Here is a 225389-nt window from a genome sequence, read left to right on the forward strand (position 1 = left end):
CGCAACGTTCCGCGCGGGCGTATCATCAAGGACGATGCGATCTATGAAGTCGCGCAGCAGCAGCCGAAGGACACCGAGGCGCTGGCGCGGCTGCGAACCATTCCGAAGGGCTGGGAACGATCGAGCGCCGGGGCTGCGCTGATCGAGGCGGTCAACGAAGCGCTCGCCATCCCCAAGACCGACCTGCCACGGCTGCCGCGGCAGAGCCATACACCTGAAGGCGCAGCCGCCGCCACCGAAATGCTGAAGGTGCTGTTGAAGCTGATCGCCGAGAAGCAGGGCGTGGCTGCCAAGATCATCGCCAACAGCGAGGATCTCGACAAGATCGCCGCCGAGGGCGAGAACGCCGATGTCGGCGCGCTCAAGGGGTGGCGGCGCGAGCTGTTCGGCGATACGGCACTGAAATTGATCAATGGTGAAGTGGCTCTGCGCTTCGTCGACAAGAAGATCGAAGCGATGGAAATCGGTGACTGAAAAACGGACGGGCGGACAACAACTTTCCGCCCGAATCCGGCTCTAGCCAAGGCCCTGCAGCGGGACTGATTCGCAATCGCGTCGAGCAGACATCAGAGCGCTGACGCGTGACGCGACAACCAGGGTGTCCGACGCGTTTTTTCTTCGTTGTCCGGGTTCGAGGCTCTTCCGCATGCGCTGGCGTTTCTCCATGTTCGAGGGAATTTTGCTGCTGTTGATCGTCAGTAGCGCCGGCGCCATCTATGCGACGATCGCCTTCGACGGTGGCGGCGGATTGATCGGCGCCACGTACGCATTGTGCGTCTGCGTCCCGATCCTCGCCTTTGAACGGCGCATCATTCTCCGGCGTCTCAACCGCAAGATCCATTCCTATTCGACGCCCGCTTTCTTCCTCGCTTCGATCGCCGTCTATCTGGTGTTTATCGAGCTGGGCTACGGCGTCGCCGGCTTCCTGATGCAGATGAGCGGGCAAATAGACGCGGATTGGAAGGACGCGGTCGTCCCCTCAAGCACGGCGCTTCTGTTCGCCCTGGCGGTCTCGGGCTCGATCGTTTTCGCGCTTCGCGTGCGCGAACTGTTGGGCCGTGACGTGTTTCTGAGCCTTTTGACCGGGCGCTATCGCAAGCCGATGCAGGAGGAGCGCGTCTTCCTCTTCATCGATCTTGCCGGCTCCACCGCCTATGCCGAGCGATACGGCGATCTCAGGATGCAGGAATATCTCAGCAAGCTGTTTGCAACACTTGCCGACCCCGTACTGCGCTATCGCGGCGCGATCGACGACTATGTCGGCGACGCGGCCGTGATTACCTGGCCCTTCGACCGTGCTGTCAAAAACGCCGCCTGCGTGCACTGCGTTTTCGACATTCTCGAAGAGATCGAAGCCGGCGCCCACCGTTGGCGCAAGGAGTTCGGCGAGGTTCCGCGCCTACGGGCAGCGCTTCATGGCGGCACCATCGTCGCCGCGGAAATTGGCGTCGACAAACACAAGATCACCTATTTCGGCGACACGGTGAACACCACCGCTCGCCTCGAAGGCCTGTGCAAGTCACTGAACCATCAGGTGCTGATTTCCACCGACCTCGCCCGCAAGATGCGGCTGCCGCACTATGTCCGCGTGGAAGATCTTGGCGAGCACGCCGTGAAGGGACGCGGGCAGAAGCTCGGCGTCCTGGCGCTTCGGGCCGGGGGCACGCCTGCACCGCCAGTGGCTGTCAATTAGCCGTCAACCGTGCAGTTTTGCACCCTTGGTGATCTTGTCGACCAGCTTCTTGTCGGCATGAATGGCGATGCCGGCGACCTTCGCGCCGTCGGGTCGCGTTTCGGCGAAGACCGCGCGGTTGGCACTGTCGTGGCCGGTCGAAAACATCGCATCGACATAAACAGAGGTTTGTATTTCCCTTTCGATCGCACGGCGTTGAATATTGCCAAGCGTCGCACCATCTGCCGATAACACGATGATCGGCTGAACGCTCAGAGCGTTGTAGATGTGGCCGGCGCCGTCGCGATAGGGTTCGCCGATAATCGCCGGTTTCTGCCCGGCGATGCCGGTTGCCAGAAACGCGGTGACGTTCAGCTTCTGCCAGGTGGCCAGATCGTCGCGCAAAACGATCGCAAACTTGGTGTCGAACATGACGGGTATCTCCATTTCAGGACATCAGGGCGTGCCCAAGGAGGCCTTAACCGAGGACGCAGCGATCAATCTTGAACGATTGTGCGGATCGCCGGGCGATGGCATCCGCGTCGCGGCACCGGTGGACGGCATAGAGCGCATCGAGGCCCGGCTGCACGGCAAGGTCTTCGAGCCGCATCGCCACGACACCTATGCGCTTGGCGTGACGCTTGGCGGCATCCAGACCTTCCAGTATCGTGGCGAGAGCCGCTACAGCACGCCTGGAAGCATCATCATCATTCACCCCGACGAACTGCACGATGGCGGCGCGGGCACGGAAGCGACGCTTCGCTACAGGATGATGTATCTGCAGCCGGAGCGATTGATCGCGGCGCTTGGCGACAGTGGCGGCGCCTTGCCCATCATAGCCGCCCCGGTTGTTGGTGACGTGGCCCTGCGCCAGGCGATCGGCGAGGCCGTCATGGATCTCGACGGCGGTAATGACGAACTCGCGCTCGACGACATTCTTACACGCATTGCAGAAGGCTTGTGCCGCCATGCCGGCACGACAAGCAAGGCTGCCGGCAGGTCGGCCAAGCGGGCGGTTTCGAGGCGACGGACTATCTCAAAGCCAACCTCGATCGCCCGGTCGGCTCGCAGGAACTCGAGGCCGTCAGCGGCCTTGATCGCTTCACCCTCGCCCGCCAGTTCCGCAAGGTTCTCGGCACCAGCCCGCACCGCTACCTTCTGATGCGGCGGCTGGAGCAGGCGCGCCGGATGATTGCCGCCGGTCACAGCCTGGCAGGTGCCGCGCTCGAAACCGGCTTTGCCGACCAGGCCCATTTCACCCGCCATTTCAAACGTGCCTACGGTGTAACGCCCGGGCGCTGGGCGAGCCTGGCGCTCGCCGGCTGAAGCACCGGCGCCGCTGGGTCGTTGCGGCCCGGAACCAGTGTCCGGTCACGCGCAACAATTCGAACTCGGTGAGTTTCTCCCCTCGGGCGCAGCGCCTTTCGTCTGTCATCAAAGCTTCACCAGCCTGTAAGCCAAGCATCACCCAACCGTCATCAAAGCCGCCTATCGGGTTCCCGTACTTTGGCATCCAACCCACGGTGACTTTCATGACCAAAACGCTTCTCGCCGCTGCGGCGCTCACACTTTTGATGACGACGACCGTCCTGGCCGAGGAAAAGGCCTTTCCCGCAACCCTGAAGGCACATGCGATCCTACCGGCAAACACGATCCTGGCAGCACCGTCCGACGCACCGGAATACCTGAAGACATCGGGCAAATTCACCACGGCGGACCGCAAGCGCGCTGACGCGCTCGGCACCGTGCCCGGCAAGGATGGCGTGCGCCCGACCGGCCTTTCACTGCCGTTCAACGGCCAGCCGATGCAGGGCTTCTCCGGCATTAGGGCCATGGAAGACGGCACCTTCTGGAGCCTTTCCGACAACGGCTTCGGCAACAAGCTGAACTCAACCGATGCCATGCTGATGCTGCACCACGTGAAGATGGACTGGGACGCCGGCAAGGTCGAGGCGCTGAAAACACTGTTCCTCACCGACCCGGACCGCAAGGCCCCCTTCCCGATCGTCATGGAAGGTTCCGACAAGCGCTACCTGACCGGCGCTGACTTCGACGTTGAGTCGATCCAGCCGGTCGCCGACGGCTTCTGGGTCGGGGAAGAATTCGGTCCCTATATCCTGAAATTCGATGTCGACGGCAAGCTGACCGACGTCATCGCGACAACAGTTGACGGCAAGCCGGTTATGTCGCCCGACAATCCGACCCTGACACTGCAGGGCGATCCGTCGAAGAAGACACCCGCCTTCAACCTGAAGCGCTCCGGCGGCTATGAAGGCATGGCACTGTCGAAGGACGGCTCCAAGCTCTACGGTCTGCTCGAAGGGCCGATCTGGACCGACAGCGAAACCGTGGAACAGGCCGATGGCCGTCCGACACTACGCGTCATCGAACTCGATGTCGCAGCCAAGGCCTGGACGGGCCGCAGCTGGCTCTATCCGCTGGCCGAAGGCGGCGAGGCAATCGGCGACTTCAACATGCTCGACGACAAGACGGCACTGGTGATCGAACGCGACAACGGCGCGGGCACGCTCGACAAGGCCTGCGCCGATCCGAAGGATCCGAAGCCGGATTGCTTTGCCGTCGGCTCGAAGGTGAAACGTGTCTACAAGATTGCCTTCGATGACAGCAATGTCGGCAAGGCCGTCCGCAAGATCGGTTACATCGACCTCCTGAAGATCGCCGACCCCGACAACAAGAAGCGCCAGGGCGGTGGTGACGGCTATTACGACATGCCGTTCGTGACGATCGAAAACGTCGATCGCGTCGATGACACGCACATCATCGTCGGCAATGACAACAACCTGCCGTTCTCGGCCGGCCGGGCGCTTGATAAGGCCGACGACAACGAGTTCGTTCTGCTCGAAGTCGGCGAATTCTTGAAAGCCGAATAATCAAAAAAGGGCGCGCGGATTTGCGTGCGCGCCCCTTCGTCAAAGATCTGAGTGCGTTCAGCTCTCGAACTGGAACGCCAATCTTCTGCCGGTCAGCTTGCCGAGCTGCTGCAGCCGTCCGTCGAGGCGCTCGCCGGCAAATTCCGAATAGGCCGCAGGCACGACGATCTCCAGATCGACATCCGGCAGGGACGATTTGCGGAAGGTCAGATTCCTCGCCACGCCCGGCATCGACGCCGAGAACAGATAGGCGACGCGCAGCAGGCCGCCGAGCAGTTTCGCCAGTTCCAGCAGTCGCGGCGTGGTAATGCCGGTCAGTGCGCCGGTCGCGCCATCGTCGTTCAGGCCTTCGAAGCGATAGTAGTTGGCGAGCGCGATATAGGCCCGCCCCGCATGGGTGATGCCGGAGAAGGTCGAGTGGGCGATGATGTTCAGCGCCTGCAGACCGCGATAGTCCGGATGGGCGCGCCAGCTGATATCGGCGAGCAGGCAGGCAGCCTGGCGATAGCGGCTTTCCTCTTCGGTTTCCTCGACGCCGAAGAACGGCACCATGCGGCCGGTCCAGTCGGCAAGTTCGCGGGCATGCTCGGGGGAACGCGCCCGCAGGATGGCGATTTCGCCGGCGGCGGTCAGCAGCGGATCCTGCGCACGCTCGCTCTCGTTCAGCAGAGAGAAGAGATAGCCTTCGCGCACGCCGAGCGCCGAGAACGAAATCCGCTCCGGCTTCATGATCGACAGTGCTTCCTGCATCGCGATCGCGCCAAAGGGAAGCAGGCTGCGGCGGCTTTTGGAGATCGTCGCATAGGCCGATGGCTTGATGTTCCTCGGCTCGATCACCTCCGGCAGCAGCGCCATCGCCTCGTCGTAGGAGATCTCGTAGCCTTGCATCATATGCAGCGGATAGTTTCGGATTTCCATGTGCAGCTTGGCGATCGAGCGCCAGGTGCCGCCGACGGCATAAAAGGTGCGGCCGGTGCCGGTCTTCAGCACCGGCGAGCTTTTCATGAATTTGCGCACCCAGGTGCGAGCCTTCGGCAGCGAGCCGCCGCTATGCTCGAAGAGGCGGATACCCCCGAGCGGCAGGGTGATGCCCTTGCCGATCTTTGTGCCGCTGACCTCGACAAGTTCCAGCGAGCCACCGCCAAGGTCACCGACCACTCCATCAGGGTCGTGATAGCCGCTGACGATGCCCATGGCGGAGAAATAGGCTTCCTCTTCGCCGGTGAGGATGCGCACCTTGTGGCCGAGGATCGCCTCGGCCTTCTCGATGAAGGCAGGTCCGTTGCTCGCCTCGCGAGCGGCTGCGGTGGCCAGAACATACATGGAGGTCGCACGCGCCTGCTGCGACAGCGCATGAAAGCGATGCAGCGCCCGGAGAGCGCGCTCGACGCTCTCCTCGTCCATGCGTCCGGTGGCATCGATGCCCTTGCCCAGACCGCACATGACCTTCTCGTTGAACAGCATGGCCGGAGCGCGGCTCAGGCCTTCGTAGACGACAAGGCGAATGGAGTTGGAGCCGATATCCACAACGGAAACCGGGCGGATGCCGGGCAGACGCCCCTGCGCTTCAGATTCGACCATGCAATTCCGTTTTACTTGTGCCAGCTGCTCTTCCAGCCGGCAATCAGCTTCGGTGCACTGGACTTCAGGGCTTCACCCCGGCCGGAGAGGCTGGGATTGGTCATGAAATAGTGCTGCGCGTTGAAAGGTTCGGCGTCCTTGCCGACTTCCATCCGGCGAGACGTACCGTCGGGAAGAATTTCGTAGCTCTGCTGGTTATCGATGAGATTGCCCAGCATGATCTGCGAAAGTACCTGTTCGTGCACAGTCCGGTTGATAAGAGGCACAAGCGTCTCAACCCGCCGGTCCAGATTTCGCGGCATCATATCCGCCGAGCCGATATAGACAAGCGCATTCTCCGATGGAAGGCCGTGACCGTTGCCGAAGCAGAATATGCGGGAATGTTCAAGGAATCTGCCGACGATGGACTTGACACGAATATTGTCGGACAGCCCCGGCACCTGCGGCCTCAGGCAGCAGATGCCGCGTACCACCAGGTCGACTTCAGCCCCGGCACGGCTTGCCTTGTAGAGCGCGTCTATGATTTCCGGATCGACGAGCGAGTTCATCTTCATCCAGATCGCCGCAGGCCGGCCGGCCTTGGCGTGCTCGATCTCCTCCTCGATATGCTTGAGGATGCGGGGGCGAAGCGTGTGCGGCGAAACCGCCAGCTTCATGCCGGCTTCCGGCTCGCCGTAACCGGTGATGAAGTTGAAGATGTTCGCCATGTCATGGGCGATGACCGGGTTGCAGGTGAAGAATGACAGGTCAGTGTAGATCTTCGCCGTGACCGGATGGTAGTTGCCGGTGCCGAGGTGGCAATAGGTGCGCAACCGGCCCTCTTCGCGACGCACCACCATCGACATCTTGGCATGGGTCTTGAGTTCGATGAACCCGAAGACCACCTGCACGCCGGCGCGCTCCAGGTCGCGCGCCCAGCGGATGTTGGCTTCCTCATCGAAGCGGGCCTTCAGTTCGACCAGCGCCGTCACGGACTTTCCGGCTTCGGCAGCGTCGACAAGCGCGCGCACAATCGGACTGTCGTTCGAGGTACGGTAGAGCGTCTGCTTGATGGCGACCACTTCCGGATCGCGCGCCGCTTGCAGCAGGAACTGCACCACGACGTCGAAGGACTCATAGGGGTGGTGGACCACCATGTCCTTTTCGCGGATCGCGGCAAAACAATCGCCGGCGTGTTCGCGCACGCGCTCGGGGAAGCGCGGATTGTAAGGTTCAAAGCGCAGATCGTCGCGCGGCGCCTTGGTGATTTCCGACAGCGTGTTCAGCGCCAGAAGCCCCGGCAAAACGGCGACGCGGTTTTCCGGAACGCTGAGTTCTTGAACGACGAACTGGCGCAGCGAAGCGGGCATTTCCGAATCGAGCTCGATGCGGATCACCGATCCGCGACGACGACGCTTCAGCGCCGTTTCGAAGAAGCGCACCAGATCTTCGGCCTCTTCTTCGACTTCGATATCGCTGTCTCTGATGATGCGGAACGTGCCCGAGCCCTTGACCTCGTAGCCTGGGAACAGCCGTTCGATGAACTGACTGACCATGTCTTCGAGCGTGATGTAGCGGATGACGTTCTTGAAATCGGGCAGGCGGATGAAGCGGTCGAGCGCCACCGGCAGGCGCAAGAGCGCCGTCATTGGCTCACGGCCGGTCTTGCTGACGAGCTGCAGGCCCATCGAGAACCCGAGGTTCGGGATGAACGGGAACGGATGCGCCGGGTCGATCGACAGCGGCGTCAGCACCGGAAAGATCGCCTGGTCGAATTCGTTGGCAAGCCAGCTTTTGTCCTGCGCCGACAAGGACGCCGGGCGGACGATGAGGATATCTTCCTTGGCCAGATACTGCTGCAGGACGGCGAGCGACGCCTGCTGCTCCATCTGCAGGTTGTCGATTTCCTTGAGGATGTCTTCGAGCTGTTCGGCCGGCGTCTTGCCATCAGGCGACCGCATGGCGAGCCCCTGCCGCACCTGGCCCTCGAGGCCGGCGACGCGCACCATGAAGAACTCATCAAGGTTGGCGGCCGAAATCGACAGAAAGCGGACACGCTCCAGGAGCGGATGCGCCGTGTTCAGGGTCTCCTCAAGCACGCGGCGATTGAATTGCAGCCACGAAAATTCGCGATTGATGAACCGTTCCGGGCTGGAGAGCAGGTCTAGCTCCTCCACGGCCTGTTTGTTCTCATTCACCGCAGACGTCGCATTATCCATTACCGGTCAGACCCCATTTCTTCGCATGCAGGAACTATAACAGTTTGACGACGGAACTGTGACAATCAATCGGAATGGCGTTGATTTCCAAGCTCTTCCAGGACTTCGGCGGCAAGCGATCGGGTCAGCTTGACGCCGCGGGCGAGTGCCAGCCTGTCGATGCGTTCGACGATCGTCTGGGCAGCCTCGAGCGAGCGTTCCATGCGCTGGACGATATAGCCGACGAGCCTTTCGTCGATGAAAAGCTGGCGATCGGCAAAGAGCTTGATCAATACCTGCGTCAACAACTCATCGTCGGGCTCGCCGATCTCGACGACGGTTGCTGCTTTCAGGCGCGAGCGCAGGTCCGGAAGAACGACCGGCCAGGACATCGGCCACAGGCGCGAGGTCATCAAGAGGCCCGTGCCATGCTGGCGAACGCTGTTGATGACATGAAACAGGGTGGTGTCGTCGAACCCCTGACGGTCGGCATCCTCGAACAGCACAGGACCGTTGGCGGCGATCAACGCCACATCCGAGTCCGCAACCGGGTGGATCGCCCGCGCGCCCGCCCTCTCCTTCCAGATGCTGGCGAGATGCGATTTTCCGGAACCGATCGGGCCGGCGATGATGACAACCGGCGACGGCCAGTCTGGCCAGTGATCGACGATCGCGATCGCCGCGCTCAACCGATCGGAAACGAGCAGATCCTCACGACCCGTTGCCGGGTCGTGGTCGAATGCCAGAGGCAGTTGTTCGAAGGGACGTTTTGTCATGCTGTACTCGGGACAAGGATGGGACTATCAGCCGGGCTGACTGCCCTTTGCCTTCTTCGCCGCGACCTTTCCATGCCCATGGTAGAGATCGCTATCAAGGTATCGCTGGATGCCGAAGCGAACAAGCACGCCGATGGCGGCGGCCGCGGGAACCGCAACCAGAAGCCCGACGAAACCGAAGAGGGCACCGAAGGCAAGAAGCGCGAACATCAGCCAGACCGGATGCAGGCCGACGCTCTTGCCCACCAGCTTGGGCTGCAGGATGTTGCCTTCGAGGAACTGGCCGCTGAAGAAGATGGCAGCGACAAGCCCGATCCAGAGATAATCGGGCCAGAACTGTACAAGCGCGACGCCGACGGCCAGCACCAGACCGACCATCGATCCGACATAGGGGATAAAGCTGATCATGCCGGCAAAGAGGCCGATCAGCAGGCCGAAATTGAGACCGACGAGCGACAGGCCGATGCCATAGTAAAGGCCGAGGATGATGCAGAGCGAGCCCTGGCCGCGAACGAATCCGGCGATCGTCGTGTTCATGTCCCGGGCGATCTGGCGGACGACGCTGACATAGTCGCGCGGAACCCAGCTATCGACCCGGTTGACCATCCGGTCCCAGTCGAGCAGCAGATAGAAGGCGACGACCGGCGTGATCACGAACAGCGACAGAATGTCGAGCAGCGCCATGCCAGAGTTCCAGAGCTGCTGGAACAACGTGCCGAGGAAGCTCGCGCCCTGCTCCAAAAGCTTGGCTGAATTCTGCTTGATCGCCGTCATCTGGTCCGCCAGCCATTGTGGCAGCAGCGTCGACTGGCTGTCGGTCAACAGCGCCTGCAGCTTGGAGATGTAACCGGGCATCTTCTGAATGAAGTCGGCGGCCTGGGTGAAGATCACCGGGATGATGATCATCAGCGACAGGGCGAAGATCACCACGAAGCCGATGAGGATCACCACCGTCGCCATCAGCCGACTGAGGCCGAGGCGCTCAAGGCGGTCGGCGACCGGGTCGAGGAAATAGGCCAGTGCCATGCCCGCGAGGAACGGCAGCAGGATCGAGCTGAAAACCATCAGGAAGGCGATGAAGGCGGCGAGCACCAGCAGCCAGAAGATAACCTGGCGCTGTAGTCCCGAACCGCTGACTTTTATGTCCATGGTGTTCCCCGTAACACGCCAAGCATGCCTTTACCGCATCATATTCTGTATGAGGAGATAGGTGGCGTGGCGCGCACCGGTCAAGTCCGCGTGCTTCTCAGCCCGGTAAATTGAACCCTCCATACCGTTCTTGCCGGTGGGATATGGGCAAAATGTTGAAAAAAGGCCGAGAAGGCAGGCTGTCGGCTTGCACTCCCTTGCCCATCGTGCCAATCGCATCCGCAAAATACCTGTCGCGCGACCAGCCTTGGAGAACCAGCATGAGCCAGTCGGGAAAGAACGGCCTCACCTACAGTGACGCAGGCGTGGATATCGATGCCGGCAATCTGATGGTGGAGAAAATCAAGCCGCATGTGCGCTCGACCCGGCGCCCGGGTGCCGACGGCGAGATCGGCGGCTTCGGCGGCCTGTTCGACCTGAAGGCCGCCGGTTTCACCGACCCGGTGCTCGTTGCCGCCAATGACGGTGTCGGCACCAAGCTCAAGATTGCCATCGACGCCAACAAGCACGACACCGTTGGCATCGACCTCGTTGCCATGTGCGTCAACGACCTGGTGGTCCAGGGTGCCGAGCCGCTGTTCTTCCTCGACTATTTCGCCACGGGCAAGCTCGATCCCGATCAGGGTGCCGCAATCGTTGCCGGCATTGCCGCCGGGTGCCGCCAATCCGGTTGCGCATTGATCGGTGGCGAGACAGCGGAAATGCCGGGCATGTATTCCGGAGGCGACTATGACCTTGCCGGCTTCGCTGTCGGTGCGGCCGAACGCGGCCAGCTGCTTCCAGCGGGTGACATTGGTGAAGGCGACGTCATCCTCGGCCTTGCATCGTCAGGCGTTCACTCCAACGGTTACTCTCTCGTTCGCAAGATCGTCGCGCTGTCGGGTCTTGCCTGGGATGCACCTGCCCCGTTTGGTGAAGGCACGCTTGCCGATCTCCTGATGACGCCGACGCGCATCTATGTGAAGCCGCTCCTGAAGGCGATCCGCGAAACCGGCTCGATCAAGGCGCTGGCGCATATCACCGGCGGCGGGTTCCCCGAGAACATTCCGCGCGTGCTGCCGAAGCATCTTGCAGCCGAGATCGATCTCGACGCCATCAAGGCGCCGAAGGTCTTCTCCTGGCTTGCCCAGACCGGCGGCGTCGCGGCCAACGAAATGCTGCGCACGTTCAACTGCGGCGTCGGCATGATCGCCGTCGTTCCGGCGGAAAAGGCGCAGGACGTTGCAGCCGTGCTGGAAGCCGAGGGCGAAACCGTCTTCACGCTCGGCCGCATGGTTGCCCGCGCCGAAGGCGCGCATGGCACGATCTACAAGGGCAGCCTCGCCCTATGATGAACGACGTGACGGCAGGCAGGAAAAAAGTCGTCGTCTTGATCTCGGGCGGCGGCTCCAACTTGCTTTCGCTGGCCAAAGCTGCCGCCGAGCCTGGTTTTCCGGCCGAGATCGTCGCAGTGATTGCCGACAAGGCCGATGCCGGAGGCCTTGCCAAGGCTGCAGCGCTCGGCATCCCAACCTATGCGTTCCTTCGCAAGGATTTCGACAGCAAGGATGCGCACGAGGCGGCGGTCCTTGCCGAACTCGAGCGGCTGTCTCCCGATATTATCTGCCTTGCCGGCTATATGCGGCTGTTGTCGGCGAACTTCATCCAGCGCCACGAAGGCCGGATCATCAACATTCATCCGTCGCTTCTGCCGCTCTTTCCGGGTCTCCACACCCATCAGCGCGCCATTGACGCCGGCGTGAAAGTGGCGGGATGTACGGTGCATTTCGTCACCGAGGGCATGGATGAGGGTCCGATCGTCGCGCAGGCGGTCGTACCGGTTGTCGACGGCGACACGGCCGACACCCTTGCCGCTCGCGTGCTGACGGTCGAGCACCGCACCTATCCGATGGCGCTCAGGCTGCTGGCGGAAGGCAAAGCCTGGATGGAAGACGGACGGGTCGTCACGCAGGGCATCAGTCCCGTGCCCGCGTCTTCAACTCTGATTTCGCCGGCCGTATAAACCACCACTACTTTGCCGAAGCCAACCGCCGGTCGAGCGCGTCGAGCACACGCCGGGTCAAGGCGGGATAGTCCTCGTCGAAATGGTGACCGCCTTCGATCGCGACGACATCGACGCCCGCGCCCTTCAGGTCAGGGCAGGCGTCGTCTTCTTCCTCGGTGCCGTGAATGCACTGCACCAAAGAGGGGTCGATGTGCTTGATATCGTCGAGCGGATCGCCGCCATCGCCCTGCCCGGCCGCGCCGAGCCAGCCAAGCACCGAAATCTTGTAGTCGACCTGATGCGATAGCGCCATCAGCGTGACCTGCCGCACATGGGCGCGCTCTGCGGGCGGGAGCAGATTGAAAGTGCGTGGCAGGATATCGGCACCGAAGGAGTAACCGATCAAGAGAACATTGCGGACGTTCCAGCGCTTGCGATAGTAGCTCATCACCTTGGCGAGATCGTCGGCCGTCGCCTGCGGTTCGCGCTCGGACCAGAAATAACGCAGAGAATCGATGCCGACGACAGGGACACCTTGCTGCTGCAGGACGTCTCCGACCTGCTTGTCGATATCGCGCCAGCCGCCATCGCCGGAATAGATCACCGCCATGGTGTCGCGTGTCGGCTTGGTATCGAGCACCGTCAGGGGCAAGCCGAATGGATTGTCTGCCGCGCTCTCGCTGTCGATCAGATCCGTCAGATGACCTGATAGCGCCGCATAGGCTTCGTCGTTGCTGTCTTCCTGCGTGATATCAGGGTGTTTTTCGATGAGTTTAGCCACATGGCTTCGGCCGTCGTCGGATGCCGTCGGCGTAAAGACGACGGAGATCAGGTCCGGCAGGGCACCGTCCGTCAGGCCGTACACCATGCGATCGGCCTTCAAGGTCTTCTCCGCCGGCGTGCAGAGCTGCTTCGTCAGCGCAACGCCTTCCTCCGGATCGACCGCAAGCGTCTGGCCGATGGTCGCAGCCGGCGTCTGTGCGGCGATGGCCAGCGCCATGGCCCCGCCCGCTCCGACCCCGGCCACAATCGGCGGGAGGTAGGCATCGCTCTTGAGGACGCGCTGGACCTGCTGGCTCAACGCTTCGATATCCGACACCGTGTAGATGCAGTCGCCGTCGTCCTTGGCGAGCGAGGCAAGATAGGCCTTGAGGTCGATACCGATGACGACCGCCTTGTCGTCGACAAGGGCGCGAGCGACCGCATCTTCCTTGTCGCTCCAGCCATCCGCATTGGACAGCAGAACAACAAGGGCGGATGCCTTGTCCTTCGGGACGAGGATATGGGGTGCCGGGATCATGCCGGTGTCGTAGGTCGCCGCCGTCTCCTGCCCTAAAGCCGGTGCAACCGTCGCGATGGCGAGAAGGGCGGCACCTGCCAGAGGCTTCCAGATCATCGGGATCCGCATCATTTCTTCATCACTCCCTTGAGGCCGCCGCCGATCAGGAATGTTACATCCATCAAGGCAAGGATCGGATTGATGCCGCCGCTCGCCACGAGATAGCGCGGCTGCCAATGGGGGTGGAACTTCGACTTGAAGGCGCGAAGTCCCTTGAAATTGTAGAAGCGTTCGCCGTGCTCGAAGAAGGTTCGCCCTGCCCGATCCCAGACCGGCGCGATCTGGCGCGAGGACATACCAGACAGCGGCGCCATGCCAAGATTGAAGGTCCGGTACCCCTCGGCCTTCAGATATTCCATCACCTTCGCGAACAGGAAATCCATCGATCCCTTGGGGGCATCCGGCGAGAAGCGCATGAGATCGACGGTGCCTTCCTGCTTGGTTGCCGTCACCAGGATATTGGCGAAGGCGACGATCCGTCCCTCGTAGGTGAGGATCGCGACCGGCTGTTCGGCCAGATACTCAGGATCGAAAGCCCCAAGCGAAAAACCCTTTTCCTTGGCATTGTGATGGGCAAGCCATGCATCGGAAATCGCCGTCAATTCGCCCATGATCGCCGGAACGTCTGCTGGAGCCACCATTTTGAACTCCAGCCCGTCGCGCTGGGCGCGGCTGACCTGCTGGCGCAGATTGGCCCACTTGCCGCCCTTCATCTCGAAACGGGCGAGATCGACATGGGCGAGCTCGCCGAGCCTGAAGGCGCGAAGTCCCGCATCGGCATAGTAGGCGAGCCCAAGTGGCGAAACCTGATAGAACACCGCGCGGCAGCCGCTGGCGCGGGCCCTCTCGAAGAACTGCCAGATCAGTTCCGGCCAGGCATCGACCGGCCCCACCGGGTCGAACAGCGCGATCCACGAGCGGGCGCGCTGGCCATACATGATGAAGGCGCGACCATCGGCGGAAAACATCAGGCTCTTGTCTCCCATGCGCACCAGATTGGCATCGGACATGTCCTGCGCCTCGACGATCGCCAATGCCCGCTCCATGGCATCGTCGGTTGCCGGCTCCGCGCCTGAGGCCGCCGGGCGCATCAGGCTCCAGATGGCAACAGCGCTGGCGCCGATCGTCACACCCAGAAGCGCACGCAGGCCGCGCGGCGCCTCGGCAGAGAATTCGAACTGCCACCAGAGTTCATGGCTGTATTCGACGTCGCGATAGACGAACAGCAGGACGACCAGCCCACCCAGGCAGATCACCCCGAGTGCCGTCAACCACGGCAGCGTCAGCGCCTGGCCGAAGAGCGAAGCCGGCCGAACAAACAGACGGCGGCTGGCGAGGAGACCGACGAGAAAGAAGGCAAGCATGCCGGCCTCGACCAGCGCGATCGCCTTGATCAGCGAAAGCAGCAGTGCGGCAACGGCGATTGCGACCGACGCCCACCAGGCGCCATCGAGCCGCTGTGCGAGCCCGCGCGAGACGATGACGAGCGCAAGGCCGAGCAAGCTTGCCAGAAAGTGCGCGCCCTCGACGATCGGCAGCGGCAGCAGACCCTCGAGGAAGGCGAGATTCTCATCCGGCGTCGGCGTGACGCTCGACAGCACCAGCATGATCGCCAGCACGATGCCGAGTGTTGCCAGGAGAAGCGGCGTGATACGGCCGCCGATACGGCGCACGCTGGAGGCGACGGGATGGCCGGAAAGCTGACGAAGCTCGGTGCCGATGACAACCGCGATCGCGATCAGCAGCGGCAGCACGTGATAAATGACACGGTAGAGAACCAGCGCACCGAGGATCGTGTCGACATCGGCGCTGTGACCGAGCGTGGCGATGATGATCGTCTCGAAGACGCCGAGCCCGGCCGGAACATGGCTGAGAACGCCGATACCGACGGCAAGCGAATAGATCGCCAGGAAGGCGGGCCAACCGATTGTGCCCGCCGGAAGCAGCACGTAGAGCACCGTCGCCGATGCCGCCAGATCCAGCGCCGTGACGAGGAACTGGCGCGAGGAGGTGCGCGAATCCGGCAGGCGCAGTGTGAAGCGCCCGAGGCTGACCTCATGACCGTCACGCGCCTTGACGAAGACAGCGAGCACGACGCCGAGAATGGCAACCGCGATCATCCGCAGCCAGAAGGGGTTAAGACCCGTCAAGGGCGCCACATATTCGCCGACGGCGAGCAGGCTCAGGCACGTGACCGTCAAAAGCCCAAGGCCGAAGGCGAGCGTCACGAAGGCGATGATCCGGGCGATGTTTTCCGGCTCGATGCCCAGCCGCGAATAGGACCGGTAGCGGATGGCGCCGCCACTCAAGGCGCCAAAGCCGGCCGTGTTGCCGACCGCATAGGCGCAGGCCGCCGTCAACGCGACATCGGCATAGGGCAGCTTGCGCCTGACGTAATCAAGCGCGCCGACATCGTAGAAGGTGAGCGCGAAAAAGCTCAAGGCGGTGAAGAACACCGCCGCGGCGACAGAGGTCCAGCTGGTATCTGCAAGCGCCTGGACCACGTCGCCGTACTGCACTTCGGAGGTCAGATGAAAGATCGCCAACCCGAAGAGGGCGATCACCAGCAATGTCGCAAGTGCCTGCAGATAGCGCCGGTTACGGCGCAGAAAGGGTCTCCATCCTACCTCGATCTGCTGATCGTCGTTGGCTGCACGTTCCGTAAGGGAGGACGTCATGGGTTGCCCATGTCATTGATGAAGACATCAGCGCTGTAGCCTACCCGAGAACGATCAAAAAGTGAAATATCCGTAATGTATTGTTCTCTTATAAAACAAGGTCTTATGCCGTGAGCTTGCCGCGGTTCAGCTGGGCCCACTGCAGCAGCATGATGGTTTTGGCATCGCAGATCTCGCCGGTCGCGATCATGGCGACCGCTTCATCAAAGGGAATTTCGAGAACCTCGATATCCTCGCCCTCATGCGCCAGGCCGCCGCCATCACCGGCCTTTTCTGTGACATCAACAAGCCCAACGAAGAAGCTGGTGCGCTCGGTGAGCGCGCCGGGGCTCATATAGGCATCGAAGAGGTGAGTGGCCTTGTCGACATGGTAGCCGGTCTCCTCCAGCACCTCACGGCAGATCGCGACTTCAGGCGTATCGTCGTCGAGCAGGCCGGCCGGCGCTTCGATCATATAGGCGGGATCGCCCTGCAGCAGCACCGGCACGCGCAGCTGGCGGACGAGCACGACGCTCTCACGCCTCGGATCGAACAGCAGGATGGTCGCGGCGCTGCCGTGATCATGCACTTCACGCGTGAGCGTCGCCGTGCCGCCGCCTGACATGTCCTGCTCAAGGGTGATTTCTTCCAGATGAATGAAACCGTCCGAGAGCGTGCGCCGCTCGATGATCCTGACACGGGGATCGTGGTGGTTCGTCATGGCGGGGTCCTTGGTCGGGAGAGGAAAGGATGTGGTCGCAGTCGACCGTCAGTGAATGTGTTCCGAAGGGGCGCAGCTTTCGCGTTCCATCTGCAAGGTCGTGTGGTGCAGGTCGAACTCGTCGCGCAACCGTTGTTCGATCGCACGCCGCACCGTCTCGCCGTCGGCCTCTTCCGCCAGAACGACATGCGCCGTCAGCGACGGCTGGCTCTGGGTGATCGCCCAGAGATGCAGATCATGCACCGAGGCAACGTCGGGCACGGTCGTGATTGCCGCATGGATATCGGCCAGGCGCATGCCAGGCGGCACGCCTTCCAGCAGAATGTTGACGCAGTCCTTCAGCAGCACCCAGGTGCGCGGAAAAACCATGAAGCCGATACCAACGGCGAGCAACGAATCGACCCATTGCCAGCCGGTAAACCAGATGATCGCCGCGCCTGTTATCACCGCCAGCGACCCGAGCATGTCCGACCAGACCTCGAGATAGGCGCCCTTGACGTTGAGGCTCTCGTCCTTGTGGCTGGTCAGAAGCCGCATGGAGATCAGGTTGACGACAAGACCGATGACGGCAATCAGCAGCATGCCGCCCGACTGGATTTCCTGCGGCAGCGACAGGCGCTGCCAGGCCTCGTAGAGAATGTAAAAGGCGACGGCGAGCAGCAGCAGGGCGTTGAAGGCCGCCGCGAGAATCTCGAAGCGGGCATAGCCGTAGGTGCGCAGCAGATCCGACGGCCGGCGGCCGACATGGATGGCGACCAGCGCGATGGCCAATGCCGCCGCGTCGGTCAGCATATGCATCGCATCCGAGATCAGCGCCAGGCTGCCGGTCAGAATGCCGCCGACGACCTCGGCCAGCATGAAGCCGCCCGTCAGCCCGAGCGCACCCCAGAGACGCGAGACTGGCGTGTTGCTGACATCCGCATGTTGATGGTCGCCGCTCATGAAGGCATCCGGTGGCTAGAGTCAGGGTGCCGGTTTCACCCAGACCCTGTTGTCATGGAAAGCCGCGCCGCCATAGGGCGCAACTGCATCGGCGCCAGTAAGCACATTGATGCCCTCCCCGTCGAGATGGGCGCCGTTCGGCCACAGGCCTTCAGCGATCACCACGCCGCGCCGCGCGCCGCCGCCGACCACCACATGCAGGCGCACTTCGCCGCGTTGGTTGCCGAGCTTGACGATATCACCGTCGCCGACGCCAAGTGAGGCGGCGTCATCCGCATGCATCATTACCATCGGGCGGACTTCCTTCTGGATCGACGACGGGGTCTCGGCGAAGGTCGAATTGAGGAAAGAGCGCGCCGGCGAGGTAGCGAGACGGAAGGGGTGTTTCGCATCCGTGACCTCGATCAGGTCGACATGATCAGGGAACTCAGGCAGTGCCGCATGCGGCCCCTGCAGACCCATCGACTTCGGGGGACGGTTCGGCGCCGGCGTGCCGGTCCAGTCCGCCTTGAAGCGGAATTTGCCGTCGGGATGACCGAAGCCCTTGAGATAATGCGCGTCCTCGAACGCCGGCTGACAGTCGAGCCACTTCTCGCGCTTCATCTCGTCATAGCCGATGCCGTAGTTGGCAAGCAGCCGGTCGAGATGCTGGCGCTCGCTCAACCCAAAGCCGGCATGATCGGCGACGCCGAGGCGCCTCGCCAGTTCCTCAATGACGAAGAGATTGGTGCGCACGGTCGATGGCGGCTCCACCACCTTCGGCCCAATCAGGATGTGTTGATGGCCGCCGCCGCGATAAAGGTCGTCATGTTCCAGGAACATCGTCGCCGGCAGCACGACATCCGCAAGCTGCGCCGTGTCGGTCATGAACTGTTCGTGCACCGCGACAAACAGGTCGTCCCGCAGGAACCCGCGTTTCACCAGCCTTTGTTCCGGGGCGACGTTCACCGGATTGGTGTTCTGGATCAACATCGCCGTCACCGGGCCGCCATGGCGCAGCGCCTCGGCATCGCCGGTCAGCACCCGCCCGATCTGCGACTGGTCGAGCATGCGCACATCAGGATCGTGGAATGCGGTGCCGACAAGCTCACGCTTGTCGAGCTTGAAGATGTCGTTGTTGGAATGAAACGCCCCGCCGCCTTCGTGCTTCCACGATCCAAGAACCGTGGCAACGGAGGCGGCTGCATGGATCGCCACCGATCCGTTGCGCTGGCGGGTAAAGCCGTAACCGAGGCGGAAAAAGCTCTTCGGCGTCGTGCCGACGAGTTTCGCGAACGCCTCGATCTCCTGGACGGACAGACCGGTGATCGCCGACGCCCATTCGGGGCTGCGCGACTTCAGATGCGTTTCGAGCCCGGTCGGGTCATCGGCGAATTCGGCCATGTAGGCGCGGTCGGCATAACCGTCGCGGAAGGCGACATGCATCACCGCGCAGGCGAGCGCCGCATCCGTGCCCGGTCTCAGCACCAGGCCCATATCGGCCTGCTTGACCGTGGGATTGTCGTAGATGTCGATGACGACGATCTTGGCGCCGCGATCCTTGCGGGCCTTCACCGCGTGGGTCATGACGTTGACCTGGGTGGCGACCGCGTTTGTCCCCCAGATCACCACGCAGTCGGACTTCGCCATCTCGCGCGGGTCGGGGCCGCGCAGCGAGCCGGTTGCCATCGAGAAACCGGTCCAGGCCATATTGGTGCAGATCGAGCCGAAGAAGCCGGAATAGCGCTTGGCGTGGCGCAACCTGTCGATGGAATCGCGTTGCACTTGCCCCATGGTACCGGCGTAGAAATAGGGCCAGATGGCTTCGGCCCCATGCTTCTGCTCGGCCCTGACGAACTGGTCGGCGATCTCGTCGAGTGCCGCCTCCCAGGAAATCTCCTGCCAGTTGCCGCTGCCCTTCGCTCCGGCGCGCCGCTGTGGCACCATCAGCCGGTCAGGATGATAGATGCGCTCGGAATAGCGCGCGACCTTGGCGCAGATGACGCCAGCGGTGTATGTGTTGGCGGCGGCACCGCGCACGCGGCCGATGCGGCCTTCGGCCGTCAGGTCCACTTCCAGCGCGCAAGCCGAGGGACAGTCGTGCGGACAGACGGAGTGGCCGATCGACTTTTCTGCTTTGATGGGGGTCGCAACGTTCATGGCTTTTCTATATGGCATCGACAATCGGGCTCAAAGAGCCAAACGCGCATCCATCGAAACAATTGATCACAGCCATCGGCGGCCCTCATGAACTATCGGCATATCTATCACGCGGGCAATTTCGCCGATGTTCTCAAGCATGCGGTGCTGGCACGGCTCGTCACCTATCTCCAGCAAAAGGAGAAGGCGTTCCGGGTTCTCGACACCCATGCCGGCATCGGTCTCTACGATCTGTCGAGCGAAGAAGCGCAGAAGACCGGCGAGTGGCGCGACGGCATCGGCCGGCTGCTCGAGGGTGATCTGCCAGCGCCGGTCGCAGCTATTCTCGAACCCTATCTGGCGACCGTTCGCGAGCTCAACACCGGTTCGGAGCTGACGCGTTATCCCGGCTCTCCGAAGCTGGTTCGCATGCTTTTTCGCCCGCAGGACCGTCTGTCGGCGATGGAATTGCACCCTGATGACTACGAGACGCTGCACCGGCTCTTCGACGGCGACTTCCAGAGCCGGATCACCGAGCTTGACGGCTGGCTGGCGCTTGGCGCTCACCTGCCGCCCAAGGAAAAGCGCGGCCTCATCCTGGTCGACCCGCCCTTCGAGATCGAGGGAGAATACGAACGGCTCGCCGACGGCCTCGCCAGGGGTTATCGACGCTTTGCCGGCGGCACCTTCTGCCTGTGGTACCCCCTGAAGAAGAATGCGCCGATCAAGGCCTTCCATGAGGCACTCAAGGCGCTCAACATCCCGAAAATGCTCTGCGCCGAGCTTGCCGTGCGCAGCGACCGCGACACCACGGGATTGTCGGGTTCGGGCCTGATCATCGTCAACCCACCCTTCACGCTCAAGAGTGAACTCGACGTGCTGTTGCCCTTCTTGAAAACCCGGCTCGGACAAGACCGTTTCGCTTCGGCACGCTGCTTCTGGCTGCGTGGGGAAGAAGCAGCAACTCGGGGCCTTGACTGAAAGGCTCTTAAAGCCGCAATCTTGCGAGACGATCCAGGGAGACGCCCATGACTCGCAAGCTCGCCGCAACGCTTCTGGCCTCGCTTTCCTTCGCCGCCACGACAGCGCCCGCCGCTTCGGCGGCCGACTATCTCGGGACCTACCGCGACCAGCCGACGTCCTATAGCGCGGGCGTCTGTGGCGACGCCTCGGTTCTCGGCTTCATCACCTCGCGGTTCGAATACAAGGCGGCGAACTATCTGCACGCCAATCTCTCGATCGCCGAGATCCGCAACATGGGCCAGAACCGGCTGGAACTACGCGACTACACGCACCGCGTCGAGCGCGAGTATTGCCGCGCGACTGCCGTCATGACGGATGGCGACCAGCGGCCGCTCTATTATCTCATCGAGCGCAACTGGGGCTTTGCCGGCATCGGCCGGAGCATCGAGTTCTGCGTCGGCGGCCTCGATCCCTGGTATGTCTACGGCGCACATTGCGCTTCGCTTCGCTGACCATGCCGAGGTATTGCCGACAGCGCCGGCTCCTGCCGGCGCTTTTCGTTGTGTTGGCACTTGTCGGCTGCAGCGAAGACAGCGCCGAGAAGAAGCCGCCATTGCAAACTGCAGGCCACACAAAAACGGATGTCGCCCTCCCCGTCGGCCAGGGCTTTGATTTCTACGTCCTCTCACTCTCTTGGTCGCCGACTTGGTGCGATGACAACGACCCATCAGGCAAAATCGGACAGTGCAAGATCGGCAGCAACCGCGGGCTGATCGTACATGGGCTGTGGCCGCAGGATGAGCGAGGGTACCCCGATTTCTGCCCGACGCGCCAATCCGATCGTGTGCCGGAAGCGCTCGGCCGCCAGTATCTCGATCTCATTCCTTCGATGGGGCTGATCGGCCATCAATGGCGCAAACATGGCACCTGCTCGGGCCTCAGCCAGCAGGACTATTTCGCCGTGACACGTGCAGCGCGCGAGCGCGTTGCATTGCCGGCGGAACTCGGTGCTGCGCGTCGCGAAAATTCGATGTCCGTCAGCGCCATCGAGGCCGCGTTCGTGGCCAGAAATCCGGGCATGACGACAAACGCCGTCGCTGTTACCTGCGAGGGCAAGCGGCTGGAGGAAATCAGGATCTGCTTCGACAAGGCGCTGAGCTTCCGGCCCTGCCCCGAAGTGGATCGCCAGGCCTGCCGAAGAGACACCGTGACACTGCCTCCAGCATCCTAGGCCGATACCTTGCCAATGGGTGCGGGAGCCGCTCCTATGTTTTGAAACTGCGTGTGGCCTTCCGTACTCGATTTCGGGCGGTGCGCGCGAAAGTGAAAGATGCTCGATGAGAATACTCTACTCGCCCACATCCCCCTACTCCAACAAGGTCCGCATGGCCGCGCATTATGCCGGGTTTGCGGTTGAAAGCGTGCTGACCGATACCAATGCCAACTCGCCAGAGCTTATCGGCAGCAATCCGCTCGGCAAGATTCCGACGCTGATTACCGGCGATGGCAAGTCTATCTACGACAGCCGCACGATCATGCACTTCATCGACCGGGGAACGAAAGGCAAGCTCTACCCGAAGAATGCCGGCAAGCGCTTGGATATCGAAATCCTCGAGGCGCTGTGTGACGGCATTTGTGACTGCCTGCTGGCGATCGTCTACGAGAAGCGCATCCACCCGCCGGAAAAGGTCCATCAGCCCTGGATCGACATGCAATGGACGAAGATCGAACGCGGCCTCGACCATCTGAACGAAAACCTACCCAAGACCGGAGCCAAGCTGCATGCGGGGCATTTCGCGCTCGCGGCACTGCTGCGCTACATTGAGCTGCGCTTCAGCGGCGAATGGCAGCGGGGTCGCGCCAAGCTCAAGAACTGGCCGGCGAAGTTCGAAAAGCACTTTCCGGATTATTCCAAATTCAAAGCATAAAAAAAGGCCGGGTCACCCCGGCCTTCTTTCTTTGATCCGGCAGAAGCCGATCAGAACTTCACACCCATACCGACGCGAACGCTCTGCTCATCGTAACCGGTCGAGACGCTCGTACCGCCCATATGGAAGTCCTTCGAGCCGTAGTCCGTGTAGCGATACTCAACGCGGGCGGTGATGTTGTCCGTCACGAAGGTTTCGGCACCAGCACCAGCCGTCCATCCGACCATGGTCTTGTCGTCGGCGCCAGCCTGAGTTCTAACTTTGGCGTTACCGACGGCGAGACCGGCCGTGCCGTAAACCAGGACCGGGTTCAGATCGACACCGACGCGGCCGCGGATCGAGCCGTTCACACCTTGCGTAACGCTGCGGTTGCTGGAATGAGAATCGTTGCCGGCGTAGCCGATATCGGCTTCACCACCGTAAACCATTTGGCCGCTCTGAACGTTGTAGCCGCCATAGAGGCCGCCGCCAAATCCAACCGCGGGGTTGTTGCCGGTCGCGTCGGCTTCGCCATGGCGCCAATCAACGGTACCACCGACATAAGCGCCCGACCAGTTCTTCGCAGCCGGCTCGGTGTATTCAGCCGCCGGAGCCGCCGGAACTTCGTCGATCGCGTCTGCAGCGTGGGCGGCCTGGAAGGCGATGAGGGATACGGCCGAAGCCATGAGGGTGGTGGTGAACGTACGCATAAATATTCTCCTTTACGAACCGATGCCTCGAGGGTTGGGATCCCGCAATGAAACATCGGACAACTTTCAATTAACCCGCCCGGTTGAGCTGAAATTGGCCAGCAAATGAGGATTCACAAGAGCCAAAATGTGAAATTTTGGTGGCACAATCACGCCCAAAGTTTGATGTTGCTTTCACGCCACAGGAGTTTTATTAACCATCTTTCAAGATTAACGAAAGATATACTATATGGCTTCAAAATAATACAATTTACGCGAATTCCATTAATTTTTGCGAAATGAATCGTCAGGGAGAGTTTCAGGGCGGCGTTTCTTGCCTATATCTTCGTCCGCTGGCGCGAAGATTCGAAAAGCGGGATGAAACGTGAAGAAATCACTGAAGGCGGCACTCGTAACCGGTGGCGCCAAACGGATCGGCAAGGCTATAGTTGAAGACCTCGCGGCGCACGGCTTCGCGGTCGCAATCCACGCCAATGGCTCGCTCGATGAGGCGGAGGCGCTTGCGGCTTCGCTTGTCAAAACCGGGGTCGCAGCCGTTGCCGTGAAGGCGGACCTTACCGACACACAGGAAACCTTGGCGCTGATGGCGCAAGCCAACGAAGCGCTCGGACCGATCGACCTGATCGTCAACAATGCCTCGCTGTTCAAGAAGGATAGCCTCGACGCTTTCGACGAAGCCGTCTGGGACCGGCATTTCGCCCTGCATGTAAAAGCACCCTCCCTGCTCGCCCGCGATTTTGCCCGCCAGCTGCCACGCGGCGTCTCCGGCCTCGTCGTCAATGTGATCGACCAGCGCGTCTGGTCTCCAAACCCGCGTTTTTATTCCTATATGTTGTCCAAGTCCGCACTGTGGACGGCAACACAAACGATGGCTCAGGCACTTGCGCCGGATATTCGCGTCAACGGCATCGGCCCCGGGCCGACACTGCCGAACGAGCGGCAGGATCCTCGCGATTTCCAGGCTCAGGTCGATGCGGTGATCCTCAAGCGCGGTCCGGCGCTCGGCGAATTCGGGCGGACGATCCGATTCCTTTTCGACACGCCGTCGATTACCGGACAGATGATCGCGCTGGATGGCGGCCAGCACCTCGCCTGGGAAACGCCTGATATCAGGGAGATAGTGGAATGAACGGACGCGTGCCGACTGACGGCGGCATCCTTTATGACGGCAATGACATCGAAGACGACGACGACCTGATCGAGGCGCCTGAAGGCGTGCCCGCAGGCCCGGCGATCGAGTGGGCGGAGAATCGCAACGAGGTCGTGGGCCTCAAGGGCGCCGAACTGATCCAGGCCTTCGTCAAGCGGCTGCCGAACGGCCCTGGCGTCTATCGCATGTTCAATGAGGCCGGCGACGTCCTTTATGTCGGCAAGGCACGCAGCCTGAAGAAGCGCGTCGGCAACTACGCCCAGGGGCGCGGCCACTCCAACCGTATTTCGCGGATGATTCGCGAAACGGCGAACATGGAGTTCGTCACCACCCGCACGGAGATCGAGGCGCTTCTGCTTGAAGCCAACCTGATCAAGCGGCTCCGGCCGCGTTTCAACGTGCTTCTGCGCGACGACAAGTCCTTTCCCTATATTCTGGTCACCGGCGACAGCCGTGCGCCCGCCCTTTACAAACATCGCGGCGCACGCAGCCGAAAGGGCGATTATTTCGGCCCCTTCGCATCGGCGGGCGCCGTCGGACGCACGATCAACTCGCTGCAGCGCGCCTTTCTGTTGAGAACTTGCACCGACAGTGTGTTCGAGACACGCACGCGTCCTTGTCTTCTGCACCAGATCAAGCGCTGTTCGGCGCCCTGCACGGGCGAAATCAGCAATGAGGGTTATGCCGAACTTGTGCGCGAGGCCAAGGACTTCCTCTCCGGCAAGAGCCAGGCGGTGAAAGCGACGATTGCGGCGGCGATGGGCGAGGCTGCGGAAAACCTCGACTTCGAACGTGCCGCACTTTATCGCGACCGGCTCGCAGCACTCAGCCACGTTCAAAGCCACCAGGGCATCAACCCGGCCGGCGTCGAAGAGGCGGACGTCTTTGCGATCCACCACGAGGGCGGAACCTCCTGCATCCAGGTGTTCTTCTTCCGCACCGGGCAGAACTGGGGCAACCGCGCCTATTTCCCGAAGGCGGACCCATCGCTGCCGACGGCAGAGGTGCTTTCGGCCTTCCTCGCGCAGTTCTACGACGACAAGCCCTGTCCGCGGCAGATCCTGCTGTGCGAGGCAGTCGAGGAGCAGGAACTGCTCGGCCAGGCGCTCAGCGAAAAGTCGGGCTACAAGGTGTCGATCCAGGTGCCTCAACGCGGCGAAAAGAAGGATCTTGTTGATCACGCGCTTGCCAACGCCCGCGAGGCGCATGGCCGCAAGTTGGCTGAAACCGCGTCGCAGTCGCGACTGCTCGAAGGTTTTGCCGAAACGTTCAAGCTCGAACGCGCCCCACGGCGGATCGAGATCTACGACAACTCCCACATCATGGGCACCAATGCCGTCGGCGGCATGGTGGTCGCCGGCCCTGAAGGTTTCGTCAAAGGCCAGTATCGCAAGTTCAACATCAAATCGACCGACATCACGCCCGGCGACGACTTCGGCATGATGCGCGAGGTGATGACCCGCCGCTTCTCGCGCCTGCTCAAGGAAGAAGGCAAACCGGACCGGACTGCCGAGGTCGCCGAAGATGCAGCCTTCCCGGCCTGGCCGGACGTCATCCTGATCGACGGCGGCCAGGGACAGATGACGGCTGTCCGCACGATCCTGAGGGAATTGGATGTCGAAGACTGCGTGACGGCGATCGGCGTCGCCAAGGGTGTCGACCGCGACGCCGGGCGCGAGCGTTTCTTCGCGCTCGGGCGCGACAGCTTCACCCTGCCGCCGCGAGATCCGGTGCTCTATTTCATCCAGCGCCTACGGGACGAGGCGCACCGTTTTGCCATCGGCTCCCACCGCGCGCGGCGCAAGAAGGAGATGGTCAAGAACCCGCTCGACGAGATTGCCGGTATCGGGCCGACGCGCAAGCGAGCATTGCTCACCCATTTCGGTACCGCCAAGGCCGTTTCCCGCGCCGGCATGAACGACCTGATGGCGGTCAACGGCATTTCCGAAGCGGTCGCCCGGCTGGTCTACGAGCATTTCCATGAGGACGCGGCAAAATGACCGTTGCAGCGCAGCATGTCGAAGAGGACACGCGGAAGACGCTGTAATGGTTCAACCTTGCCGCATCGTTTCGCCCCCCGATCGATACCGATTTAAGGAATTATGCAGTGGCAATTCACCGGGCGTTCAGGTGAGATGCGCCAATTATGACAACCTTCGCACAATGATTTGTTGACCTGAGGGTCGCAAAGTCATTCTGTACCTCCGAGGAAGACAGAGAACCCGAATCCATGCCCACGCCCGTCGCCTACAGCATCCCCAACCTGCTCACCTATTTCCGAATCCTGATCGTGCCGCTGATCGTGCTCTGCTTCTTCGTCGAAGGCCGGCTGCACAGTTCGGATTTTGCGCGCTGGACGGCGGTCACTCTCTTTGCCATCGCCTCGATCACCGACTTCTTCGACGGTTATCTCGCCCGCATCTGGAAGCAGACCTCGAACATCGGCAAGATGCTCGATCCGATCGCCGACAAGCTGCTGGTCGCCTCGATCCTGCTGCTCGTTGCCGCCGACGGCACGATTGCCGGCTGGTCGATCTGGGCCGCCATCATCATTCTGTGCCGCGAGATCCTCGTTTCGGGTCTGCGCGAGTATCTGGCAGCGCTGAAGGTCAGCGTCCCGGTTACCCGCATCGCCAAGTGGAAGACGACGATCCAGATGGTGGCGATCGTCTTCCTGCTGGCCGGCCCCGCTGGCGACAAGATCCTGCCCTATACGACCGAGGCCGGTATCGTTCTGCTGTGGATTGCCGCGGCGATCACGCTCTACAGCGGTTACGACTATTTCCGCGCCGGCCTGAAACATGTGGTCAACGAATGAGCACCGTCAATCTCGTCTACTTCTCTTGGGTGCGCGAACGCATTGGCAAGGGTGAGGAAACGCTGGAAGTCCCGGCCGACGTCGTCACCATTGCCGATTTGCTTGCGCATCTGAAAACCCTTGGGGAAGAATACGAGACGGCGCTCGAGCACCAGAACGTCATCCGCGCAGCGATCAACCAGGAGCATGTCGAGCATGGCGAACCGATCGCCGGCGCGCGCGAGATCGCTCTCTTCCCGCCGATGACCGGTGGCTGACGCCATGGGCGCGGCCGTCACCGTGCGCGTGCAGCGCGAGGACTTCGATCTTTCGGCCGAGGTTTCCAAGCTCTCTTCCGGCCGCCCTGACATCGGGGCGGTTGTGACGTTTTCGGGCCTCTGCCGCGACGAAGCGGGCACGCTGACCGCTCTCGAGTTAGAGCATTATCCTGGAATGGCCGAAGCCGAAATCGAACGCATCTGCAGGCTGGCGGTCGAACGCTTCGGGCTGCAAGCGGCAACGGCGATCCATCGCTACGGCAAGATCAATCCCGGCGAAAACATCGTGCTGGTGATCACCGCCTCGCCGCACCGGCAGGCGGCTTTCGATGGCGCCAACTTCATCATGGATTTCCTCAAGACCTCCGCTCCCTTCTGGAAGAAGGAGCACTCGAGCGACGGAACGGCCGGCGGTTGGGTCAGCGCCAAGGATGCCGACGACACGGCGCGTGATCGCTGGAAACGCTGACATCAGGGGATGATTTTCTCCTGCCGCGTCACCGCGAGCACGATGACGAGGAAGCCGAAGATCGCGAAATCCCGCCAGAGGATCGGGCCATACGCGCCCCAGAGCGTTTCGAGCAGGCCGATCGCTGCTGCACCGAGCGCGGCACAAAGCGGCGAGGTCTGGCCGCCGATCGCCGCGATGAACAGCACCTTGACCCCGAAGGTTAGCCCGGTGCCGAAATCCATGTTGCCATAGTAGGACGCGGCCAGGATGCCACAGCAGGCGGCGATCAGCGACGCGGCGCCATAGGCGGCGATATAGACACGCGCCGCATCGATGCCGCACAGGGCAGCAGCGCCACGATCCTCTGACACCGCTCGCCACGACCGCCCGGCGCGACTATGCGCCAGAAACCAGTGACCGCTCGCGACCAGCGCCACCATCAACAGCGTGTTGAGCAACTGGATCACCGTCAGCGTCACCGGGAACTTGGCATCGGACCAGAAGACGATGTTGCCGTTCAGAAACGGTGGCAGCCACAGGCTCTTCGTTTCCGACGCCAGCCGCGCGGTCTCCATCAGCACCAGAAGACAGCCAAGCGACGCGACGACGACAGTGTTGGCCGACGAGAATGCAAGCGGGCGCATCACATAGCGCCCGGCGACAAGCCCTGCCCCGACGCCGAGTGTGAGGCCCGCTGCGGCGCCGAGGCCGAGCGCTACCGGCAGCACCAGCCACAGTTGGTTCCAGCCGAAATTGGCAAACAGCACGAACATCTGGCCGGCGAAGGCAAAGAGAGCACCGTAGGTGAGATCGGCCCGGCGGGTCACGGCAAAGGCGATGGCATAGCCGAATGCCAGCGCAGCATAGAGCGCGGCGATAGGGACGGCATTGGCGATCTGCTGCAGGAAATAGAGCATGGCGCATCCGGGAGCGTGACAACATCAATATAACTGGTAAAATCACATTTACCAGTTAGGATTTGTTCATGACCTTCACCTGGACCGCACACCGATTTGCCGGCGGCGCGCTGGCGCTGGATGTCGCCAACTCCGTCATCCTGCGCTTTGATCCCGCGAGGCGGATCGATCGCTTTGCCGACGTCCCGGCGCTCGACGGCTTCGCCGGAGCCGCCAACCGGTTCTGCGCCGAGAGCCAACGCTTTGGCACGCTGTTGCCCGTTGCCGAGCCGAACCGCACCAGGCTCTTGACGTTGCGCGAGGCAACGGATCGGCATTTTCGGGCGCAGGCGGAGGCCGAGCAGCGGGTAGACTTGATGGCCGACCTGCTCGAGGCGATCGCCGCGGTGTTGCGTGGTGCCGGCAACGGTGGAGACGCCGTCGCGCTCGACACCGCTACGGCCCATTCCGCACTCAGCCTCGTCGCCAATCCCGAACCCGATCGGCTGAAGATCTGCCCCAATTGCGGCTGGCTATTTCTGGACAGGAGCCGCAACCGCAGCCGGACCTGGTGCGACATGGCCGTCTGCGGCAACCGCAGCAAGGCCAAGCGTCACTATCGCCGCAGCAAGGAGGAGGCACAATGATAACACGGACGATTGCAACGCTTGCGGCCATGATGACGGTGATGCTGATCGCCGGCTGCCAACGGGAGACCGGCCCCGATCCGCTAAAGCTGACTGGCAAGATGTTCATCTTCAACTACCGCCTCGCCTATGCCGTCTACACGATCACGCTCCAGAAGACGGAGCCCGTGCCCGAGGGTAGCATTGTCATCGCGACATTCGAGAACCCGGTGGGCGGCGAGTCGCTCAAGGTGACGCGCAAGCTCTTTCCAAAGCTCGACAGAGTGGTGCTGGAAAGTCCCGATCTGACTTGTGTGAAAAAGGAAAGGCCCTATGCGGTGACGATCGAGGTGAAAGGACCTGCGGGCGAAACGCTGCAGAAACTGGAGACCACCGTCACCTCCGATGTCGACCAAGATATCTTGCCGGCGAAGCCACTGGTCGAGGGTCCGGCATACGACAAGAATCCGGCGGTCTTCCGGGACGGCAAGGCGCCGGAGCATTTTGAAACGGCAAAGTGCCCGATATGAAAAAACCGGAGCGTTTCCGCTCCGGTTCAATCGAGTGATTTCAAGCCGTTATGGCCGGAAATGCAGATATTGAATTCAGCCGACGATTTCGGTGCCGGAGAACCAGTATGCGATTTCTTCAGCAGCCGTTGCCGGAGCGTCCGAACCGTGAACCGAGTTTTCGCCGATCGAAAGGGCGTGAACCTTGCGGATCGTGCCTTCATCAGCGTTTGCCGGGTTGGTGGCGCCCATGATTTCGCGGTTCTTGGCGATGGCGTTTTCGCCTTCGAGAACCTGAACGATGGTCGGGCCCGAAGACATGGACTCGACGAGTTCGCCGAAGAACGGACGTTCCTTGTGAACGGCGTAGAAGCCTTCAGCTTCGCGGCGGCTCATCCAGACGCGCTTGGAAGCAACGACGCGCAGGCCGGCGTCTTCGAGCATCTTGGTGATGGCGCCGGTCAGGTTACGCTTCGTTGCGTCCGGCTTGATCATCGAAAAGGTACGTTCAATCGCCATTGGCTCAATTCCCTTGTTTTCTTGAGAAGTGGCGGTTCATTAGCCGCCAATTCCGCGCAAAACAAGGGGGTTCACTCACGATTCGCCGCGAGCCTTGCGGGTTTCACGCCGCTGTCACAGAGCGGCCGATGCCATCGTGCAGGTCGAGGCAACGCTCGAACCAGTCTGTGACCGGATCGCCTTGGGAAAGCAGGCGTTGCGGCGAAACGATACGCGCCCATTGCAGCGCACCGAAGACGATGTAGTCGGCAAAGAGTGGCCGCTCGCCGCCGAGATAGGGCTGAAACTTCAGCATATGGCGCAGCGGCTCAAGCTTGTCGGAGAAGGTCGCAAGGGCCGCGCCTCCGGTTTCAGCCACCGCTTCGAGCGAAGTGCCGAAGCGCGCCTCGCGACTTTCGCGGAAATAGACCCGATCGACCGGATCGAGCCTGTCGTGAATATCCTTGATGATGATGCGAGCGATTGCCGGATGCAGCGTCGTCTGCGACCAGCCCTCGATGAAGCGGGCCATGGCCATGCCGCCCGGTCCGCCAAACAGCGACGGCCGATCCGGGTAGTTCTCGTCGAGATAGACGGCAATCTCAAAACTGTCCTGTACCAGCCGGTCGCCGTCGCGCAGAAGCGGCACGAGCTTGGTGGCGCCTTCCTCTACCTTGGGGATCTCGGTAAAGCCGATCGGAACGACGTCGAAGTCGAGCCCCTTATGCGCAAGCGACAGCTTGGTCTTCCAGACATGCGGTGAAAAAGGTCGGGCCCTGTCGGCACCGCAAAGCGAATAGAGTTTCCTGCTCACGTGATCTCCCGGCGAAAATTGGATCGTCTCACCTCATTCGACGCCAGACGGATCGAACGATCAAATGATTAAATTTCATGGGTGGCATTCGCCACAGGAATACGGATCTGCGCTAACTTCGCGACCACGAAGGAGAAACAGATGCTCGATCATTTTCGCATGTTCGCCGACTACAACATCTGGGCCAACCGCCGGCTCTACGCAGCGGCCGCAGAACTTCCGGACAGCGAACTGAGGCAGAGCAAGGGTGCATTCTTCGGGTCAGCGCTTGCGACGCTCAATCATATCCTTGCCGCGGATCGGATCTGGATGAAACGTTTCACCGGCGAAGGCGACGCGCCGACAGCGCTGGATACGATGCTCCATGAAGATCTCGCCAGCCTTACCAGCGCACGCGAACGGGAAGATGCGCGAATGATTGCCTGGATCTACGGGCTCGATGAGGCGCGGTTTGCCGCCACCTTCAATTACACGACGCTGAGCTCACCAGTGATCGTCACGCAGAAGCTCGGGCCAACGCTCGCCCACGTCTTCAATCACCAGACCCATCACCGCGGCCAGGTGCACGCGACGCTGACAGCGCTTGGGCGTCCATCAATTGTGCTGGATCTCGCGTTCTTTTTGTGGACCGAAGGCGAAAAGTGGGCGAACTAAAACAGCCCATCTGGCACTCGGCCGCAGATGATTAAGCGACAGTCCGGGCTTGGGCCTTCCGTTCACAGCCGCCTTGAGCAATTGGCGTTGCAAGAGCCAGGCGGCGAGGCCAAGCGCGATGCCAGCAGGAGGCCGAGGTCCGGATGCAACGGCTTGTCACTGCCCCCCAGATGTTCGGTTCGCCAACGGCCGTCGATCCGGCAATAGGCACAGTCCGGTTCGAACATGTCCGTCCAGGCCGCAGTGCCGGCGGCGCGCGGCGCCTGCATGGCAACCACATGTCCGGCCTTAAGCGCTGCGAGATAGGCAATGATGGCATGTTCGGAGAGTTCGGGCTCAAGCTTTATCAGCGCGCGGGTGCGCGGAAAAAGTGCGACCTGACGGTCGACCCTTTCGTGCAGGTCGCGGTAGCTGACGAAACGCCGACCGGGAAGAACCAGAGCGGGACGCTCGCCCCACGCCGCAAGATCCGCGATGAATGAAGGGGGCATTGTCAAACCATCACTCTGCATTCGAGCCTCCCGCCCGATTTAGCAAGGCGGGATATAATTGTTGACAAGCTCCGTCAACTATAAACATGAACTAAAACAGCAACTTTCGACTTTCCGCTCCAATCGGTTGCGCCAGTCCCTCCTGCGGTGGGATTTCGACAACCATACCGGGCAGATCTGGTATCGCGCCTGGTATCTTCAGACTCCCTTAAACGCAGCGCCGCCATAGTGTTTTCGGATCCCATACAGGCATCGAGGACGACCACGGAATGACCAGGCAAGTTGCCGCGAACACCGGCCGATCGCAGACGAAAAGCACCACCATCATTTTGAAGGTGGCGCAATCCATGTCTCAGCTTGGCATCGCGGCACTGCCACGCAACTATGAACTTGTCTATGAAGCCTTGTCCGGCCGGCTACCGCAGCTTTCGCGCGATCTGGCGGCGCTCGGCGCCACGCCGCAGCAGGACGCCCTCGACGAACTCGGCCTCAAGCATCATCTGGTGGCTCACGGGGCACTTGCCGCCGACAGGGCAAGGGCAGCAGCACAGGAGGCCCTGAGCGAACTTGCTCTGCAGCTGAGGCACAGCCTGGCGCAGAAACACGCCTTCAGAAGCCAGCTCGACCGCTTCAAAGACCGCCTGGTCGCCGACCCGGTTGCCGGCCTGTCGGAGTTTGCCGACGACGCAGCGAGGTTGCGGGATGCGGCCGGCCTGCTGATGAATGAAGAACAGGCTTTTCAAACAGCCTTGCAGGTAAGCGCCGAGCGCTTTGCAGCGCTGGAAGGCGAGTTCGCCGAAAGCCGCAAACCGTTGACCCGCGACCCCGCCACCGGCCTGCCCAATCGCCTGGCCCTGGCGGCGCGTTTGAGAACAATGCTGGAAGCCGAAGGCATAACCGAGCCGGTTGCCCTGCTTGTCGTGTCAGTCGAGGGGTTGCGCGGTATCGCCGAGCAGCACGGCGGCAGCGCGGCAGAAAAGGCGCTCGGCAAACTTTCGACGCTGTTTCGCAAGTCGATCAAGAAGAGTGACTTCGTCGCACGCGTCGGCGGCCAGGAATTTGCGTTCCTCTGCAGCGACGTCACAGAGGAGAACGCCGAAGCAATTGCGCAGCGCATCCAGCAATCGGTGGAGGCGCTGCGCGTCGCCCTGCCCGGCCGTGCTTTCACGACCGAAACCCTTTCGCTCTCGGCCGGCATCGCGACGGCCCAGCCGATGGCGACGCCAGCCGACGTCATGCAGCAGGCCGAACTGGCGCTTGCGGCCGCCCGAACGGGATCGCGCTCGGGAATTCTTGCCTATACGCCGGAGCTTGGCGGCAAACGGGCGAAGATCTATTCGCCGCACGCTGCCTAAAGCGCGTCGCGATCTCCAGGGTTCATGCCGCTTCTGACTGCCGCTCATGCACGGCCATCCGGCTCGTGCCGATTTCGCAAGCCTTGTCACCCAGCCGACCGAGCAGGCGATGAAGATCCGTGCGCTCATTGTCATCGAGCGCCGAGAAAAGCTCTTCGATCATCTGACGACGTGGCCGGAGCGCCGCTTCGAGGCCGGCCCGGCCGAGGTCGGTAATCGAGATGATCTTTGCTCGCCGGTCCTCGGGATCCGGCTCGCGGACGACCATCCCGTCGCGCTCAAGTCCGTCGATCGCCTCAGTGACGGTTCGCGGGGCAAAGCTGAGTGCCGAAGCGATGTCGGCGCAGCGACATGGCCCGAGTTCGCTGAGATAGAACAGGAACTTGCTGCGCGCGAGCGAGACGCCTTCTTCACTCATGGACGCGTTCACCAGGCGGTGGACGCAGTGGTAGAGTTCGAAGAGCCGCTCAGCGACGTGAATTTTTTCTGTCATGGCAAATCACCTCATTGGCAACGCCAAAACGAGATAACCCGGCCCCGCTTGGCGGGACCGGGTTATCTGGTCGTCCGTTTGGCGTGGGTTATTGACTGTCCTGACCGGTCTTGCCGAAGGCCTTCGCATTGCCGTTGGCAATCGCGCCTGTCGCCGCGGCGTCAACCGCCTTGTTCTCGATACCGGCATAGTAATCACCACCGTCGACGGTGTTTGCGGACACGCCGGCACCTGCCGAAGCGTCTGCACGACCGGTAAAGAGCGGCTTCGGGCTGACGCCTTCATAGTAGCTGCCGCCGGCAAAGGCGGTGGATGCGCCGGCCAACGTTGCCGCTGCAACGAGAAGCGTTGCGATGGACTTTTTCATGGGAGTTTTCCTTGATGGGGATGGAGCGTCATGGGGCTGGAAGCCCCATGACCGGAGACGGAATGCGCCTTAGCGGGAGATGCCCTGGTAGTATTCGCCTTCGCCGCCCTGAACAACCTGCGGCCTGGCATCGTAATTGTGGACCGAGCCGGTGGACGTACGGTCGACATATCCGGCTTCCGAACCGCGGATGTTCAAGGCGGAGCTACCGGCGGCCTTGGGAGCGCGTTCGGTAAACAGCGGGGTCGGGCTGATGCCTTCGTAATAGCTGCCGCCGGCAAAGGCGGCGGAGGCGCCGCCGAGAACGGCTGTTGCAACGAGAGCTGCGGCGAGTGCGGTGTGGATCGTGGTTTTCATCGTCTTTGCTCCTGGGAGGCTCGTTCGCTTGAACGAGGGTTTCATCAAAACTACGTTTGGCCGGATCGGTCTTTCCTGGAACGCGGTGGCCTTGCCGATGGCGTTCAGTCGATCGAGGCGGTCGGAAGAGCTTTCGCTGCCCTTCGCTTAAACAGATGGTCCCTCACGATGAGGATGTGTAGTATCGATTGTCGGAACGCGTTGTTCATGAATTGATAACAATGGCCCCTTGAAATCCGCGAACCAGACATCCACGCGCCGGGCCGAAACTGCAGTCGCGACGCACCTCTTGCCTTCCGGCTCAAGTCCGGGCAAAAGGCCGCAATGATCCAGATTTCCGGCCTTTCCGCCCGCATCGCGGGCCGTCTCCTCATCGAAAACGCATCCGTGACGCTTCCGGCGGGCACGAAGGCCGGGCTAGTCGGACGAAACGGTGCCGGCAAGTCGACGCTGTTCCGTATCATTACCGGTGAGTTCGCTTCGGAAGCCGGCACAATTTCGCTGCCCAAGAATGCGCGGATCGGCCAGGTCGCACAGGAAGCGCCCGGCACCGAGGAACCGCTGATCGAGATCGTGCTCAAGGCGGACAAGGAACGCACGGCGCTGGTCGCCGAGGCGGAGACCGCGACCGACCCGCACCGTATTGCAGAAATCCAGACCCGGCTCGCCGATATCGGCGCCCACTCGGCGGAGGCGCGTGCGGCGAGCATTCTCGCCGGCCTCGGCTTCGATCACGAAGCGCAGCTGCGCCCTGCCTCCTCCTTCTCCGGCGGTTGGCGGATGCGCGTGGCGCTCGCAGGCGTTCTCTTCTCCGAGCCGGACCTGCTGCTGCTCGACGAGCCGACCAACTATCTCGACCTCGAAGGTACGCTCTGGCTCGAAGATTACATTCGCCGCTATCCGCACACCGTCATCATCATCAGCCACGACCGCGATCTGTTGAACACGGCGGTCAACGCCATCGTGCATCTCGACCAGAAGAAGCTCGCCTACTATCGCGGGCCTTACGACCAGTTCGAGCGACAGAAGGCGGAAGCCGACGAGTTGCAGATGAAGGCGAAGGCCAAGAACGACGCGGCGCGAAAGCACCTCCAGAGCTTCATCGACCGCTTCAAGGCCAAGGCCACCAAGGCCCGCCAGGCGCAGAGCCGCGTCAAGGCACTGGAGCGCATGGGTACGATTGCGGCCGTGATCGAGGATCACGTTCAGGGCTTCTCCTTCCCAGAGCCGGAGAAAGAGGCCGCATCGCCGATTATCGCCGTCACCGGCGGAACCGTCGGATACGAGCCCGGCAACCCGATCCTCAAGCGCCTCAACCTGCGGATTGACACCGATGATCGCATCGCGCTGCTCGGCTCGAACGGCAACGGCAAGTCGACCTTCGCCAAGTTCATCTCCGGGCGGCTGGCGCCAGAATCCGGCGAGTTGAAGATCGCGCCGAACCTCAAGGTCGGCTTCTTCGCGCAGCACCAGCTGGATGATCTGATCCCGACCCAAAGCGCCGTCGAACATGTGCGTCGTCGCATGCCGGAAACACCGGAAGCCAAGGTGCGCGCCCGCGTGGCGCAGATGGGCCTGGCGACCGAGAAGATGGAAACGCCTGCCAAGGACCTCTCGGGCGGCGAGAAAGCACGCCTGCTGATGGGGCTGGCTGCCTTCGACGCGCCCAACCTGCTGATCCTCGACGAGCCGACCAACCATCTGGATATCGACAGCCGCAATGCGTTGATCACCGCGCTCAACGACTATTCCGGCGCCGTGATCCTGATCTCGCACGACCGCCACCTGATCGAGGCGACCGCCGACCGGCTGTGGCTCGTGCGGGACGGAACGGTGACGAGCTACGACGGCGACCTGGAAGACTATCGGAGCCTGATCGTCGGCGGCCCTAAGGCCAAGGAGGACAAACCCAAGGCAGCCGGAGCGGACGATTCCCTGTCAAAGGCGGACCAGCGCAAGGCCAACGCGGACAAGCGCGCATCGCTGGCACCTCTCAGAAAAAAGATCAACGAAATCGAATCGCTGACGGGAAAGCTGGAGAAAGTGATTCAAGCGCTCGACGCTGAACTCGCCGACCCAACGCTTTACGAAAAGTCGCCGGCGAAGGCCGCGCAGAAGGCCAAGGAACGCTCCGACGCAGTCGACAAACTTGCGCATGCCGAGGAACAATGGCTCGAGCTCTCGTCCGAGTACGAAGAGGCGATGGCCATCTGATCCGACACTTTCGAAATGGCTGTCCCGGCACGTCGCCGGTCAGCCGAGTTCGAAGGTGGTGATGCCGTAGATGCGGGCGAGCGGCAGATCGGGCACGACGCCTCGATACATCCGCGCCGTTTCGAAAACCGGTTTCATGTTGTAGCGCTCGCAGAGCGCACGCGCCGAGGCATTCGGCTCGGGAATGTCCAGGTGGATCTCCTCGCCCTTCACCGTCGCAGCCAGCTTTCGAAACACCAGGTCGGCTGCCGTCTCGCTTTCGGAAAAGAGCGGACCGATCCTGTAGCCCTGCCGGCAGGCGCGCAAGGTGCCGTAGCCGGCAATCGCACCGTCCCGGAGCAGCACGACGCTTCGTCGCGTACGGCCCGGTCTCAGCCATTCGGTGAGAAAAGTGTCGCGCCGGGCTGGCATGAAGCGACGGTCGTAGTCGATCAGCATCGGCATGTGGATCGGCGCAACCTCCACCAGGTCCGTACCCGGAGGCTCGACCGCGTCGACGATGCCGCCATAGCGGATATTGGCGTGGGCGAGAACGAAGCCAGACCGCCGGTAGTTCTCCTGCTCGGCAACGACACCGTCGAGACCGACAATGCGTTGTCCCGCCGCCGCCAAGGCGTGCTGCCACATCTGGCCGCCGATACCCTGCCGGCGGAAATCCGGTGCCGTTATGTAGAAGCCAAGGAAGGCATAGTTCTCGTCGTAGCGCACCAGCGATATGGCGGCTGCGAGCTTGTCCTCGCGCTCCGTCACCCAGTATCCTTCCGGATCCGCCGCCCAGAATGCCGCCGCATCGTCGAGCCCCGGGTTCCAGCCTTCGCGGGCCGCCCAATCGATGATGGCATCGAGTTCGTGGCGGCTGGCATGGCGGATTTCGTGGTGCATAATCTCTCCTCGTTCTGCCGGTCACCGCGCGTGTCGCGTTTGCTGCACATGTGGATTGGCATCATGGATTGTAGAAGCTACTGCATGCTCCTTAAATCCTATTCGATTTAAGGATAAAAACATGCAGCAATTCAAAGTGCTACAGCGACCTTTGCGCGTCTGATAAGACGCGCGGCGCTGTAGGGCACAGGAGGCCAGAAAGAATGGGTCCGTTGCCGTTTGTTTGGCGTTCAGCAAACCGGGCTCGCGTCTCTTCGGCAGTGCTTGCCCGCGCCGCGCAATCTGCTACAAGAACCGACAATAAATCATACTAATATGAGCGAAACACCATGCCTCCAATTCAAATCGCGCTTGTCGGCGTCGGCAAGATCGTTCGTGACCAGCACCTGCCGGCCATTGCCAAGAACGACGACTACCACCTGATTGCTGCGGCGAGCCGCCACGGCACCGTCGATGGCATCGATAATTTCAAGTCGATCGAAGCGATGCTGGAGGCCGTTCCCGCAATCGACGCGGTATCGCTCTGCATGCCACCGCAATACCGGTATGAGGCCGCGCGCACGGCCCTTGAGGCCGGCAAACATGTCTTCCTCGAAAAACCGCCAGGCGCCACATTGAGCGAAGTCGCGGATCTGGAGGCTCTGGCTGCATCTAAGGGGCTGTCACTGTTTGCAAGCTGGCATTCGCGCTATGCACCGGCAGTAGAGGCAGCGAAGTCGTTTCTCACCGCGACCGCAATCCACGATGTGAAGATCATCTGGAAGGAGGACGTGCGGCACTGGCATCCGAATCAGGAATGGATCTGGGCGGCCGGTGGCCTCGGTATCTTCGATCCGGGTATCAATGCGCTGTCGATCGTAACGCATATCCTGCCACGGCCGCTGTTCATAACCGCAGCCACGCTGGAATTCCCGGAGAACCGCGACGCCCCGATCGCCGCCACGATCGCCTTCACCGACGCGAACAAGCTGGCGGTTTCGGCAGAGTTCGACTGGCGCCAGACCGGTAAACAGAGTTGGGACATCGTCGCGCAGACCGCATCAGGCGAAATGGTGCTTTCGGAAGGTGGCGCAAAGCTCTCGGTCGACGGCAAGATTGTGCATGAGGAGCCGGAGCAGGAATATCCGATGCTCTACAAGCGCTTCGCCGAAATCATCAGGGCCAAGACGTCGGACGTCGATCTGGCGCCGCTGCGCCATGTCGCCGATGCCTTCATGCTCGGCCGACGCAAATTCGTCGAAGCCTTCCACGACTAGGCGTCCGGACAGGATCGAAAAACAAAACCCGCGGTTTGCCGCGGGCTTTGTCTTCTTGAAGCCGTTCTTGCGTCGCTCAGGCCTTCTTTTCCCAGCGTCCGTCACGGTTCTGTTGCCAATAGGTGAGGTTGTGGCCCTCACCCTTCAGCCGCTTCCAGTGACCGCGAGCGGCTTCGAGCTGTTCCTGGTCGTAGCCGTCGAACATGAAGACGATCCGCTCGTAAGTATCGACCGGTGGCGGGTTGGCACCGTCGACGACGAAGCGAACGGTTGCGGCATTGTGATTGCCATCGTCCGCCACCAGGAGAACCGGCTGCTCGGCAGCGAGTTCCCCGGCATCTGTCCCGTGCGGCAGGAAACTTTCGTCCCTGTAAACCCAGAGATGCGTATCGAGCGCATCGCGCCTCTCGGCATCGACCGTCTGCACCACCACCCTCCAGCCGCGCTCGACGCTTTTATCGAGCAGCGGTGGAAGTGCGTCCTCGAGCTTCGATTCCGTCAGGTGATAGAAAAGGACCTCGATCACACCGATCTCTCCACGACCTTCACCGCGGCTCACGATGCCGCTCAGGACTCATAGCTCGCGCGGACCAGCTCATCGAGCAGGCGAACGCCGAAGCCGGAGCCCCAGGATTGATTGACTTCGTCGGTCGGCGAGCCCATGGCGGTTCCGGCGACATCGAGATGCGCCCAGGGCGTATCCTTGACGAAACGCTGCAGAAACTGCGCCGCCGTAATCGCGCCGCCATGACGTCCGCCGGTGTTTTTCATGTCGGCAAACTTGCTGTCGATCATCTTGTCGTATTCCTTGCCGAGCGGCATGCGCCAGAGGCGCTCCTGCGTGGCAATGCCGGCGGCCAACAGCTGGCCGGCCAGGCGGTCATCATTCGAAAACAGGCCGGCGTGATGGGTCGCGAGCGCAACCATGATGGCGCCTGTCAGCGTCGCAAGGTCGATCATGGCCTGCGGCTTGAAGCGGTCGTTGCAATACCAAAGTGCATCGCACAGAACGAGACGTCCCTCGGCATCGGTGTTGATGACCTCGATCGTCTGCCCTGACATCGAGGTGACGATGTCGCCTGGGCGTTGTGCGCTGCCATCCGGCATGTTTTCCACAAGCCCGATGATGCCGACGACGTTGACCTTGGCGTGACGGGCAGCGAGCACGTGCATCAAGCCGGTGACGGCGGCAGCACCACCCATGTCGCCCTTCATCTCTTCCATGCCGGCCGCGGGCTTGATCGAAATGCCGCCGCTGTCGAACACGACGCCCTTGCCGACGAAGGCGACCGGGCGATCCTTGGACTTGCCGCCCTTCCACTGCATCACGACCAGCCGCGGCGGACGCGTCGAGCCCTGGGCAACGCCGAGCAACGCACCCATTCCAAGCTTCTTCATTTCCTTTTCGGTGAGGATTTCCACCTCGACGCCGAGCTTTTCCAGCTCCTTCGCCTTGGCGGCGAACTCCAGCGGACCGAGGACGTTTGCCGGCTCGTTGACCAGGTCGCGGGCGAGAAATACGCCCTCGCCGACCGCCTGCGCCGTCGCAAAAGCCTTCTTCGCTGCAATCACCGCGCCGGTAACGATCGTCACCTTGACCGGCTTGCCTGCCGGCTTGGCATCGTCGTCCGCTTTCTTCGTCTTGTAACCGTCGAAGCTGTAGGCGTTCATTTCCATGCCGAGCGCAAAGTCGGCCGCCGCCTTGCCGGTGACATCGAGGTCGGGGACGTCGATGAAGATCGTGGCCTTGTCGGCTCCACGCAATTTTGCGGCTGCCGCGCCGCCTGCCTTCAGCCAATCGTGATCGGTCAATGCATCGGTGTCACCAAGACCAAGAACCACGATCCGGTCCGCGGGCGAGCCATGCGGGGCAATGATATCGAGGGTGGAGAATGCCTTGCCGCTGAACTTCTTGACCTTCGCCGCCTTGGCCAGCACGCCTTCCGGATCGGCGACATCGGCGCCCGCCGCCTGTCCTGCGGCGGCTTTCAGGAGGACCGCAACACCACCCGCCGGGCGATGGGACTTGGCGAAGGTGAACTCAAATTTCATAGACATTACAAAACTCCGGGCATTTTTCGGTCTTACACGACCCGCCCTGTTACCGGGGGGTGACAGTGACAAACATTCGCTGCGTCTACCACCGTCAAAGCTGTGGTCGGCACCCTTCTCGCTTTTCAACGGCTTGGCAAGATGCCCGCAGATGTTTACATGCGGTTAACCGAGGTTCTTCGTCTTAAATTATCCCAGTTGCTTTACGATTTGAGCAGCGCCGGACGTGAGACGGAAGCTCGGTTCCCGCTGATGGCGGCGGCAGCAACAGGCGTTTCGATGCGGCGGTGCGGCACAGAAACATGAGCATGGATTTGGACCGGAAACGGACATGAAGCTGATCGAACGCTACATTTTCCGGCGTGCCCTGACCATGTTCCTCGCTACGCTTTTGCCGTTGCTCGGCATCGTGTGGACGACGCAGGCCCTGACCAACGTCAACCTGGTTACCGATAGCGGGCAGTCCGTCTTCGCCTTCCTGAAGCTGGCAACGCTCATTCTGCCGTCGGTCGTGCCGATCATTCTGCCTTTCGCCCTGGTGATCGGCGTAACCCAGACGCTCACGACGATGAATACCGATTCGGAGCTGACGGTGCTGAACGCGGCCGGAAGCTCGCGCATGACCATCATCCGGCCGATCATCTATCTCGCCGCTGGCCTTAGCGTCCTGTCGTTCGTGGTCGACAATTTTGTCGAGCCCTATTCGCGCGTCGCTGTGCGCAAGATGCTAGCAACGGCCAACGCCGACCTGCTTTCCTCGGTCGTCCAGGAGAACGCCTTCCGCAAGATTACTGACGGCCTCTATGTCCAGGTTGGCGGCCGGCGCGGCGGTGGTGTGCTTGAGGGGATTTTCGTTGCCGATTCGCGCAACCCGGCTTTCGAGCTCGTCTATTATGCGCGCGAAGGTGCCGTGGACGAGAAAAGCTCGGCGCTGGTCATGAAGGACGGCGAAGTCCAACGCAAACTGCCGGACGGCGGCGTGTCGATCATCAAATTCGATTCCTACGCCTTCGATCTGGCCGACATGACGAAGGCGACCCGCGAAGCGACGATACGCGCCAAGGATCGCGACCTTCCCAATCTTTTCAATCCGGATCCCAATGATTCTGTCTACCAGGGCAACCCGCTTGCCTTCACCGCCGAACTGCACCGCCGCCTGACGGAATGGACGTTCCCGCTGGTGTTCGGCCTGATCGCGCTTGTCTTCTGCAGTGATGCACGCTCGCACCGCGAGGCGCGCGTCCATCCGATGGTCAGCGCACTCGGCTCTGCCCTCGTCATCCGATGGATGACGTTCTATGCGGGCAACAGCGCCGAGGATTCCGTCTGGTTCGTTCCGTTGATGTATATCGTGCCCCTTGCGACCGGAGCGCTCGCCATTCACCAACTCGCCAGCAACCGGCGTCTCGACATTCCGATGACCTGGCAGGAAAAGCTGTCCGAGCTGATGGTTCGCCTTCGCCTCGTGCGCCCCTCATCTGACGGGAGCAACGCATCATGATTTTCACCACACTCGGCCGCTACTTTCTGACCCGTTATGCTGTCACGACCTTCTGGTTTCTGGTCGGCATTTTTTCGCTGGTCTTCATCATCGACTTCAGCGAACAGGCGAGCCGCCTGTCCAACCTTCCGCATTATTCGGTCACCGGCGCGTTGCTGATCAGCGCGTTCCGGATCCCGACCATCCTGCAACAAACCGTGCCCTTCGTGGCACTCTTCTCGGCGATGGCGGCTCTGATCTCGCTCAACCGCCGCTACGAGCTCGTGGTTACCCGCGCCGCGGGCATTTCGGTGTGGCAGTTCCTGCGCCCGTTCGTGCTTGGCGCCTTCCTGTTCGGCGTACTCGCCGTGCTTGCGCTAAACCCGCTCGCAGCCTGGGGCACGAAGAAGGAAGAGACCCTGCTTGCTGCCCTCGGGTCATCGCGCACCTCGGATGCCGGCTCGATTCCCTGGCTGCGACAGATCTATGAAGGCACCGATACGATCATCGGCGCACGCTCGGTTCAGGATGGCGGCACCACACTTCTGAACGTCACCGTCATCCACTTTGATCCACAGGGTTCGATCATTCTGAGACAGGATGCCGCCTCCGCTAAACTCGAAGATGGTTACTGGCTTCTTAATGGCGTAACGGAAACAAGCAGCGGACAGCTGCCTCGCCGTCTGCAAACGGCACAACTCCGCACGAATCTGAAGCCAGAGTTTGTTCAGGAAAGGCTTGCAAAGGCTGATTCCATTCAGTTTTTCGACCTTCCGCGGAAGATCGAGGTGGCGCGCTCCTTCGGCTTTTCCACAAACGGCATGGAAACCCAATTCCACTCCCTGTTGTCACTGCCGCTGCTGCTTGTCGCCATGACGCTGATCGCTGCGTGCGTGTCGCTGAAATTTAGCCGGTTCAACCAATCGCGCTCGGTGATTCTCGGTGGAATCCTGTCGGGCTTCGTGCTTTATGTCGTCACCGTGCTTGTCAAAGCATTCGGGAGCAGCGGTATTGTACCTCCCTTCGTTGCAGCCTGGTTGCCAGTTGTTGTAGCGATGGCGCTGGGCTCGACGATTCTTTTAAATCAGGAGGATGGCTAGTGGCGGTAGGCAACCGCAAACGTACAAAGCTGATCAACGCTGCCCTGCTCGCAGGAGTGGCGCTGCAGACACTTGCCATGGGAATGAGTGCACCCGCGCTCGCGCAGCAGACGTCGGAGCGCCTTGATTCGCTGCGCCCGAACATGCCGGAAGATGCCAAGCTGCTTCTGTCCGCCAATGAGCTTGTCTATAACAAGGACGCCGAAAAGGTCATCTTGCGCGGCAACGTGCAGATCGATTACGGCGGCTACAAGATGGTGGCCCGACAGGTCGAATACGACCAGAAATCGGGCCGCATTCATGCCACCGGTGAAATCCAGTTGATCGAGCCGGGCGGCAATGTCGTCTATGCCGAAAAGATGGACGTCACCGATGACTTCGGCAACGGCTTCATTGATGCCTTGCGGATAGAGACGACCGATCTGACACGGCTTGCTGCGACCAGCGGCGAACGGCGGAACGGCGAAGAATTCATCCTCAACGAGGCCGTTTACACCGCGTGCACGCCCTGCACGACGAAGCCCGATCACCGTTCGCTGTGGCACATCAAGGCCCAGCGCGTCGTCCAGAATGGACGTACGCGGACGATACGGCTGGAAAACGCCCGTTTCGAGCTTTTTGGCAAGCCCATCGCCTATATTCCGGTGATGGAACTGCCTGATCATACGGTCAAGCGCAAGAGCGGCTTCCTGTTCCCGCAGTTTCAGTACACACAGAAGCTCGGCGCAGGCGTGGGCGTCCCCTACTATTGGGCGATCTCGCCCTATATGGACGCGACCGCCACCGTGACGGGCCTGAGCCGCCAAGGCTTCCTGCTCGAAGGCGAGTTTCGCCAGAGCTTCCACAACGGCCTTCACACCTTGCGCTTCGCCGGCATCAGCCAGCTCGACAAGAGCCGCTTCACGCCTGGTACGGTCGACGCGCTTGAAACGAACCGCGGCATGGTCGCTTCCAGGGGCGTATTCGAGATCAATCCGCGCTGGAGCTTCGGCTGGAACGTCCTCGTCCAATCCGACAACAACTTCGCCAAGACCTACGAACTGTCGACTTTCGACGGAACGACCTACGTCAACCAGGCGTATCTGACCGGGCTTGGCAAGCGGAACTTCTTCGACCTGCGCGCCTTCTATTTCGATATCCAGGACGCAGATCCGAACAGCATCGCTGAAAACCAGCAGCCTACCGCGCAGGTTCTGGATTATTCCTACAAGGCGCCAGAGCCGGTATTGGGAGGCGAACTTTCGGCGACGGTGAACCTCACCAACATCAAGCGAAACCGGCTTGACCTTGACGCCGTTCCAGACGTCAACAGGTACCTAGGTCTCGAGGGCACGTCGCACCGCCTCACGGCCGAACTCGAATGGAAGCGTACCTACATTGCTCCGGGCGGGTTCGTGCTGACGCCGTTGCTTGCCGCGCGCGGTGATGCGCTCGGCCTGAACATGACGGATCCGGGGCCTGGTTATGCCGGGGATTATGACAACAGCGACGCCGCGACGCGGCGGATGCTGACGGCGGGCCTCGAAGCGCGCTATCCGATCCTCTTCGTCGGCGACAACAGCAGCCACGTACTCGAGCCGATCGCCCAGATCTATGCCCGTCCCGACGAGCAGCATCCCGGTGGCCTGCCAAACGAAGATGCGCAGAGCTTTGTCTTCGACGCGACGAACCTGTTTGATCGCGACAAGTACTCCGGCTTCGACCGCATCGAAGGCGGCACGCGCGCCAACGTCGGTCTTCGCTATACCGGGACATTCGACAGCGGCTACGGCTTGCGCGGCATCGTCGGCCAATCCTACCAGCTTGGCGGTTTGAACTCGTTCGCAACGGAAGACTTGGTCCAGGCGGGAGCGAATTCGGGCCTCGAGAGCACACGGTCCGACTACGTCGCCATGTTCGGTGTCGATGCGCCGTCTGGCCTTATGGCCAGCCTTTCCGGCCGTCTCGATGAAGAGGACCTGGCGCTGCGTCGCGCCGATGCCACCGTGGGGTATCTTGGCCTTACCTGGCAGGCGGCAATGACCTATACGCGCATCGAGGCGCAGCCGCTTTACGGCTCGCTCGACAACCAGGACGAAATCCAGACCGCGGCGGCCTACAGGTTCCACGATTACTGGTCCGTCTTCGGCGCGATAACCTACGACATCAACAACGATGTCATCTCGCGCAATGGCTTCGGCATCACCTATGACGATCAAGACACGCTGTTCTCGCTCGTCTACAAGCAGGAACGCGATACCGACAACACGATTGCGAACGACTGGTCGATCGGCGCCCGCATCAGCTTCCGTACGCTTGGCGACGTCAATGTCGGCGACACGAAGTTCGAAGAGCTGGACTACTATTGATACGCTTCGATCCGAGGGGCATTCGCCACATGTTTGCCCCTCTGCCCGCTGTCGGGCCGGCCAAACGGTCTTGTCATCGTTTGGCCGCATGTATTATGCATTCCCTCCGACAAGATAGAACAACGGCGTGAGCCGGGCTGCGGATCGAAGCACCAGGCTTCGCCCGCGCGAAGGACAGGAAAAGATGATGGGCGGGAAAATGTCGATCTTGAGGACGCTTTCGGCACTGGCTTTGGCCGGCAGCCTGAGCATTGCCGTTTGCGCCAGCGCGCAAGCTGCAAGCCAGGTGACGGTAACGGTCAACAACACCGTGATCACCTCCGGCGACGTTGCCAAGCGCGTCGCCTTCCTTCGCCTGCAACGCCAGGCTGGTGGCGCAGAAGAAGCCAAGAAGCAGCTCGTCGACGAGGTGCTTAAGCGTGGCGAGATCGCGCGGATCGGCCAGTCGGTCAGTACGCAGGACGTGGACGCGGCCTATGCGCGCTTTGCAGCCGGCAACAAGCTCTCGCCGGAGCAGCTCGGCAAGATTCTCGATCAAGCCGGCGTTGGTTCCGACCATTTCAAGCAGTTCATCGCGGTGCAGATGAGCTGGCCTCGCGCCGTCAACTTCCGTTTCGGCAACTCAAGTCGCCTGCAAGGCGCTGATCTCGTCAAGCGCATGATGGAAGGCGGAGGCACCAAGCCGGTCACAACGGAATACTATCTCAAGCAGGTCATCTTCGTCATTCCGGAGAAGAAGCGCGGCGCCATCACCGGCAAGCGTCAGGCGGAAGCCAACGCAGCGCGTGGTCAGTTCCCGGGATGCGATACCGCCAAGGTTTTCGCGGCAAACTACCGTGACGTTTCTATCCGCGATCTCGGCCGCATGCTTGTCCAGCAGTTGCCGGACGAGTGGAAGCCGCTCGTCGAGAAGGCCGGCGACGGGAACACGACGGGAACACGCGTGACCGAAAAGGGCGTCGAATTCCTGGCGATCTGCAAGAAGCGCCAGGTCAATGACGACACCGCAGCCGAAATCGTCTTCCGCGCCGAGGACATCGGCAAGAAGAAGGCCGGCGGTGAAGACCCGAACAGCGAAAAGTACCTCGAAGAACTGCGCAAGAAGGCGCAGATCGTCAACAAGTAAGATCAGCGGGCAAAAATGCGTGACACGACCGGCGGGCCCCTTGCCCTGACCATGGGCGATCCTGCCGGGATCGGACTCGACCTTAGCCTGACCACCTGGCTTGGCCGCCGTGAACGCGCGACCCCGCCATTCCTTTTCATCGGTGACCCCACAGTTCTCGCGGCGCGGGCAGCATTGCTCGGGCATACGGTTGCGATCCGCGAGACCGATTGCCGGGATGCCGTCTCCATTTTTGCCGACGCCTTGCCCGTTCTGCCGGTGCGCTGCCCTTCTCCCGTCATTGCTGGCGAGGCCGATTCTGCCAACGCTCCGGCCGTAACGGGGTCGATTGACACAGCGGTACAGCTGGTCATGGATGGCGAGGCTTCAGCCGTCGTCACGAACCCGATCGCCAAGGCCGTGCTCTACGAAGCCGGCTTCCGCTTCCCCGGCCATACCGAATACCTTGCTGATCTCGCGGAGAAGGCCACCGGCGAGCCCCTGTTGCCGGTGATGATGTTGGCCGGCCCCAAGCTTCGTGCCGTGCCGGTGACCATCCACATCCCGCTGAAAGACGTGCCCGCCCAGCTCACGGCAGATCTGATCTATCGAACCTGCACCATTACCGCGGCGGATCTTCGCACGCGCTTCGGCCTCGACAGGCCGAAGCTGGCACTCGCCGGGCTCAATCCCCACGCCGGCGAAGGTGGAGCGCTGGGCGCCGAAGACGATGCCATTATCCGTCCGGTCGTCGAACGGCTGCGCGCCGAAGGCATCGATGCAACCGGGCCTCTGCCCGCCGATACGATGTTTCACGACCGCGCGCGTGCGACCTATGACGTGGCGATCTGCATGTATCACGACCAGGCGCTCATCCCCGCCAAGGCACTTGGTTTCGACGATAGCGTCAATGTCACGCTCGGCCTCCCCTTCATCCGCACGTCGCCCGATCATGGCACCGCCTTCAGCCTCGCCGGAAAGGGCATTGCCAGGGACGACAGCCTGCTCGCAGCCTTGAAGCTCGCGGCAGAACTTTCCAACAATACCGCAGGAGTTATCGTCTGATGGCCGCTCTCGACGGGCTCCCGCCGCTTCGGGATGTCATCCAACGCCATGGCCTCGACGCCAAGAAGGCGCTCGGGCAGAACTTCCTGCTCGATCTCAATCTCACACAGAAGATTGCCCGGACGGCCGGCCCGCTCGAGGACGTGACAGTCATCGAAGTCGGCCCAGGCCCGGGCGGCCTGACGCGAGCAATCCTAGCACTTGGCGCAAAGAAGGTAGTGGCGATCGAAAGGGACGCGCGCTGCCTGCCGGCGCTTGCCGAAATCTCCGGCCACTATCCGAACCGTCTCGATGTCATCGAGGGTGACGCGCTCAAGATTGACTTTGAGGAGATCACCGGTGGTGGCCCGGTCAAGATCATCGCCAACCTGCCCTATAATGTCGGCACGCAGCTTCTGGTCAATTGGCTGCTGCCAAAGACATGGCCGCCCTTCTGGCAGTCGCTGACACTGATGTTTCAGCGCGAGGTAGGCTTGAGGATCGTGGCCGACGCTGACGACGATCATTACGGGCGTCTGGGGGTTCTGTGTGGCTGGCGAACGAACGCCCGCATGGCCTTCGACGTGCCGCCGCAGGCCTTCACGCCCCCGCCCAAGGTGACATCCTCGGTCGTGCATCTGGAGCCGGTCGCCAATCCGATCCCCTGCGCGGTGTCGTCTTTGGAGAAAGTGACGCACGCCGCCTTCGGCCAGCGCCGCAAGATGCTCCGCCAGAGCCTGAAGCCGCTTGGTGGCGAAACGCTGCTGGCAAAAGCCGACATCAATCCACAGCGGCGCGCCGAAACGCTCTCCGTGGAAGAATTCTGTCGGCTGGCAAACTGCCTCTAGAGCATTTCCAGGAAAAGTGCGAAGCGGTTTTCCGTCAGGAAATGCATAAAAACAAGGAGATAGAGCGTTTCTGCGACTCCGCTTAAACCGGAAACGCTCTAGCGCATGTCGCCCGAAAGGGCGCTGCGGCTTTGCGGGAGCGGCAAACGTACCCGCGATAGCAATATCTACGGATGGCCGGCATTGCCGGCCATGCCTCCGGTCAGAACGGGTTTTCCGTCAGAAGTCCATTGACGAATTCGAACAGGCCCGGGCGGCGATCTCGGCGCAGGCGCTCGGCCTCGACGATGGCGCGTACCGCCGAGAAGGCGCGGTCGAGATCGTCGTTGAGAACGATATAGTCGTACTCGCGCCAGTGCTCGATTTCTGCACGTGAATTGGCCAGACGCGTGGCGATCACTTCCTCGCTGTCCTCGGCGCGACGATGCAGCCGCGATTGCAGCTCGGCCATCGACGGCGGCAGGATGAAGATCGAGACGACGTCGCCGGCCATCTTCTCCTGAAGCTGCTGTGCGCCCTGCCAGTCGATATCGAAAAGCATGTCGCGGCCTGCAGCCATCGCCGCTTCGACGGCGTCGCGCGGTGTGCCGTAGAAATTGCCGTGAACCTCAGCCCATTCCAGCAGCGAGTCGGTCGCCCGCAATGCTTCGAACTCGCGGATAGACTTGAAGTGATAGTGCCGTCCATCAATTTCGCTCGGACGGCGCTGACGCGTGGTCACGCTTACCGAAATGCTCATATCGGGATCGGCTTCCAGCAGATTGCGCGCGATCGTCGACTTTCCCGCACCCGAGGGTGAGGAAATGACCAGCATCAGCCCGCGGCGGGCGATCTTGATGGGCGAAGGGGTCGCCGGTTTCATGCGTTACTCCAGATTTTGAACCTGTTCGCGGAACTGATCGATCACCACTTTCAACTCGATGCCGGCGGCGGAGACCACTGCCGCATTCGATTTGGAACAGATCGTATTCGATTCGCGGTTAAATTCCTGTGCCAGGAAATCAAGCTTGCGGCCGACCGGCCCGCCTTTCGACAAGAGGTCGCGGGCAGCGACAATATGAGAGCCAAGCCTGTCCAGCTCCTCTCTCAAATCGGCCTTGGTCGCAAGCAGTGCCACTTCGGCATGCAGCCGGTCGCGATCGAGCGAAGAGCCGCTGCCCATCACCAGCGCCACCTGCTGCGCCAGCCTTTCGGCAATTGCCCCCGGGCTGCGCGAGGGATCATTCTCGACTGTTGCCGTCAGTGCTTCGATGCTGCCGACCTGCGCCAGCAGGATCTGACAGAGCGCCCCGCCCTCTTCGGCGCGCATGCTGCGCAGATCGCTGAGAGCAAGCTTGAGGCCCGTCATGATATCGTCGTCGAGGGACGCGCGTTGCGCTTCACTCTCCTCGGGCTCACGGAAGTCGACAATGCCTCGGATCGCCAGCAGCGTGTCGAACTTGAGCGGTGCGGGATCGACGAGGTCTCCGAGCTGTTCGCGCAAGGTCAGGACAGCCGTCAGCGCCGCCTGGTTCACCACCGCTTCGACAGCGCTCTCCGCTCCACTGACGGACAGGCTGATCTGCAGATTGCCTCTTGAGAAAAATTCTGCAGTGAGCCGGCGCACATCCGGCTCGAACCGCTCAAGTCCCTGCGGCAGGCGAAGCCTGACATCGAGGCCCTTGCCGTTGACGGAGCGCAATTCCCAGGCCCAGCGATGCCGGCCGCTGCTGCCTTCTCTCCGGGCAAAGCCGGTCATCGATTGGAGCGGCATCCTCACCTCCGTGGCATTTTCTGGAAAAGCAATAAGGCGACGGCGCGGTATCCCGCAAGGGATATCCGCGCCGTGACAAGTCCGTCCACAATGCAGGCCGTTGTTACTGAGGCTGTGCCGTCGTTGCCGCGTCCTGGGCGGCCTTTGCCGCTTCGGCTGCCTTTTCGGCTTCGACCTTGCGCCAGCGGCGAACATTGGCGTTGTGTTCATCCAATGTCACGGCAAAGACGTGGCCGCCCGTGCCGTCGGCCACGAAGTAGAGTTCCGGTGTGCGCGACGGATTGGCAACGGCTTCAAGTGCGGCGCGGCCCGGGTTGGCGATCGCCGTCGGCGGCAGGCCCTTGATGATATAGGTATTGTAGGGCGTATCCTTATCGAGGTCCGACTTCAGGATCGGCCGGTCCGCCGGTTTCCCGTCACCGCCGAAAATGCCGTAGATGATCGTCGGATCGGACTGAAGGCGCATGCCCTTGTCGAGCCGGTTGATGAAGACCGAGGCAACACGCGGGCGCTCGTCGGCGCGTCCGGTTTCCTTCTCCACGATCGACGCAAGCGTCACGAACTCCTCGACAGTCGAGACCGGGAGGTTCGGATCGCGCTTTTCCCAGATCTGGTCGACAAGCGCCTTCTGGGCAGCCGCCATCTGCTGGACGATTTCGACGCGCTTGGTGCCGCGCGTAAACTTGTAGGTGTCAGGCTTCAGCGAACCTTCGGCAGGCAGCTCCTGCGGCAGGTCGCCGACGAGGACTTCGTCATCGGACAAGCGATGGAACATCTGCTTGACGGTCAGACCTTCCGGCAGCGACACGGAATAGAGAATGGACTTGCCGGATTTCAGGAGCTGCATGATCTCCTGCATCGATGATCCAGCCTTGATCTCGTACTCGCCGGCCTTCAGTGTGTCGTTGTCCAGGTAAGCCTCCGAGACGAACCGGAAGACGCGGCCATCGGTGATGATGTTGCCACGCTCGAGGCCGCTGGCGATCTCGCTGATACCGGCGCCGCTTCTGACGATGAAGTTCTTGTTGGCTTCGAGCGGGCCTGCTTTTTCGTACTGATGCATCGCATAATAGACGGTACCGGCCGCTGCGAGCGCGACGAAGACGATAACGGTCATGACGAAATTCAGGAAGATCACGACCTGGCTGCGCGCCTTGCGCGAACGCTTCGTAGGCGGCTGCGGCGCCTTCTCGGGGCGCAAGGCTTCGCTGGCCGATTTCGGAATGATCGGCCCGTTGTTCCCGGTGTCGCTGCGGCCGAATTGCGCCGCGCCGTTCTCGTTTGAGTCGCTCACGATTGTCCCGAACCCGAAATTCGCATCCTCATTCTAGCTGCCGCGGTGCGAATTTCGGCCTGGACCGTGGCAGGTATAAAACAAAACGTTTGAGCCGCAGCCATCCCCTTGGATTGGCAGTGGAATAAATGGTCTCGGCGCACCCGCCGGTCAACGGCGTTTTCGCTCGAAGACAGCCAGCATGCGCCCGGCAATAGCGATACAACAAACTGTCAGATGTGCCTTGCGCGAACATAGCCGTCAGGCAGCGCCAATCCCTGAAAAGGGCCGACACGTCCTCCTGCTACATGCTTGTAGCGAGCAATGCGGCAAAAGCAGGATCAACGGGCCAGTGACATGCATCGCCCCGTTGATAATTCGGCAATATCAAACGCCGGTGTAGCGGCGCAGAACCAGCGAAGCGTTCGTGCCGCCGAAGCCGAAGGAATTCGACAGCGCGACGTTGATTTCGCGCTGGCGCGCAACATGCGGTACGAGATCGATCTTGGTCTCGACGGAGGGATTGTCGAGGTTCAGCGTCGGCGGTGCGACGCCGTCGCGAATCGCCAGCGCCGAGAAGATCGCTTCCACAGCGCCGGCGGCGCCCAGCAGGTGGCCGATCGCCGATTTGGTCGACGACATGGAGATCTTCGAGGCATGCTCGCCGACCAGCCGCTCGACGGCGCCAAGCTCGATCGTGTCGGCCATCGTCGATGTGCCATGGGCGTTGATGTAGTCGACGTCTGCCGCCGTCAGGCCGGCGCGCTTCAGCGCCATCTGCATGCAGCGGTAGGCACCGTCGCCATCCTCGGACGGCGCGGTAATGTGGTAAGCATCGCCAGAGAGACCGTAGCCGGCGACTTCAGCATAGATCTTGGCGCCGCGCGCCTTGGCGTGTTCCAGCTCTTCAAGGATCACAATGCCGGCACCCTCGCCCATGACGAAGCCGTCGCGGTCGACATCATAGGGACGCGATGCCTTCTGCGGATCATCATTGTGCTGCGTGGATAGCGCCTTGCAGGCGGCAAAGCCGGCCAAAGAGATACGGCAGATCGGCGATTCGGCGCCACCGGCAACCATGACGTCGGCATCGCCGAGCGCGATCAGGCGGCCTGCGTCGCCGATGGCGTGGGCGCCGGTCGAACAGGCGGTGACCACAGAGTGATTGGGACCACGCAGCTTGTGGCGGATCGAGACCTGACCCGAGGCAAGGTTGATCAGACGGCCGGGAATGAAGAAGGGCGAAATGCGCCGAGGCCCCTTGTCGCGCAGCGTATAGCCGCCTTCGACAATGCCTTCGAGACCGCCGATGCCCGAACCGATCAGGACGCCGGTTGCAATCTGGTCTTCGTCGTTTTCGGGCTTCCAGCCGGCATCGGCCAGCGCCATGTCGGCAGCGGCCATCGCATAGACGATGAAGGGGTCAACCTTGCGTTGCTCCTTCGGCTCCATCCAGTCGTCGGCATTGAAGGTGTTGTTCGAGCCATCGCCGAACGGAATGCGGCACGCGATCTTCGCGGGCAGATCTTCGACTTCGAATTCCGTGACCTTGCGCGCAGCATTGTCGCCCGCGATCAGGCGCGCCCAAGTTGCCTCGGTTCCGCAACCCAAGGGAGATACCATGCCGGTACCGGTGATAACGACACGTCTCATAGTCCGCGACCCACCCTGACTGTTCAATTTCAGAGCCGGATCGGACCACGCGTGACGAACCCGATCCGTGCATCCATTTTAAGTTCTTGTAGCAACGATCAGAGGGAAATGCGGGACCGCTTTGCTGATCGAAAACCCGCGCCCAGCGCGAGACAGCCCACTTCCCCTGGGCTGATTACGGGCCGCTGAACGCGGCCCGCCAATGGCTTGATCGCAAAAGATCAGGCCTGAGCTTTTTCGATGAACTTGACGGCGTCGCCGACAGTCAGGATCGAATCCGCGGCATCATCCGGGATTTCGACGCCGAATTCTTCTTCGAATGCCATGACCAGTTCGACGGTGTCGAGCGAGTCCGCGCCGAGGTCATCGATAAAGCTTGCGCCTTCGCTGACCTTTTCGGCGTCGACGCCAAGATGATCAATAACAATTTTCTTTACGCGTTCTGCGATATCGCTCATGTCGGAGTTCCTCGACCTTCGTTTCTCTGGGCGCCTTTCTGGCACCGGTACTCTCAATAAGCCTGATAGACCAAGACGGTCCAACGGGCAATCCATCCAACCAGAACCGCGGCAAACCCAAGGCAGCCAAGGCTGCCGGACACCTGGCGGGGCCGGTCGACTGCTAACAGTCATGGCCCGATTAACACGGTTTAAGTCTGCCGCAAAGTGCGAAAATGCCTGACAATCGCTTGCTCAACATTGAATTTCAGGCATTTGGCCGGTGGTGTGCCGGAGCATTGCAGGCCAAGATCACGCCCGTTTCGCGTGCGTGGCATGCAGGCCCCGGACACCTCGTCAGATCATTGCCATGCCGCCGTTGACGTGTATGGTCTGGCCGGTGACATAGCCTGCCTCGTTCGAAGCGAGATAAACGACGGCAGATGCAATCTCGGCACCGGTGCCCATGCGCCTCATCGGGATCGCTCCCATGATGCCTTCCTTCTGCTTGTCGTTCAGCTTGCCGGTCATGGCGCTCTCGATGAAGCCGGGCGCAACGCAGTTGACCGTGACATTGCGGGTGGCGATTTCCTGGGCGAGCGACTTCGAAAAGCCGATCATGCCGGCCTTCGAGGCGCAGTAGTTGGCCTGGCCGGGATTGCCGGTGACGCCGACGATCGACGTGATGTTGACGATACGGCCGAAGCGGCGGCGCATCATCGGATGGGTCAGCTCGCGGGTCAGGCGGAACACGGCGGTCAGGTTGACCTCCAGAACATTGTCCCAGTCGTCGTCGCTCATACGAACAAAAAGGCCGTCCTTGGTGATGCCGGCATTGTTGACGAGAATGTCGACGCCGCCCAGTTCAGCCTCGGCCTTTTCGCCGAGCGCCTTGACTTCGGCGCGATCGGAAAGATTGGCCGGGAACAGCTGGACACGCTCGCCGAGTTCGTTGGCAAGCGCCTCGAGCTTTTCGACGCGCGTGCCGTGAAGGCCGACGATTGCGCCCTGAGCGTGCAGCATGCGGGCGATTTCTTCGCCGATACCACCGGATGCACCGGTTACAAGAGCCTTACGGCCGGAAAGATCGAACATCGGATTGATTCCTTATAACTGGAGCACTCAGGCCAGAAGCGCCGAGAGCGCGGTGTCGATATCGGCAGGCGTGTTGACAGTAATACCGGTGACTGACTTGTCGATCCGGCGGGCAAGCCCGGTAAGAACCTTGCCGGAGCCCACTTCATAAAGCGTCGTGACGTTGTTGGCGGCGAACCATTCCACCGTCTCGCGCCAGCGAACCTGGCCGGTGACCTGCTCGACGAGAAGGCGCGCAATCTCTTCGGCGTTGCTGACGGGAGCGGCCAGGACGTTGGCGATAACGGGCACGGACGGATTGTGCTTTTCGACCTTGGCAAGCGCTTCACGCATTGCCTCGGCGGCAGGCGCCATCAGGCTCGAATGGAAGGGCGCAGAGACCGGCAGCATCAGCGCGCGCTTGGCGCCTTTTTCGGATGCAAGTGCCGCAGCCTTTTCGACGGCCGCCTTCTCGCCGGAGATCACCAGCTGACCGCCGCCATTGTCGTTGGCGATCTGGCAGGAGCCGAGAGCAGAAGCTTCGCGGCAGATCGCGTCGACGTCCGCATGCTCAAGACCGATGATGGCCGCCATCGCGCCCTTGCCAACGGGCACGGCCGCCTGCATGGCGTTGCCACGGATGCGCAGCAGGCGCGCGGTGTCGGCGATCGAGAAGGTTCCGGCGGCACAGAGCGCCGAATATTCGCCGAGCGAATGTCCGGCCACGAACGAGACTTTGCTCTTCAGATCGAGGCCTTTGGCTTCGAGCACACGGATCACCGCCATCGATACCGCCATCAGCGCCGGCTGGGCGTTCGCCGTCAGCGTCAGCGTTTCCTCGGGGCCGTTCCACATGATCTCGGAGAGTTTTTCGCCGAGCGCGTCGTCGACCTCGGCAAACACTGCCGCTGCTTCCGGAAACGCGTCCGCCAGATCCTTGCCCATGCCGACAGCCTGGCTGCCCTGGCCCGGAAACGTGAATGCAATACTCATGGGATTGTCCCTTCCCTGGTTTTCCTCTCCATTCACATTCCTGACCGGCGAGTCAAGCGCGCGGGCCCGGCTTTGCGGGCTTCAGCCGGCCTTTTGCCCTTGATCTTCGCCAATCAAGGCGTAAGTTTGCCGCGCATCGCCGCCCTGCCCGATCGACCGTCCCCTGGGCTTGCGGCCTTCACCCAATTCTGCCGCGGGCACCCCTTTCCTCCCGGGTCGAGGCTCGCCTTTCACAAGGACCATCACTGCATGCGTTACAACACGCTTGGCCGGACCGGCATCAAGGTTTCCGAAATCTGCCTGGGCACAATGACCTGGGGCTCTCAGAATTCCGAGGCTGAGGCGCACGAACAACTCGACTATGCGTTCGACAAAGGCGTGAACTTCATCGACACCGCCGAACTCTACCCGACGACCCCGCTTTCCGCCAAAACCTACGGCAATACCGAGCGCATCATCGGCGAGTGGCTGGGCAAGCGCGGCCGCCGTGACGACGTCGTTGTCGCCACCAAGGTCGCTGGCTCCGGCCGCCCCTACATCCGCAACGGCGGCCCGATCACCCCTGAGGGCATCGGCGAGGCGGTCGACGCCAGCCTCAAGCGGCTGAAGACCGAATACATCGATCTCTACCAGATCCACTGGCCGAACCGCGGCCACTACCATTTCCGCAACGCCTGGTCTTATGAGCCCGCCAAGCAGAACAAGGCCCATGTGGCCGCCGACCTGAAGGCTATCCTCGAAAAGCTCGGCGACGTGGTGAAGGCAGGCAAGGTACGCGCGATCGGCCTGTCCAACGACACCGCCTGGGGCACGATGAAGCTGATCGACATGGCGGAGCGGCACGGGCTGCCGCGCGTTGCCTCGATCCAGAACGAATACAATCTTCTCTATAGGGCCTACGACCTCGACCTTGCCGAACTCTCACACCACGAGGACGTCGGGCTGCTCGCCTATTCGCCGCTCGCCGCCGGCCTGTTGACCGGCAAGTATCTTGACGGCGCCAGGCCGACTGGGTCGCGCCTTGCGATCAACGGCGATCTCGGCGGTCGCTTCACGCCACACCAGGAACCGGCCGTCGCCGGCTACGTGGCGCTTGCCCGCGAACACGGGATCGACCCGTCGCAACTGGCGATCGCCTTCTGCCTCGCCCGCCCGTTCATGGCGTCCGTCATCATCGGCGCAACCTCGATGGATCAGTTGAAGACGGATCTCGGCGCTGCCGGAATGACGCTGTCGCAGGATGTCATGAACGGCATTCGTCGCCTGCACCGGCTCTATCCGATGCCGATCTGAGCGCGAAACAGCAGATGGCCGTGCCCCAGACGAAAGCGGAATTGCTGAACGCCATCGAGACCGAATTCGCCAAGCTCGAGCGCGAACTCGATGGCATTCCGCCGGCGGGATTCGCCGAACCATCGCTCGATGGACACGCCAAGGGCACGATGATGAGCGTCGGCGACCTCGTCGCCTACCTCACCGGTTGGGGCGAACTGGTGGTCAAATGGATCGAATGGGACGAGCAAGGTCTGCCGGTCGACTTTCCGGAAACGGGGTACAAGTGGAACGAGCTCGGTCGTCTCGCGCAGAAATTCTACGGCGACTACCGAGCGCTCCCGCCTTCGGAACTCCTGTCTCGCCTCGCGGCCAGCAAGGACGCATTGGTCGCACTGATCGAGGCGCGTGACGATCAGACCCTCTACGGACAGGCGTGGTACGGCAAATGGCCGCTCGGCCGGATGATCCAGTTCAACACGTCCTCGCCCTATGCCAATGCGCGAGGTCGTTTGCGCCAGTGGAAGAAGCTCAAGGGAGCCGCTTAAAGGGCAAAGCGTGGCGAAAAGACCGCGCAAGCCTTGCCTTTCGATGAAATATGCGTATAAGCGCGCTGTTCGAAATGCCCGGTCTTCTGGCTGGTGGCTGAACGGAGGGCCGGCTTCCTCGAGGGGAGCCGTTAGGATTGCAAGTCTTTCCGGCCTCCCGTGTCTCCGCTCTCGACCGTCTCGATACAACACTTTCTTGCCGGCTGCCTGTCAGCCAATAAGAACAGTCGTTGAGGCTTAGCCGCCGATGTCCGGGCTGATTAACGCAAGAAAGGTAAGCCACAATGGCTCTTTATGAACACGTATTCCTGGCCCGCCAGGACATCACGCCGCAGCAGGTCGACGGTCTCGTCGAGCAGTACAAGGGCGTGCTCGAAGCAAACGGCGGCAAGGTCGGTCGCGTCGAGAACTGGGGCCTCAAGTCCCTCACCTACCGCATCAAGAAGAACCGCAAGGCTCACTACGTTCTCATGGACATCGATGCTCCGGCAGCGGCCGTTCATGAAATCGAGCGCCAGATGCGCATCAACGAAGACGTCCTGCGCTACATGACGATTGCCGTCGAGAAGCACGAAGAAGGCCCGTCTGCCATGATGCAGAAGCGCGACCGCGACGACCGTCCGCGCCGCGATGGCGACCGTCCGGAGCGTGGCTTCGGTGACCGTGGTCCGCGTCCGGACCGTGGCGACCGCGAAGACCGCCCGCGTCGTCCGCGCGAAGACCGCGCTTAATCAAGAAGCTTTAGGAGATTAAAGACAATGGCTGAAGTTTCTTCCGCTCCGGTTCGCCGCCCGTTCCACCGTCGCCGCAAGACCTGCCCCTTCTCGGGCGCAAACGCTCCGCGGATCGACTACAAGGACATCCGTCTTCTGCAGCGCTACATTTCCGAGCGCGGCAAGATCGTTCCTTCCCGCATCACGGCCGTTTCCCAGAAGAAGCAGCGCGAACTCGCCCAGGCGATCAAGCGCGCCCGCTTCCTCGGCCTGCTGCCCTACGTCGTTTCGTAAGAACGGCTGACGTTCCGTTGGTCGCCTGACTCAACGGAAACCGACTCTAGGGCAAGGCGCTCCCCTTGGGTGATCGCCTTGCCCTCTCCCTTCCGCGTTGGGCGCGGATCGGAACCCGTGTGGAAACACTCGGAAATCCCATGTTGGGGTTGAGCCTTTGGCCATCCCCTAACTGCACGAAGCAGGACAGCGAACGTGAACAAGTTGAACAAGACATCGCTGCTGACCGGCGTTCTCGCCGGCTTTACCGCTGCCCTTCTGTCGATGGGCGCGAATACGCAGTCGTCGCTTGCGATCGTTCTTTATGCCGCTTCGGCGCTTCCCATTCTCATTGCCGGTCTTGGCTGGGGCAATGCGGCCGCCATCACGGCCATCGTCAGCGCCGGCGCTACTGCCGCCGCTCTGGTCTCGCCCTATTTCGCGCTGCTGATTCTCGTCGTGACGCTCATTCCGGCCGGCTGGCTCAGCCATCTCGCCAATCTGGCGCGCCCGGCCACTGAGCTCGGCGGACCTGATGGCGCGCTTGCCTGGTACCCGCTTTCCGACATTCTCAGCCACCTCGCCGGCCTGGTGACCGCGGGCATGATCATCGTCGGCTTCATCGTCGGATATGATTCTGATGTGTCCGACCGTATGGTCGACATCGTCATTCAGGCGGTGAAGGCGCAGGAACCGCTCTACAACCCCGATGCTGCGGCGATCTCCCAGATCAAGTCGATCTTCACGCTGGCGCTGCCGCTCATCCAGGGCGCCGTCTGGGTGGTGATGCTGTTTTCCGCCTATTATGTCGCCACCCGCATCGTGCAGATGTCGGGCCGGTCGCTGCGCCCCCGCGAAGACATTCCGTCGACGCTGCGCATGCACCGCAATGCGATCTTCATCTTTCTCGGCGGCCTTGTCCTGACCTTCTTGGGTGGCGCGCCTGCCACGATCGGCGCGCTGGTCTGCGGAACCTTCGGTGCAGGCTTCCTGCTCGCCGGCTTCGCATCCTTCCATTTCCGCACGCGCGGCAAGTCCTGGCGGCTTCCCGTGCTGTGGATCGCATACCTGTCGGTGCTCGTGTTCACGATCCCGGCAATCTTCTTCCTCCTCACGGGCCTGACCGATACGCGACGCACCATCGCAGTCACCCCGGTGGAAAAAAACTGACCAACGAAAACTGAACTCTGAAAGGAAACGAACATGCAAGTCATTCTTCTCGAACGTATCGCAAAGCTCGGCCAGATGGGCGAAACCGTAAAGGTTCGCGACGGCTTCGCACGCAACTACCTGCTGCCACTCGGCAAGGCACTGCGCGCCAACGCTGCTAACAAGGCCCGTTTCGAATCCGAGCGTTCGACGCTCGAAGCCCGTAACCTCGAGCGCAAGTCGGAAGCCCAGAAGGTTGCCGAGAACCTCGACGGCAAGTCCTTCATCATCGTCCGTTCCGCTGGCGAAACCGGCCAGCTCTACGGTTCGGTTGCCGCTCGCGACGTCATCGAAGTGCTGGCTGCAGAAGGCTTCAACATCGGCCGCAACCAGGTCGACCTGAACCACCCGATCAAGTCGATCGGCCTGCACAACGTCACGCTGCACCTGCATTCGGAAGTCGAAATCGCGGTTAAAGTCAACGTTGCCCGTTCGGCTGAAGAAGCTGAGCGCCAGTCAAAGGGCGAAAGCCTGACCTCGGCCGACGCCATCTACGGCGTTGACGAAGATGCCCTGAAGCCGGAAGACTTCTTCAACCCGGAAGCCGAATTCGAAGGCGAAGAAGAATAAGCCTTACAGGCCATTCTGAATGCGAAAGCCCGGATCCTTGGACCCGGGCTTTTTCTTTGCTGTCGGCTTGACTTCAGCTGTGGGCAAGCTCGGCCACAGGTGCTGCATCCTTGTCCACACGTACGACGACCGACAGGCCGGGCGACAAGAGATCGGCAAGCGGCTGGCCGGGATCGACGGCGATCCGGACGCCCACGCGCTGGGCGACCTTGGTAAAATTGCCGGTGGCGTTGTCCGGGCGGATGATGCTGAACTCGGAGCCGGCGGCAGGCGCAAAGCGCTCGATGTGCCCGGTCAGCGTGTTCCTTTGCAGCGCATCGACCGAAATGGTCACCGGCTGGCCGGCCTTCATGCCGTCGAGCTGCGTTTCCTTGAAATTCGCAAGCACCCAAACATCATGCGGCACGACGGCGAGCAATTGCGAGCCGGCGGTGACATATTGGCCGAGGCGCGCACCGATCTCGCCGAGCTTTCCGTCACGGGGAGCGACGATCCGGGTGTTTTCCAGATCGATCCGGGCCAGTTCGACGGCGGCCTCGGCGCCGGCAACGGCAGCCTGCAGACCGGCACGGGCGCCAAGCGTGGTGGCCAGTGCTTGGCGCGAAACCTCCAGCCCCGCTTCGGCCTGGTTGACGGCGGCCTGTGCCTGTTCGAACGCTGCGCGCGATTGATCGGCTTCGCTGCGTGTCGAGATGCCCTTCTCCGCCAACGGCCGGATTCGGTCCCAAGATGCGCTCGCTCTGTTGAACGCAGCCTTCGCGCTGTCCAGCTGTGCTGCGCTGGCAGCAATACCGGCCTTGGCCGACAGTTCCTGCTGACGCGAATTGGCATGCGATGCCTTCTGGGCGGCAAGTGTCGCCTCTGACTGGGCCAGTTTCTGGGCGTAGATCCGGTCGTCGATCCTGACGAGCAATTGCCCGGCCTTGACCTCCTCGTAGTCGTGCACCGGCACCTCGGCGACATAACCTGACAGTTGCGGGCTCATGACCGTCAGGTAACCCCTGACATAGGCGTTCTCCGTCATCTCGACGGAACTGGGGAACGGCGGCAGTCGCCAGGCATAGAGAACCAGGGCGAGGCCCGAGAGGCCGGCGAGCAAGACGATGATCGTGGTGGGTGAGCGCAAGGATTTCAGCATGGTCGTCAACTCTGTTCGTCAAGAAGAGAAGGCGGGTGCGGGAGGCGCAAGGCGCGCCGCGATCCGCTTGTAAAGGATATGCACCAGCAGACCGGCCAACGCGCAAAGGGCAATGCCGGACGCCAGCAGAAAGGCATCGTTGTAGGCGAGAATGTTGGCCTCGCGGGTAACCTGCTGCCCCAACAACGCCACGCCCTCGCCGTTCAGCAAGGTCCTGTCGCCGATCACCCGGCCATAGCTTGCGGCCAGCTGGCTGAGGCGCTGGGCGATGAGCGGGTTCGACATCACGATCTGCTCGGCCAGCACATTGGAATGGAACTTCTCCCGCAGGGTGACGAAGCTTCCGAAGGTCGCGGTGCCGATCAGGCCACCGATGCTTTGGGTGAACAGGAAGATGACGATGAAGCTGAGAATGTAGCTCGGCCCCTTCATCAGCGCCGCCTTGAAGCCGCTGGCCATGGCCGGCGGCAGGAACAGAGCGGTTCCGGCGGCGATCATGGCCTGGCTGATATACATCTGCTCGGGTCGTGTCAGATTGGTCGCCTGGCTGTCGATATAGGCACCGCCAGCCAGCAGGCTCAGCGCCAGAACATGCACGAACTCGGCGTGGTCAGGATTCATTAGTGCGGCGCACAAAAGGCCGCCGGCGATCGATGCGCCGAGAATGACCCAATAAAGCGTCGCGACCTGCTCGAACTGCAATCCGAGCAGCTGATAGAAGTTTGCCGCGATCGCCGACTGCTCCGAGGCGACAAGGCGAAAGACCAGCAGCACCGCGGTAAAATGCAGGATCTCCCTGGAGGCGAGCCAGCGAACGTCGATCAACGGCAGTTCACGATTGAGTTCGATCAGCACCACGCTGGTCAGCGCCACGATCGCCACAGCCAGGAGCACAGCCAGCCACGGCGCTTCGAACCACCAGTAGAGCCGCCCCATGGTCAGCACGATGGCGATACAGCCGAAGCCGACAGCCACCAGCAGGTAGCTCAGAATATCGGTGCGCTGGATCACTTTGGCGTGCGGCACCGGCGTCAGCGGCAGCAGGTAGATGATCGGCAGCGCCATCAGCGCCAGGGCCATCTCGAGCGTATAGAGCCCATGCCATTGGCCGTATTCGATCAGCTTCGGCGAGATCAGCCGGGTGATCGGTGCCGAAATGGTCGTGCAGGTCAGCGCCAGGGCAAGACCGACCGTCAGCTTGCGCGCCGGCAGGAAGGCCTCCAGCATATAGAGGAAACCGAGCGTCGACATGGGGGCCGCCGCGATGCCACTGATGAAGCGAACGACGATCGCCGACTGCAGATCGGAAACAAAGACGTTCATCAGCGAAACGATAACAAAGCCGACAATGCCGATTTCTGCGAACCGGCGCAGTCCGTATTGCGCCCGGATTTTGACGAGCGCGATCGAGAGAGAGACATTCGGCGCCATGTAGGCTGCCGAAAGCCAGGCGGCCTCGATCGAGGTGGCGGAAAGTGATCCCTGCAGCTGGGTAAGATTGGCGAGCGCCAGATTCATGCCGAGGCCCTGGGTGAGGAACAGTAGCGCCGAGCAGACGACGTAGGTCGCGGACCTGGCAACGCTCATCGGCCGTGGCACGGGCATCGTTGCGGTGGCCGTGACTTGCTGTTGTGCTGGCTCGCCAGAGGGCGCCTCCGCCTCGTCGTCGCCAAGGGCTGTCCTGTTGTCGTTTGCTGCGGGCCTTGCGGCGGCACTCATCGATGTCATTCCTTCGCCAGCGATTGAACGTTATCGGCGATGGTGCGCACGACCTTCAGCACCGCCGCGACCTCGTCTTCACCGACGCCCTGCAGCACTTCTGCCCGGATCTCGTCGGCAAGCTTCAGGATCTCGTCGGCGATGGTGCGCCCAAGTTCGGTCATGTGGATCTGCTTGGCCCTGCGATCCGACACCTCGACCCTGCGCTCGATGAAACCCTGCTTTTCCATTCCGTCCAGCAGGCGCACGATCGTCGGCGTCTCGATATCCAGTTCGTCGGCCAGTTCGCGCTGGTTCAAGCCATCCTTCTTGGTTAGCGCAAACAGCGCCCTCGCCCGAGCCAGGGTCAGGCCACGCTCCTTCACCCTGGCATCGAAGACAGCCCGCAGCTTACGATTGACCATCGACAAGGCGTCGAACAGTTCGCGATTGACGATGGGCTGATACATAGTACCTTTTCCATATTAGTAGCATGCTAATTATTCTGCTCCTATCTAATCCATCCCAAGGCAATTTTCAAGACGGCGTTTTGAGAGGGGGCAAACGGCGCTAGAATTGGCGCAGTCGCCGATTGCAGCGATTCGCGGCGTCAACGTCGTTCTTCATGCGGACTTTATTTTTTGCACTTTCGTGATGTCGGCCTGTGGATCAGTCGAACAACGGGCAAATGCGATGGGCCGCGCCACATGGTCTGCGACTGTGGCACTGCTGCACTTGACCCGCAGAGACGCAGACAGCAAACCGGGTGCACACCAGAAGAGGCAGAGACGAACGACCATGAACGACGCAGCGCGAAAGCTCGCCCCTATCGGCAAGGACCAATCGGACCAGCATTACCGCGAGGCGCCGAACAACCTTGAAGCCGAACAGGCGCTGCTCGGCGCGATCCTCGTCAACAATGATGCGTTCTATCGCGTCTCGGACTTCCTGAAGCCGGTCCACCTGTTCGAACCCCTGCATCGCCGCATCTACGAGGTTGCCGGCGACATCATCCGCATGGGCAAGACCGCCAACCCGGTGACGATCAAGACCTTCCTCAAGGCCGACGAAAAGGTCGGCGACCTGACGGTCGCGCAGTATCTTGCCCGCCTTGCCGCCGGCGCCGTCTCGATCATCAACGCCGAAGACTACGGCCGCGCAATCTACGATTTGGCGCTGCGCCGTTCGCTGATCACCATCGGCGAGGACATGGTCAATATCGCCTTTGACGCACCGCTCGACATGCCGCCGCAGGGCCAGATCGAGGACGCGGAACGGCGCCTGTTCGAGCTCGCCGAAACCGGCCGCTACGACGGCGGTTTCCAGTCCTTCAACGATGCGGTCGCGCTTGCCATCGACATGGCCGGCGCGGCGTTCGAGCGCGACGGCAGCCTGTCGGGTATTTCGACGGGCATCCTGTCGCTCGACGCCCGCATGGGCGGCCTGCAGCGCTCGGACTTGATCGTACTTGCGGGACGTCCCGGCATGGGCAAGACCTCGCTTGCCACCAACATCGCCTACAACATTGCCGCCGCCTACGACCCGGAGGTTCAGGCGGACGGTTCGTTCAAGGCCAAGAACGGCGGCGTCGTCGGCTTCTACTCGCTCGAAATGTCGTCCGAACAGCTGGCAACGCGTATCATCTCCGAGCAGACCGAAGTCTCCTCCTCGAAGATCCGCCGCGGCGACATCTCCGAAGCCGACTTCGAAAAGCTCGTCGCCTGCTCGCAGATGATGCAGAAAGTTCCGCTGTTCATCGACCAGACCGGTGGTATCTCGATCGCCCAGCTCTCCGCCCGTGCGCGCCGCCTCAAGCGCCAGCGCGGCCTCGATTGCCTGGTCGTCGACTATATTCAGCTGATGACCGGCTCGGGCAAATCGAGCGACAACCGCGTGCAGGAAATCACCCAGATCACCACCGGCCTGAAGGCACTCGGCAAGGAGCTGAACGTGCCGATCATCGCGCTGTCGCAGCTCTCCCGTCAGGTGGAAAGCCGCGAAGACAAGCGCCCCCAGCTCTCCGACCTTCGCGAATCGGGCTCGATCGAGCAGGACGCCGACGTCGTGCTCTTCGTGTTCCGTGAGGAATACTACGTGAAGAACCTCGAGCCTCGCGACGAATTCGATCCGAAGTACGACGAGTGGAAGATGAAGATGGAACAGGTGAAGGGCACGGCCGACGTGATCATCGCCAAGCAGCGTCACGGACCGACCGGCACCGTCAAGCTCGCCTTCCAGTCGGAATTCACCCGCTTTACCGATCTGGCCGATCCGTCCTTCACCCAATACGAAGAACACTGAGAAAGTCGGGGGGCGTCTTCACGCCCCCAGCAACATTCTGAAGATCGCCACGGTCACGACGCCGGCCGCGACAGCGGCGAGCAACGGCAACCGCATGGCGACGAGTGCCGTTACCACCGTAGCGATCGTTTCCGCCGGCCCGGTGACCAGCGCCGTCGGCGCGATCACCGCCATCAACACGGCCGGCGGGATCGCCTCCAGGGCCCGCTTCTGCGTTTCTCCGATCGTCACAAACCGAATGAGCACCAGGCCGCCGATGCGGGTGGCAATGGTTGCGATTGCCATGGCGACGATGGCCAGAAGCGTGTTCGGATCGACGGTCATGCGTGCACCTCCTGGCTACGGCCGGCAAGAAGCGCGACCGCAACCCCGGCAGCAGCACCAGCGGCGATGTACCAGACACCCGGCAGAAACTGATGCGTCAGCACCGCGGCAGCGGCGCTCGCGGCAAGCACAACCCCGGTCTCACGGCCTTTCCAGAAACCCATCACCAGCACGATGAAAACCGCGGGAAAGGCGAAGTCGAGCCCCGTCACCTTCGGATCGCCAAGGAAGGCCCCCAGCAACGCGCCGGCAAGGCTTGTCGTCACCCAGACGAAGTAGAACGGCACGGCGATTCCCGCGAACCAGGCGGGCGTCAGCCTGCCCTCTTTCGCGCGCATCTCCGCCATTGCCCATATCTCGTCGGCAAGCAGCAGCATCGAGGCGTATTTCGTCGGGCCTGAGAACCCCTGGAGCTTGGCGCCGAGCGACGCGCTCATCAGCACGTGCCTGACATTGACCAGCAAGGCGGAGAAAGCGAGTGCCGCCCAAGAGGCCGGATGCGTCCAGATGTCCATGGCCACGAATTGCGAGCCGCCGGCAAAAACCAGCGCGCTCATCAATGTCACCTCCACGCCCGAAAGCCCCTTGCCGGCGGCAACTGCGCCGAAGACGAGCCCAATCGGCATGACCGCCACGATGAGCGGCGCCATCGCCATGGCTCCGGCTCGAAAGTCTGGACCGAATCCCGTGTCGCTCAATGTTCATGCCTCCCGATCGATAACGAACGGAGCACACCTAAACCGGCCCGAGCGGGGCGTATTGAACGAAAGTGATCAACCGGCGCGGAAGGCGCCGGGCGTGACGCCGGTTCGAGCCTTGAAGTGTCGGCTGAAATGCGCCTGATCGGCAAACCCGCACTGATAGGCGGTATCGACCGCCGACCAGCCGTGCCGCAGCAGTGTCTTTGCCGCCCGCACGCGCTTGTCAGTCAGGAAGGCATGCGGTGTGATGTGAAACTGGCGCCGGAAGGCGCGGATCAGATGCGCCCGGCTGAGGCCCGCGACCTTGGCCAGCTCCTCCAGGCCGATATCCTGCGCGTAGTTCTCGGTCAGATAGTCGCGCGCCCGCTGGACCGCGGACTGCTCCTTCGTTTCGACCGGCACGATGATCGTGCTGCCGTGCCGCTCGAACATGGTGGCGAGCACGCCGAACATGCGTTCCTCGGCTTCGAGCGCGCCAGTCGCGTGCTCCAGCGCCTTGTGGGCGTGATAGAAGGAGTGGGCCAGATCCGGATCGCACAGCATGCGCTTGGAAAAGGACGGCGTTCCCTTGAACGGCCGCCCGGTGACATCTTCCAGAATGTTCACCAGCAATTCGGTACTCGGATAGACCATGCGATAGCGGTAACCGCTACCACCTGGGTGACCGTCATGGATCTCGTCTGGATTGATGAGATAGAAGTCGCCGGGCCCCGCTTGCGATCGTTCGCCCCTGATCTTGCTGATCTGCGAGCCGGCCTCGATCGCGCCGATGCTGAAGGTGTCGTGCGCGTGCGGCGCAAATTCGTGCGTAATGAAAGTCGCGGTCAGGCATTCCATGCCATCGAACCGGAGGTCCCGCCAGAATCGGGTCCGCTCCGCGCCTTCCAGCGGCATGACATCGATGGCCTGTTCCTGCGAAATCGTGTGCATGTGGCGATCCTAACGTCCGCCACGACCAGCGTCTTGCATAAAAGTGCTCTTCGCCCTCGCCGCCCAACCGAATGCCGCCATCCGACAGGACGGCATTTGCGGGCAAGCGTGGTTGGCTGTATTGGTCCTTCATCGTCCACGCAGAGTGCCAGGCATGCTCAGTCCAGAATTCCTCTCCGCCTCCAACCGGCTCACGATCGACCTCAACGCATTGGCAGACAACTGGCGCTCGATGAATGCCCGCTCGGGCAAGGCCCGTGCCGCTGCGGTGCTGAAGGCGGATGCCTACGGCCTCGGCATCGACGAGGCGGCGCCAGCGCTTTACGCCGCCGGTGCCCGCGATTTCTTCGTCGCCAATGCGGAAGAAGGTGCTGACCTGCGGCCGCTGGTGCCGGAAGGCCGGATCTACATTCTGGCCGGCATGTGGCCCGGCAATGAGGTGCTGTTCTTCGACAATGATCTCGTGCCGGTGATCAACTCGGAGGAGCAGCTTGCCGTTTTCATGGCGGCGCTGTCCGAGCGCGGCGACCACCCTTGCGTGTTGCATGTCGATACCGGCATGAACCGCCTGGGGCTGTCGGTCGAAGAAGCCGTCGCTCTTGCCAACGATCCGGCCCGCCCGGCGAGCTTCTCGCCGGTCCTGATCATGAGCCACCTCGCCTGCGCCGACGATCCGGGCAACCCGCTCAATAGTTATCAGTTGCAACGCTTCCGCGAAGCCTCTGCTGCATTCGAAGGCGTTGATGCCAGCCTGGCAAACTCCGGCGGCGTGTTCCTGGGCGACGACTACCATTTCAACCTGACGCGCCCGGGCATCGCCGTCTATGGCGGCGAAGCGGTCAATGACGTCGCCAATCCGATGAAGCCGGTCGTGACGGCAGAAGCCCGCATCATTCAGGTACGCAACGTCGCCGCCGGCGGGCACGCAAGCTACGGAGCGTCTGCCCGCTTCAACCGCGACAGCCGCATCGCCACCGTCGCCGTCGGTTATGCTGATGGCTATCACCGCTCCGTCTCGGGCGGTGGCGTGACCTTGCGCCAGGCGACGCCTTCGGGCGCCTTCGGCTTTCTGCACGGCGAGAAGGTGCCGCATGTCGGCCGGGTGACGATGGACCTCAGCCTCTTCGACGTCACCGACCTGCCGGAAAACGCGGTGCGCGCCGGCGACTATATCGAGCTGTTCGGCCGGCATGTCGCACTGGACGACGTGGCGCGCGCCGGCGGCACGATCGGCTATGAGATGCTGACCAGCCTCGGCCATCGCTACGACCGCCACTATATCGGCGCGGTCTGAGCCGGCTTTCGCACCGATACTTTACAGTCCGTCGTCGAAAATCACCTTTTGTTCCGCGTTTCGCGGCATTATGTGAAGGCAAAAGTGATTCTCCGATCACCGGCAGTGCCGCCACAGACGGCACGTCGAAAGTCTCCGCACTGTGAAAGTCGTTGCCGATGGCGAAAGCCCGCACACAATTCGTCTGCCAGAACTGCGGCACCATCCATACCCGCTGGGCCGGTAAGTGCGAGGGCTGCGGCGAATGGAACACGATCATCGAGGACGACCCGACAGCCGGCATCGGCGGCGGCCCGTCCCGCGCGCCGAAGAAGGGGCGCCCGGTTGCGCTCACCACGCTATCGGGTGAAATCGAGGACGCCCCGCGCATCCAGACCGGGATATCCGAGCTCGACCGCGCCACCGGCGGCGGCTTCGTTCGCGGCTCTGCCCTCCTCATCGGCGGCGATCCCGGCATCGGTAAATCGACAGTGCTGATGCAGGCGGCAGCGGCCCTTGCGCGCCAGAAACACCGTGTCATCTATGTCTCGGGTGAAGAGGCCGTGGCCCAGGTGCGCCTTCGCGCCCAACGGCTGGGTGCTGCCGACAGCGACGTGCTGCTGGCAGCTGAAACCAACGTCGAGGACATTCTCGCGACGCTTGCCGAGGGCAAGCGCCCCGATCTCGTCATCATCGACTCGATCCAGACACTCTGGAGCGACATCGTCGATTCGGCGCCCGGCACGGTGACCCAGGTGCGGACCGGCGTGCAGGCGATGATCCGCTTTGCCAAGCAGACGGGAACCGCCGTCGTGCTCGTCGGCCACGTCACCAAGGAAGGCCAGATCGCCGGTCCCCGCGTGGTCGAGCACATGGTCGATGCCGTGCTCTATTTCGAAGGCGACCGCGGCCATCACTACCGCATCTTGAGAACAGTGAAGAACCGCTTCGGGCCGACGGACGAGATCGGCGTCTTCGAGATGTCGGACAAGGGTCTGCGCGAGGTCGCCAATCCATCGGAACTGTTCCTCGGCGAGCGCAACGAAAAATCGCCGGGGGCCGCCGTCTTTGCCGGCATGGAGGGAACACGGCCGATCCTGGTTGAGGTGCAGGCGCTGGTGGCGCCGACCTCGCTCGGCACGCCGCGCCGTGCCATCGTCGGCTGGGACTCCGCCCGCCTCTCGATGATCCTTGCGGTGCTTGAAGCCCATTGCGGCGTGCGGCTCGGGCAGCACGACGTCTACCTCAACATCGCCGGCGGCTACCGAATTTCCGAGCCTGCCGCCGACTTGGCTGTGGCTTCCGCACTGGTTTCGTCGCTTGCCGGGCTTGCCCTTCCGGCTGATTGCGTCTATTTCGGCGAAGTCAGCTTGTCGGGCGCCATCCGGCCGGTTGCGCATACCGCTCAACGCCTCAAGGAAGCCGAGAAGCTCGGTTTCTCGCAGGCTGTTCTGCCAGCTGCCTCGACCGAATTGCCGAAGAACGGCAATGGCCGGTGGAGCGAGTTGGAAAGCCTGCCGGATCTGGTGGCGCGCATCGCGGGATCGCGAAACGCCTTGAGACCGGCAGAGGATGCAGATTGAAGGTGCGGGTGCTGCAAGCGGCTCCACGGGACGCCTTCTGAGCAGGCTCATAACAATGCCCTGAACATCAGGCAGGGCCGACGGCGGATAGGCTTGAGGAGACCCGGACGAACCGGGTTCGGAGTAAGGACAAAATGCCCATTACAATTCTCGACGGTATCGTTCTCGGCGTCGCGCTGTTTTCAGCAATCCTGGCAATGGTCCGAGGCTTCTCACGCGAAGTCCTGTCGGTTGCCAGCTGGGTTGGCGCGGCGGCGGCGGCCTACTTCCTCTACCCGCACCTCCTGCCCTATGCCAAGCAGTATACCAGCAGCGACACGGTCGCGCTGATCGGCTCGGCGGCAGTGATCTTCCTGGTTGCGCTGATCATCATTTCCTTCATCACCATGCGCGTCGCCGATTTCATCATCGACAGCCGCATCGGCGCGCTCGACCGGACGCTGGGCTTTCTCTTCGGCGCCGCGCGCGGCATCCTGCTCGTGGTCGTCGCCATGCTGTTCTTCAACTGGCTGGTCGCTCCGCAGCAGCAGCCGGGTTGGGTCACGCAGGCGAAGTCCAAGCCGCTTCTCGACAATCTCGGCAACAAGCTGATCGCGCTTCTGCCCGAGGAAGCCGACGCCACCATCCTCGACCGCCTGCGCGGCAAGGACACGACCGGCGAAGGCGAAGGCGAGACCCCGGCCGGCACGCCCGGACAGGCACCGTCGGGTTCGCCCGACCAGGCGCCCGTTGACGACGCCCCGGCCACCAACGGCTGAGACATGGAAGAACTGCCGACAAAGCCCGCTGCGCGGGCTTTGTCCTTTTGGGAATAACGCTTGTGTCCGTTTTCAGCTAAGATCGCTTGAAGACGGCGGGCCTGATCACGATATGCGCACCGGCACGGAGCAAAGGCGACTGTGATGACCGATCTGAGATCCACGGAAATCCATGACGAACTCGATGGCGATACCCTGCACGAAGAGTGCGGCGTCTTCGGCATCCTGGGGCACCCGGATGCGGCGGCGCTGACGGCGCTCGGCCTGCATGCGCTCCAGCATCGCGGCCAGGAGGCCGCCGGTATCGTCACCTTCGACGGCAAGCAGTTCTGCACCGAAAAGCGCATGGGTCTCGTCGGCGATCACTACACCGATCCCGCAACGCTCGCGAAGCTCCCGGGCTTCATGTCCATCGGCCACACGCGCTACTCGACGACAGGCGAAGTGGCGCTGCGCAACGTCCAGCCGCTCTTTGCCGAGCTGCATGAAGGCGGCATCGCGATTGCCCATAACGGCAACTTCACCAACGGCCTGACGCTGCGCCGCCAGATCATCTCGGACGGCGCCATCTGTCAGTCGACCTCCGACACCGAAGTTGTCCTCCACCTCATCGCCCGCTCCAAGCACGCTTCGACCACCGACCGCTTCGCCGATGCGATCGCGCAGGTCGAGGGCGGCTACTCGATGCTGGCGCTGACACGCACCAAGCTGATCGCCGCCCGCGACCCGCACGGCATCCGCCCGCTCGTCATGGGCGACCTCGACGGCAAGCCGATCTTCTGCTCGGAAACCTGCGCACTCGACATCATCGGCGCCAAGTTCGTGCGCGACGTGGAGAATGGCGAAATCATCATCTGCGAGATCCAGCCCGACGGCTCGATCTCGATCGATTCGCGCAAGCCGCTGGCTCCGCAACCGGAGCGGCTCTGCCTGTTCGAATACGTCTATTTCGCCCGTCCGGATTCGGTCGTCGGCGGCCGCAACGTCTATGTGGCGCGCAAGAACATGGGCCAGAACCTGGCCAAGGAAGCCCCTGTCGAGGCCGATGTCGTCGTCCCGGTTCCCGATGGCGGTACGCCCGCCGCAATCGGCTACGCACAGCAGAGCGGCATTCCCTTCGAGCTCGGCATCATCCGCAACCATTATGTCGGCCGGACCTTCATCGAGCCGACGCAGCAGATCCGCGCCTTCGGCGTCAAGCTGAAGCACTCGGCGAACCGCGCGATGATCGAGGGCAAGCGCGTCGTGCTCGTCGACGATTCGATCGTTCGCGGCACCACCTCGGTCAAGATCGTGCAGATGATCCGCGATGCCGGTGCACGCGAAGTGCATGTGCGTGTTGCCAGCCCGATGATCTTCCATCCGGACTTCTACGGCATCGACACGCCGGACCGCGACAAGCTGCTCGCCAACCAGCATGCCGACCTTGCGTCCATGTGCCGCTTCATTGGCGCGGACTCGCTCGAGTTCCTGTCGATCGACGGCCTCTACGAGGCTGTGGGCGGCATCAAGCGCGATCTCAAGTCGCCGCAGTTCACCGATCACTATTTCACCGGGGACTATCCGACCCGCCTTCTCGACCAGGAAGGCGCCAGCAATGTCCGCAAACTCTCGGTTCTCGCCAGCAACGGATAATCAGACAATAAAATGACGATCAATTTGAAAGACCGGGTCGCCGTCGTCACCGGCGCATCGCGCGGTATCGGCTATTTCACGGCCCTCGAACTCGCCAAGGCTGGCGCCCACGTCGTCGCCTGCGCCCGCACCGTCGGTGGCCTCGAAGAGCTGGATGACGCGATCAAGGCGGTCGGCGGCTCGGCAACGCTCGTTCCGTTCGATCTCGCCGACATGGCTGCGATCGACAAGCTCGGCGGCGCGATCAACGAGCGCTGGGGCAAACTCGACATCATGGTCGCCAATGCCGGCGTGCTCGGCACCATCTCGCCGATCGGCCATGTCGAGGCCAAGGTGTTCGAGAAGGTGATGAACATCAACGTCAATGCCACCTGGCGCCTGATCCGCACGCTCGAGCCGTTGCTCATCAAGTCCGATGCCGGACGTGCGCTCATTCTCTCCTCTAGCGCTGCCCACAAGTGCAAGCCGTTCTGGGGCCCCTACTCTGCCTCCAAGGCCGCCGTCGAAGCGCTCGCCCGCACATGGGCCGGAGAGACACAGCGACTACCGCTGCGCATCCTCAGCGTCGATCCGGGCGCAACCCGCACCGCGATGCGCGCCCAGGCGATGCCCGGTGAAGATCCGGAGACCGTGCCGCACCCCTCCGAGGTCGCGGCGGAGCTTCTGCCACTGGTCGGCCCGGACCAGACCGAGACCGGCAAGCTTTACATCGTTCGCGAAAAGAAGATCGTCGACTACCGCCTGCCGGAGTGACGTCACCACAAAGCCGAGATCAAAAAGGCCACCGTGTTTCCACGGTGGCCTTTTTATTTTGCGCTGACATTCAGCGTTAATGCGCGCCGCGATCTCTACTGCATGTGCAGCAATTCAAAGCGCTACAGCGCCGCGCGTCTAATAAGATGCGCGGCGCTGTAGGATTCGCTTACCGCGCTTTAAGCTCTCGTTTTGCGCATGTTGTTATCGCAAAACCGCCGCGCACTTTTGCGACATGCTTCAGTCGACCTTGTCGCCCGGCAGGCCGTCGCCGCCATGGGCGGGATGGGCGGGCCAGTCGCCGCCATACTTGCGCTGCCACGAGCGCGCGCCGAACGGCAGCGTGATCAGGTAGCCAAGCGCCGTCACCGCCATTGTCTCCCAGGTGTAGGTCATCAGCGTCGCGACATAAAAGACGACGACGAGAATGACCGGCAGGACGAGATCGCGGCGAACGCGGCTGTTTTCCGACTTGCCCGACCAGACCGGCAGACGGCTGACCAGCAGGAAGGCAATCAGCACGGTGTAGCCCGATGCGATCAGCGCGAAGGTGCGCTCAGGTGCCAAGCCCAGCAGGCCGAGATAGACCGGCAGCAGCACCAGCATGGCACCCGCCGGCGCAGGCACGCCGACGAAATACTCCGACTGCCACGCTGCCTTGGACTGGCGCTCGGCCATGACGTTGAAGCGGGCCAATCGCAGGCCGCAGGCGATCGCGTAGATCAACGCCGCAATCCAGCCGATCGAGCGGGCCTGATCCAGGATGAAGACGTAGAGAACGAGCGCCGGCGCCACGCCGAAGTTGATGATATCGGCGAGGGAGTCCATCTGGCCGCCGAAGTTCGACGTCGCCTTCAGCAGGCGCGCGACGCGACCGTCGATACCGTCGAGAAAGGCCGCAAGCAACACCATGGCAACGGCGAGCTCGATGCGGTTTTCGAAGGCGAGCCGAATGCCGGAGAGACCTGCGCAGATCGCCAGCACGGTGATCATGTTCGGGATCATCAGGCGCAGCGGTATCTCGCGCAGTCGAGGGCCGCGACCGGTATCGCTTGAACCGTTCGCCTCGCCCGCGACTTTCGGCGGTTCGGCTGGGTTTTCCTGTTGAGGACCTTCCATAGGGGCTCCTTATGCGCGACGGCTGATGACCGGGCCCTTGGCCGAGCCGAATTCGGCAAGCACGGTTTCACCGGCAATCGCGGTCTGGCCGAGGCTGACGCGGGGCTCGACACCATCAGGCAGGAAAACGTCGAGGCGCGAGCCGAACCGGATGAGGCCGAAACGCTCACCGGCGTCGAGCGAGCCGTTTTCATACTTCCAGCAGATGATGCGGCGGGCAACCAGACCGGCGATCTGTACGACGCCGATTTCACCATGCTTCGTCTGGATGACGAGGCCGTTGCGTTCGTTCTCGTGGCTGGCCTTGTCGAGTTCGGCGTTGACGAACTTGCCGGCGCGGTAGGCGATGCGGCTGATGGTGCCGGTCATCGGCGCACGGTTCACGTGGCAGTTGAAGACGTTCATGAAGACCGAGATGCGCAGCATCGGTTCGGAACCAAGACCCAGCTCTTCCGGCGGCGTCACCATGGCAATCGACGAAACGCGGCCATCGGCCGGGCTGATCACCAGATCGTCGTCGATCGGCGTCATGCGCTCGGGGTCACGGAAGAAATAGGCGCACCAGGCGGTGAGCAGGAAGCCGATCCACATCAGCGGCTCCCACAGCAAGCCCAGCACCAGCGACGCGACGAAGAAGATCGCGATGAAGCGATAGCCTTCCTTGTGCACCGGGACCAGCGTGTTGCGCACCGTATTGACCAAGCTCATGAACTCTACTCCAAATTTGCTGTGGAACGTGACCTAGCGCGAAATGCCGCCCGCGGCAACGCTGCCCGCCCGACAGCGACAAAACGCGTCGCGATCAGCGACAAGACATGGCCGTCATAGGGCCGGCTCGCCACGCGTGACGATACCGAGGTCGTCGCTCTCGCGCACACGCTTCAATTGTTCTTCCGCCTGGGTCGCCTCGCGCTGGCGGCTCCACATGGAAGCATAAAGTCCGTCGCGATCGATCAGTTCCCCGTGCGTGCCGCGCTCGGCGATGACGCCATCCTTGAGCACGATGATCTCATCGGCATTGATGACCGTCGAAAGCCGGTGGGCGATAACCAGTGTCGTGCGGTTGCGGGAAACCACGTCGAGCGCCGACTGGATTTCCTGTTCCGTGCGCGTGTCGAGCGCGGAAGTTGCCTCATCGAGGATGAGGATCGGCGGTGCCTTCAGGATCGTACGGGCGATGGCGACACGCTGCTTCTCGCCGCCCGAAAGCTTGAGGCCGCGCTCGCCGACCATTGCCTGAAACCCTTCGGGAAGCGACTGGATGAAGGTCGCGATCTGTGCCGCCTCAGCCGCAGCGACAACCTCCTCCTCGGTTGCCGAAACGCGTCCGTAGCGGATGTTGTAGGCGATGGTATCGTTGAACAGCACGGTGTCCTGCGGCACCATGCCGATCACGGCGCGCAGGCTCTTCTGTGTCACACCGCGCACGTCCTGCCCGTCGATAGTGATCGTGCCCTGTTGCACGTCGTAGAAGCGATAAAGAAGCCGCGACAGCGTCGACTTGCCGGCCCCCGACGGGCCGACGACGGCAACGGTCTTGCCGGCAGGCACCTCGAAGCTGATGCCTTTCAGGATCGGTCGCGCTGCATCATAGGCAAAGTGCACGTCCTTGAAGGCGATGGCGCCGTTTGCAATGGCGAGCTGCCGCGCATCCGGGCGGTCGACCACTTCGGCTTCGACGTCGAGCAGATCGAACATGTGTTCGATGTCGGTCAGCCCCTGGCGGATTTCGCGATAGACGAAGCCGATGAAATTGAGCGGAATGGCCAGCTGGATCAGCATGGCGTTGATGAAGACGAAGTCCCCGAGCGTCTGCTCGCCGCGCTGCACCGCGAGCGCGGACATGACCATCATGACTGCCGTGCCAGCGCCAAAGATCATCGCCTGGCCGAAGTTGAGCCAGCCGAGCGAGGTCCAGACCTGGGTCGCCGCCTTCTCATAGCGCTCCATGGATCTGTCGAAGCGCTTGGCTTCCATTTCTTCGTTGCCGAAATACTTGACGGTCTCGAAGTTCAAGAGCGAGTCGATCGCCTTGGTGTTGGCGTCGGTGTCGCTGTCGTTCATGGAGCGGCGGATGGCGATGCGCCAGTCGCTCGCCTTGACCGTAAACCAGATATAGAGCCAGACGGTGATGGCCGTGACCAGCAGGTAGCTGAAACCGTAGCCCCACCAGAAGATCACGGCGGTCAGCAAAAATTCGATCAGCGTCGGTACACTGTTCAGAATGGTGAAGCGAACGATGGTCTCGATGCCCTTGGTGCCGCGCTCGATCACGCGCGACAGGCCGCCGGTGCGTCGCTCGAGATGAAAGCGCAGCGACAACTGGTGCATATGCACGAAGGTCTTGTAGGCGAGTTGCCGGACCGCATGCTGCCCGACGCTGGCAAACAGCGCGTCGCGCAACTGGTTGAGCCCCGCCTGCAGCAAACGCGCGAGGTTATAGGCAAGCACCAGCATGACTGCGCCGCCCAGGAACTGCGGCAGGAAGCCCAGTGCATCCGGCTTGTTGTTCAGCGCATCCGTCGCCCACTTGAAGAAATAAGGAACGAGGATGAGGACGACCTTGGCAATCACCAGGATGATCGTCGCCCAGACGACTCGAAGCTTCAGATCAGCCCGATCTGAAGGCCACATGTAGGGCCACAGGTTGACGATGGTTCGAAACGGGTTGCTCGTATCGGCGGAAATCGTCTTCGTCTGGTTCTGAGGTGCCACGTCTTGATCCGCCTTCACTCTTTCGCACGCCCGGGCGGACGGTCATGCCAATCCACCGGCGTCGCGCAGTTGCGGCTCCGCGCCTCGAACCTTTGGGCAAGGACATCGGGGCACATCATCGCCATCCAATGAAAAGCGGCGTCTCGTTGAAGACGCCGCCTTCTTTGACAAATAGGTCTCCGTCGACACTGCCGCAATGCGATGATGTCGATGAACAGCCTATTGCTCGTGTTTCATGTGCTTCTTGTGAATTTCGCGCGATTCTTCATCGGAAAGTGCCTGATCGGGAACGCCGAAGACCTGGCCAGGGCGGATGCGATCGGGGTTTTCGATCTGTGCCTGGTTGGCGAGGTAGATCGTGGTGTAGCGAACACCCGCGCCATAGACACGCCGTGAGATCTGCCAGAGCGTATCACCGCGACGGATGATCACGGAACTCTTGCTTTCCTTCAGCGGCGCCTGCTCCACCGTTGCCGGCTGAGCCTGGGTTTCAGTCGAGGCCATGGAAGGCTGCGCAGCGGCGACGTCATTGGTGATCGAGCTGCCGGCACCCTTGACCTTCGACGCGCCGGAAGCCTCGGCGATCTCGCCCGATGCGATGGTGTTGGCAACCGCCGGCGTGACACTGCCGCGTTCAGCAAGGATTGCACCGACCGAGGCTTCGACCTTGGTTAGGGCCGCAGCGACACTTGAGGCATCCTGCGGGGCCTCCTTCAGCACGGCCAGCGCATCGGCAGCAGCCTTTGCTGTCCGGGCGACCTCGCCTGCGAGCGCCTGATCGGAATTGTCGGCGAGCCTGAAATCGGCCAGCGACTTCAGTGCGAATTCGCTTGCTGAGCGTGCTGCCGCGAGTTGCTCGCCCGTCGGCACCTTGCCATTGGAGAAAAGCCCCTTCAGCAGCGCGAGCGCCTTGCCGGCTTCGGCACGCAGCCCGTCGAGGCCGGCTGTCGCGGCGGCCGAAACCGGGCCGGCAACAGCTGCGACCTGGCTACCGGCCGGGCGGTCGAACGGCACCGATGCGCGCATGACGACCTTGCTTGCGTCCTCGCTCAACATGTCTGCACGGATGATGTGGCTGCCGACCGCAAGGTCGATCTGACCGTCTACGACAAAGTGGCCCTTGTCATCCGCCTTCATTTCGCCGAGCAGCTTGTCGTCCGCGTAGATGCGAACGACGGCACCGGGCTTTGCGCTACCGGCGACGAACATCTTGGCGCCCTCGATCTCGACGGCGGTGACCTGCAGCCCTACAGCGCCGTTTGGCTTTGCCGCCGTTGCGTCGCTCGTCGTCTGCGGCGTTGCAGACGCCACATCGGCGGATGTCGCCGCGGCCGGCTGCGAAGCAGGCGCGTCAGCCGTCTGCGCAACGCCCGCCAGCGCGTCAGGCGTGGTGAGCAGCCGGCTGGCAGTGCCGGGCTTAGAGACCATGGCAAGCAATTGGCCGGTCGGGTCCTTTGGAACGGAAACCGTTGCGACTTCTTGCGAATTCTTGGCAACGCCGTCTTCGCCGACCGCGCGCAGGGTCAGCTGGTAGTCCCCGGCCGGAAGCGGCTTGTCGAAGACGGCGGCGAAATCGCCGGTCACGCCGACATCAGCCGTTCCGACGATCGTCGCGCCGTTGAGGATTTCCAGCTTGGAACCGGGTGCGGCGTGGCCGGCAACAACGGTCGAACCATCGGGCTCGACGCGCAGCACGTCAAAACCGGGAATAGATGCATCCTCGACCGGTGATTTCGCGTCAGCGGCGCTTGCCGCCTGTTGCGGCTCCGCCATTTTGCTGGCGTCATCGGACTTCGCCGAGTCCGAAGTGGGCTGAGGCCCGCCGGTCGACGATGCCGCGTCACCGGTTTGGGCCGGAGCGTTTGCCGTGCCATCGGCCGAGGCTTCCTTGCCGTCACGCAAATTCGGTTGAACTACAAAAACCATCAACGCTGTTGCTGCCGCAAGGACAGTAAGGGCCACCCAGCCGGCCTTGTTCTTGATCATGCCACTCTCCACAGGAGCGGAGCGACGCTCCGCGCATGCCCTCTCATCGGCCTAAGGCGCGGGGCTTGCGCGGTCATTATAGCGCAACTGCGAGCTACCCGCCCAATTTCTTCAATCGATCCCTGAAATTGCTAGCGTTTCCTAGTGTAGCAGACAAGCAGCCGCCCCTGCTGCAGGCGCCGCGAACCAAGCTTTCCCCTCATTTTTCTTGACCCTTGCTGCGCTGCAATGCTTTTTGACCGGATGAGCACTGAAACCAGCACGATTCGATCCATCTGCGTCTACTGTGGTTCGCAGCCCGGGCGCGACCCGATTTACATGGAAGCCGGCCGCGCGCTCGGCCGCTCGATCGCCGACCATGGCCTGCGTCTGGTCTATGGCGGCGGCACGCGCGGCATCATGGGAGCGGTCGCCAGCGGCGTGCTTTCCAATGGCGGCGAGGTCACCGGCATCATCCCGGAATTCCTGATGGACAAGGAAGCGACGCGCCATTCGCTCGGCCAGCTCAACGAGCTGATCGTCACCGCCGACATGCATGAGCGCAAGCACACCATGTTCGAGCGGGCGGACGCCTTTGTCGCCCTGCCGGGCGGCATCGGCACGCTGGAAGAGATCGTCGAGATCATGACCTGGGCGCAGCTCGGTCGTCACCGCAAGCCGATGGTCTTCGGCAACATGAACGATTTCTGGAAGCCGATGCTGGACCTGCTGCAGCACATGCGCGCTGAAGGCTTCGTTCACACGGCCCACCTCGTCCAGCCGCTTGTCGTCGACAAGGCCGAGGACATCGTGCCGGCGATCCTTGCGGCCGCTAGCGGCGCAAACGGCCGCGAAGGCGAAGCCGAGATCATCTCCCGCCTTTAGGCCTGTGTTACACCCCCAAAATCAGAAAAGGCGCGCCTGACGGACGCGCCTTTTTCCATTCTTGCCTACTGCATGTTTTCTTAAATCACATTCGATTTAAGGATAAAAACATGCAGCAATTCAAAGTGCTACAGCGGCCTTTGCGCGTCTAACACGACGCGCGGCGCTGTAGTGTCTTATTCGGCCGGGCTGACCTGTTCGGCGCGACGGGCGCGGCTCTGTGCCAGCATGGCGCCGGAATAAATAACCAATGCGGCCCAGATCAGTGCGAAGGCGATCAGCTTTGCGGTGCCGAAAGGCTCGTGGAAGACGAAGACGGCAATCAGGAAGATCATCGTCGGCGCGATATACTGCATGATGCCGATGGTCGACAGCCGCAGCAGCTTGGCGCCATTGGCATAGATCATCAGCGGGATCGCGGTGACAATGCCGCAGGACATCAGCCACAGCACGTCAGTCATGCCCGTGTCGCCGAAGTGCCCTTGGCCGGTCGCCTCGAGCCAGATGATGTAGCCGATCGCTGGAACGCTGAGCAGCAGCACTTCGAGGAAGAAGCCCTGGTTCGGCCCGATCGGCAGCGTCTTGCGGAAAAAGGCGTAGAAGCCCCAGGAGAGGCAGAGCCCGATCGACACCCAGGGCAGACCGCCGGCATCGAAGGCGAGTACGCCAACGGCGGCAGCGGCCAGCGCGATCGCCACCATCTGCGCCGGGCTTGGCTTTTCCTTCAGCAACAGAGCGCCGAGGAAAATCGAGAAAAGCGGATTGATGTAATAGCCGAGCGCCGTCTCGATCGCGCGACCAGCACCGATCGCCCAGACATAGATACCCCAGTTGATGGTGATGAGCACGGCAGTGAGAGCCGCCATGCGCAACATGCGCGGTGAACGAAGGGCGACCTTGACGTCTTCCGTGCGCCCAAGCCACACCAGCACGAGGCCCGCGAGCGGAACCGACCAGACGATGCGGTGCGCAACCACTTCCGGCGCCGGGATATGGGCGATCGCCTTCATGAAGAAAGGCAGGAATCCCCAGAGCAGATAGGCCGTGAGCGCAAAGGCGAAGCCCTTGGCGGAATCGGTGTTTTCTGCGGGTACTTTCGCGTTCGGCTCGGCCATGACATTTTTCCTGATGTAGTCGCCGGAGGCTGTCTTGGCGATGACGCCCGCTCCGGTCGCAATCGAAGGTGCAGCCTTACCGGCCGACGAACCCTTCCATGGGGCGTCGTACTCCAATGACCATCAATGCACCAATTCATTTCCGTGAACGGATGGTGAATTTTGCTCATACTTTAGGCAAGAGCAACGACGCCCAGCGGGGTGCCTATGCTCTCCCTCACCTGAAGCAGGCGCTTACTCGGCGGCGATCAGTCCGACATGGTCGCGATTCTTCAACAGCTTGAAAATGATACTGTCCATCAACGCCTGGAACGAGGCATCTATGATGTTGTCGGAGACGCCGACCGTCCACCAGCGCGCGCCCGTGCCATCGGTCGATTCGATCAGAACGCGCGTGATCGCCTCGGTCCCGCCGTTGAGGATACGGACCTTGTAGTCCGCAAGCTCCAGGTCTTCGATCTCCGACTGGTATTTGCCGAGGTCCTTGCGCAGGGCCAGATCGAGCGCATTGACCGGCCCGTGGCCTTCGGCCACCGACATCATGGTTTCGCCATCGACGACGACCCTGACGACCGCTTCCGACACGGTTTTCAGATGACCGTTGGCGTCGAACCGACGTTCGACCATCACCCGGAAGCTTTCGACGTGGAAGAAATCCGGCACCGTCCCGAGGATGCGGCTGGCCAGCAGCGCGAAACTCGCATCGGCGCCCTCATAGGCATAACCGGTCGCCTCGCGCTCCTTGACGATCGCGATCAGCTTGTCGAGCTTGGGATCGTCTTTGCCAACCACGATCCCCCGCCGCTTCAGCGCGTTGATGAAGTTCGCCTTGCCGCCCTGGTCGGACACCATGACCTTGCGCAGATTGCCGACACTTTCAGGGGCGATGTGCTCGTAGGTGCGTGGATCCTTCAGAAGCGCCGAGGCGTGAATGCCGGCCTTGGTGGCAAAGGCCGAGGCACCGACATAGGGCGCCTGCATGTCCGGCGAGCGGTTCAATAGTTCGTCGAAAGCATGCGAGAGCTTCGTCAGTTCCTGCAGGCGGTAGGAATCGATCGCCGTTTCGAACCTGCTGGAATAGATCTCTTTCAGCGCGAGGGTGGGGATAAGCGTCACCAGATTGGCGTTGCCGCACCGCTCGCCGATGCCGTTCAGCGTTCCCTGTATCTGGCGGACGCCGGCCTCGACGGCTGCAAGCGAATTGGCTATCGCCTGCCCCGTGTCGTTATGGGCGTGGATGCCGAGACTGGCGCCGGGCACACCGGCGGCGATAACAGCCGAAACGATCTCGCGCACCTCGTGCGGCTGGGTGCCGCCATTGGTATCACAAAGCACGATCCAGCGTGCGCCCGCTTCGAAGGCAGTCTGCGCACAGGCAAGCGCATAGGCGCGGTTCGCCTTGTAGCCGTCGAAGAAATGCTCGCAGTCGACCATGGCCTCGCGGCCGGCGCCGACAACGGCTGCGACGGAAGCCCGGATGTTGTCGAGGTTTTCCTCGTTGGAACAGCCGAGCGCCACCGCCACGTGGTAATCCCAGCTCTTGGCCACGAGACAGATCGCGTCGGTGTTTGCTTCGAGCAGGGCGGCAAGGCCCGGGTCGTTCGAGGCGGAAACGCCAGCGCGCTTGGTCATGCCGAAGGCGACGAAGGAGGCCTTCTTCGTGCGCTTGCGCTTGAAGAACTCCGTATCGGTCGGGTTTGCCCCGGGATAGCCGCCTTCGACATAGTCCATGCCGAAATCGTCGAGCAGGGTGGTAATCGCGATCTTGTCCTCGACGGAAAAGTCGATGCCGGGCGTCTGCTGCCCGTCCCGTAGCGTCGTGTCGAAGAGGTAGATGCGTTCCCTGGTCATGGCTCGTTTCCAATAATGCTCAGTCGTTATTCGGTCTTGCCGGCGAATTTGTCAGTGGCGCGGATCAACCGGTCGAGGATACCGGGTTCGGAATAGGCGTGCCCTGCCCCCTCGATCAGGTGGAACTCAGCCTCGGGCCAGGCCTTGTGCAACTGCCAGGCATATTTTGCCGGGCATGGCATGTCGTAGCGGCCCTGGACGATCACGCCGGGGATGCCATGCAGACGATGGGCATCCCGCAGCAATTGGCCGTCGTCCATCCAGCCGGCATTGACGAAGAAGTGGTTCTCGATGCGCGCGAAGGCATCGGCAAACTCGTCCTCCTCAAAACGGCCGCTGGTCGACAGTTCCGGAAGCAGCGTGATCGTCTCACCTTCCCATATGCTCCAGCTCCGGGCAGCTGCCAAACGCGTCGCCCTGTCGTCGCTGGTCAGGCGCCGGTGATAGGCACGCATCATCTCGTGCCGCTCATTCTCCGGGATCGGCGCGATGAACCGCTCCCATTTGTCCGGAAACATCTCCGAGACGCCGAACTGATAGTACCAGTCGAGCTCGGCCTTGGTCAGGGTATAGATGCCGCGCAGCACCAGTTCCGTCACCCGACCCGGGTGCTTTTCCGCATAGGCGAGTGCCAGGGTCGATCCCCAGGAGCCGCCGAACACCAGCCATTTCTCGACCCCTGCCATCTCGCGCAGACGTTCGATATCGGCGACGAGGTGCCAGGTGGTGTTGGCTTCGATCTCCGCATGCGGCTTCGACATGCCGCAACCGCGCTGGTCGAACAGCGTCACGTCGTAAAGCTTGGGATCGAACAGCCGGCGATGGTTGGGCGAGATCGTGCCGCCCGGCCCGCCATGCAGGAACACCGCCGGTTTTGCGCCTGGCGTTCCTACCCGTTCCCAATAGACCGAATGACCGTCGCCGACGTCGACGTGACCCGACGCATGGGGTTCGATTTCCGGGTAGAGCGTACGCAATTGAGCAGTCATCTTCAGTCTCTCATCGGTGGCCAGTGCACCGTATCGTAATCGGGATGCTGGCGGTTCGTTTCGAGCACGAGCAGGTGCCGGGTGGCGGAAAGCTCGGTGCCGTCGTCGGTCTGCCTTTCGGGAAGCTTCGCAAGCCGCGAGAACCAAACCATGCGCGATTCTACCCCAGACTGATAAACCGGTGGCAGATCGTCTGGATCATCGAGCGAGCCGAGCACGATGTTGAGGAAATCCTCGTCCGGCATGTCATAGAAGAGCGGCGTTCCGCAATCGTGGCAGAAGGCGCGGCGCACCAGATGCGAGGAGCGAAACCATGAGGGTTGCCCGCGGGTGATGTCGAAATTGTCGCGCGCGATGTTGGCGAGCGGCATGAAATAATTGCCGGCGGCCTTCTGGCACATGCGACAGTGACAGATATGCGCATCCGCCAGCACGCCTTCGGCGCGGTAGCGGATCGCTCCGCACTGGCAGCCGCCGGTAAAGATGCGCGAAATCGTCATCGGAACACTCCCGGTTGGTGCCACTGCTCGGTGTCGTGATCGGGATGCTGGAAGGAAATGACACTCTCCTGCCTGCTATAGAAATCCGGATCCGTCAGCACCGGCTGGTCGAAGATGGTCTCGACCCAGGGGAGCCGCGAGGCATAATTAACCTGTATCTGCGGGGCCAGATCGCTGCGATCATCGAACGTGCCGATGGCGATTTCCATGCCGCCGGGATGGCGGTAGATCATCGGCGTGCCGCATTTCGGGCAGAAACCACGATCGATATTGACCGAGGATTGGAAGTAGCTCGGCTCGTCGCGCGTCCACTCGACGCCATCCTTCGGCGCTGTCACCAGCGCCGAGAAGAAGGCGCCGAACTGCTTCTGGCACATGCGGCAATGGCAGATCGACGGACGGCCGAGTTGTCCCCGAATGCGGAAACGGACCGCGCCGCACTGGCATCCGCCTGTTCGCACTGTATCGGTCATTTCTCGTCCTCCGGGGGCCAGGTTTCGGTGTCATGATCAGGATGCTGGTAGGAAACGAGATCGGCAAGGAATGCCACGGCGTCGGCATCGGCCAACGTCTCCTCCCCCGGCAATTCAGGCACTTGATCGACATAGGGCAGCTTAGCCTCGATGCCCCACTGGATTGTCGGCACGATCCCCTGAGGTTCGTCGAAGGCAGCAATCGCCAGCGCCATGCCATCGGGCGCCTCATAGGTTAGAGGCGTGCCGCAATCACCGCAAAATCCACGCCAGCCAAAATTGGACGACTGGAAGCGTTTGCGCTCGCCACGCGTCCAGTTGACGGTAGCGCCACGCACCGACACCAACGGCAGATAGAAGTTTCCGCTCGCCTTCTGGCACATGCGGCAATGGCAGACGGAAGCGTCGCCGAGAACGCCCTCGACGCGGAAACGCACGGCACCACATTGGCAGCCGCCGGTATGATACGGCCTGTTGTCGAGACTCATCGCAACGTCTCCTCAAGTCGACACATGACAGACCGCCTCGATGTTGTTGCCGTCGGGATCGAAGACGAAGGCGGCATAATAATCCGGGTGGTAGTGCGGGCGCAGTCCCGGCTTGCCATTGTCGCGGCCGCCGGCAGAAAGAGCTGCGTCGTAGAAGGCATCGACTTCGCTGCGGCTGCGTGCGGTAAAAGCATAGTGCCTGCCCGGACCTGCGGCCGCCTCATGCAACCAAAAGACCGGACGTTCGCGACCGTAACCGCCGACCTTGACGCCGCCGGTGTGCTCGGCCGGCACCATCATCAGGAGGGAGGCGCCAAGCGGCGCAAACGCCCCGTCGTAGAACGACTTCGCCTTGTCGAAATCCGCAACCGAGATACCAGTATGATCGATCATTGCACGAACTCCTCCTTCATGCGCCTCTCCTCATGCCGTCAAGCTGCGACCGCCGTCCCCTGCCCGGACACCGTCGGCATCCAAGGGCAATAGGGGATGGCAGGCCGTCTTCATCGCTTCACTTCCCAGGTCGTCAGGCGCTCGCCAGTCGCCGGGTCCTTGCCGTCTTTCAACTGGATGCCCTGGGCGAGCAGATCGTCACGGATTCTGTCGGCCGCAGCGAAATCCTTGGCCTTCAGCAATTCGAGACGTGCCCTGACGCGGCCATCGACTTCGTGCACGACGGCCTCGTCGAGTTCGACCGCCTGCGGCACGATGCCGAGCAGCGACGCGCTGGCGGCAAAGCTGCCCCTCAGGCTTGGATCGCTGGCGGTCTTCTGCGCCAGCGCATGCAGCGCCTGAACCGCCGCCACCGTGTTCAGGTCGTCGGACAGCGCCGTAACGATGGCCGGATCGACCTCGCCCTTGGCGTCGCCCGGCACCGGCCATTTCGACAGCAGATGCTCGGCCTCCTCCAGGCGCTTGATCGAGAAATCGATCGGCTCGCGGTAGTGGGTCATCAGCATGGCAAGGCGCAGCACGTCGCCCGGCCACTTCCGGCCGCCGAATTTTTCGGTGTGCAGCAATTCGTAGATGGTGACGAAGTTGCCTTCGGACTTCGACATCTTGCGGCCTTCGACCTGCAGGAAGCCGTTGTGCATCCAGACATTCGCCATCACATCCGTGCCGTGAGCGCAACGCGACTGGGCAATCTCGTTCTCGTGGTGCGGGAAGATGAGATCGAGCCCGCCGCCGTGGATATCGAAGACCTCGCCCAGATAACGCCCGCTCATGGCCGAGCACTCGATGTGCCAGCCCGGACGCCCCCTGCCCCATGGGCTTTCCCAGCCCGGTTCGTTGTCGGCCGAGAGTTTCCAGAGCACGAAATCGCCCGGGTGTTTCTTGTGCACCTCGACGGCGACGCGGGCACCGGCCTGCTGCTCGTCGAGATTGCGCTTGGAAAGCTGCCCGTAATCCGGCATCGATCTGGTATCGAACAGCACCTCGCCACCGGCCTTGTAGGCATGGCCCTTGGCAATCAGCTTGTCGATGATGTCGATCATCTGCGGAATATTGTCGGTGGCGCGCGGCTCGACATCAGGATCAAGGCAGCCGAGCGACTTGGCGTCTTCGAGGAACTGCGTCTCGGTCTTCTCGGTCACATGCCGGATCGCCTCGTTCAGCGGCAGGCCGGGATAGTCGCGCAGGGCCCGCGCGTTGATCTTGTCGTCGACGTCGGTGATGTTGCGAACATAGGTCACCCTCTGCGGCCCATAGACATGGCGCAGCAGCCGGAACAGAATATCGAAAACGATGACCGGACGCGCATTGCCGATATGGGCATAGTCGTAGACGGTCGGGCCGCAGACATACATGCGGACATTGTCAGGATCGATCGGCCGGAAATCGACCTTCTCCCGCGTCAGCGTGTTGTACAGCTTAAGTGTCGGCACTCCGCCCATTCCAAATCTCCAATACGCATGCGACCGTCAGAAATACGGCGCCCGGGAGGCCCGCACGTTTGTCATCTTGGATTTCGGGAGACGAAAACGGCCAGGCCAGCGAAGCGCTAGCGAATAATCTTCCGGCAGATAATGCAGGTAACCGTTTTCATGGCCACACTTATCGCGCGTCGCATGGCGCCGGTCAAGTGGTGAGCCGCATGCGAAGCACAGCCAACTATCCAAGCTGAGGCATGGTCATGGATTTGTCACGATTTGGCTTATCTGGGATCGCCACGCGGGAAAGAGATTCGCGGTGCAGCTTGGCCCTGCGCCACGGTTCCTGTCTCCGGAGAAAATGAGGAGGAGCGTCGTTGTCGCCTACAGCGCCGCGCGTCTTATCGGACGCGCCAAGGTCGCTGTAGCCCTTTGAATTGCTGCATGTTCTTATCCTTGAATCGGATACGATTTAAGGAAACATGCAGTAGGCAAGCGAGAACGAGGCGTTTCCGGTCCAGGAAAAGCATCAAGGAGTGCATGCACGTGAAGACCGCCAAGACCACCGACATCGCCAAGACACCCGCCGATCTGGTTCAACAGTACCGTCCGCTTGGTCTCAAGGCCGTGCTGGCCGCTGCCCTGCAGGTGAAGGCAAAGCCCACCGCCAAGCTGAAGAAGCAGACGGCCTAAGTACCCATGAGATTCAGAATAGGGACATCTGCCCGTCGTCGGGCTTGTCCCCGTTCTTGTCGTCCTTCACGGGCGCTTTCGGCACCAGTTGCGGGATGACCGCCTCCTGGATATCGGCCCCCGCATTCGCCACCTTGTTGACCTTGTCGGATACAGGGATCGCTTCGAAATAATCCTCCGACGCCGGCACCATCAGATCGAGGACGTCGCGCGGCTCCTGCGTCTTGCAATCCAGCCAGCGGGCGAAATCTTCCGGCTGGATCACCACCGGCATGCGGTCATGTATGGGGGCAATCGCGGGATTGGCGCTGGTGGTGAGCACTGCAGCAGTGTCGACTTCGGAGCCATCGGCGGAAGACCAGGTCTCCATCAGGCCGGCAAAGGCGACGATGCCCCCTTTTCGAGGACGGATCCAATAGGCCTGCGACGCCTCGCCGCTGCCCTTTGCGGGGCGATGCCATTCATAGAAGCCGGATGCCGGGACGAGAACGCGCCGATGGCGCATCGCGGCGCGAAACGATGCCTTTTCGATCGCCGTCTCGGCACGGGCATTGATCAGCAGCGGAAAGTCCCTGGGGTCCTTGACCCAGCCGGGCGTGAAGCCCCAGCGAACGAGAAGGGCCTTGCGCTCCGGCAGATTGCTGCCCGGCCCGGCGCGATCCGCGGCGACCACGACGATGATCGGCTGCGTCGGCGCAATATTGAAGCGCACCGGAAAGTCGTCGCTTTCCAGCAGGCCGAACAGCTCCATCAATTCTTCCGGGGTCGCCGTCAGCGCAAAACGTCCGCACATGACATGGATGTGGCACTTCACGTAGGATGGGTCAACGATACCGATCGAAATTGATTCCATCATGCCGAAACAGCCCGAACTCGCCTCCTCCGTCATTCTCGAACGCGATGGCCGCTACTTGCTTGTGCGGCGCGCCAATCCGCCGTCGGCCGACATGTACGCTTTTCCCGGCGGCCGGGCCGAGCCGGGAGAGACGCCGGAGCAGACGGCCCTGCGCGAATTGCAGGAAGAGACCGGCATTTGTGCCGACAACCCCGTGCTGTTTGAAACCTACGATCTGCCGGGCAAAGAATCCGAGGGTCGGCATTTCTTCCTCTCCGTCTTCAAGGCGCAGGCGGACGCGAAGGCTGTCGCTGTTGCCAGCGACGACGCAGCCGGCCTCGGATGGTTCACGCCGGACAAGATCTTTGCGCTTCCCATTCCCGACAGTGTTCGCGAATGCGTGGAAAAACTGGCCGCCCAGGCTGCAGCCAACGCAAAGACGGGCGGATGCCTTGAAACAGCCGTCGATTCGGACTTGAAGGGATGATGACATTCGGCCCGACCATCATCCGCCTGACTGTGACAACACTGCTGCTTGCCACGGCGACGGCCGCTGCGTCGCAGAAGACGGCTGCACCTCCGCAGGACAAGACGCAGACGCAAGCGCCCGCACCTGCTGTCGTCGAGGAGAAGCCGACACCCTATGACCAACGGCTGATTCGCCTCGCCGAGGTGCTTGGATCGGTCCATTATCTGCGCAATCTCTGCGTAAAAGAGCCCGAGGATGTCTGGCGGCGCTCGATGCAGCAGCTGATCGACAAGGAAACGGCCAACGAGGAAAAAAGGCGCGAGCGGATGACCGCCGCCTTCAACCGGGGGTATCGCACCTTTGCCTCTGTCTACACGACCTGCACGCAGCCGGCGATCGTCGCGGAACAGCGATATCGTGCCGAAGGAGCAACACTTGCGTCAGAAATCGTCGCTCGCTTTGGAAATTAGCAATAAATTAACCTCTTTTCTCACGACCCCGTGTCGTTTCGGGAAAAGGCTGCTAAGTTCGTTAAGAGAGTGGTAAGAAGTGACAACCGGGTCACAGTCGTTCAGTTGGGGTTCAGCCGGACGACGTTAAAGTGAGCCACTTGCAGCAATGGAAGTCGCATGGAACGAATGATGGAACCAAGCCTGACCGACATCGATGACATGATCGTCCACGAGAAAATGCAGGCAGCGCTGGAACACCAGAACGAGGCCTGGGCGGACGGCATGGCTGATGGCATCGAGCCAGAAATCATCGCCGATGCGGCCATCGCTCTAGCCATGCGGGAAACCGTTCGGCTTCATGGTGAAGAAGGTGCGGAAGCGATGCTCAATTCGCTTCGCGAGCGCATGCTCGCCGGTGAATTTTCGCCCCAACGCTCGCTTCAGTAATATCAGGACTGCCCTTATGAGCCGGAACCATGCCAACCGGACCTCTCCGGTTCGCCTTGTTACGCTGCTTCTGGCCGGTGTCGCTCTCTGCGTTCCGGTTATGATGTCGCCCGCATTCGCGCTCAGCGAATTGCAGGAAGCGCCCAACGCAGTCGCAAGCGACCAGAATACTCCTCCTCCGCCAGCCGAACCTGTGGACGACGAACCGGATCAGGAAGAAAAGCTCCCGCTCGAAATCCCGATGCCGGACCCGCTGATCAAAAAGACGGTTACCATAACGAAGGAAGATCAGGCCGCCGAAGAGCCGAAGACGGTCGAACCCGTAGAAGTGCTCAGCGACGTCTCCAAGATACCGGCGCCTGTGGCGCGCATGCGCGAGTTGATCGTCGAGGCGGCTGCCTCCGGCGATATCGAGCGGCTGCGGCCCCTGCTCGGCAAAGGCCCGACCCAGACCCAGGTCACTGGCGTCAGCGCCGATGAAGATCCGATCGCGATCCTGAAAAGCCTGTCGGGCGACCAGGATGGCGTCGAGATCCTGGCAATCCTGCTCGACGTTCTTTCGACCAGCTTCGTCCAGGTCGACAAAGGTACGCCACAGGAAGCCTATGTCTGGCCCTATTTCGCCGAAAAGCCGCTGGCCTCGCTGACCGCCCCTGAGAAAGTCGACCTCTTCCGGCTGGTGACGGCAGGCGATTTCGCGGACATGGAAGAATTCGGCAGTTACAACTTCTATCGTGTCGGCATCATGCCCGACGGGAAGTGGAAATTTTTCATCGCCGGCGACTAGAGCACTTCATCTTTAAACAGAAGCATTCTGCCGGAAGGAATTTCGGCCAGGACCAAGGCGGCTGGCAAAGAGCGCAGCAGAAGCTGCGGTCGAGACGGCCGCCGCCGGTAATGGCCGAAATTCATCCGGCCCTTAGGGTTGGCTGAAAACGGCCGCCCACTGTGTCGGATGGCTTGCCCGATGGATCCGCATCGCTCAGCGCCATCCTTCGTGTGGAACGGCCGTTTTGAGCCAACAGAATTGCTTCCGTTTAAAGATGAAGTGCTCTAAGCGCCGGCGATACGCTTGCCGTTCATCCCTGAACATCCTACCTGTTCGGCAATGTGAACAGGAATCGAGCCATGCCCAGAGTTCGCCTCGACGACCGCGCGATCGTCTCCGTTTCCGGCAAGGATGCGGAAGATCTTCTCCAGGGGTTGATCACCACCGATCTCGATGCCCTCGCCCCTGACGAGGCGAGGCCAGGCGCGCTGCTGACGCCGCAGGGCAAGATCCTGTTCGATTTCATGATTTCCCGCGACGGCGACGGCTTCAGGCTGGAAACGACTGCGGATCAGGCCGAAGCGCTTCTGAAGCGGCTGACCATGTACAAGCTGCGCTCGGCGGTGACCCTGTCGCTCGACACCTCCACACCCACTGTCATTGCCTTCGACGAGCCGCTGGCCGAGGGATTTCGCGACCACCGCTTCGAGAAGGCCGGCGCCACCGTTTTCCGCTTCTATGGTGAGAGCGAAGCGGACTCAGCCTCTAATGCCGACCTCGACCAACTCCGGATCGTCTCCGGCATTGCCGTTTCCGGCCCCGATTATGCGCTGCAGGACGCCTTCCCGCATGATGTGCTAATGGACAAGAATGGTGCGCTCTCCTTCCGCAAGGGCTGCTATGTCGGTCAGGAAGTGGTTTCGCGCATGCAGCACCGCGGCACGCAGCGCCGTCGCGTCGTAATCGTCGCCGGTGCATCGGCGCTCCCGCCGACCGGCACAGCGATAACGGCAGACGGCAAGTCGATCGGCACGCTCGGCACAGTGCGTGGCACTTCGGCCCTCGCGATCGTGCGCATCGATAAGGCCGGCGAAGCGATGGCCAACGGCGTCGACCTGCTCGCGGGCGACGTGACTGTGACGTTGACCCTGCCGGAATGGACCGGGCTTGCCTTCCCAACCACCGCCGACGAGGCAAGCGCGTGACCTCGGCACGCGCCTGGCAGCGCATGCTCTCCGGCCGGCGGCTCGACCTGCTCGACCCGTCACCGCTCGATGTCGAGATCACCGACATCGCCCACGGTCTTGCCCGCGTTGCCCGGTGGAACGGCCAGACGGCCGGGGACCACGCCTTCTCCGTCGCCCAGCACAGCCTCACCGTCGAGGACATCTTTCGCCGGAGCTACAAGTGCAACGCCGACGACTGCCTGATGGCGCTGCTGCATGACGCCCCGGAGTATGTGATCGGCGATATGATCTCCCCCTTCAAGGCCGTGGTCGGCGGCGGCTACAAGCTGGTCGAAAAGAGGCTGGAAAGCGCCATTCACCTGCGCTTCGGTCTGCCTGCCCATTGCGCCAAGGATCTGAAGGACCGGATCAAGAAGGCAGATCATATTGCCGCCTATTTCGAGGCGACTGCGCTTGCCGGCTTTTCGACCGAGGAGGCGCGAAAGTTCTTCGGGCAGCCGCGCGGCATCACCCGCGACAGCCTGCTGATCGCCCCCCTGCCGGCCATAGAGGCCCAGCGTCTGTTTACCGAGCGTTTTGCCACGCTCGAGGCGGAACGCGCCGCTGCGAAGGTGGATGCGTGAGATGCCCCAGATCGTCGTATCGCCGCTTGCCCGCATCGCCGAGATGGCTGTGCGCCACGGCTGCACCGAGATGCTGAGCCTGGTCGCCAAGGGCCAGGACTTCCACCGTCCGGCCGTCATTGCCAAGGCGCGGCACCTGACGCTGGGAATGAACGATATCAGCTTCGCCGGTACCGGTGGGCTCATCGCTCCGCAGGAAGAGCACGTCCAGCAGATCGTCGCCTTCGCCAAGGGCTGGGACCGTTCGCGGCCGATGCTCGTTCATTGCTGGATGGGCGTTTCGAGGTCGCCGGCCGCTGCCCTTATCGCCGCCCTTGCGGTGGAGCCTGAGCAGGACGACCGAGAACTGGTCGAGCGGCTGCGGTTCGCCTCTCCCTATGCGACGCCGAATACGCGGCTTGTCGAAATCGGCGACACTGTCTTGTCGCGCGGCGGGCGGCTGGTCGCTGCCGTACGCTCGATCGGCCGCGGTGCGGACACGGACGGCAATGTTCCCTTCGTGCTGCCGCTTGTAGCCGAGGGAGCCAATGTTGGCGACTGAGATGCGGGCCGTCACCGTCGAAATCGGTCTCAACGCGGCCATCGTTGCCGTCGTCAGCCGCAGCCCGCGCATCCTGGCCGTCAACGAGGCGGATGGCGACGCGAGGGACAGCCTGCCCTTCGGCCCCTTCGACCCTGCTCTTCACCGCACCTTCGAGACCAGTCTGCGCGACCGCGTGGAAAAACGCACGGCGCTCAAGCTCGGCTATATCGAGCAGCTCTACACCTTCGGCGACCGCGGACGGCAGCGCCTGCCGGGCGAAGAAGGCAAGCACATGGTCTCGGTCGGCTATCTCGCCCTGACGCGAACCGATACCGAGAACACCGAGCGGTTGGCCGAGGCCGGCGCGCACTGGCGCGACTGGTACGGCTACCTGCCGTGGGAGGATTGGCGGCAGGGCCGCCCTGCCATCCTCGACCAGCTGATTTTGCCCGCGCTCTCGCGGTGGGAGCTTGCCACATCAGACGACGAGCGCATGGCGCCAAGCGCGCAGCGGCGCGCACGCATCCGGCTTGCCTTCGGCCTCGACGATTTCCCCTGGGACGAGGAACGGGTGCTGGAGCGTTACGAGTTGCTCTACGAGGCCGGTCTCGTGCGCGAAGCGGTGATTGACGGCCGCAGCCGGGAGCAGGACAACGCTGCCGCCGGGCAGGCCATGCGCCACGACCACCGCCGCATCGTCGCAACGGCGATCGCCCGCCTGCGCGGCAAGATCAAATATCGGCCGGTCATTTTCGAACTGATGCCGCCCGAATTCACCCTCACCGATCTGCAGGCAACGGTAGAGGCCATTTCCGGCCGCCACCTGCACAAGCAGAATTTTCGGCGTCTGGTCGACGGTGCGGAGCTGGTCGAGCCGACCGGCATGACGCTGGCGTCGACCGGCGGCAGGCCTGCGGCGCTGTTCCGCTTCCGCCGGCAAATCCTCGACGAACGGCCCGCACCCGGCCTCAAGGTGGGCGGCCGCTCATCCTCCGCATGAAACGCGCAGGCAGAAACGACTGGGGATTTATGCTGGCGATGACATCGTTGCGGCGGGTTTAATGTGCGGACTGCATCTAACACTTCGGCCAATGCGCGCTACATTCGTTCAATTGGATATGGTGCCGGCTCTGTGGCCGGCTAGAGCGCTTCCGGTTGAAACGGAGTCAAAGAAGCACTCTACCTCTTTGTTTTAACGCATTTCCGAACGGAAAATCGCTCCGCACTTTTTCTGGAAATGCTTTAGGGAAGAACACATGCTGCTTGCGCTTGCGCTGCTCACCAGCCTCCTGACGGACCAGCCTCTCCTGCCGAACCCGCAGGGGAACAAGGCGATCCCCGACTATTTCAAGAACAACCAGATGGGCCGCGGCCAGGTGACGATCTGCAACCTCAACGGCCAGGACATGCGAGGGCAGTTCAAGATCTGTCGCTATGACTGCGGCACGGAGATCACCATCGACAAACGCGTCGTCTGCCCCTTCATCATGCAGCGCTAGCGTCGGCCTCAACTGCGCCGACGGCCACTAAACAACTCCTTAAACCGGAATCGATTCAGGGCCCTATGCGGCGCGCTTCAAGCATTATCGCGGCGCTTACGCGTCGGAGCGCCTCAGTGCTTGATCGCTACGTCCAGACCGATGTCGAGCGTCGGAGCGGCCATGGTGATCTTGGAGGTCGAGATATAGTCGACGCCGGTCTCGGCGATGGCACGTACCGTGTCGATCCTGACGTTGCCGGAAGCTTCCAGGCGCGTGCGCCGCGGGTCTGCGGCATAGGCCTCGTCGCCAAGCTGCCAATGGGCGGCGTTGATGGCGACGGCTTCGCGCAGGCGCACCGGTCCCATATTGTCGAGCAGGATGACGTCCGGTGCCGCAGTCAGCGCCTCGCGCATCTGGTCGAGGCCATCGACCTCGATCTCGATCTTGACCAGATGACCGCAATAGGCGCGCGCCGCATGGACGGCGCCGGCAACGCCGCCGGAGACGGCGATGTGATTGTCCTTGATCAGCACGGCGTCGTCGAGGCCATAGCGATGATTGGAGCCACCGCCGAGACGCACGGCGTATTTCTCCAGCGCGCGCAGGCCAGGGATCGTCTTGCGGGTGCAGCAGACCTTTGCGCGCGTGTGGGCAATCTCGTCGGCAAATTTCGCGGTGTAGGTGGCAATGCCCGAGAGATGCATGAGGAAGTTCAGGCCAACGCGCTCGGCCGACAGAAGCCCGCGGGCGCGACCAGAGATGCGGGCAATCGCCGTTCCCGGTGTCACACGATCTCCGTCCGAAACCAGAGCCTCGAAGACGATGGACGGATCGACGAAGCGGAACGCTGTCCGCGCCAGCTCAAGCCCGGCAATCACCCCGGGATCGCGGGCGTTCATGCCAGCCGTTGCCGACAGTTCCGGCCCGATCGTCGACAGGGTGGTGATGTCGCCGGCGCGACCGAGATCTTCGAGCAAGGCGGCACGCACCTGATCCTCGACCATGAGGGCGGGCAGTTCGGGGCGAAGGGCTGCAGTCATCTGGTCGTTGGTCCTGTCTCTATTCTCAAGTGACTATTGCGCGCCATGCTCAGGCCGTTTCGGCTTCCGCGACGTCGGCCGCCAGACGGTTCGCTTCCGCAAGCGTCAGGTAGGTTCTGCGCCGCCATTCCGGCTGTTCCGTCGGGCAATCGGCGCGGTAGTGGCCACCACGGCTCTCGGTGCGGCGAAGGGCGCCGACGGCGATCAGCTTGGCGGTGGTGATGATGTTGGTGAAGCGCATGCGGGTGTTGTCGCGCTCGAGCGCCGAAATTTCGCGGATCGCCCGCAACAGGCTTTCGCGCGTGCGCACCACGCCGACGCAGTCGCTCATCAGGCTGCGCAGGATCGTGAGCTGCGGGCTGTCTTCGACCGTGACCGGGTCGTCGTTTTCGCCGGCATTGTCGCCCCATTGGGTAAGCTGCGGCGTCGGCAGGGTGCCCTTGATGTTTTCGGCGATGCGGGCGGCAAAAACCACCGCTTCCAGCAGCGAATTGGAGGCCAGCCGATTGGCGCCGTGCACGCCGGTCGACGTCACTTCGCCGGCTGCCCAAAGACCGTCGATCGAGGTGCGGCCCTCAGCATCCGTCAGCACGCCGCCCATGTGGTAGTGCACCGCCGGTACGACCGGGATCGGCTGCGTCACCGGATCGATGCCGGCACCGATGCACGAGGCATAGACTGTCGGGAACATGTCCGGGAAATGCTTGCCGACCGCCTTGGTGCAATCGAGAAAGGCGCCGCGACCGGCCTGGACCTCGGCGAACACGCCGCGCGAGACGATGTCGCGTGGGGCAAGCTCGCCGTCCGGGTGAATGTCAAGCATGAAGCGATGCCCGGCCGAGTTGATAAGCTGGGCGCCGTCGCCACGCAACGCCTCGGTCGCAAGCGGCGCCGGGTCTTTGCCAATGTTGATCGCCGTCGGGTGAAACTGGACGAATTCCGGATCGGCGATGATCGCCCCTGCCCGCGCCGCCATGCCGAGACCCTGGCCGCAAGCTTCCCAAGGGTTGGTTGTCACCGCATAGAGGTGGCCGATGCCACCGGAACACAGAACCACGGCCCGCGCCGGAAACGAAACGCGCTTCTTCGCCTGGCCGGCATCCGGCCGGGCGATGACGCCGGAGATGAAGCGGCCTTCGCGCACCAGCTCTTCGACCACATAGCCTTCGATGATGCGGATCGACGGGGTGTTGCGCACAGCCGTGATCAGCGCTTCCATGATCGCCTTGCCGGCCATGTCGCCCTTGACGCGCACGATGCGGCGTTCGGAGTGGGCAGCTTCGCGCGACAGGATCAACTTGCCTTCGAGATCGCGGTCGAAGGGTACGCCATATTCCAGCAGATCGTGAATGCGCGCGGGACCTTCGGCCACCATCATGCGCGTCATCTTCTCGTCGACGATGCCGGCCCCCGCCGTCAACGTGTCGGCGACGTGTTTCTCGAAAGTGTCGCCCGGGCTCATCGCCGCAGCGATCCCCCCTTGCGCCCAGGCCGACGAGGCGCCGTGGCCGATCGGTGCGGCGGCGAGAATGGTTACCGGCCGGGGGCTGAGCTTCAGCGCGCAGAAGAGGCCGGCAAGGCCGCCGCCGACGATGACGATATCGTCAATCCCGTTGAAGGATTGCGGACGGAAATGATCTCTCAGCATGGTGCGGCTCTCCTCCAGCGCATGCTTGTATGCCGGGCCTTTCGCCCGGCAGGTGTTATTGCTTGAGGTTGACCATGCGTTCGACTGCAAGGCGCGCCCGATCGGCGATCGCCGGATCGACCAGAACCTCTTCCGTCATGGTGAGCAGGCTGTCGAGAATCTTCGGCAGCGTGATGCGCTTCATGTGCGGACAGAGATTGCAGGGCTTGATGAACTCGACGCCTTCGATCTCGGCCTGGATGTTCGATGCCATCGAGCATTCGGTGACGAGCAGGACCTTCGACGGCCGGTGGTCTTTGACGTAGTTGATCATGCCCGATGTCGAGCCGGCGAAATCGCAAACGGCAATCACATCCGGATGGCATTCGGGATGGCCGATGATCTCGATGCCCGGATTGGCTTCCTTGTAGGCCAGCAGTTCGGCGGCGGTGAAGCGCTCATGCACCTCGCAGTGGCCCTTCCAGGTCAGGATCTTCTTGTTGGTCTGGCGTGCGACGTTCATGGCCAGATATTCGTCCGGGATGCACAGCACCGTGTCCGATGCGAAGCTCTCAACGACCGCAAGCACGTTCGACGAGGTGCAGCAGATATCCGTCTCGGCCTTCACGTCGGCGGAGGTGTTGACGTAGGTGACGACGGGAACGCCGGGGTAACGCTGCTTCAGCAACCGTACATCCGCGCCGGTAATCGATTCCGACAGCGAGCAGCCGGCCTTTCCATCAGGGATCAGCACGGTCTTTTCCGGGCTCAACAGTTTGGAGGTCTCCGCCATGAAGTGAACGCCGCATTGGATGATGATCTCGGCATCGACCTTGCTGGCGTCGCGCGCCAACTGCAGCGAGTCCCCGACGATATCGGCGACGCAATGGAAGATATCGGGCGTCTGGTAGTTATGCGCGAGGATGACGGCGTTGCGCTCTTTCTTCAGCCGGTTGATGGCGTGAACGTAAGGCGCATAGACCGGCCACTCGATCGCCGGAATGAAATCCTTCACCTTCTCGTAAAGATGCTCCGTCTCGCGCGCGACTGCGGGTGTGAAAGCAAGCTCGGGTCTTTCGATGACGCCGAAGCGCTGGGCGGCGCTTACAAGAACCGGGTTCGCCACGGCCTGCGTGCGGGTGTCAAGGCGCGTCATCGAGATCTCCTCTCCGCCCCTCTCCTGGGCGGCTCTTCAATTATGCTCAAAATGAGCATAATTGAACCAAAACAAAAGCGGCAAAGCCGCATGGATTGATTTAGAAAGTTTTGTGACAGAATTCAAGAACGGAACGTCGCATTTTGCGACGCCCCGTTCACGGATTTCTTCAGGCCATGGCAGGCCGGGGAACGGCTTTCTCCTCGATCGGCCAATGAACGACGGCCGCAAACAGGCCGAGCGCCACGCCTAGCCACCATACCGGATCATAGGAGCCGAAGCGGTCATAGAGGTATCCGCCCATCCACACGCCCAGGAACGAACCCACCTGGTGCGAGAGAAAGACGATGCCGCCGAGCAGGCCGAGATGGCGTGTCCCGAACATGATGGCAACGAGCGCGTTTGTCGGCGGCACGGTCGAAAGCCAGAGCAAGCCCATGACGATTGCAAAGACAATGACCGAGGTCGGCGATTGCGGCAGCAGCAGGAAGGCGGTGACCGCGACCGACCGGGCAATGTAGATCAGCGCCAGGAAATAGGGCTTGGAATAATGTTGGCCGATGAAGCCGGCCGACAGCGAGCCGATGATGTTGAAGAACCCGATCAGCGCCAGCGCGATTACCGCATAGCGGGCGTCGATGCCGATGTCGCCGATATAAGCAGGGAAATGCGCGGTGATGAAGGCCACCTGGTAGCCGCAGACGAAGAAACCGGAGACCAGTAGCAGGTAGCTCTTGTGGCCGAGCGCTTCCTTCAGCGCCTGACCGATCGACTGCTTGTACTGCGCTTCCGTCTGCCGGCCGGAGGAAGCGTTTCCACGCAACGGAATGGCGAACAACGGCACCAGCAACATCAACACCCCGAGATAGACAAGGCTGTCCGACCAGCCATAGGCGGAGATCAGCCCCTGGCTCAGAGGCGCGAACAGAAACATGCCGGCGGACCCTGCCGCCGTGCAGATGCCGAAGGCCATGGAGCGCTGGTGCGGCGTGACGTTGCGGGCGAATGCGGAGAGCAGAATGCCGAACGAACCGGAGCCGACAGCCATGCCGATCAAGACGCCGCCACCGATGTGCAACCAGATCGCCGCATTGGCGTGGGCCATGATGAACAGGCCGGAGGCGTAGAGAAGCCCCGACATGGTCAGCACGCGCCAGGTGCCGAACTTGTCGGCGATCGCGCCGAAGAAGGGCTGGCTCAGCCCCCAGCAGAGGTTCTGCAACGCCATTGCCAGACCGAAGGTCGTGCGGTCCCAACCGGTCTCGGCAAGCATCGGCAGCTGGAAGAAGCCCATCGCCGAGCGAGGACCGAAGGTGAGCATCGCAACGAGCGAGCCGGCGACAATAATCAGCCAAGGCATTTCCTGGCGAACGCTCGACGGCGCGGATGCTCCCGAAATGGCGGACATGGGTTTTCTCCTGATGACGAAGCGCGACCCTACGCGGACGCTAAAATAGATAAAAGCCAATTAAATTGACGACGCGATCACCGGAATTGATGAGGCCGGAAGCCACTCATCGGACATGCTGAAACCGCTGGCGAAACAGTCGTGGCGTCATACCCTTCTGGACCCTGAACTGCCGGTTGAAATTGGCGATCGAGCGATAGCCGACCGCCTCGGCCACATGAGCGATGGATTTTCCGGAGCCGGATAGAAGCGCGCAGGCCTCGCCGATCCTCAGCCGCATCAGATACTCCGAGATCGGCATGTCGAGATGGCGCAGGAACAGGCGGTGCAGGCCCGAGAGACTGAGGGCGGCAATATCCGCAAGCTCGTCCATCGAAGGGCTTTCGGCATAGGTGAGGTGGATGTGATCGAGCACGCGGTCGAGGCGACCACGATCGACGGCCCTGCCCGAGGGCGCGACGACCCGGTTAGACAATGGCGTTACATGCTCGTCCCGCGCAAGGATCGTCAGCAGCGCAAGGACATCCGGCAACCGCTCTTCAGGCTCGAGCGTACGCAGGCGCTCGAACAGCGGCCGAACGCGACGGGCTGCTCCTTGCGAGAATTGCAGGCCGGGCGCGGAGCGATCGAACATTGCCCGCACGCCACCGAGCTCGACAAAGCCGTCCTGCATCCGCTCCACCCATTCCGGGTGGAACCAGAGTACCAGCGCCACATGGGGCGCCCCCTCATCGACCTTGGACGCGGAATGCCATGTGTGCGGCAGGTTCGACCCGACCAGCACGAGATCGCCATCATCATAGGTGCCGATGTGGTCGCCGACGAAACGCTGGCCGCGCGAGTTCAGCGTAAGGGTCAGCTCGAATTCCGGATGGTGATGCCACTGAAACGGGATGCAATCGTCAAGCCGTCGGTCGAGAAGGATGGAGGATGCTTCCGTGGGCCTTGGGATCTTCTGCAGAACGGCCTTCATATTGCGCTCATCTGGATCATGACGCCAGATTAGTACCAATCTTTGCCGTACGAAGGCAACATGCCAGCCACGGAACGCCTAATCTGCCTGCATCGACAGAAAGACGCAGATGCACAGGAGGCCTTGCGCATGCTCAGAGACAGCCACCCCACAGCCGCCGCCGAAACCCAACTGAAGGACATCAAGAAGCGCCTCCCGTTGCGCGTGCTCTCGGAGGAGGACTGGCAGCACTGGATCACCAAGGGTTACGTGATCGTCCGGCAGGCCGTGCCGGCAGCCAATGTCGAGCGGCTCGTCGAACTGCTCTGGCGCTTCGACGAGAAGGATCCAGCCGACCCTTCGACCTGGTACGCGCCGCAGCGCCGCGAACACAAGATGAAGGAACTCAACAACACCGGCATGCTGGAGATCTACAATCACCAATATCTCTGGGACAATCGCCAGGAACCGCGCATCTTGGTGCCTTCGTCGATATCTGGGACCGGGAGGATCTTTGGGTGACGATCGACCGCGCCAACCTCAACCCGCCGAAAAGGGTCAAGGGAAATCCCAACGGTTTCATTCATTGGGACGTCGACACCTCGATCCGTCCGCTGCCGATCGGCGTCCAGGGCGTGCTCAGCCTGCAGAAGCAGGATGGCGATGTCGGCGGCTTTCAGTGTGTTCCTGAGCTGTTTGAAAACTTCGCCACCTGGGAAAAGACCCAACCGGCGGACAGAGACCCCATGCACCCCGACATGTCAGGCCTTTCGACCGTCAATATCGAGATGGAGGCAGGTGACCTGATGATTTTCAACAGCCTGCTTGCCCACGGCGTCCGGCCCAACCATTCCGATGGCAGGGTTCGCATGGCACAGTACATCTCCATGCATCCAGCCAAGTGGAACAACAGAGCCGAACGCGAAGAACGCGTGCGGCTCTGGCGGGAGCTCGACCATCCGAAGCGCGACGCCTTTCCGGGCGATCCGCGCGAATGGGAAAAGCACAACGCCACGCCCGCCAACCTCTCGGACCTCGGGGCAAAGCTGCTCGGCGTAACGCCCTGGTTCTGAGGCGGAGATCGTAGGTGGCTTCCGCCGGTTCAGGAAGCGCGCACCTTCATCGGCCAGCGCTCCCGGCGCCGGTCGACAATCCGCGCCTCGTCGCCGAGCTTCAAGGTTCCTTCGCCGCGCGGCACGACGTTCCAACCGAACAGCACGCCCGCCACGCGGCGGTCGGCCGACATGCGCTTTTCGGCGAGGCCCTGGATCGGATTGCCGCCGATGCGTTCGCCGGTGATCTGGTCCTGGGTGGTCATGATGCAGCGGGCGCAGGGTTTGACGAAATCGAAGCGGATGCCGCCGATCTCCAGGCTCTCCCAGAAATCCTCGTCCCAGGCCTCATCGCAATCGAGCAGGATGTTGGTGCGGAACCGGTCCATGCCGACGGGCTCCTGCCCCTTCTCCGCAAGTGTACGGTTCAGATCGGCAAGCGAGCCTGTGGTGGTGATCAGCACCGGAAAGCCATCAGCAAAACCGACGGGTGCTGCCGTGCCGGCCCACTCGGCACCGACGAAACGCTCCGCCGAAGCATCCATATGGGCAAGCTTGACGGGCCGGCCGAACCAGCCCGACAGCGTCTCGTTTGTTGCATCGTCGGCCACTGCCGCATCGACGTCGCTTGCCCAGACGCGCACGTCGAGCCGCTGGTCAGGATCGAAGCGCACGATGAGTGCCTTGTCGCCCATCTTCAGCTGCACGCCGCCATCAATGTGGTTTGCCTCGACCTGTGCCAGCGTCTGCAGCTCGCGCTGGGTGATGAAACGCCCATCCGGCTCCACCAGCATGAAACGGCGGTCGCCCTCGAAACCATCGAGATTGACGGTGACCGTCTCAAGCGGGATCGCCCGGCCGCTCTTCAGCGGATGAATGTTCAGTCCGGTCACCTTCATCGAAAACGCTCCACGTTGAGAAACAGATTCAGGCCGTTCGCGATCTGATTCACAGGACGGCGGTAATGGATTGAAAGGCTTAGATTTCATCCAGCATCATGGCAAGCACATCGCGCAGCCGTTGCTGGCGTTCGAGCGCCAGCCTGCGACCGGTAGCCGTCTGAAATCCATCGGCCAGCTTGAACAGCTTGGTCTCGAAATGGTCAATGGCAAAGGCCTTGTCGTCGAGCTCTCGATCCTCTGCCAGCGGATCGAGCGGATCGTAAAGGCCGCTGCCCATGCGCCCGGCGATGTAGAAGCAGCGGGCAGCGCCGACCATGCCGATCGCATCCAGTCGGTCTGCATCCTGCAGGATCTTCGCCTCGATCGTCTCGGGCGTGATGCTGGCCGAAAAGCTGTGGGTGAGAATTGCATGGGCGACGGACGATATGGCTTCAGCCGACCAGCCGAGATCGCGCAGGATGTCGGCGGCTTTTTCAGCCGCAAGCCTTGAGGCCTGCGTGCGATGCGGCGAGTTCTTTTCGACAGAAACGCAATCGTGCAGCAACACGGCTGCGGAGAGCACGCGTTCGTCACCACCCTCTTCGGCATGGATGCGGGCGGCGTTCTTCCAGACCCGGATCAGGTGGGATGCATCATGCGAACCGTCATCTGCCGCAAAAGCATGCGGCAGGAGAACGGCGGCGAGATCAGCATGCGGCGCGAATGCCGCCGCCAATGCAAAATTACGAGTCATGGCATCAACCTATTGCGGCTGTGTCGGCGCAGCAGACGACTGCCGCGTCACGCCGACGCCCGAAAGGATCTTCTGGTAGAACAGCCCGATGCCGATCAAAACGCCGCCGAGCCCGATGAAGGAGAGCGCGCGCAGGAAGCCCTCGAGATTGGACATGTCGATCAGGAAGACCTTCAGAACGGCAATGAAGACCAGCACGGCCGAGGCGATGCGAATGCTCTTGGCATTGAAGCGCGAGCCGAACACCAAAAGCAGCACGCCGAGCACCAGCCAGACGACCGAATAGGTGTAGGTCTCACCCTGCAGGAAGCCTTTCCAGTCCACGATGTTCTCCCCCTGCCAGAGGCGCCGGACGGAAAGCGTTGCCCATGCAAAAGCGAGGATCGCGCCACTGACGGCGAGCGCCATGACGTAGGGCAATGGTCGTTTGCCGCGCGCATACCAGGCAAGGCCCGCATAACCGATGCCCGGCAGGAGATAGCCGATCAAAAGCAGATCGAAGAACGGGATGGCCCCCAAGAGTTCGCCGCTGAAATACGGATTGAGCCCGAAGAGATGCGCTGAGAGAACCGAGAGCATCGAGAACACGCCAAGCCCCATGCCGCCGTAGCGGAAGACAGGGCTTGGTGACTTCATGTCCAGCGTCATGAACACACCCGAGGCACCGATCGCCAGCAACGTGTAGATCGACTGCTCGCCAAGCGTCGGTACGGCGCTGTCGAGCACGCCACCGTTCATGGCATGGCGAACGAGGATCGCCAGCGTCAACAGCACGAAGAGGCTCGCCAGGGCCTGCAGCAGGTTGCGCACACGCACATCCGGCCAGGATCGGACGAGATAGGCAGAGGCGACAAGCAAGAGCGCGGGAATGCCGTAGCCCGGCAACAGCGCATTGAACACCGGCGTGGTGCCGAGGTTTTCAGCGCCGACGATCGTCGGCTCCCAGGCGATACGGCCAAGAACGACGATCGCCGCTGCGCCGGTCATCCAGGGCAGGATTGGCCAGGTCCGAACACGGGTCGCGCCGGCATAGGCAGTCCCAAGCAGCGCAATCGCCAGGGTGGTGACGAGGCCATCGGTCCAGGCATGCAAGGCGATCACGAAGAGCGCAAAGGAGCCGGTAACCAGAAGGCTCGAGGCGATATCCACGCCCTCTGCTTCGCCGTCACGGCGATAGAGCCAATCGGCAAGCGCCAGCAGACCACCACCGACAACGAGCGCGAAAAGGCCGTGCGGCAGATCGAAGGTGTAGTTGCCGGTCATCAGGAATGACATCGTGGTCAGAGCAACCGGAACGACGGCGGCAATGCCGGCCCACAGGATAGCGAACTGCGGGTGTTCGCGCAGGCGGCGGGTGAGCACGAATGCGCCGAACAGCACGAACAGCGTTGCCAGCAGCAAGGCCGTCAGCGTCGCGGTTCGGCTGGGCAGAACGATCTCCGGCGCAACACCGGCAAGCGAAGAGTCGAGATAGGCAAGGACGCCGCTCAGCGCCGTCAGGCTGCCGATGCCGACGATCGCGCCGAGGGCAGACAGCAGGGCCGGATAGACGGCATTCGTCCGCCATGCGCTGAGTGCGGCCAGGGCCGCGACCACGACGAAGAACTCCTTGACGGGATATTCCACGGCGCTGACGGCCGGGCTGATGAAGATCAGAGCGAGCACGGTCGCGGCAATGGCCGCGGAAACGCTGATGGCGGCATAGGCCGGCGTGAAGAGCTTCTCCCACGGGCCGGCAACCGCAATCGGGCGGTTCGTCGGCTCAGGCAACGGCTCACTGGGCGCATCGGTGTCCATCGCACCCGGCCAGACCAGCCCGACACCCAGGATCATCACCAGCAGCGCAAAGGCGACCGGCAGCGCGTCGAAGGGCGATACCGCGGTGACATAGGCAAGCCCCCAGAGCCCGATGCCGACATTGGCGAGCGTCGGCACGACCATCCAGCGCCGCAACCGCGACGCCAATAAGGTCGCGAGCCACACGACCGACAGGAAGCCGAAGAGAACCCAGGGGCGCGGCTCATCGCTCGATACCAGCAACGGTGTGATCAGCGAGGCAAGCAAGCCGAGGCCGGCCAGCGCCTGCCCATGCAGCAACGACAGGCCGACGGTTGCGAGCGAAATCATCGCCAGCAGCACGAAGGCCGTCGCCGTGCCGATGAAGCCATAGATGTCATAAGCCGCATAGGCGACCCCGAACAACGTGACGGCACCGGCGGCAGTGAGGATGCCGGGGATCATCGCATTCTGGAATTCGTTGGCGATAACGGGCACGGCGCGACGGCGAATGACCTCGCCAGCCGCAGCCAGCAGCAAACCGAAGAGTGCGGCCAGCGTCAGCCGGACGGCAGGGCTCAGAAGACCGGCGTCGATCGAATACTTGACCATGAAGACGCCACCGAGCGCCAGTGCGATGCCGCCGACCCAGACGGCCCAGCGGGCACCGAGACGGCTTTCCAGGCTTTCCACCTGCCGGGATGGCGCTGCATCGACGGAGGTCGCCTCGACGCTCGCGGCCACGGCTTCGTCGGATGCGGTTTCGGGCTCGGTCGGTTCGGCATTGCCGAAGATCCTTGCGCCTTCGCGAGCGCTCGCCGAGAGCCCATCGACGCCTTCATCATCGTCGGTCACCGCATCGGCGGAGCGTTCAGAAAGCGCTGCCGCCTGCTCCGACGCGATATCGCCTTCCGGCGCTGCGAGCCCGGCCGCAGCCGTCAATCGCGCGATCTCCTTCTTGAGCGCGGCGACTTCGCTGTCCAACCGTTCTGCTGTCTTCCTGCCGCCGAAAAAGGCGGAGAGCGCCAGAACAAAAGCGACTAAGGCAATAACTTCAATCATGTTTTCCCCTGGCGGCAATATTCGCAGGCCGATCGCGACCATACAGAGTTTTGCACGACCGCCAAAGGCATAGACGGTTGAGAGCCCCAATCTCTTCGCGGAAATGTATAAGTTTCATTCACGTGATGCGCCGGCGTCGCGACAGCCGAGCAGCTATGAGGCACAGCCAACGGCATCCCACTCACGTATGCGACTTCCGCCGGCGCCCATGTGAGCGCCGACGATCGTTGCAGCGTCGGGGAAAGGGCGGCTGCTATCGGCGCAGATTGTCGATCGGGAAGATCGCGCAGGTTTCCGTCCCGTGCGCCAGAAGCTTGCCACCAGCATCACGCAGCCAGGCCTCCGACGTGGCGATGGTGCGGCCACGGTGGACGATCTTGCCTTCGCAGAAGACTTCGCCCATGCCGGGCAGCAAGGGCCGCACCAGGTTTACCTTGAATTCGACAGTGGTGTAGGCCTCGCCGGGCTTCATCATCGTGAACACTGCGCATCCCAGCGCCGAATCCATCACCGTCGCCGTCCAGCCGCCATGCACGGTTCCAAGCGGGTTCAGATGCTCCTCGGTCGGCAGCCCCTTGAAGACCACCCGCCCCTCCTCGACCTCGGTCAGGCCAAACTTGAGCGTTGCCGACATCGGCGGCGCCGGCAGGTCGCCCTTCAAAAGATCCTGCATGACCTTGAGGCCGCCGTCGCGCGCAACGCGATCCAGCGGAAGCACGCCGATGCCGGATACAGGCATGCCGGGGAAAAGTTCTTGAAACATGCAAACTCCCTTGAGGTGTGACAGCCTCTTTCACACGCCCGATCGGACGCGCGGCGCTGTCGATCACGCGGCTGAAGAAGAAGGCCTCAATGCCTTGAGCGCCGCATTGACGAAACCATCGCGCGCGGACGAAACCTTGAGGCCGCGTGGCTCATAGACATGGCGGTTGAGAAAGAAGGCCGTCAGGCGGAAGGCGGCGGCAAGGCTGTCATAGTCGGCCGCACTTCGCGCTTCGACGGCGAGAAACTCCGGCAGCGCGAGCATGCGGTCGGCATAGGGCATGCCGGCTGCGCGGCAGACGGCCCGGCCCGACTTCGGCGACACGAAGGCCAGGTCTTCGCGCGTTCCGGTCGCCACGCATTCGGTCAGATCAAGCCCGAAACCAAGATCGTTCAAAACGGCAAGTTCGAAGCGCACGAACAGTTCACCGGCATCGGCCGGATCCTCGAGGTGATCGACGATGACGGCCAGCGCCTCATAGAGATGCGGATGCGGATCGCGCTCCGGCAGCAGGCGTAAAAGCGCGCCCAGCGCCTGGATGCCATAGACTGACGTGGCCGCCTCCATCAGCCGCGCCGCCCGGAGTTCGAGCGGCTCGATGCGGAACTCGCCCATATGCTCATCGAGCCGCGCGCGCCAGGTCAATTCGACGGTATTTCCCGGCTGAAGGACGGGCTGCATGGTGCGCGAACGGCCGGACCGCACCATGCCAAGATGCCGGCCCCGCGACGCAGTCATGACTTCGGCGATGGCCGAGCTTTCGCCGTGCCGCCTGATCCCGAGAATGATGGCCTGATCGCTCCATTGCATGAAAAAGGCATACACCCGCGATGGAAAGCGGATCAAGCGATGATGCCAGTCTGGCATCGCGATCTAGCGCTTTCACGCAGACCTCCGCACTGTCGCCTTTCGGTGACACTCACCAATTGCCTCAATTCCGTCGCGCTCTTGCCTCCCCGAGGCCATGTTTGGCATTAGAACGGCCGTACACGGCGGCAACGTCCGCTCCCTCCCGAAATGCAATCAGCAGGAATATTGACCCGATTATGTGTGTGTCCCGGAACAGCGCCGGCCGCTTGGCGCAGCTCTTCGCCCTCCTTCTTGCCACGTCCACGCTCGCAGGCTGCGTGACCAGCGGCGGACCGGCGAAGCCGAAGGGACCCGATCCCTACTATGTCGCGATGTATGGACCGAAGCCGGACGAAAAGTTTCCGCTCGACGCCATCGATATCAGGAAGGTCGATACGCGCTATCTGCGCCAGCAGGTTGCCTATGCGACCCATGAGCCGCCCGGCACCATCGTGATCGACACGCAGAATCGCTTCCTCTACCTGGTCCAGGACGGCGGCATGGCGATGCGCTACGGTATCGGGGTCGGCAAGGCCGGCCTGGAATTCGAAGGCGAAGCCCGTATCGGCCGCAAGGCCGAATGGCCGCGCTGGACGCCCACCTCCAGCATGGTCGCGCGCGAACCCGAACGCTACGGCCCGCTTGCCGGCGGCATGGAACCGGGCGTGCGCAACCCGCTTGGGCCGCGCGCGCTCTACCTTTTCCAGGGCGACCGCGACACGCTGTTCCGCATCCACGGAACCACCGAGGCCTGGTCGATCGGCAAGGCGGTATCGAGCGGCTGCATCCGGCTCTTCAACCCTGATATCATCGATCTCTACAGCCGCGTGCCGAAGGATTCGCGCGTCGTCGTGCTGCAGGCGGAAGCGCCGATGAATGAGACGCTCGCGCCAATGTCGACGCCGGCAAACGCCGGCGAGCCGTTCGCCTACTAATCCCGCTGCCGGGCGCCTACCAGGCGTCCGGCGTGCGCAGCATGTGCACAATGTTGGCCGGGTTCATGATCCAGCCGCCGCGAAAGCCTTCGCCGAGATCCTCGACCGCATCGCAGCGCACCACGCCTTTTTCGGCAAGCCCGCCGAGTGCGGCCTCATGGTCGTCGGTGAAGAGTTCGAGCCACACCTCCGCCTGGCTGTAATTCGGCGCCTCGTCGATCCAAAGCCTGTTAGGACCGAGGATAAAACCCTTGGCCGGCGCCTTCTCGTCGAAAGGCTCGAGACCGACCGTGTCGCGGTAGAAGGCGACGACCGCCTCATATTGGTGCGACGGCACCTTCATAGCGATGTTGATACCACCCGTAATCGTCATCGTGTGATCTCCCTTAAAGCGGCGGCTCGGTTGCGGGCTGCCCGGACAATTCGCTGACGTAGTAGCCCTGGCGCAGGTTGATGCCGTATTCGAGCCAGGCCTTCATGCAGGCCAGCATTTGCGACCAACCCTCGCAGTTCATGTAGGAACTCTTCTGTCCGCGCGCGTTTTCGCGCCAGCCGGTTTCGGCGATCGTCACCATGGTGGCGCCGTCCTCGAGTGGCTGGAAGCGCATCTCGACCTTGGTGCGATAAGGCTCCTCCTCCTTCTCCACCATCGCATCCCAGCGAAGGACGATGCGCTCGTGGGGTTCCACGGCCTCGACCTCTATCGGCACGTTGCCCCACCAGGTAACCGTTGTTCCGGCGACCAAGGGCCCACTGACCCCGCCAAGGGTGACGAAGTACTTGCTGATCTGATCAGGATTGACCACGGCATCGAATACCTCGGCGACAGGCCGGTCGATGCGTCCATTCACACGAAATTCGAAAGACATGACCTCTTCTCCCATTGTGCTGACACAGCATATGTTATAAAAATATAACATGTCAACCGATTCGAAAGATGACCTTGTTTTCAAGGCACTCGCCAACGGCCTGCGCCGACAGATCCTCGACGCCCTGAAGGATGAGCCGCAGACGACCGGCATGCTCTGCGAGCAGTTTGACAGCCTTGATCGCTGCACCGTCATGCAGCATTTAAGAGTTCTCGAAGACGCCGATCTGGTGATCGTTCAGCGTGAGGGCCGCGAGCGCTGGAACCACCTCAACGCCATGCCGATCCAGGCCATCCACAATCGTTGGATCAGCCAGTATGCCGGCCAGGCGATGTCGATCCTTTCCGCCCTTCAGCAAGGGCTCGACCGCCCCTCGGAATGACGGTTTCGGCTTTCCATTGCCCTGCTTTCTTCGTATGAACGCGCGACAACGCAATCTGGGGATATCGTCTTGCGCTACCTCATCACCGGCACGGCCGGCTTCATCGGTTTTCATCTTGCAAAGCGACTGATCGACGAAGGGCATTTCGTCGTCGGCTTCGACGGAATGACGCCCTACTACGACGTCACGCTCAAGGAACAGCGCCACGCGATCCTCGCCCGCTCGAACGGCTTCAAGGCGGTCGTCGGCATGCTGGAAGACCGGGATGCGCTGAACCACGCCGCAGAGCTTGCCGAGCCGGAGGTCATCATCCATCTGGCTGCCCAGGCCGGCGTCCGCTACAGCCTGGAAAACCCCAAGGCCTATGTCGATTCCAACCTCATCGGCTCCTGGAACATGTTGGAGTTGGCGCGCGAAATCGGCCCCAAGCACCTGATGCTGGCCTCGACCTCATCGATCTACGGCGCCAACGAAAAGATCCCTTTCGCCGAGACAGACCGGGCCGACGAGCCGATGACGATCTACGCGGCGACGAAGAAATCGATGGAACTGATGGCGCACAGCTATGCCCATCTCTACAAGGTGCCGACGACGGCCTTCCGTTTCTTCACGGTCTATGGCCCCTGGGGTCGGCCCGACATGGCGCTGTTCAAGTTCATCGACGCCATCCACAACGACCGGCCGATCGACATTTACGGCGAAGGCCGCATGAGCCGCGACTTCACCTATATCGACGATCTCGTCGAAGGCATCCTCAGGCTTTCGCATGTCCTCCCCTCGGAGGAAAACCGGGTGCCATCCGAAAAGGCGCAGGACACGCTGTCGCGGCAGGCGCCATTCCGCGTCGTCAATATCGGCGGCGGCCAGCCGGTCGAACTGATGACCTTCATCGAGACGATCGAAAAGGCAGTCGGTCGCCCGGCGCTTCGCAACATGCTGCCGATGCAGCAGGGCGATGTGCCACGCACCTATGCGTCTCCGGATCTGCTTGAGGCGCTCACCGATTTCAAGCCGTCGATTTCGGTGGAAGACGGTGTCGCGCGCTTTGCAGCCTGGTATGACGAATATTACGGTCGCTCCGAGAAGGCTGGCTCGCCGGCCCGGCAGGCCTGAGGCAACCATCGGCGACGACTGCCGTCGCCACACTTTGCATAAGCGAAGCTCTCGCAACAAAAGGAAGAGCAGATGAAAGTCACGATGATCGGCGCCGGCTATGTCGGCCTTGTTTCGGGTGTGTGTTTTGCCGATTTCGGCCATGACGTGGTTTGCCTCGACAAGGACGAAAGCAAGATCGATGCCCTGATGCAGGGGCGCATTCCGATCTTTGAACCCGGCCTCGACCATCTCGTCGCGAGCAATGTCCAGTCCGGCCGCCTGTCGTTCACCACGGATCTCGTTTCGGCGGTCGCGGACAGCGACGTGATCTTCATCGCCGTCGGCACGCCGTCGCGTCGCGGCGACGGCCATGCCGATCTCTCCTATGTCTACGCCGCAGCGCGCGAGATCGCCGTCAACCTCAAGGGTTTCACCGTCATCGTGACGAAGTCGACGGTTCCGGTCGGCACCGGCGACGAGGTCGAGCGCATCATCCGCGAAACCAACCCGGACGCCGATTTCGCCGTGGTTTCCAATCCGGAATTCCTGCGCGAAGGTGCCGCCATCGAGGACTTCAAGCGCCCCGACCGCATCGTCATCGGCCTTGCCGACGATGATGCGCGCGCCCGCGACGTCATGACCGAGGTCTACCGTCCGCTCTACCTCAACCAGGCGCCGCTGGTCTTCACCTCGCGCCGCACCTCCGAACTAATCAAATACGCCGGCAACGCTTTCCTGGCGATGAAGATCACCTTCATCAACGAGATGGCCGATCTCTGCGAGAAGGTCGACGCCAACGTGCAGGACGTTGCCCGCGGCATCGGCCTCGACGGCCGTATCGGTGGAAAATTCCTGCATGCCGGCCCGGGTTACGGCGGCTCCTGCTTCCCGAAGGACACGCTGGCGCTGGTCAAGACCGCCCAGGACTTCGACAGCCCCGTGCGCCTGGTCGAGACCACCGTCGCCATCAATGACAACCGCAAGCGCGCCATGGGCCGCAAGGTTATCGCGGCTGCCGGCGGCGATGTACGCGGACGCAAGGTCGCCGTCCTCGGCCTCACCTTCAAGCCGAACACCGACGACATGCGCGACAGCCCGGCCATCACCGTGGTTCAGACGCTGCAGGACGCCGGCGCCCATGTCGTCGGCTATGATCCGGAAGGCATGGAAAACGCCAAGAAACTGATGGACGGTCTCGATTTCGCCAAGGATCCGTACGAGGCAGCCGCAGAGGCCGACGTGCTGGTGATCGTGACCGAATGGAACGAGTTCCGCGCGCTCGACTTCCGCCGGTTGAAAGCCGTGATGAAGGCGCCGGTACTGGTCGACCTCAGAAACATCTATCGCCCCGACGAAGTTGCAAAGCACGGCTTTGCCTATGCCAGCGTCGGCCGGCCGCAGTGAGGGCTGCAAGACACGGAATCTAACGCCGGGCGCCCTGCCCGGCGATCGTCTGCGACAGGCGGCGACAGACTTAAAGTTTCCTGTTATGCCGCATGTCGTTATCGCAAAACCGCTGCACACTTTTGCGCGACATGCTCTATGCCTTCGGTATCGGCTGGGGCGGCAGTGCCTCCCAGCTTTTGCCGGCAAGGATGACACAGCTTCGGCCGGTGACATCCGTGACGATCAGGGTCCAGGTGCCGCTATCGGCGGCATAGATTTCCATCACCGCATGCGGGTTGATCAATCCGATCCCCGCAGGCTTTTCCTGATACTGTCGCATGAGAAATTCGATCACTTCGGATCGCGCGGCACAGTTCGCCATCACCTGCGAACTTGCCGGGTTTGGAAGTGCCGTCACCGCGGCCGCCAATGTGACGGCTCGAGCGAGGCCACGGATCATATTGCGTCCCATGACGCACCTCCTTTCGCCGGGAAACCCGGCGGAAAAGGAGTTTCCGCTGACCTCATCCGCCGTTGACCGGCATTGTTATGATCGGCACTTGCTCGCGACACGATACAAGTGCCGCCACGAGATCAGTATGGCGGAGCAATCCGTATATTACAATTGACTAATTTACGGAGAGTAACCCGGGAACCGATACGACTTCTGGGCGACCCGTATTACTTGCGCTTCATCGCTTCCATGAGCGCGGCACCAAAGGCGCCCTGCGACGGCTGCTGCGGCTTCTGCGGACGCGCTGGCGCGCTGCGATTGCCGTTGTTCGATGCCGGCGCCCTCGCCTCGCGGCCCGTATCGGCACCGATGTCCTTGCGCATGGTCAAGCCAATGCGCTTGCGCGGTACATCCACCTCGGTCACCCGCACCTGAACCACGTCGCCGGCCTTGACCACTTCATGGGGGTCCTTCACGAACCGGTCCGCAAGCTGCGAAACATGAACGAGGCCATCCTGATGGACGCCGATGTCGACGAAGGCGCCAAAGGCGGCAACATTTGTCACGGTGCCTTCGAGCTGCATGCCGACCTTCAGATCCTTGATGTCGTCGATGCCCTCGGCGAAGGTCGCGGTCTTGAAGCTCGGGCGCGGGTCGCGGCCCGGTTTTTCCAGTTCGGCCAGAATGTCCTTCACCGTCGGCAGGCCAAAACGCTCATCGACGAAGACACGCGGATCGAGCTGCTTCAACGCAGCGCTGTCGCCCATCAATGCGCGCACATCGCGCCCGCAGGCCGCGACGATCTTCTTGGCGACACCATAGGCTTCCGGGTGGACCGACGACGCATCGAGCGGCTCCTTGCCATCAGGAATGCGCAGGAAGCCGGCGCACTGTTCAAAGGTGCGGGCGCCGAGACGCGCGACGTTCAAGAGTTCCTTGCGGCTGGCGAACGGTCCGGCGGCATCGCGGTGTGCGACGATCGCTTCTGCCGAAGACTTGCCGAGACCGGAGACGCGCGCAAGCAGCGGTGCGGATGCCGTATTCACATCGACACCGACGGCGTTCACCGCGTCTTCCACGACCGCATCCAGCGAGCGGTTGAGCTTCGACTGGTCGACATCGTGCTGATACTGGCCGACGCCGATCGACTTCGGCTCGATCTTGACGAGCTCAGCCAGCGGGTCCTGCAGGCGCCGGGCGATGGAGACGGCGCCACGCAGGGAGACGTCTAGACCGGGGAACTCAAGTGCGGCCGTCTCCGAGGCGGAATAGACCGAAGCACCGGCTTCGGACACGATGACCTTGGTGGGCTTTGGCGCCGGCAGTTGGGCAAGCATGTCGGCGACAAGCTTCTCCGTCTCGCGGCTGCCGGTGCCATTGCCGATCGCGATCAGCTCGACCTTGTGCTTGCGGACCAGCGATGCCAGCTCGGCCTGCGTGCCGCGGACATCGTTCTTCGGCGGGAACGGATAAACGGTCGTTGTCTCCAAAAGCTTGCCGGTACCATCGACAATGGCGACCTTGACGCCGGTGCGAATGCCCGGATCCAGCCCCATCGTCGCGCGCGAGCCGGCCGGAGCGGCCAGCAGCAGGTCCTTCAGGTTGCGGGCGAAAACGTGGATTGCTTCCTCTTCCGCCCGTTCGCGCAGCTCGCGCATCAGGTCGAGAGACAGCGACATCGACAGCTTCACGCGCCAGGTCCAACCGATAACCTCGGAAAGCCATTTGTCGCCCGGCAGCTGTCCGCCGACATTGTAGGCGGCCGCAATCATGCGCTCGACCGGTTTGACGGGAGACGTATCGTCCTGATCGACGACGATATCGACTGACAACACCTCCTCGTTCCAGCCGCGCAGCATGGCAAGCGCCCGGTGACCCGGTGTGGTCGCCCAGCGTTCGGAATGATCGAAATAGTCCGAGAACTTGGCACCCGCCGCCTGCTTGCCGTCGACGACCTTGGCCCGCAGGAACGCCGCGCCCTTCATGTGATTGCGCAGGCGGCCGAGCAGGTCGGCATTCTCCGCCATGCCTTCGGCGATAATGTCGCGCGCGCCGTCAAGCGCCGTCTTCACATCGGGCACATCTGCCGTCAGAAACTTTGCGGCGCGGTCAGCCGGTGCGACCGTCCGGTCGGCGAGAATAGCTTCGGCAAGCGGCCCAAGGCCCCGCTCCTTGGCGATCTCCGCCTTGGTGCGCCGCTTCGGCTTGTAGGGCAGATAGATATCTTCGAGTTCGGCCTTGGTTTCCACCGCGGCGATCTTGGCTTCGAGTTCGTCGGTCAGCTTGCCCTGTCCGCGGATCGATTCGATGATCGAACCCCGCCTTGCCTCCAGTTCGCGCAGATAGGTCAGACGCTCAGCCAGCGTGCGCAGCTGCGTGTCGTCGAGCCCGCCGGTCACTTCCTTGCGGTAACGCGCGATGAACGGCACCGTCGCGCCCTCATCGAGCAGCTCCACCGCGGCGATTACCTGGGAGGTCGACGCCTTGATCTCGCTGGCAATGATGGCGGCGATGGGTTTTGCTGGGCTGGCCATGGTGGGATCCGTCTTTCCTGTTTTCAGTCGGCGACCATAAAGGCGCAGGTCTTCAAGGCCAAGTGAAGGCTTGCGTGGCGAAACCGGAACTCCACAGGAGAGGTGCGCTCGACCTGTGTTTTCTAAGGATGTCGTTGCACCGAAACCGCGGCGCACTTTCGGGCGACATGCGTTAAATATCCACCAGCTCAAGCGGCGGGCGGGTCATTTCGAATTCCATCAGTTCCCGTTCCTTCGCCTCGATGTAACCGCGTGCGAAAGGCACCGTATCGAGCGACGGCGACAGCTGCAGCTGGAAGATGAAGTGCTTGTCATGCAGGAAGGCCGTCTCCGACGCGGCGAGATAGAACTCCCACATCCGGAAGAAGCGCTCGTCGAACAGCTTTACCGCCTCTTCGCGCCGCGCGAGGAAACGCTCCCGCCACGCCCTTAATGTCCAGGCATAGTGCATCGACAGGATCTCGATATCCTTGACGAGAAGCTGGGTCTTTTCAACGGAAGGCAGAACCTCCGAAAGCGCCGGGATGTAACCGCCGGGGAAGATGTATTTCTCGATCCATGGATTGGTCGCCCAGGGTTTGTAGACCTGCCCGATCGAGTGCAACAGCATCACGCCCTCAGGCTTCAACAATTCCCTGATCTTGCGAAAGAATCGGCCGTAATTGCCGATGCCGACATGTTCGAACATACCGACCGACACGATGCGGTCGAACTGCCGCCCCTGCATCGTCCTATAGTCCTGAAGCTCGAAGCGGACACGATCGGACAAGCCTCGCTTGGCCGCCCGCTCGCGCGAGATCTTCAGCTGCTCTTCGCTGAGTGTGATGCCCGTCACCTCGACGCCGGAGGATTCCGCAAGATACATCGCCATCCCGCCCCAGCCGGAGCCGACCTCAAGCACCTTCTGCCCGGGTTCAAGCAGCAGCTTGGCGGCGATATGGCGCTTCTTGGCGAGTTGCGCCTCATCGAGCGAGATGCCCGGCGGCTCGAAATAGGCGCAGGAATATTGCCAGTCCTGATCGAGGAACAGATTGAAGAGCTTGCGATCGAGATCATAGTGATGGGCGACATTGTGCCGGTTGCGATTGACCGGCATGCGGCTCTTCACCTGCTGGCGCAACACATGCTGAAGAGCAACCAGCGTGTTGGGAACAGTCGCGGCGTTCTCCAGACCGTTTTCCTTTACTATCGAGAGCACATCGAAAATGTCGCCGTCCTCGATGACGACGCGGCCATCCATATAAAGCTCGCCGAAACGAAGCCCCGGGTCGATAGCGATCGCTTTTTCAGCTTCCGCATCGACAATGCGGATCGTTGCCGGCTTTCCCGAGCCGTCACCCAGAATGACCTGCTCACCCGCAGAAAAAAACACCGTCAGATTGCCCTTGCGCACCAGACGGCGAAGCAAATTCAACAATGCCGCATTCATATCCAACCCCTGCCAGACACATCCTGTGTCCTGCTGCGTAGGAGCGGCGACGGGGCCGGTTCTATCGGGGCTTCCGGGAAAGCGTTGCGGCGCGCATGAAGAATGATGCGGAACGCAGGGGCATGACGCGACCTAATTCCGGAAGCGGCGAAAACCGGCTCTGGCGTGGCCTCATGGTATCCGGAACAGATGCGGCGCTCCTCGTGCGCGCGCTGCCGGAAATTCGCCATGCCAGCCGCCATCGGGCTCCTATCCATCAGAACTTACACTAACTTAGTAAGCTTCAAACGATTGGCAATGGGCTTTTTATGCCCCCTCAAAGATTTGTTTGCTTAGTAAATCGGCCGAATTGGCCTCAGCTCCGACGACCCCGCGACCCGGTAGGGAATGCCGGTCATGCGGCCGGGTGAAATCGAGCATGGGACCAACAGGCACGATGCGGGTCGGATTGACGTGGGCGATGCCGTAATAGCCTCGCTTGATATGGTCGATGCGCACCGTCTCGGCGATGCCGGGCCACTGGTAGATTTCGCGCAGATAGTTGGAAAGCGCCGGATAATCTTCGATCCGGCGAAGATTGCACTTGAAGACGCCGTGGTAGGCCGCATCGAACCGGATCAATGTCACGAACAGACGGATATCGGCCTCCGTCAGGTACTCGCCGGCGATGTAACGATTGGCCGCCAGGTGGCGCTCGAGCTCGTCGAGCATCCCGAACAGGCTCGTGACGGCCTCGTCATAGGCGCTTTGAGACTTGGCGAACCCGGCGCGGTAGACGCCGTTGTTGACGCGCTCGTAAATCGGGTCGTTCCAGTGATCGATCTCCGCACGCAGCGCTTGAGGGTAAAAATCGAGGCGGTTGCCGGTCAGGTCGTCGAAAGCCGAATTCAGGATGCGGATGATGTCGGCGGATTCGTTGTTGACGATGCGCCCTTCCTTCATGTCCCAAAGGACGGGGACCGACACCTTGCCGGTGTAATGGCCATCACTCGCCGTATAGAGCTCGTGATGATAACGGATCAGACCAACACGCCCGCCAGCGTCCACAGGCTCGTCGTAGACCCAACCATCCTCGCCTAGCAGCGGGTCGGAGACGGTAAGCCCGATGACGTCCTGCAGTCCCTTGAGATTGCGAAAAGCGATCGTGCGCGACGCCCAGGGGCAGAGGTACGAAACGAACAGACGAAAGCGCCCGGCCTCCGCCGGAAGACCTGGCTGCCCCTGCGGGCCGGGGCCGCCATCGGCCGTGATCCAGCTGTGGAAACGGGTCGGCTCGCGGAAAAAGGCGCCACCCTTCATCTCGCTCGCAGCAACGTCACCCTTGACCCATTTTCCATCGACGAGCTGCGGCATGAATTCTCTCCTGAACCTACGGGGAATGCCAACTCACTCACACGCGGGCGCGTGCCGGTCAATTCGGCGGCCGGTTGACAGATCGTTCGCATTACACAGCCCACACGCCCAGCGCGTAGCATCACGGTAGCGCCACATTGTCGAGCAATCCCGGTCGCGAGAGGGAGAATCAGGATGAAAAGATTCGTCATTGTCGCCGTGCTTTTTGCTGCCGTCGTCTGGCTCCTCAACACGTCCCTGCTGGCAACGCCCCCCGAGGGCCCGCCTAAGATTCTCGCGCATCGCGGCATCCACCAGACCTATCCGAAAGCGGGCGTGGGGAACGATACCTGCACGGCCGAGATCATCGAAAAGCCACGGCACGATCACCTCGAAAATACCGTCGCCTCAATGCAGGCCGCCTTCGATTCCGGCGCTGCGGTCGTCGAACTCGACATCCACCTGACGCCCGATCGGCAGTTCGCGGTCTTCCACGACTGGACGTTCGACTGCCGCACTGAAGGCAAAGGGGTCACCGAGGAAACGCCAATGACGGTGCTGAAATCGCTCGACATCGGCTACGGCTATACCGCCGACGGCGGCAAGACCTTTCCGTTCCGCGGAAAAGGCACCGGCCACATGCCGACCTTGGAGGAGGTTTTCACCGCCCTGCCCGATCGCCAGTTTCTCGTCAATTTCAAGAGCCGCCGGGCCGAGGAAGGCGCAGCGCTCGCCGCCCTGCTCGAAACACATCCGGAATGGCGGCAAGCCGTCTTTGGGGTCTATGGCGGCGGCGAGCCGACGCGGGAAGCGCTGAAGCTGGTGAAGGGCCTGCGTGGTTACGACAGGAACTCTGTCGTCGGCTGCCTCGCCCGCTACATCGCCTATGGCTGGACCGGCGTCGTTCCGGCCGCCTGCCAGAACACGCTGGTGATCGTTCCGGGAAACTATGCGCCCTGGCTGTGGGGTTGGCCCGACCGTTTTGCACAGCGCATGAAATCAGCCGGCAGCGAGATCATCCTGCTCGGCCCCTATGCCGGCGGAGATTTCACCACGGGCATCGATAGCGCGGAAGATCTTGAACTGGTGCCGGAGAACTTCTCGGGCTACGTCTGGACTAACCGTGCCGAGATGATCGGGCCGATGCTGGCAAAAAGACAGCCGGCGTCCTACAGCGCCGCGCGTCTTATTAGACGCGCAAAGGTCGCTGCAGCACTTTGATTTGCTGCATGTTTTTATCCTTAAATCGAATAGGATTTAAGGAAACATGCAGTAGCGGTTCCTATCCAATCTCGTTTGTCACTGAGGGAGCGTACGGTTGGGGCACCGGCGCCTTGACCTGAGACAAGTCCCGCCTGTCGTTTCGGCAGATGCCCGGCAGCCCGAAGTTCACCCTCCGAGAGGAGCCGGCCGCCAGCAGGGCTGGCGAGCGGCGTTAGCGGTATTGAGAATACTGGCCGATCAGCGTGGGAACTCAAGACCCATTTCGCGGAAGCGCTCGGGATCATCGCCCCAGTTTTCACGCACCTTGACGAACAGGAAGAGGTGCACCGGCTGCTCAAGGATTTCGGAGATTTCCTTCCGCGACGCGGTGGAGATCGCCTTGATCGCATCGCCATTCTTGCCGAGTGCGATCTTCTTCTGGCTTTCGCGCTCGACGTAGATCACCTGTTCGATACGAACGGATCCGTCCTTGCGCTCTTCCCACTTCTCGGTTTCGACATGCGAGGCGTAGGGAAGTTCCTGATGCAGGCGCAGGAACAGTTTTTCGCGAGTGATTTCGGCCGCGAGCTGGCGCATCGGCAGGTCGGAGATCTGGTCTTCCGGATAATACCAGGGACCTTCCGGCAGCGTCTCGGCAAGATAATCCATCAGATCCTTGCAGCCCGAGCCGGTCAGCGCGGAGATCATGAAGGTGCGCTCGAACTTGATCGTCTCGTTGGCCGCCGCTGCAAGCTTCAGCAGATCCTCCGGTCGCACCTGGTCGATCTTGTTCAGAACCAGGATCTTCGGCTGGTGGACTTCCTTCATGCCCTGAAGGATCGTTTCCGCATCGCCCTTCAGGCCACGCTCGCTGTCGATCAGGAGCATGATCACATCGGCGTCCTTGGCGCCACCCCAGGCCGTCGTCACCATTGCCCGGTCGAGCCGGCGCCGTGGCTTGAAGATGCCCGGCGTGTCCATGAACACGATCTGTGCGTTGTCGTGGATGGCAATGCCACGCACGATCGCCCGGGTCGTCTGAACCTTGTGGCTGACGATCGAAACCTTGGCGCCGACGAGGCGGTTGACCAGCGTCGATTTTCCCGCGTTGGTGGCGCCGATCAGCGCCACGAAACCAGAGTGGGTCGGCGCGCTTTCGGCGGCCGTATCTTTTTCCATATCCGTCATGTTTTCCGTCAATTTCCGGCGGAGACTTTCCGCCACACGCCTTCGCGTTCCAACAATTTTGTCGCGGCCACCTGCTCGGCGCCGCGCTTGGATCGATCCGTCCCGGTCTCGGGCGCAACGCCGGCAACCTCCACGGTCACCGTGAAACGCGGGTCGTGGTCGGGGCCGGAGCGGTTGTCCGTCCGATATGTCGGCGCAATGCCAAACTTGGCATGCGCCCATTCCTGCAATTCGGTCTTGGCATCGCGACGGGCGCCGTCGGCACGGGTCGCCCGCTCTTTCCAGTGAAGCAGCACGAATTTACGCGCCGCCTCCAGCCCGCCGTCGAGATAGATGGCGGCGATGAGCGACTCTACCACATCGGCGCGCACATTCATCATCGCCTTTCCGGTGATTTTCTTCACGTCGGAACCGGTGCGGATAAACTGGTGCAGCGCCAGGTCGTCGGCGACCAGGGCGCAGCTCTCGGCGCTGACGAGCTGGTTCAGCCGCACCGAAAGTTCGCCCTCGTTGGCATCACGAAAGGTCTGGAACAGAAGCTCGGAGACGCAAAGCCCCAGCACACGGTCTCCGAGGAATTCGAGCCGCTGGTAGTTCGATCCCCTGGCATTGCGGGCGCTGGAATGGGTCAGCGCCCGATCGAGCCGTTCCTTCTCGCTGAACTGATAGCCAATCACGGCCTCGAGCTTGGCCCGATCCTCCGCGCTTAGCGACCGCGCCTTCATCATTCGACCGCCTTGAACAGGCGGTCGTAGCGCAGGTTCGCCGGCCACTTCCAGATCTCGCGGAACGAGGTGTCATTGCCGAGCGAGAAGAAGATCAGGCTCGCGCGGCCGACAAGGTTCTCGGCCGGCACGAAGCCGACGTCGAAGCGGCTGTCGGCCGAGTTGTCGCGATTGTCGCCCATCATGAAGTAATGACCTTCGGGCACGATGAACTCGCGGGTGTTGTCACCGCGCGAATCCGGGAACTGATCGAGCGTGTCATAGGAAACGCCATTGTCCATGGTTTCGCGGTAGACCGGAACGTCGCCACCGGTGTCGTACTGATCGTCGGCGCGGAAGACACCGTCAGGCGCGCGATCGATCGGCTTGTCGTTGACGTAGAGAATGCTGTTGCGGACCTGGATGCGATCGCCCGGCAGGCCGACCAGACGCTTGATGTAGTCGATGTCCGGGTTTGGCGGAAAGCGGAAGACGACGATGTCGCCGCGCTCCGGCTCGCTGGCGAAGATTCGGCCCGAGAACAGATCCGGCGAGAACGGCAGCGAATACTTGGAGTAGCCGTAGGCGAACTTGTTGACGAAGATGTAGTCGCCGACAAGCAGGGTCGGCATCATCGAGCCCGACGGAATGGTGAAGGGCTGAAAGAAGACGGTGCGAATGACCACGGCCAGGAGCAGCGCCTGGATGATGACCTTCACATTCTCCCAGAGACCGCTCTGCTTCGCTTCTGTCTTTTCTGCCACGCTGCTGTCTTCCTTTGTCATCGGCGCGCTGGATAGGCGCTCCGCTCAATCAACTGTCATTCGCGCTTTCGGTTCCAGCCTCACCGGCGGATGCGCAATTCTGTATCCATGCTGCAAGGGCGCTCTGCCCCCTGCAATCGGGCACGCCCGGATTTCTCAACGGAATGCTCTAAACCGTTCCCTCTGGCGGGGCAACGGGGAGTGCTTCGATAATCACGAAGGCCTGCGCCAGCGGGAAATCGTCGGTAATCGTCAGATGGATTGCCGCCCGATGCCCCTTGGGCACCATCGCCTGGAGCCGTTCGGCAGCACCACCGCTCAAATGCATCGTGGGCTTGCCACCGGGCATATTGATGACGCCCATGTCTTTCCAGAAGACGCCATGCGCTATTCCGGTGCCGAGCGCCTTGGAACAGGCCTCCTTGGCAGCGAAGCGCTTGGCGTAAGAGGCGGCGCGGTTCTTGCGACCTTCGGACTTGGCAATTTCCACCTCGGTGAAGCAACGATTGACGAAACGCTCGCCGAAACGCGAGAGCGAGTTTTCGATGCGCCTGATGTCGATGAGGTCGCTGCCGATACCGATGATCATGATGTGGACCTTGTACCGGACGCGCGCGCGCGCCTGCGGCGGGACTGGAAAAGACGGGCTGCCTGATAGGCAAGAGGATAGAAGATCAGTGCGCCGGCGGCGGCAAGCGGAACCGATCCGATGAGCATAGGCTTGAACACAGGCCCCCAAAGCGCCGACAATTCGAGGTGCTCGACCATATGCGCGACGTCCGCGCCGGTTGCGGGACCTGACGCCTGCGGTCCCATGATGACCGTGCCAAGTTCGTAGGACGCGGTCAGGATCATCGGGATGGTCACCGGGTTGGCAAGCGCCGTGGTGATCGCTGCCGCAAGCAGATTGCCGGAGAACGCGGAGGCAACCGCGACCGCGATGATGATATGCAGCCCAAAGAAGGGCGTGAAGGAGGACGCGGCACCTGCAGCGACCCCGACCGCAATCGAGTGCGGTGACGACGACAGGCGCAGGATGCGCAGCGCCATGTATCTCGGGCCACGCCGAAAGCCCTTGCGCGGCCATAAAAGCGCGCGAAGCCTCTCGGATATCGTGACCGGTTTTCTACGTCTGAATAACATTATGCCGTCATGACCGCATCTTGAAACCGCCAGTCGACACAAGACGGCGTGTCCGCCTGTTTAAAGGCCGCAAGATAGGCGTCATGCCCCTTGCTTGCAACCCGCTGGCGTGTGGTGCAGCGATCACGATTGAGCCATTCGCCTGGCGCATGGCTCGCCATTCCCGCCATCATGCGGGAACAGGCAGCGGCTTAGTAGCCGTTGCGGAACAGGCCGCGATCGATCTGGCGCTGACGGTATTCGAGATCGATGCGATCGACCGAACCGTTGAGATAGGCGAGCTCGCGCTCTTCCTGAGTGGCGACGCGCAGAGCGCGGGTGATCTTCTTCAACTGATTTAACATGGCAAACCTCTTCGTTTACCTCCCATGCAGAAGATAGTTTAGAGGTCACTGTTCCACCAGAGCCAGGAAGAGACAGCAGCCATGCGCAACAAGCATGCCTTGCCGTTTTTCAAGCCCCGACCTGCCTGTTTTGAAGGCAACTGCGCAAAACGGACGCGCACAGGCCCAAACTTCACCGCCGAATGCGAGTATCGCCAACCCTCACGGACGGCCAGACAGACGGAGGCAAGAAGAAGAAAGTGCCGGTCATGATCCGCCTGCCAAGGCGAGACCCCGACGGAAGGCGGAAGCAACGGCGCCGGTGGTGACGGTTCGGCAGCTATGCGAAAGTCGAGCGGCGCCCCTTCACTCGAAGAGGCGCTTGACCGTGGAGATGCTCGGCAATTCCTTCAACTGCGTGATCAGGTGGTTCAGCTGCCTCAGATCCCAGACCTCGAGATCGAACTGCAACTCACTGAAGTCGGCAGCCACACGCCCCATGGAAAGCGAGCGGATGTTGACGTCGCTCGTCGCGATCGACTGGGCGACCTCCGCCAGCGTGCCCGGCTCGTTCAAGGCGCTGATGGCGATGCGCGCCATGAAGCGGCTGCTGTTGGCCTCGTCCAGATCCCAACGCACGTCGATCCAGCGCTCCGGCTCGTCGTCGAACTTCTGCAGGATCGGCGACTGGATCGGGTAGATGGTGATCCCCTTGTCCTTCTCCATGATGCCGACGATACGGTCGCCCGGAACTGCACCCGCCGCGCTGAAATGCACGCCGGCGTTACCCGAGAGCCCGCGGATCGGCAGCGCTTCCGGACCTTCCGCTTGCGCCGGCTCGCCCGCCTCCTTGGATCGGCCAGGCAACTTGAACACCATGCCGGCGGCACTGCGCATGTTGAACCAGCCATCGTCGGCGTTCGGCTTGACGGTGACGCGCTCGTCCTGATGGTCGGGGAAAACCGCGCGCAGCACGTCGAGCGACGACAGTTCGCCGCGGCCAACCGACGCGATCGCATCCTCGACCTCTTTATGTCCAAGCCGATGCAGCGCGGGCTTCAGCGCTTCGCGTGAAAACGTCTTGCTGGCGCGCTCGAAGGTTCGCTCCAGAATGCGATAGCCGAGGCCGGCATATTGCTTGCGGATGGCAGCGCGCGTCGCGCGCCGGATGGCGGAGCGCGCCTTGCCGGTGACGACGATTTCTTCCCACGCCGGCGGCGGCACCTGGATGCCCGAACGGATGATCTCGACTTCGTCGCCGTTGTTGAGGCGCGTGACCAGCGGCATGATGCGGCCGTTGATCTTGGCGCCGACGCAGGTGTCGCCGATGTTGGTGTGGACCGCATAGGCAAAGTCGATCGGCGTCGCGCCACGCGGCAGCGCAATCAGCTGCCCCTTCGGCGTGAAGCAGAACACCTGGTCCTGGAAAAGCTCGAGCTTGGTATGCTCGAGAAACTCTTCCGGGTTGTCGCCTTCGGCGAGCGACTCGATCGTGCGCCGCAGCCAGGAATAGGCGTTCGAGGTCGGCGACAGGGCGGTTTCCGTCGAGACCCCCTCGCCGTCCTTGTAGAGCGAGTGAGCGGCGATACCGTATTCGGCGATATCGTTCATCCGGCGCGTGCGAATCTGCAGTTCGATGCGCTGGCGCGACGGGCCGACGATGGTCGTATGGATCGACTGGTAATCGTTCTGCTTTGGCGTCGAGATATAATCCTTGAAGCGGCCAGGCACGACGCGCCAGCGGGTGTGCACGATGCCAAGCGCGCGATAGCACGACGGGATATCGTCGACGACGATACGAAAGCCCCAGACGTCGGAAAGCTGCTCGAAGGACAGGGATTTCGACTGCATCTTGCGGAAGACCGAATAGGGCTTCTTCTGCCGCCCCTTGACTTGCGCGCCCTTCAACCCCTCGGTCTGGAGCAGCTCAGTCAATTCGTCCTCGATCTTCTTGATCAGGCCTTCATTGCGCTCGGACAGCTCTTCCAGGCGGCGGGTGACGGTTTCGAAGGCCTCCGGATTGATATGGCGGAACGAGAGGTTTTCGAGCTCCTCGCGCATATCCTGCATGCCCATGCGGCCGGCGAGCGGCGCATAGATGTCCATCGTCTCTTCGGAGATGCGTGCCCGCTTCTCGGGCGTCATATGGTCGAGCGTGCGCATGTTGTGCAGACGATCGGCAAGCTTGACCAAGAGGACGCGCACGTCGTCGGAGATCGCGAGCAGCAACTTGCGCAGGTTTTCCGCCTGCTTGGCTTTCTTGGTGACGAGATCGAGCTTCTTGATCTTGGTCAGGCCCTCGACAAGCGCACCGATGTCCTCGCCGAAGAGATCATCGATCTCCTGCCGGGTCGCGGTCGTATCCTCGATCGTGTCGTGCAAGAGCGCGACTGCGATCGTCGATTCGTCGAGATGCATTTCCGTAAGGATCGCCGCCACTTCCAGCGGGTGGGAAATGTAGGGGTCGCCGCTTGCCCGCTTCTGCTGCCCGTGCTTCTGCATCGCGTAGACGTAAGCCTTGTTCAACAGGGCTTCATTGACGTCGGGCTTGTATTTCTGAACGCGCTCAACGAGCTCGTACTGGCGCATCATTCGCTGGCGGCTCCATGGGAAAAGACAATAAAAAAAGTGCGCCAATCATACGAGTGGCGCACTGCTTTGAAAACACGCGGGAACGCTTGTTCCGTTACGGATCTCAGTAGTCGTCGCTCTTTTCCGGGGGCACGAGGCCCTCGATGCCGGCCAGAAGTTCCTCTTCCGACATGCGGTCGAAAGTGATTGCCTCCGGCTGGTCGTCGTCTTCCGCCGTCTCGGCAAAAGTCGTGTCGGCATCGGCTTGCACCAGCGAAGCCGGATCGGGCTCGGGCTCGTCCACTTCGACGTGCTTCTGCAGCGAGTGGATCAGGTCTTCCTTGAGGTCGCCGGGCGAGAGCGTCTCGTCGGCGATTTCGCGGAGAGCCACGACGGGGTTCTTGTCATTGTCGCGATCGATGGTGATCGCTGCGCCCTGCGAGATCAGGCGGGCGCGGTGGCTGGCGAGCAGCACGAGTTCGAAACGGTTGTCGACCTTGTCAATGCAATCTTCGACGGTGACGCGGGCCATTGCCTGTCCTTTTGGGCTCAAAGCGCGGCGATCATCGCCGCAGCACGGATTAACGACACGAGACCGGAACGGCCGCCGGATGACGGCCTCGTCGGCTCCGATTTCTGGAATTAGCCGCCCGGATACAATCAAAACAGCATAAGTTCAAGTTTTTCCTGCACGGAGCGCTCACATCATCCTTTACTGCGTGATAAAATGCGACGCGGACGGGCTGGACTTTGTATTCACACACCCTAGTTGCATTTTCTAATACAAACCGGAAACGCCTGGTAGAAACTGCAGATTTCCGATGTGGACGAACTGCAGCAACTGCTAAAACTAGCTATATTCGCGTGCCGCCGCTTGGAATAATGCAAGTGGTTAACTACATTATTTGCAATATCAGCAATTATTAATGTAATCGCCGTATTTTCGCGCATCCGCCGACGGGCCGCTTACCCGAATGTGATGCGCACCAAAAAGGAATAACGATGTTTGACCCTCGCGAGAAAATCGCTCTTTTTATCGACGGCGCCAACCTCTACGCCGCGTCGAAGAGCCTCGGTTTCGACATCGACTATCGCAAACTGCTCAAGGCATTTCAAAAGCGTGGCTATCTGCTACGCGCCTACTACTATACGGCTCTCATCGAAGACCAGGAATATTCGTCGATCCGTCCGCTGATCGACTGGCTTGACTATAACGGTTACAAGGTCGTGACCAAGCCTGCGAAGGAATTCACGGACTCGCTCGGTCGCCGCAAGATCAAGGGCAACATGGACATCGAACTTGCGATCGATGCCATGGAACAGTCAGAAACCGTCGATCATCTGGTGATCTTCTCGGGCGATGGCGACTTCACCACGCTCGTCGAAGCGCTGCAGCGGAAGGGTCGCAAGGTTTCGGTGGTATCGACGATGTCGACCCAGCCACCGATGATCGCCGATGACCTGCGCCGACAGGCGGATCACTTCATCGATCTCGTCACGCTGCGGGCCGAAATCGGCCGTGACCCATCGGAACGCGTTCCCCGGCAACATGTCGAGCCGGTAGCCGACCCCGTTGGGATCTGAGCGAACCAGTCACTCGCCAAACAACGAAAAAAATTTTTAGGCAGGGCGTCGGGGCGAGAGTGCGGCTGCGTTCAGCCGCGCTCTTTCAGCAGTCGGCTCTTCTGCCTGTTCCAATCGCGCTCCTTGGCGCTTTCACGCTTGTCGTGCAGTTTCTTGCCCTTGCCGAGCGCCAGCTCGAGCTTCGCCCGGCCCTGATCGTTGAAATAGATCTTGAGCGGAATGAGCGACATGCCTTCGCGATTGACGGCCCCCTGCAGCCGGTTGACCTCGCGCTTGGACAGCAACAGCTTGCGACGGCGGCGGGTCTCATGGTTGAATCGGTTTGCCTGCAGGTACTCCGGCAGATAGGAATTGATCAGCCAGATTTCCCCGCCCTCGTCGGTGGCGTAGGATTCGGCGATGTTTGCCTTGCCTTCACGCAGCGACTTCACCTCGGTGCCGGTCAGAACCAGGCCGGCCTCGTAGGTGTCGACGATCTCGTAGTTGAAGCGGGCCTTTCGGTTTTCCGCGACAATCTTCTTGACCGTGCGCTGGCTTCCCTTGGGTGCCATCAGTTCATCAATCCTGCATGTCTGAGCGCCGAGTCGATTGCGGCTTCCGTTGCCGGCTCCAGTGTCGAAAGCAGCGGCGAACGAACCGCGCGGCTCATACGGCCGAGACGGTTCAGCGCGTACTTGGCGCCGCACAGGCCAGGCTCCATGAAGATCGCCTTGTGCAGCGGCATCAACTTGTCCTGATATTCCAGTGCCTTGGCATAATCGCCAGCAAGGGTGGCCTGCTGGAATTCGGCGCAAAGCCGCGGCGCGACATTTGCCGTGACCGAAATGCAGCCGACCCCACCATGGGCGTTGAAGCCGAGCGCCGTTGCGTCTTCGCCGGAAAGCTGAACGAAATCCTTGCCGCAGGCCATGCGCTGCTCGGATACGCGTTCGATCTTGCCGGTGGCATCCTTCACGCCGATGATCGTCGAATGGGCCTTGGCAAGCGCGGCCATGGTTTCGACGCTCATGTCGACGACGGAGCGACCGGGGATATTGTAGATGACGATCGGCAGCTTCACGCTCTCGGCAATCGCCGAATAGTGGGCAAACAGGCCCTTCTGCGTGGGCTTGTTGTAATAGGGTGTAACGACGAGCACCGCGTCCGCACCCGCCTTTTCGGCGTGCTGCGCAAGCTCGATGGCTTCGGTCGTGTTATTGGAGCCGGCGCCTGCGATTACCGGCACGCGGCCGGCGGCTGCCTTGATGCAGAGCTCGACGACCTGCTTGTGCTCGGCATGCGAAAGGGTCGGGGATTCACCTGTCGTGCCGACGGGCACGAGACCGGAGCTTCCCTCTTTTATCTGCCATTCCACATGCGCGACGAAACCTTCCGCATCCACCGCGCCGGCGGCGGTGAACGGTGTTACGAGAGCGGGAATGGAACCCTTGAACATGCACAACTCCTGACGGCTCAAAGGACGAGCATACACTCACGCTTTGGCCGTAATCGACGGTTAAAAAACTGCCGCACCATAATCATGTGAGGGGGCTGCGGCAAGCGCCGTGACACGGCATTTCATGCCGGTTTTCACGTAAAAGCTTGACGTTCAAGCCGCATAATCCTTGAGGCTCGCCACCCGGTGCTAAGGTGGCGGCGGTGCGATTGCTGTGATCTATAAACCCCGGTAACCTTTCGTTAGGCAATCCGGCGGCAAATGAATGTGAGACACGGGGAAACACGGGGCTCTTGATGCGCGGATCAATTCTTCTGCCTGTCGCCGCCATGATCGGCACAGCGCTTCTGGCCTCGTCGGCCCTCTCCTCCGAAGCCTCGAACACAGTGCCGGTACCGGGCAGCAAACCCGCAATCTCCGACAAGGTCGGGCGCGTTTCGGGTAAGGACATCACCGGCGCGATCCCGGCGACGGTATCGCCCATTCAGGGCGGCTTGAAGGTCGGTCTGGATGCGCTTTCCGACAAGGATCCGACCAAGGCGATCACCGTTCGAAACGGCATGCACGAGGGCACGCTCGATCGTCATATTCTGACTTGGGCAATCGCCGTATCGGGGCAACGTGGCGTCCCCTCCTACGAGATCGCCGACGCCCAGCGCGAACTGCAGGGGTGGCCGGGCCTCAAATCGCTTCGCGCCCATTCCGAGCGCGCACTTTACCGCGAGAACCCGGCAGCCCCCGATATTCTTGCCGCCTTTGGGCAGACGCAGCCCGAAACCACGGAAGGGACGATCATCCTTGCCCGCGCGCTGGTGGCACAGGGGCAGAGTGCGACCGCAGCAACGCGGCTGCGCGCGCTCTGGTTCAAGCAGGGGCTCGACAAGGATGTGGAAACGCAGATCCTGTCGGAATTTTCCGGCCTGCTGACGGTTGCCGACCACAGACGGCGGATGACGATGCTGCTTTATCGCAACCGCGTCGAGCAGGCCGAACGCTTCAGCGATCTCGGCAAGGCGCAGTCGCTCTATCGCGCCTGGGCCGCCGTCAGCCGCGGCAGCACCAATGCCCCTGCGCTGATATCGGCGATCGACGCCTCATGGCATAAGGACCCGGCCTATCTGTTCATCCGTATCGAAAGCCTGCGTAAGCAGGACAAATATGCGGAGGCCGCCAAGCTGCTGGCCACGATGCCTAGGGATCAGGACGCGTTGGTCAATCCCGGTGAATGGTGGACCGAACAACGGATCGTCAGCCGCGGCTTGCTGGACAAGGGGGATTTTCGCGGCGCCTACCGAGTTGCCGCAAACCACAAGGCAACCGAGGCGACCGATATCGTCGATGCAGAGTTTCACGCCGGCTGGTTCGCGCTGCGCGGCATGGAAGATCCGGCCGCAGCATCGCAGCATTTCCGACGGATCCTTGATGTTTCCAACCGGCCGCTTTCGGCGTCCCGCGCTTGGTATTGGCTCGGCCGATCGGCGGAAGCGGGCGGACCGGGCAATGCCAAGGACTATTTCGCCAATGCCGCCCGCTTTCCAGGCACCTTCTACGGTCAACTCGCCGCTGCGCGGCTCGGCCACAAGGCATTCAACGTTACCTATCCCGCCCCTTCAGCGGAAGACCGTGCCCGTTTCGAAAACCGCGAGGCGGTTCGCGCCATCGCACGGCTGGAAGCGGCAGGTCACGGCTGGCGTGCCGACAGCATCTATCGGGCACTTGCGGAAGAACTGACGAGCCCCGGCGAACTGGCGATCCTTTCGGCACGCGCCGAAAAGACCCGCAATCATCAGCTTTCACTCCAGATCGGCAAGACCGCCTTTGGCCGTGGCATCGATGTCGCTGCACTCGCTTTTCCCGTCGGCGTCATCCCGTCGACCGCCAACATCGATGGCTCGGGCAAGGCGCTCGCCTACGCGATCGCGCGCCAGGAAAGCGCCTTCAATCCTGCGGCGGTCTCCACGGCCAACGCGCGCGGCTTGCTGCAACTGCTGCCCGGCACCGCCAAAGGGGTAGCCAGCCGCTACGGCCTTGCTTACTCCAAGGAGCGCCTGACGAGCGATGCCGGATACAACGCCACCCTCGGCGCGCATTATCTCGGCGAGCAGATCAACAGCTTCGGTGGTTCCTATATTCTCACCTTCATTGCCTACAATGCCGGCCCGCGTCGCGTACCGGACTGGCTCAGCCGCTATGGCGACCCGCGCGGCAAACCGATCGACGAGGTCGTCGACTGGATTGAGCGCATCCCGTTCCAGGAAACGCGCAACTACGTCCAGCGCGTGATGGAAAACTATCAGGTCTACAAGGTCAGGCTCGGTCAAGGCGCTGACATAGTCGCCGACCTTAGAATGGGACGACAGTTACCTTAGCGCAATTCCAGCAAGAGTGCGCAGCGGTGGTGCGTCAGACATCGCATAAAAACAAAGAGATAGCGCGCTTCTATGAACCCGTGCCAACGGGAAACGCTACTGCATGTTTCGTTAGATCGTATGCGATTCAAGGATAAAACATGCAGCAATTCACAGTGCTACAGCGACCTTTGCGCGTCTGATAAGACCCGCGGCGCTGTAGGTTCAGATTGGTTGTTCGTCGTTATCGTTGACAAATGGAGATGATCAAATAATCGTGATAGCAGAAGGCGGCACAAAGTACGATGTCACGCATTTCCCTTCTTGAAGGTTCCATCCTCCCCGAAGAAAATGGTGAAGGCAATGAAGACGTTAACAGTTATCGCCCTGTCGGTGGTGACAGTAATGAGTGGCGTTCCGCCAGCACAAGCATTTCCGATCGCCCCGAAGATTGCGTCTCAAGCCACCGATGTCCAACCGGCGCAATTCCCGTACGAGCGCGGTGAAGCGCGGAAGAGTGCTAGCGGATGTGGTTTCCCCTATTGCGGCCGTGGCTATCGGTACAACCGGCACGGTTACTACGGCGACAGACATGGCCATTATCGCGATGGTTACCGCGGATACTATCGGGACCACGATAATGATGCCGGCGCGTTCATCGGCGGACTTGCGGCCGGTGCGATCATAGGCGGCTTGTTGAGCCAGCCAAGATACTACAACCGTCCGGGAGTTGCCGGCGGCAGCTCACATACCAGCTGGTGCTACGCCCGATATCGGTCCTATCGAGCCTGGGACAACACGTATCAGCCTTATGGTGGTCCGCGGCGGCAGTGCAATTCGCCCTACTGAAAAGACTGGATGGGGCGGCGGCCCCTCGCACCCTCCCAATGTTTCCGCTGCTCCGGTATCGGCGCGAAAACGTGGTTTTAAAGCCTGTGACCGGCGATCTCGCGGTCCAAAAGGTAGCGCGAGCGGCGAGTCCTTTCATTCCCTGAACGCCGGACCGCCTGCTTGCCGTTTCCGTTTCAATGGCTACGATCCGCCCGGGTGCAGATGGAGGGCGAGGCTGAAATGAACGAGTATGGGGCGGATGCGTTTCGGGAACATCGCTTCCCCGGGGTTGGCGGATTGCAGCTCTACGCGCGGGCCTACGGACCTGGGCCTCAGCCACGAGCGGCAACTCCGGTTATCTGCCTGCCAGGGCTCACGCGCAACAGCCGAGACTTTCACCAACTTGCCACCTTTCTTGCATCGTCGTCGGGAGGCGGGCACCCCGTTATCTCATTGGACTACCGTGGCCGCGGGAATTCGGAACGCGACGGCGATAAGAGTCGCTATACGGTTGCAGTCGAAACGTCCGACGTCATCACCGCGTGCGCATATTTCGCTATTGAAAAGGCAATTTTTATCGGCACCTCACGTGGTGGGCTGATCCTGCACCATTTGATCGGCCTGGCCCCCGGCTTGATAGCAGGGGCCGTGCTCAATGACATCGGGCCTGTCATCGAAATCGGGGGATTGCTCGGGATCCGGGACTATCTCAACACAGGGACCGGACCGGTAAGTTGGACCGCAGCGCCCAACTACCTGAAAGCCATACACGGAGACGATTTCCCGATCCTTCACGAGGTCGAATGGCTGCAGATGGCAAGGGCGATCTATCGCGACGAAGGCGGCATTCCTGTCGTCGACTTCGATCCAGCAATTGCGGCACAACTGCAGGCGCTGACGTCGGACATGTTGCTGCCGGATCTTTGGCCCCAGTTCCACGCCTTTACCGGGCTTCCGATGATGGTCGTTCGCGGCGAACATTCCAAGCTGCTGTCAAGCACCACGGTCGATGAGATGAAGAGCAGGCATCCCAACTTGACGACCGTGACAGCCGCCGGACAAGGCCATGCACCGCTGCTGCATCTCGACGGCCCCAGGCATGCCATAGCCGCCTTTGTTCACCACTGCATGTTTCCTTAAATCCTATTCGATTTAAGGATAAAAACATGCAGCAATTCAAAGTGCTACGGCGACCTTTGCGCGTCTAATAGGACGCGCGGCGCTGTAGCAGCGAACGCGCGCCTGCGCTCCCGCCTGAGATCGCATTTCCTTTATGGAAAGCGCCAAACGAAAAAGCCCGGCTCGAAAGCCGGGCTTCTCTAAACTGACCGAGGTCAGATCAGATTAGAAGTCGCGCTGCAGGCGGACGAAGCCGAATACCTGGTCGTCGCCGTTGTCTTCATCTTCGTACTGAACCGATACGCGGGTAGCGAGGCCTTCGGTGATCTTGTAGTCAACCGTTACGCCAGCGCGCCATGCATCGTCGCCGCCGAAGCTGTTGACGGAATCCTGCAGGCTACCGAAGTACTGAGCGCCAGGAGTGATCGCCAGCTTGTCGGTTGCGTTGAAGCGGTACGAAGCAGCAACGCTCCACTCAGACTGAGCCCAGTANGAATCCTGCAGGCTACCGAAGTACTGAGCGCCAGGAGTGATCGCCAGCTTGTCGGTTGCGTTGAAGCGGTACGAAGCAGCAACGCTCCACTCAGACTGAGCCCAGTAGGTGTTCGGGTTCGAAGCCCAGATACCAGCAAGCTGGAAGACGCCCGGGCCGAGGTCTGCAGAGAGCAAGCCGCGGATCGCGCCTTCTTCCCACTCGGTGTCGTAGCCGCCGAGCAAGTCGAAGGAAACGCCGCCGAGCGAAGCCGAAACGATACCGGAGATGCCAACGCCGTTTGCCTTGGTGGACCAGCCTTCGAGCTCGTCGATCGAGATACCGGCCTGGAACGTGCCGCCGTCATAGAGGTAGGCAATCGAGTTGAACTCGGTGACGTTGCCGAGCGTGTCGGTTTCGCCGTTGATGCCCTTATCCCACCAGTTGTAGAAGAAACCGGCNGTCATAGAGGTAGGCAATCGAGTTGAACTCGGTGACGTTGCCGAGCGTGTCGGTTTCGCCGTTGATGCCCTTATCCCACCAGTTGTAGAAGAAACCGGCCTTCAGGCCACCGAGCTGGATGTAGGCTTCATCRACGTCGATGAAGTCGCTATCGCCAGAGTCGGTGTCGTTGTCRGCATTGAATTCAGCAGCGAAGAAGCCGGTGAGCGTGCCGTACTCGGTGTCGCTCTTGGCATCCCATGCGACGTAAGCGCGCGAGAAGACATCCCAGTCCGACGTGGACTCCGCTGAGCTTCAGGCAGGTTTCGGTGCCCGGGATGTAGAAGTAGCCAGTGCCGAAAGCGTCGCAAACGCGAACGTATTCCATGGGCTCCGGCTCGGCKGCGACGATTGCGTCGGCTGCCTGTGCGCCGGATACTGCTGCGAGAGCTGCAGCGGAGCCGAGAAGAAGGCTCTTGATGTTCATTTCTGACCTCCAGTCAAAAGTTTCAAACGGGTCTGGGTATTTTGCTGAAGGACAGCGTTCCCTGCCCCATCCCCAACGTTCAAGAAGTCGGACGATCAACCGCCCTTGCTTCCGGATTTGAAAATACAAGACGCGGTCATCGGCGCAACGTCCAACTGATGAGATCGCGTGCTTTGCCTCGCCCTTCGCCGAACCCTGTTGCTGAAACGACACAAAATCGCCGCATGCGGCCCGAGAAAATTAACAAAGGATTAAGAAAAGCCTTTATTCCCTTGAGCTTAGCGTAAGGACAAGTGGCATCTCCTGTTTCAGAAAGAGGCAGAAAGCGGCCCAAATTGGGGGGAAACGCCGGTCCGGCTGCCAAATTCCTTGGAAGGAGCGACGTGCTGCATCGCCACATTTCTCAGAATCGACATTGCGGGTTGCCCCTCCGACAGCGGGAATCACCAGAATCAATTTGCGAGATTCGCAGTTGATCGTGCGTAGCGCCTGATTCTGAGCGGAGAAAAGCCGAGGAGATTCATGAACATTGGCGCGAATGGCGCTGCGAGTGTTTTCCCGCTCGCGACTAGACCGATGTCACATGGGTAAAGACGAGACCCATCAGCCGATGACCGAGATGCGACGAGTGGGAAAATTCAACCTTGGAAGGTGATGGCGGAGAAGAAGGGATTCGAACCCTCGATACCCTTCCGGGTATACTCCCTTAGCAGGGGAGCGCCTTCGACCACTCGGCCACCTCTCCGTTAGCGCCTGACTAGTGTCAGACCGCAGGCAATGCAAGATTTTTTTGTCGGTTTCCGGGAAATGATCGCATTTTCATGTGGGCACCGGGGGAACCAAGCCCCTCACGCGGCCGAAGACTCACGGGAAGCAGCGGTTCGACTGTGGTCGAGAGCGGCAGCAATGCGAGACGAACAGGACCGAGCCTACTGCATGTTTCCTTAGATCGTATTCGATTTAAGGATAAAAACATGCAGCAATCCAAAGTGCGACAGCGACCTTTGCGCGTCTAATAAGACGCGTGGCGCTGTAGCTTTCACCAGCACGTTTCTATGACTTTCGCGAAAGCCTATCGATCGCATCGAGCGTTGCCGCGCCAAAGTCCCCGTCGACAGGACCACTGTAAAAACCGCGATCCTTCAATAGCGCCTGCATTTCCTTGCGGAAGGCCGGCGTGAAATTGCTCGGCTGGGACTTCAACTCCTGAAGCTTGGCCGGATCGCCGCCCTCGATGCTGGCTGCCGCCCAGCGCACCGCCTCCTTCGCATCCGCCTTGGTGCCCAGGCCATAGTCATAAAGGCGGCTCAGATTTCCCATGGCGTAGGCGCTGCCGGCATTCGCCGCCATCTCGTACCAGGTGCGGGCCTGAGCATAGTCCTGGGTGACGCCGGTGCCGATATCGTAGAACCAGCCGAGCAATGCCATGGAATAGGAATCCCCGACATTGGCCGCCTTTTCATACCAGGTCTTGGCTTCGACATAGTTCTGCTCGGTGCCGAGCCCGTTCTGGTAGGCCCAACCGAGCGACGACATCGCGTTGACGTCGCCACCTTCGGCGGCCTTCTTGTACCACGACAGCGACTGCGTCAGGTCCTTGGGCAGGCCGAGGCCCTCTCTGTAGAACCAGGCCACCGTCGCCATCGCGTTGGCGTAACCCTGGTTGGCGGCCAGTTGGTACCATCTGGCCGCTTCATCATAATCCTGGGCGATGCCGCCATAGCCCTCGCGATAGAGCCAGCCGAGCGATGCCTGGCCATAGGCATTGCCGGCCTTGGCTGCTTGCTCGAACATCCGGCGGCCCTGGTCGACATCGACGGCGCCATCGGTGCCGTAAACGGAGAACCATGCCAGATTGGTCAACGCGTACATATTGCCGCCGTCGGCGGCCTTTTGATAATTGTGGCGTGCCTCGACATAGTCGCGTCCGGCATCCTGTGCCCGGCCCAACATATTGACGAGCATCATGTCATCCGGGTTTTCGTTGACCGCCTGGGCGCAGGCCGTCAGTGCGCGGGCGGAATCAAGCTTCAAGAAATTCACACCAACGAAGCCGGGCATCGACTGAGGTTCACCTGCCAGCAGATAGCAGTCGCGCGAAGCCTGCGTGTCCTTGCCGGTCTGCGAGATGTTGAGGCCCTTTTGTGGTTCGAGGGCGGCGATCTGCTGCTCGGCCTCTGCCTTATGCTTGCTGTCGGGATAGCGCTCGAGGAACCGCGTCAGCGCGGCGGCATCGGTCGATTGCTTGAGGGCATCCCAGGCGATCTCGTCAGGGGTCACGCTCGACATCTGCTCCGCCTCGGCCAGGAGCTTCAGCTTCTTCTCCGCCAACATCTTGTAGACGGGATCGGACCCATGCTTGGCGAGAAAGGCATCGATCAGGTCTTTGTCGGCGAGATCGCGGATGTTCTGCCAGTCGGCAGCGGCAGCCGACTGGCTGTTCGGCGAGAGCTGCTCGCCGTTATTCGTGATGTTGATGTTCACTTCCTTTATATTCAGGAAGATCTGCGCACCGCCAAGCGACCCATAGACAAAGGGCTCCTGACCGCGGTTTGTGACCGAAACCACCTCATCGCGGACCTTGCCCAAGGCGATTCGCACATCGACACCCGGCTCGGTGAGATATTTGGCAAGTGCGGTGGCAAACGGGCTGTTCTTGCCCTCGCCATCAAGCGCCACTGTTCCGGCCTTGGAAGCGAAAGCGACAAGCAGGTCGGCCGATTCCGGCTCGACACGCGCCAGGCCCCGCGAAACTGCGCGCGTCGAGATCGAGCGCGTCATGCTTTGCTCGAACGGATTGTTGCGACAGGCGTCGAGTATCACCAGCTTGAGCTTCGTTGCGCCCTCGAGCGAGCGCTGAACCCGATCAAGGCCAATCGCCTCGTCCTCGATATCCTTGTCCGTCTTCAATTGCACATCGGTCGGCAGCAGGAAGTTCTGGCCGTTCATTTCCATGCCGTGGCCGGAATAGTAGACGATCGCCACGTCGGCGCCCGTCGCCAGATCTTCAAAATCGCGCAGCGCCTTGACCATGTCCTGGCGCCCGAGGTCATGAACGGTGGTGACGGAATCGAAGCCGGCCTCCTCGAACGAAGCCTTCATCAGTTCGACGTCATTGGCGGGATTGTTGAGTTGCGAGGTCGCTTCGTACTTTTCGTTGCCGATCAACAGGGCAACGCGCTTTGCGGCCAAGACCTCGGCCGGCGCAAACGCCGACACCGCCACCAAAAGAATGACGAACGACCGCCAGCGCGACGAATGCCCCGAAAACATGCTCTTCCCTCCGGCGTCACCCCTTATCCACCAACTCCTCGGGAGCAGGATTGAGGAGGCGCACAACCCCAATGACGGCACTTCGGGACGATGCCAACGCCCCACAATCATGCCCAAATGAAACTATTACGTATGAGCCAGGGGCTTTCAATGTCTCCGATCGCCATATTTTTTGAGGTGGCTCGTCGTCTGCGCCGCCGCAAGGTCGAAGCAAGCAGGCGATCTTAACCCGGACGCCGCATCGCTTGCTCCGGGTGATTCCGGCCGAGCCTGATGCGTTTCCTGCGCCAATGAAAGGCTATGCGTTCTCGGAGTTTGCCATGTCGATGAAAATGCACGTCGCGGAAGCGAAGCCAGGACAGCTGGCAACGACGTATCAACACTACTTTATTGAGCGTCCCTGCCGGATTCTCATCATTGGCCAGCACCTCAAGGCAAAGACCAAATATCAATGCCTGCTGCGTCACATTTCGATCGCCGGCGCCATGCTCGATTTCAATGCCGCACTGATCGTGCCGAAACACTTCTTCCTCGAGATCGACGGATTCAAGGAAGAGATCGGCTGTTCCCAGGTCCACCGCAGCGGCGCGGAACTCGGCGTGCGCTTCAACATGCTGCTGGCGCCCGATTTCATCAGCCGGTTGATCCGCATGCAATTTTCAAGCGGTGGCTTTTGATTGTGGCCGGCTCCGGTACACGGAAAATGACCGATGTTAGATTTTTATCGAACTCCTTCAGGGGATTGCAAACTTCTCAACCGAAACTGCACTCGACTTACCTCGGCATTCACGCGAGGATTAAGCGTGGGCGAATGAGTTGCCCACGATCGAAGGCCGAGTTTGGCAATGATCGCATTTCGCGATCCGGCGTTGGCGGAGAATGACAGATGCAGCAGACGATGTATTCCTGCGTGCCCTCGCCGTTCTACGAGCGTCGCTACGAACGCTTTTCCATCGGCCATGCCGCCACCCTGACGACGGTGCAGCCGGGCCTTGGCAGCGTGTCTGTCAGGACCTGTCGGATGATCGACATTTCCCGCGGTGGCGCCAGCTTTGCCGTGCAGACCACCATCGGCCTGCCGCAGCATTATTATCTCCATATCATCGGCACAGCACTCCGCATCGGCTGCGCCGAGGTCTATCGCAACGGCGATCGCGTCGGCGTGCAATTCATCAAGCCGATCGAACAGAGCCTGCTGCGCGAGATCATCCGCCAGGAATTCTTTACCGGCCAGAACGCAAAAACGCCCAAGCGCCGCTGATGCCTCTGCGGCCGGCGCAACGGGCGTCAAAACGCAACAATTCGCGACGGCTTTCTCATCAAGGCGATTCCGCATTGCCGAAGCATGGGTTAAGTTCCGCGAACTTTGTTCGAACGGGGCCTTATATAAAGCATGTCCGCATTCTCTCGCTTCACGCCGCTCATCCAATCCCTGCCCTCCACCATTCCCTTCGTCGGGCCTGAGGCCATTGAGCGCCAGCGCGGGCGCGCCATCGCGGCCCGTATTGGCGCCAACGAAAGCGGGTTCGGACCTGCTGAAAGCGTCGTGCAGGCGATGCGAGAGGCGGCAACGGGAACGTGGAAATATGCGGACCCGGAAAACCATGATCTGAAGCAGGCGCTGGCTGCCCGGCTCGGTGTCCCTGCCGCCAACATTGCGATCGGCGAAGGCATCGATGGCCTGCTCGGGCAGATCGTGCGGCTCGTCATCGAACCCGGCATGCCGGTCGTCACATCGCTCGGTGCCTATCCGACCTTCAACTATCACGTCGTCGGTCACGGGGGCCGGCTGGTGACGGTGCCGTATGTCGGCGATCGCGAGGACCTCGATGGCTTGCTTGCAGCCGTCGAAAAGGAAAACGCCCCGCTCGTCTATTTCGCCAATCCTGACAATCCGATGGGAAGCTGGTGGGACGCCGAGCGCATCGTCGAGTTCGCCAGGGCCTTGCCCGAAACAACGCTCTTCATTCTTGACGAAGCCTATTGCGAAACCGCTCCTGCTGGGGCCCTACCCGCCATCAACAGCTTGATCGACATGCCAAATGTCGTGAGGACTCGGACCTTCTCCAAGGCCTATGGCCTTGCCGGGTCACGGGTTGGTTACGTCATCACCACGCCCGGGACTGCCCAGGCATTCGACAAGATCCGCAATCATTTCGGGATGAACCGGATCGGCGTGGCGGCGGCGGTGGCGGCGCTTGCGGATCAGGATTATCTGAACTCGGTAACGGCAAGGATCGCGCATTCGCGCGAACGCATCGCAGAGATCGCCAGGCGCAACGGATTGTCGCCGCTCGTTTCTGCGACCAATTTCGTTGCGATCGATTGTGGACGGGACGCGGTCTATGCGCGTGCGATCGTCGATACACTGATGAGCGACCACGGCATCTTCATCCGCATGCCCGGCGTAGCCCCGCTCAATCGCTGCATTCGCGTCAGCACCGGGCCGGAAGCGGAGATGGATCTGCTTGAAGCTGCCCTGCCGCAGGTTCTGGCCAAACTGGCAGGCGGCCAATAGGCCTTCATCTCCGGCGCCTGCGCGCTGGCGGGCGCCGCTGGACGGGAGCTTGCTCCCGCCTTGTCGTTCAGTGAACGGTCATCCATTCGCGGGCGGCACGAAGCGCGGCTGCGAGGTCGGATTTGCTCATGGTCATCGAGAGGTCAGCGCGCAGATCAACGGCGCGGTCGCAGCCCTTGATCGCGGCAATGTTCAGCCATTTGTGGGCGGCCACCAGATCGACCGGCCGACCGCGGCCGGTCGCATAGGCCAGACCCATTTCGCAGAACACGTCCGCCTGGTTTTCACCACCCATCGCGGTATTCGAAGCAACCTGCATATCAAAGCGTGCCATTGTCTTGTCCCTGTTTTGCCTGGTTGGTTTTCCGAAGCGGCCCGCCCTTTGGAGGCGGACCATGCTCCAGATCAGCATTCGTTTTTGGTCCCTGTTCGACCGCGCCTCTTTGTGGGCCTTTCCGAACCGCGCCATCTTTTGCAGCGTCGTCTTCGGTCATTTGGCGGGGTGAATTTCTCCGCTCGTCTTATGGGTCTTACTATGCAGCACGGCCTTCAATACGCGCTTAAAATGCATGATTAATTTGCGACAAACAAAGTCCAAACACTTGGTAAACTTGAGTTTTTGTTAAACATCGAAAGGCCGGAAATCCGGCGCATTCGAATAAAAATTTACGAAATATTCAACTGCCGATTTCAACCAAACGGTAACCACGAAACAAGCACCCGGCCTGCCAACGCCGTCCTTCCTCGATTTTTCTCCGCCTGAACCCGGCAAAGAAAAAGCATAAACGGCCTTGTTCAAGCCAGTTTACCTTTACGTACGCGTAAGCTATCGTGCGCGCGGCGGTGAGGAGACTGCCTTTCAAACGAGGATATCTGCAGAGATGCCGGCGAAGCGGACCGCGCCGGCAACTTCTATCTGGAGGAATGAATGTACCGTACCCTGTTCATGACCGCGGCTCTCGCTCTTGGCGTCGTCGGAACGGCCGTTGCCGCCGAACCGATCGTCGGCAACTGGAAGACCGCAACCGGCGCTACGGCCGAGATTGCCCCTTGCGGCGGCGCTTTCTGCGTCACGCTGAAGACTGGCAAACACGCCGGCAAGCGGATCGGCAACCTGTCCGGCACGGATGGCAGCTATTCCGGAGAGATCACCGATCCCGAAACCGACAAGACCTATAGCGGCTCGGGTGCAGTCAGCGGCAACTCGCTGAAGATGAAGGGCTGCGTGCTCAAGATTCTCTGCAAATCGCAGACCTGGTCGCGCCTCTAGCTAGAGCATGTCGCGCAAAAGTGTGCCGCGCGTTTGCGATAACGGCATGCGTAAAACAAGAACTTAAATCGCGAGATCGCGACGCGCTTTAAGATCGATACAAAAGGGTGGCCATCGGGGTCGCTCCCAGAGCGTTGACAAACCCGCCGATATTTTCGGTGGGTTTTGTTTTTGAAATGTCAGGCGCATCCAGCCGCCTGCCAAAGACCGCCCATCTGCCGCATCGTTGGCTTGGGCGCGCGCCCTGCCCCGCGAGAACGGCGGCTATTTCAATCGCAAGATGAACGCCAGATGAACGACCGTATCAGCAAGAGTTCAGTTTGGTTGTGCGAAAACACGCTCAATCGATTTGAACCGCCTCCAGACCAACGGACAGAACCATGGACATTCTTGCTCGGCGCCTCACTATTATCAGCCTTCTTATGGTTGTTTTTGCGATGACCCTCGCGGCCGCAGTCAGCGCAGATACCGAACGTCGCCGCAGCAACACTTATCTCGGCTCGCTGACGGATTGCACAGCGCATACAGCGCAATACTGCCAAGCCAAGCTCTAAGGGAGAAACCGACATGCTGGCCGCCCTTTCCACATCCGCCTTTCTCTCGCTGCGTGTTCTTGCACTTGCCAGCCTGCTGATGGCGCCGGTTGGGGCGCTCGCCTATAGCAAGGCCAATGGCCTCGGCATCGGCAAGCAGGGCGCCGGCCTCGTTCTCTTCGTGACGCTGCAGCGTCAATCCATGAGCTGACCGAAGGCGCCACCGGCGCCTTTTAATTTGCCTGTCTCTCTTGCATCGCCGAGCGCCTTCCTGTCCTTTCACGGCTGAAAGGATCTGCTATCGATGCCAGCCTATGCCGTCTATTCCCTTGCCGCCCTTGCCGAGATCGCAGGATGTTTCGCCTTCTGGGCCTGGCTGAAACTCGACAAGCCGATCTGGTGGCTGATCCCGGGCATGGCGTCGCTGGCACTGTTTGCCTGGCTGCTGACACTGATCGACAGCTCGGCAGCCGGCCGAGCCTATGCGGCCTACGGCGGGGTCTATATCGCCGCGTCACTCATCTGGCTGTGGCTTGCCGAAGGCGTGCGGCCCGATCGCTGGGATCTGACCGGAATGGTCGTCGCGCTCATAGGCAGCGCCCTCATCCTTGCTGGACCACGCTAAGACCGCTTCTGCATAATGCCTTAAAGGCATTTATGCAGAGAGTTTAAAGCGTTACAGCGTCCTTTGCGCGTCATATCTGACGCGCAACGCTGTAAAGTTGTTCTGCCAGACGCGGTTGTGCATGCCAGCATCTTGTCGTTTGCTTGTCAGAGGCCTCAGCCTATAATGCGACATGAACAAGCGAATCTCTTCACACTCCGTCCTTTCCGTCTCCACACCCGATCCGTTCGAGCCGCAGTTCTTCGATGATCCGGCGGCGGCAGTCGATTGCCTGGAGGCGCTCTACGATCGCAATACCCGGTTCCTCACAGAGGCTTTCGAGGGGCTGGGCAAGAACGGCGTGACCCTGACGCGCTACCGCGCCTGCTACCCGCAGGTCAGCATCGAGACCAGCAGCTTCGGCCATGTCGATTCCCGCCTGTCCTACGGTTATGTCAGCGCACCGGGCGTCTACACCACGACGATCACGCGACCAAAACTGTTTCGGCACTATCTGAAGGAACAGTTGGGGCACCTGATGCGTAATCACGGCCTCGGCATTACCGTGTCCGAATCCTCCACCCCGGTCCCGCTGCATTTCGCCTTCGGCGAAGGCGCCCACGTCGAAGCGTCGGCGGGCGAAGCCATCGATATTCCGCTACGCGACCTGTTCGACGCACCTGATCTGACGACGACCGACGACGAGATCGCCAACGGCTCCTACGAACCTGGCCCGGGCGAACCCTCCCCGCTTGCACCGTTCACCGCGCAGCGCATCGACTATTCGCTTGCCCGCCTCAGCCACTACACGGCCACGAGTGCGACGCATTTCCAGAACTTCGTACTGTTCACCAACTATCAGTTCTACATCGACGAGTTCTGCGCCTGGGCGCGCCAGCAGATGGCGGAGGGCGGCAACGGCTACACGGCCTTCGTCGAGCCCGGCAACATCATCACGCCTGCCGGTTCCGACAAGCCGGAAACGGACTATACGCTCGCCCGCCTGCCGCAGATGCCCGCCTACCACCTGAAGAAGAAGGGCCACGGCGGCATCACCATGGTCAATATCGGCGTTGGCCCATCGAACGCCAAGACGATCACCGACCATATCGCCGTGCTGCGCCCGCATGTCTGGCTGATGCTCGGGCACTGCGCCGGGCTCAGGAACAGCCAGCGCCTCGGCGACTATGTTCTTGCCCATGCCTATATGCGCGAAGACCATGTGCTGGACGACGACCTGCCGGTCTGGATCCCCCTGCCGGCACTTGCCGAAGTGCAGGTGGCGTTGCAGGACGCCGTGGCGGAGGTCACCGGCTACCGCGACTATGATCTCAAGCAGATCATGCGCACCGGCACCGTTGCCACCATCGACAACCGCAACTGGGAACTGCGCGACCAGCGCGGACCGGTCAAGCGCCTGTCGCAGGCGCGCGCGATCGCACTCGACATGGAATCGGCGACGATCGCGGCCAACGGCTTCCGCTTCCGCGTGCCCTACGGCACGCTGCTTTGCGTTTCAGACAAGCCGCTTCACGGCGAGTTGAAGCTTCCGGGCATGGCAACAGCCTTCTACCGGACACAGGTCAGCCAGCATCTGAAGATCGGGATCCTCGCTTTGCAGAAACTTGCGGCGATGCCGCCTGAGAAGCTGCACTCCCGCAAGCTCAGAAGCTTCTACGAGACGTCGTTCCAGTAACCGTGACGGCGCCTACGGCTTTCTCTGCAGAAGCATCGACAGCATCGTGCCCGCGACAGCGGACACGATGATCAGCAGATGCGCGTTGACGCCGGCGCCGGCCAATTGCTCCAGCGCTGCGCGGTCCGCCCCTGCTCCGAAAGAAACGGCGCCGGCGGCGATCGCTGCGGGATAAGTGCCGACGCCCGCCGGCGCGTGCATCGGCAAGACGGAGGAGAGTTCGCCGCCAAGAGCCCCGCCAAAACAGGCAGCAAGCGGCGCGACACCCATGATCGCCAGAACCCAGGCGAGAACCACCACCTTGACCGCCCAATTCAGAATGGTCATCGCCCAGGCCCTGAGGAATGCCTTTGTCGTGCCGGGCAGACCTGTATCCAGCTCTTCGACGATCGATTCCAGTCTTGCCGGCAGCAACCGCCGCGCCAGGGCGACAACGCGATCCTTCAACAGAAAGAACGGAAGTGGCGCGACCAGCGCCGCGATCCAGAGCGCCCAGGCGACGCCTGATCCGCGGCCAAAAACCAGGCCGACTGCGGCGACCGTCAACAGGGCATGCAGGTCGAGCAGCCGCATGACCAGAAGTGCCGCGGTCCCCCGCGCCAGCGGGATGGAGAATTCCGACCGCATCAACAGTGGAAAGCTCGTCTCTCCGGCGCGAAAAGGCAACATGATGTTCAGGAGATTGTGGACTTGGGTGACGCGAAACAGCGCCAGAAACCGGCCTGACGTTTCCGCCGGGAAATAATCATAGATGCGATAGCAGCGAATGAAATAGGTGGCGACAAGAAGTATCAGGGCCGCGAGCCCGGAACCGACGCCGATTTTCGTCCATTGATCGAGCAGCGTTCGCCAGCCCCAGATCCACTGGACAAAAACCGCATAGGCGACAATCGCCGCGGCCGATATCAGCGTCACACGGTTGCGCGCCAGCCACGATCGCCGCTCGAACTCGCAGCCAGAATTCATCAGACGCCGATTTCCCGTGTTGAAACACAACTTTGCACGTTGGTTATCACCGATAACTGTGCAAGAAAATGATTATGTAAGCGCACCCCTATTCTTCCGGCTCGTGCAAGGCGCGCCGAATGCACGAGCGATCCCATGCTGCCCATCGAGCTATCCGTCGTCATCCCAGTCTTCAACGAAGAGGACAGCATTGAGCCGCTCATCACGCGCGTCAGTGACGCCATGGTGAATTTTTCAGCCCCTTGGGAGCTGATCCTGGTCGATGACGGCAGCACCGATCGCACGCTCACCAATGCAAGGAAGGCGCTCTGTCGCCCCGATCTTCAGCTGAAAATCATCGAACTGCAGAAGAACTTCGGGCAGACCGCCGCCATGCAATCCGGCATCGACGCGGCGTCCGGCCGGTTGATCGCCACACTCGACGGTGATCTGCAGAACGACCCGGTCGATATTCCCGCTATGGTCAAAGCAATCGAGGAGCGGCAACTCGACCTGCTCGTCGGCTGGCGCAAGAATCGTCAAGATGGGCTGTTGCTCAGAAAAATCCCGTCCTGGTGCGCCAACCGGCTAATCGGCAAGATCACCGGCGTCCGGCTGCACGACTATGGTTGCAGCCTGAAGGTTTACCGCGCCTCGATCATCAAGCAGGTCAAGCTGATGGGCGAGATGCATCGCTTCATCCCCGCCTGGGTCGCAGGGGTCGTACCCAGCAGCCGCATCGGCGAAATGCCGGTGACCCACCACGCGCGCCAGCATGGCCACTCGAAATACGGTATCTCGCGCACCTTCCGCGTGATCCTCGATCTGCTTTCGGTTCTGTTCTTCATGCGCTACAAGGCGCGCCCGGGCCACTTCTTCGGCTCGATCGGGCTTGCAGCCGGGGCGGCGAGCGTCCTCATCCTGCTCTATCTTGCCTTCGACAAGTTCCTTCTCGGCAACGACATCGGCACCCGCCCGATGCTGATCGTTGGCGTGATGCTGTTTCTGTCGTCGGTGCAACTCGTGACAACAGGCATTCTCGCCGAGATGATGGCGCGTGCCTATTTCCGCGACGACGAAACCACCAGCTATATCGTGCGTGAGGTCTTTGTACGGGATCAAACGAATGTTTGAGTTCGTCGAGCGGCGACCCAACCTCGTCACCGCCCTACTCGCCGGCTATTTCCTGCTCTGCATCAGCCTGCGTCTCGCCGTTTCGAATTCGCTCGAAATCGACGAGGCGGAGCAGGCATTCGTGTCGCAGTTCCTGCGGCTCGGTTACGGCGCGCAACCGCCCTTCTACAACTGGCTGCAATACGGGCTTGCATCCGTTTTCGGACCGTCTCTCGCGACGATGACGGTGCTCAAGAACCTGCTTCTGTTTCTTTGCTGTCTCTTCTATGGCTTCGCCGCGCGCGAAGTCCTTGCAGAAAAGCGCCTGGCGCTGATTGCCATGCTCGGCGTGCTGACACTGCCGCCGATTTTCCTACTTGCGCAGCGTGACCTTTCCCATACGGTCGCGGCACTGTTCGCCGTATCACTGTTTCTCTACGGCTTCCTGCGGACATTGGTCCGGCCGAGTCTCGCGGCCTATCTGCTGACCGGCCTTGCTGTCGGCATCGGCTTCATCTCCAAGTACAATTTTGCGCTTGTACCCGCCGCTGCCGTCCTTGCCATTCTGCCGGAACCCAAGCTACGCGAGCGCCTTTTCGACTGGCGTATCCTGGTCTCGCTGTTGGTTGCGGCACTGATCGCTTTGCCGCATGGCTGGTGGATCCTCGAAAACCTCGGCTCCGCCTCAAACAACACCTTTCTTGAGATGCGCGAGGCCCATTCCGAAGGCCGCCTCGCACAGGCGTTCGGCGGCGTGGTTTCGCTCATTGCCGCCACGATCCGCGGCGGTATCGTGCCGCTGATCGTGTTCGGACTCATATTCCGCAAGAGCATTCCTGCGATTTGGTCGGCGCAAAGCCAATGGACTCGCGTTGTCGGCCGTATGCTTGCAATCTGCCTCGTGGCAGTCCTATTGATTGTTCTGGGGGTCGGAGCCACGCATATCCGGGAAAAGTGGCTCGTGCTCTTCCTGATTCTCCTGCCGCTCTATCTCTGCCTCAAGGTCGAAGCGGCTGGCGTCGATGCCGCGTTTAAACTTCGACCGTTCCTGTGGCTCGTGGCCTTCATCGTGCTCACTACGCTGATGGTGGTTTCCGCCCGCGCAATCGTGCGGCCGCTCTTCGGCAAATATTCGCGATTGAGCATTCCCTACGCCACGCTGGCCGAAGCGGTCGTTAAGCTCGGGGGTCGCGAACCGGCCCTGATCCTTGCGAAAGACAGGTTGATCGGTGGCAACCTTCGCACGCACCTTCACGATGCTCCCGTGCTCACCCCCGGCTATCTTGACGCAGGGACGGCCAGCGCATCGTTGCCGCTGCTCGTCGTCTGGAGCGATGACGGCAAGGCGGAGCCAATCCTGCCCGAGGCGCTGGCAAACGCCATGAAAACGCGTGGATTTTCGACGACGTCGGCAACGCCACAGGTTCTGTCCCTGCCCTACCTGCACGGCAAGGCTGAAGACCGGTACACTTTCGGCTACCTCTGGGTCAGGGACTGACCCGGGGTCACGAACTAGACCGGTCGGCGCCGACGAGCAGTTTGAGTTCGCCGGGATGGATCCTCAACGCGACGTCGCGGCCCATTGGCAGAAGTTCGCCATCGATAACGCAGTTGATCTTCCGGTCGACCTTGGGGAAATGCAGGTCCAAAGCATGGCCGCTCATCTCGGTAATAACCGGATTGTCGCGGAACTTGCCGCGCAGCACGTCGAGCGCAAGCTTGGCAACGCCGGGCGGGCTCAACGGCGGTGCCGTGTAGAAGCCGAGATGGCCGGCGGTCACGTCATCAGCATACATCAGCGTATCGCGCCCGAACGGGTTGTTCGACACGGACACAGCCGAAACGTGCCGGCTTTCATGGTGACCATCCACGTCGAACTCGATCTCGAAATCCGGCGGATTGAGAATGACCCCGACCGCAGCGCGCGTGCTCGCCGTGATCTTGCCCAGGCGCGATCGAAAACTGAACGATTCGCGGTAGCGCACCATGCGAGCATGCAGACCCATCGAGAACTGGTGGACGAAGGCTCGGCCATCGGCGCTGCCGATATCGCCGTCGATGATCGTGCCCTGCGCCAGAACTTCCGGCACCTTCCAGATATCGAGCGGCAATTTCAGCGTGCGCGCAAAAAGGTTCATCGTCCCCGCAGGAACGACCCCAAGCGGCATGCCGGTTTTCCAGGCAACGCCCGCGGCTGCCGAAATCGTACCGTCGCCGCCACCCGCCACGATTGCGTCGAGATCGTCGCGCCGGCAGGTCTTTTCCAGGGTCTCCTGCATCTCGGCGCCCGAGACGGTCGCGATCTCGATCTGGTGACCCGCATCGCGAAAGACCGCCTCAACCCTGTTGCCATAGGCCGCCATGTCCGTCGTTCGGAAGGTCCCACCATCCCGATTGAAGATAGCTTTGATTTTCATGAAAGGCTTACAGGCTCCATTGCCGTGGCACACGGGCGTCCACTGCGATGAGATAATCGCAATCGGCGCCGTTTCCAGAGCCTTACCAAAACTTAACCTTGAACCCGCGTCGGCGGGCGCTCGAATTCACCGTCGCTGCCCACCTTTGTCTGCAGGGCGGCAACGTCGCCGACCTGCTTCGGCGTCACTCCGGCAGCTTGAGCGGACCACCTGTCTTGATCGAGCGGATGGCGAAGTTGGAACGGATGTCAGTCACGCCGGGCATGGCCAGCAATGTCTCCGTCAGCAGCGTCTCATAGGCGGAGAGATCTTCGACGACGACCTCAGCAAGAAAATCGGCATTTCCGGAGATCAGGAAGCAGGAGACAACTTCGGGAATGGCAAGCAGCGCCTCTTGCTGACGCTGGGCATTCTCGCGGCTGTGCTGGCCGACCTTGATTTCCACGAAAACGGTCAGGCCGAGCCCGACTTCCTTGCGATCGATGTCGGCCCGATAACCGCGCAGGATCCCCGATTTCTCCAGATTGCGGATGCGCCGCAGGCATGGCGACGGCGACAGATTGACACGTTCGGCAATCTCCACGTTCGTTGCCCGCGCGTCCTCCTGTAAGATCTTGAGAATCGCGAGATCGAATTTATCTAGACTTGGCATAGTTGATAATCCAGTGAGGCCGTATTGGCATATGATTGCGCACCATAGGCCATTTGAAGCATAAATCGCAAGGACATGCCCCGCCCCCAGGCAGTAATCTTCTTCCCAGGCCCAAGCGATTGTGGGCATTTAAATCGGGAAGGAAAATCAGATGGTTGCGCTCACACTCGATCGCGGCAACGCCACGCCTGTCGCCGCCGGCTATGCCGGCGCCTTCGTCACCGTCCTGATCTGGGCGGGGTGGATTCTTGCGACACGGCATACCGCCGGCACCGCACTCGGCACAATCGATCTCGGCCTCATCCGCTACGGCGTTCCTGCGCTGGTTCTTGCACCGGTTTGGCTCAAGATCGGGCTCCTGCCGCGCAAGCTTCCGCTGCTCCTGCTTCTCCTGATGGTGGCTGGTTCCGGCGCGCTGTTCTTTCAGGTCGCGGCCTTCGCCATCCATGCGACGCCCGCCTCTTCGGTCGGCGTGCTGCTCGGGGGCTCGATGCCGCTGGCGACGGCGCTGATCGGCATCACCCTCTTCGGAGAGCGTCCAGACCGGATGCGCATCGTCGGCTTTGCCGCCATCGTTGCGGGCGTTGCCCTTCTGCTCGCCCGCAGCCTTGCCGGCACCACTGGCACCGGCTGGACCGGCTACGCCCTCCTTCCGGCGGCAGCCACGCTCTGGGCGATCTATACCCACGCCTTCCGGCGCTCCGGCCTCAGCCCGCTCGAAGGCAGTGCACTGATCGCCGTCTGGTCTTTTCTTATCCACCTGCTGCTTGCCGGCATCTTCGGCAGCACGCTTGCAAGCGTTCCGCTGAAGGAGATCGCGCTGCAAATCACCAGCCAGGGCCTGCTCTCGGGCCTCGTCGCGATGGTCGCCTATGGCGTGGCCGTTCGCAGCCTCGGCGGAACTCAGGCCGCCGCCTTCACCGCGCTGACCCCGGTACTGGCAATGTTCGGCGGCGCAATTCTTCTCGGTGAACAGATCGGCCCGTTCGAAATTGTCGCCGCCATTGTCACGGCGGTCGGCGTGGCGCTCTCGACCGGCATCCTTTCACCGCGCAAGGCGTGAAGGATCAGAACGGAAAATGGCCCGGAAGCGAAAGCTTCCGGGCCACTCTGTTGCTTGGTACCGTCATTTTCAGCCGTGAACGATCTCGCGATGCTTCTGCAGCCGGTGGCCATAGGCCTGGCTGACGCGGTCGAAGATGATGGCGATGCCGACGATGGCCAGGCCGTTGAAGATGCCGAGCGTGAAGTACTGGTTGGCGATCGCCTTCAGCACCGGCTGCCCGAGCCCTTGAACCCCGATCATCGAGGCGATGACCACCATGGCCAGCGCCATCATGATCGTCTGGTTAATGCCGGCCATGATCGTCGGTAGCGCCAAGGGCATCTGCACATTCTTCAGTTTCTGCCAGCCCGAGGAGCCGAAGGCGTCTGCCGCCTCCAGCACATCCTTGTCGACGAGGCGGATGCCGAGGTTGGTGAGCCTGATCATCGGCGGGATGGCGTAGATCACCACCGCAATCAGCCCCGGAACCTTGCCGATCCCGAGCAGCATGACCACCGGAATCAGATAGACGAAGCTCGGCATGGTCTGCATCACGTCGAGAATCGGATTGACGACATTCTGGACTCGGTCCGAGCGCGACATGACGATGCCGAGCGGTATGCCGATGGCGATCGACAGCACGGTACAGACGAAGATCATCGAGATCGTCTTCATCGTATCGTCCCACATGTCGAAATAGCCGATGAGCAACAGCGTGCCGATACAGCCGGCGACGATCTTCCAGTTCCGGCTCGCAAACCAGGCGAGAACCGCGATCAGCAGGATGATGATCGGCCAGGGCGTGCGCGTCATGAAGCGCTCCGACTGGATCAGAAAGAATTGCAACGGCTCGAAGAACGCTTCGATACCGTCGCCATAAGCGCGCGTGAAGGTGCGAAAACCCTCGTCGATCGCCTTTTTCAACGCCCGCAGGCGGTCGTCATCCATATGCGGAAACTGGGTCAGCCATTCCATCAAATTGCCCTTCACTGCTCCCCGACGGCGGCCCCGTTTGTTTGTTTTTGTCCGCCGACAATCACCTAGAGCGTTTCCGGATCAAGCGGAGATTCGGAAACGCTCTATCTCCTTGTTTTCACAAATTTCCTTGCGGAAAATCGCTTCGCACTTTTCCAGGAAATGCTTTAGCAGGCGGCGCACTGAACGGTGCGCCGCCCAATTGCGTCAGTCGATGGCCATCAAAGCGCCGACTTCACCTTCTCCGCGACATCAGACGAGACCCAGGTGGTCCAGATGTCAGGGTTTTCCTGGAGGAAGTGCTTTGCACCTTCCTCGCCGCTGGCCTGGTTGTCGGTCATCCAGGCCATCAGCTTGTTGACGGTGTCGTTGGTCCAGGCACGCTTGTTCAGGTAGTCCAAAGCCGGGCCGGCGCGATCGGCGAACGTCTTGGTCAGGAGCGTCTGGACCTTGTCCTTCGGCCAGTCGTTCTTCTTCGGGTCCGGGCAATCGGCAACCGTGTTGCACCGCTTCCACTCCGCTGCATCCGCCTCGACGCCGTGGCCGAGCTTCACCATCTCGTATTTGCCGAGAAGTGCCGTCGGCGCCCAGTAGTAGCCGACCCATCCCTGCTTGCGTTCATAGGCCTTGGCAATCGAGCCATCGAGGCCGGCGGCCGAGCCGGTATCAACAAGCGTGAAGCCGGCTGCCTCGCCGCCATAAGCCTTGTAGAGCTGGGTCGTAACAACCGTGCCGCCCCAACCCTGCGGGCCGTTGAAGACGGCGCCCTTGCTGGCATCTTCCGGATCCGGGAACAGTTCCTTGTGCTTCAGCACATCGTCGATCGTCTTGATGTCGGGATTGGCGTCGACGATATATTTCGGCACCCACCAACCCTGGACGGCGCCGTCGGAAAGCGCGACGGCGGCGCCGACCAGCTTGCCTTCTTCAAGGCCGCGATTGACGACGTCGGGCAGAAGGTCCACCCAGCCTTCCGGCGCAATATCGGGCTGGCCCTTTTCGATCATCGAGGTGATCGTCGGCACGGTATCGCCGACGACGAGCTCGGCGTTGCAGCCATAGCCTTCCGTCAGAATGATCTTGTCGACATTCGCCAGAACCTCGGCGCTTTGCCAGTTCATGTTGGCGATCGTCACGTCGCCGCATTCGGCCGCCGAGGCCGTGCCGGCAAGGCCAAGAAGGCCGGCGGCCAGGCAAGTCGTTGCTAGAAGCTTGTTCATTTCTGTTCCCTCTGTTCTGGCGGTACGTCCCGTCGGACGACCGATCTCACCGCAGTGATCGGTCGCGTGTCAACAGGCTTGGGCCCTACTCAAGAACAACAGGGACCGAACGGCCTGCAGGTCCGTCGGCGCGCTTGGCGCGACAACGGCACCCTCAAGGCTATAGGGTCTTTCCGGCAAGGACTTTCCCATTTGCGTCAACGATTGCCTTTCCCAATGCTCCCGCATTTGTCGGGGCGCCGGAGATGTGGGCTCACCGCTGAGCAGGATGACGTTGCGCCGAGAAAAGCGCGCCGCACACGGGTCCGGTCGTGTGCTTGAAATGAAAGAGGCGCCGAGCCAGAGCTCGACGCCTCCAAATGTTTCCTTTTGCGCGGTCGCGCGAAAACCCGCCCTCACATGTTGGGATAGACCGGTCCCTCGCCGCCCTGCGGCGGCACCCAGTTGATGTTCTGGTTCGGGTCCTTGATGTCGCAGGTCTTGCAGTGCACGCAGTTCTGCGCGTTGATGACGAANCCCTCGCCGCCCTGCGGCGGCACCCAGTTGATGTTCTGGTTCGGGTCCTTGATGTCGCAGGTCTTGCAGTGCACGCAGTTCTGCGCGTTGATGACGAAGACCGGCTGGCCGTCCTTTTCCACCCATTCATAGACCCCGGCGGGACAGTAGCGCGTCGACGGACCGGCAAAGRCGTCSAGYTCCGACGTGCGCTGCAGCTCCGGATTCTTCACCTGCAGGTGGATCGGCTGGTCTTCCTCGTGGTTGGTGTTCGACAGGAACACCGAGGACAGCCGATCGAAGGTCAAAACACCGTCGGGCTTGGGATAGTCGATCTTTTTGTGCTGGGCGGCCGGTTCGAGGCTCTGCGCGTCGGTCTTGCCGTGTTTCAGCGTGCCGAAGAACGAGAAGCCGAACAGCTGGTTGGTCCACATGTCGAGACCGCCGAGCGCTACGCCGACCGCCGTGCCGAACTTCGACCACAGCGGCTTGACGTTCCTGACCCGCTTCAGGTCCTGGCCGATGGCGCTGTCGCGCCAACCACGCTCGATTTCGATCGGCTCGTCATTGGCGCGACCGCTGGCGATTGCCGCCGCCAGCTTCTCAGCCGCCAGAATGCCCGACAGCACCGCATTGTGGCTGCCCTTGATGCGCGGCACGTTGACGAAACCGGCCGAACAGCCGATCAGCGCGCCGCCGGGGAACGACAGTTTCGGCACCGACTGGTAGCCGCCTTCGGTGATCGCCCGGGCGCCATAGGACAGCCGCTTGCCGCCCTCGAAGGTGCCGCGAATGGCCGGATGGGTCTTGAACCGCTGGAACTCCTCGAACGGGAAGAGATAGGGGTTCTTGTAGTTGAGGTGCACGACGAAGCCGACGGCGACCATGTTGTCTTCGAGGTGGTAGAGGAACGAACCGCCGCCGGTCTTCATGCCGAGCGGCCAGCCGAACGAGTGCTGCACCAGACCGGGCCTGTGGTTCTCGGGCTTGACCTGCCACAGTTCCTTGAGACCGATGCCGAATTTYTGGACGTCGCGATCCCTAGAGAGATCGAATTTTGAAATCAGYTSYTTGGCGAGCGAGCCGCGCACGCCCTCGCCGATCAGCACGTACTTGCCGAGCAGTTCCATGCCGCGGGCAAAGTTCGGSCCCGGCTCGCCRTTGCGCTCGATGCCCATGTCGCCGGTGGCGACACCGATGACGGCGCCTTCGTCGTTATAGAGCACYTCGGTTGCGGCAAAGCCCGGATAGATCTCGACRCCGAGCGCTTCGGCATGGCCGGCAAGCCAGCGRCAGACATTGCCGAGTGAGACGATGTAGTTGCCGTGATTGTTCATCAACGGCGGCATGGCGAAGTTCGGCAGGCGGATCGAGCCGGCGGGACCGAGCAAATACCGATGGGGTCGRCGACGGCRCCCGACAGGATATGCGCGCCGACTTCGGCGCCYTTTTCCAGCACCACCACCGAAAGCTCGGGATTGACCTGCTTCAACCGGATCGCAGCCGAAAGCCCCGCAGGCCCCGCGCCGACGATCACCACGTCGAACTCCATACTCTCGCGYTCGGGTAGATCCATCGCCTCGCTCATACCGTCTCTCCAGTCTCGCCGGTCTTCTGCCAGCTCAGTTCCCAGGCCATATCATCTCGTCATGGCAAATGCAGTTTGGCTTGTCGAGCCGGGATGCGACAGTCGATGCCCGCTTTTGCGCATGAGGTCATGAGTTTAGCACAAATGTCTATATGACGTGAACGTAAACGTAAATACGTGATTTCACCCATGTCCTTGTGGGCCGCCGCCTTGCAGCCTTGCTTTTGCCGAATAGCCATGTCAGGAGGCCGGGCATTCATTTTCCGGCGGAAGACGCCGGCAATCCCATCCGCAACCAGCATTCGGCAAGGCGCCCTACGGCGCCGGAACGGCATGCCTTTCGCTTCATTCCGGGCTCCGCCGACCTTCCCGGCACCGGCCCAGAAGGCGGCGTGCGGAACAGAGCCGTGTCGCCTTCGCAAGCCCCGGAAGGGCGCGTCGCGAAGCGACACCAAAACACAGGCGTCAGGAGACATCATATGGCCAGAGCACTGGGCTTCGATTTCGGCACCACCAACTCGGTCCTCGCGGTTTCGGCAGGCGACACCACCCATTCGATGAACTTCGACAGCATGGCTGGCAGCACCGATGCGATGCGCACGGCACTCTCCTTCATGAAGGATTCCAACCTCGGCGCGTCCGCCCTGAAGGTGGAAGCCGGACAGGCGGCAATCCGCTCGTTCATCGACAATCCCGGCGACTGTCGTTTCCTGCAGTCGATCAAGACCTTCGCCGCAAGCCCGCTGTTCCAGGGCACGCAGATCTATGCCAAGCGCCATAGTTTCGAAGACCTGATGCGGGTGTTCCTCTCCAAGCTGAAGGACTATGCCGGCGACGACTGGGCGAGCCAATACAGCCGCATCGTCGTCGGAAGGCCCGTTCGCTTTGCCGGCTCCAGCCCCGATCCGGCACTGGCGCTCGAGCGCTACAGCGCCGCCCTTTCCGAATTCGGCTTTCCCGAGATCCACTATGTCTACGAGCCGGTGGCGGCCGCATTCTACTTTGCCCAGAACCTCAAGCGCGACGCCACGGTGCTGGTCGCCGACTTCGGCGGCGGCACCACCGACTATTCGCTGATCCGTTTTGAGACCAAGGCGGGACGTCTGACGGCAACGCCAATCGGCCATTCGGGCGTCGGCATCGCCGGCGACCATTTCGACTTCCGCATCATCGACAATGTGATCTCGCCCCTCATCGGAAAGGGGAGTCTGTTCAAGAGCTTCGACAAGCTGCTTGAAGTCCCGTCGAACTACTATGCGAATTTCGGCCGCTGGAATCAGCTTTCGATCTTCAAGACGTTGAAAGATTTCACGGATCTGAAGAAGCTGGTGCGCCAGAGCCTGGAGCCGGAAAAGCTCGAGGCCTTCGTCGACCTGATCGAGCATGACGAGGGTTATCCGCTCTACCAGGCGATCTCGGCGACGAAGATGCGCCTGTCGCAGGAGGAGGAAACCGAGTTCTACTTCTCGCCGCTTGGCGAGATGTCGCGCCGCACGGTGCGCCGCGCCGACTTCGAAAGCTGGATTGCGCCTGAACTTGCGCGCATCGAAGACGCGCTCGACGAGGTGTTACAGACAACGGAAACGCCGCCCGAAAGCATCGACAAGGTCTTCCTCACCGGCGGCACCTCGTTCGTGCCGGCGGTGCGCAACCTGTTCGAGCGGCGCTTCGAAAAGGACCGGATCGAAAGCGGCGGCGAACTGCTGTCCATCGCCCACGGCCTGGCGCTGATCGGAGAACATGAGGATATCGGCCACTGGACCGCGAATGCCGCATGAAGCCATTGGACCACATTTTCTGACGTGCTAGGTTGGCGCCCATGACTTCTGCCGACAACCTCTCCCCCGGCCAACTCGCCGCCCTGCTCGCATTCCACGCGGATGCGGGTGTCGAGTGGCTGATGGAGGAGGAGCCTGTCGATCGCCTCGCCGAGTTCGAAGCGATGAAGGCGGCGCGTTCCGACGTGCGCCAACAGGCCGATTCGCGCCCACAGACGAGCGCAAGCCAGCCGGTTGCGCGCCCGGAGGCCTCGCCTGCTACGCGGCAGCCGGCCAGCTCGGCCGGTGGCCAAGCTCGCGAAACGCGCGCGCCAGCACCTGCCGTCAACGCCCCTGCTGTGGCCATCCCCGACGCCCAGGCCGTCAAGGAGGCGCAGTTTGCCGCCGAATCGGCGCGGTCGCTCGCCGAGCTGCGGTTGGCAATGGAAGGCTTCGTCGGTTGCAATCTCAGAAACAGCGCCCGCAATCTGGTCTTTGCCGAAGGCGATCCGTCAAACGGCATCATGATCGTCGGCCCGATGCCCTATGCGGATGACGATCGCGACGGGCAGCCTTTCTCGGGCAGGCTGGGCGACATGCTCAACCGCATGCTCGCCGGCATCGGACTATCGCGCGAGGGCGTTCTGCTCAGCAATGTCGTGCCGTGGCGCCCGCCGGGCAACCGCGTGCCGACCGCCCGCGAGGCCGATATCTGCCGCCCCTTCATCGAGCGCCAGGTCGCTTTGGCCGAGCCCAAGCACCTGTTGTTGCTCGGCAATTTTACGGCGCGCTTCTTCTTCGGCGGCAGCGACACAATCCACCAGCTGCGCGGCGAATGGCGTGACCTTCAGATGGGCGGACACAGCGTCCAGACCCTTGCGACCCTGCACCCGCAGGACCTGGTGACAGCGCCGATCAACAAGCGCTTTGCCTGGCAGGATATGCTTGCCTTCAAGGCCCGCATCAACGGCTGACGGCCGCCTGCCCGTTTCATGAACAAAGTGTGAAGAAAGCCATGCGGTTTGCGCATATCTGCGCAGCGTTCTAGTGCATTGCAAAATCCATGTTGCAGCGCAATATATCAACACGGGAGGAATGGAATAAGGAACAAGAACCATGACTGCCCGCTTTCGCCCGATCCACAGCAGCTTTGAGACGCTCCGTCATACGGACGCTGCCCGGCGGACGCCGTTCAACCGCTTCGGCTCGGCAGCCAACGAGCAGATGACTGCAATCGGCCTTGCCCGGACCACCCGTCCGTCGCAGCTCTTCGCCGACTTCATCCAGCGCTGATCCCCACGCGATGCGCCAAAAGGCGTGTCGCGCGAAAGAGACGACGTAAGACAAGGAACAAGATCATGACCAAGCCCATTGCAAGCCTCAAGGTCCTGTTCGATTCGATCGCCGATATCGGCACTGCCGTACGTGCCTCGCGCGAATACACCGCGCTCAGCACCACCAAGGACGCCCGCCGCGCCCATCGCTCGGCGATCAGACCACTGCTGCCGAACTGATAGCGCCCGAGGACGGACCGTTACCGTCTTTTTGCTATCGGCTGTCGCAATCGACAGCGCCTCGAAAACTGGATAGAGCCACACTCATTTCGAGTTCGAAGCGATCGGTCACTCCGGCAACCCCGTCTGACTGCCCTCGCTCCGCATCGCGCCTTCGTTGCCAGCCACCCGGTTGGTCAAGTCGGCGCGTCTTTGTTTTCAGGAGCGCCGATGCTGGCCAGTCTCGCTTCCGTCCTCAGCCTGATGCTGTCCACTTTGTTGATGATGGTGGCCTTCGGGCTTCAGAGCTACGTCATCCCGGTTCGCTCCGTCGCCGAGAACTGGTCGACGCTGACGGTCTCGGTCATTGCCACCGGCTACACGGTCGGCTTCACCCTCTCCTGCATCATCACGCCGAAATTCGTGTTGCGCGTTGGCCATGTCCGCGTCTTCACCGCACTCATAACCCTGCTTTCGATCGCCATCCTGCTTTGCGGGCTGGTCGTCGACTGGCGTGCCTGGATCGCCTTTCGCGCCATATCCGGTTTCGCGATCTCCGGCAGTTATCTCGTCATCGAGAGCTGGCTCAACGAACGGGTGACCAACGAGAACCGCGGCATGCTGTTCTCGCTCTACCTCATCACCACGATGGTCGGCACCATCGGCGGGCAATACATGGTGCCGCTGGGAGACCCGACCAACACATCGCTCTTCATCCTTTGCGGCGTGCTGTTTTCGCTGGCACTACTGCCCACGGCGCTTTCTTCCTCGCCGATGCCGGCACCGCCGGCGCAGGCGCGATTCGACATTCCAGGCCTGTTTCGCCGCTCTCCGGTTGCCGTGGTCGGCGGCTTTCTCGCAGGCGCGCTCTCGGGCGCCTGGCTGAACCTCGGCGGCGTGTTCACGCAGAAGATCGGCCTGTCGACCGGCGAAGGCGCAACATTGCTCGCATCGCTCCTGACCGGCAGCGCCCTCTCGCAGATCCCGATCGGCCGCGCCTCCGACCGCATCGACCGGCGTATCGTCATGGTCGGCTGCGGCATTGTCGGCGTGATCTCCTGCCTGGTCATGTCCGCGTCGATCGGCAGCAGCCCGACGGTGCTCTATATCGTCGCCGCCCTCGTCGGCTCGGTCCTGTTCCCGATCTATGCGCTGAACGTCGCCCATGCCAACGACCTCGCCAAGCCGGACGAATATGTCGAGATCTCCTCGGGCCTGATGATCACCTACGGGCTTGGCACGATCTCCGGCCCGTTGATGGTCGGCCCGGTCATGGATCGGTTCGGGCCGGCGGCGCTGTTCATCGTGCTTGCCGTCTATTTCGCACTCTATGCAGGCTACGCCGCCTGGCGCATCCTGCGGCGGGAGCAGCACGAGGGTCTCGTCGCCAAGACCGACTTCCAGGCGACCACGGTGCTGCCGACACCCGGACCCGACGTTACCAGCCCGACCGCCCAGCAGGCGTCGCAGGACGGCCTGATCGAGGACGACACGGTGCCTGCTTGGGAACGACAGCCGGAATGAATGAAACAGGGGCCGTCAGCCCTGTGGCGTGACGTGCTTGCGCGCACCCCTGCGCTCCAATCCAAGCCGATGCTCGCGGAAGATGATGAAAATACCGGCGCCGACAACGATGGCGGTGCCGATCAGCATGGTGCTCGTCGGGATGTCCTCGAACAGAAAATAGCCGATGATCAGGCCCAGCACGATCGAGGTGTATTCGAACGGTGCGATCGTCGACATGTCGGCGTGACGGTAGCTTTCGGTCAAGAGGAGCTGCGCGACGCCGCCGCAGAAGCCGGCGATCATCAGCAACAGGAAGGCTTTCTGCGAGATGCTCGGCCAGCCGAACGGCAGGGTCGCGAGCGAAAAGACCGAGGCCGAGAGCGAGAAATAGAGCACGATCGTGTGGGTGCGCTCGGCCCTCACCAGCTTGCGCACCAACACCATGGCGATCGCGCCGAGCGCCGCCGACAGCAAGACCGCCGCCGCCCCGAGCGCCTCGGACGACCCGAGACCGCCTTCGCGAAACAGCGTCAGCCGCGGCCAGGTGATGATCATGACGCCGACCAGACCGATGACGACGGCCGACCAGCGATAAAGCCGAACGGTTTCGCCGAGAAAAATCGCGGCAAAGGCAACGGCGATCAACGGCATCGCATAGCCAATGGCGATCGCTTCGGGGAGCGGCAAGTGCACGAGGCCGTAAAAGCCGAAGCTCATCGCCAGGATGCCGACGAAGCCGCGTGCGATGTGAGCGCCGATATCCTTCGTCTTGAAAGCGTCGCGCAACTGTCCGCGAAGGGCGAGATAGCCGAGGATCGGCACCATGGCGAAGGCGGAGCGGTAGAAGGTGATCTGGCCGGTGGCGATCTCGCTCCCGGCCGCCTTGATCAAGGTCGACATGCAAACGAAGATGACGACCGAAAGGACCTTGAGCAGGATCCCCTTCATCGGGTTTTCGACTTCGGCATCCATGGAAAACGCTTTTCGAGCCTTAGCGGAGGACCGCGGCGGCGACAGTTTGGGAGATTTGGGTGAGAGGCTCACCGGAGAACGATGTCACTCTAGCTGCGCCGGCCGCGAAAGTCGGATCAATCTTCTTGATGAACCGACTTTTTTCTTGATGAGTTCATCGCAGCAAAGACAATCGCCGAGAATTCTTTAGCGGGGTCGAAAAAAACCTTTCCGGTTTATTTCTTGTTAGTGCCACTTCGATACACGTCAAGGCGATAAGGGAGCGGGAAGAATACCGGACACCATGTCTTTTCTGCCGGAAGTGCGGTCGCCGGCATCACAATCGTGTGGCATATCCGGCTTTTCGCCCTTTGGCCTTTTCACCATCACAAGCGCCCTCTACAAATCCACCAGTAGCAAGGCGCGAGCGGGACTGACCATGCGGACAAATACTGGCCAGATCATTCATCTGGAAGACTACCGGCCGACCGACTTCGTACTTGAAAGAGTGGATCTGACCTTCGAGCTTGACCCGAAGGAAACCAAGGTCGAAGCGCGGTTGATCCTGCATCGGCGGGAAGGCGTGGACGCATCGGCCCCGCTGGTGCTTGACGGCGACGAGCTGGTCATGACCGGCCTGCTGCTCGACCAGGAAGAGCTTGCAGCCGCGCTCTACGACGTGACCGACGACACGCTGACGATCCGTGGCCTGCCCGAGACCGCCCCGTTCGAAGTCACCATCACCACGATGCTCTCGCCCGAGACGAACACCAAGCTGATGGGTCTCTACCGCACCAACAGCGTCTATTGCACGCAGTGCGAGGCGGAAGGCTTCCGCCGCATTACCTACTTCCCTGATCGTCCTGATGTACTTGCCGTCTATACGGTCAACATCATCGCCGACAAGAAATCCGCTCCGCTGCTGCTGTCCAACGGCAACTATCTCGGCGGCGCCGACATGGGCGATGGCCGGCATTTCGCCGCCTGGTTCGATCCGCACCTGAAGCCCAGCTATCTCTTCGCGCTGGTTGCCGGCGATCTCGGCGTGGTCGAAGACACGTTCACCACCATGTCCGGCCGCGAGGTCGCGCTGAAGATCTATGTCGAACACGGCAAGGAGCCGCGCGCAGCCTACGCCATGGACGCGCTGAAGCGCTCGATGAAGTGGGACGAAGAGACGTTCGGCCGCGAATACGATCTGGATATCTTCATGATCGTCGCCGTCTCCGACTTCAACATGGGCGCCATGGAGAACAAGGGGCTCAATGTCTTCAACGACAAGTACGTGCTGGCCGATCCGGAAACGGCCACCGACGCCGACTACGCCAATATCGAAGCGATCATCGCGCACGAATACTTCCACAACTGGACCGGCAACCGCATCACCTGCCGCGACTGGTTCCAGCTCTGCCTCAAGGAAGGCCTGACGGTTTATCGCGACCACGAGTTTTCCGCCGACATGCGCTCGCGCGCCGTCAAGCGCATCGCCGAAGTCCGGCACCTGAAATCAGAACAGTTCCCAGAGGATGCAGGCCCCCTTGCCCATCCGGTCCGGCCGACGAAATACCGTGAAATCAACAACTTCTACACGACCACGGTCTATGAGAAGGGCTCCGAAGTCACCCGGATGATCGCGACCCTTCTCGGCCGCGACCTGTTCAAGAAGGGCATGGATCTCTACTTCGAACGCCACGACGGCCAGGCTGTGACGATCGAGGATTTCGTCGCCTGCTTCGCCGATGTCAGCGGCCGCAATCTCAGCCAGTTTTCGCTCTGGTACCATCAGGCGGGAACGCCGCTGGTGACAGCCTCCGGCGCCTATGACGCAGGCAAGCAGACCTTCACCCTGTCGCTCGAACAGACCGTGCCGCCGACGCCGGGCCAAAGCGCCAAGGAGCCGATGTACATTCCGCTGCGCATGGGCCTGCTCCTTGGAAACGGCGCGGAAGCCGACCTTTCGAGCGTGGCGGGCGCAGATATCACCGGCGACGTGCTGCACCTCACCCAACGCAAGCAGACGGTGGTTTTCTCCGGCATTACTTCGCGCCCGGTGCCTTCATTCAACCGCGGCTTTTCCGCTCCGATCAACCTGCATATCGAGCAGACCGACGACGACCTGGCGCTGATCGCGCGGCACGAAAGCGATCTCTTCGCACGCTGGCAGGCACTCAACGCCATTGCACTTGCCAATCTGGTATCCGCGACGGCCAACGCCCGTGCGGGCAAATCCGTGACCTGCGAAAAGGCGCTGCTCGACGGCCTTGTCGCCGCGGCGGCTGACGACGGACTGGAGCCGGCTTTCCGGTCGCAGGCGCTGTCGCTGCCGAGCGAAGCCGACATCGCCCGCGAGATCGGCGCCGACAACGACCCCGATGCCATCCATACCGCCCGGCAGCAGATCCTCAAGGCGATTGCGGTTTCCGGCCGCGGAACCTTCCTTCGGCTTGCCGACGAAATGGCGTCGACGAGTTCCTTCAGTCCGGATGCGGAAAGTGCGGGACGTCGAGCCCTGCGCAACGCCGCACTCACCTATCTCGTCCATGGCGAGGATGATCCGAAACGGGCAGCAGAAGTCTTCGCAGCCGCCGACAACATGACCGACCTCAGCCATGCACTGGCATTGCTCGCGCACCGGTTCCCGGATGCGCCAGAGACGGCTCAGGCACTGGCAACCTTCCGGAAACGGTTTGCCGACAACGCGCTCGTCATCGACAAGTGGTTCGCGGTGCAGGCGACAATCCCCGGGGCCGGGACGCTCAATCGCGTCAAGGCGCTGATGACCGAGCCGCTATTCAATGGCAATAATCCGAACCGTGTCCGGTCTCTGGTCGGCAGCTATGCCTTCGCCAACCCGACAGGCTTCAACCGCGCCGATGGCGAGGGCTACCGTTTCCTCGCGAAGCAGATCCTCGATATCGATCCGCGCAATCCGCAGCTCGCGGCACGCATCCTGACTTCGATGCGCTCCTGGCGCTCGCTTGAAGACACGCGCGCCGATCATGCCCGCAATGCGCTGAAGGAAATCGCTGGCGCGACCAAGCTTTCGGCCGATGTCAGCGACATCGTCGAGCGCATGCTCAAGGCCTGAAAAGGCCGGGAATGCAGGCATTTTTCAAGGGCCGGGTCGCTCGCGCGACCCGGCCTATTATTTCCCAACGATTAGAAATGGTTAAGAAATCTTTACCATTACCTCTGGACAAGGCGAATCGCCCTGTGATTCATTGAGTCAGATTCGGGCGAGCGGCGCGCCGAATCATCAGAGGGTTTCACATTGGGTAAGATGGCGGACGCGCGACCAGCGAGCGCAGCCGACGGGCGGTTGCGACTCAAGTTTTCGGGCTTTTCCGGCCTGGAACGCGAGTTCATCTCGCAGGCGAAGATTTTCGCCGAGCCGACGTCGCAGCGTCTTGCGAGCGCGGAACCTATTCTCAAGCGCTCTATCCCCATCCTCATCATCGCATTCCTGATCATAGTCGCCGTTTCGCGCATGTCCGGCATCATGGGCGAGCACGCCCGGATGGAAGACAACTCGCGCCAGACGGTCGGGCTTGCCGCGGCAACGGCGGTCGCGGCGTTCCAGGCTGACGGCATGACGCTGTTCGAAGAGGGCCGGCGTTGGGATGCCGAACAGCGGCTGACCCAATACCTGCCCAACACCATGCTCGACGCGGGCATGTTTCTTTTGACCGTGCGCAAGGATGGACGGATCTTCGCCAGCACACCTGATGGTGTGCCGCTGATCGGCCGGACGCTTGCCTCGGTTGCACCCGATATCGCCACGCTGCAGTATTACGGCGAACATTCCAGCGTCATGAAGACGGCCATCAACGGCGTCGACCATATCGTCGCTTTGGCGCAGTTGCCGGAAGCGGCCGGCGTCGTCCTGGCGGCAACGCCGGTGACCCAGCTCGAAACGGCCTGGCGCGACGAGGTTTCGCTGAATGTGACGCTGTTTGCCGGCATCTCGGCGATCCTGCTGGTGGTGCTTTACGCTTATTACATCCAGGCCAAACGCGCCCGCGACGCCGACGGGGTGTTTGCGGAATCGAACCTGCGGGTCGAAACCGCCCTGTCGCGCGGCCGCTGCGGCCTCTGGGATTTCGATCTTGCCAACCGACGGCTGTTCTGGTCGCGGTCGATGTATGAGATGTTGGGCATGCCCGGCGAAAGCAGCGTGCTTTCCTTCGGCGACGCCGCACGGCTGATGCATCCGGACGATCGCGGTATCTATGGCGTGGCGCGGACAATTGCCCGCGGCGATGCGCGACAGATCGACCAGGTGTTCCGCATGCGGCATGCGGACGGCCATTATGTCTGGCTGCGCGCCCGCGCCGAGATCATCCGCACCGTTTCAGGCCGCGCCCATCTCATCGGCATCGCCATGGATGTCACCGAGCAGCACCGCCTCGCCCAGCGCTATGCCGAAGCTGATCAGCGTCTGGCCGATGCCATCGAATGTACGTCCGAGGCCTTCGTCCTCTGGGACAAGCAGGACCGCTTGGTCATGTGCAACACGCACTACCAGGAAGCCTACAAGCTGCCGGATCACGTTCTGGTGCCAGGCACCGAACGCATCGCCGTACACGCCGCTGCGGCACGCCCGGTAGTGGAACGCCGCATTGCGGATCCTGACCGTAGCAACCATTCGCAGACCACCGAAGTGCAGCTCGCCGACGAGCGTTGGCTGCAGATCAATGAGCGGCGCACGCGCGACGGCGGCCTCGTTTCTGTTGGTACCGACATCACGCTGCTCAAGCGTCACCAGGTGCGGCTGCGCGAATCCGAGCGCCGGCTGATGGCGACCATCGGCGATCTCTCGGCTTCGCGCATGACCCTGGAGCGGCAGAAGACCGAGCTGTCGATCGCCAACGCCAACTACCAGGCGGAAAAAGAACGGGCCGAGGCGGCGAACCACGCCAAGTCGGAATTCCTGGCCAATATGTCCCATGAGCTGAGGACACCGCTCAACGCCATTCTCGGTTTTTCGGAGATCCTGCAGACCCAGATGTTCGGGCCGCTCGGCTCGGAGAAATACGATGAATACTCGCGCGACATTCACGACAGCGGCAAACACCTGCTGAACGTCATCAACGACATCCTGGACATGTCGAAGATCGAAGCAGGCCATATGCGCATCAGCCGCGAGACCATCGATCTCGCGCCGCTGATCGAGGAGACGCTGCGTTTCACCACGATCCCGGCGCAGCAGAAGAACATCCATGTGGTGCAGCAAATCGCCTCGGGCCTGACCGTGGTCGCGGATCGGCGGGCGATGAAGCAGGTGCTGCTCAATCTCTTGTCGAACGCGGTCAAGTTCACCAATGAAGGCGGGCGCATTTCGCTGCGCGCCCGCAAGGTCACGGGCGCTGTGACATTGACGATCGCCGACTCCGGCATCGGCATCCCGCGTGATGCCCTGCAGAAGATCGGCCAGCCCTTCGAGCAGGTGCAGAGCCAGTATGCCAAGAGCAAGGGCGGCTCCGGCCTCGGGCTTGCCATCTCCCGGTCGCTGACGCGCCTTCACGGCGGAACGATGAAGATCCATTCCGCCGAAAATGTCGGCACCATCATTTCATTGCGCATGCCCGATCGCGACAGCGACCCGCAGCCCTATCCCGAAACCACCGACTGAAAAATACGCCGGACGGCCTTCGACAGCCGCCTGATATCCGCCTCCAGCGTTTTCAGGTCGGGATAGTCCCCTGCCCGGCAGACGAGATCGACAAGACCGGCAGGCGCCTCCTTCGGGTCGAACTCGCCTTCGATGCACAGGCGCACGATCTGCGACAGCTCGGTAAAGAGGCTCAGCGCCTCCATCGTCGTGTCGAGATCATTGGGGTTCATCATCGCACCGCCGAGGACCTTCAAGGCGTCGGCCGTGTGGGCGCCGGCCTCAAGCGGCGGCACGCCCTTGGCGGGAGCGATCAGCGCCAGGTACTGCGCAATGAACTCGATATCGACCAGGCCGCCGGGGATCAGCTTGAAATCCCAGATGTCGCTTGGCGGCTTCTCGCTGTCGATCATCTCGCGCATCGAGATCACGTCAGTGCTGACCTTGGCGACATCACGCGTGTGGCCGAGCACTTCGGCGAAGATGGCATCGGCTTGCGCCTTCAGACTGTCGTCGCCGCAGATGCAGCGCGCCCGCGTCAGGGCCAGATGCTCCCAGGTCCAGGCCTCTTCCCGCTGGTACTTGGCAAAGGCGTTGATGCGGGTGGCGACCGGGCCCTTGTTGCCGGACGGCCGCAGCCGCATGTCGACCTCATAGAGTACGCCCTCGGCTGTGGGCGCTGAGAGCGCTGCAATCAACCTCTGCGTCAACCGGGTAAAATAGCGCATCGGATCGAGCGGCTTGCCGCCATCCGATTCCGGGGCCGCGTCGTCATAGTCGTAGAGCAGGATCAGGTCGACGTCGGAGCCCGCCGTCAACTCGTGGCTGCCGAGCTTGCCCATGCCGACGACGACAATGCGCCCACCCGGAAAATCGCCATGGACCGAACGGACCTCGGCGAGCACCGCGTCCACTGCGGCAGCGATGATCAGGTCGGCGAGATCGGTAAAGGCGCGACCGGCCTGCGCGCCCGAAATCGAGCCGGTCAACAGGCGGATGCCGATCAGGAACCGCTGTTCGGCGGCGATGATGCGCAGCCGGTCGAGCACCTCTTCATAGTGGCGGGCGCCGGCAACGAAGTTGGCGATGCGCGGCGCCAGATAATCCCGGGTCGGCAGCTCCGCCAGAAGGCCCGGGTCGAGCATGCCGTCGAACACATGCGGCCGCGCCGCGATGATCTCGGCCAGCCTTGGTGCCGAGGACATGATGTTGACGATCAATGACAAGAGCCGCGGATTGTTGCCGAGCAGCGAAAACAGCTGGATGCCGGCCGGCAGGCCCGAGATGAAATGGTCGAAACGCAGGAGCGCCTCGTCGGCGCGCCGGCTTTCGCCGAAGACGCGCAGGAGCTGCGGCGTCAGCTCCGTCAGCCGCTCGCGCGCCTCGACCGACTGCGTCGCGCGGTAGCGGCCGTAATGCCAGGTGCGGATCGTGTGCGAGATGTCCGACGGCCGCTGGAAGCCGAGCTTTCTTAGGGTCTCGAGCGTATCGGGATCGTCGCGCTGGCCGGTGAAAACCAGATTGCCCGTCTCGCTCGAAAGCTTCGCCTCCTGCTCGAAGAGCTGGGCATAACGGCGCTCGACGGTGCGCAGCACCTTCGACAGCGCCTTGGAGAAGGAAGCCGTATCCTCGAAGCCGAGCATGAAGGCGATCCGCTTCAGCTCTGCCTCGGTCTCCGGCAGCACATGGGTCTGTTCGTCACGCACCATCTGAATGCGGTGCTCGACATCGCGAAGGAACCAGTAGGCCTCGACCAGTTCGGCCGCGGTCGTCTCGTCGATCCAGCCGGCCGTTACCAGCGCATGCAGCATCGGCTCCGTCGCCTTCAGCCGCAGTTCGGGCATGCGTCCACCGGCGATCAGCTGCTGGGTCTGAACGAAGAACTCGATCTCACGAATGCCGCCGCGGCCGAGCTTGATATTGTGTCCCTTGACCGCAATCTCGCCATGGCCCTTGTGGGCGTGAATCTGCCGCTTGATCGAATGGATGTCGGCGATTGCCGCATAGTCGAGATACTTGCGGAAGACGAACGGCGTCAATTCCTTCAAGAAGGCATCGCCCGCAGCTATGTCGCCGGCAACGGGCCGCGCCTTGATGAAAGCTGCGCGCTCCCAGTTCTGCCCCCTGCTCTCGTAATAGAGCATCGCCGCCTCGACGGGGATTGCGAGTGGCGTCGAGCCGGGATCCGGGCGCAGCCGCAAGTCGGTGCGAAAGACGTAGCCGTCGCCGCTGCGCTCCTGGAGAATGCGGATGAGGCGGCGCAGAAGCCGGCCGAAGGTCTCGGATGCATCGTCGCGATCGATGATGATGCCGGACTGCGGATCGTAGAAGACCACGAGATCGATGTCGGAGGAGTAATTGAGCTCGAAGGCGCCGAGCTTGCCCATGCCGAGCACGACAACGCCAGACCCCCGGCTCGGGGCCGTCACGTCCTTGAGCGCGAGCTTGCCGCCCTGGTGACCGCTCAGCAGCAGATGATCGATCGTTGCCGAAACGGCAGCGCCGGCAAATTCGCTCAGCCAGCGCGTCGTCTCGCGACCGTCGAAATGTCGTGAGAGGTCCGCAAGCGCAACGGCGAAGGCTAGCTCGCGCTTGGCCTTTCGAAGCCGCGTCATGATCTCGGTATCTGGCAGTGCCACGCCGGGCTCTGCCGATACCCAGGCATCCCGCGCCCGCCGGACCCTTTCGGTGAGAAATTCCTGCAGCGGCTCCGACAGGAGCTGTTCGAGTATGCCGGGCTGGCTGCCGCCGGTGTCGCGCAGGAATGGCGACAGGGCAAAGGCAGCGACGATGAACGCCTTGAACGGCGTTTCGGATGCCAGCAGACGGCTGATCTGGTCATGGCCCTTGGCCATATCCTTCAGCACCGACAGCGCGGATTTGGCGTCAGCCTGGCTTGCCGGTTTGATCGGCGCCGTCTCCATGCCCCACCAGTGCCCTGCCATCGTGTCCTGCATACCGTTCCCCCGTGTTCTCCGCAAACCGGTCTATCAGGTCGCGGACGCCGGGAAAACCATGTGTACCGTCAGTCCCTTGCAGTTGTCAGCGCCATCAGCATCGGTTGCAGCCAGATCCAGCACACCATGATGCATCTCCATCACTGCCTCGACGAGCGACAGGCCGAGACCCGTGCCGGGCTTGGAGCGGCTCTCATCCAGCCGAACGAAGCGCTTGACGACTTCGTCGCGCTTTTCCCTAGGAACACCCGGCCCGTGGTCGGCAACCGAAAGAACGACTTTGCCGTCGCGCCTGCCGAGCGAAACCTTGATCAGCGGATCGGCGGCGCCTTCGGCATATTTGATCGCATTGTCGAGTAGATTGCCGAGCGCCTGGCCGACAAGCTCGCGATTGCCCGAAATCACCATGCCTGGCGCCACATCCGCCTCCAGCCGCAGGCCGACATCTTCGGCGACTGGTTCATAGAGTTCGACGCAATCCGACACAATCTGCGAAAGGTCGATCTCGCTCATCTCGGCAGCAGCCGAACCCGCTTCGACGCGCGAAATCATCAGGAGCGCATTGAAGGTGCGGATCAGCTGATCCGACTCGCCGATGATTTCCTCCAGCGCGCCGCGCTGACTTGTACCCTTGCGCGCAAGTGCGGCTTCCGCCTTGTTGCGCAGCCGCGTCAACGGTGTCTTCAGGTCGTGGGCGATGTTGTCGGAGACCTGGCGCAGCCCCTCGTTCAGCTTCTCGATGCGGCCGAGCATCGCGTTCAGCGATTCGGAAAGCCGGTCGAATTCGTCGCCGGAACCGCTGGTCGGCAGACGCTGCGACAGGTCGCCCGCCATGATCTTGGTGCTCGCCTCGGACATGCGGTCGATGCGCTTCAGCGCATTGCGGCCGATGGCAAACCAGATGATCAGCGCACCGAGGCCCATGATGCCGAGGGCGACCATCAGCGCCTGGCGCACCAGCGCACGAAACTTCTGCGGCTCCTGCAGGTCACGGCCAACAAGGATGCGCAGGCCGTTGTCGAGCATCAGCACATGGGCAAGTGCCACATGGCTGTCCTGGCGGGTCTCGTCGGTATAGCGCTGGTAGGCAAAGGGTTTCTCCGTCCAGCCTTCGCGATCGAGAAGGCCCGGCTCCAGGCTCGCCACATTGCCAGCAAGGATTTCACCGCTTGGCCCGGCGATCACATAGAGATTGGCGCCAGGCTGGCGCGCGCGCCGTTCCAATGAGCGCAGCAGCCCATTGATCCCCGCACGGGTATAGACCTGCTCGATCTGGGTCACCTCTGCGGTCACTGCGTCGCGCGTCTGCTGCTGTAGCAGACGCTCGGACATGCCGGTGACATAGAAGACGAGAAAGGCGGCGCAGAGCGAGAAGAGGATCAGATAGAGCGCGGACAACCGGACGGCGGTTGTCCTCAACAGGACGCCGAGTTTGCTCATGCGCTGGCGGTCCGGTCATCCTTGATCATATAGCCGGCGCCGCGCACGGTTCGGAGCAGCGGCAGATCGAAGTCCTTCTCGATCTTGGAACGCAGTCGCGACACGTGCACGTCGATGACATTGGTCTGCGGATCGAAGTGATAGTCCCAGACGTTTTCGAGCAGCATCGTGCGGGTCACGACCTGGCCGGCATTTTTCATCAGGTACTCGAGCAGCCGGAACTCGCGCGGCTGCAGCGGGATTTCCTTGCCCTGGCGGCGAACCGAGTGCGACAGGCGGTCGAGCTCGAGATCTCCGACCCGGTAGACCATGTCCTGTTCCGGCGTACCCTTGCGGCGGCCGAGCACTTCAACGCGGGCGAGAAGCTCGTTGAAGGCATAGGGTTTCGGCAGGTAGTCGTCGCCGCCGGCGCGCAGACCCGTCACCCGATCATCGACCTGGCCGAGCGCCGACAGAATGAGCACCGGCGTATGGACTTCCTTGCGACGCAGCTCCGAAATCACCGACAGGCCATCGCGGCGCGGCAACATGCGGTCGACCACGAGAACGTCGTAGCTGTTTTCGCTGGCCATGAAGAGGCCGCTTTCGCCGTCGCTCGCGTGATCACAGACGATGCCGGCTTCCCGGAACGCCTTTGCCAGATAGGCGGCTGCCTCGATATCGTCTTCAATAATAAGAATCTTCATACGCGTGACCATAGTCCCGGACCCCTGTCTGTCTCAACCGGTTTCGGTTCTTCCGACAACCGGCATGGCGATCACTTCGCCCCAAACGGCCGGCGCCGCGAAATCGCTTGGATATCGCGGCGCCCTGGTCATTCATTCGCAGCCGCGATCAACCCTGATCGATGGGAAGCGCCACGAAGCGGCTGCCGTTCTCGGCCTCGATCTGGAAGAGCGCCTTGCTGCGACCGTCCTTCTTGGCGATGTTGATCACCTTGAGGATATCGTCCGCCGACTTCACTTCCTGATTGTTGACGGAAACGATCTTCTCGCCCTGCTTCAGGCCACGGTCGCTGGCGTCCGAGTCCTCGTCCACCGAGGCAATCGTCACGCCCTTGCCGTCATCCGACGGCGTCACCGTCATGCCAAGGTCGGCCAGGGCCTGCTCGCTCGACGGCTGGGTTTCCTCGGACTGGTTGCCCTGATCCGTGGCCGCTTCCTTGTCGTCCTTCGGCAGCGTGCCGATCTCGAGCTTGACGGTTTCCGACTTGCCGTTGCGCCACAGTGCAACGTCGACCGTGGTGCCCGGGCGCATGCCGGCTACCTTGCGGGCAAGATCGCGCGGATCCTTGATCGTGTCGCCGTTGAGCGCAGTGACCACGTCGCCCTTCTTGATGCCGGCCTTGTCGCCCGGCGAGCCGGCCTGCGGCTCGACGACGAGTGCGCCGGCTGCCTCAGACAGACCGAGCGATTCGGCGATATCCTTGCTCACCGGCTGGATCTGAACACCGAGCCAACCGCGCGATACCGAGCCGTCCTTCATCAGGTCGGCAACGACGTCCTTGGCGACGGATGCCGGAATGGCGAAGGCGATGCCGACATTGCCGCCCGACGGCGAGAAGATCGCGGTGTTGATGCCGACCACTTCGCCCGAAAGGTTGAAGGTCGGACCACCCGAGTTGCCGCGGTTCACCGCTGCGTCGACCTGCAGATAGTCGTCATAGGGACCCGAACCGATATCGCGGCCACGGGCCGAGATGATGCCGGAGGTTACCGTGCCGCCGAGACCGAAGGGGTTGCCGACGGCAACGACCCAGTCGCCGACGCGGACCTTGTTGTCGTCGGCCCAGCTGACATAGGTGAACTTGCGCTTGTCATCGACCTTGAGCACGGCGAGATCGGTGCGGCTGTCCTTGCCGATCAACTTGGCGTCAAGCTCGGTGCCGTCATTGAGGATGACCGTGAACGCAGAGCCATCGGAAACGACGTGATTGTTGGTGACGAGGTAACCGTCTTCGGAGATGAAGAAGCCGGAGCCTTGCGAAGTCGGGCGCAGGCGACCTTCGCCGTGCGGGCCACGACGGCCGGGGCCGCGTTCGGCACGGTCATCGCCGCGCGGGCCGCCGAATTCCTTGAAGAAACGCTTCAGCGGGTGATCGTCGGGAAGCTCATCCAGACCGCGACCGCCAAAATCGAAGGTGAAGCCATTGCCCTCGTCGGAAACGGGATTAGCACGCGACTGGACGCGGACGGAGACTACGGCCGGGGAAACCGCGTCGACGACATTGGCAAAGCTCGGCACCTGGGGCGCATCGACCTTGACGGGTTCGGCGAAGGACTGGGCAATCGTGGCCGGCAGGCCGGAGGTCAGCATGACGGCCGCAAGACCCGCAACGGTCGAGGTCTTCAGAACAGTCTTGAGGGAGGGACGCAGGAGTTTGGTCGTAATCATCCGTTTTGCCTTTTCTCTTCCTTGAAGCCGCTGGAAGCAGCTTCGGCATCTTGATTTCGAGGATCGCCGCGGGGGTAGCGATTTCGCTCTTGGCTGACTGGAGGAACAGCCGATGACGAAAGATGTAACGGATTGGACCTTACTGAGTTCTGTCCGGAGGATGAATTTTTGGTAATGTTGGTGGCGGGCGTCTGCAACGGCGCATTGCCCGTGGGATCGAGAGCGTTTCCGCCTTAGGCGGAGTCGCAGAAACGCGCTATCTCTCTGTTTTACGCATTTCCTGGCGGAAAGCCGCTTCGCACTTTTCCTGGAAATGCTCTACGGCTGAAGCAGCTTCTTCAGCTTTTCCTTCTCGTCGTCGGAAAGCGGCGTGCCGCGCGATTGCCGGCCGCGTTTGAGTGCCGCCACCAGCAACGTCGCGGCGCCGACCAGCAAAAGCAGGATCGGCATGCCCCACAGGATCATCGTCTTGGTTTCGAACCGCGGCTTCAGCAACACGAACTCGCCATAGCGCGAGACGACATAGTCGATCACCGCCTCGTCGCTGTCGCCATTTGCCAACCTCTCGCGCACCAGAACCCTGAGATCCTTGGCAAGCTCTGCGTTGGAATCGTCGATCGACTGGTTCTGGCAGACCATGCAGCGGAGCTCGGCCGAGATCGCCCGCGCCCGTGCTTCGAGTGCCGGATCGGACAAGACCTCATCCGGATTGACCGCGAAGGTCGGGCCGAGCGACGCCAGAAACAGAAAGAACGCCAGCAGCAATCGGTTCATTCGGCCGCTCCCACCGGGATCGTCTTCGGCCGCTTGGCGCGCGTCGGCGCGCCAACGCGCAGGCGGCGATCGCTGAGCGAGACGAAACCTCCCGCCATCATCAACAGCGTGCCGCCCCAGATGCACAGGATCATCGGCTTCCACCAGATGCGCACGACGATGCCGCCTTCGCTGATCTGGTCACCGAGCGAAACGTAGAGCTGGCTCAGGCCGAAGGTACGGATACCGGCTTCGGTGGTCGGCATGCGCCGCGCCTGATAGAGCCGCTTCGACGACCAGATGTCGGTGACGACGACGCCACCGCTGCTGATGGTGAAATGGCCGGATTCCTCGGAATAATTCGGACCGCTACCGTTGCGCATGCCGTCGAACCGCAGGGTGTAGCCTCCCGCGTCCACGGTCATACCCGGCTTCATCTCGACGACGGTCTCGGTTTCGAAGGCGGTGACGGCGACGATGCCGATCAGCGTGACGCCGAGGCCGATATGCGCAAGTGCGGTGCCGAAGGCCGAGCGCGGCAGGCCGGAGAACCGCCGCCAGGCGACGTTGCCCGCGACCTTGCCGAGCCCCGAGCGCAGCGCCAGATCCGTCACCGAACCGGCGATCAGATAGACGCCCAGCGCAATGCCGAACAAAGCGAGGATCGGTCCGCCGTTCATGGCGTAGTAATAGACGCAGCCGACGACGAGGCCGACGGCAACCGCTGCAAACAGCCGCTGGGCAACGCCCATGAGATCTCCGCGCTTCCAGGCCAGCAGGGGACCGAAGGGCACCGCAAACAGGAGTGGCAGCATCAACAGCCCGAAGGTCATGTTGAAGAAGGGCGGCCCGACCGAAATCTTGTCGCCGGTCAGCGCTTCAAGCACCAGAGGGTAGAGCGTGCCGGTCAGCACGGTCGCGGCCGCGGTCGTCAGGATGAGGTTGTTGAAGACAAGAGCGCCTTCCTTCGAAACCGGCGCGAAGATGCCGCCGGCTTTCAGCCGCGATGCGCGGTAGGCAAACAGCGAAAAGGCGCCGCCGATGAAAAAAACGAGGATGGCGAGGATGAAGATGCCGCGGGTCGGGTCGGTCGCGAAGGCATGAACCGAAGTCAGCACGCCAGAGCGAACGAGGAAGGTGCCAAGCAGCGACAGCGAGAAGGTCATGATCGCCAGCAGCACGGTCCAGATCTTCAGCGCTTCGCGCTTCTCCATGACCAGAGCGGAATGCAGCAGCGCGGTGCCGGCAAGCCACGGCATGAACGAGGCGTTTTCGACCGGATCCCAGAACCACCAGCCACCCCAGCCAAGCTCGTAATAGGCCCAATAGGAGCCCATCGAAATGCCGGCCGTCAGGAACGTCCAGGCAGCAAGGGTCCAGGGACGCACCCAGCGCGCCCAGGCAGCGTCGATACGCCCTTCGATCAGGGCGGCGATGGCAAAGGAGAAGCAGACGGAAAAGCCGACATAGCCCAGATAAAGTAAGGGCGGGTGAATGGCGAGACCGACGTCCTGCAGGATCGGGTTCAGGTCCTTGCCTTCGCCCGGTGCCGGGATAAGGCGGGCGAAAGGGTTGGATGTCAGCAGGATGAACAGCGTGAAAGCCACGGCAATCCAGGCCTGCACCGCGAGCACATTCGCCTTCAGCGTTTCCGGCAGATTACGACCAAATGTGGCGACCAGCGCCGAAAAGAACACCAGGATCAAGAGCCAGAGCAGCATTGATCCTTCATGGTTCCCCCAGACGCCGGAAATCTTGTAGATCAGCGGCTTCAGCGAATGCGAGTTCTCCCAGACGTTGCGGACCGAAAAATCCGACGTGACATAGGCGAAGGTCAGCACGGCGAAGGAGAAGGCGACGAGCAGGAAACAGGCAATCGCCGCGCTGGAGGCGAGCTCCATCAGGGCGCGATCGTTGAGCCTGGCGCCAAGGATCGGCAAAGCCGCTTGCACGAAGGCGGTCGCAAGCGCCAGAACCAGCGCATAATGTCCAAGTTCGATAATCATCGAACGGTTTCCTTCCCGCTGAGTTCGACACCCTGCGCCTTCAAGCGGTCGGCGACATCCTTCGGCATATAGGTCTCATCATGCTTGGCGAGCACGGAGTCTGCAACGAAGACCGAGCTGCCGGCAACGAACGTGCCCTCGGTGACCACGCCTTGCCCCTCACGGAACAGGTCCGGCAGGATGCCGGTATAGGTCACCGGCACCTGGCCGAGCGTATCGGTAACGGTGAAGGTCACGGTCTTGCCGTCGCCGCGCTTGACCGAACCGGCCTCGACCAGCCCGCCTAGACGGATGCGGGTTCCCGGCGGCACGTCGGTCTTGGCGAGATCGCTCGGCACGTAGAAATAGGCGATCGCCTGGCTGAAGGCGAACATTACGAGGAGGACGGCAAGCGTCAGAAAGCCGACGCCACCGCCGATGATCGCCAGTCGCTTCTGTTTTCGCGTCATTGCGTCTCTCCGTCCGTCTTGATCCCGAGTTCACGGGCCAGCGCAAGCAGCTGTTTTCCCTGTTCGCCGTCCGCCGGGAAGGTTTTCAGGCTTTCCTTTAGGGCGGCCGCCGCCTGGTCTCTTTGATCAAGCACAACATGCGAACGGATCACCCGCGCCCAGCCTTCGGCGTTGGCGGGGTCTTCCTTAAGCCGGCTCGCCAGGCTTTCGACCATGCCGCGGATCATCTCCTGGCGGTCGCCGGCGTTCATGTCCTGTGCGGCGGCGATATCGTCCGCGCTCGGATTTCCCGGTGCAGCGCCCGCAACATTGCCGGCAGCGCCACCTGAAAGCTCGGCCACGTGCTGCTTGACGAGCGGCACCCAGGGCGCATCCGCCGGGGAACTGGCGATCAGCCTGTTGAAGGCTGCAAGCGCCTCGTCCTTCTTGCCTTCCTGCTTCAGGCCAAGGGCAAGATAGAATTCGGAACGCGGGTCGTTCGGGTCGATGGCGAGGGATCTGCGGAGAGCCGACTGCGCTTCGGTGGTCACAAGTCCGCCGGACAGCGTGATCACCGCCTCGGCATAGCCACCCAGCCGCGCCGGCGTCGGCCCCAGCAGGCGCACGGCGCTGTCATAGGCGGCGACCGCCTCCTCGACGCGACCGTTGCGCATGTAGATTGGCGCCAGCACGTCCCAGCCGGCACCGTCGTTCGGGTTCTGCGCCAGGTGATTTTCCGCCCGCGCAATCAGAATGTTGATATCGGCACCGGGATCGGCAAGGCGCGCCGCCAAAGGCTGCGCCGGAACCCCTGGGCTGCCAGTGAACATGTAGAGACAGAGCCCAATTGCGGGAAGACAGAGAAGCACGAAGGCCTGCGCCACGATGTTGACGCCGCGGCGCGTGGCTGCGGCCGGCTCGGCGGCATTGTCGATCTCGCCAGCCGCAAGCAGCCGGCGGGCGACCTCGGCGCGGGCGAGTTCGGCATCGTCGCCGCTGATCAGGCCGCTCTCCTGGTCACGCGTCAGTTCATCGAGCTGATCGCGATAAACTTCGATATCATGACTATGGGGAGACGATGCGGGCGCTGCCGCCCGCAAGAGCGGGAGGATGAGTACGACAGCTACAGCCGCCGTCAACGTGGCGACGAGGATCCAGAACAACATGGATGCTCAATACTATGGCACCCATGCCATTCCAACTCGAAAACCTGCAATGACAGAGATTTGAGGCGTTTCGCCGCAACCGGAAATCCGGTCAGCTGAGCGGCGTCCAGCTTCCGTCGGAATTCCGGCAGGCCGCACCACGCGCCGTCGTCGGTTGTCCCTTGACGGTCACGGTGTGGCTGTACTGGCGGCAGTTCTGCGAACCGACCTGATAAGGTGCGGCGGCGACGACCGAACCGGTGACGCTACGCCCCTGCCAGTTGACCGGCTGACCGCCCGGAGCAGCCTCCAGGGCGCGGTACTCGGCCTCGAGCGCACGCTGGCGGTCCGACGTTCCGATATCGAGATTGCTGAGCCGGCCGATAACGCCGCCCTGCAGGGCCGTGATGTAGGTCGTCGAAGACACGCTGCGGGTCGCGGTCGTGCCCAACCCGGCCGCCGCGGTCTGTCCGCCCGAGGTGGTGCTGCAGCCGGCAAGAGCCACCGCCGACGCGATCAACGCGATCCTGCCGCTGACGACAATAGTTCGTGTCATTTCTGCCTGGTTCCTCATGATCCGCGACATGTACTTTCTAACGCGGGGCTCCGCCTGCGCCGACCGGCGGGGCCGAGCGGAGACTTCCCTTTGATTTTCTTTTGGCATTCCCTGTTGGCAGAGGCAACTGGAAGGGCAGTCGACGCGATACTTTCGCGCGCCAGTGTGACACCTAAACCGCAGCCGGCAGCACGAGCTCGGCGCGCAGCCCGCCCTCTTCCCGGCGCGACAGCGTCAGCGTGCCCTGATATTCCCGTACGATTTCACTGACGATCGACAGACCGAGGCCCGTTCCCGGCTTGCTCTCATCCAGCCGCTTGCCGCGCTTCATCGCCAGCGCGATCTGATCCGGGTCGAGGCCAGCTCCGTCGTCGTCGACGTCGAGAACGATCCATTGCCGACCGGTTTCCTTTGCGTGCTCTTCGTTTGTAGCCGGACGAACATTCAGCCAGACCTCGCCCTTGGCGTGGCGAGCGGCGTTTTCGAGCAGGTTACCGACAGTCTCCTCGACATCCTGCAGCTCCATCGCTAGCACCAGGCCCGGCGGGTTGATCGACAGATGAACCTCTTTTTCCGGATTGAGCTTGCGCATCACGCGCACAAGCCGCTCCAGCGCCGGCTGCGCTTCTGTGCGGGCGAGAATGGATTCGCGCTGGGCGGCGATCCGCGCGCGGCTCAGATAGGATTGAACCTGCATCTGCATCGCATCGACCTGGTTTCTGACGAGTTCGCCATGCGACGCCTCAAGCACGCGGGCCTCGTTGAGGAGGACCGCGATCGGCGTCTTCAACGAGTGCGCGAGGTTGCCGACCTGCATGCGCGCCCGCTCGACGATGCGGCGGTTGCTGTCAATCAGCGCATTCACTTCGTTTGCAAGTGGCTGGATCTCGCGCGGAAAGGCACCATCGAGCCTTTCGCTTTCGCCGGCCCGGATCTTCTCCAGCGAGCGGCGGACCTGGTCGAGCGGTCTGAGACCGAAGAGAATGGTCAGCGCGTTCATGCCGAGCCCGCCGAGGCCGAAGATCGAGAGCGCGATGGTCAGATTGCGGGTAAAGCGGTTGATGTCCGCCTCTAGAACGTCACGATTGCCGGCAACGCGGAAACGGGCGGTGTGGCCCTGAATGTCGAGAACGACTTCGGTCTCGGCCACTTCGACCTCGTTTCCGAACGGGTCCTTGGTGGTGTAGAAACGGACGTAACCGGTATCGAAGGGGACTTCGTCGACGCTCGCGATCGGCAGCTTCGCGTTGCCGAGCGAGGTAGAAATCAGCGGCGGCGTGTCGAACTCGCCGATCGGATCGACGATCCAGTACCAGCCGGTCTGCGGCTGGGAGAAGCGCAGGTCGCCGAGCTGGGGACTGCCGGCAAGCACCGTCTTCTCATTGACCGAAATCGAGTTGACGACGTTGAAAAGCTGGGCACGCAGCAGGTCCTTGAAGCCGCGTTCCGATCCTTGCCGGTAGAGGGCTGAGATGACAACCCCGATCACCACCAGGGCAACGACGGCCCAGACGGTCGAAACCGCCAATACGCGGGCCGTAAGGGATCTAATTGCCATTGCCGGGCGCTTGCATGCGGTATCCGAGGCCGCGCACCGTCTCGATCAGGTCGTTGCCGATCTTCTTGCGAAGACGGCCGACAAAAACTTCGATCGTGTTGGAATCGCGGTCGAAGTCCTGATCGTACATGTGTTCGACCAGTTCCGTCCGGGATACGACCTGGCCCATGTGGTGCATGAGGTAGGAGAGCAGCCGGAACTCGTGCGACGTCAGCTTCAGCGCCGTTCCGTCGACGGTTGCCTTCGACCCCTTTGTGTCGAGCCGCACCGGGCCGCAGACAATTTCCGAGCTTGCGTGGCCGGCCGCCCGGCGGATCAGCGCGCGGATGCGGGCAAGCACCTCCTCGACATGGAACGGCTTGGCGACATAATCGTCGGCACCGGCATCGATGCCGGCCACCTTGTCGCTCCAGCGATCACGCGCCGTCAGGATCAGCACCGGCATGCTCTTGCCGCCGCCGCGCCATTTTTCAAGAACGGTGATGCCGTCCATCTCGGGCAGGCCGATATCGAGGATCACGGCGTCATAGGGCTCGGCATCGCCGAGATAGTGACCCTCTTCGCCGTCATAGGCCTGATCGACGACGTAGCCGGCCTCCTTCAGCACTTCGGCGAGCTGCCGGTTCAGGTTGACGTCGTCCTCGACTATCAGAATGCGCATTCGTACCCACTTTTCCTCTTTCGCACCGTCGTCACGGGCGAATTACATCGGCACCCTTACGGTCACCTTTTTCGGTCGCCCGCCATTGCCCGGCACAAGCACCGTGATCACGCACTGGCCATCGGACGTCGGCTGTGCCGACAGCAGTTCGCCGCCGGTTTCCGAAACGACTTGCTGAGCAGCCGCGCTGCAATCGCCGGCCACGCGGACGACAAAGTCCGTGGGCACGTTGACCTCAGGCGGAGCAAAGCCCGCAAGGCCTGCGGCAAGCGCGGCTATGATCACTGGTGAAGACATGAACGCACTTTCGACTTGGGAAGCATCATGGCAAAAGCAATAACCGATAGAGGCTGAATGGCAAATGAATGTCGGCCGCCCAGCCGGGCGAACAGCCACCTGTGAATGGCTGTATCCACAGTGACCCGACCGCAGATTGCAACGATTCCTTCGACGGTGAAACTCGACGGAAGAAAACCTCCGCCTGACAGCGGTCCGTGCCGAACATCGATCCGCTGCAGCGCCGTGCCAGCCGCCAATCAACGAGGCGCATTCCGCGACGGAGCCGCCGGCTTGACGATCAGCCATTTGTTAAGCCCTTCCTGCTATCGTTGGGTACTCGGTCGAGAACCAGATGGCCGCAGCCTCCGTCGCTCGGCTTACGTCAAGACTTGAAGTGGGCTCGAAATCCCGAGTCCTTTGAATCTCTTGGCCGCACATCTTCCAAAGTTGAGTCCGGCTCTTGCGGGGTTGAATGAGCGCGATCCGGCGAAGAGTCCGACCCCTCATCTAAGCCTCTGCATTGTTTGGTGTTGCCGCGCGCACGTCGGGCCTTCAGGCCGCCTCATGGGGTCAAATACTCTCATCTCACAGCCAGATCGCGATTATCGAAACGCCGTTCGCAACTGAACTTGCTCGCTTTGCGGTGACGTCGCGCACGCGCGCTATCAACCCACTACAGCGCCTGATCGCCAAAGCCGCTTGCTCAAAAGACCGCCCTCCCGACTCACCGAGCGCCAAATTGGCCCGCTGTCCACGGTCGGCTGAATGCAACTGTGGATCATTGAAAAATTAATCGATTTAAAGATTTTTCAATCGTTTAAATGATTTAAGCCACTGATTTACAAAGCGTTTACGATGTGAAATTGTCCGCCCGTCAACTAGTCATGAATTTGCAACAGGCCCGGGAGGATCGGATGCAGACGCTCGTAAACAACCAGCCGGCATCTCAGCAGTCCAAGGTACCGCAGTCGCTGCTGGACCGTTTCGAAAGCGAATGGCGCGAAATGCGCTCAGCCACCCAGACAACACCGAAGCCCGTTCAGCCGGCTGAATAAGCCTGCGCTAGCGCGCGAGAATAGGCTTGTCGACACGACTATGCCCATCGACCTTAAAGCCGCCCGCGGTCAACGCCGCGAGCGGCTTTCGCTTTTTGGCTTAATGCAGCTCTAAAAGCGCCTTGTGTCTTGAAGAGCCTTCTCGTTCTCGGGGGTGATCGGTCGCATCCAGCTGGTATTCCCCCCGCCCGCGCAGCCCCAATAGAAGCTGACAACGCTGTGAATCCCGCCTCCCGCGGTGGCGTATCGAGCCGCGCGTATGGCCAGCCGTGTGGCGATTTCCTGCCTTTTGGCCAATCGGAAAAACCGTGTTACTCTTTTTCCATGCTGACCGACGAGATTGAAAAACTGGCGCTGAGCCTGCCGGGAACGGAAGAAAATGCCCATTTCGGCACGCGGGACTTCCGTGTGGGCAAGCGCATCTTCATGTCTCTGCCCGAGGCAGGGCGGGCGGTTTTCAAGTTCACACCGGATCAGCAGCGCATGCTGCTGGAAATGGAACCCGGCGTCTGCGCTGCGGTCCCCGGTGGCTGGGGCAACAAGGGCTGGACCTCACTCTACTTTGTCGAGGCCGACGAGGATCTCGTTCGCCAGTCGATGGAAACCGCGTGGCGCAATGTTGCCCCCAAAAGCCTGGTGAAGAAGAACGGCCGTCATTGACGCGGCCGGCATCGACGTTTCGAAAGCCGTCTGCAGACGACCTTCTATCCGCAGGCAATCGTCTCAGAGAACATAGTCGAAAAGCGTGACCGGCTTGTCGTGATACTCCGTCTGCGCGAACGGCCGCATGCCGAGTTTCTCCACGATTCTGATCGATGCCGCATTGGCCGGGCTGACGATAGCGGTTACGCGGCGTCCGGCGTGATGTTCCCGCGCCCAGCCGAAAGCCGCATGCGCAGCTTCGCTGGCATAACCGCGTCCCTGCGCCTCAGGCGCGATCGTCCAGCCGGTCTCCATCGTCCCGGTCAGGGCGGGAGAAATCTCGCGGCGCAGTTCCTGAAAGCCGACCTGCCCGACGAAGCGCCCGGAGCTTCTCTCTACGATCACGAAATAACCGAAGCCAAAGAACTGCCAGCCGCCCTCCTGACGCAAAAACCGCGTCCACATCTGTTCGCCGGAAAAGGGGGCCGATGCGATATGACGAAGGATCTCTGGATCCGACCACATCTGCTGATAGGGCTCGAAATCCTCCAGCTGCGGTCTGCGGAGAATGAGGCGGTCGGTGCTGATCATCGGAATGCCTGAGAACGATGGAATACCACCGATCTCTAGCTGCTCTCCGCAGTGCCTGCAATGGCGCCCCGTTCCAAAACCGATTCCGCAAGGGCAGCTAACAGGCTGTTAACCCAAACTTTTCTCGCCGACTTCCAGCGGCCAGGTCACGAGGTAATCCTCGTAGTCCTCGATGTCGATGCCGTCTTCCGCAACGGTGCGGCCACGCACGGAAATGCCGGCGGTGTGCACCGTCTCGGCATCGCCCGAGAGCAGCGGATGCCACCAATAGAGGTCGCGGCCTTCCGCCACCAGCCGATAGCCGCAGGTCGGCGGCAGCCAGGTAATCTCGCGCACCGCGTCCGGCGTCAGCTGAATGCAATCCGGCACCGTTGCCTGACGGTTCGGATAGTCCTTGCACCGACAGCTCTCGCCGTCGAGCAGCGTGCAGCGGATCGAGGTCCAGGCGATCTCTGCCGTTTCCCAATCCTCGAGCTTGTTGAGGCAACAGAGCCCGCAGCCGTCGCAGAGGCTTTCCCACTCCGCGTCATTCATCTCGTCAAGGCTCTTCGCCTTCCAGAAAGGCATTTCGCCCATCGCCATCACACTTTCGTCAAATCGGTCGCGCTACTGCGCGGCACGTCTTATCAGACGTGCAAAGGTCACAGTAGCGATTTGAGTTGCTGCAGGTTTGTCCTTTAATCGGCGACGACCAAAGGAAACATGCAGGAGAGAAATTTCGCAGAAAATTGCCGGTTTTTTAAGGCCACCGGCGCGATATGCAAGTAGATTGGAATTTGACGCCGTGCAAATATCGCGCGGCACCGGCATGATGCCAAAAGCCTTCAGGACGTTGAGACCGTGCGGGAACCGAGGAAAGACGATAACCGGCCGAAAAAGCGGCACATCTTTCTGAGAATCGATTCCTGGATCGATTCGACGGTCTGGAATGCCGGGTTCAAACTCTCACAATGGTGGGAAGATACCACTATTTTCTTCCGCCGCTTCCGCGTCACGGGCTGGAAGAAGGCGGTCTTCGAGGTCCTCGGTGAAGGTATGACCTGGGGAACGGCCGGCTCGGTGCTGATGCTGGCTCTCGCTCTTCCGGCCTTCGAGGAGACCAAGGGCAACTGGCGGGCGCAAAGCGATTTCGCCGTCACCTTCCTTGACCGCTACGGCAACGAAATCGGCCATCGCGGCATCATTCACGAAGATTCCGTGCCGATCGACGAATTGCCGGATCATCTGATCAAGGCTGTGCTCGCAACGGAAGACCGGCGCTTCTTCGACCACTACGGCATCGATTTTCTCGGGCTCGCCCGCGCCATGACCGAGAATGCACGCGCCGGCGGTGTCGTCCAGGGCGGCTCGACGCTGACGCAGCAGCTCGCCAAGAACCTGTTCCTGTCGAACGAGCGCACGATCGAGCGCAAGATCAAGGAAGCGTTTCTGGCCATCTGGCTCGAATCCAACCTTTCGAAGAAAGAGATCCTGCGGCTCTACCTCGACCGCGCCTATATGGGCGGCGGGACGTTTGGTGCTGCGGCAGCGGCGCAGTTTTATTTCGGCAAGGCGATCACCGACGTCAACCTGGCGGAATCCGCCATGCTCGCCGGCCTCTTCAAGGCACCGGCGCGCTACGCCCCGCACGTCAACCTGCCGGCCGCCCGCGGCCGCGCCAACGAGGTTTTGACAAACCTCGTCCAGGGCGGGCTGATGACTGAGGGCCAAGTGATTGCGGCACGTCTCAACCCGGCAACCGTCATCGATCGCGCCCAGGTGAAGGCGCCCGACTTCTTCCTCGACTGGGCGTTTGACGAAGTGCAGCGCATCGCCCGGCCATTTGCCCAGCATTCACTCATCGTGCGCACCACCATCGACATGGGGCTGCAGAATGCGGCCGAGGATTCGGTCGAGTCCAGCCTTCGGCAATATGGCGAGAGCTTCCATGTGAAGCAGGGCGCACTGGTGATGGTCGAAAACGGAGGTCCTGTCAGGGCGATGGTCGGCGGCCGCGACTATGGCGAGAGCCAGTTCAACCGCGCCACGCGGGCGCTGCGCCAACCGGGGTCTTCCTTCAAGGTCTACACCTACGCGGCGGCCATGGAAAAAGGCATGACGCCGGAGACCATCGTCGTCGACGCACCGATCACCTGGCGCGGATGGTCACCGCAGAATTACGGCCGCAGCTATGCCGGCCGCATCACCATCCTGACGGCGATCGCTAGGTCGATCAACTCGATCCCGGTGCGCCTCGCCAAGGACAAGCTCGGCACGGAGCTGATCGCGCAGACCGCCAAGAACATGGGCATCGAAACGCCACTGCGCACCGACAAGACGATGCCGCTCGGCACCTCCGAAGTGACGGTACTCGACCAGGCGACGGCCTATGCCGTGTTCCCAGCCGGCGGCCTACAATCACGCCGCCACGGCATCAGCCAGATCCTGAATTATGATGGCGACATCCTCTACGACTTTTCCCGCGACGAACCGCCGGCCAGACGCATCCTTTCCGAGCAGGCCAACGCATCGATGAATTCGATGCTGACGCAGATCCCGGTGATCGGCACGGCACGCAAGGCGGCCCTCGACAACGGCATCGTTACCGGCGGCAAGACCGGCACCACCCAGGCCTATCGCGACGCCTGGTTCGTCGGTTTTACCGGTGACTACACGACGGCGGTCTGGTTCGGAAACGACGACTATACTTCGACCAACAACATGACCGGCGGTTCGCTGCCGGCAATGACCTTCAAGCGGCTGATGGATTATGCCGAACAGGGCATCGAGCACCGCCAGATACCGGGGATAACGTCCCCTGCGCCTGCACCGAGCAAGCAACCGGAGGTCGCCAATGCCAAGCCGGATGAAAATGCCCTGCCGCCGCTGGTGCGGCCGCGGTCGCTATCGGCAGACGTGACACGGCTCCTGCGTTCGGTGGGCGATACCTTCGAAAAGGCCCCCGCCTTGAAGGCGCCGGAAAGGAGCGGCGGCAAAGTCGCCGTACTCGGCGCCGCCGACGGCGGGTCCTCCCAACAGGCTCTCCCGAATGCCGCCAGCAATTGAACGCGCTCGAAACCTTGAATTGAACGGCCGGATCGATACCGGTTGCCAGGTCGGCGCGATGATCGCCGTTGCGTCGCGCGCCCGTTTGGGCGAGACATGGGCTGCGCGGCGCATTGCGCCTATGCATAACCATATTCGATAGAGCCGCCCTTGTTCCGAATTCCCCTCCTCGTCGCCCTTGCCCTTGCCATCGCCTTCGGCGGCGGCATCGCTTCAGCCGTCTGGGCGCTGAAGGCGACGGTCGGTTTCGGCTCGATCTCGATCGGCCCGTGGGTCGCCTTCCCCGAAGCACAGACCGAGAATGCCGACCCCTATGCCAAGGCACATCGCGCCCGGGCCGGCGAACTGCTCTATGGCGGCGCCGAAGGGCTGATGTTCATGGCACAGGTCGACGACAGGGGCGAGAAGCTGTCGGCCGCCTGCTCCTACGATGTCTCGGGGCTGACGCCGCAGGCGCGATTCTGGACGCTCTATGCAGCGAATGCCGATGGCGTGCCGCTGCGCCCCGGCTCGGATCTGCCTTCGGCGATCAACTCGTGGACGGTGCTGCGCGCCGAAGACAGTTCCTTCACCATCCATGTCTCGCCGAACGCCAAGCCGGACAACTGGGTAGCGTTACGGCATTCCGGAACCTTCCGGCTGGTCCTGACGCTGCTCGATACCCCGACGGCAGGTTCCTCCGGCCTTATCGATCTCGCCATGCCGAAAATCGTGAAAACGGGATGCGGCGATGCGTAGTGTTCTGTTCGCTTCCATCCTTGGTCTCGTGGGCGCAGCACTGCTGCATATCATCATCGTGCTGGTGCTGCCGCAATTTACCGGTCGCGACGCCTATACGCGCGTTCTCGGTCTTCTCGAGATGGACAGCTTCTTTTCTTTGACGAGTACCCCTGGACCGACCGGCCTCAGCAACGACGACCCTTATCTCCGCACGGCCGTCTGCAGCTTTTCGATCACCGACGGTCCGGCGCGGTTCCTCGCCAGAGGCGCGATACCTTTCTGGTCGCTTGCGGTTTTCGACAGCGCATCGAATGAGGTCTTCAGCATGAACGACCACACCGCCGTCAACGGCAGGCTCGACCTCGTGGTTGCGACGCCGATCCAGCTGGTGGAACTGCGCAAGACGCCGCCGGAAGCTCTGGCACAATCGATCATGGTGGAGATGAAGGAAGAGGATGGCTATGCGGTGCTGCGCGCCATGGCGCCGCTCGACAGCTTCGAGGATCAGGTCCGGAACTTCCTGGCGGAATCACGCTGCGAGCCGTTCCGTCGTTAGTCAGCGCAGTCCCTCGGACAGGGTACGCGGCCTTCAGCCTTGCCGTTCCTATCTCGATGTCGTGGAGAAGATGAACGCGACCGCAAGGGGCGGAGCGTTGTTGGCACAAGCAAAGCCGTGCGCAGGCCGGCCGATGCAGCCGACACATGGGCGGTGGATATAACTACTGCTTCTTGATCCGACGTCCGTCGGGCGCGGTTGGCTGCGGATCGCGGCCATCGAGACGCTCGTAGCGGATTCCGGTAAACAGAAGCACTTTTGCTCCGCCCGATATGGCCGGAGGTCTGCGTGGTGGCATTTGGACCTTGTGGTCCTGCATTCTGATCACGTCTGCCATGCTCGTCTCCATATAGGCTTGAGACGGATGAACTACCGTACAGATTTCACCCTGCCCTTTCGGGGCCAGCGCATTTTCCCGGGCAGTGCCCGGACAGGCGCGCTTTTCTCATCTTCTCCTTCTTCCGGTCGCCCGGAGGTTGCTGCTTGCTCAAGTGGTACAGACCAATCATAGACGGTCCGCTTCGATTGAGCCATAGGCTGGTTAACAGATGGTTAACGCCGCATCTGCACCCCTAACCTGTGGGAGTATGTCCCCCGGAAAAACAAAACACTGTATCCGGGGTAACAGCTTCGGGCGGAACGGGAATGGCTAGCGCCTGGACAACAGTCCAAACAGGAAGGAAACGCCGGCAACGGTCAGAAGCGTCGAAATCGGCTCTTCACGGACGCGCTCTCGCACCCGCTCGGTCATCAACTCCGCTTCGCTCTGAACAACCGCTTTTGCACCGGACCCGATCGCCGACACGCTATCGGTCAGCCGGGCAATCTCGGCGCGCAACTCGGCAATCTGCGCTTCCAACTCGACGCGAGCAGCCGATGCTTCGACTTCACTCTCGACCGTGTCACGCACCGCCTGCAGTTTCTTTTCTACCATTGCAACGCTCCTTCTCTTGCCCGCTTTCAACGCATCGCAACGGCAATGGTTCCGACCGAGAGCAGCGAAAATCCGAACGCCAACGAAAAACGGGCGGCCCTTGGGCCGCCCGTCCGAAAGCTGGGCGCATCGCCCACCACTCGCATCACTCCACGCAGGATGGGTCCATCGCCTGGCATCGAATCAATGGAACCGGGCGAGCGCCGCCGTAACCATCTTCGAAGTCCTCGCGCACGCGGGTGCCATCGCGGTCCCGTTGACGTTCCCAGTCGCGGCGGTCATCGCCGCCTGCCTGATCGTCCCAGCGCTCGCCGTCTCTGCGGTTACGCTCCCAGTCCTGCCGGGTGCGGTCGCGTTCCCACTCGCGGCGATCGCGGTCACGCTGACGTTCCCAGTCCCGCGGGCGACGGTTGTCGTCGACCCAATCCGGCCCACGACGCCACCGGTCACGGTCGCGATAGAAGTCACGGCCGCGATAGTTGCGGTCCCAGTAGCGATCGAATTGGAAGACCACCGTCGGGATACCGAGCGGGCGGTAATATTGCGGTTCGACATAGACCCTGTTGCGACGATAATCCGCCTGCACATAGCGTCCGGCGACCCAGCCGCGGCCGCCAAAGAAGGAAACGTCACACCAGGGCAGATCGGCAAGACAGCCGTGGATTTCGACGGCTTCTCCGGCCGGGATCAACGACACTGCCGGATAGCGCGTGCTCGGACCGGACCGCATATTGACGTTGGCGGTTGCAAACCCCTCTGCCGCCTCGGCAATCGCCGGCGCCAGGAAAAGCGCGCATATGGCCGCTGCGCGCAACACTATTTTCTTCACAGTAAGCTTTCTCCCATCGGAAGGCCCCTCTTCACTAAGCCCTCTTGCGTCGGCGGGCGTCCGGAACCCTTCACCGTCACCGCGATCACTTAAAGCCGCTTGTGGATTTTTTAAGGCTGGAAACGATCGAGCCCACAGGAAGCAGGGCTTTGCGATAGAAAGCGCACAAAATCACCAGCCGCTCGCACGCCGCAAGCCTGAATAAAGCCCCAACGTCCATAGTTAACAGTACGCTAACGCTTTTCTTTTATTTTTAGTGACGTGTGCCGTTCCGGATCGCCGGCAATGGCGATCATGTTTTGCGTGCAAGGATTTATCGTGACGGATCGCTTTCGTGAGTTGGAAAGGCCACAGACGGGCCGCTTGAAGGACGTCGTCCTGATGGCAACCGTCAGCGGTTTCGAAAGCCTGCGGATCCCTCGCAAGTCCGACATGAAGCAATTTTCCGAATTGTTCGAGCCGCTGTTCCTCGGCTCCAGCAGCGAAGCGCGCCGTCAGGCCGCCGCCGCGCTGTCGCAGTGCCCCCATGTTCCGGAGCCGGTCGCAGCCCTGATCGGCAGCATGCCGATCTCGATCGCCGCCATTTTCCTGACCCGTTCGCAGGCCCTGTCGGATCGAACGCTTATCGGCATCATCCGCCAGCAGGGAGCGGCCCACGCCGGTGCAATCGCCCGCCGCACCGCTCTGTCGCCTTCCGTGATCGATGCCCTGGTCGAGCACCACAACCCCGCCGGCCTTTCCGCCCGCCCGGACGTGCGGCAACAGACAGTCGCTGCGCCTTCAACGCTGGCCGAGCCGGATGTCGATGCTGCAAGGGCCGCGCGCGAGGAAACCTTGCGCACCGAAATCAAGACACTTGCCCGTGTCGCGGCGCACGAGGCGGCTGCCGCCGCATCTACCATTATACCGATCAGCACTACGCTAAGCGCCCTCCTGGTGCGCTTTGCCCGCAGCGGCGAGATCATCCTGTTTTCGCGTGCGCTGGCGACGGCGCTCGATGCCGGAGGGCACCTGGTCGAGCGCATTCTTCTCGACGTTTCCGGCCAACAGCTGGCGACGAGCCTGATCGCCCTATCGCTGCCGACCGACGATCTCACCTTCGTGCTGCAGTCGCTTTATCCGCACCTCGCCGAACGCATCGGCGGCACCACGCGCGCTGAAGCCTTGACCGGCGCCATGGACCCGACATCGAGCCGCGAACAGCTTGACGCCTGGCTGCAATCCGAGGAACGGGACGCGCCCGCGGCACGGCACCAGCCCTATCTTGCGGATGACCATGCCAATGATGCGTGCCAGCTGACCGTCCGCAAGGTAGCCGGGGCCGCCGGCGGCGCCAAGCCGCAACGGGTGTTCGGCCGCCGTTAGAGCGTTTCCGATTTAGACGGAACCGAACAAACGCTCTATCTCTTTGTTTTTACGCATTTCCTGACGGAAAACCGCTTCGCACTTTTCCTGGAAATGCTCTAGTCCTGGTCACGACCGAGCCGGCCCAGCTCTCACATATGGTTCAAGAGTGGTTTGCGCCGTCTTCCGGCACGACATCGAACAGGTCGGCGCGATCGTCCAGCTCGATCTCGACGATCCAGCAATCCGGATCGAAACGGATTTCACGGGAGAGTGCATCATCCACGGCGTCGCCATCGCGATCCTTCAAGCGGATCTCGAACTTGCGACCGATATTGGCGTCGTCATCGAAGAAGTTCTGCGGCGCCGGTGCAAACAGCGTTTCGGTACCCATCCGCGTGCGTTGACGAATAAAGATCGCGCCAGCGTCCTCCGCCCCCTTGCGCAGGATAGCTGCGTACCCACCGAGCGCAAAGGCGCGGCGCAGCAACGCGGAGACGAAAATGTGGGATTTGAGACGCATGGACATGCCTGTACACGGGCGGAGCCAGGCATGCAAATTGGCTGCCGCGACAAGAATGTGTTCAACGGATGGGAGACGCGCCCGTGAGAAGGTCCCTCAAAGCGCGCCGATCTCCTTGAGCTTCTTCAGCACTTTGGCATTGGGCTCACCGGTCTGCGGCAACCGGTAGTGCTTCTCGAAATGGCGAATCGCTGCACGCGTCTGGTCCCCCGCAACGCCGTCGACGACGATGTCGGCATAGGCGAGGTTGCTTAAGCCCTTCTGGATGTCCAGGACCAGCTCGCTCGACACCGGGATCTCGGCACGCGGAATCAGCATCTTGTCGGTCTCGGCCGAGCGGATGGCTGCGGCGACAGGGTCGACATCGGCAACTGCACGTTTCGGATCGGCGTAGGGCCGGCTTGCCGGCAGTGCCGCGGCCATCTTCTGGCCAGATGTCGTGCGCAGGGCGCGCAGCAGTTCGGCGCTCACGGCGCCTGTCTCGGTGCGTCCGGCCTGCTTCTCAAATCGCAGGATTGCGGCTGACGTGCGCGGGCCTGTGCGTCCATCCGGCACGCCATCATAAAGGCCGATGCGGTTCAGTTCCTTCTGGATATCGGCGACCAGTGGTGACGCGGACGTCTCCGGCACCGAGGCGACACGTTCGGGCGACGGCTTTTCGGCAGGCGCCTCAGACGGGACCGCCGCGATCACCTCCTCGACGTTTTCCGTCGCCTTGTCGTCCTCGCGCTTGATGACGAAGGTGGTGACGTTGCGCGGCTCGATCTCGGCGCCCTTGGCGACGGCGATGCGCTCGGCGGTCTCTGGACTGACAAGCGGCACGCGGGTGCGAAGCAACGGCGATGGATGGGCGCCATGCTGGTACCACATGGCGTTTGCAGCAACGAAGGAGAAGACCACAACAAAGGCAGCCGAACCGCCGGCACTCAACGGGTGCCGGGCCGCCAGCCGTCCAGCAAGCGCAACCCCGCGGCCGGCGAGAGCCAGCCCACGCATGGCAAGGCCTGGCGCGGAACGCGCCGCCTTCTTGCGATCAGGCTGTTTTCGCTTGCGCGGCGCCATATCCCCGTTCCTCGTTCAAACCCGTCCTTTCGAATCGGTCGCCATCGGCAACCGCCTGCGTGTCACTATCTCTCAGCCGCGGCGGAAATTCGACGGTCACGGCCGAGCGCGGTTCCTCGCGATTGGCCTCGACGATGCCGGACCCGTCGCTGGGCAGCGTAACAGTGATGACTGTGCCTTCGCGCTCGCGGCTGCGGATCGCGACCTCGCCGCCGTGAAGCGCCACGAGGCCCTTGACCAGCGAGAGACCGAGACCGGTGCCCTCGTAACGGCGGGTGTAGTCGTTCTGGATCTGGACGAAGGGTTGCCCCAACATCTGCAATTTGTCGGCGGCGATGCCGATGCCGGTGTCGCTGACGGTCAGCTTCAAGGCCGGACCGTCAAGCTCGGCGTCGATCGTCACCATGCCGCCGTGGTCGGTGAACTTGATGGCGTTTCCGACAAGGTTGATCAGAACCTGCTGGAAGGCGCGTTGGTCGGCATTGATCTCGCCGACACTGCGGGTCACGCGGCTCGCCAGCTTGACGCCCTTTTCCTGGGCCTGATGCGACAGCATCGCTTCGCAGGCCGCGACCGCCTCGGCCACGCGGAAGGGCTCGGGAACCAGCTCGTAGCGGCCCGCTTCGATCTTGCTCATGTCGAGCATCGTATTGACGACCGACAGAAGGTGCTCGCCCGACTTGTGGATCAGGCTGACATATTCGCGCTGGCGGTCGTTTTCGAGCTTGCCGAAATACTCGCCCGTCAGCACGTCGGAGAAGCCGAGGATGGCGTTGAGCGGCGTGCGCAGTTCATGGCTGACGGCGGCAAGGAAACGGGTCTTGGCATCGTTGGCCGATTCCGCTTCTGCGGTTCTCGCCGCAGCTTCGACGCGCAGCCGTGCTTCCTGCGATACATCGCGCGACTGTGCCAGGATCGCCGTCAGACCGCCGTTGCGGTCGAGAAGCGGTGCGAGTTCGCAGCACATATGGACGAATTGTTCGCCTTCAGCCGGCAGCGACCGGCGCTCGATGCGAATGTTGACGGTCGCCCGCTCGCCGCCCTGGCGCAGAATATCGATCGCGCTCAGGAAGGTGATGCGATCGGAGACGTGGATCTGCTCGATGAAGCCGCGGCCGCCCGGGTCGCGCATCAGGGTCAGATGCTCGGCCGAGTCACGGCCGTGAATGGAGAGAACATTGCCGCGCAGATCGTGCACGGTGACAAGACCGGCAAAAAGGTCGTAGGCGGCCGAAAGATCCGGAAGATCTGGTACAGCCGGCTCGAGCGTTTCCGAGGCCTGGTTGCCGCGTCCACGAGCAATGGCGGTAGCAGCGGCCAGCAGCGAGGCGGACGCCCAAAGAGCGGTCCCAAGCGGCAATGCGGAGGAAACGGGCATGGCGAGCGCAAGCGCCAGCGGTACTGCCGGAAGTGCTGTCAGGGAGACGGCAGCGACCGTACGCAGACGCTTGAGGTCCCGACGGCCAATGGCGGAGCCAGCCTCGCGGCGGGGCAACCACAGGGCAGCGGCCTCGTCCACGCGGGACGTCCATCTGCCAGCCATGTCACGCAATACGCTCACGCCTTACCCTGCCACATTTGTTGTTCTTGCGAGACTGAGCGTGACCGATTTCCGCTTCATGCGGGCCGCCATTCGAACTGCCTCGTGACATGTCGGAATCTCGCATCCCCGGCTTAATGAAAGAATAAACGGGACTGTCCCGGAACGGCGCCAAATGCCTGAAAAATCCCGTTTTGAGGCAATTCGGGCGACCTTCATTTCTTGTGGTTAACGGGGCGTAAGCAACGGATTTCCGTGCATTTTCCGCCTCACGTTAAGGATTTGGGCAGGGCGCCCCGGTGCCGTTGCCCACGCTTTCGGCCTTTGCCGGCGGCCCGCCGCCATGAACCTTAACGGCGAAAGCTAAAATGCGACACAAATGCCCGGCAAATCCTCAAAATCGGGAATTTCATTAAAATTCGAAACAAATGCTGCGGGTTTTTGAAAAGCGGTCTTGTGATTCCCTGCCTAATGTCAGTCTCAACAAAGGGCCGGGCGACGAAAGACGGCGGTCCTCATGCAAACGACGGCGGGCGTGAACGGGTATCAGGGGATACTGCGGCGCTCCAGGATGCCGAAAGCAGTAAAACCGGCTAGAAGACCGGCGGGCGCGGCAGCCGAATATAGGATGGGCAGAACATGTGGTTTCTCATCAAGGCGACATTCTGGTTTTCGATGGTGCTGGTGCTGCTGCCGTTCCTCGATCCGTCGAGCGCGCAGAAGCTGGAGCACGGACCGAAGGTCGAGCTCGGCGATACCTTCTCGGCCGCCAATGAGGCATTCCAGTATATCAGCGCCATCTGCATCCAGAAGCCGGAGGTCTGCGAGAAGGGTGCTGAAACCTTCGTCGCACTTGGCCATCGGGCCCGGGAAGGCGCCCGTATCGCCTATGAATTCCTTGACACCCAGTTTGCCGAAACCGATGCGATCAAGCCCGATGCCAAGGTAACGACCGGCACTGTCGGTCAGGCGACCGAGGCTGCCGCCACGCTGGTGGCGCCGGTCGAACAGACCGCTGCGGAGACGGCTCCGGTGTTCAAGCGTACGCCGGTTCCGGAAAAGCGCCTCGACCCGAAGGCGTCCCTCGCCAAGTAAACATTTCTTGCCGTGGCAGCAGGTCCGCGCGACCGCCGCCGAGCCATCCTTTGACACTGCCTGACTTGCCGCCTTCTTGCGGCCGCCGCGAGGATCCCATCCCCTCGCGGCGTTTTCTTTTTTCGGTTTGCAACCGAGGGGCGGTCCAGCAACAGGTCCGCACAAGACATGGCTGTTTAGGTCCCCGCACATTCAGCGGAGACTGCCCCGATGCAGATATACGGGTTCTTTTCAAATGCGAGCGCAACGCGTGTCCCCGCGGCCGGATCGCAAGCGGGCACCGACGTGGCGCCGCTGGAGCAAAAGAGCAGATCTTCCCTTCTCAATCTTTTGCGTACGGACGATGAGACCGCCGCCAACCGCAAGGCCATTGCCAAGAAGAAATTGGACGAGTTGAAGGAGCAGATGCAGATGCTGCGGTTCTGGGCCTCGGACCCGGAGACGCTTGCAAGGCTTGCAAAACAGTTGGCCCAGCAGCTTGGCGCGGCCGCACAGCAATTCGCCGGTGGCGGCTCGTCCGGCCTGGCCGGTGGCGGCACGGCGGCCGGTGCCGCATCCGCAGCAACAACGGTTGCATCGGCGGCGATGGAAGTGAATGCCGACGAGATGGCGAATGCCGGCGGCGAAGAAGGCAACAGCGCCGACAAGACAGAGCCATCGTCCCTTGCCGAACGCGCCTACCGCGAATTCAGCTCCGGGAGTTCGGAGGAAAACTCCGATGCGAGGACGGTTGCAGAGTTCAAGGCACTTGCCGAACAGCTCAAGCAATTGCTGAGGAGAGCGGAGCAGGATCTGCGCGCTGAGGGCGCTGGCAGCGACGCGGACGACGCCAGGAAAGCAAGCGCCTCCCTCACCACCTCGATTGCATCTCTGGATTCAACAGTCGGCGCGGCTGCCGGTGCCATCGCAATTCCTACAAGCGTTTCGATCTAGCGCTACTGCATGTTTCCTTAAATCCCATTCGATTTGAGGATAACAACAGGCAGCAATTCAAAGTGCTACAGCGACCTTTGCGCGTCTAATAAGACGCGCGGCGCTGTAGATCCTCGCCCGAATCGAACTCTGATGCGTCCGAGTTGGCAATTCGCGGTTCTCATCTGTGCTACCATCACCTATATGAGGGTCACAACGATCCCGGCACCGTAAGGACTGCTGGGGATCGGAGCAGAGGCACTGACCTCGGGCGGACAAGCGCGCCGCCTGACGGTGTCGACAAACGGACCGGACCATGACCACGCTTGACCAGATCATCGACGACTTCGCCTTCCTGGACGAATGGGAGGATCGCTACCGCTATGTGATCGAACTCGGCAAGGCCCTGCCCGAGATGCCGGACGCCAAGCGCACCAGTGAGAACAAGGTGCAAGGCTGCGCCAGCCAGGTCTGGCTCGCCACCCAGGCGACCGGCGACCCGGAAGATCCGGTATTGCTCTTCGAAGGCGAGTCCGACGCCCACATCGTGCGCGGACTGGTCGCCATTGTGCTTACGATCTATTCCGGCAAGCGTGCCTCCGAGATTTCCAGGCTGGATGCCATCGTTACTTTCAGCAAGATCGGCCTGATCGAACATCTGTCGACGCAACGGGCGAACGGCCTGCGCTCGATGATCCGGCGGATCAAGAACGAAGCCGAGACCCGCCTCGCCGCCTGAGATCGCGGCCGTCCCCATGCATTCACACAATCGCCGAACTTGCGCGAATGTGAGCGTCGCCCGGCACCACAAGCGTTGCGCGACGCAGCCATTTTGACGCTGACAATGCCTGAGGATCCGTGCCGGCCAATCGCTACCGGCCGAATGCCTGGCGAACAGCTATTCACCCCGCTCCGCTTGTGCGGTGAACGCAGATGACACCAGGCGCTCGATCGTCTCTATGAACGCATCGAAATCGGCAGCATCCCGTCGATCCTCGATGACGGAGCAGGCATGCCGGACGGTCGTCCGGTCTCGCTCGAAAGCGTTGGCGATATCGCCTTGCGATATTTGCAGGACGACATGGCAGACATACATGGCGATCTGGCGCACATGGCATTTGGCGCGTCTCCTATCACGAAGAAGCGGTATCCGGTCTGCGGCAAGATGCACCGCTTCGGCCGTCAGATTTTGCACGAGGCGGCAGGTCAACCGCGTCGACATCTCACGCGCGCCGCCCTGCCCGCGCTTCACTGCAGCAACCTGCCCTGCCGTCAACGCGGCCGTCTTGAGATGATGGACCGTCCCGGATGAAAATTCGTTTCGGCCGTCGGCTTCGATAAAGGACATATGAAAACCCCTTCAATAGGAATTAATTCATATATCCATTTCTCGGGAGGGGAATAAGGAAATTTTTTGCACACTTTCCCGCCCCTTTTGCGTCCAGTTGCAGCTACAGCCTACTGCATGTTTCCTTAAATCGTATCCGATTCAAGGATAAGAACATGCAGCAATTCAAAGTGCCACAGCGACCTTTGCGCGTCTAATAAGACGCGCGGCGCTGTAGCGTCGCGAATAGGCACATTTTCCCAAGCTGAAAAACACAAAGGCCGGGCGACAGCCCGGCCTTTGTGTGTTCAGTTACGCTCCGCCCCTCGAACCAGACCGGCGCAGGGCGCGGTCGTGGCGATGGGCGGCAGGTCAGCTTACTTGCCGCGACGCTTGCGACGCTGGCCGAGACCCATTTCCTTGGCGAGCCGCGAACGTGCTTCGGCATAGGCAGGAGCAACCATCGGGTAGTCGGTCGGCAGATCCCACTTCTCGCGATATTCTTCCGGCGACAGGCTGTGATGCGTCATCAGGTGGCGCTTCAGCGACTTGAAGGTACCGCCGCATTCCAGGCAGGTGATCTGATCGTCCTGCACGGATTTGCGGACCGATACGGCCGGCTTCGGTTTTTCAACGGGGACCACGACCGGCGTAGGTGCCGCCGTGTTGTTGAGAGCCAAATGGACGTCGGCGATCAGCGTGGAGAGCTCGGCAGCCGGAACGACATGGTTGCTGACGTAAGCGGACACGATCTCAGCCGTCAGCTCAACCAGAAGTTCATGGCTCGCGCCAAGCGTTGTTTCAGTCATTTCTTTCTCCTATCGGAATACAGCACAAGCCCGAAACATGTTTCAGGGAGAGGAATACGTGCAAATGCCGTCGGGAAGCCTTCGCTGCCTTGGGATAGACCATCAATCGTACAGCAAGGACAAATTCTTGCCGCAATATCAAGAGTTGGAATTTTGATCACGAAACCTATTGCCGAGTCGCTGGAACAACCAACCTCTCAAAGCAACAGCCAATATTCACAACTCAAGCTGGAATTTCAGCTCTAAGTATTTTCCACAACGACACTTTACATTTACTCGATTAACATTGATCAGCGAAAATTCCAAACATAAATTTGCCCGCCGCTAGCAACTTTATTTCGAAATTGCTGACGCGGCGGCGCTCTATCGGAATGTTCTGAAATACAAAATCAGAAACGTTGCCGTTCAATGCCGGCGCGGCTCTTCCTTTTGCGGAAGCTGATCTATGACCGACTGTTTCGCCAGCCTGTAACCCGCCTGATGAGCAGCCTTTGCCAAGAGATGGGCAGAAATCGGAGCGGTCAGTACGAAGAAGAAGAAGCCCGCCAGCGCCCGAAACAATATTGCCACGTCGAGCGAGTGCAGTCCCGCGGCCAGAAGCAGCAGGCCCGAACCGACGGTGCCCGCCTTGGAGGCCGCATGCATGCGGGTGTAGAGGTCGGGAAAGCGCACGATGCCGATTGCCGCCAGCAGGGAAAAGGTGGCGCCGCCGACAAGCAGGACAGCAACAGAAAGCGTAATGATGGCCTCAAACATCGGTTCTATCAGCGTCCCCCTTTGCGTTTGCGTCGGGCAACTTTCGCCTGCGGCGTCCGACCTCGCTTTCCGGCACCGGCCGCAGCCTGCTCCGGGCTCGCCTTCTCCGGCGAGAGACCGCGCGCCAGAACAAAGCGGGCAAAGGCGACGGTTGCGAGAAAGCCGACCAGTCCAAGGGCGATGGCGATATCGATATAGAGATTGAAGCCGGTGCGGATGGCAACGACCGCAATCAGGCCTATGGCGATCGCCACGAGCATATCGAGGCCCAGGACCCGATCGGGCAGTGTTGGGCCGCGGATGATGCGCCACACGGTCACCAGCAGCGCCAGTGACAAGAGCGCGAGCGCGAAGACGGTGGCGCCGCTGAGTATCTGCTCCGGCATCGTCATTCGAAGGCCTCCTTGATCCGACGCTCGAAGCCGTTGGCAAGATCGCGCCTGAGGCCACCGGGGTCCGCACAATCAAGCGCGTGCACATAGAGGGTCTTGCGATCCTCGGAGACGTCGACCGAAAGCGTGCCGGGCGTCAGCGTGATCAGGTTGGCAAGCAACGCAATCTCGAAGTCGCTCTTGATCGTCAGCGGGTAGGAGAAGATGCCCGGCTTCAGCCGCATTTTCGGCTGAACGACCAAGAGAGCGACCTTGGTCGCCGAGACTGCCAGCTCTTTGAAGAACAATGCGGTCAGCAGCAGGATCTTCAGCGGTCGAACCGGATAGGCAACAGGCTGCAATTCGCGCCGGATCAGCCACAGGGATAGCGCGCCGACTGCAAAGCCGAGCAACAGGTTCGGCACGCTGAGACTGCCGCTGATTGCAGCCCAGATCGCAGTGAAGATCAGATTGATCCAAAGGAACTTGATCATCGGGCGGCTCCCGGGAAGACCGAGTTCAGATAGCTCGACGGTTCCGAAAGCCCGGCGGCAGCATTCTGGATCGTTGCAAGCAGCGGCTCGGGATAAAGGCCGATCGCGAGCGTCAGCATCGTCAGCGCCGCAAGCGGCAGAAGAATGGCGGCCGGGATCTGCGTCTCGGCCGTTGCCGCCTGCCCGTCTGCCGTGTCCCGCCAATAGGCAAGCAGGAAGAAACGACCGGTGGCGATCGTCGTGAGGAAACCGGTGACGAGCAGCACTGCGGCAAGCCACCAGGCGCCAATGTCGAGTGCGGCCTTGACCAGCATGACCTTCGGCCAGAAGCCCGAGAACGGCGGCAGGCCGGACACGGCAAAGGCAAGCATCAGGCTGATCGCAGCGAAACCGACATGGCGGCGGTAAAGACCGGCAAGCGAGGACAACGAGAAGCTGCCGCCGAGTTTCGCTGCCACGCCGGAAGCAAAGTAAAGCGCCGTCATCACAAGCATCGAATGCAGCGCATAGAAGATCGCGCCGCCGATGCCACCCGGCCCGCCAACGGCGATGCCGGCGAGGATCGAGCCGATGCCGGAGATCACGAGATAACCGAGCATGCGACGGAAATCCGACTGCGCCAGCGCCCCGAACACACCGACCAGCATCGTCAGGGCGCCGACCGCCGCGATGACGAAACTGAGTTCTTCCCGTTCCAACGGCAACAGCATCACCGTCACACGGATCAGAGCGTAGATCCCGACCTTGGTCAGCAGACCAGCAAAGAGCGCGGACACGACGACACGCGGCGTATGATAGGACGCCGGGAGCCAGAAATTGACGGGGAATGCCGCAGCCTTCATGCCGAAGGCCAAAAGGAACAAGGCCGTCAGCGTCATCAGCGGCGCGGTGCCGCGCAGGCCCTCCGCCTTGCGGGCAATATCGGCCATGTTGAGCGTGCCGAAGCTTGCGTAGAGATAACCGGTGGTGATCAGGAAAAGCGTCGTCGCGACGAGGTTGAGGAAACCGTATTTCACCGCGCCGTCGATCTGCTCGCGCTCGGAGCCGAGCACGATCAGGCCGAAGGACGAGATCAGCAGCACCTCGAACCAGACATAGAGATTGAAGACGTCGCCGGTCAGAAATGCACCGGAGACGCCCGCCATCAACAGCATCAGGAAGGGATAGAAGCCGTATCGCCGGCCGCTGTCGTTGATATCGGCAAGCGAGTAGATGCCGCCGGCAAGCGCGACGATGGAGGCCGCAAGCGCAAAGAGCGCGCCGGTCAGATCGACGGTAAAGGCTATCCCGAAAGGCGGCAGCCAGCGCCCCATGACCATCGTCACCGGGCCGCTGGCGATCACGTGTTGAAGCAGCAGCCCGTCGATCACCACCAGACCGGCAAGCCCGGCCACCGCGACGAACGGGTGCAGGCCGATCGGACGGCGCAGCATGACCAGCAGCGCGCCGATCGCCAGGCACCAGGCAACCGGAAGGATCACCAGCCAGTCGGCAGCCGCAACCGGCTCGAGAACGAGGGCAGCGGAGAGATCGGCGGGAGGTGAAGTCGAAACGGCCATGGGTCGGTCAGTATCCAAGCGGCGGAGCCGGCTCTTCTTCCGGCTCGGCGACGCGCATCTCGTCGGTGTTGTCGGTCGAAAGATCCTCGTAGGCGCGCCAGGCCAGGACCAGCAGGAAAGCAAAGAAAGAGAAGGAGATGACGATCGCCGTCAGGATGAGAGCCTGCGGCAGCGCATTCGCCGCCGGCCCTGCGAGCGTATCGGCGCCCTCCGGAATGACGGGCGGCACGCCGCGCGTCAACCGGCCACCGGTGAAGATCAAAAGGTTGACGGCATTGCCGAGGACCGCCACGCCCAAAAGAACGCGAATGATGTATTTCGACAGCAACAGGTAGATGGCAACGGTAAAGAAGATGCCGACGAGCAGCGCGAACCATGCCTCCATCATTCACCTCCCCGCTCTTCGAGCGACAGGGCGATCGAGCTGATGGCGCCGACGACGACGAGATAGACGCCACCATCGAACAGCATCACCGTCGACAGCGGCACCTCCACGCCAAGCAAGGAAGGATAGATCCAAAGCCCGGTCATGAACGGCACGCGCGCAGCCATCGAGATCAGGCCGGCGATGGTGGCAGCGAAGAGGCCGGCGCCGGCAATCGCCATCGGATGGAAATAAATGGCGCGACGTACCGTCTCCACGCCGCAGGCGATACCGTAGATCGCCAGCGCCGACACGGCGATCAGCCCGCCGATGAAGCCGCCACCCGGCTCGTTGTGGCCGCGCAACAGGACGAAGATCGAAAACAGCACCATCAGGCTGGTCAGAAACGGCGCAACGGCACGGAAGATCACCGATCTCATGCGCCGTCCTCCGCGTCCGGGTCATTATCGGCGATGCGCCGCAGCGAGCCGGCCCTGAGGCGAACGAGAGACAGGATGGCGAGACCCGTCACCATGACGACGGCAATCTCGCCGAGCGTATCAGTGCCGCGGAAATCGACGATGATGACGTTGACGACATTGGCGCCATGCGCAACCGTCTTCGAATAGAGATTGAAGAAATCGGTCAACGAGGCGTCGAAGGGCACGCCGGTCACCTTCAGCAGCATAAGCCCGAAACCGATGCCGCAGGCGAGCGCGATGGTGAAATCAGGAAGTCTCTGGCCGAGCGGCCGATGATCGGAGGGCGAGAGCCTCAACCGCGTCATCACCAGCGCAAGCACCACGACCGAAAGGGTCTCGATCATGAACTGGGTAAAGGCGAGATCCGGCGCACCGTAAAGCAGGAAGATGACGGCGACTGCAAAGCCCTGAATGCCGAGCGAGACGATCGCGGTCAGCCGGTCGGCGGCGAGAACGACAGCGAAGAGCCCGATGACGGCGATCGCCATGATCGCGAGCTCATGCAGCGGCACGTCGCCCGCAAAGAACGGTGCGCGCGGCAATTCGCCATAGTAGATCGGCGCGCCCAGGAGCACGGCGGCCACCAGCACGAAGGTCGCCGTCATATAGACTTCAAGGCGACCTGACTGCAGCCGGCGGGTCAGCGCGACGGAAAAGCGCACGAGGTTTCGCATGAACTGATCGAAACCGCGATCCGGCCCCCAGCCGATGTCACTCAGGATGGTCGCGATGAAGGCACGCAAGCGGGCGAGGTTGAGATAGCAGACAATGCCCAGAGCGATGGTGGCAAAGGACAACACCAGCGGCATGCCGATATCGGGGATCGCCGAGATCGTGATCTGCCTGGGCTCGCCGGCAATCGCCGTCGCCATCGGTGTCGACACAAGCTCGTGGGTGAGGTTGGACAACATGGCAGCCGACAGTCCCTTGGCAGCCAGGAGTGCAGGCCCGAGCCAGAGAAGCAGCGGCGCCTCATGCGGCGACTTCGGCGTTTCGATCTTTGCGCCGATGAAGGGCTTGAGCGCGACGGCGAAAGCGACGGCAAACATCAGCGCATTGCCGAGGATGGCAAGTGAAGCGAAAACCATCGCGCGCCGGTCAAAACTAGGCAGCGCGTAGTAGATCTCCTCCTTGGCGAGGAAACCGAAAAACGGCGGCAGGCCGCCCATGGAAAGTGCTGCGGCAAGTGCGATCACGAACGTCAGCAGCATGGCGGAGCGCAGTCCGCCGAGCTTTGTGACATCGCGCGTGCCGGTTTCGTGGTCGATAATGCCGGCGACCATGAACAGCGCGCCCTTGAACAGCGAATGCGCCACCAGATAGAGCGCCGCCGCCTCGATGGCATGCGGAAAACCGAGACCGGTCAGCATCACGAGCAGGCCGAGAGATGCCATGGTGGTGTAGGCGAGCATCAGCTTCAGGTCAGTCTGGCGACAAGCGAGAACCGCGCCGATGATGAGCGTGGTGCCGCCGAAGAGCGGCAACAGCATCTGCCATTCCGGCGTTCCGCCGAGCACCGGGTTGAGGCGCATCAACAGATAGACACCGGCCTTAACCATCGTTGCGGAATGCAGATAGGCCGAAACGGGTGTCGGCGCTTCCATCGCGTTGGGCAGCCAGAAATGGAACGGAAACTGGGCAGACTTGGTAAAGGCGCCACCGAGCACCAACAGCAACGCGGCGAGATAGAACGGGCTCTCGCGCATCTCCGGACCGAAAGACGTCAACAACGAAAGCTGGGTGACACCGGTGACATTCCAGATGATCAACAGGCCCGCGAGCAGAAACAGCCCGCCTCCCCCGGTGACCACCAACGCCTGCAGGGCGGCGCGCCGGGCGGCTTCGCGCGAATGGTCGAAGCCGATCAGCAGGAACGAGGTGATCGAGGTCAGCTCCCAGAAAACGAAGAGCATCAGGAAACTGTCGGACACGACGAGCCCGAGCATCGATCCCATGAACATCAGGATGAACGAGAAGAACCGCCCCTGCTGGGGGTGGCCCTTCAGGTAGCCCCCGGAATAGAGCACGATCAACGCGCCGATACCGGCAATCAAAAGCACGAAGGTCAGGGACAGGCCATCGATCAGCCAGGAGAAACTGACATTGAACGACGGAATCCACTCATAGCCGCCGGTGACGACTTCGCCACGAGAGACTTCCGGCCAAAAGCCCATGAAGTGCAGGACGATCGCGGCAGGAAAAAGCGCCAGGATCCAGGCCGCGTTATGCCCAAGGAGTCGGGTCAGGAGCGGCGCGACGAGTGCCGCGACGAAAGGGAGAGCAAGAGCCAGCAATGTCAGGGCCGCAACATCCATCGTCCGGGCCAGCTCCTTTGCGCTTTGATTGATTGATCGACGAACGAACGAACGAACACCCGACATAAAAGAAGGGTAAAGGCGCCTCAAGGGTAAATCGGGTAAAATCGACGTTATGCGCTGTTAAGTCCGGCAAATGCCCGGAAAATCTCCAGTTTTCTCGTGAGATTGGTGGTCACGTTTGACCGACAAGGCAAAATCATCCGATGCGACATCGCCTTGGCATACACGTCCGCACAACACCGGTCATCGCCGCCGATCGGCCTGCGCATGCGATTAAAGTGTTGTTAGCAACATCCAGTGGTATCGATGGCATGAAACGCGCTGTATCTGGTAATTCGTCGCGATTGGATGGTATCTCCGATATAAGATACGCAGCGGCACAGATGCCGACTTCGACCGAAGGCCAACGCCCTTTCCTCGATAAGTTGAAGATAGGCAAGCATTTGAATTTTCAGGGGCTTCAGCGCCATTTCATGCTTCCCGCCGGGCGTGGCATGCTGTAATTCAAAGTGCTACAGCGACCTTTGCGCGTCTAACAAGACGCGCGGCGCTGTAGATCGTTCGTTATCGCTGATTGACTGATGCACCGAATTGCACGGCGTTTCTCTTGAACCTGCGAGGTCTGGCTTGGAACGGTCTCACATTGTGGCGGTGACCAGTGTACTTGCGGCGCTGGGCGCCATCCTTCCGATCGTCGCCGCGTTCTATCTCTCCTGGTCAGTCGCCACCAGCAGAGAGGAGACCCGCCTCAGCCGCCTTGCCGAATATGCGATCATGCGTACCAATACGGCGTTCGGCGAAGCAACATCCGCGCTCAAGTCTGCCGACCAATTCAGCTTCACGCCCTGCTCCCAGCAACATATCGCGGCGATGCGCGCTCTGGTTGTCAACACGCGCTCCGTCGAGGATATCGGTTACTTCGAGGGCGATGCGCTCAAATGCTCCTCCTGGGGCAAGCCGGAAACGAGCGTCGGCCGCGGGCAAGTCGACTTCACCACAGCCAGCGGCATCGGCGTGTCGGCCCGGGTTCATCCGACGATCAGCAACGGTCGGGCGATGCTGGGATTCCGGTACCGATCCTACAGCGTGCTGACCGATCCGGCTCGGCTCGTCGACGTGCTCGCCACCCCGGATACGCGCCTTGCGATCGCCAGCGATACCGGCACCCTCGTCAGCGAATTGAACAACCCGGATGCATCGTTGATCAAGCGGCTGATCGAGCATACGCAGACCGGCACCGATGCGGACAATCTGTTTGCCACCGCGACCGGCTCCGGCTGGATTGCCATTGCAACATCGTCACGGGCGTTGCTGCTGAAAGATCTCGGCCGCGAACGGCTACTGCTCCTGCCGCTCGGCGCGATCGTCGCTGCGCTAATGGTCGGCCTCGTCTTCTGGCTGTCGCGGCGGCGTCTGTCGCCGCTCGGCGAACTCTCGATCGCCGTGCAACGCCGCGAATTCATCGTGCACTACCAGCCGCTCATCGAGATGAAGACCGGCATCTGCGTCGGCGCGGAAGCGCTGGTCCGTTGGCGCAGACCCGACGGTTCGCTGGTCAGGCCCGATACCTTTATCCCGCTCGCAGAGGAAAGCGGCCTGATCCAGGCCATTACCGATCAGGTCATCGGCGGGGTTATCAAGGATCTCGGGCCGGTCCTTGTCGCCGACCGCTCGCTACACATCGCCATCAATCTGTCGGCCGACGACATCAAGTCCGGGCGCGTCCTGCCGGTTATCCAGGCGGCGCTTGCAAACTCCGGCGTCCTCACCGAGCAGATCTGGCTCGAGGCGACCGAACGCGGTTTCATGGACGTGAAATCCGCCCGCGCAACGATCGAGGAAGCCCGTCGGCTCGGCCATTCGGTAGCGATCGACGATTTCGGCACCGGCTATTCCAGCCTGCAATATATCCAGGACCTGCCGCTCGACGCATTGAAGATCGACAAGTCGTTTATCGATACGGTGGGTCTCGTCTCGGCGACCAGCGCCGTTACTCCGCACATCATCGACATCGCCAAATCGCTGAACCTCTACATCGTCGCCGAAGGCATCGAACGACAGGAGCAGGCGGACTATCTGCTCGCGCGCGGCGTGCAATACGGCCAGGGCTGGCTCTATTCCAAGGCCCTACCAGCGCCCGAGTTCATCGCATTCTACAACGACAGCAAACGTGTTCACGGTGCCGGCCCAACCGTGATCCGACGAGATATTCCCGAGGTGCCGCCGGCCGTCGGCGGCGATTGAAAACGGCGCCCGGCCAGTCCACGATCAATCCGTTGCGATTGCGGCGCGAAGGCACGCTGATCGGCCAAACTGACGGTCGCGGTCACACGACGAGGCTGTCGAGATAGGCTGCAGCCTCGTTGGCGCCGATGCGCACCCATATCGGCACGCGAGCGTGATTTGCGGCGCGTCACCGCCGATCCTATATAGTCGCGAAAATCACAGGGAGATCTTCGATGAGAGACGCAAGGGCGGCGAAAGTGATCAAGAGCGAAGCGGAGTGGCGCGCGCAGTTGTCGCCCGAACAGTACCGCATCACCCGCGAGCACGGCACCGAGCGCCCTTTCACCGGCCCGTTCCTCGCCAACAAGAAGGCGGGCACCTATGAATGCGTCTGCTGCGGCCGGGCGCTGTTCCGCTCCGATACCAAGTTCGATTCCGGTTGCGGCTGGCCGAGCTATTTCGCGGCGATCGACGACGAGGCGATCCGCGAGATCGAGGACCGTTCGCACTTCATGGTGCGCACAGAAATCCGCTGCGCCGACTGCGATGCCCATCTCGGACACGTCTTTCCCGACGGCCCGCCGCCGACCGGTCTGCGCTACTGTCTCAATGGTCACGCGATGACGTTTACCGAGGATTGACGCAAACAGACGGAAGCATTCGCAAGCTCAGCGCTGTTCCAATAGAAACAGCTGTTCGTGCACGGATGTGCTATTGATAGTGAAACCGTCGAAGCAAGCCGGAAGGAGGTCCGCATGCGTCGCATTCTGGCTGCATTCGTTCTTCTGTTCTCGGCTGCTTGCCCGGCCGCGGCAGACAATGACTGGCACGCCTACGCCAATCCCCGCTTCGGCTATATTCTCGACATTCCGCCGGGCTTCGAAGTGCAAGGTGAAGCCGACAATGGCGACGGTGTCAGCTTTCATGCCAACGATAACGGCGCCACGCTCTCCGTTTTTGGCAGTGAACTTGTCGATGGCGATTTCGAGATCGACGTCAACGACCGCATGGCGACCGAGCGGGAAGACCAATGGCGGATTTCCTATTCACGCGTGACCTCAGCCTGGGCCAGTTTCTCGGGCGTACGCGGCGAGGAAGTGTTTTACACACGCGCCATCGCACTCTGCGACGGCAGCGCCGCCTATTTCCGTCTGCAGTACCGCAAGAGCCGGTTGACCAGCTTCGATGGCGTCATCTCGCGGATGGCGGAGGCTCTGAGGCCCTCGGAAGGCTGCCAGCAGACGCCAGTGGCGGCAGCCCCCGTAGCCGCCCCGAACTGAGCGCCCGGATTTTTTGATCAGGAAATCGCCGTGCCGCTCAGACAGCTGACGACGGCCGAATAATGCACTGCGGCGCCGGTGACGACGAAGGAATGCCAGATGGCGTTCTGGAACCGCAGCTTTTCCCAGACATGGAAAATCACGCCGGCGGAATAGATGATGCCGCCGATCAGGATCAGCACGAACGTTGTCGCCGAGAGTGCCGACAATAACGGCCCCACCGCAAGCACGCCGCTCCAGCCCATGGCGAGATAGAGCAGGATCGCAAGCCGGTCGAAGCGGCCGGGGAAGAGGCACTTGATCACCACGCCGAGGGTGGCGATCGCCCAGATGCCAATCAACATCGCAAACAGGAACGGATCCTCCCAGCCGCGCTGGAGGAAGGGCGTGTAGGTGGCGGCGATCAGCACGAAAATGGACGAGTGGTCGAAACGGCGCAGAAACCATTTGGTCCGCGAAACCGGGTAGAGGTTGTAGAGGAACGAAATCGACAAGGTTGCCAGCAGTCCCGCGCCATAGATCGCGGCGGCAGCAAGCTGGCCGGTCGTGCTCCAGAGCATCGCGTAAAAGATAAGTGCTGTTACGCCGACGAGGGCCGCTGCAAGGCCGACGCCGTGCACGATGCCATCGGCAATCAGTTCCGATCGATCGTAGTTCCACTTGACGCCGGCGAATTCCACTTTACCCCGCTTCCGACCTTCTTTCGCGCTCAGGCGGCGGTCGTCTTGCTTATTTGCCTTATCCTGCCACAGCCTGGCGCCGTGGCAAAGTGCTCGACGATGGCGAAAGCATCAACTTTTGCAACGCATTACAACAGAGACATGACGTGATTGCGAAGACGGACGTCCCTTGTCTGCAGCACGGGTTGCGACCAAATTGTCCGCAGAGGCGGGAGAACAACGTCCAAAGGAGAGTTTTGCTGCGCACGCCGGAGCCGGGACAGGCAGCAATCCTGACGGCGCTTTGCCTAAGATCAAAGGCCGTCTGGGGCTATGACGAGGCCTTCATGGCCGCCTGCCGCCCGGCCTTGACGGTGACGGCGGACGACTGGATGCAGTCGGATATCCAGATTGCCGTTCAGGATGACGATATCGTCGGCATGGCGCAGGTCCTGTATCACGGAGAGATCGCCGATCTCGACAAGCTGTTCGTCGATCCGGCCGCGCTGGGTGGCGGGATCGGCCGACGCCTGTTCGAATGGAGCGTGGAAACGGCGCTGCGCAAGGGTGCGAAGGTCATGACTGTCGATGCCGACCCGGGCGCAGCCGATTTCTATCGCCGGCTGGGGGCGGTCGATGACGGAGTGGTCGCCTCTGTTATACCAGGACGGTTCTTGCCGAGATTGAAGCTGGACCTGACGAGCGTCAGGTAAGTCCGGATCACCTACTGCATGTTTCGTTAAATCCTATTCGATTTAAGGATAAAAACATGCAGCAATTCAAAGTGTTACAGCGACCTTTGCGCGTCTAGTAAGACGCGCGGCGCTGTAAGACGTAGCAGCGAGGCTGCCTATCGCAAGCAGCCTCTAGGGCAAGTAACAGTCGCCGAAAAACATCGTCACTTCGCGCCGGCGGCGACCTCGGCGGCGCATTCCTGGCAGAGCGGCGCATGGGGCACGGCATTGAGCCGTTCTGCGGAAATCGGTAGGCCGCAACGCACGCAGGTTCCGAAGGTGCCGGCCGCAATACGGTCGAGCGCCGCGTCGATCCCACGGATCTCCTCCTGACCGGCAAGGCCAATGCCCTCCAGCACCTCGTCGTTCTCCCGTTCGGTTACCCGATCCGGCACGTCGGCATTCATCGGCTCATCGAGATCGTGCTCGATCTTCACCAGTCGGCCGTAGAGTTCGCGTTTGCGGCTGCTCAGCCGTTCACGAAAGTCGTCAAGCGCAAGCTTGTCCATGGGAAGACTCCTTGAAGTCGTGGCGCTTCGGGCGCGCCCCGCTCCTGTTCTTGATTGTTGGCGGCTCACCGGTCGACGAGAACGGCGCAGGGGCAATGGCTGACGACCCGGCTGGCGGTCGATCCGATGAAATAGTCAATGAGACCCGGCCGGTGCGAGGCAATGATGACGAGGTCGGCGTTTTCTTCGTGGGCGAGCGCATTGATCGTGCCGGCCGCGCCGCCGGTGCGGATCTCGATGCGTCCATTGATTCCGTGCTTGGCCTTCATCGCTTCCAGCGTCTTCGTCGCATGCTTGCGCGATTCCTCGACCATCTCAAGCGGGAAATCGACGATCATGTAGCCCTGGGCATAGGCGTTCAGATCCTCGACGACATTGAGCAGAACAATCTCGCCCCCTTCATCGATCAGCTTTTCTGCAATGCCGAGCACGGACTCGCCATGCTCCAGCTGATCCATGGCAATAGGGACGATGATCTTCTTGTACATGCTGCACTCCTTTGCGTTGCCTACCCGGATCGCCGGCACCGAAATGCGGGGGCAAATCCCACGCATTCGAGACTGAGCCCAGACGGTTCTTCCGGCATTGATTGAAATCAAATCGAAAGCGCCGCGATCGCATTGCCCTGTGTAATTGAGCTAGGGCGACAACGGCCACTGTCAACGCTCATCGAACACAACATCAAATGACTGACGGTCTTCCGTGAACGCCGACTTCGGCCCATATTCACCGGGCAGTTTCAACGAAACTGAGGCCCGAAAGGGCCACCGGTTTCGCCGCGCAAGGAGACAACAGATGATATCCACCCAGAGCACACCGCCTATCGACATTGCGGCCAATCACGCATTGGCGATGCCGGCGCATGTCGATCATTCGCATCTGGTCGTGGAGGATCTGGCGACAGTGTCGCAGTGGTATCAGCGCATCATGGGTCTTAAGCCGCTTGAGACGAGCGCCAGCGGCGAGACGCTGGGCGTTGGCGCCCGGCCGCTGTTGACGCTGACCACGGCCGGCAATGTCGCCAGGGCGCCACGAAACGCACCTGGTCTCTTTCATACCGCTTTCCTCGTTCCGAACCGTCAGGAACTAGGACGCTGGCTCGCCCATGCCGCCCATAACAATGTCCGCCTGCAGGGCGCGTCCGACCATCTCGTCAGCGAAGCGATCTATCTCGCCGACCCGGAAGGCAACGGCATCGAGGTCTATCGTGATCGGCCGCGGACCGATTGGAACTTCAAGCCGGACGGAACCGTCGGCATGGATACGCTGCCGCTCAACCTGCAGGCGCTCTATGACGAGGCGCCGAAAGACGACTGGAACGGGCTTGCCGACGGTACCGGCATCGGGCACATCCATCTGCAGGTGTCCGATATCCCCGAGGCAGACGCGTTCTTTCGGGACGTGCTGGGGCTCGGGTTGATGGCGCGCTACCCGGGCGCAAGCTTCTTCGGCTCGGGCAAATATCACCACCATGTCGCGGCCAACATCTGGAACTCTCGCGGCGCGCCCAAGCGCGAGAACAATATGACCGGCCTCTCCGACTACACGATCCAGTTCAAGGATCCGGCAGAGCTTGCAAAGGCGGTTGGCAAGCTCGACGAGATGGGCATTCAGGTCGAGCGAAACGGCACTGCTTACAATCTCGTCGATCCCTGGGGGATCGGCCTCAGGCTTGCAGCCTGACGCCGCCTCGCGACCCCTCCTCCACCGCCGCCACGACTGCGCTGCGTCGCTCACTCCGCAACGCGGTCGTATTTCTGCTGGACGACCAGTTCGACCGAGCGGCGGGGCCTTTCTGAGCGGATTCGGCAGCCGAGACGAATTCCCAGATTATCGCCAGGATTGTAAACACGCGGCACTGGCGCGCCCTGCGTCATCACGCCGCTGGAAAGATTTTGGATAATCTATCAATAAACTTGAGTAAAATAGTCTTATAATCTAACCGCACCGCCATGGGCGTCGCCACGCCCAGTGTATGCGGAGTTAATAATATGAAATACAACACTATTTTAGCGTTTGCGCTTGCAGACGCCACGATGCTTTCGTCCCCGGCCCTGGCTGTGGAGTTCAGGCCGCAGGCCGAAATCGAAGGCGGTTTCTTCAGCGGCGGTTCGGCTGTCAGTGGCGGCTTCTTCCTGCCTTTCGTGCTCGACTCCGGCAACGCCATTTTCATCGATACACGCGGAACGATAGAAAACGATAAGGTCCGGCAGGGCTCGATCGGCGCCGGTTACCGCTTCCGCGCCAATGACCAGTGGGTCATCGGCGCCTATGGCTACTACGACTATCTGAAGAGCGAGTACGGCAATTCGTTCAGCCAGGTATCCTTCGGTCTCGAGGCGCTCAGCGGCGACCTCGAAATGCGCAGCAATCTCTATCTGCCGCTTTCCGGCGCCAAGACGCTGAGCGCCTTCAATGCCGCCTATGTTCGCGACCATGTGCTCGTCGTCCAGGAAGGCAAGGAGCGCGGGCGGCGCGGGCTCGACGCCGAAATCGGCCGGCGGCTTCCGGTCTTCGACGAAGGATCAGACGTCCAGCTGAAAGTCTTCGGCGGCAGCTACTGGTACGGCGGCAAGAACCTCGACGACATGTTCGGCGCCAAGCTGCGCGCGGAGCTGACCTTCGCCAACCTGCCCGGGCTTTCCGAGGGATCGACCGTCTCACTCGGCGTTACCGGCACCTACGACAATGAGGACAAGCTCAAGGGTGCCGTCATGGCACGCCTGCGCATCCCATTCGGGGCGACGGCGAAGGCAAGTGATGCCTTCGACCCGATGGTCCAGCGTGTCGAGCGCTCGAGCAAAATCCGCACGCATGCCGGCCCAACCGGCGATGTCGAGGCGGCGCAATTCGTTGCCAACGGCCGCAACCCCGGCAAGGTCGTCAACATCTCCTCGGCGAACGGCGACGCGGCCTCGATCAACGCTCTGATCGGCGCAGCCGGGGCCGATGCGCTCATCCTTGCCGATGGCAATCTCGGTCTCAACCAGTCGCTGACGCTCGGCTCCGGCCAGGCGCTTGTCGGTGGCGGTGGCTCTATTGCGGTGCGCGGCGCAAGGAGAGGAGCAACCGCATCCTTCGTCAACCACGGAGCGGCAACGACCCTCACCGGATACAATCCGGCACAAGACGTCGTCACCATGGCGTCCGGCAGCAGCATCGCGTCGCTGTCCGTGCGCGGCGGTCTCGCCGGCATCGCCGCAGCCGATGCTGGAAACGTCTCGATCGACAATGTCGACATCTCCGCCACCAATCATGACGGCATTCGCTTCACGCGCGTCGACGGCGCGGTGGTTGAGAACAGCCGCATCCATGACCTGTTCATCTGCGAAAACAACACAGCCTGCGAGTTCTCGGTCTACAATCCCAACAAGGCACCCTATGCCGCCGTCAGCGCGATCGGCAGCACAAACGTGACCGTACGCGACACGACGATCGACAAGGTCACCTATGGCGTGTTTGCCGGCGGCGAATTCAAGAAACTCAGCCGCACCGAATACGAGCTAATCACCGGCACGACAGATATCAAGCTCGACAACGTCACCATCAGCAACTCTCGTCGCGAAGGCGTGCTGCTCGTCGCCGGCAAGGACATCCAACTCGACCGCGTGACGATCGACAATTCCAAGCAGGACCGCGACATGGATCTGGTGGTGCTGCAGGGCACGTCGAACGTTGCGATCAACGACATGCGCCTCGCCGGCGGCATCAATGGCCTGATGTTGATCTCCAGCCCGAACCTCGATGCGACGACCACCAATGTCGACGTCAAGGGCCTGAAGATCGACGGCACGCGCAACGCCGGCATCTTCTTCAACCCGGTCTCGGGCATTTCGCTGCAGGACGTCACCGTCACCAATGCCGGCACCTATGGCGCCTATATCTACGGCAGCGACTATGAGTTCCTCGGCGGCGCCGCGAGCAACATCGTTCTCAACAACATGACGGTCGACAAGGCCGGTACGGCGGGCCTCTACTTCTCCGGCCCGGCTGCCGACATAAAGGGCAATGTCAGCGTCACCAACACACCGAAGGATTGCCTGCTCGACACCGGTTGGGCACCCGGCACCATCACGCAGGCTCCCGGCTCGGTGCTGACCGTGAACGGTTCGCCGCTTGACCAGAGCAACGCCGCAAGCCGTTGCCGATAACATTTGCGGCCACGCCCTCCATGTGGGGGCGTGGCTTTCTTTTGCTGGAGAACGCTGTCGGCTACCGCGGCCGGCGGCACTCGAAGGTGACAACCTCGTCGCCATGCTTCGGCGCGCTGCCGAAGTCGTAATTGCCGGAAACGACGAGATCGACGAAGCCGGCAGCACGCAGGGTCAGCGCCATTTCCTCCACGCCCCACCAGCGCATCGTCAAGAATTCGAGCTCGCTCGACGCCAGCTTGCCTTCGCACCAGAGTTCGTAGCGCAGATGCGACACGGTCGTCTGGGCGATCAGGTCGGCCTTGACCCGTTGGCTGGTCAGCGTCAGCAGGTCGCCCGCCTCGGTCTGCCAATTGCGGATGCTCGGCTGGGTGTCGGCGAAAAGATCATGCGGATACAGGTCGAAGATCAGGCGACCGCCCGGCCGAAGATGGTCTAGGAAACGTTTGACGGTCGCAATCGCCGTGGCATGGTCGGCGATCAGCTGCAGCGATCCGGCGGGAATGACGATCGCCTCGAAGCGCTCCTCATGGGCAAAGGCCTCGAAAGTCTGCTGCGATAGCGCCGGTGTCAGCGAGCGTTCCTTGCAATGCGCCCGGCAATAGCCGAGCATTTCTGGCGACGCGTCGAAGCCTCTGACGTCAAGGCCGGCTTCAAGCAGCGGAATCAGCGCGCGACCGTTGCCGACAGCCGGTTCCAGTATCGGGCCGGAACACTCGTTCAAACGCTCGAGATAATACTCGACGTCGCCGAAGGACTTTCCAATATATTTGTCTAAATTATAAACATGAGAGGCAAGCTTGCCGTAAGAATTGTTCAACATGCATTCGTCCAAACTGCTGAAGAAAGTGAAACGCCTATCCTATACAGCAGCATGCTCCGATGCGGTGTCGTTCAATTGTCACGCCGATCGCTTTTGTGATGCGACGAGCTTCGCGCATGGCACCATCGGCTGCGGCAAGCCGACGACAGTTCTGACTTGACAGCCGCCCCGGAAATCCGGGACGGACCCGCACGCTCAGCCAGGCATGCGGCAGACGGCACCGACGAGTTTTAGCACGAAGGGGCGGACTGTCAGCACGCAAAGGAAAGCGACCGGCATCGCCAGCGCATAGGTGCTGAGCACACGGCCGGGGTAGCCGGCATCGATACCGGTGTTTACGCCGACGATGACGCAGCACATCAGAAACGCCATGATCGCCGACATGAAGAAGGCAAAGGTAATCGGCACCGCCCGCGGTGGCAGCTTGCGGCTGCGCGCGATCCGCGGCGGTGGCATCGTATCTTCCATGGTGAGGATCTCCATAGCTTGCCCGCAGGGACCATCCCAGCGGCATGGCCGGCACTATACGGATGACGTCGCGCGGAGGTAGGCCATTGCAGCCTTGCTCAGAGTTAGGCAAAACCATCGAATGGGAATACACAGTCGATGGATGTCATTATGGATACGTTGCGCGGCATCGAGAGTTTCGTTCGAAGCGTGGAGGAAGGCAGTATCGCCGCGGCGGCGCGCAAACTCGGCATCACGCCGGCCTCGGCAAGCCAGAATATCGCCCGACTGGAGCGGGCGCTCGGCGCCAGACTGCTTAGCCGCACGACCCGGCAATTGGGCCTCACGGAAAGCGGCCGGGTCTATTTCGACCGGGTGCGCAGCGTTGTCCATGATCTCGAACTCGCAGCCGTTGCAGTCGCATCGCTGAGCCAGGAGCCGCGGGGATCGCTGAAGATCGCGTCCTCGGTCGCCTTCGGCCGTCATGTGGTGGCGCCTCTCGTGCCATCCTTTGCCGCACGCCATCCGGAGGTCTCGATCGAACTCGTCGTCACCGATCGGGAGATCGACCACATCGGCGAGGGCATCGATATCAGCGTGCGCTTCGGCCTGCAGCTGGAGCCTGGGCTGATTGCGCGCAAGCTTGCCTCGGTGCCGATGGTCATCTGTGCCTCCCCGTCCTACATCGAGCGGCGCGGCCGGCCCGAGCACCCGGAAGACCTGATCCATCATCATTGCCTCGTCTACCGCTATGCCGGGCACGGGCGAATCTTTCGCTGGGGTTTCGTGCGGGATGGACTGCGTTTTGAGCCGGAACTGAAGGCAACGATCGTTAGCAACGATATCGACACACTTGCCGAAATGGCGATCGCCGGCGCCGGCATCACGCGGCTCGGTGCCTTCATCGCAACGGACCTGATTGCGCGCGGCCTGCTTGTGCCGCTGTTCGGCGGCGCACCGCGCGAAGGCATTGCCAACACCGACCACGAGCCCTTCGACTTCTATGCCTGCTTCGTCGATCGCCAGGCGGAAACGCCGAAGGTTCGCGCCTTCATTGAGCATGCGGCGCAGTCCCTCAAAGGTCGGTGGTAGCCGTCACGATCGCGCAACATCCCGCCGTCAGGCGAGCTCTACCTGGGCGACATTCTGCGCGGCTTCCTTTGCAAGCTTTGCCTCGCGGCGAAGCTTGAGCTTGTAGCCGACTTCGACGATCGCATGGATCGCCGGGACGAATTCCTGACCGAGATCGCTCAGCCTGTATTCGACCGAAGGTGGCGATGTCGGCATGATCCGCCGTTCGATCGCACCCTTTTCCTCCATATCCTTCAGGCGCGTGCTCAGCACCTTCGCCGAAATGCCGGGAATATCGATCTTGAGTTCGCTGAAGCGGCGTGGACCGCCGCTCAGATACCAGATGATGTTGGGCGCCCAGGCGCCGCCAAGCATGACCATGCACTCCCCGACCGGGCAGGTCGGCGGCAATGCCGCAGCTCTATTCTTTCGAATTTTCAAGCTCATGGGCAAAATTCTCCAGTTACCGTGGGGAAACCGCAAACGTCGGTAACATAAAGTAATCTCATATACAAAAGTTATCGCTTCGGTTTAGGTTCCGCCGTCTTCGACAGAGACCATCATTGCAAAAGGAACATGGCCATGAAGCTTTATTACGCCCCCGGCGCCTGCTCGCTCTCGCCCCATATCAGCCTGCGCGAAGCGGGCGTCGAGTTCGAGATCGTCAAGGTCGATACCGCGACGCACCTCACCGAAAGCGGCGCCGATTTCAAGGCGGTCAACCCCAAGGGCTATGTGCCGGCACTGGTGCTCGAAACCGGCGACGTCGTCACCGAAGGTGCGGCCGTCGTGCAGTACATTGCCGATCGCTTTCCGAAGGCCGGGCTTGCCCCTGCCAACGGCACGCTGGAACGCACCCGCCTGCAGGAGCAGCTGAACTTCATCGCCTCCGAACTGCACAAGGCGTTCTCGCCGCTGTTCAGCAAGACGGCAAGCGTCGATGCCAAGGAGACGGCCGCGGCGCAGGTTTCCAAACGGCTCGGCAACGTCGAAACCCTGCTTTCCGATGGCCGCGCCCATCTGCTCGGCGAAGCCTTCTCCGTTGCCGACGCCTATCTCTTCACCGTCGTCAATTGGACCAGCGTCACCGGAATTTCGCTTAGCCCGTGGCCGCACCTGACGGCCTACATGCAGCGTGTTCGCGAGCGCCCGGCAGTGCAGGCAGCCATGAAGGCCGAAGGGCTGATCGCGGCATGAGCGGCACCCACAACGATCCGCACTTTGCGGCCGTCATCGATGTGCTCGGGCGCTACTTCGACGGGCTCTACCACAGCGACACGGCGATCCTGCGCGAGGTTTTTCACCCGAAAGCCCACTACGCCACCGCGACTGGGGGAGAACTGCTCGAACTCGACATGAACAGGTATTTCCCGATCGTCGACAAACGTCCCTCGCCGGCAAGCCGTGGCGAGGTGCGCGCAGACAGGATCGTCTCGATCGAATTTGCCGGCCCGGTGACGGCCTTCGCCAAGGTACAATGCGCAATCGGCGAGAAGGCGTTCACCGACTTCCTGTCGCTGATCTTCGTTGACGGACGCTGGCAGATCATCGCCAAGGTCTTTCACTACGACATCCGACAACCAGGCTAAGGAGCCAGCAATGCCCTATGTAAACATCAAGATCACCCGCGAAGGCGCGACCAGCGAACAGAAGGCGGCGCTCATCAAGGGCGTCACCGACCTGCTCGTCACGGTGCTCGACAAGAACCCGGCCACCACCTTCGTCGTCATCGACGAGGTGGCATTCGAAGACTGGGGCGTCGGTGGCCTGCCGGTGGAGGAATATCGAAAGCAACTGAAAGCAAAGAGCTAGTCGTTCCTCACTGCCTTGGGTCTGCCCAGCGAACGATCGAACGCTTGCCCGGTCGCGTTCCACTGCCTTCTCCCCACCGATGGGGAGAAGGAACCATCGACCGGCGAAGTCCTTTCCGCTTGATCGTCGCAGCCGGGCTCTCTATCTCATTGTCTCCCGCCGCATAAATCCCGGAGACACGCCTTGTCCGTTTTCAAGAACCTGCCCGAAGCTCCCGTCGCCGCGAAAAAGCCGGTGACCGATACGCGCCACGGCATCACCCGCACCGACGACTACGCTTGGCTGCGGGACGACAACTGGCAGGCAATGTTCAAGGATCCCTCGATCCTCAACCCTGACATCCGCAAGCATCTGGAGGCCGAAAACGCCTACATGAGCGCGGCGATGGACGACACCAAGGCGCTGCAGAAGACGCTGTTTGCCGAGATGCGCGGCCGCATCAAGGAAGACGACAGTTCGATACCGGTGAAAGATGGCCCCTTTGCCTATGGCAGCCTCTACGTAACCGGCGGCGAGCAGCCGCGTTACTTCCGCATCCCGCGCGACGCCGACAATAAGGACGAGACCATCCGGCAGGTGCTGCTTGACGGCGACAAGGAAGCCGAAGGCAAGTCCTATTTCCGCCTTGCAGGCCTCGACCACTCGACCGACCACAGCCGCGGCCTTTGGGGGTACGACGACAAGGGATCGGAATATTTCACGCTGAAGGTGCGCGACCTTTCGACCGGCGAGGATCTTGCCGACGTGATCGAGAACACCGGCGGCGGCGGCGCCTGGGCGCCTGATGGCAAGAGCTTCTTCTACACCGTGCTTGACGACAACCACCGTCCGTCGAAGATCTTCCACCACGTGCTCGGTACGCCCCAGGCGGACGATCGGCTGGTCTATGAAGAAAAGGACCCAGGTTTCTTCATGTCGGTCGGCGGATCGCTCCTCGACGACTTCATCTACATCGACATCAACGACCACGAGACCAGCGAGTATCGCCTGCTTTCGACCAAGGATCTCACGGCCGAGCCGAAGCTGGTCGCCGGTCGCGTCATCGGTCTCGAATATGCCATGACCGAAGGCGGCGACGTCTTCTACATCCTCACCAATGCCGACGGCGCCAAGGATTTCAAGATCATGGAAGCGCCGGTGGAAGCACCGGGCAAGGAGAACTGGCGCGAGGTCGTGGCCCATAGGCCGGGTACGCTGATCCTCAGCCACATGGCCTATGCCCGCCACCTCGTCTGGCTGCAGCGCCGCGACGGTCTGCCGGAAATCGTCATCCGCGACCGCAAGACCGGCGAAGAGCACGCGATCGCCTTTGCCGAGGAAGCCTATTCGCTTGGGCTCTCCGGCGCTGCCGAATACGACACCGACGTCATCCGCTTTTCCTATTCGTCGATGACGACGCCGTCGCAGCTCTTCGACTATGACATGGCGACGCGTAAGCGCACGCTGCTCAAGACACAGGAAGTACCATCAGGGCACAATCCCGACGACTATGTCACCCGCCGCGTCTTCGCGCCGTCCTGGGATGGAACGAAGGTGCCGGTGACGTTGCTTTATCGTAAGGATACGCCGCTCGACGGTTCGGCACCGTGCCTGCTCTATGGCTACGGCGCTTATGGCATCACCATTCCTGCCGGCTTCAATACCAACTGCCTGTCGCTCGCCGACCGTGGCTTCGTCTATGCCATCGCCCATATCCGCGGCGGCAAGGACCGGGGCTTCTCCTGGTATGAGGACGGCAAGATGGCCAAGAAGACCAACACCTTCAAGGACTTCATCGCCGCCGCTGACTATCTGAATCAGGAGAAGTTCACGTCCTACGCGAACATCGTCGCCGAAGGCGGATCGGCCGGCGGCATGCTGATGGGCGCCATCGCCAACATGGCTCCGGAAAAATTCACCGGCATCATCGCCGCGGTGCCCTTCGTCGACGTGCTCAACACCATGCTCGACGACACCCTGCCGCTGACCCCGCCGGAATGGCCGGAATGGGGCAATCCGATCGACAGCCCTGAGTTCTACGACATCATCGCCGGCTATTCGCCCTACGACAATGTCGGGGCAAAACCCTACCCTGCAATCCTTGCGCTCGGCGGCTTGACCGACCCGCGCGTGACCTATTGGGAACCGGCGAAATGGGTCGCCCGCCTGCGCGAAAAGACCACGGGCGTTGAGCCGATCCTGATGAAGACCAACATGGACGCCGGCCACGGCGGCGCCTCCGGCCGCTTCCAGCGACTTGAAGAGATCGCCTTCGAGTATGCCTTCGCCATCAAGGTCGCCGGCAGAATGTAAAACCTACAGCGCCGTGCGTCGTTTCAGACGCACAAAAGTCGCTGTCGCACTTTGAATGGTTGCATGTTTTAGCCTTAGGTCGGATACGATCTAAGGAAACATGCAAGAGGAGACGCACCATGCCCGTTCACGTCGCCCTCCTTCGTGCCATCAATGTCGGCGGGGCCGGCATGCTGGCGTTGGCCGACCTCAGAGCGATCTGCGAGGGGCTCGGCTTTAACGACGTGAAGACCTATATCCAGAGCGGCAACGTGCTGTTCCGCTCCGATTTGCCGGCGCCGGAGGCGGCGGCAAAACTCGATGCTGCGCTTGGCGAGAAGCTCGGCAAGGCGCCCGGCGTGATGATCCAGAACGCCAGGCAGCTGCAGACGGTTGCCGAGAACGCCCCCTTCCCCGACGCCAAGACCAATCTGCTGCATGTGGTCTTCCTGCCGAATGCGGCGCCGGCGGACGCGCTCGACAGGCTTGTCGCGCCCGACGGTGAGGAAGTGCAGGTCGCCGGGCACGAAATCTATGTGCACTATCCTGGTGGATCCGGGCGATCGAAGCTGAAGCTGCCGGCGTTGAAGCCGGGCACCGCGCGCAACCTCAATACGGTGCGCAAGCTCGCCGAAATGGCGCAGACCATGGAAGACGACAAAGACTGATGCTCACGGGGCTGCCGGCTGGAACAGCAGCCGGACAAAGGTGCGGAAGACCAGCAGCTGGGCGGGCAGGTTCTTAGGCTCCTTCAGCGCCTTCGACAGGATGATGCCACCCTCGATCACCGTTGAGACCATGTCGGCAAGCTGGTCGACATCCAGCGGCTCACGTGGCCGGTAGACCTGCATGATATCGCGGAACATCGCTCCGAAACGGCGGCGCCACATCAGCGCCGCTTGCCGATTGATCTCCTGTATGTCGCGGTCGAAGGCACGCTCGTGGCTACAGATCACCGCAACCAGGCAGCCGGGGTGACCGTTCGGAAGATCGGAGAGCAGTTCCGACAACAGCTTGAGGCCAAGCAGAAACGCCTGGAGCGGATCGTCCGCAAGCTCGCGCGCCCGGCTGAAGATCTCGTCATAGATCCGCTCGTCGTTTTCAACGTAGCGTTCGAGCAGCGCCTTCGCCAGCTCGTTCTTGTCGCGAAAATGGTAGAAGAAACCGCTCTTGGTGATACCGGTCTCGGCGATCAACTCATCGATCGAGGTCCCGCCAAATCCCTTCGCCAGCACCGAGACTTCGGCGGCGTCGAGAATCTTGGCGCGCGTTTCCTCACCCTTTCGCATTAGCCGTTTCCCTACCTTCGGTACAGTTTCCGCCAATGACATGGCGACCAGCGAGCAATGCCGCGGCAAATCGCAACCAGCAAGCCTATGATTTCACTGAGATATTTACGTATATTAGCAATAGTATACCTTAAGTCGCCTAGTTTAGAAGACGATAAAAAGGCAGAAATTTAACCATCCTTGCGGGAATGGGAGCGCTCCGCCGGGATCCAACGCTAGCAAAAAACGGGTGGAGACCGACATGGCCAAATACCGACGCAGCCTGCCGCTCATGAAAGGTGCAACCTTTCTCAGCGACGGCGGCATGGAAACGACGCTGATCTTTCACGAAGGCGTCGAGCTCCCGCACTTTGCCTCCTTCGTCCTGCTGTCGACGTCCGAAGGACGACGGCGGCTGCTAAACTACTACACGCGCTATCTCGACATCGCACAACACCACGGCACTGGCTTCGTGCTCGACTCTGCGACCTGGCGTGCGAGCGCCGACTGGGGCGCCAAGCTTGGCTATGATGCCAGGGCGCTCGCCGAACTGAACCAGGATGCCGTCTATTTGCTGACGGAACTGCGCGCCGAGTACGAGCGGCCGCGGGCCCCGATCGTGCTCAGCGGTGCGATCGGCCCGCGTGGCGACGGCTACAGGGCTGGTCGCATGAGCCCTGACGAGGCCGAGGATTATCATGCCGCACAGGTCGCTGCCTTCGCCGTCAGCGACGCCGACATGATTTGCGCCTATACGATCACCAATATCGACGAGGCAATCGGCATCGCCCGCTCGGCGCAGAGCCACGGCATGCCCTGCGCCATCTCGTTTACGGTGGAGACAGACGGGCGGCTGCCGAACGGCCGCGCGCTCAAGGATGCGATCGAGACCGTCGATGCGGCGACCGGCCGGTTTCCGCAATACTACATGATCAATTGCGCCCATCCCGACCACTTCGACGCGAGTCTCGATGCCGGTAGCGCCTGGGTCCACAGGATCGGCGGCATCCGCGCCAATGCCTCGACGAAAAGCCACAGCGAGCTCGACGAAAGCGAGACGCTCGATCCCGGCGATCCGACGGCGCTCGGCCAGCAGTATCGGATGCTGACCGATCGTTTGCCGCGACTGCGCGTTCTCGGTGGCTGCTGCGGCACCGACCACCGCCATATCGCGGCGATTTGCGAGGCCTGCCTATCGCCGACGGCGCTTAGCGCCTGAAACGAAGACGGTACTCGCCCTCCCGGCCCTCCCGCGAACGACCTCTCGCGGGAGGGCGCCGCCTCGTCTGTCAACCCTCGCGAAACGGGGACAGCTCGTGTAGACTTGGCGCGAAAGGGCGGTGGCCGGAAGTCCCGGCAGAAACCGCTGACCGCAGAACCATGAACTACGCGCCTCCTTCGCCGACCGCCGAAACCGACGTCTTTCGCTTCGACAACAGTTTTGCGCGGTTGCCGCAGCAGTTCTTCGCCCGTGTCGACCCGACACCGGTTGCCGAACCCTGGCTGATCAAGCTCAACCGGCCGCTTGCCGAAGAACTCGGCCTCGACGTCGACAGTCTCGGGCGCGACGGCGGGCAGATCTTTTCCGGCAACAGCGTGCCTGCCGGTGCCGCGCCGCTCGCCATGGCCTATGCCGGCCACCAGTTCGGCACCTTCGTGCCGCAGCTCGGCGATGGCCGCGCGATCCTTCTTGGCGAGGTCATCGATCGGAACGGGCAGAGGCGTGACATCCAGCTGAAGGGACCGGGACAGACCCCGTTCTCGCGACGCGGCGACGGGCGGGCAGCGCTTGGCCCGGTGCTGCGTGAATACATCGTCAGCGAAGCCATGTTCGCGCTCGGCATCCCGACGACGCGAGCGCTTGCCGCCGTGGTAACCGGCCAACCTGTTTATCGCGAGCAGATCCTGCCGGGTGCCGTCTTTACCCGTGTTGCGGCAAGTCACATCCGCGTCGGCACCTTCCAGTTTTTTGCGGCGCGCGGCGACATGGCTTCGGTCCAGGCCCTGGCCGACTATGCGATCGACCGCCACTACCCGGAGGTACGGGATGACGAGCGCCCCTATCTCGCCTTCTTCAAGGCGGTGGTCGCGCGGCAGGCGGTATTGATTGCCCGCTGGCTGCATGTCGGCTTCATCCATGGCGTCATGAACACCGACAACATGACGATCTCGGGTGAGACCATCGACTTCGGCCCCTGCGCCTTCATGGATGCCTACGATCCGAAGAAGGTGTTCTCCTCGATCGATCAGTTCGGACGCTACGCCTATGCGAGCCAGCCGGCGATCGGCCAATGGAACCTGACGAGGCTTGCCGAGACGCTGGTGCCGCTCTTTGATCCGGTGGCGGCGACCGCGGTCGATCTCGCGAACGATGCGCTCGGCGAATATGGCGCGATCTTCCAGCGGCATTGGCTCGACGGCATGCGCCGCAAGATCGGGCTTGTCGGCGAGGAGGAAGGCGACCTTGATCTCGTCCAGGCGCTGCTGACGGCGATGCATCACGGTGAAGCCGACTTCATCCTCACCTTCCGCCGGCTTTGCGACTGTGCGGCCGATCCAGCGGCGGACGCTGCCCTGATATCCCTGTTCACCGACCCTGCCAGGATTGCCTCATGGCTTGCCGATTGGCGACAGCGCCTGGAGCGAGAGCCCGGCGCA

At 61.7% G+C, this 225389-nt stretch carries 219 protein-coding genes, 1 tRNA gene and 7 pseudogenes (2 of these 227 running past the window's edge); 103 read left to right on the plus strand and 124 right to left on the minus strand.

Annotated features, from left to right (window positions below; genetic code table 11):
• Both rnd and ASD02_RS27610 read left to right on the plus strand, forming a co-directional pair.
• Positions 1-474: the 3' portion of a ribonuclease D gene (gene rnd / locus ASD02_RS27605; RefSeq protein ID WP_038575996.1), read on the plus strand. Its footprint begins 678 nt before the window's first position; the window shows 474 of its 1152 coding nt (coding positions 679-1152); its start codon lies off the left edge, out of view; the stop codon is at positions 472-474.
• A 172-nt stretch (positions 475-646) separates the two neighbouring features.
• Positions 647-1693 (plus strand): adenylate/guanylate cyclase domain-containing protein, encoded by a 1047-nt coding sequence (locus ASD02_RS27610; protein ID WP_025426502.1) that lies wholly within the window; start codon positions 647-649, stop codon positions 1691-1693.
• Positions 1694-1696: 3 nt separating this feature from the next.
• Here the strand turns inward: ASD02_RS27610 and ASD02_RS27615 are convergent, their stop codons facing one another.
• Positions 1697-2104, minus strand: coding sequence for a DUF2000 family protein (locus ASD02_RS27615; RefSeq protein ID WP_057211443.1), 408 nt, complete (start codon positions 2102-2104; stop codon positions 1697-1699).
• Between ASD02_RS27615 and ASD02_RS40060 the strand changes: the two are divergent.
• From ASD02_RS40060 to ASD02_RS27625, 3 genes and pseudogenes are all read left to right on the plus strand, one after another.
• Positions 2103-2558: pseudogene (locus tag ASD02_RS40060) on the plus strand (AraC family ligand binding domain-containing protein); the annotation flags it as partial. The gene ASD02_RS27615 and the pseudogene ASD02_RS40060 sit on opposite strands and share 2 nt — an antisense overlap.
• Before the next feature lie 74 nt (positions 2559-2632).
• The gene (locus ASD02_RS40065; protein ID WP_239637567.1) at positions 2633-2998 is read left to right on the plus strand and encodes an AraC family transcriptional regulator; all 366 of its coding nucleotides are present in this window, start codon (positions 2633-2635) and stop codon (positions 2996-2998) included.
• A gap of 206 nt (positions 2999-3204) precedes the next feature.
• Positions 3205-4563 (plus strand): esterase-like activity of phytase family protein, encoded by a 1359-nt coding sequence (locus ASD02_RS27625; protein WP_025426500.1) that lies wholly within the window; start codon positions 3205-3207, stop codon positions 4561-4563.
• Positions 4564-4620: 57 nt separating this feature from the next.
• Here the strand turns inward: ASD02_RS27625 and ppx are convergent, their stop codons facing one another.
• From ppx to ASD02_RS27645, 4 genes are all read right to left on the minus strand, one after another.
• The gene (gene ppx, locus ASD02_RS27630; protein ID WP_025426499.1) at positions 4621-6144 is read right to left on the minus strand and encodes an exopolyphosphatase; all 1524 of its coding nucleotides are present in this window, start codon (positions 6142-6144) and stop codon (positions 4621-4623) included.
• An 11-nt stretch (positions 6145-6155) separates the two neighbouring features.
• Positions 6156-8342 carry an RNA degradosome polyphosphate kinase gene (locus tag ASD02_RS27635; protein ID WP_057221477.1) on the minus strand — a complete coding sequence of 729 codons (2187 nt, stop codon included), beginning with the start codon at positions 8340-8342 and terminating at the stop codon, positions 6156-6158.
• A gap of 65 nt (positions 8343-8407) precedes the next feature.
• The gene (hdaA, locus tag ASD02_RS27640; protein ID WP_025426497.1) at positions 8408-9097 is read right to left on the minus strand and encodes a DnaA regulatory inactivator HdaA; all 690 of its coding nucleotides are present in this window, start codon (positions 9095-9097) and stop codon (positions 8408-8410) included.
• Positions 9098-9124: 27 nt separating this feature from the next.
• Positions 9125-10246, minus strand: a complete 1122-nt coding sequence (locus ASD02_RS27645; protein ID WP_038575993.1) for an AI-2E family transporter — start codon at positions 10244-10246, stop codon at positions 9125-9127.
• 260 nt (positions 10247-10506) lie between these two features.
• On the opposite strand from ASD02_RS27645, the gene purM reads away from it, so the two are divergent.
• Complete coding sequence (purM, locus tag ASD02_RS27650) at positions 10507-11577, plus strand: phosphoribosylformylglycinamidine cyclo-ligase (RefSeq protein ID WP_025426496.1); 1071 nt, start codon at positions 10507-10509, stop codon at positions 11575-11577.
• Positions 11577-12248, plus strand: a complete 672-nt coding sequence (purN, locus tag ASD02_RS27655) for a phosphoribosylglycinamide formyltransferase (protein WP_082555660.1) — start codon at positions 11577-11579, stop codon at positions 12246-12248. Before purM ends, purN begins: the two co-directional genes overlap by 1 nt.
• A 7-nt stretch (positions 12249-12255) precedes the next feature.
• Here purN and ASD02_RS27660 read toward each other — a convergent pair whose 3' ends face one another.
• From ASD02_RS27660 to ASD02_RS27680, 5 genes and pseudogenes are all read right to left on the minus strand, one after another.
• Positions 12256-13641, minus strand: coding sequence for an AcvB/VirJ family lysyl-phosphatidylglycerol hydrolase (locus ASD02_RS27660; RefSeq protein ID WP_082555658.1), 1386 nt, complete (start codon positions 13639-13641; stop codon positions 12256-12258).
• Positions 13638-16247, minus strand: a complete 2610-nt coding sequence (gene mprF, locus ASD02_RS27665; RefSeq protein ID WP_057211446.1) for a bifunctional lysylphosphatidylglycerol flippase/synthetase MprF — start codon at positions 16245-16247, stop codon at positions 13638-13640. The genes ASD02_RS27660 and mprF overlap by 4 nt, the downstream gene beginning before the upstream one ends.
• A 103-nt stretch (positions 16248-16350) precedes the next feature.
• Entirely contained in the window at positions 16351-16947 is a 597-nt protein-coding gene (locus tag ASD02_RS27670) for an NUDIX domain-containing protein (protein WP_025426492.1), read from the minus strand.
• A gap of 51 nt (positions 16948-16998) precedes the next feature.
• Positions 16999-17889: pseudogene (locus tag ASD02_RS27675) on the minus strand (cation diffusion facilitator family transporter); the annotation flags it as partial.
• Positions 17890-17910: 21 nt separating this feature from the next.
• Positions 17911-20046 (minus strand): molybdopterin oxidoreductase family protein, encoded by a 2136-nt coding sequence (locus ASD02_RS27680; RefSeq protein WP_057221478.1) that lies wholly within the window; start codon positions 20044-20046, stop codon positions 17911-17913.
• A gap of 69 nt (positions 20047-20115) precedes the next feature.
• Here ASD02_RS27680 and ASD02_RS27685 point away from each other — a divergent pair, with 69 nt between their 5' ends.
• The 4 genes from ASD02_RS27685 (at position 20116) to ASD02_RS27700 (ending at position 22898) form a co-directional block, all read left to right on the plus strand.
• Positions 20116-20988, plus strand: a complete 873-nt coding sequence (locus ASD02_RS27685; RefSeq protein WP_025426489.1) for a 23S rRNA (adenine(2030)-N(6))-methyltransferase RlmJ — start codon at positions 20116-20118, stop codon at positions 20986-20988.
• Between the two features lie 47 nt (positions 20989-21035).
• Complete coding sequence (locus ASD02_RS27690) at positions 21036-21482, plus strand: hypothetical protein (RefSeq protein ID WP_025426488.1); 447 nt, start codon at positions 21036-21038, stop codon at positions 21480-21482.
• Between the two features lie 2 nt (positions 21483-21484).
• Positions 21485-22201, plus strand: coding sequence for a ribonuclease T(2) (locus ASD02_RS27695; protein ID WP_057211525.1), 717 nt, complete (start codon positions 21485-21487; stop codon positions 22199-22201).
• A gap of 106 nt (positions 22202-22307) precedes the next feature.
• A complete protein-coding gene (locus ASD02_RS27700; RefSeq protein ID WP_025426486.1) occupies positions 22308-22898 on the plus strand; it encodes a glutathione S-transferase in 591 nt (196 codons plus the stop codon).
• A gap of 50 nt (positions 22899-22948) precedes the next feature.
• Here ASD02_RS27700 and ASD02_RS27705 read toward each other — a convergent pair whose 3' ends face one another.
• Positions 22949-23587 (minus strand): outer membrane protein, encoded by a 639-nt coding sequence (locus ASD02_RS27705; protein WP_025426485.1) that lies wholly within the window; start codon positions 23585-23587, stop codon positions 22949-22951.
• A gap of 364 nt (positions 23588-23951) precedes the next feature.
• Between ASD02_RS27705 and ASD02_RS27710 the strand changes: the two genes are divergently transcribed.
• From ASD02_RS27710 to ASD02_RS27730, 5 genes are all read left to right on the plus strand, one after another.
• Positions 23952-24716 carry an SDR family oxidoreductase gene (locus tag ASD02_RS27710; RefSeq protein WP_025426484.1) on the plus strand — a complete coding sequence of 255 codons (765 nt, stop codon included), beginning with the start codon at positions 23952-23954 and terminating at the stop codon, positions 24714-24716.
• Positions 24713-26737 carry an excinuclease ABC subunit UvrC gene (gene uvrC / locus ASD02_RS27715; protein WP_025426483.1) on the plus strand — a complete coding sequence of 675 codons (2025 nt, stop codon included), beginning with the start codon at positions 24713-24715 and terminating at the stop codon, positions 26735-26737. Before ASD02_RS27710 ends, uvrC begins: the two co-directional genes overlap by 4 nt.
• Before the next feature lie 230 nt (positions 26738-26967).
• A complete protein-coding gene (pgsA, locus tag ASD02_RS27720) occupies positions 26968-27555 on the plus strand; it encodes a CDP-diacylglycerol--glycerol-3-phosphate 3-phosphatidyltransferase (protein ID WP_025426482.1) in 588 nt (195 codons plus the stop codon).
• Entirely contained in the window at positions 27552-27812 is a 261-nt protein-coding gene (gene moaD / locus ASD02_RS27725; RefSeq protein ID WP_057211447.1) for a molybdopterin converting factor subunit 1, read from the plus strand. Before pgsA ends, moaD begins: the two co-directional genes overlap by 4 nt.
• Positions 27813-27816: 4 nt before the next feature.
• Complete coding sequence (locus ASD02_RS27730; RefSeq protein ID WP_025426480.1) at positions 27817-28281, plus strand: molybdenum cofactor biosynthesis protein MoaE; 465 nt, start codon at positions 27817-27819, stop codon at positions 28279-28281.
• 2 nt (positions 28282-28283) lie between these two features.
• Here the strand turns inward: ASD02_RS27730 and ASD02_RS27735 are convergent, their stop codons facing one another.
• Positions 28284-29180 carry a branched-chain amino acid ABC transporter permease gene (locus ASD02_RS27735; RefSeq protein ID WP_025426479.1) on the minus strand — a complete coding sequence of 299 codons (897 nt, stop codon included), beginning with the start codon at positions 29178-29180 and terminating at the stop codon, positions 28284-28286.
• A 68-nt stretch (positions 29181-29248) separates the two neighbouring features.
• Here ASD02_RS27735 and ASD02_RS27740 point away from each other — a divergent pair, with 68 nt between their 5' ends.
• Complete coding sequence (locus tag ASD02_RS27740; protein ID WP_025426478.1) at positions 29249-29806, plus strand: CGNR zinc finger domain-containing protein; 558 nt, start codon at positions 29249-29251, stop codon at positions 29804-29806.
• Positions 29803-30315 carry a hypothetical protein gene (locus tag ASD02_RS27745; RefSeq protein WP_057221479.1) on the plus strand — a complete coding sequence of 171 codons (513 nt, stop codon included), beginning with the start codon at positions 29803-29805 and terminating at the stop codon, positions 30313-30315. The genes ASD02_RS27740 and ASD02_RS27745 overlap by 4 nt, the downstream gene beginning before the upstream one ends.
• Positions 30316-30390: 75 nt before the next feature.
• Here ASD02_RS27745 and ndk read toward each other — a convergent pair whose 3' ends face one another.
• Together ndk and ASD02_RS27755 are read right to left on the minus strand one after the other, a co-directional pair.
• Positions 30391-30813 (minus strand): nucleoside-diphosphate kinase, encoded by a 423-nt coding sequence (gene ndk / locus ASD02_RS27750; RefSeq protein WP_025426476.1) that lies wholly within the window; start codon positions 30811-30813, stop codon positions 30391-30393.
• 103 nt (positions 30814-30916) lie between these two features.
• A complete protein-coding gene (locus tag ASD02_RS27755) occupies positions 30917-31606 on the minus strand; it encodes a glutathione S-transferase family protein (protein WP_025426475.1) in 690 nt (229 codons plus the stop codon).
• Between the two features lie 141 nt (positions 31607-31747).
• Here ASD02_RS27755 and ASD02_RS27760 point away from each other — a divergent pair, with 141 nt between their 5' ends.
• Positions 31748-32260, plus strand: coding sequence for a DinB family protein (locus ASD02_RS27760; protein ID WP_025426474.1), 513 nt, complete (start codon positions 31748-31750; stop codon positions 32258-32260).
• A gap of 62 nt (positions 32261-32322) precedes the next feature.
• On the opposite strand, the gene ASD02_RS27765 is transcribed toward ASD02_RS27760, so the two are convergent.
• Entirely contained in the window at positions 32323-32772 is a 450-nt protein-coding gene (locus tag ASD02_RS27765; RefSeq protein ID WP_057221480.1) for a hypothetical protein, read from the minus strand.
• A gap of 248 nt (positions 32773-33020) precedes the next feature.
• Here ASD02_RS27765 and ASD02_RS27770 point away from each other — a divergent pair, with 248 nt between their 5' ends.
• Positions 33021-34106 carry a GGDEF domain-containing protein gene (locus ASD02_RS27770; RefSeq protein WP_025426472.1) on the plus strand — a complete coding sequence of 362 codons (1086 nt, stop codon included), beginning with the start codon at positions 33021-33023 and terminating at the stop codon, positions 34104-34106.
• Between the two features lie 22 nt (positions 34107-34128).
• On the opposite strand, the gene ASD02_RS27775 is transcribed toward ASD02_RS27770, so the two are convergent.
• From ASD02_RS27775 to ASD02_RS27785, 3 genes are all read right to left on the minus strand, one after another.
• Positions 34129-34599 carry a MarR family transcriptional regulator gene (locus ASD02_RS27775; protein ID WP_025426471.1) on the minus strand — a complete coding sequence of 157 codons (471 nt, stop codon included), beginning with the start codon at positions 34597-34599 and terminating at the stop codon, positions 34129-34131.
• An 88-nt stretch (positions 34600-34687) separates the two neighbouring features.
• Positions 34688-34966 carry a hypothetical protein gene (locus tag ASD02_RS27780; protein WP_025426470.1) on the minus strand — a complete coding sequence of 93 codons (279 nt, stop codon included), beginning with the start codon at positions 34964-34966 and terminating at the stop codon, positions 34688-34690.
• 69 nt (positions 34967-35035) lie between these two features.
• On the minus strand, positions 35036-35323 hold the full coding sequence (locus ASD02_RS27785; RefSeq protein ID WP_025426469.1) for a hypothetical protein: 288 nt from the start codon (positions 35321-35323) through the stop codon (positions 35036-35038).
• Between the two features lie 324 nt (positions 35324-35647).
• Between ASD02_RS27785 and ASD02_RS27790 the strand changes: the two genes are divergently transcribed.
• Positions 35648-37537: an ABC-F family ATP-binding cassette domain-containing protein gene (locus ASD02_RS27790; protein WP_057211449.1), complete on the plus strand. Its 1890-nt coding sequence runs from the start codon at positions 35648-35650 to the stop codon at positions 37535-37537.
• A gap of 39 nt (positions 37538-37576) precedes the next feature.
• Here the strand turns inward: ASD02_RS27790 and ASD02_RS27795 are convergent, their stop codons facing one another.
• The gene (locus ASD02_RS27795; RefSeq protein ID WP_025426467.1) at positions 37577-38419 is read right to left on the minus strand and encodes a GNAT family N-acetyltransferase; all 843 of its coding nucleotides are present in this window, start codon (positions 38417-38419) and stop codon (positions 37577-37579) included.
• A 329-nt stretch (positions 38420-38748) separates the two neighbouring features.
• Between ASD02_RS27795 and ASD02_RS27800 the strand changes: the two genes are divergently transcribed.
• Positions 38749-39675, plus strand: coding sequence for a Gfo/Idh/MocA family oxidoreductase (locus ASD02_RS27800; RefSeq protein ID WP_025426466.1), 927 nt, complete (start codon positions 38749-38751; stop codon positions 39673-39675).
• A 76-nt stretch (positions 39676-39751) separates the two neighbouring features.
• Here ASD02_RS27800 and ASD02_RS27805 read toward each other — a convergent pair whose 3' ends face one another.
• Positions 39752-40201, minus strand: a complete 450-nt coding sequence (locus ASD02_RS27805; RefSeq protein WP_025426465.1) for a DNA polymerase III subunit chi — start codon at positions 40199-40201, stop codon at positions 39752-39754.
• A gap of 41 nt (positions 40202-40242) precedes the next feature.
• On the minus strand, positions 40243-41733 hold the full coding sequence (locus ASD02_RS27810) for a leucyl aminopeptidase (RefSeq protein WP_025426464.1): 1491 nt from the start codon (positions 41731-41733) through the stop codon (positions 40243-40245).
• A gap of 325 nt (positions 41734-42058) precedes the next feature.
• On the opposite strand from ASD02_RS27810, the gene lptF reads away from it, so the two are divergent.
• The 6 genes from lptF to rsmA all read left to right on the plus strand — a co-directional run bounded on the left by lptF (position 42059) and on the right by rsmA (position 49652).
• Entirely contained in the window at positions 42059-43228 is a 1170-nt protein-coding gene (lptF, locus tag ASD02_RS27815; RefSeq protein WP_025426463.1) for an LPS export ABC transporter permease LptF, read from the plus strand.
• A complete protein-coding gene (lptG, locus tag ASD02_RS27820) occupies positions 43225-44307 on the plus strand; it encodes an LPS export ABC transporter permease LptG (RefSeq protein WP_025426462.1) in 1083 nt (360 codons plus the stop codon). The genes lptF and lptG overlap by 4 nt, the downstream gene beginning before the upstream one ends.
• Positions 44307-46655 (plus strand): LPS-assembly protein LptD, encoded by a 2349-nt coding sequence (locus ASD02_RS27825; protein WP_025426461.1) that lies wholly within the window; start codon positions 44307-44309, stop codon positions 46653-46655. Before lptG ends, ASD02_RS27825 begins: the two co-directional genes overlap by 1 nt.
• Before the next feature lie 184 nt (positions 46656-46839).
• Positions 46840-47781, plus strand: coding sequence for a peptidylprolyl isomerase (locus ASD02_RS27830; protein WP_025426460.1), 942 nt, complete (start codon positions 46840-46842; stop codon positions 47779-47781).
• Positions 47782-47796: 15 nt separating this feature from the next.
• The gene (gene pdxA / locus ASD02_RS27835) at positions 47797-48825 is read left to right on the plus strand and encodes a 4-hydroxythreonine-4-phosphate dehydrogenase PdxA (RefSeq protein ID WP_025426459.1); all 1029 of its coding nucleotides are present in this window, start codon (positions 47797-47799) and stop codon (positions 48823-48825) included.
• Positions 48825-49652: a 16S rRNA (adenine(1518)-N(6)/adenine(1519)-N(6))-dimethyltransferase RsmA gene (gene rsmA, locus ASD02_RS27840; protein WP_025426458.1), complete on the plus strand. Its 828-nt coding sequence runs from the start codon at positions 48825-48827 to the stop codon at positions 49650-49652. Before pdxA ends, rsmA begins: the two co-directional genes overlap by 1 nt.
• A 202-nt stretch (positions 49653-49854) precedes the next feature.
• Here the strand turns inward: rsmA and gmk are convergent, their stop codons facing one another.
• The 7 genes from gmk to fabD all read right to left on the minus strand — a co-directional run bounded on the left by gmk (position 49855) and on the right by fabD (position 56835).
• On the minus strand, positions 49855-50514 hold the full coding sequence (gene gmk / locus ASD02_RS27845) for a guanylate kinase (RefSeq protein ID WP_025426457.1): 660 nt from the start codon (positions 50512-50514) through the stop codon (positions 49855-49857).
• A 3-nt stretch (positions 50515-50517) separates the two neighbouring features.
• Complete coding sequence (locus ASD02_RS27850; protein WP_025426456.1) at positions 50518-51405, minus strand: YicC/YloC family endoribonuclease; 888 nt, start codon at positions 51403-51405, stop codon at positions 50518-50520.
• Between the two features lie 103 nt (positions 51406-51508).
• Complete coding sequence (mltG, locus tag ASD02_RS27855) at positions 51509-52699, minus strand: endolytic transglycosylase MltG (protein ID WP_025426455.1); 1191 nt, start codon at positions 52697-52699, stop codon at positions 51509-51511.
• A 366-nt stretch (positions 52700-53065) separates the two neighbouring features.
• On the minus strand, positions 53066-54331 hold the full coding sequence (gene fabF, locus ASD02_RS27860; RefSeq protein ID WP_025426454.1) for a beta-ketoacyl-ACP synthase II: 1266 nt from the start codon (positions 54329-54331) through the stop codon (positions 53066-53068).
• A 221-nt stretch (positions 54332-54552) separates the two neighbouring features.
• Entirely contained in the window at positions 54553-54789 is a 237-nt protein-coding gene (locus ASD02_RS27865; protein ID WP_003531676.1) for an acyl carrier protein, read from the minus strand.
• A gap of 336 nt (positions 54790-55125) precedes the next feature.
• Complete coding sequence (gene fabG, locus ASD02_RS27870; protein WP_057211450.1) at positions 55126-55863, minus strand: 3-oxoacyl-[acyl-carrier-protein] reductase; 738 nt, start codon at positions 55861-55863, stop codon at positions 55126-55128.
• Positions 55864-55890: 27 nt separating this feature from the next.
• Complete coding sequence (gene fabD, locus ASD02_RS27875) at positions 55891-56835, minus strand: ACP S-malonyltransferase (protein WP_025426452.1); 945 nt, start codon at positions 56833-56835, stop codon at positions 55891-55893.
• 249 nt (positions 56836-57084) lie between these two features.
• On the opposite strand from fabD, the gene ASD02_RS27880 reads away from it, so the two are divergent.
• The 6 genes from ASD02_RS27880 (at position 57085) to rplI (ending at position 61420) form a co-directional block, all read left to right on the plus strand.
• Positions 57085-58128 (plus strand): aldo/keto reductase, encoded by a 1044-nt coding sequence (locus ASD02_RS27880; protein ID WP_057211451.1) that lies wholly within the window; start codon positions 57085-57087, stop codon positions 58126-58128.
• Between the two features lie 14 nt (positions 58129-58142).
• Complete coding sequence (locus tag ASD02_RS27885) at positions 58143-58655, plus strand: ClbS/DfsB family four-helix bundle protein (protein WP_025426450.1); 513 nt, start codon at positions 58143-58145, stop codon at positions 58653-58655.
• A 284-nt stretch (positions 58656-58939) separates the two neighbouring features.
• Positions 58940-59386: a 30S ribosomal protein S6 gene (gene rpsF, locus ASD02_RS27890; protein WP_025426449.1), complete on the plus strand. Its 447-nt coding sequence runs from the start codon at positions 58940-58942 to the stop codon at positions 59384-59386.
• Between the two features lie 27 nt (positions 59387-59413).
• Entirely contained in the window at positions 59414-59662 is a 249-nt protein-coding gene (gene rpsR / locus ASD02_RS27895) for a 30S ribosomal protein S18 (protein WP_025426448.1), read from the plus strand.
• Positions 59663-59857: 195 nt separating this feature from the next.
• On the plus strand, positions 59858-60811 hold the full coding sequence (locus ASD02_RS27900; RefSeq protein WP_025426447.1) for a membrane protein: 954 nt from the start codon (positions 59858-59860) through the stop codon (positions 60809-60811).
• A gap of 33 nt (positions 60812-60844) precedes the next feature.
• The gene (rplI, locus tag ASD02_RS27905) at positions 60845-61420 is read left to right on the plus strand and encodes a 50S ribosomal protein L9 (RefSeq protein WP_057221481.1); all 576 of its coding nucleotides are present in this window, start codon (positions 60845-60847) and stop codon (positions 61418-61420) included.
• 73 nt (positions 61421-61493) lie between these two features.
• Here rplI and ASD02_RS27910 read toward each other — a convergent pair whose 3' ends face one another.
• From ASD02_RS27910 to ASD02_RS27920, 3 genes are all read right to left on the minus strand, one after another.
• Positions 61494-62558, minus strand: a complete 1065-nt coding sequence (locus ASD02_RS27910) for an HlyD family secretion protein (protein WP_025426445.1) — start codon at positions 62556-62558, stop codon at positions 61494-61496.
• An 18-nt stretch (positions 62559-62576) separates the two neighbouring features.
• Entirely contained in the window at positions 62577-64145 is a 1569-nt protein-coding gene (locus ASD02_RS27915; protein ID WP_244494306.1) for an MFS transporter, read from the minus strand.
• A 137-nt stretch (positions 64146-64282) separates the two neighbouring features.
• Complete coding sequence (locus ASD02_RS27920) at positions 64283-64726, minus strand: MarR family transcriptional regulator (protein WP_025426443.1); 444 nt, start codon at positions 64724-64726, stop codon at positions 64283-64285.
• 328 nt (positions 64727-65054) lie between these two features.
• On the opposite strand from ASD02_RS27920, the gene ASD02_RS27925 reads away from it, so the two are divergent.
• Positions 65055-66557, plus strand: a complete 1503-nt coding sequence (locus ASD02_RS27925) for a replicative DNA helicase (protein WP_025426442.1) — start codon at positions 65055-65057, stop codon at positions 66555-66557.
• A gap of 18 nt (positions 66558-66575) precedes the next feature.
• Here ASD02_RS27925 and ASD02_RS27930 read toward each other — a convergent pair whose 3' ends face one another.
• The 3 genes from ASD02_RS27930 to ASD02_RS27940 all read right to left on the minus strand — a co-directional run bounded on the left by ASD02_RS27930 (position 66576) and on the right by ASD02_RS27940 (position 68512).
• Entirely contained in the window at positions 66576-66881 is a 306-nt protein-coding gene (locus ASD02_RS27930; RefSeq protein WP_025426441.1) for an AzlD domain-containing protein, read from the minus strand.
• The gene (locus ASD02_RS27935; RefSeq protein WP_057221482.1) at positions 66878-67531 is read right to left on the minus strand and encodes an AzlC family ABC transporter permease; all 654 of its coding nucleotides are present in this window, start codon (positions 67529-67531) and stop codon (positions 66878-66880) included. The genes ASD02_RS27930 and ASD02_RS27935 overlap by 4 nt, the downstream gene beginning before the upstream one ends.
• Positions 67532-67654: 123 nt before the next feature.
• A complete protein-coding gene (locus ASD02_RS27940; RefSeq protein ID WP_025426439.1) occupies positions 67655-68512 on the minus strand; it encodes an AraC family transcriptional regulator in 858 nt (285 codons plus the stop codon).
• Positions 68513-68666: 154 nt separating this feature from the next.
• Here ASD02_RS27940 and alr point away from each other — a divergent pair, with 154 nt between their 5' ends.
• From alr to ASD02_RS27965, 5 genes are all read left to right on the plus strand, one after another.
• A complete protein-coding gene (gene alr, locus ASD02_RS27945; protein ID WP_025426438.1) occupies positions 68667-69806 on the plus strand; it encodes an alanine racemase in 1140 nt (379 codons plus the stop codon).
• A gap of 158 nt (positions 69807-69964) precedes the next feature.
• Positions 69965-71368, plus strand: a complete 1404-nt coding sequence (radA, locus tag ASD02_RS27950) for a DNA repair protein RadA (RefSeq protein ID WP_025426437.1) — start codon at positions 69965-69967, stop codon at positions 71366-71368.
• A gap of 134 nt (positions 71369-71502) precedes the next feature.
• Positions 71503-72126, plus strand: coding sequence for a CvpA family protein (locus ASD02_RS27955; protein ID WP_025426436.1), 624 nt, complete (start codon positions 71503-71505; stop codon positions 72124-72126).
• 144 nt (positions 72127-72270) lie between these two features.
• On the plus strand, positions 72271-73761 hold the full coding sequence (gene purF / locus ASD02_RS27960) for an amidophosphoribosyltransferase (RefSeq protein ID WP_025426435.1): 1491 nt from the start codon (positions 72271-72273) through the stop codon (positions 73759-73761).
• 12 nt (positions 73762-73773) lie between these two features.
• Positions 73774-74514, plus strand: coding sequence for an SDR family NAD(P)-dependent oxidoreductase (locus tag ASD02_RS27965; protein ID WP_025426434.1), 741 nt, complete (start codon positions 73774-73776; stop codon positions 74512-74514).
• 240 nt (positions 74515-74754) lie between these two features.
• Here ASD02_RS27965 and pssA read toward each other — a convergent pair whose 3' ends face one another.
• From pssA to ASD02_RS27985, 4 genes are all read right to left on the minus strand, one after another.
• A complete protein-coding gene (pssA, locus tag ASD02_RS27970) occupies positions 74755-75633 on the minus strand; it encodes a CDP-diacylglycerol--serine O-phosphatidyltransferase (protein WP_025426433.1) in 879 nt (292 codons plus the stop codon).
• 9 nt (positions 75634-75642) lie between these two features.
• On the minus strand, positions 75643-76341 hold the full coding sequence (locus ASD02_RS27975; RefSeq protein WP_025426432.1) for a phosphatidylserine decarboxylase: 699 nt from the start codon (positions 76339-76341) through the stop codon (positions 75643-75645).
• Between the two features lie 114 nt (positions 76342-76455).
• Complete coding sequence (locus ASD02_RS27980; protein WP_025426431.1) at positions 76456-78348, minus strand: ABC transporter ATP-binding protein/permease; 1893 nt, start codon at positions 78346-78348, stop codon at positions 76456-76458.
• Between the two features lie 219 nt (positions 78349-78567).
• Positions 78568-80334 (minus strand): LysM peptidoglycan-binding domain-containing protein, encoded by a 1767-nt coding sequence (locus ASD02_RS27985; RefSeq protein ID WP_057221483.1) that lies wholly within the window; start codon positions 80332-80334, stop codon positions 78568-78570.
• Between the two features lie 243 nt (positions 80335-80577).
• Between ASD02_RS27985 and ASD02_RS27990 the strand changes: the two genes are divergently transcribed.
• On the plus strand, positions 80578-81198 hold the full coding sequence (locus tag ASD02_RS27990; protein WP_025426429.1) for a TIGR00730 family Rossman fold protein: 621 nt from the start codon (positions 80578-80580) through the stop codon (positions 81196-81198).
• A 176-nt stretch (positions 81199-81374) separates the two neighbouring features.
• Here the strand turns inward: ASD02_RS27990 and rarD are convergent, their stop codons facing one another.
• The 8 genes from rarD to cysS all read right to left on the minus strand — a co-directional run bounded on the left by rarD (position 81375) and on the right by cysS (position 88509).
• Positions 81375-82313 carry an EamA family transporter RarD gene (rarD, locus tag ASD02_RS27995; protein ID WP_025426428.1) on the minus strand — a complete coding sequence of 313 codons (939 nt, stop codon included), beginning with the start codon at positions 82311-82313 and terminating at the stop codon, positions 81375-81377.
• Between the two features lie 234 nt (positions 82314-82547).
• The gene (gene cimA / locus ASD02_RS28000) at positions 82548-84164 is read right to left on the minus strand and encodes a citramalate synthase (RefSeq protein WP_057221484.1); all 1617 of its coding nucleotides are present in this window, start codon (positions 84162-84164) and stop codon (positions 82548-82550) included.
• Between the two features lie 26 nt (positions 84165-84190).
• Positions 84191-85153 carry a prolyl aminopeptidase gene (pip, locus tag ASD02_RS28005; protein ID WP_025426426.1) on the minus strand — a complete coding sequence of 321 codons (963 nt, stop codon included), beginning with the start codon at positions 85151-85153 and terminating at the stop codon, positions 84191-84193.
• Positions 85154-85155: 2 nt separating this feature from the next.
• Entirely contained in the window at positions 85156-85653 is a 498-nt protein-coding gene (locus ASD02_RS28010) for a GFA family protein (RefSeq protein WP_025426425.1), read from the minus strand.
• A complete protein-coding gene (locus tag ASD02_RS28015; RefSeq protein ID WP_025426424.1) occupies positions 85650-86126 on the minus strand; it encodes a GFA family protein in 477 nt (158 codons plus the stop codon). Before ASD02_RS28015 ends, ASD02_RS28010 begins: the two co-directional genes overlap by 4 nt.
• Positions 86123-86614 (minus strand): GFA family protein, encoded by a 492-nt coding sequence (locus tag ASD02_RS28020; RefSeq protein WP_025426423.1) that lies wholly within the window; start codon positions 86612-86614, stop codon positions 86123-86125. The genes ASD02_RS28015 and ASD02_RS28020 overlap by 4 nt, the downstream gene beginning before the upstream one ends.
• Before the next feature lie 12 nt (positions 86615-86626).
• Positions 86627-87007 carry a VOC family protein gene (locus ASD02_RS28025; RefSeq protein ID WP_025426422.1) on the minus strand — a complete coding sequence of 127 codons (381 nt, stop codon included), beginning with the start codon at positions 87005-87007 and terminating at the stop codon, positions 86627-86629.
• A gap of 110 nt (positions 87008-87117) precedes the next feature.
• Positions 87118-88509, minus strand: a complete 1392-nt coding sequence (gene cysS, locus ASD02_RS28030; RefSeq protein WP_025426421.1) for a cysteine--tRNA ligase — start codon at positions 88507-88509, stop codon at positions 87118-87120.
• A gap of 522 nt (positions 88510-89031) precedes the next feature.
• On the opposite strand from cysS, the gene ASD02_RS39055 reads away from it, so the two are divergent.
• Positions 89032-89178 (plus strand): hypothetical protein, encoded by a 147-nt coding sequence (locus ASD02_RS39055; protein WP_162174732.1) that lies wholly within the window; start codon positions 89032-89034, stop codon positions 89176-89178.
• A 13-nt stretch (positions 89179-89191) separates the two neighbouring features.
• Here the strand turns inward: ASD02_RS39055 and ASD02_RS28035 are convergent, their stop codons facing one another.
• A complete protein-coding gene (locus ASD02_RS28035; RefSeq protein WP_038576820.1) occupies positions 89192-89971 on the minus strand; it encodes an SOS response-associated peptidase in 780 nt (259 codons plus the stop codon).
• Between the two features lie 58 nt (positions 89972-90029).
• On the opposite strand from ASD02_RS28035, the gene ASD02_RS28040 reads away from it, so the two are divergent.
• The 9 genes from ASD02_RS28040 to ASD02_RS28080 all read left to right on the plus strand — a co-directional run bounded on the left by ASD02_RS28040 (position 90030) and on the right by ASD02_RS28080 (position 95982).
• Positions 90030-90500 carry an NUDIX domain-containing protein gene (locus tag ASD02_RS28040; RefSeq protein WP_025426419.1) on the plus strand — a complete coding sequence of 157 codons (471 nt, stop codon included), beginning with the start codon at positions 90030-90032 and terminating at the stop codon, positions 90498-90500.
• Positions 90500-90952 (plus strand): TIGR02301 family protein, encoded by a 453-nt coding sequence (locus tag ASD02_RS28045; RefSeq protein WP_025426418.1) that lies wholly within the window; start codon positions 90500-90502, stop codon positions 90950-90952. The genes ASD02_RS28040 and ASD02_RS28045 overlap by 1 nt, the downstream gene beginning before the upstream one ends.
• A 159-nt stretch (positions 90953-91111) precedes the next feature.
• The gene (locus ASD02_RS28050; RefSeq protein ID WP_025426417.1) at positions 91112-91381 is read left to right on the plus strand and encodes a hypothetical protein; all 270 of its coding nucleotides are present in this window, start codon (positions 91112-91114) and stop codon (positions 91379-91381) included.
• A gap of 16 nt (positions 91382-91397) precedes the next feature.
• Positions 91398-92168 carry a hypothetical protein gene (locus ASD02_RS28055; protein WP_025426416.1) on the plus strand — a complete coding sequence of 257 codons (771 nt, stop codon included), beginning with the start codon at positions 91398-91400 and terminating at the stop codon, positions 92166-92168.
• 341 nt (positions 92169-92509) lie between these two features.
• Entirely contained in the window at positions 92510-93355 is an 846-nt protein-coding gene (locus ASD02_RS28060; RefSeq protein ID WP_025426415.1) for a folate-binding protein YgfZ, read from the plus strand.
• Entirely contained in the window at positions 93352-93960 is a 609-nt protein-coding gene (locus tag ASD02_RS28065; RefSeq protein ID WP_057221485.1) for an HD family hydrolase, read from the plus strand. The genes ASD02_RS28060 and ASD02_RS28065 overlap by 4 nt, the downstream gene beginning before the upstream one ends.
• Before the next feature lies 1 nt (position 93961).
• The gene (locus ASD02_RS28070) at positions 93962-94501 is read left to right on the plus strand and encodes a tyrosine phosphatase family protein (RefSeq protein ID WP_025426413.1); all 540 of its coding nucleotides are present in this window, start codon (positions 93962-93964) and stop codon (positions 94499-94501) included.
• A 1-nt stretch (position 94502) separates the two neighbouring features.
• Positions 94503-95483 carry an NAD regulator gene (locus ASD02_RS28075; protein WP_156408477.1) on the plus strand — a complete coding sequence of 327 codons (981 nt, stop codon included), beginning with the start codon at positions 94503-94505 and terminating at the stop codon, positions 95481-95483.
• Between the two features lie 256 nt (positions 95484-95739).
• Entirely contained in the window at positions 95740-95982 is a 243-nt protein-coding gene (locus ASD02_RS28080) for a hypothetical protein (protein WP_025426411.1), read from the plus strand.
• Positions 95983-96095: 113 nt separating this feature from the next.
• On the opposite strand, the gene nadC is transcribed toward ASD02_RS28080, so the two are convergent.
• The 5 genes from nadC to ASD02_RS28105 form a co-directional block, all read right to left on the minus strand.
• Complete coding sequence (gene nadC / locus ASD02_RS28085) at positions 96096-97004, minus strand: carboxylating nicotinate-nucleotide diphosphorylase (protein WP_025426410.1); 909 nt, start codon at positions 97002-97004, stop codon at positions 96096-96098.
• A 49-nt stretch (positions 97005-97053) separates the two neighbouring features.
• Positions 97054-98652 (minus strand): L-aspartate oxidase, encoded by a 1599-nt coding sequence (locus ASD02_RS28090; protein WP_025426409.1) that lies wholly within the window; start codon positions 98650-98652, stop codon positions 97054-97056.
• Positions 98653-98707: 55 nt separating this feature from the next.
• Positions 98708-99787, minus strand: a complete 1080-nt coding sequence (gene nadA, locus ASD02_RS28095) for a quinolinate synthase NadA (RefSeq protein ID WP_025426408.1) — start codon at positions 99785-99787, stop codon at positions 98708-98710.
• A gap of 169 nt (positions 99788-99956) precedes the next feature.
• Positions 99957-101195 carry an MFS transporter gene (locus ASD02_RS28100; protein WP_025426407.1) on the minus strand — a complete coding sequence of 413 codons (1239 nt, stop codon included), beginning with the start codon at positions 101193-101195 and terminating at the stop codon, positions 99957-99959.
• A gap of 106 nt (positions 101196-101301) precedes the next feature.
• Positions 101302-102168 carry an AraC family transcriptional regulator gene (locus ASD02_RS28105; protein ID WP_025426406.1) on the minus strand — a complete coding sequence of 289 codons (867 nt, stop codon included), beginning with the start codon at positions 102166-102168 and terminating at the stop codon, positions 101302-101304.
• A gap of 129 nt (positions 102169-102297) precedes the next feature.
• Between ASD02_RS28105 and ASD02_RS28110 the strand changes: the two are divergent.
• Positions 102298-103220: pseudogene (locus ASD02_RS28110) on the plus strand (phytanoyl-CoA dioxygenase family protein).
• Between the two features lie 29 nt (positions 103221-103249).
• Here ASD02_RS28110 and ASD02_RS28115 read toward each other — a convergent pair.
• The 5 genes from ASD02_RS28115 to recO all read right to left on the minus strand — a co-directional run bounded on the left by ASD02_RS28115 (position 103250) and on the right by recO (position 109245).
• Positions 103250-104098, minus strand: coding sequence for an MOSC domain-containing protein (locus ASD02_RS28115; RefSeq protein WP_025426404.1), 849 nt, complete (start codon positions 104096-104098; stop codon positions 103250-103252).
• Positions 104099-104177: 79 nt separating this feature from the next.
• Positions 104178-104834 carry an HD domain-containing protein gene (locus ASD02_RS28120; RefSeq protein WP_025426403.1) on the minus strand — a complete coding sequence of 219 codons (657 nt, stop codon included), beginning with the start codon at positions 104832-104834 and terminating at the stop codon, positions 104178-104180.
• A gap of 9 nt (positions 104835-104843) precedes the next feature.
• A complete protein-coding gene (locus ASD02_RS28125; protein WP_057221520.1) occupies positions 104844-107672 on the minus strand; it encodes a DUF2339 domain-containing protein in 2829 nt (942 codons plus the stop codon).
• A gap of 253 nt (positions 107673-107925) precedes the next feature.
• Positions 107926-108435, minus strand: a complete 510-nt coding sequence (locus ASD02_RS28130; protein ID WP_057211453.1) for a PaaI family thioesterase — start codon at positions 108433-108435, stop codon at positions 107926-107928.
• Between the two features lie 63 nt (positions 108436-108498).
• Positions 108499-109245, minus strand: coding sequence for a DNA repair protein RecO (gene recO, locus ASD02_RS28135; RefSeq protein WP_038576811.1), 747 nt, complete (start codon positions 109243-109245; stop codon positions 108499-108501).
• Between the two features lie 236 nt (positions 109246-109481).
• Between recO and ASD02_RS28140 the strand changes: the two genes are divergently transcribed.
• Positions 109482-110219 carry a L,D-transpeptidase gene (locus ASD02_RS28140; protein ID WP_025426399.1) on the plus strand — a complete coding sequence of 246 codons (738 nt, stop codon included), beginning with the start codon at positions 109482-109484 and terminating at the stop codon, positions 110217-110219.
• Between the two features lie 16 nt (positions 110220-110235).
• Here ASD02_RS28140 and ASD02_RS28145 read toward each other — a convergent pair whose 3' ends face one another.
• Both ASD02_RS28145 and ASD02_RS28150 read right to left on the minus strand, forming a co-directional pair.
• Entirely contained in the window at positions 110236-110592 is a 357-nt protein-coding gene (locus ASD02_RS28145; protein WP_025426398.1) for a glyoxalase/bleomycin resistance/dioxygenase family protein, read from the minus strand.
• Between the two features lie 13 nt (positions 110593-110605).
• The gene (locus ASD02_RS28150; RefSeq protein WP_025426397.1) at positions 110606-111088 is read right to left on the minus strand and encodes an SRPBCC domain-containing protein; all 483 of its coding nucleotides are present in this window, start codon (positions 111086-111088) and stop codon (positions 110606-110608) included.
• A gap of 49 nt (positions 111089-111137) precedes the next feature.
• Between ASD02_RS28150 and ASD02_RS28155 the strand changes: the two genes are divergently transcribed.
• The 3 genes from ASD02_RS28155 (at position 111138) to rkpK (ending at position 113969) form a co-directional block, all read left to right on the plus strand.
• Positions 111138-111470 (plus strand): helix-turn-helix domain-containing protein, encoded by a 333-nt coding sequence (locus tag ASD02_RS28155; protein WP_025426396.1) that lies wholly within the window; start codon positions 111138-111140, stop codon positions 111468-111470.
• A gap of 69 nt (positions 111471-111539) precedes the next feature.
• On the plus strand, positions 111540-112583 hold the full coding sequence (locus tag ASD02_RS28160) for an NAD-dependent epimerase (protein ID WP_057211454.1): 1044 nt from the start codon (positions 111540-111542) through the stop codon (positions 112581-112583).
• Positions 112584-112655: 72 nt separating this feature from the next.
• Positions 112656-113969: a UDP-glucose 6-dehydrogenase gene (gene rkpK / locus ASD02_RS28165; RefSeq protein ID WP_025426394.1), complete on the plus strand. Its 1314-nt coding sequence runs from the start codon at positions 112656-112658 to the stop codon at positions 113967-113969.
• A gap of 136 nt (positions 113970-114105) precedes the next feature.
• Here rkpK and ASD02_RS28170 read toward each other — a convergent pair whose 3' ends face one another.
• The 4 genes from ASD02_RS28170 to ASD02_RS28185 all read right to left on the minus strand — a co-directional run bounded on the left by ASD02_RS28170 (position 114106) and on the right by ASD02_RS28185 (position 119721).
• Positions 114106-114423 (minus strand): hypothetical protein, encoded by a 318-nt coding sequence (locus ASD02_RS28170; protein ID WP_057221487.1) that lies wholly within the window; start codon positions 114421-114423, stop codon positions 114106-114108.
• Between the two features lie 209 nt (positions 114424-114632).
• A complete protein-coding gene (locus tag ASD02_RS28175; RefSeq protein WP_025426392.1) occupies positions 114633-116939 on the minus strand; it encodes a Tex family protein in 2307 nt (768 codons plus the stop codon).
• 172 nt (positions 116940-117111) lie between these two features.
• Entirely contained in the window at positions 117112-118368 is a 1257-nt protein-coding gene (locus ASD02_RS28180) for a cyclopropane-fatty-acyl-phospholipid synthase family protein (protein WP_025426391.1), read from the minus strand.
• Between the two features lie 306 nt (positions 118369-118674).
• Positions 118675-119721, minus strand: coding sequence for a glutathione S-transferase family protein (locus ASD02_RS28185; protein ID WP_057211459.1), 1047 nt, complete (start codon positions 119719-119721; stop codon positions 118675-118677).
• A 174-nt stretch (positions 119722-119895) separates the two neighbouring features.
• On the opposite strand from ASD02_RS28185, the gene ASD02_RS28190 reads away from it, so the two are divergent.
• On the plus strand, positions 119896-120921 hold the full coding sequence (locus ASD02_RS28190; protein ID WP_025426389.1) for a glycerophosphodiester phosphodiesterase family protein: 1026 nt from the start codon (positions 119896-119898) through the stop codon (positions 120919-120921).
• 240 nt (positions 120922-121161) lie between these two features.
• Here the strand turns inward: ASD02_RS28190 and era are convergent, their stop codons facing one another.
• The 8 genes and pseudogenes from era to rpoZ all read right to left on the minus strand — a co-directional run bounded on the left by era (position 121162) and on the right by rpoZ (position 128128).
• Positions 121162-122091, minus strand: a complete 930-nt coding sequence (gene era, locus ASD02_RS28195) for a GTPase Era (protein ID WP_025426388.1) — start codon at positions 122089-122091, stop codon at positions 121162-121164.
• An 8-nt stretch (positions 122092-122099) separates the two neighbouring features.
• Entirely contained in the window at positions 122100-122819 is a 720-nt protein-coding gene (gene rnc / locus ASD02_RS28200) for a ribonuclease III (RefSeq protein WP_025426387.1), read from the minus strand.
• Entirely contained in the window at positions 122816-123559 is a 744-nt protein-coding gene (gene lepB / locus ASD02_RS28205) for a signal peptidase I (RefSeq protein ID WP_025426386.1), read from the minus strand. The genes rnc and lepB overlap by 4 nt, the downstream gene beginning before the upstream one ends.
• Positions 123560-123728: 169 nt before the next feature.
• Positions 123729-124148: a holo-ACP synthase gene (gene acpS / locus ASD02_RS28210; protein WP_025426385.1), complete on the minus strand. Its 420-nt coding sequence runs from the start codon at positions 124146-124148 to the stop codon at positions 123729-123731.
• Positions 124145-124787 (minus strand): annotated as a pseudogene (locus tag ASD02_RS28215) (DUF2062 domain-containing protein). Before ASD02_RS28215 ends, acpS begins: the two are co-directional and overlap by 4 nt.
• A 106-nt stretch (positions 124788-124893) precedes the next feature.
• The gene (locus ASD02_RS37530) at positions 124894-125046 is read right to left on the minus strand and encodes a DUF3563 family protein (RefSeq protein WP_067698885.1); all 153 of its coding nucleotides are present in this window, start codon (positions 125044-125046) and stop codon (positions 124894-124896) included.
• 345 nt (positions 125047-125391) lie between these two features.
• Positions 125392-127617 (minus strand): bifunctional (p)ppGpp synthetase/guanosine-3',5'-bis(diphosphate) 3'-pyrophosphohydrolase, encoded by a 2226-nt coding sequence (locus ASD02_RS28220; protein ID WP_025426383.1) that lies wholly within the window; start codon positions 127615-127617, stop codon positions 125392-125394.
• A gap of 103 nt (positions 127618-127720) precedes the next feature.
• Positions 127721-128128, minus strand: coding sequence for a DNA-directed RNA polymerase subunit omega (gene rpoZ / locus ASD02_RS28225; protein WP_025426382.1), 408 nt, complete (start codon positions 128126-128128; stop codon positions 127721-127723).
• Positions 128129-128598: 470 nt separating this feature from the next.
• On the opposite strand from rpoZ, the gene ASD02_RS28230 reads away from it, so the two are divergent.
• The gene (locus ASD02_RS28230; RefSeq protein ID WP_025426381.1) at positions 128599-129180 is read left to right on the plus strand and encodes an NYN domain-containing protein; all 582 of its coding nucleotides are present in this window, start codon (positions 128599-128601) and stop codon (positions 129178-129180) included.
• 71 nt (positions 129181-129251) lie between these two features.
• On the opposite strand, the gene smpB is transcribed toward ASD02_RS28230, so the two are convergent.
• Positions 129252-129731: an SsrA-binding protein SmpB gene (gene smpB / locus ASD02_RS28235; protein WP_025426380.1), complete on the minus strand. Its 480-nt coding sequence runs from the start codon at positions 129729-129731 to the stop codon at positions 129252-129254.
• Positions 129731-130615: a 4-hydroxy-tetrahydrodipicolinate synthase gene (dapA, locus tag ASD02_RS28240; protein WP_025426379.1), complete on the minus strand. Its 885-nt coding sequence runs from the start codon at positions 130613-130615 to the stop codon at positions 129731-129733. Before dapA ends, smpB begins: the two co-directional genes overlap by 1 nt.
• A 296-nt stretch (positions 130616-130911) precedes the next feature.
• Between dapA and ASD02_RS28245 the strand changes: the two genes are divergently transcribed.
• The 3 genes from ASD02_RS28245 to ASD02_RS28250 all read left to right on the plus strand — a co-directional run bounded on the left by ASD02_RS28245 (position 130912) and on the right by ASD02_RS28250 (position 134934).
• Positions 130912-132984 (plus strand): lytic transglycosylase domain-containing protein, encoded by a 2073-nt coding sequence (locus ASD02_RS28245; RefSeq protein ID WP_057221489.1) that lies wholly within the window; start codon positions 130912-130914, stop codon positions 132982-132984.
• A gap of 342 nt (positions 132985-133326) precedes the next feature.
• On the plus strand, positions 133327-133812 hold the full coding sequence (locus ASD02_RS37540) for a BA14K family protein (protein WP_081788894.1): 486 nt from the start codon (positions 133327-133329) through the stop codon (positions 133810-133812).
• Between the two features lie 222 nt (positions 133813-134034).
• On the plus strand, positions 134035-134934 hold the full coding sequence (locus ASD02_RS28250) for an alpha/beta hydrolase (RefSeq protein ID WP_025426377.1): 900 nt from the start codon (positions 134035-134037) through the stop codon (positions 134932-134934).
• A gap of 204 nt (positions 134935-135138) precedes the next feature.
• Here the strand turns inward: ASD02_RS28250 and ASD02_RS40070 are convergent.
• The 5 genes and pseudogenes from ASD02_RS40070 to ASD02_RS28265 form a co-directional block, all read right to left on the minus strand.
• Positions 135139-135405, minus strand: a 267-nt coding sequence (locus ASD02_RS40070; RefSeq protein WP_210178325.1) for a porin, incomplete at its 5' end; no start/stop codon positions are given.
• 1 nt (position 135406) lies between these two features.
• A pseudogene (locus ASD02_RS40075) lies at positions 135407-135846 on the minus strand (porin); the annotation flags it as partial.
• Position 135847: 1 nt separating this feature from the next.
• Positions 135848-136313 (minus strand): annotated as a pseudogene (locus ASD02_RS40080) (porin); the annotation flags it as partial.
• A 655-nt stretch (positions 136314-136968) separates the two neighbouring features.
• Positions 136969-137058, minus strand: a tRNA-Ser gene (locus tag ASD02_RS28260).
• 308 nt (positions 137059-137366) lie between these two features.
• Entirely contained in the window at positions 137367-139586 is a 2220-nt protein-coding gene (locus ASD02_RS28265; RefSeq protein ID WP_025426375.1) for a caspase family protein, read from the minus strand.
• A gap of 254 nt (positions 139587-139840) precedes the next feature.
• Here ASD02_RS28265 and ASD02_RS28270 point away from each other — a divergent pair, with 254 nt between their 5' ends.
• From ASD02_RS28270 to ASD02_RS28280, 3 genes are all read left to right on the plus strand, one after another.
• Positions 139841-140263, plus strand: a complete 423-nt coding sequence (locus ASD02_RS28270; protein WP_244445421.1) for a hypothetical protein — start codon at positions 139841-139843, stop codon at positions 140261-140263.
• Between the two features lie 209 nt (positions 140264-140472).
• Positions 140473-140847: a PilZ domain-containing protein gene (locus ASD02_RS28275; RefSeq protein ID WP_025426373.1), complete on the plus strand. Its 375-nt coding sequence runs from the start codon at positions 140473-140475 to the stop codon at positions 140845-140847.
• Between the two features lie 132 nt (positions 140848-140979).
• Positions 140980-142104, plus strand: a complete 1125-nt coding sequence (locus ASD02_RS28280; protein WP_025426372.1) for a pyridoxal phosphate-dependent aminotransferase — start codon at positions 140980-140982, stop codon at positions 142102-142104.
• 67 nt (positions 142105-142171) lie between these two features.
• Here ASD02_RS28280 and ASD02_RS28285 read toward each other — a convergent pair whose 3' ends face one another.
• Positions 142172-142438 carry a sel1 repeat family protein gene (locus ASD02_RS28285; RefSeq protein ID WP_025426371.1) on the minus strand — a complete coding sequence of 89 codons (267 nt, stop codon included), beginning with the start codon at positions 142436-142438 and terminating at the stop codon, positions 142172-142174.
• Between the two features lie 594 nt (positions 142439-143032).
• On the opposite strand from ASD02_RS28285, the gene ASD02_RS28290 reads away from it, so the two are divergent.
• From ASD02_RS28290 to ASD02_RS28300, 5 genes are all read left to right on the plus strand, one after another.
• Entirely contained in the window at positions 143033-143374 is a 342-nt protein-coding gene (locus ASD02_RS28290; protein ID WP_025426370.1) for a DUF2147 domain-containing protein, read from the plus strand.
• 380 nt (positions 143375-143754) lie between these two features.
• A complete protein-coding gene (locus tag ASD02_RS39275; protein ID WP_025426369.1) occupies positions 143755-143928 on the plus strand; it encodes a hypothetical protein in 174 nt (57 codons plus the stop codon).
• A 13-nt stretch (positions 143929-143941) separates the two neighbouring features.
• Positions 143942-144118 (plus strand): hypothetical protein, encoded by a 177-nt coding sequence (locus ASD02_RS38635; protein WP_162174731.1) that lies wholly within the window; start codon positions 143942-143944, stop codon positions 144116-144118.
• A 93-nt stretch (positions 144119-144211) separates the two neighbouring features.
• Positions 144212-144532 (plus strand): YnfA family protein, encoded by a 321-nt coding sequence (locus tag ASD02_RS28295; protein ID WP_025426367.1) that lies wholly within the window; start codon positions 144212-144214, stop codon positions 144530-144532.
• A gap of 172 nt (positions 144533-144704) precedes the next feature.
• A complete protein-coding gene (locus tag ASD02_RS28300; protein ID WP_025426366.1) occupies positions 144705-146207 on the plus strand; it encodes an AMP nucleosidase in 1503 nt (500 codons plus the stop codon).
• Between the two features lie 12 nt (positions 146208-146219).
• Here the strand turns inward: ASD02_RS28300 and ASD02_RS28305 are convergent, their stop codons facing one another.
• Entirely contained in the window at positions 146220-147173 is a 954-nt protein-coding gene (locus ASD02_RS28305; protein ID WP_025426365.1) for a lysylphosphatidylglycerol synthase domain-containing protein, read from the minus strand.
• Between the two features lie 135 nt (positions 147174-147308).
• Here ASD02_RS28305 and ASD02_RS28310 point away from each other — a divergent pair, with 135 nt between their 5' ends.
• A complete protein-coding gene (locus ASD02_RS28310; protein WP_025426364.1) occupies positions 147309-148286 on the plus strand; it encodes a glycosyltransferase family 2 protein in 978 nt (325 codons plus the stop codon).
• On the plus strand, positions 148279-149763 hold the full coding sequence (locus ASD02_RS28315) for a glycosyltransferase family 39 protein (RefSeq protein ID WP_025426363.1): 1485 nt from the start codon (positions 148279-148281) through the stop codon (positions 149761-149763). Before ASD02_RS28310 ends, ASD02_RS28315 begins: the two co-directional genes overlap by 8 nt.
• 7 nt (positions 149764-149770) lie before the next feature.
• Here ASD02_RS28315 and ASD02_RS28320 read toward each other — a convergent pair whose 3' ends face one another.
• Both ASD02_RS28320 and ASD02_RS28325 read right to left on the minus strand, forming a co-directional pair.
• Positions 149771-150682 carry a diacylglycerol kinase family protein gene (locus tag ASD02_RS28320; RefSeq protein WP_025426362.1) on the minus strand — a complete coding sequence of 304 codons (912 nt, stop codon included), beginning with the start codon at positions 150680-150682 and terminating at the stop codon, positions 149771-149773.
• Between the two features lie 184 nt (positions 150683-150866).
• On the minus strand, positions 150867-151334 hold the full coding sequence (locus ASD02_RS28325) for an Lrp/AsnC family transcriptional regulator (protein ID WP_025426361.1): 468 nt from the start codon (positions 151332-151334) through the stop codon (positions 150867-150869).
• A 151-nt stretch (positions 151335-151485) separates the two neighbouring features.
• Here ASD02_RS28325 and ASD02_RS28330 point away from each other — a divergent pair, with 151 nt between their 5' ends.
• Positions 151486-152397 carry a DMT family transporter gene (locus tag ASD02_RS28330; RefSeq protein ID WP_025426360.1) on the plus strand — a complete coding sequence of 304 codons (912 nt, stop codon included), beginning with the start codon at positions 151486-151488 and terminating at the stop codon, positions 152395-152397.
• A gap of 69 nt (positions 152398-152466) precedes the next feature.
• On the opposite strand, the gene ASD02_RS28335 is transcribed toward ASD02_RS28330, so the two are convergent.
• The 5 genes and pseudogenes from ASD02_RS28335 to ASD02_RS38640 all read right to left on the minus strand — a co-directional run bounded on the left by ASD02_RS28335 (position 152467) and on the right by ASD02_RS38640 (position 156959).
• A complete protein-coding gene (locus tag ASD02_RS28335) occupies positions 152467-153354 on the minus strand; it encodes a proline/glycine betaine ABC transporter permease (protein ID WP_025426359.1) in 888 nt (295 codons plus the stop codon).
• 221 nt (positions 153355-153575) lie between these two features.
• The gene (locus ASD02_RS28340) at positions 153576-154574 is read right to left on the minus strand and encodes an ABC transporter substrate-binding protein (RefSeq protein WP_025426358.1); all 999 of its coding nucleotides are present in this window, start codon (positions 154572-154574) and stop codon (positions 153576-153578) included.
• A 395-nt stretch (positions 154575-154969) separates the two neighbouring features.
• Positions 154970-155089 (minus strand): 4Fe-4S dicluster domain-containing protein (locus tag ASD02_RS40085; RefSeq protein WP_155295764.1); only part of this gene is annotated, 120 nt, incomplete at its 5' end.
• Between the two features lies 1 nt (position 155090).
• Positions 155091-156657: pseudogene (locus ASD02_RS28345) on the minus strand (electron transfer flavoprotein-ubiquinone oxidoreductase); the annotation flags it as partial.
• A gap of 59 nt (positions 156658-156716) precedes the next feature.
• The gene (locus ASD02_RS38640; protein ID WP_128090422.1) at positions 156717-156959 is read right to left on the minus strand and encodes a hypothetical protein; all 243 of its coding nucleotides are present in this window, start codon (positions 156957-156959) and stop codon (positions 156717-156719) included.
• Between the two features lie 177 nt (positions 156960-157136).
• On the opposite strand from ASD02_RS38640, the gene ASD02_RS28350 reads away from it, so the two are divergent.
• The 5 genes from ASD02_RS28350 to ASD02_RS28360 all read left to right on the plus strand — a co-directional run bounded on the left by ASD02_RS28350 (position 157137) and on the right by ASD02_RS28360 (position 161431).
• Positions 157137-158435, plus strand: a complete 1299-nt coding sequence (locus ASD02_RS28350) for an Hsp70 family protein (RefSeq protein WP_025426357.1) — start codon at positions 157137-157139, stop codon at positions 158433-158435.
• Between the two features lie 41 nt (positions 158436-158476).
• A complete protein-coding gene (locus ASD02_RS28355) occupies positions 158477-159388 on the plus strand; it encodes a uracil-DNA glycosylase (protein ID WP_025426356.1) in 912 nt (303 codons plus the stop codon).
• Positions 159389-159530: 142 nt separating this feature from the next.
• Positions 159531-159707 carry a hypothetical protein gene (locus ASD02_RS39280; protein WP_107026881.1) on the plus strand — a complete coding sequence of 59 codons (177 nt, stop codon included), beginning with the start codon at positions 159531-159533 and terminating at the stop codon, positions 159705-159707.
• Between the two features lie 65 nt (positions 159708-159772).
• Positions 159773-159928 (plus strand): hypothetical protein, encoded by a 156-nt coding sequence (locus tag ASD02_RS39285; RefSeq protein WP_164474923.1) that lies wholly within the window; start codon positions 159773-159775, stop codon positions 159926-159928.
• 210 nt (positions 159929-160138) lie between these two features.
• Positions 160139-161431 (plus strand): MFS transporter, encoded by a 1293-nt coding sequence (locus ASD02_RS28360; RefSeq protein ID WP_025426355.1) that lies wholly within the window; start codon positions 160139-160141, stop codon positions 161429-161431.
• Positions 161432-161446: 15 nt separating this feature from the next.
• Here the strand turns inward: ASD02_RS28360 and ASD02_RS28365 are convergent, their stop codons facing one another.
• Entirely contained in the window at positions 161447-162385 is a 939-nt protein-coding gene (locus tag ASD02_RS28365; protein ID WP_025426354.1) for a DMT family transporter, read from the minus strand.
• A 418-nt stretch (positions 162386-162803) separates the two neighbouring features.
• Between ASD02_RS28365 and pepN the strand changes: the two genes are divergently transcribed.
• A complete protein-coding gene (pepN, locus tag ASD02_RS28370; RefSeq protein ID WP_025426353.1) occupies positions 162804-165452 on the plus strand; it encodes an aminopeptidase N in 2649 nt (882 codons plus the stop codon).
• 183 nt (positions 165453-165635) lie between these two features.
• A complete protein-coding gene (locus ASD02_RS28375) occupies positions 165636-167996 on the plus strand; it encodes an ATP-binding protein (protein ID WP_025426352.1) in 2361 nt (786 codons plus the stop codon).
• Here ASD02_RS28375 and ASD02_RS28380 read toward each other — a convergent pair.
• The 12 genes from ASD02_RS28380 to ASD02_RS28435 all read right to left on the minus strand — a co-directional run bounded on the left by ASD02_RS28380 (position 167975) and on the right by ASD02_RS28435 (position 182170).
• Positions 167975-170932, minus strand: coding sequence for a bifunctional [glutamine synthetase] adenylyltransferase/[glutamine synthetase]-adenylyl-L-tyrosine phosphorylase (locus ASD02_RS28380; protein ID WP_057211472.1), 2958 nt, complete (start codon positions 170930-170932; stop codon positions 167975-167977). The two genes, ASD02_RS28375 and ASD02_RS28380, sit on opposite strands and share 22 nt — an antisense overlap.
• Before the next feature lie 33 nt (positions 170933-170965).
• The gene (locus tag ASD02_RS28385; RefSeq protein ID WP_025426350.1) at positions 170966-172372 is read right to left on the minus strand and encodes an ATP-binding protein; all 1407 of its coding nucleotides are present in this window, start codon (positions 172370-172372) and stop codon (positions 170966-170968) included.
• Positions 172369-173070 (minus strand): response regulator transcription factor, encoded by a 702-nt coding sequence (locus ASD02_RS28390; protein ID WP_025426349.1) that lies wholly within the window; start codon positions 173068-173070, stop codon positions 172369-172371. The genes ASD02_RS28385 and ASD02_RS28390 overlap by 4 nt, the downstream gene beginning before the upstream one ends.
• Before the next feature lie 136 nt (positions 173071-173206).
• Entirely contained in the window at positions 173207-174766 is a 1560-nt protein-coding gene (locus tag ASD02_RS28395; RefSeq protein WP_025426348.1) for a Do family serine endopeptidase, read from the minus strand.
• Positions 174767-175084: 318 nt separating this feature from the next.
• Positions 175085-175540 carry a cytochrome c-type biogenesis protein gene (locus tag ASD02_RS28400; RefSeq protein WP_025426347.1) on the minus strand — a complete coding sequence of 152 codons (456 nt, stop codon included), beginning with the start codon at positions 175538-175540 and terminating at the stop codon, positions 175085-175087.
• A complete protein-coding gene (locus ASD02_RS28405) occupies positions 175537-177525 on the minus strand; it encodes a heme lyase CcmF/NrfE family subunit (RefSeq protein WP_025426346.1) in 1989 nt (662 codons plus the stop codon). Before ASD02_RS28405 ends, ASD02_RS28400 begins: the two co-directional genes overlap by 4 nt.
• A complete protein-coding gene (ccmE, locus tag ASD02_RS28410; protein WP_025426345.1) occupies positions 177522-177974 on the minus strand; it encodes a cytochrome c maturation protein CcmE in 453 nt (150 codons plus the stop codon). Before ccmE ends, ASD02_RS28405 begins: the two co-directional genes overlap by 4 nt.
• A complete protein-coding gene (gene ccmI / locus ASD02_RS28415) occupies positions 177971-179119 on the minus strand; it encodes a c-type cytochrome biogenesis protein CcmI (protein WP_057221491.1) in 1149 nt (382 codons plus the stop codon). Before ccmI ends, ccmE begins: the two co-directional genes overlap by 4 nt.
• 91 nt (positions 179120-179210) lie before the next feature.
• Positions 179211-179654 carry a membrane protein gene (locus ASD02_RS28420; RefSeq protein WP_025426343.1) on the minus strand — a complete coding sequence of 148 codons (444 nt, stop codon included), beginning with the start codon at positions 179652-179654 and terminating at the stop codon, positions 179211-179213.
• A gap of 172 nt (positions 179655-179826) precedes the next feature.
• Entirely contained in the window at positions 179827-181212 is a 1386-nt protein-coding gene (locus ASD02_RS28425) for a HAMP domain-containing sensor histidine kinase (RefSeq protein WP_025426342.1), read from the minus strand.
• Positions 181202-181873: a two-component system response regulator FeuP gene (feuP, locus tag ASD02_RS28430; protein ID WP_025426341.1), complete on the minus strand. Its 672-nt coding sequence runs from the start codon at positions 181871-181873 to the stop codon at positions 181202-181204. Before feuP ends, ASD02_RS28425 begins: the two co-directional genes overlap by 11 nt.
• Positions 181874-181915: 42 nt before the next feature.
• Positions 181916-182170, minus strand: coding sequence for a hypothetical protein (locus tag ASD02_RS28435; RefSeq protein WP_025426340.1), 255 nt, complete (start codon positions 182168-182170; stop codon positions 181916-181918).
• Between the two features lie 896 nt (positions 182171-183066).
• Between ASD02_RS28435 and ASD02_RS39290 the strand changes: the two genes are divergently transcribed.
• Both ASD02_RS39290 and ASD02_RS28445 read left to right on the plus strand, forming a co-directional pair.
• Positions 183067-183207 carry a hypothetical protein gene (locus ASD02_RS39290; protein ID WP_164474924.1) on the plus strand — a complete coding sequence of 47 codons (141 nt, stop codon included), beginning with the start codon at positions 183067-183069 and terminating at the stop codon, positions 183205-183207.
• Positions 183208-183531: 324 nt separating this feature from the next.
• Positions 183532-183867: an MmcQ/YjbR family DNA-binding protein gene (locus ASD02_RS28445; protein WP_025426338.1), complete on the plus strand. Its 336-nt coding sequence runs from the start codon at positions 183532-183534 to the stop codon at positions 183865-183867.
• Between the two features lie 63 nt (positions 183868-183930).
• Here ASD02_RS28445 and ASD02_RS28450 read toward each other — a convergent pair whose 3' ends face one another.
• A complete protein-coding gene (locus ASD02_RS28450; RefSeq protein ID WP_057221493.1) occupies positions 183931-184440 on the minus strand; it encodes a GNAT family N-acetyltransferase in 510 nt (169 codons plus the stop codon).
• 108 nt (positions 184441-184548) lie between these two features.
• Positions 184549-185016 (minus strand): YcgN family cysteine cluster protein, encoded by a 468-nt coding sequence (locus ASD02_RS28455; protein ID WP_025426336.1) that lies wholly within the window; start codon positions 185014-185016, stop codon positions 184549-184551.
• A 264-nt stretch (positions 185017-185280) separates the two neighbouring features.
• On the opposite strand from ASD02_RS28455, the gene ASD02_RS28460 reads away from it, so the two are divergent.
• The 3 genes from ASD02_RS28460 to ASD02_RS28470 all read left to right on the plus strand — a co-directional run bounded on the left by ASD02_RS28460 (position 185281) and on the right by ASD02_RS28470 (position 188761).
• Positions 185281-187485, plus strand: a complete 2205-nt coding sequence (locus tag ASD02_RS28460) for a transglycosylase domain-containing protein (protein ID WP_025426335.1) — start codon at positions 185281-185283, stop codon at positions 187483-187485.
• Between the two features lie 150 nt (positions 187486-187635).
• The gene (locus ASD02_RS28465; RefSeq protein WP_025426334.1) at positions 187636-188223 is read left to right on the plus strand and encodes a DUF1214 domain-containing protein; all 588 of its coding nucleotides are present in this window, start codon (positions 187636-187638) and stop codon (positions 188221-188223) included.
• Entirely contained in the window at positions 188216-188761 is a 546-nt protein-coding gene (locus tag ASD02_RS28470) for a hypothetical protein (RefSeq protein WP_057221494.1), read from the plus strand. The genes ASD02_RS28465 and ASD02_RS28470 overlap by 8 nt, the downstream gene beginning before the upstream one ends.
• A 163-nt stretch (positions 188762-188924) precedes the next feature.
• On the opposite strand, the gene ASD02_RS39295 is transcribed toward ASD02_RS28470, so the two are convergent.
• From ASD02_RS39295 to ASD02_RS28480, 3 genes are all read right to left on the minus strand, one after another.
• Positions 188925-189098 carry a hypothetical protein gene (locus tag ASD02_RS39295; protein ID WP_164474925.1) on the minus strand — a complete coding sequence of 58 codons (174 nt, stop codon included), beginning with the start codon at positions 189096-189098 and terminating at the stop codon, positions 188925-188927.
• A 312-nt stretch (positions 189099-189410) separates the two neighbouring features.
• The gene (locus ASD02_RS28475; RefSeq protein ID WP_025426332.1) at positions 189411-189695 is read right to left on the minus strand and encodes a hypothetical protein; all 285 of its coding nucleotides are present in this window, start codon (positions 189693-189695) and stop codon (positions 189411-189413) included.
• A gap of 145 nt (positions 189696-189840) precedes the next feature.
• Positions 189841-190524: an SH3 domain-containing protein gene (locus ASD02_RS28480; protein WP_025426331.1), complete on the minus strand. Its 684-nt coding sequence runs from the start codon at positions 190522-190524 to the stop codon at positions 189841-189843.
• A 294-nt stretch (positions 190525-190818) separates the two neighbouring features.
• Between ASD02_RS28480 and ASD02_RS28485 the strand changes: the two genes are divergently transcribed.
• The gene (locus ASD02_RS28485) at positions 190819-191889 is read left to right on the plus strand and encodes a DUF2336 domain-containing protein (protein ID WP_025426330.1); all 1071 of its coding nucleotides are present in this window, start codon (positions 190819-190821) and stop codon (positions 191887-191889) included.
• A gap of 142 nt (positions 191890-192031) precedes the next feature.
• Here ASD02_RS28485 and ASD02_RS28490 read toward each other — a convergent pair whose 3' ends face one another.
• From ASD02_RS28490 to ASD02_RS28500, 3 genes are all read right to left on the minus strand, one after another.
• On the minus strand, positions 192032-192391 hold the full coding sequence (locus tag ASD02_RS28490) for a DUF1491 family protein (RefSeq protein ID WP_025426329.1): 360 nt from the start codon (positions 192389-192391) through the stop codon (positions 192032-192034).
• Positions 192392-192487: 96 nt separating this feature from the next.
• Positions 192488-193453 carry a peptidoglycan-binding protein gene (locus tag ASD02_RS28495; protein WP_025426328.1) on the minus strand — a complete coding sequence of 322 codons (966 nt, stop codon included), beginning with the start codon at positions 193451-193453 and terminating at the stop codon, positions 192488-192490.
• The gene (locus tag ASD02_RS28500; RefSeq protein ID WP_057211476.1) at positions 193425-194996 is read right to left on the minus strand and encodes a HAMP domain-containing sensor histidine kinase; all 1572 of its coding nucleotides are present in this window, start codon (positions 194994-194996) and stop codon (positions 193425-193427) included. The genes ASD02_RS28495 and ASD02_RS28500 overlap by 29 nt, the downstream gene beginning before the upstream one ends.
• Positions 194997-195632: 636 nt before the next feature.
• Here ASD02_RS28500 and ASD02_RS28505 point away from each other — a divergent pair.
• From ASD02_RS28505 to ASD02_RS28515, 3 genes are all read left to right on the plus strand, one after another.
• Complete coding sequence (locus ASD02_RS28505; protein WP_025426326.1) at positions 195633-196088, plus strand: DUF5330 domain-containing protein; 456 nt, start codon at positions 195633-195635, stop codon at positions 196086-196088.
• Between the two features lie 210 nt (positions 196089-196298).
• The gene (locus ASD02_RS28510; protein WP_057221495.1) at positions 196299-197021 is read left to right on the plus strand and encodes a hypothetical protein; all 723 of its coding nucleotides are present in this window, start codon (positions 196299-196301) and stop codon (positions 197019-197021) included.
• Positions 197022-197316: 295 nt separating this feature from the next.
• Positions 197317-197739 carry a SufE family protein gene (locus ASD02_RS28515; RefSeq protein ID WP_025426324.1) on the plus strand — a complete coding sequence of 141 codons (423 nt, stop codon included), beginning with the start codon at positions 197317-197319 and terminating at the stop codon, positions 197737-197739.
• A gap of 159 nt (positions 197740-197898) precedes the next feature.
• On the opposite strand, the gene ASD02_RS28520 is transcribed toward ASD02_RS28515, so the two are convergent.
• From ASD02_RS28520 to ASD02_RS28560, 9 genes are all read right to left on the minus strand, one after another.
• Positions 197899-198348, minus strand: a complete 450-nt coding sequence (locus ASD02_RS28520; protein WP_025426323.1) for a helix-turn-helix domain-containing protein — start codon at positions 198346-198348, stop codon at positions 197899-197901.
• Between the two features lie 356 nt (positions 198349-198704).
• Positions 198705-199136: a MucR family transcriptional regulator gene (locus ASD02_RS28525; protein WP_025426322.1), complete on the minus strand. Its 432-nt coding sequence runs from the start codon at positions 199134-199136 to the stop codon at positions 198705-198707.
• 405 nt (positions 199137-199541) lie between these two features.
• A complete protein-coding gene (gene mnhG, locus ASD02_RS28530) occupies positions 199542-199892 on the minus strand; it encodes a monovalent cation/H(+) antiporter subunit G (protein ID WP_025426321.1) in 351 nt (116 codons plus the stop codon).
• An 8-nt stretch (positions 199893-199900) separates the two neighbouring features.
• Entirely contained in the window at positions 199901-200284 is a 384-nt protein-coding gene (locus tag ASD02_RS28535) for a cation:proton antiporter (RefSeq protein WP_025426320.1), read from the minus strand.
• Positions 200281-200754: a Na+/H+ antiporter subunit E gene (locus ASD02_RS28540; RefSeq protein WP_025426319.1), complete on the minus strand. Its 474-nt coding sequence runs from the start codon at positions 200752-200754 to the stop codon at positions 200281-200283. Before ASD02_RS28540 ends, ASD02_RS28535 begins: the two co-directional genes overlap by 4 nt.
• Positions 200754-202316 carry a Na+/H+ antiporter subunit D gene (locus ASD02_RS28545; RefSeq protein ID WP_025426318.1) on the minus strand — a complete coding sequence of 521 codons (1563 nt, stop codon included), beginning with the start codon at positions 202314-202316 and terminating at the stop codon, positions 200754-200756. The genes ASD02_RS28540 and ASD02_RS28545 overlap by 1 nt, the downstream gene beginning before the upstream one ends.
• A 7-nt stretch (positions 202317-202323) precedes the next feature.
• Complete coding sequence (locus ASD02_RS28550) at positions 202324-202701, minus strand: Na+/H+ antiporter subunit C (protein ID WP_025426317.1); 378 nt, start codon at positions 202699-202701, stop codon at positions 202324-202326.
• Positions 202701-203120, minus strand: coding sequence for a Na(+)/H(+) antiporter subunit B (locus ASD02_RS28555; RefSeq protein WP_025426316.1), 420 nt, complete (start codon positions 203118-203120; stop codon positions 202701-202703). The genes ASD02_RS28550 and ASD02_RS28555 overlap by 1 nt, the downstream gene beginning before the upstream one ends.
• Entirely contained in the window at positions 203117-205477 is a 2361-nt protein-coding gene (locus ASD02_RS28560; RefSeq protein ID WP_057221496.1) for a putative monovalent cation/H+ antiporter subunit A, read from the minus strand. The genes ASD02_RS28555 and ASD02_RS28560 overlap by 4 nt, the downstream gene beginning before the upstream one ends.
• 206 nt (positions 205478-205683) lie before the next feature.
• Here ASD02_RS28560 and ASD02_RS38655 point away from each other — a divergent pair, with 206 nt between their 5' ends.
• The 4 genes from ASD02_RS38655 (at position 205684) to ASD02_RS28575 (ending at position 208986) form a co-directional block, all read left to right on the plus strand.
• Positions 205684-205983: a hypothetical protein gene (locus tag ASD02_RS38655; RefSeq protein ID WP_057221497.1), complete on the plus strand. Its 300-nt coding sequence runs from the start codon at positions 205684-205686 to the stop codon at positions 205981-205983.
• Positions 205984-206107: 124 nt separating this feature from the next.
• Positions 206108-207724, plus strand: coding sequence for an EAL domain-containing protein (locus ASD02_RS28565; RefSeq protein ID WP_025426314.1), 1617 nt, complete (start codon positions 206108-206110; stop codon positions 207722-207724).
• Positions 207725-207939: 215 nt separating this feature from the next.
• A complete protein-coding gene (gene msrB, locus ASD02_RS28570) occupies positions 207940-208347 on the plus strand; it encodes a peptide-methionine (R)-S-oxide reductase MsrB (protein ID WP_025426313.1) in 408 nt (135 codons plus the stop codon).
• A gap of 114 nt (positions 208348-208461) precedes the next feature.
• A complete protein-coding gene (locus tag ASD02_RS28575) occupies positions 208462-208986 on the plus strand; it encodes a hypothetical protein (protein ID WP_025426312.1) in 525 nt (174 codons plus the stop codon).
• Positions 208987-209003: 17 nt separating this feature from the next.
• Here the strand turns inward: ASD02_RS28575 and ASD02_RS28580 are convergent, their stop codons facing one another.
• Complete coding sequence (locus ASD02_RS28580; RefSeq protein WP_025426311.1) at positions 209004-209666, minus strand: hemolysin III family protein; 663 nt, start codon at positions 209664-209666, stop codon at positions 209004-209006.
• A gap of 236 nt (positions 209667-209902) precedes the next feature.
• Between ASD02_RS28580 and ASD02_RS28585 the strand changes: the two genes are divergently transcribed.
• Positions 209903-210358 (plus strand): GNAT family N-acetyltransferase, encoded by a 456-nt coding sequence (locus ASD02_RS28585; protein WP_025426310.1) that lies wholly within the window; start codon positions 209903-209905, stop codon positions 210356-210358.
• Positions 210359-210543: 185 nt separating this feature from the next.
• Here ASD02_RS28585 and ASD02_RS28590 read toward each other — a convergent pair whose 3' ends face one another.
• Together ASD02_RS28590 and ASD02_RS28595 are read right to left on the minus strand one after the other, a co-directional pair.
• Complete coding sequence (locus ASD02_RS28590; RefSeq protein WP_025426309.1) at positions 210544-210888, minus strand: TraR/DksA C4-type zinc finger protein; 345 nt, start codon at positions 210886-210888, stop codon at positions 210544-210546.
• 65 nt (positions 210889-210953) lie between these two features.
• Complete coding sequence (locus tag ASD02_RS28595; protein WP_025426308.1) at positions 210954-211376, minus strand: universal stress protein; 423 nt, start codon at positions 211374-211376, stop codon at positions 210954-210956.
• Between the two features lie 307 nt (positions 211377-211683).
• Between ASD02_RS28595 and ASD02_RS28600 the strand changes: the two genes are divergently transcribed.
• Both ASD02_RS28600 and ASD02_RS28605 read left to right on the plus strand, forming a co-directional pair.
• Positions 211684-212571, plus strand: coding sequence for a VOC family protein (locus ASD02_RS28600; RefSeq protein WP_025426307.1), 888 nt, complete (start codon positions 211684-211686; stop codon positions 212569-212571).
• A 308-nt stretch (positions 212572-212879) separates the two neighbouring features.
• On the plus strand, positions 212880-215039 hold the full coding sequence (locus ASD02_RS28605; RefSeq protein ID WP_025426306.1) for an inverse autotransporter beta-barrel domain-containing protein: 2160 nt from the start codon (positions 212880-212882) through the stop codon (positions 215037-215039).
• A gap of 61 nt (positions 215040-215100) precedes the next feature.
• Here ASD02_RS28605 and ASD02_RS28610 read toward each other — a convergent pair whose 3' ends face one another.
• Both ASD02_RS28610 and ASD02_RS28615 read right to left on the minus strand, forming a co-directional pair.
• Positions 215101-215862, minus strand: a complete 762-nt coding sequence (locus ASD02_RS28610; protein ID WP_225906455.1) for a class I SAM-dependent methyltransferase — start codon at positions 215860-215862, stop codon at positions 215101-215103.
• 195 nt (positions 215863-216057) lie between these two features.
• Positions 216058-216330 (minus strand): DUF2798 domain-containing protein, encoded by a 273-nt coding sequence (locus ASD02_RS28615; protein WP_025426304.1) that lies wholly within the window; start codon positions 216328-216330, stop codon positions 216058-216060.
• A gap of 150 nt (positions 216331-216480) precedes the next feature.
• On the opposite strand from ASD02_RS28615, the gene ASD02_RS28620 reads away from it, so the two are divergent.
• On the plus strand, positions 216481-217401 hold the full coding sequence (locus ASD02_RS28620; protein WP_025426303.1) for a LysR family transcriptional regulator: 921 nt from the start codon (positions 216481-216483) through the stop codon (positions 217399-217401).
• Between the two features lie 27 nt (positions 217402-217428).
• Here ASD02_RS28620 and ASD02_RS28625 read toward each other — a convergent pair whose 3' ends face one another.
• Positions 217429-217827, minus strand: a complete 399-nt coding sequence (locus tag ASD02_RS28625) for a helix-turn-helix domain-containing protein (RefSeq protein ID WP_025426302.1) — start codon at positions 217825-217827, stop codon at positions 217429-217431.
• Positions 217828-217962: 135 nt separating this feature from the next.
• On the opposite strand from ASD02_RS28625, the gene gstA reads away from it, so the two are divergent.
• From gstA to ASD02_RS28650, 5 genes are all read left to right on the plus strand, one after another.
• Complete coding sequence (gene gstA / locus ASD02_RS28630; protein WP_025426301.1) at positions 217963-218577, plus strand: glutathione transferase GstA; 615 nt, start codon at positions 217963-217965, stop codon at positions 218575-218577.
• Positions 218574-218969, plus strand: coding sequence for a nuclear transport factor 2 family protein (locus tag ASD02_RS28635; RefSeq protein ID WP_025426300.1), 396 nt, complete (start codon positions 218574-218576; stop codon positions 218967-218969). Before gstA ends, ASD02_RS28635 begins: the two co-directional genes overlap by 4 nt.
• A gap of 10 nt (positions 218970-218979) precedes the next feature.
• Positions 218980-219192 carry a 4-oxalocrotonate tautomerase family protein gene (locus ASD02_RS28640; RefSeq protein ID WP_025426299.1) on the plus strand — a complete coding sequence of 71 codons (213 nt, stop codon included), beginning with the start codon at positions 218980-218982 and terminating at the stop codon, positions 219190-219192.
• Positions 219193-219375: 183 nt separating this feature from the next.
• Positions 219376-221484: a S9 family peptidase gene (locus ASD02_RS28645; RefSeq protein WP_057221498.1), complete on the plus strand. Its 2109-nt coding sequence runs from the start codon at positions 219376-219378 to the stop codon at positions 221482-221484.
• 119 nt (positions 221485-221603) lie between these two features.
• The gene (locus tag ASD02_RS28650; RefSeq protein WP_057221499.1) at positions 221604-222131 is read left to right on the plus strand and encodes a DUF1697 domain-containing protein; all 528 of its coding nucleotides are present in this window, start codon (positions 221604-221606) and stop codon (positions 222129-222131) included.
• A 3-nt stretch (positions 222132-222134) separates the two neighbouring features.
• Here ASD02_RS28650 and ASD02_RS28655 read toward each other — a convergent pair whose 3' ends face one another.
• Positions 222135-222752: a TetR/AcrR family transcriptional regulator gene (locus ASD02_RS28655; protein ID WP_025426296.1), complete on the minus strand. Its 618-nt coding sequence runs from the start codon at positions 222750-222752 to the stop codon at positions 222135-222137.
• Positions 222753-222993: 241 nt separating this feature from the next.
• Between ASD02_RS28655 and ASD02_RS28660 the strand changes: the two genes are divergently transcribed.
• Positions 222994-223950, plus strand: coding sequence for a homocysteine S-methyltransferase family protein (locus ASD02_RS28660; protein WP_025426295.1), 957 nt, complete (start codon positions 222994-222996; stop codon positions 223948-223950).
• A gap of 161 nt (positions 223951-224111) precedes the next feature.
• Positions 224112-225389 carry the 5' portion of a protein adenylyltransferase SelO gene (locus ASD02_RS28665; RefSeq protein ID WP_025426294.1) on the plus strand. Its footprint extends 228 nt past the window's final position, so 1278 of the gene's 1506 nt are visible here — the first part of the coding sequence; it begins with the start codon at positions 224112-224114; the stop codon falls past the right edge of the window.

Source organism: Ensifer sp. Root1252 (assembly GCF_001425885.1).
Lineage (GTDB): Bacteria > Pseudomonadota > Alphaproteobacteria > Rhizobiales > Rhizobiaceae > Ensifer > Ensifer canadensis.

What these genes read in the sequence shown, in the direction of transcription:
- ASD02_RS27610 (WP_025426502.1), top strand. Translation starts at nt 647, where the DNA reads ATGCGCTGGCGTTTCTCCATGTTCGAGGGAATTTTGCTGCTGTTGATC.
- ASD02_RS27615 (WP_057211443.1), bottom strand. Translation starts at nt 2,104, where the DNA reads ATGTTCGACACCAAGTTTGCGATCGTTTTGCGCGACGATCTGGCCACC.
- ASD02_RS27625 (WP_025426500.1), top strand. Translation starts at nt 3,205, where the DNA reads ATGACCAAAACGCTTCTCGCCGCTGCGGCGCTCACACTTTTGATGACG.
- ppx (WP_025426499.1), bottom strand. Translation starts at nt 6,144, where the DNA reads ATGGTCGAATCTGAAGCGCAGGGGCGTCTGCCCGGCATCCGCCCGGTT.
- ASD02_RS27635 (WP_057221477.1), bottom strand. Translation starts at nt 8,342, where the DNA reads ATGGATAATGCGACGTCTGCGGTGAATGAGAACAAACAGGCCGTGGAG.
- hdaA (WP_025426497.1), bottom strand. Translation starts at nt 9,097, where the DNA reads ATGACAAAACGTCCCTTCGAACAACTGCCTCTGGCATTCGACCACGAC.
- ASD02_RS27645 (WP_038575993.1), bottom strand. Translation starts at nt 10,246, where the DNA reads ATGGACATAAAAGTCAGCGGTTCGGGACTACAGCGCCAGGTTATCTTC.
- purM (WP_025426496.1), top strand. Translation starts at nt 10,507, where the DNA reads ATGAGCCAGTCGGGAAAGAACGGCCTCACCTACAGTGACGCAGGCGTG.
- purN (WP_082555660.1), top strand. Translation starts at nt 11,577, where the DNA reads ATGAACGACGTGACGGCAGGCAGGAAAAAAGTCGTCGTCTTGATCTCG.
- ASD02_RS27660 (WP_082555658.1), bottom strand. Translation starts at nt 13,641, where the DNA reads ATGATGCGGATCCCGATGATCTGGAAGCCTCTGGCAGGTGCCGCCCTT.
- mprF (WP_057211446.1), bottom strand. Translation starts at nt 16,247, where the DNA reads ATGACGTCCTCCCTTACGGAACGTGCAGCCAACGACGATCAGCAGATC.
- ASD02_RS27670 (WP_025426492.1), bottom strand. Translation starts at nt 16,947, where the DNA reads ATGACGAACCACCACGATCCCCGTGTCAGGATCATCGAGCGGCGCACG.
- ASD02_RS27680 (WP_057221478.1), bottom strand. Translation starts at nt 20,046, where the DNA reads ATGCCATATAGAAAAGCCATGAACGTTGCGACCCCCATCAAAGCAGAA.
- ASD02_RS27685 (WP_025426489.1), top strand. Translation starts at nt 20,116, where the DNA reads ATGAACTATCGGCATATCTATCACGCGGGCAATTTCGCCGATGTTCTC.
- ASD02_RS27690 (WP_025426488.1), top strand. Translation starts at nt 21,036, where the DNA reads ATGACTCGCAAGCTCGCCGCAACGCTTCTGGCCTCGCTTTCCTTCGCC.
- ASD02_RS27695 (WP_057211525.1), top strand. Translation starts at nt 21,485, where the DNA reads ATGCCGAGGTATTGCCGACAGCGCCGGCTCCTGCCGGCGCTTTTCGTT.
- ASD02_RS27700 (WP_025426486.1), top strand. Translation starts at nt 22,308, where the DNA reads ATGAGAATACTCTACTCGCCCACATCCCCCTACTCCAACAAGGTCCGC.
- ASD02_RS27705 (WP_025426485.1), bottom strand. Translation starts at nt 23,587, where the DNA reads ATGCGTACGTTCACCACCACCCTCATGGCTTCGGCCGTATCCCTCATC.
- uvrC (WP_025426483.1), top strand. Translation starts at nt 24,713, where the DNA reads ATGAACGGACGCGTGCCGACTGACGGCGGCATCCTTTATGACGGCAAT.
- pgsA (WP_025426482.1), top strand. Translation starts at nt 26,968, where the DNA reads ATGCCCACGCCCGTCGCCTACAGCATCCCCAACCTGCTCACCTATTTC.
- moaD (WP_057211447.1), top strand. Translation starts at nt 27,552, where the DNA reads ATGAGCACCGTCAATCTCGTCTACTTCTCTTGGGTGCGCGAACGCATT.
- ASD02_RS27730 (WP_025426480.1), top strand. Translation starts at nt 27,817, where the DNA reads ATGGGCGCGGCCGTCACCGTGCGCGTGCAGCGCGAGGACTTCGATCTT.
- ASD02_RS27735 (WP_025426479.1), bottom strand. Translation starts at nt 29,180, where the DNA reads ATGCTCTATTTCCTGCAGCAGATCGCCAATGCCGTCCCTATCGCCGCG.
- ASD02_RS27740 (WP_025426478.1), top strand. Translation starts at nt 29,249, where the DNA reads ATGACCTTCACCTGGACCGCACACCGATTTGCCGGCGGCGCGCTGGCG.
- ASD02_RS27745 (WP_057221479.1), top strand. Translation starts at nt 29,803, where the DNA reads ATGATAACACGGACGATTGCAACGCTTGCGGCCATGATGACGGTGATG.
- ndk (WP_025426476.1), bottom strand. Translation starts at nt 30,813, where the DNA reads ATGGCGATTGAACGTACCTTTTCGATGATCAAGCCGGACGCAACGAAG.
- ASD02_RS27760 (WP_025426474.1), top strand. Translation starts at nt 31,748, where the DNA reads ATGCTCGATCATTTTCGCATGTTCGCCGACTACAACATCTGGGCCAAC.
- ASD02_RS27765 (WP_057221480.1), bottom strand. Translation starts at nt 32,772, where the DNA reads ATGCAGAGTGATGGTTTGACAATGCCCCCTTCATTCATCGCGGATCTT.
- ASD02_RS27770 (WP_025426472.1), top strand. Translation starts at nt 33,021, where the DNA reads ATGACCAGGCAAGTTGCCGCGAACACCGGCCGATCGCAGACGAAAAGC.
- ASD02_RS27775 (WP_025426471.1), bottom strand. Translation starts at nt 34,599, where the DNA reads ATGACAGAAAAAATTCACGTCGCTGAGCGGCTCTTCGAACTCTACCAC.
- ASD02_RS27780 (WP_025426470.1), bottom strand. Translation starts at nt 34,966, where the DNA reads ATGAAAAAGTCCATCGCAACGCTTCTCGTTGCAGCGGCAACGTTGGCC.
- ASD02_RS27785 (WP_025426469.1), bottom strand. Translation starts at nt 35,323, where the DNA reads ATGAAAACCACGATCCACACCGCACTCGCCGCAGCTCTCGTTGCAACA.
- ASD02_RS27790 (WP_057211449.1), top strand. Translation starts at nt 35,648, where the DNA reads ATGATCCAGATTTCCGGCCTTTCCGCCCGCATCGCGGGCCGTCTCCTC.
- ASD02_RS27795 (WP_025426467.1), bottom strand. Translation starts at nt 38,419, where the DNA reads ATGCACCACGAAATCCGCCATGCCAGCCGCCACGAACTCGATGCCATC.
- ASD02_RS27800 (WP_025426466.1), top strand. Translation starts at nt 38,749, where the DNA reads ATGCCTCCAATTCAAATCGCGCTTGTCGGCGTCGGCAAGATCGTTCGT.
- ASD02_RS27810 (WP_025426464.1), bottom strand. Translation starts at nt 41,733, where the DNA reads ATGTCTATGAAATTTGAGTTCACCTTCGCCAAGTCCCATCGCCCGGCG.
- lptF (WP_025426463.1), top strand. Translation starts at nt 42,059, where the DNA reads ATGAAGCTGATCGAACGCTACATTTTCCGGCGTGCCCTGACCATGTTC.
- lptG (WP_025426462.1), top strand. Translation starts at nt 43,225, where the DNA reads ATGATTTTCACCACACTCGGCCGCTACTTTCTGACCCGTTATGCTGTC.
- ASD02_RS27830 (WP_025426460.1), top strand. Translation starts at nt 46,840, where the DNA reads ATGATGGGCGGGAAAATGTCGATCTTGAGGACGCTTTCGGCACTGGCT.
- pdxA (WP_025426459.1), top strand. Translation starts at nt 47,797, where the DNA reads ATGCGTGACACGACCGGCGGGCCCCTTGCCCTGACCATGGGCGATCCT.
- rsmA (WP_025426458.1), top strand. Translation starts at nt 48,825, where the DNA reads ATGGCCGCTCTCGACGGGCTCCCGCCGCTTCGGGATGTCATCCAACGC.
- gmk (WP_025426457.1), bottom strand. Translation starts at nt 50,514, where the DNA reads ATGAAACCGGCGACCCCTTCGCCCATCAAGATCGCCCGCCGCGGGCTG.
- ASD02_RS27850 (WP_025426456.1), bottom strand. Translation starts at nt 51,405, where the DNA reads ATGCCGCTCCAATCGATGACCGGCTTTGCCCGGAGAGAAGGCAGCAGC.
- fabF (WP_025426454.1), bottom strand. Translation starts at nt 54,331, where the DNA reads ATGAGACGTGTCGTTATCACCGGTACCGGCATGGTATCTCCCTTGGGT.
- ASD02_RS27865 (WP_003531676.1), bottom strand. Translation starts at nt 54,789, where the DNA reads ATGAGCGATATCGCAGAACGCGTAAAGAAAATTGTTATTGATCATCTT.
- fabG (WP_057211450.1), bottom strand. Translation starts at nt 55,863, where the DNA reads ATGTTCGATCTTTCCGGCCGTAAGGCTCTTGTAACCGGTGCATCCGGT.
- fabD (WP_025426452.1), bottom strand. Translation starts at nt 56,835, where the DNA reads ATGAGTATTGCATTCACGTTTCCGGGCCAGGGCAGCCAGGCTGTCGGC.
- ASD02_RS27880 (WP_057211451.1), top strand. Translation starts at nt 57,085, where the DNA reads ATGCGTTACAACACGCTTGGCCGGACCGGCATCAAGGTTTCCGAAATC.
- ASD02_RS27885 (WP_025426450.1), top strand. Translation starts at nt 58,143, where the DNA reads ATGGCCGTGCCCCAGACGAAAGCGGAATTGCTGAACGCCATCGAGACC.
- rpsF (WP_025426449.1), top strand. Translation starts at nt 58,940, where the DNA reads ATGGCTCTTTATGAACACGTATTCCTGGCCCGCCAGGACATCACGCCG.
- rpsR (WP_025426448.1), top strand. Translation starts at nt 59,414, where the DNA reads ATGGCTGAAGTTTCTTCCGCTCCGGTTCGCCGCCCGTTCCACCGTCGC.
- rplI (WP_057221481.1), top strand. Translation starts at nt 60,845, where the DNA reads ATGCAAGTCATTCTTCTCGAACGTATCGCAAAGCTCGGCCAGATGGGC.
- ASD02_RS27910 (WP_025426445.1), bottom strand. Translation starts at nt 62,558, where the DNA reads ATGCTGAAATCCTTGCGCTCACCCACCACGATCATCGTCTTGCTCGCC.
- ASD02_RS27915 (WP_244494306.1), bottom strand. Translation starts at nt 64,145, where the DNA reads ATGAGCGTTGCCAGGTCCGCGACCTACGTCGTCTGCTCGGCGCTACTG.
- ASD02_RS27920 (WP_025426443.1), bottom strand. Translation starts at nt 64,726, where the DNA reads ATGTATCAGCCCATCGTCAATCGCGAACTGTTCGACGCCTTGTCGATG.
- ASD02_RS27925 (WP_025426442.1), top strand. Translation starts at nt 65,055, where the DNA reads ATGAACGACGCAGCGCGAAAGCTCGCCCCTATCGGCAAGGACCAATCG.
- ASD02_RS27930 (WP_025426441.1), bottom strand. Translation starts at nt 66,881, where the DNA reads ATGACCGTCGATCCGAACACGCTTCTGGCCATCGTCGCCATGGCAATC.
- ASD02_RS27935 (WP_057221482.1), bottom strand. Translation starts at nt 67,531, where the DNA reads ATGGCGCCGCTCATCGTGGCGGTCATGCCGATTGGGCTCGTCTTCGGC.
- ASD02_RS27940 (WP_025426439.1), bottom strand. Translation starts at nt 68,512, where the DNA reads ATGCACACGATTTCGCAGGAACAGGCCATCGATGTCATGCCGCTGGAA.
- alr (WP_025426438.1), top strand. Translation starts at nt 68,667, where the DNA reads ATGCTCAGTCCAGAATTCCTCTCCGCCTCCAACCGGCTCACGATCGAC.
- radA (WP_025426437.1), top strand. Translation starts at nt 69,965, where the DNA reads ATGGCGAAAGCCCGCACACAATTCGTCTGCCAGAACTGCGGCACCATC.
- ASD02_RS27955 (WP_025426436.1), top strand. Translation starts at nt 71,503, where the DNA reads ATGCCCATTACAATTCTCGACGGTATCGTTCTCGGCGTCGCGCTGTTT.
- purF (WP_025426435.1), top strand. Translation starts at nt 72,271, where the DNA reads ATGACCGATCTGAGATCCACGGAAATCCATGACGAACTCGATGGCGAT.
- ASD02_RS27965 (WP_025426434.1), top strand. Translation starts at nt 73,774, where the DNA reads ATGACGATCAATTTGAAAGACCGGGTCGCCGTCGTCACCGGCGCATCG.
- pssA (WP_025426433.1), bottom strand. Translation starts at nt 75,633, where the DNA reads ATGGAAGGTCCTCAACAGGAAAACCCAGCCGAACCGCCGAAAGTCGCG.
- ASD02_RS27975 (WP_025426432.1), bottom strand. Translation starts at nt 76,341, where the DNA reads ATGAGCTTGGTCAATACGGTGCGCAACACGCTGGTCCCGGTGCACAAG.
- ASD02_RS27985 (WP_057221483.1), bottom strand. Translation starts at nt 80,334, where the DNA reads ATGATCAAGAACAAGGCCGGCTGGGTGGCCCTTACTGTCCTTGCGGCA.
- ASD02_RS27990 (WP_025426429.1), top strand. Translation starts at nt 80,578, where the DNA reads ATGAGCACTGAAACCAGCACGATTCGATCCATCTGCGTCTACTGTGGT.
- rarD (WP_025426428.1), bottom strand. Translation starts at nt 82,313, where the DNA reads ATGGCCGAGCCGAACGCGAAAGTACCCGCAGAAAACACCGATTCCGCC.
- cimA (WP_057221484.1), bottom strand. Translation starts at nt 84,164, where the DNA reads ATGACCAGGGAACGCATCTACCTCTTCGACACGACGCTACGGGACGGG.
- pip (WP_025426426.1), bottom strand. Translation starts at nt 85,153, where the DNA reads ATGACTGCTCAATTGCGTACGCTCTACCCGGAAATCGAACCCCATGCG.
- ASD02_RS28010 (WP_025426425.1), bottom strand. Translation starts at nt 85,653, where the DNA reads ATGACGATTTCGCGCATCTTTACCGGCGGCTGCCAGTGCGGAGCGATC.
- ASD02_RS28015 (WP_025426424.1), bottom strand. Translation starts at nt 86,126, where the DNA reads ATGACCGATACAGTGCGAACAGGCGGATGCCAGTGCGGCGCGGTCCGT.
- ASD02_RS28020 (WP_025426423.1), bottom strand. Translation starts at nt 86,614, where the DNA reads ATGAGTCTCGACAACAGGCCGTATCATACCGGCGGCTGCCAATGTGGT.
- ASD02_RS28025 (WP_025426422.1), bottom strand. Translation starts at nt 87,007, where the DNA reads ATGATCGATCATACTGGTATCTCGGTTGCGGATTTCGACAAGGCGAAG.
- cysS (WP_025426421.1), bottom strand. Translation starts at nt 88,509, where the DNA reads ATGGGCGGAGTGCCGACACTTAAGCTGTACAACACGCTGACGCGGGAG.
- ASD02_RS28035 (WP_038576820.1), bottom strand. Translation starts at nt 89,971, where the DNA reads ATGTGCGGACGTTTTGCGCTGACGGCGACCCCGGAAGAATTGATGGAG.
- ASD02_RS28045 (WP_025426418.1), top strand. Translation starts at nt 90,500, where the DNA reads ATGACATTCGGCCCGACCATCATCCGCCTGACTGTGACAACACTGCTG.
- ASD02_RS28050 (WP_025426417.1), top strand. Translation starts at nt 91,112, where the DNA reads ATGGAACGAATGATGGAACCAAGCCTGACCGACATCGATGACATGATC.
- ASD02_RS28055 (WP_025426416.1), top strand. Translation starts at nt 91,398, where the DNA reads ATGAGCCGGAACCATGCCAACCGGACCTCTCCGGTTCGCCTTGTTACG.
- ASD02_RS28060 (WP_025426415.1), top strand. Translation starts at nt 92,510, where the DNA reads ATGCCCAGAGTTCGCCTCGACGACCGCGCGATCGTCTCCGTTTCCGGC.
- ASD02_RS28070 (WP_025426413.1), top strand. Translation starts at nt 93,962, where the DNA reads ATGCCCCAGATCGTCGTATCGCCGCTTGCCCGCATCGCCGAGATGGCT.
- ASD02_RS28075 (WP_156408477.1), top strand. Translation starts at nt 94,503, where the DNA reads ATGCGGGCCGTCACCGTCGAAATCGGTCTCAACGCGGCCATCGTTGCC.
- ASD02_RS28080 (WP_025426411.1), top strand. Translation starts at nt 95,740, where the DNA reads ATGCTGCTTGCGCTTGCGCTGCTCACCAGCCTCCTGACGGACCAGCCT.
- nadC (WP_025426410.1), bottom strand. Translation starts at nt 97,004, where the DNA reads ATGACTGCAGCCCTTCGCCCCGAACTGCCCGCCCTCATGGTCGAGGAT.
- ASD02_RS28090 (WP_025426409.1), bottom strand. Translation starts at nt 98,652, where the DNA reads ATGCTGAGAGATCATTTCCGTCCGCAATCCTTCAACGGGATTGACGAT.
- nadA (WP_025426408.1), bottom strand. Translation starts at nt 99,787, where the DNA reads ATGACGCGCCTTGACACCCGCACGCAGGCCGTGGCGAACCCGGTTCTT.
- ASD02_RS28100 (WP_025426407.1), bottom strand. Translation starts at nt 101,195, where the DNA reads ATGTCCGCCATTTCGGGAGCATCCGCGCCGTCGAGCGTTCGCCAGGAA.
- ASD02_RS28105 (WP_025426406.1), bottom strand. Translation starts at nt 102,168, where the DNA reads ATGAAGGCCGTTCTGCAGAAGATCCCAAGGCCCACGGAAGCATCCTCC.
- ASD02_RS28115 (WP_025426404.1), bottom strand. Translation starts at nt 104,098, where the DNA reads ATGAAGGTGACCGGACTGAACATTCATCCGCTGAAGAGCGGCCGGGCG.
- ASD02_RS28120 (WP_025426403.1), bottom strand. Translation starts at nt 104,834, where the DNA reads ATGACTCGTAATTTTGCATTGGCGGCGGCATTCGCGCCGCATGCTGAT.
- ASD02_RS28125 (WP_057221520.1), bottom strand. Translation starts at nt 107,672, where the DNA reads ATGATTGAAGTTATTGCCTTAGTCGCTTTTGTTCTGGCGCTCTCCGCC.
- ASD02_RS28130 (WP_057211453.1), bottom strand. Translation starts at nt 108,435, where the DNA reads ATGTTTCAAGAACTTTTCCCCGGCATGCCTGTATCCGGCATCGGCGTG.
- recO (WP_038576811.1), bottom strand. Translation starts at nt 109,245, where the DNA reads ATGCAATGGAGCGATCAGGCCATCATTCTCGGGATCAGGCGGCACGGC.
- ASD02_RS28140 (WP_025426399.1), top strand. Translation starts at nt 109,482, where the DNA reads ATGTGTGTGTCCCGGAACAGCGCCGGCCGCTTGGCGCAGCTCTTCGCC.
- ASD02_RS28145 (WP_025426398.1), bottom strand. Translation starts at nt 110,592, where the DNA reads ATGACGATTACGGGTGGTATCAACATCGCTATGAAGGTGCCGTCGCAC.
- ASD02_RS28150 (WP_025426397.1), bottom strand. Translation starts at nt 111,088, where the DNA reads ATGTCTTTCGAATTTCGTGTGAATGGACGCATCGACCGGCCTGTCGCC.
- ASD02_RS28155 (WP_025426396.1), top strand. Translation starts at nt 111,138, where the DNA reads ATGTCAACCGATTCGAAAGATGACCTTGTTTTCAAGGCACTCGCCAAC.
- rkpK (WP_025426394.1), top strand. Translation starts at nt 112,656, where the DNA reads ATGAAAGTCACGATGATCGGCGCCGGCTATGTCGGCCTTGTTTCGGGT.
- ASD02_RS28170 (WP_057221487.1), bottom strand. Translation starts at nt 114,423, where the DNA reads ATGGGACGCAATATGATCCGTGGCCTCGCTCGAGCCGTCACATTGGCG.
- ASD02_RS28175 (WP_025426392.1), bottom strand. Translation starts at nt 116,939, where the DNA reads ATGGCCAGCCCAGCAAAACCCATCGCCGCCATCATTGCCAGCGAGATC.
- ASD02_RS28180 (WP_025426391.1), bottom strand. Translation starts at nt 118,368, where the DNA reads ATGAATGCGGCATTGTTGAATTTGCTTCGCCGTCTGGTGCGCAAGGGC.
- ASD02_RS28185 (WP_057211459.1), bottom strand. Translation starts at nt 119,721, where the DNA reads ATGCCGCAGCTCGTCGATGGAAAATGGGTCAAGGGTGACGTTGCTGCG.
- ASD02_RS28190 (WP_025426389.1), top strand. Translation starts at nt 119,896, where the DNA reads ATGAAAAGATTCGTCATTGTCGCCGTGCTTTTTGCTGCCGTCGTCTGG.
- era (WP_025426388.1), bottom strand. Translation starts at nt 122,091, where the DNA reads ATGACGGATATGGAAAAAGATACGGCCGCCGAAAGCGCGCCGACCCAC.
- rnc (WP_025426387.1), bottom strand. Translation starts at nt 122,819, where the DNA reads ATGATGAAGGCGCGGTCGCTAAGCGCGGAGGATCGGGCCAAGCTCGAG.
- acpS (WP_025426385.1), bottom strand. Translation starts at nt 124,148, where the DNA reads ATGATCATCGGTATCGGCAGCGACCTCATCGACATCAGGCGCATCGAA.
- ASD02_RS37530 (WP_067698885.1), bottom strand. Translation starts at nt 125,046, where the DNA reads ATGTTAAATCAGTTGAAGAAGATCACCCGCGCTCTGCGCGTCGCCACT.
- ASD02_RS28220 (WP_025426383.1), bottom strand. Translation starts at nt 127,617, where the DNA reads ATGATGCGCCAGTACGAGCTCGTTGAGCGCGTTCAGAAATACAAGCCC.
- rpoZ (WP_025426382.1), bottom strand. Translation starts at nt 128,128, where the DNA reads ATGGCCCGCGTCACCGTCGAAGATTGCATTGACAAGGTCGACAACCGT.
- ASD02_RS28230 (WP_025426381.1), top strand. Translation starts at nt 128,599, where the DNA reads ATGTTTGACCCTCGCGAGAAAATCGCTCTTTTTATCGACGGCGCCAAC.
- smpB (WP_025426380.1), bottom strand. Translation starts at nt 129,731, where the DNA reads ATGGCACCCAAGGGAAGCCAGCGCACGGTCAAGAAGATTGTCGCGGAA.
- dapA (WP_025426379.1), bottom strand. Translation starts at nt 130,615, where the DNA reads ATGTTCAAGGGTTCCATTCCCGCTCTCGTAACACCGTTCACCGCCGCC.
- ASD02_RS28245 (WP_057221489.1), top strand. Translation starts at nt 130,912, where the DNA reads ATGCGCGGATCAATTCTTCTGCCTGTCGCCGCCATGATCGGCACAGCG.
- ASD02_RS37540 (WP_081788894.1), top strand. Translation starts at nt 133,327, where the DNA reads ATGAAGACGTTAACAGTTATCGCCCTGTCGGTGGTGACAGTAATGAGT.
- ASD02_RS28250 (WP_025426377.1), top strand. Translation starts at nt 134,035, where the DNA reads ATGAACGAGTATGGGGCGGATGCGTTTCGGGAACATCGCTTCCCCGGG.
- ASD02_RS28265 (WP_025426375.1), bottom strand. Translation starts at nt 139,586, where the DNA reads ATGTTTTCGGGGCATTCGTCGCGCTGGCGGTCGTTCGTCATTCTTTTG.
- ASD02_RS28275 (WP_025426373.1), top strand. Translation starts at nt 140,473, where the DNA reads ATGCAGCAGACGATGTATTCCTGCGTGCCCTCGCCGTTCTACGAGCGT.
- ASD02_RS28280 (WP_025426372.1), top strand. Translation starts at nt 140,980, where the DNA reads ATGTCCGCATTCTCTCGCTTCACGCCGCTCATCCAATCCCTGCCCTCC.
- ASD02_RS28285 (WP_025426371.1), bottom strand. Translation starts at nt 142,438, where the DNA reads ATGGCACGCTTTGATATGCAGGTTGCTTCGAATACCGCGATGGGTGGT.
- ASD02_RS28290 (WP_025426370.1), top strand. Translation starts at nt 143,033, where the DNA reads ATGTACCGTACCCTGTTCATGACCGCGGCTCTCGCTCTTGGCGTCGTC.
- ASD02_RS39275 (WP_025426369.1), top strand. Translation starts at nt 143,755, where the DNA reads ATGGACATTCTTGCTCGGCGCCTCACTATTATCAGCCTTCTTATGGTT.
- ASD02_RS38635 (WP_162174731.1), top strand. Translation starts at nt 143,942, where the DNA reads ATGCTGGCCGCCCTTTCCACATCCGCCTTTCTCTCGCTGCGTGTTCTT.
- ASD02_RS28295 (WP_025426367.1), top strand. Translation starts at nt 144,212, where the DNA reads ATGCCAGCCTATGCCGTCTATTCCCTTGCCGCCCTTGCCGAGATCGCA.
- ASD02_RS28300 (WP_025426366.1), top strand. Translation starts at nt 144,705, where the DNA reads ATGAACAAGCGAATCTCTTCACACTCCGTCCTTTCCGTCTCCACACCC.
- ASD02_RS28305 (WP_025426365.1), bottom strand. Translation starts at nt 147,173, where the DNA reads ATGAATTCTGGCTGCGAGTTCGAGCGGCGATCGTGGCTGGCGCGCAAC.
- ASD02_RS28310 (WP_025426364.1), top strand. Translation starts at nt 147,309, where the DNA reads ATGCTGCCCATCGAGCTATCCGTCGTCATCCCAGTCTTCAACGAAGAG.
- ASD02_RS28315 (WP_025426363.1), top strand. Translation starts at nt 148,279, where the DNA reads ATGTTTGAGTTCGTCGAGCGGCGACCCAACCTCGTCACCGCCCTACTC.
- ASD02_RS28320 (WP_025426362.1), bottom strand. Translation starts at nt 150,682, where the DNA reads ATGAAAATCAAAGCTATCTTCAATCGGGATGGTGGGACCTTCCGAACG.
- ASD02_RS28325 (WP_025426361.1), bottom strand. Translation starts at nt 151,334, where the DNA reads ATGCCAAGTCTAGATAAATTCGATCTCGCGATTCTCAAGATCTTACAG.
- ASD02_RS28330 (WP_025426360.1), top strand. Translation starts at nt 151,486, where the DNA reads ATGGTTGCGCTCACACTCGATCGCGGCAACGCCACGCCTGTCGCCGCC.
- ASD02_RS28335 (WP_025426359.1), bottom strand. Translation starts at nt 153,354, where the DNA reads ATGGAATGGCTGACCCAGTTTCCGCATATGGATGACGACCGCCTGCGG.
- ASD02_RS28340 (WP_025426358.1), bottom strand. Translation starts at nt 154,574, where the DNA reads ATGAACAAGCTTCTAGCAACGACTTGCCTGGCCGCCGGCCTTCTTGGC.
- ASD02_RS38640 (WP_128090422.1), bottom strand. Translation starts at nt 156,959, where the DNA reads ATGCTGGTTGCGGATGGGATTGCCGGCGTCTTCCGCCGGAAAATGAAT.
- ASD02_RS28350 (WP_025426357.1), top strand. Translation starts at nt 157,137, where the DNA reads ATGGCCAGAGCACTGGGCTTCGATTTCGGCACCACCAACTCGGTCCTC.
- ASD02_RS28355 (WP_025426356.1), top strand. Translation starts at nt 158,477, where the DNA reads ATGACTTCTGCCGACAACCTCTCCCCCGGCCAACTCGCCGCCCTGCTC.
- ASD02_RS39280 (WP_107026881.1), top strand. Translation starts at nt 159,531, where the DNA reads ATGACTGCCCGCTTTCGCCCGATCCACAGCAGCTTTGAGACGCTCCGT.
- ASD02_RS39285 (WP_164474923.1), top strand. Translation starts at nt 159,773, where the DNA reads ATGACCAAGCCCATTGCAAGCCTCAAGGTCCTGTTCGATTCGATCGCC.
- ASD02_RS28360 (WP_025426355.1), top strand. Translation starts at nt 160,139, where the DNA reads ATGCTGGCCAGTCTCGCTTCCGTCCTCAGCCTGATGCTGTCCACTTTG.
- ASD02_RS28365 (WP_025426354.1), bottom strand. Translation starts at nt 162,385, where the DNA reads ATGGATGCCGAAGTCGAAAACCCGATGAAGGGGATCCTGCTCAAGGTC.
- pepN (WP_025426353.1), top strand. Translation starts at nt 162,804, where the DNA reads ATGCGGACAAATACTGGCCAGATCATTCATCTGGAAGACTACCGGCCG.
- ASD02_RS28380 (WP_057211472.1), bottom strand. Translation starts at nt 170,932, where the DNA reads ATGCAGGACACGATGGCAGGGCACTGGTGGGGCATGGAGACGGCGCCG.
- ASD02_RS28385 (WP_025426350.1), bottom strand. Translation starts at nt 172,372, where the DNA reads ATGAGCAAACTCGGCGTCCTGTTGAGGACAACCGCCGTCCGGTTGTCC.
- ASD02_RS28390 (WP_025426349.1), bottom strand. Translation starts at nt 173,070, where the DNA reads ATGGTCACGCGTATGAAGATTCTTATTATTGAAGACGATATCGAGGCA.
- ASD02_RS28395 (WP_025426348.1), bottom strand. Translation starts at nt 174,766, where the DNA reads ATGATTACGACCAAACTCCTGCGTCCCTCCCTCAAGACTGTTCTGAAG.
- ASD02_RS28400 (WP_025426347.1), bottom strand. Translation starts at nt 175,540, where the DNA reads ATGAACCGATTGCTGCTGGCGTTCTTTCTGTTTCTGGCGTCGCTCGGC.
- ASD02_RS28405 (WP_025426346.1), bottom strand. Translation starts at nt 177,525, where the DNA reads ATGATTATCGAACTTGGACATTATGCGCTGGTTCTGGCGCTTGCGACC.
- ccmE (WP_025426345.1), bottom strand. Translation starts at nt 177,974, where the DNA reads ATGACGCGAAAACAGAAGCGACTGGCGATCATCGGCGGTGGCGTCGGC.
- ccmI (WP_057221491.1), bottom strand. Translation starts at nt 179,119, where the DNA reads ATGTTGTTCTGGATCCTCGTCGCCACGTTGACGGCGGCTGTAGCTGTC.
- ASD02_RS28420 (WP_025426343.1), bottom strand. Translation starts at nt 179,654, where the DNA reads ATGACACGAACTATTGTCGTCAGCGGCAGGATCGCGTTGATCGCGTCG.
- ASD02_RS28425 (WP_025426342.1), bottom strand. Translation starts at nt 181,212, where the DNA reads ATGGCAATTAGATCCCTTACGGCCCGCGTATTGGCGGTTTCGACCGTC.
- feuP (WP_025426341.1), bottom strand. Translation starts at nt 181,873, where the DNA reads ATGCGCATTCTGATAGTCGAGGACGACGTCAACCTGAACCGGCAGCTC.
- ASD02_RS28435 (WP_025426340.1), bottom strand. Translation starts at nt 182,170, where the DNA reads ATGTCTTCACCAGTGATCATAGCCGCGCTTGCCGCAGGCCTTGCGGGC.
- ASD02_RS39290 (WP_164474924.1), top strand. Translation starts at nt 183,067, where the DNA reads ATGCAGACGCTCGTAAACAACCAGCCGGCATCTCAGCAGTCCAAGGTA.
- ASD02_RS28445 (WP_025426338.1), top strand. Translation starts at nt 183,532, where the DNA reads ATGCTGACCGACGAGATTGAAAAACTGGCGCTGAGCCTGCCGGGAACG.
- ASD02_RS28450 (WP_057221493.1), bottom strand. Translation starts at nt 184,440, where the DNA reads ATGATCAGCACCGACCGCCTCATTCTCCGCAGACCGCAGCTGGAGGAT.
- ASD02_RS28455 (WP_025426336.1), bottom strand. Translation starts at nt 185,016, where the DNA reads ATGGGCGAAATGCCTTTCTGGAAGGCGAAGAGCCTTGACGAGATGAAT.
- ASD02_RS28470 (WP_057221494.1), top strand. Translation starts at nt 188,216, where the DNA reads ATGCGTAGTGTTCTGTTCGCTTCCATCCTTGGTCTCGTGGGCGCAGCA.
- ASD02_RS39295 (WP_164474925.1), bottom strand. Translation starts at nt 189,098, where the DNA reads ATGGCAGACGTGATCAGAATGCAGGACCACAAGGTCCAAATGCCACCA.
- ASD02_RS28475 (WP_025426332.1), bottom strand. Translation starts at nt 189,695, where the DNA reads ATGGTAGAAAAGAAACTGCAGGCGGTGCGTGACACGGTCGAGAGTGAA.
- ASD02_RS28485 (WP_025426330.1), top strand. Translation starts at nt 190,819, where the DNA reads ATGTTTTGCGTGCAAGGATTTATCGTGACGGATCGCTTTCGTGAGTTG.
- ASD02_RS28490 (WP_025426329.1), bottom strand. Translation starts at nt 192,391, where the DNA reads ATGCGTCTCAAATCCCACATTTTCGTCTCCGCGTTGCTGCGCCGCGCC.
- ASD02_RS28495 (WP_025426328.1), bottom strand. Translation starts at nt 193,453, where the DNA reads ATGGCGCCGCGCAAGCGAAAACAGCCTGATCGCAAGAAGGCGGCGCGT.
- ASD02_RS28500 (WP_057211476.1), bottom strand. Translation starts at nt 194,996, where the DNA reads ATGGCTGGCAGATGGACGTCCCGCGTGGACGAGGCCGCTGCCCTGTGG.
- ASD02_RS28505 (WP_025426326.1), top strand. Translation starts at nt 195,633, where the DNA reads ATGTGGTTTCTCATCAAGGCGACATTCTGGTTTTCGATGGTGCTGGTG.
- ASD02_RS28510 (WP_057221495.1), top strand. Translation starts at nt 196,299, where the DNA reads ATGCAGATATACGGGTTCTTTTCAAATGCGAGCGCAACGCGTGTCCCC.
- ASD02_RS28515 (WP_025426324.1), top strand. Translation starts at nt 197,317, where the DNA reads ATGACCACGCTTGACCAGATCATCGACGACTTCGCCTTCCTGGACGAA.
- ASD02_RS28520 (WP_025426323.1), bottom strand. Translation starts at nt 198,348, where the DNA reads ATGTCCTTTATCGAAGCCGACGGCCGAAACGAATTTTCATCCGGGACG.
- ASD02_RS28525 (WP_025426322.1), bottom strand. Translation starts at nt 199,136, where the DNA reads ATGACTGAAACAACGCTTGGCGCGAGCCATGAACTTCTGGTTGAGCTG.
- mnhG (WP_025426321.1), bottom strand. Translation starts at nt 199,892, where the DNA reads ATGTTTGAGGCCATCATTACGCTTTCTGTTGCTGTCCTGCTTGTCGGC.
- ASD02_RS28535 (WP_025426320.1), bottom strand. Translation starts at nt 200,284, where the DNA reads ATGACGATGCCGGAGCAGATACTCAGCGGCGCCACCGTCTTCGCGCTC.
- ASD02_RS28545 (WP_025426318.1), bottom strand. Translation starts at nt 202,316, where the DNA reads ATGGCCGTTTCGACTTCACCTCCCGCCGATCTCTCCGCTGCCCTCGTT.
- ASD02_RS28550 (WP_025426317.1), bottom strand. Translation starts at nt 202,701, where the DNA reads ATGGAGGCATGGTTCGCGCTGCTCGTCGGCATCTTCTTTACCGTTGCC.
- ASD02_RS28555 (WP_025426316.1), bottom strand. Translation starts at nt 203,120, where the DNA reads ATGAGATCGGTGATCTTCCGTGCCGTTGCGCCGTTTCTGACCAGCCTG.
- ASD02_RS28560 (WP_057221496.1), bottom strand. Translation starts at nt 205,477, where the DNA reads ATGGATGTTGCGGCCCTGACATTGCTGGCTCTTGCTCTCCCTTTCGTC.
- ASD02_RS38655 (WP_057221497.1), top strand. Translation starts at nt 205,684, where the DNA reads ATGCGACATCGCCTTGGCATACACGTCCGCACAACACCGGTCATCGCC.
- msrB (WP_025426313.1), top strand. Translation starts at nt 207,940, where the DNA reads ATGAGAGACGCAAGGGCGGCGAAAGTGATCAAGAGCGAAGCGGAGTGG.
- ASD02_RS28575 (WP_025426312.1), top strand. Translation starts at nt 208,462, where the DNA reads ATGCGTCGCATTCTGGCTGCATTCGTTCTTCTGTTCTCGGCTGCTTGC.
- ASD02_RS28590 (WP_025426309.1), bottom strand. Translation starts at nt 210,888, where the DNA reads ATGGACAAGCTTGCGCTTGACGACTTTCGTGAACGGCTGAGCAGCCGC.
- ASD02_RS28595 (WP_025426308.1), bottom strand. Translation starts at nt 211,376, where the DNA reads ATGTACAAGAAGATCATCGTCCCTATTGCCATGGATCAGCTGGAGCAT.
- ASD02_RS28600 (WP_025426307.1), top strand. Translation starts at nt 211,684, where the DNA reads ATGATATCCACCCAGAGCACACCGCCTATCGACATTGCGGCCAATCAC.
- ASD02_RS28605 (WP_025426306.1), top strand. Translation starts at nt 212,880, where the DNA reads ATGAAATACAACACTATTTTAGCGTTTGCGCTTGCAGACGCCACGATG.
- ASD02_RS28610 (WP_225906455.1), bottom strand. Translation starts at nt 215,862, where the DNA reads ATGTTGAACAATTCTTACGGCAAGCTTGCCTCTCATGTTTATAATTTA.
- ASD02_RS28615 (WP_025426304.1), bottom strand. Translation starts at nt 216,330, where the DNA reads ATGGAAGATACGATGCCACCGCCGCGGATCGCGCGCAGCCGCAAGCTG.
- ASD02_RS28620 (WP_025426303.1), top strand. Translation starts at nt 216,481, where the DNA reads ATGGATACGTTGCGCGGCATCGAGAGTTTCGTTCGAAGCGTGGAGGAA.
- ASD02_RS28625 (WP_025426302.1), bottom strand. Translation starts at nt 217,827, where the DNA reads ATGAGCTTGAAAATTCGAAAGAATAGAGCTGCGGCATTGCCGCCGACC.
- gstA (WP_025426301.1), top strand. Translation starts at nt 217,963, where the DNA reads ATGAAGCTTTATTACGCCCCCGGCGCCTGCTCGCTCTCGCCCCATATC.
- ASD02_RS28635 (WP_025426300.1), top strand. Translation starts at nt 218,574, where the DNA reads ATGAGCGGCACCCACAACGATCCGCACTTTGCGGCCGTCATCGATGTG.
- ASD02_RS28640 (WP_025426299.1), top strand. Translation starts at nt 218,980, where the DNA reads ATGCCCTATGTAAACATCAAGATCACCCGCGAAGGCGCGACCAGCGAA.
- ASD02_RS28650 (WP_057221499.1), top strand. Translation starts at nt 221,604, where the DNA reads ATGCCCGTTCACGTCGCCCTCCTTCGTGCCATCAATGTCGGCGGGGCC.
- ASD02_RS28655 (WP_025426296.1), bottom strand. Translation starts at nt 222,752, where the DNA reads ATGCGAAAGGGTGAGGAAACGCGCGCCAAGATTCTCGACGCCGCCGAA.
- ASD02_RS28660 (WP_025426295.1), top strand. Translation starts at nt 222,994, where the DNA reads ATGGCCAAATACCGACGCAGCCTGCCGCTCATGAAAGGTGCAACCTTT.